212 protein-coding genes, 1 pseudogene and 2 riboswitches are annotated in these 225,330 nt (G+C 64.1%); of the genes and pseudogenes, 105 read left to right on the top strand and 108 right to left on the bottom strand.

Going from position 1 to position 225,330, the window contains the following annotated elements; all coding sequences use genetic code 11:
* Positions 1-106 precede the first annotated feature (106 nt).
* The 4 genes from HWX53_RS19230 to HWX53_RS19215 all read right to left on the bottom strand — a co-directional run bounded on the left by HWX53_RS19230 (position 107) and on the right by HWX53_RS19215 (position 6,664).
* Complete coding sequence (locus HWX53_RS19230) at positions 107-2,563, bottom strand: glucose/quinate/shikimate family membrane-bound PQQ-dependent dehydrogenase (protein ID WP_175943750.1); 2,457 nt, start codon at positions 2,561-2,563, stop codon at positions 107-109.
* A gap of 111 nt (positions 2,564-2,674) precedes the next feature.
* On the bottom strand, positions 2,675-4,474 hold the full coding sequence (locus HWX53_RS19225) for an HAD family hydrolase (RefSeq protein WP_175943748.1): 1,800 nt from the start codon (positions 4,472-4,474) through the stop codon (positions 2,675-2,677).
* A gap of 15 nt (positions 4,475-4,489) precedes the next feature.
* The gene (locus tag HWX53_RS19220; RefSeq protein WP_175943746.1) at positions 4,490-5,560 is read right to left on the bottom strand and encodes a glycosyltransferase family 4 protein; all 1,071 of its coding nucleotides are present in this window, start codon (positions 5,558-5,560) and stop codon (positions 4,490-4,492) included.
* Between the two features lie 18 nt (positions 5,561-5,578).
* A complete protein-coding gene (locus tag HWX53_RS19215) occupies positions 5,579-6,664 on the bottom strand; it encodes a glycosyltransferase family 4 protein (protein WP_175943744.1) in 1,086 nt (361 codons plus the stop codon).
* Between the two features lie 124 nt (positions 6,665-6,788).
* Between HWX53_RS19215 and HWX53_RS19210 the strand changes: the two genes are divergently transcribed.
* The gene (locus tag HWX53_RS19210; RefSeq protein ID WP_175943742.1) at positions 6,789-7,214 is read left to right on the top strand and encodes a CBS domain-containing protein; all 426 of its coding nucleotides are present in this window, start codon (positions 6,789-6,791) and stop codon (positions 7,212-7,214) included.
* A 21-nt stretch (positions 7,215-7,235) separates the two neighbouring features.
* Here HWX53_RS19210 and HWX53_RS19205 read toward each other — a convergent pair whose 3' ends face one another.
* Entirely contained in the window at positions 7,236-7,472 is a 237-nt protein-coding gene (locus tag HWX53_RS19205) for an MARCKS-like protein (protein ID WP_175943740.1), read from the bottom strand.
* A gap of 138 nt (positions 7,473-7,610) precedes the next feature.
* On the opposite strand from HWX53_RS19205, the gene HWX53_RS19200 reads away from it, so the two are divergent.
* Positions 7,611-8,573 carry an alpha/beta hydrolase gene (locus tag HWX53_RS19200; RefSeq protein WP_175943738.1) on the top strand — a complete coding sequence of 321 codons (963 nt, stop codon included), beginning with the start codon at positions 7,611-7,613 and terminating at the stop codon, positions 8,571-8,573.
* 6 nt (positions 8,574-8,579) lie between these two features.
* Here HWX53_RS19200 and HWX53_RS19195 read toward each other — a convergent pair whose 3' ends face one another.
* The 6 genes from HWX53_RS19195 to HWX53_RS19170 are packed head-to-tail and all read right to left on the bottom strand — an operon-like array spanning position 8,580 to position 12,000.
* Positions 8,580-8,873: a PRC-barrel domain-containing protein gene (locus tag HWX53_RS19195; RefSeq protein ID WP_175943736.1), complete on the bottom strand. Its 294-nt coding sequence runs from the start codon at positions 8,871-8,873 to the stop codon at positions 8,580-8,582.
* The gene (locus tag HWX53_RS19190; RefSeq protein WP_175944040.1) at positions 8,873-9,235 is read right to left on the bottom strand and encodes a hypothetical protein; all 363 of its coding nucleotides are present in this window, start codon (positions 9,233-9,235) and stop codon (positions 8,873-8,875) included. Before HWX53_RS19190 ends, HWX53_RS19195 begins: the two co-directional genes overlap by 1 nt.
* Complete coding sequence (locus HWX53_RS19185; RefSeq protein ID WP_175943734.1) at positions 9,235-10,455, bottom strand: Nramp family divalent metal transporter; 1,221 nt, start codon at positions 10,453-10,455, stop codon at positions 9,235-9,237. Before HWX53_RS19185 ends, HWX53_RS19190 begins: the two co-directional genes overlap by 1 nt.
* The gene (locus HWX53_RS19180; RefSeq protein ID WP_175943731.1) at positions 10,452-10,871 is read right to left on the bottom strand and encodes a hypothetical protein; all 420 of its coding nucleotides are present in this window, start codon (positions 10,869-10,871) and stop codon (positions 10,452-10,454) included. The genes HWX53_RS19185 and HWX53_RS19180 overlap by 4 nt, the downstream gene beginning before the upstream one ends.
* Positions 10,872-10,912: 41 nt before the next feature.
* On the bottom strand, positions 10,913-11,647 hold the full coding sequence (locus HWX53_RS19175; RefSeq protein WP_175943729.1) for an LrgB family protein: 735 nt from the start codon (positions 11,645-11,647) through the stop codon (positions 10,913-10,915).
* A complete protein-coding gene (locus HWX53_RS19170; protein ID WP_175943727.1) occupies positions 11,644-12,000 on the bottom strand; it encodes a CidA/LrgA family protein in 357 nt (118 codons plus the stop codon). The genes HWX53_RS19175 and HWX53_RS19170 overlap by 4 nt, the downstream gene beginning before the upstream one ends.
* A gap of 162 nt (positions 12,001-12,162) precedes the next feature.
* On the opposite strand from HWX53_RS19170, the gene HWX53_RS19165 reads away from it, so the two are divergent.
* Positions 12,163-13,272, top strand: coding sequence for a nucleoside hydrolase (locus HWX53_RS19165; protein WP_175943725.1), 1,110 nt, complete (start codon positions 12,163-12,165; stop codon positions 13,270-13,272).
* Positions 13,273-13,309: 37 nt separating this feature from the next.
* Here the strand turns inward: HWX53_RS19165 and HWX53_RS19160 are convergent, their stop codons facing one another.
* From HWX53_RS19160 to coxB (HWX53_RS19130), 7 genes are all read right to left on the bottom strand, one after another.
* Positions 13,310-14,566, bottom strand: coding sequence for a glycosyltransferase family 4 protein (locus HWX53_RS19160; RefSeq protein WP_175943723.1), 1,257 nt, complete (start codon positions 14,564-14,566; stop codon positions 13,310-13,312).
* Positions 14,567-14,888: 322 nt separating this feature from the next.
* On the bottom strand, positions 14,889-16,139 hold the full coding sequence (locus tag HWX53_RS19155; RefSeq protein WP_244140202.1) for a cytochrome c: 1,251 nt from the start codon (positions 16,137-16,139) through the stop codon (positions 14,889-14,891).
* Positions 16,140-16,218: 79 nt separating this feature from the next.
* Complete coding sequence (locus tag HWX53_RS19150) at positions 16,219-17,202, bottom strand: cytochrome c oxidase assembly protein (protein ID WP_244140184.1); 984 nt, start codon at positions 17,200-17,202, stop codon at positions 16,219-16,221.
* Positions 17,196-17,522: a hypothetical protein gene (locus HWX53_RS19145; protein ID WP_175943719.1), complete on the bottom strand. Its 327-nt coding sequence runs from the start codon at positions 17,520-17,522 to the stop codon at positions 17,196-17,198. The genes HWX53_RS19150 and HWX53_RS19145 overlap by 7 nt, the downstream gene beginning before the upstream one ends.
* A gap of 9 nt (positions 17,523-17,531) precedes the next feature.
* Positions 17,532-18,176, bottom strand: a complete 645-nt coding sequence (locus tag HWX53_RS19140) for a cytochrome c oxidase subunit 3 (RefSeq protein ID WP_175943717.1) — start codon at positions 18,174-18,176, stop codon at positions 17,532-17,534.
* Positions 18,173-20,134 (bottom strand): cytochrome c oxidase subunit I, encoded by a 1,962-nt coding sequence (gene ctaD / locus HWX53_RS19135; RefSeq protein WP_175943715.1) that lies wholly within the window; start codon positions 20,132-20,134, stop codon positions 18,173-18,175. The genes HWX53_RS19140 and ctaD (HWX53_RS19135) overlap by 4 nt, the downstream gene beginning before the upstream one ends.
* The gene (gene coxB / locus HWX53_RS19130) at positions 20,131-21,087 is read right to left on the bottom strand and encodes a cytochrome c oxidase subunit II (protein WP_175943713.1); all 957 of its coding nucleotides are present in this window, start codon (positions 21,085-21,087) and stop codon (positions 20,131-20,133) included. The genes ctaD (HWX53_RS19135) and coxB (HWX53_RS19130) overlap by 4 nt, the downstream gene beginning before the upstream one ends.
* A gap of 165 nt (positions 21,088-21,252) precedes the next feature.
* Between coxB (HWX53_RS19130) and HWX53_RS19125 the strand changes: the two genes are divergently transcribed.
* The 3 genes from HWX53_RS19125 (at position 21,253) to HWX53_RS19115 (ending at position 23,203) form a co-directional block, all read left to right on the top strand.
* Complete coding sequence (locus tag HWX53_RS19125; protein WP_175943711.1) at positions 21,253-21,753, top strand: CinA family protein; 501 nt, start codon at positions 21,253-21,255, stop codon at positions 21,751-21,753.
* A 22-nt stretch (positions 21,754-21,775) separates the two neighbouring features.
* The gene (gene nadE / locus HWX53_RS19120) at positions 21,776-22,621 is read left to right on the top strand and encodes an ammonia-dependent NAD(+) synthetase (RefSeq protein ID WP_175943709.1); all 846 of its coding nucleotides are present in this window, start codon (positions 21,776-21,778) and stop codon (positions 22,619-22,621) included.
* Positions 22,622-22,705: 84 nt separating this feature from the next.
* Entirely contained in the window at positions 22,706-23,203 is a 498-nt protein-coding gene (locus tag HWX53_RS19115) for a ferritin-like domain-containing protein (RefSeq protein WP_175943707.1), read from the top strand.
* A gap of 121 nt (positions 23,204-23,324) precedes the next feature.
* On the opposite strand, the gene HWX53_RS19110 is transcribed toward HWX53_RS19115, so the two are convergent.
* Together HWX53_RS19110 and HWX53_RS19105 are read right to left on the bottom strand one after the other, a co-directional pair.
* The gene (locus tag HWX53_RS19110; protein WP_175944036.1) at positions 23,325-23,909 is read right to left on the bottom strand and encodes a hemerythrin domain-containing protein; all 585 of its coding nucleotides are present in this window, start codon (positions 23,907-23,909) and stop codon (positions 23,325-23,327) included.
* 69 nt (positions 23,910-23,978) lie between these two features.
* Positions 23,979-24,575, bottom strand: a complete 597-nt coding sequence (locus HWX53_RS19105; protein ID WP_241270029.1) for a hypothetical protein — start codon at positions 24,573-24,575, stop codon at positions 23,979-23,981.
* Positions 24,576-24,766: 191 nt separating this feature from the next.
* Between HWX53_RS19105 and HWX53_RS19100 the strand changes: the two genes are divergently transcribed.
* Positions 24,767-26,113: an MmgE/PrpD family protein gene (locus HWX53_RS19100; protein WP_175943705.1), complete on the top strand. Its 1,347-nt coding sequence runs from the start codon at positions 24,767-24,769 to the stop codon at positions 26,111-26,113.
* Positions 26,114-26,183: 70 nt separating this feature from the next.
* A complete protein-coding gene (locus HWX53_RS19095) occupies positions 26,184-27,413 on the top strand; it encodes a phosphatidylserine decarboxylase family protein (RefSeq protein ID WP_175943703.1) in 1,230 nt (409 codons plus the stop codon).
* 51 nt (positions 27,414-27,464) lie between these two features.
* Here HWX53_RS19095 and HWX53_RS19090 read toward each other — a convergent pair whose 3' ends face one another.
* The 3 genes from HWX53_RS19090 to HWX53_RS19080 all read right to left on the bottom strand — a co-directional run bounded on the left by HWX53_RS19090 (position 27,465) and on the right by HWX53_RS19080 (position 29,497).
* The gene (locus HWX53_RS19090; protein ID WP_175943701.1) at positions 27,465-27,719 is read right to left on the bottom strand and encodes a DUF378 domain-containing protein; all 255 of its coding nucleotides are present in this window, start codon (positions 27,717-27,719) and stop codon (positions 27,465-27,467) included.
* Between the two features lie 114 nt (positions 27,720-27,833).
* Entirely contained in the window at positions 27,834-28,709 is an 876-nt protein-coding gene (locus HWX53_RS19085) for a manganese catalase family protein (RefSeq protein ID WP_175943699.1), read from the bottom strand.
* 281 nt (positions 28,710-28,990) lie between these two features.
* Positions 28,991-29,497, bottom strand: coding sequence for a ferritin-like domain-containing protein (locus HWX53_RS19080; protein ID WP_175943696.1), 507 nt, complete (start codon positions 29,495-29,497; stop codon positions 28,991-28,993).
* Between HWX53_RS19080 and HWX53_RS28060 the strand changes: the two genes are divergently transcribed.
* On the top strand, positions 29,477-29,803 hold the full coding sequence (locus tag HWX53_RS28060) for a hypothetical protein (RefSeq protein WP_347879165.1): 327 nt from the start codon (positions 29,477-29,479) through the stop codon (positions 29,801-29,803). The genes HWX53_RS19080 and HWX53_RS28060 overlap by 21 nt on opposite strands.
* Positions 29,804-29,829: 26 nt before the next feature.
* A complete protein-coding gene (locus tag HWX53_RS19070; protein ID WP_175943694.1) occupies positions 29,830-30,294 on the top strand; it encodes a hypothetical protein in 465 nt (154 codons plus the stop codon).
* On the opposite strand, the gene glpD is transcribed toward HWX53_RS19070, so the two are convergent.
* Complete coding sequence (gene glpD, locus HWX53_RS19065; RefSeq protein WP_175943692.1) at positions 30,234-31,781, bottom strand: glycerol-3-phosphate dehydrogenase; 1,548 nt, start codon at positions 31,779-31,781, stop codon at positions 30,234-30,236. The two genes, HWX53_RS19070 and glpD, sit on opposite strands and share 61 nt — an antisense overlap.
* Positions 31,782-31,960: 179 nt before the next feature.
* On the opposite strand from glpD, the gene HWX53_RS19060 reads away from it, so the two are divergent.
* Complete coding sequence (locus HWX53_RS19060) at positions 31,961-32,374, top strand: NUDIX domain-containing protein (protein ID WP_175943690.1); 414 nt, start codon at positions 31,961-31,963, stop codon at positions 32,372-32,374.
* 24 nt (positions 32,375-32,398) lie between these two features.
* Here HWX53_RS19060 and HWX53_RS19055 read toward each other — a convergent pair whose 3' ends face one another.
* From HWX53_RS19055 to HWX53_RS19040, 4 genes are read right to left on the bottom strand one after another with little or no spacing between them, the layout of a single operon-like run.
* On the bottom strand, positions 32,399-33,196 hold the full coding sequence (locus tag HWX53_RS19055) for an ABC transporter substrate-binding protein (protein WP_175943688.1): 798 nt from the start codon (positions 33,194-33,196) through the stop codon (positions 32,399-32,401).
* A 27-nt stretch (positions 33,197-33,223) separates the two neighbouring features.
* On the bottom strand, positions 33,224-34,672 hold the full coding sequence (locus HWX53_RS19050; protein WP_175943686.1) for an NAD(P)/FAD-dependent oxidoreductase: 1,449 nt from the start codon (positions 34,670-34,672) through the stop codon (positions 33,224-33,226).
* Positions 34,669-34,962 (bottom strand): (2Fe-2S)-binding protein, encoded by a 294-nt coding sequence (locus tag HWX53_RS19045; RefSeq protein ID WP_175943684.1) that lies wholly within the window; start codon positions 34,960-34,962, stop codon positions 34,669-34,671. Before HWX53_RS19045 ends, HWX53_RS19050 begins: the two co-directional genes overlap by 4 nt.
* Positions 34,955-36,103, bottom strand: coding sequence for an FAD-dependent oxidoreductase (locus HWX53_RS19040; protein ID WP_175943682.1), 1,149 nt, complete (start codon positions 36,101-36,103; stop codon positions 34,955-34,957). The genes HWX53_RS19045 and HWX53_RS19040 overlap by 8 nt, the downstream gene beginning before the upstream one ends.
* 100 nt (positions 36,104-36,203) lie before the next feature.
* Between HWX53_RS19040 and HWX53_RS19035 the strand changes: the two genes are divergently transcribed.
* The 4 genes from HWX53_RS19035 to HWX53_RS19020 all read left to right on the top strand — a co-directional run bounded on the left by HWX53_RS19035 (position 36,204) and on the right by HWX53_RS19020 (position 40,409).
* Positions 36,204-37,109, top strand: a complete 906-nt coding sequence (locus HWX53_RS19035; protein WP_175943680.1) for a LysR substrate-binding domain-containing protein — start codon at positions 36,204-36,206, stop codon at positions 37,107-37,109.
* A gap of 74 nt (positions 37,110-37,183) precedes the next feature.
* Complete coding sequence (locus HWX53_RS19030; protein WP_175943677.1) at positions 37,184-38,209, top strand: SDR family oxidoreductase; 1,026 nt, start codon at positions 37,184-37,186, stop codon at positions 38,207-38,209.
* A 17-nt stretch (positions 38,210-38,226) separates the two neighbouring features.
* Positions 38,227-39,366 (top strand): L-dopachrome tautomerase-related protein, encoded by a 1,140-nt coding sequence (locus HWX53_RS19025; protein WP_175943675.1) that lies wholly within the window; start codon positions 38,227-38,229, stop codon positions 39,364-39,366.
* Positions 39,367-39,701: 335 nt separating this feature from the next.
* On the top strand, positions 39,702-40,409 hold the full coding sequence (locus HWX53_RS19020; protein ID WP_175943673.1) for an MgtC/SapB family protein: 708 nt from the start codon (positions 39,702-39,704) through the stop codon (positions 40,407-40,409).
* A gap of 25 nt (positions 40,410-40,434) precedes the next feature.
* Here HWX53_RS19020 and HWX53_RS19015 read toward each other — a convergent pair whose 3' ends face one another.
* From HWX53_RS19015 to HWX53_RS18995, 5 genes are all read right to left on the bottom strand, one after another.
* Positions 40,435-40,734 (bottom strand): DUF6723 family protein, encoded by a 300-nt coding sequence (locus tag HWX53_RS19015; RefSeq protein WP_241270027.1) that lies wholly within the window; start codon positions 40,732-40,734, stop codon positions 40,435-40,437.
* A gap of 101 nt (positions 40,735-40,835) precedes the next feature.
* Positions 40,836-41,297, bottom strand: coding sequence for a DUF3597 domain-containing protein (locus HWX53_RS19010; RefSeq protein ID WP_175943671.1), 462 nt, complete (start codon positions 41,295-41,297; stop codon positions 40,836-40,838).
* A 71-nt stretch (positions 41,298-41,368) separates the two neighbouring features.
* Complete coding sequence (locus HWX53_RS19005; protein ID WP_175943669.1) at positions 41,369-41,590, bottom strand: DUF2795 domain-containing protein; 222 nt, start codon at positions 41,588-41,590, stop codon at positions 41,369-41,371.
* A gap of 49 nt (positions 41,591-41,639) precedes the next feature.
* The gene (locus HWX53_RS19000; RefSeq protein ID WP_175943667.1) at positions 41,640-41,882 is read right to left on the bottom strand and encodes a hypothetical protein; all 243 of its coding nucleotides are present in this window, start codon (positions 41,880-41,882) and stop codon (positions 41,640-41,642) included.
* 36 nt (positions 41,883-41,918) lie between these two features.
* The gene (locus HWX53_RS18995; protein WP_244140182.1) at positions 41,919-42,737 is read right to left on the bottom strand and encodes an OBAP family protein; all 819 of its coding nucleotides are present in this window, start codon (positions 42,735-42,737) and stop codon (positions 41,919-41,921) included.
* 205 nt (positions 42,738-42,942) lie between these two features.
* On the opposite strand from HWX53_RS18995, the gene HWX53_RS18990 reads away from it, so the two are divergent.
* The 5 genes from HWX53_RS18990 to HWX53_RS18970 are packed head-to-tail and all read left to right on the top strand — an operon-like array spanning position 42,943 to position 46,783.
* Positions 42,943-43,131 carry a hypothetical protein gene (locus HWX53_RS18990; protein WP_175943666.1) on the top strand — a complete coding sequence of 63 codons (189 nt, stop codon included), beginning with the start codon at positions 42,943-42,945 and terminating at the stop codon, positions 43,129-43,131.
* Between the two features lie 37 nt (positions 43,132-43,168).
* Complete coding sequence (locus HWX53_RS18985) at positions 43,169-44,035, top strand: MBL fold metallo-hydrolase (protein WP_175943664.1); 867 nt, start codon at positions 43,169-43,171, stop codon at positions 44,033-44,035.
* A gap of 56 nt (positions 44,036-44,091) precedes the next feature.
* Entirely contained in the window at positions 44,092-45,060 is a 969-nt protein-coding gene (locus HWX53_RS18980; protein WP_175943662.1) for an alpha/beta fold hydrolase, read from the top strand.
* The gene (locus tag HWX53_RS18975; protein WP_175943660.1) at positions 45,057-46,442 is read left to right on the top strand and encodes a hypothetical protein; all 1,386 of its coding nucleotides are present in this window, start codon (positions 45,057-45,059) and stop codon (positions 46,440-46,442) included. Before HWX53_RS18980 ends, HWX53_RS18975 begins: the two co-directional genes overlap by 4 nt.
* A 59-nt stretch (positions 46,443-46,501) precedes the next feature.
* Positions 46,502-46,783 carry a DUF3072 domain-containing protein gene (locus HWX53_RS18970; RefSeq protein ID WP_175943658.1) on the top strand — a complete coding sequence of 94 codons (282 nt, stop codon included), beginning with the start codon at positions 46,502-46,504 and terminating at the stop codon, positions 46,781-46,783.
* Between the two features lie 43 nt (positions 46,784-46,826).
* Here HWX53_RS18970 and HWX53_RS18965 read toward each other — a convergent pair whose 3' ends face one another.
* From HWX53_RS18965 to HWX53_RS18930, 8 genes are all read right to left on the bottom strand, one after another.
* A complete protein-coding gene (locus HWX53_RS18965; protein WP_175943656.1) occupies positions 46,827-47,555 on the bottom strand; it encodes an OmpW family outer membrane protein in 729 nt (242 codons plus the stop codon).
* An 87-nt stretch (positions 47,556-47,642) separates the two neighbouring features.
* Complete coding sequence (locus HWX53_RS18960; RefSeq protein WP_175943654.1) at positions 47,643-48,377, bottom strand: iron-containing redox enzyme family protein; 735 nt, start codon at positions 48,375-48,377, stop codon at positions 47,643-47,645.
* 13 nt (positions 48,378-48,390) lie between these two features.
* Entirely contained in the window at positions 48,391-50,814 is a 2,424-nt protein-coding gene (locus HWX53_RS18955) for an EAL domain-containing protein (RefSeq protein WP_175943652.1), read from the bottom strand.
* A gap of 255 nt (positions 50,815-51,069) precedes the next feature.
* Positions 51,070-51,288 (bottom strand): hypothetical protein, encoded by a 219-nt coding sequence (locus HWX53_RS18950; RefSeq protein WP_175943650.1) that lies wholly within the window; start codon positions 51,286-51,288, stop codon positions 51,070-51,072.
* A gap of 234 nt (positions 51,289-51,522) precedes the next feature.
* Complete coding sequence (locus tag HWX53_RS18945; protein WP_159834819.1) at positions 51,523-51,726, bottom strand: cold-shock protein; 204 nt, start codon at positions 51,724-51,726, stop codon at positions 51,523-51,525.
* Between the two features lie 237 nt (positions 51,727-51,963).
* Positions 51,964-52,845 (bottom strand): YsnF/AvaK domain-containing protein, encoded by an 882-nt coding sequence (locus HWX53_RS18940; protein ID WP_175943648.1) that lies wholly within the window; start codon positions 52,843-52,845, stop codon positions 51,964-51,966.
* 84 nt (positions 52,846-52,929) lie between these two features.
* The gene (locus HWX53_RS18935; RefSeq protein WP_244140181.1) at positions 52,930-53,370 is read right to left on the bottom strand and encodes a YsnF/AvaK domain-containing protein; all 441 of its coding nucleotides are present in this window, start codon (positions 53,368-53,370) and stop codon (positions 52,930-52,932) included.
* 145 nt (positions 53,371-53,515) lie between these two features.
* Positions 53,516-53,899 (bottom strand): hypothetical protein, encoded by a 384-nt coding sequence (locus tag HWX53_RS18930; RefSeq protein WP_175943644.1) that lies wholly within the window; start codon positions 53,897-53,899, stop codon positions 53,516-53,518.
* 231 nt (positions 53,900-54,130) lie between these two features.
* Between HWX53_RS18930 and HWX53_RS18925 the strand changes: the two genes are divergently transcribed.
* Together HWX53_RS18925 and HWX53_RS18920 are read left to right on the top strand one after the other, a co-directional pair.
* The gene (locus HWX53_RS18925; protein WP_175943642.1) at positions 54,131-54,571 is read left to right on the top strand and encodes an Hsp20/alpha crystallin family protein; all 441 of its coding nucleotides are present in this window, start codon (positions 54,131-54,133) and stop codon (positions 54,569-54,571) included.
* Positions 54,572-54,614: 43 nt separating this feature from the next.
* Positions 54,615-55,022, top strand: a complete 408-nt coding sequence (locus HWX53_RS18920; RefSeq protein WP_175943641.1) for an Hsp20/alpha crystallin family protein — start codon at positions 54,615-54,617, stop codon at positions 55,020-55,022.
* Between the two features lie 47 nt (positions 55,023-55,069).
* Here the strand turns inward: HWX53_RS18920 and HWX53_RS18915 are convergent, their stop codons facing one another.
* From HWX53_RS18915 to HWX53_RS18900, 4 genes are all read right to left on the bottom strand, one after another.
* A complete protein-coding gene (locus HWX53_RS18915) occupies positions 55,070-57,406 on the bottom strand; it encodes a PAS domain S-box protein (RefSeq protein WP_244140201.1) in 2,337 nt (778 codons plus the stop codon).
* A 359-nt stretch (positions 57,407-57,765) separates the two neighbouring features.
* The gene (locus HWX53_RS18910; protein ID WP_175943639.1) at positions 57,766-58,005 is read right to left on the bottom strand and encodes a DUF3460 family protein; all 240 of its coding nucleotides are present in this window, start codon (positions 58,003-58,005) and stop codon (positions 57,766-57,768) included.
* A 53-nt stretch (positions 58,006-58,058) separates the two neighbouring features.
* On the bottom strand, positions 58,059-58,622 hold the full coding sequence (locus HWX53_RS18905) for a DUF3005 domain-containing protein (RefSeq protein WP_175943637.1): 564 nt from the start codon (positions 58,620-58,622) through the stop codon (positions 58,059-58,061).
* Between the two features lie 66 nt (positions 58,623-58,688).
* Positions 58,689-59,912 (bottom strand): DUF2252 domain-containing protein, encoded by a 1,224-nt coding sequence (locus HWX53_RS18900; RefSeq protein WP_175943634.1) that lies wholly within the window; start codon positions 59,910-59,912, stop codon positions 58,689-58,691.
* Between the two features lie 145 nt (positions 59,913-60,057).
* On the opposite strand from HWX53_RS18900, the gene HWX53_RS18895 reads away from it, so the two are divergent.
* The 4 genes from HWX53_RS18895 (at position 60,058) to HWX53_RS18880 (ending at position 64,067) form a co-directional block, all read left to right on the top strand.
* A complete protein-coding gene (locus HWX53_RS18895; RefSeq protein WP_244140180.1) occupies positions 60,058-60,765 on the top strand; it encodes a YetF domain-containing protein in 708 nt (235 codons plus the stop codon).
* Entirely contained in the window at positions 60,765-61,499 is a 735-nt protein-coding gene (locus HWX53_RS18890; RefSeq protein WP_175943630.1) for a YetF domain-containing protein, read from the top strand. The genes HWX53_RS18895 and HWX53_RS18890 overlap by 1 nt, the downstream gene beginning before the upstream one ends.
* A gap of 120 nt (positions 61,500-61,619) precedes the next feature.
* Positions 61,620-61,925, top strand: a complete 306-nt coding sequence (locus tag HWX53_RS18885) for a hypothetical protein (protein WP_175943629.1) — start codon at positions 61,620-61,622, stop codon at positions 61,923-61,925.
* 30 nt (positions 61,926-61,955) lie between these two features.
* Complete coding sequence (locus HWX53_RS18880) at positions 61,956-64,067, top strand: phospholipase C, phosphocholine-specific (protein WP_175943627.1); 2,112 nt, start codon at positions 61,956-61,958, stop codon at positions 64,065-64,067.
* Positions 64,068-64,082: 15 nt separating this feature from the next.
* Here HWX53_RS18880 and HWX53_RS18875 read toward each other — a convergent pair whose 3' ends face one another.
* The gene (locus HWX53_RS18875) at positions 64,083-64,982 is read right to left on the bottom strand and encodes a LysR substrate-binding domain-containing protein (protein ID WP_175943624.1); all 900 of its coding nucleotides are present in this window, start codon (positions 64,980-64,982) and stop codon (positions 64,083-64,085) included.
* Positions 64,983-65,143: 161 nt separating this feature from the next.
* On the opposite strand from HWX53_RS18875, the gene HWX53_RS18870 reads away from it, so the two are divergent.
* A complete protein-coding gene (locus HWX53_RS18870) occupies positions 65,144-65,371 on the top strand; it encodes a hypothetical protein (RefSeq protein ID WP_175943622.1) in 228 nt (75 codons plus the stop codon).
* 34 nt (positions 65,372-65,405) lie between these two features.
* Here HWX53_RS18870 and HWX53_RS18865 read toward each other — a convergent pair whose 3' ends face one another.
* The 3 genes from HWX53_RS18865 to HWX53_RS18855 form a co-directional block, all read right to left on the bottom strand.
* Positions 65,406-65,639: a DUF2934 domain-containing protein gene (locus HWX53_RS18865; RefSeq protein WP_244140179.1), complete on the bottom strand. Its 234-nt coding sequence runs from the start codon at positions 65,637-65,639 to the stop codon at positions 65,406-65,408.
* 105 nt (positions 65,640-65,744) lie between these two features.
* Positions 65,745-66,233, bottom strand: coding sequence for a hypothetical protein (locus tag HWX53_RS18860; protein WP_175943620.1), 489 nt, complete (start codon positions 66,231-66,233; stop codon positions 65,745-65,747).
* A 40-nt stretch (positions 66,234-66,273) separates the two neighbouring features.
* On the bottom strand, positions 66,274-66,753 hold the full coding sequence (locus tag HWX53_RS18855; protein ID WP_175943618.1) for a DUF2244 domain-containing protein: 480 nt from the start codon (positions 66,751-66,753) through the stop codon (positions 66,274-66,276).
* A 146-nt stretch (positions 66,754-66,899) separates the two neighbouring features.
* On the opposite strand from HWX53_RS18855, the gene HWX53_RS18850 reads away from it, so the two are divergent.
* Positions 66,900-67,235, top strand: a complete 336-nt coding sequence (locus HWX53_RS18850; protein ID WP_175943616.1) for a hypothetical protein — start codon at positions 66,900-66,902, stop codon at positions 67,233-67,235.
* A gap of 7 nt (positions 67,236-67,242) precedes the next feature.
* Here the strand turns inward: HWX53_RS18850 and HWX53_RS18845 are convergent, their stop codons facing one another.
* On the bottom strand, positions 67,243-67,830 hold the full coding sequence (locus HWX53_RS18845) for a TetR/AcrR family transcriptional regulator (RefSeq protein WP_175943614.1): 588 nt from the start codon (positions 67,828-67,830) through the stop codon (positions 67,243-67,245).
* A 142-nt stretch (positions 67,831-67,972) separates the two neighbouring features.
* Here HWX53_RS18845 and HWX53_RS18840 point away from each other — a divergent pair, with 142 nt between their 5' ends.
* Complete coding sequence (locus HWX53_RS18840) at positions 67,973-68,389, top strand: rubredoxin (protein WP_175943612.1); 417 nt, start codon at positions 67,973-67,975, stop codon at positions 68,387-68,389.
* Between the two features lie 17 nt (positions 68,390-68,406).
* Here HWX53_RS18840 and HWX53_RS18835 read toward each other — a convergent pair whose 3' ends face one another.
* Together HWX53_RS18835 and HWX53_RS18830 are read right to left on the bottom strand one after the other, a co-directional pair.
* Positions 68,407-68,835, bottom strand: coding sequence for a diacylglycerol kinase (locus HWX53_RS18835; protein ID WP_175943610.1), 429 nt, complete (start codon positions 68,833-68,835; stop codon positions 68,407-68,409).
* A 180-nt stretch (positions 68,836-69,015) separates the two neighbouring features.
* On the bottom strand, positions 69,016-69,516 hold the full coding sequence (locus HWX53_RS18830; RefSeq protein WP_175943608.1) for a 6,7-dimethyl-8-ribityllumazine synthase: 501 nt from the start codon (positions 69,514-69,516) through the stop codon (positions 69,016-69,018).
* Between the two features lie 70 nt (positions 69,517-69,586).
* A riboswitch (FMN riboswitch) is annotated at positions 69,587-69,753 on the bottom strand.
* 157 nt (positions 69,754-69,910) lie between these two features.
* Here HWX53_RS18830 and HWX53_RS18825 point away from each other — a divergent pair.
* A complete protein-coding gene (locus tag HWX53_RS18825; protein ID WP_175943605.1) occupies positions 69,911-70,369 on the top strand; it encodes a MarR family transcriptional regulator in 459 nt (152 codons plus the stop codon).
* A 33-nt stretch (positions 70,370-70,402) separates the two neighbouring features.
* Complete coding sequence (locus tag HWX53_RS18820; protein ID WP_175943604.1) at positions 70,403-71,335, top strand: LysR family transcriptional regulator; 933 nt, start codon at positions 70,403-70,405, stop codon at positions 71,333-71,335.
* A gap of 4 nt (positions 71,336-71,339) precedes the next feature.
* On the opposite strand, the gene HWX53_RS18815 is transcribed toward HWX53_RS18820, so the two are convergent.
* Positions 71,340-71,576: a 4-oxalocrotonate tautomerase family protein gene (locus HWX53_RS18815; RefSeq protein ID WP_175943602.1), complete on the bottom strand. Its 237-nt coding sequence runs from the start codon at positions 71,574-71,576 to the stop codon at positions 71,340-71,342.
* Between the two features lie 24 nt (positions 71,577-71,600).
* Positions 71,601-72,308, bottom strand: coding sequence for an SDR family oxidoreductase (locus HWX53_RS18810; RefSeq protein ID WP_175943600.1), 708 nt, complete (start codon positions 72,306-72,308; stop codon positions 71,601-71,603).
* A gap of 267 nt (positions 72,309-72,575) precedes the next feature.
* Between HWX53_RS18810 and HWX53_RS18805 the strand changes: the two genes are divergently transcribed.
* The gene (locus HWX53_RS18805; protein ID WP_175943598.1) at positions 72,576-72,992 is read left to right on the top strand and encodes an organic hydroperoxide resistance protein; all 417 of its coding nucleotides are present in this window, start codon (positions 72,576-72,578) and stop codon (positions 72,990-72,992) included.
* A 22-nt stretch (positions 72,993-73,014) separates the two neighbouring features.
* Here HWX53_RS18805 and HWX53_RS18800 read toward each other — a convergent pair whose 3' ends face one another.
* Complete coding sequence (locus tag HWX53_RS18800; RefSeq protein WP_244140178.1) at positions 73,015-73,497, bottom strand: GNAT family N-acetyltransferase; 483 nt, start codon at positions 73,495-73,497, stop codon at positions 73,015-73,017.
* 64 nt (positions 73,498-73,561) lie between these two features.
* On the bottom strand, positions 73,562-74,467 hold the full coding sequence (locus HWX53_RS18795) for a LysR family transcriptional regulator (RefSeq protein ID WP_241270080.1): 906 nt from the start codon (positions 74,465-74,467) through the stop codon (positions 73,562-73,564).
* A 163-nt stretch (positions 74,468-74,630) separates the two neighbouring features.
* On the opposite strand from HWX53_RS18795, the gene HWX53_RS18790 reads away from it, so the two are divergent.
* From HWX53_RS18790 to HWX53_RS18770, 5 genes are all read left to right on the top strand, one after another.
* Positions 74,631-76,205: an altronate dehydratase family protein gene (locus HWX53_RS18790; RefSeq protein WP_175943594.1), complete on the top strand. Its 1,575-nt coding sequence runs from the start codon at positions 74,631-74,633 to the stop codon at positions 76,203-76,205.
* A 57-nt stretch (positions 76,206-76,262) separates the two neighbouring features.
* A complete protein-coding gene (locus HWX53_RS18785) occupies positions 76,263-77,186 on the top strand; it encodes a dihydrodipicolinate synthase family protein (protein ID WP_175943592.1) in 924 nt (307 codons plus the stop codon).
* Positions 77,187-77,253: 67 nt separating this feature from the next.
* On the top strand, positions 77,254-78,558 hold the full coding sequence (locus tag HWX53_RS18780; RefSeq protein WP_175943590.1) for an MFS transporter: 1,305 nt from the start codon (positions 77,254-77,256) through the stop codon (positions 78,556-78,558).
* A 24-nt stretch (positions 78,559-78,582) separates the two neighbouring features.
* Positions 78,583-79,818 carry an alpha-hydroxy acid oxidase gene (locus HWX53_RS18775; RefSeq protein ID WP_175943588.1) on the top strand — a complete coding sequence of 412 codons (1,236 nt, stop codon included), beginning with the start codon at positions 78,583-78,585 and terminating at the stop codon, positions 79,816-79,818.
* Between the two features lie 26 nt (positions 79,819-79,844).
* Positions 79,845-80,771: an NAD(P)-dependent oxidoreductase gene (locus HWX53_RS18770; protein WP_175943586.1), complete on the top strand. Its 927-nt coding sequence runs from the start codon at positions 79,845-79,847 to the stop codon at positions 80,769-80,771.
* Between the two features lie 15 nt (positions 80,772-80,786).
* Here HWX53_RS18770 and HWX53_RS18765 read toward each other — a convergent pair whose 3' ends face one another.
* The 4 genes from HWX53_RS18765 to HWX53_RS18750 all read right to left on the bottom strand — a co-directional run bounded on the left by HWX53_RS18765 (position 80,787) and on the right by HWX53_RS18750 (position 85,042).
* Positions 80,787-81,722 (bottom strand): sensor domain-containing diguanylate cyclase, encoded by a 936-nt coding sequence (locus HWX53_RS18765; RefSeq protein WP_175943584.1) that lies wholly within the window; start codon positions 81,720-81,722, stop codon positions 80,787-80,789.
* A 159-nt stretch (positions 81,723-81,881) separates the two neighbouring features.
* Positions 81,882-82,262, bottom strand: a complete 381-nt coding sequence (locus HWX53_RS18760; protein ID WP_175943582.1) for a hypothetical protein — start codon at positions 82,260-82,262, stop codon at positions 81,882-81,884.
* A 403-nt stretch (positions 82,263-82,665) separates the two neighbouring features.
* Positions 82,666-84,105 (bottom strand): aldehyde dehydrogenase family protein, encoded by a 1,440-nt coding sequence (locus HWX53_RS18755; protein WP_175943580.1) that lies wholly within the window; start codon positions 84,103-84,105, stop codon positions 82,666-82,668.
* Positions 84,106-84,118: 13 nt separating this feature from the next.
* Positions 84,119-85,042 (bottom strand): LysR family transcriptional regulator, encoded by a 924-nt coding sequence (locus HWX53_RS18750; RefSeq protein ID WP_175943578.1) that lies wholly within the window; start codon positions 85,040-85,042, stop codon positions 84,119-84,121.
* 291 nt (positions 85,043-85,333) lie between these two features.
* On the opposite strand from HWX53_RS18750, the gene HWX53_RS18745 reads away from it, so the two are divergent.
* From HWX53_RS18745 to HWX53_RS18700, 10 genes are all read left to right on the top strand, one after another.
* Positions 85,334-86,827, top strand: a complete 1,494-nt coding sequence (locus HWX53_RS18745; RefSeq protein WP_175943576.1) for a UbiD family decarboxylase — start codon at positions 85,334-85,336, stop codon at positions 86,825-86,827.
* Positions 86,820-87,434, top strand: a complete 615-nt coding sequence (locus tag HWX53_RS18740) for a UbiX family flavin prenyltransferase (protein WP_175943574.1) — start codon at positions 86,820-86,822, stop codon at positions 87,432-87,434. Before HWX53_RS18745 ends, HWX53_RS18740 begins: the two co-directional genes overlap by 8 nt.
* A 4-nt stretch (positions 87,435-87,438) precedes the next feature.
* Entirely contained in the window at positions 87,439-90,471 is a 3,033-nt protein-coding gene (locus HWX53_RS18735; RefSeq protein WP_175943572.1) for a molybdopterin cofactor-binding domain-containing protein, read from the top strand.
* Positions 90,468-91,289, top strand: a complete 822-nt coding sequence (locus HWX53_RS18730; protein ID WP_175943569.1) for an FAD binding domain-containing protein — start codon at positions 90,468-90,470, stop codon at positions 91,287-91,289. Before HWX53_RS18735 ends, HWX53_RS18730 begins: the two co-directional genes overlap by 4 nt.
* Positions 91,290-91,309: 20 nt before the next feature.
* The gene (locus tag HWX53_RS18725; protein ID WP_244140200.1) at positions 91,310-91,822 is read left to right on the top strand and encodes a (2Fe-2S)-binding protein; all 513 of its coding nucleotides are present in this window, start codon (positions 91,310-91,312) and stop codon (positions 91,820-91,822) included.
* Positions 91,815-93,407, top strand: coding sequence for an AMP-binding protein (locus HWX53_RS18720; protein ID WP_175943565.1), 1,593 nt, complete (start codon positions 91,815-91,817; stop codon positions 93,405-93,407). Before HWX53_RS18725 ends, HWX53_RS18720 begins: the two co-directional genes overlap by 8 nt.
* 5 nt (positions 93,408-93,412) lie before the next feature.
* Entirely contained in the window at positions 93,413-94,219 is an 807-nt protein-coding gene (locus HWX53_RS18715) for an enoyl-CoA hydratase/isomerase family protein (RefSeq protein WP_175943563.1), read from the top strand.
* Between the two features lie 24 nt (positions 94,220-94,243).
* On the top strand, positions 94,244-95,983 hold the full coding sequence (locus tag HWX53_RS18710) for a GMC family oxidoreductase N-terminal domain-containing protein (protein ID WP_175943561.1): 1,740 nt from the start codon (positions 94,244-94,246) through the stop codon (positions 95,981-95,983).
* Positions 95,984-96,078: 95 nt separating this feature from the next.
* The gene (locus HWX53_RS18705; protein WP_175943559.1) at positions 96,079-97,455 is read left to right on the top strand and encodes an MFS transporter; all 1,377 of its coding nucleotides are present in this window, start codon (positions 96,079-96,081) and stop codon (positions 97,453-97,455) included.
* A 79-nt stretch (positions 97,456-97,534) separates the two neighbouring features.
* A complete protein-coding gene (locus HWX53_RS18700) occupies positions 97,535-98,233 on the top strand; it encodes a sterol desaturase family protein (RefSeq protein WP_175943557.1) in 699 nt (232 codons plus the stop codon).
* A 6-nt stretch (positions 98,234-98,239) separates the two neighbouring features.
* Here HWX53_RS18700 and HWX53_RS18695 read toward each other — a convergent pair whose 3' ends face one another.
* Positions 98,240-99,157, bottom strand: a complete 918-nt coding sequence (locus HWX53_RS18695) for a LysR family transcriptional regulator (protein ID WP_175943555.1) — start codon at positions 99,155-99,157, stop codon at positions 98,240-98,242.
* A 152-nt stretch (positions 99,158-99,309) separates the two neighbouring features.
* On the opposite strand from HWX53_RS18695, the gene HWX53_RS18690 reads away from it, so the two are divergent.
* Both HWX53_RS18690 and HWX53_RS18685 read left to right on the top strand, forming a co-directional pair.
* A complete protein-coding gene (locus HWX53_RS18690) occupies positions 99,310-100,488 on the top strand; it encodes a GGDEF domain-containing protein (protein WP_175943553.1) in 1,179 nt (392 codons plus the stop codon).
* Between the two features lie 78 nt (positions 100,489-100,566).
* Positions 100,567-100,896: a GlpM family protein gene (locus HWX53_RS18685; RefSeq protein ID WP_175943551.1), complete on the top strand. Its 330-nt coding sequence runs from the start codon at positions 100,567-100,569 to the stop codon at positions 100,894-100,896.
* Positions 100,897-100,948: 52 nt separating this feature from the next.
* Here HWX53_RS18685 and HWX53_RS18680 read toward each other — a convergent pair whose 3' ends face one another.
* The 3 genes from HWX53_RS18680 to HWX53_RS18670 all read right to left on the bottom strand — a co-directional run bounded on the left by HWX53_RS18680 (position 100,949) and on the right by HWX53_RS18670 (position 105,069).
* Positions 100,949-102,523, bottom strand: coding sequence for a catalase (locus tag HWX53_RS18680; protein WP_175943549.1), 1,575 nt, complete (start codon positions 102,521-102,523; stop codon positions 100,949-100,951).
* A gap of 208 nt (positions 102,524-102,731) precedes the next feature.
* On the bottom strand, positions 102,732-103,805 hold the full coding sequence (locus HWX53_RS18675) for a glycoside hydrolase family protein (RefSeq protein WP_241270078.1): 1,074 nt from the start codon (positions 103,803-103,805) through the stop codon (positions 102,732-102,734).
* Positions 103,806-104,157: 352 nt separating this feature from the next.
* Positions 104,158-105,069: a LysR family transcriptional regulator gene (locus HWX53_RS18670; protein WP_175943547.1), complete on the bottom strand. Its 912-nt coding sequence runs from the start codon at positions 105,067-105,069 to the stop codon at positions 104,158-104,160.
* Between the two features lie 127 nt (positions 105,070-105,196).
* Between HWX53_RS18670 and HWX53_RS18665 the strand changes: the two genes are divergently transcribed.
* From HWX53_RS18665 to HWX53_RS18650, 4 genes and pseudogenes are all read left to right on the top strand, one after another.
* A complete protein-coding gene (locus HWX53_RS18665) occupies positions 105,197-106,201 on the top strand; it encodes an aldo/keto reductase (protein WP_175943545.1) in 1,005 nt (334 codons plus the stop codon).
* Between the two features lie 103 nt (positions 106,202-106,304).
* Positions 106,305-107,318, top strand: coding sequence for an NAD(P)-dependent alcohol dehydrogenase (locus HWX53_RS18660; protein ID WP_175943543.1), 1,014 nt, complete (start codon positions 106,305-106,307; stop codon positions 107,316-107,318).
* Between the two features lie 67 nt (positions 107,319-107,385).
* Positions 107,386-107,697 carry a hypothetical protein gene (locus HWX53_RS18655; protein ID WP_175943541.1) on the top strand — a complete coding sequence of 104 codons (312 nt, stop codon included), beginning with the start codon at positions 107,386-107,388 and terminating at the stop codon, positions 107,695-107,697.
* Positions 107,698-108,077: 380 nt separating this feature from the next.
* Positions 108,078-108,194: pseudogene (locus tag HWX53_RS18650) on the top strand (substrate-binding domain-containing protein); the annotation flags it as partial.
* A 379-nt stretch (positions 108,195-108,573) separates the two neighbouring features.
* On the opposite strand, the gene HWX53_RS18645 reads toward HWX53_RS18650, so the two are convergent.
* Complete coding sequence (locus HWX53_RS18645) at positions 108,574-109,680, bottom strand: sensor domain-containing diguanylate cyclase (RefSeq protein ID WP_175943539.1); 1,107 nt, start codon at positions 109,678-109,680, stop codon at positions 108,574-108,576.
* A gap of 469 nt (positions 109,681-110,149) precedes the next feature.
* On the opposite strand from HWX53_RS18645, the gene HWX53_RS18640 reads away from it, so the two are divergent.
* Both HWX53_RS18640 and HWX53_RS18635 read left to right on the top strand, forming a co-directional pair.
* The gene (locus tag HWX53_RS18640; RefSeq protein WP_175943537.1) at positions 110,150-111,826 is read left to right on the top strand and encodes an alkaline phosphatase family protein; all 1,677 of its coding nucleotides are present in this window, start codon (positions 110,150-110,152) and stop codon (positions 111,824-111,826) included.
* Between the two features lie 114 nt (positions 111,827-111,940).
* Positions 111,941-113,353: a cytochrome c peroxidase gene (locus tag HWX53_RS18635; protein WP_175943535.1), complete on the top strand. Its 1,413-nt coding sequence runs from the start codon at positions 111,941-111,943 to the stop codon at positions 113,351-113,353.
* Between the two features lie 12 nt (positions 113,354-113,365).
* Here HWX53_RS18635 and HWX53_RS18630 read toward each other — a convergent pair whose 3' ends face one another.
* On the bottom strand, positions 113,366-113,848 hold the full coding sequence (locus tag HWX53_RS18630) for an SLATT domain-containing protein (RefSeq protein WP_175943533.1): 483 nt from the start codon (positions 113,846-113,848) through the stop codon (positions 113,366-113,368).
* Between the two features lie 233 nt (positions 113,849-114,081).
* Here HWX53_RS18630 and HWX53_RS18625 point away from each other — a divergent pair, with 233 nt between their 5' ends.
* A complete protein-coding gene (locus HWX53_RS18625; RefSeq protein WP_175943532.1) occupies positions 114,082-115,209 on the top strand; it encodes a YbdK family carboxylate-amine ligase in 1,128 nt (375 codons plus the stop codon).
* Positions 115,210-115,225: 16 nt separating this feature from the next.
* On the opposite strand, the gene HWX53_RS18620 is transcribed toward HWX53_RS18625, so the two are convergent.
* The 3 genes from HWX53_RS18620 to HWX53_RS18610 all read right to left on the bottom strand — a co-directional run bounded on the left by HWX53_RS18620 (position 115,226) and on the right by HWX53_RS18610 (position 117,447).
* Positions 115,226-115,624 (bottom strand): RidA family protein, encoded by a 399-nt coding sequence (locus tag HWX53_RS18620; protein WP_175943530.1) that lies wholly within the window; start codon positions 115,622-115,624, stop codon positions 115,226-115,228.
* 17 nt (positions 115,625-115,641) lie between these two features.
* A complete protein-coding gene (locus HWX53_RS18615) occupies positions 115,642-116,466 on the bottom strand; it encodes an isocitrate lyase/phosphoenolpyruvate mutase family protein (protein ID WP_175943528.1) in 825 nt (274 codons plus the stop codon).
* 87 nt (positions 116,467-116,553) lie between these two features.
* On the bottom strand, positions 116,554-117,447 hold the full coding sequence (locus tag HWX53_RS18610) for a LysR family transcriptional regulator (RefSeq protein WP_175943526.1): 894 nt from the start codon (positions 117,445-117,447) through the stop codon (positions 116,554-116,556).
* A 93-nt stretch (positions 117,448-117,540) separates the two neighbouring features.
* Here HWX53_RS18610 and HWX53_RS18605 point away from each other — a divergent pair, with 93 nt between their 5' ends.
* The 4 genes from HWX53_RS18605 to HWX53_RS18590 all read left to right on the top strand — a co-directional run bounded on the left by HWX53_RS18605 (position 117,541) and on the right by HWX53_RS18590 (position 122,018).
* Positions 117,541-118,506 carry an NAD(P)H-binding protein gene (locus HWX53_RS18605; RefSeq protein WP_175943524.1) on the top strand — a complete coding sequence of 322 codons (966 nt, stop codon included), beginning with the start codon at positions 117,541-117,543 and terminating at the stop codon, positions 118,504-118,506.
* Positions 118,507-118,596: 90 nt separating this feature from the next.
* On the top strand, positions 118,597-118,998 hold the full coding sequence (locus HWX53_RS18600; RefSeq protein WP_175943522.1) for a hypothetical protein: 402 nt from the start codon (positions 118,597-118,599) through the stop codon (positions 118,996-118,998).
* 148 nt (positions 118,999-119,146) lie between these two features.
* A complete protein-coding gene (locus HWX53_RS18595; RefSeq protein ID WP_175943520.1) occupies positions 119,147-119,842 on the top strand; it encodes an H-NS family nucleoid-associated regulatory protein in 696 nt (231 codons plus the stop codon).
* 433 nt (positions 119,843-120,275) lie between these two features.
* Positions 120,276-122,018, top strand: a complete 1,743-nt coding sequence (locus tag HWX53_RS18590; RefSeq protein ID WP_175943518.1) for a tannase/feruloyl esterase family alpha/beta hydrolase — start codon at positions 120,276-120,278, stop codon at positions 122,016-122,018.
* A gap of 106 nt (positions 122,019-122,124) precedes the next feature.
* Here HWX53_RS18590 and HWX53_RS18585 read toward each other — a convergent pair whose 3' ends face one another.
* From HWX53_RS18585 to HWX53_RS18570, 4 genes are all read right to left on the bottom strand, one after another.
* Complete coding sequence (locus HWX53_RS18585) at positions 122,125-122,922, bottom strand: ATP-binding cassette domain-containing protein (protein WP_175943516.1); 798 nt, start codon at positions 122,920-122,922, stop codon at positions 122,125-122,127.
* Positions 122,922-123,932, bottom strand: a complete 1,011-nt coding sequence (locus HWX53_RS18580) for an ABC transporter permease (protein ID WP_175943515.1) — start codon at positions 123,930-123,932, stop codon at positions 122,922-122,924. The genes HWX53_RS18585 and HWX53_RS18580 overlap by 1 nt, the downstream gene beginning before the upstream one ends.
* On the bottom strand, positions 123,932-125,041 hold the full coding sequence (locus tag HWX53_RS18575; RefSeq protein ID WP_175943513.1) for a sugar ABC transporter substrate-binding protein: 1,110 nt from the start codon (positions 125,039-125,041) through the stop codon (positions 123,932-123,934). The genes HWX53_RS18580 and HWX53_RS18575 overlap by 1 nt, the downstream gene beginning before the upstream one ends.
* Positions 125,042-125,436: 395 nt before the next feature.
* On the bottom strand, positions 125,437-126,180 hold the full coding sequence (locus HWX53_RS18570; protein ID WP_175943511.1) for an FCD domain-containing protein: 744 nt from the start codon (positions 126,178-126,180) through the stop codon (positions 125,437-125,439).
* Positions 126,181-126,305: 125 nt separating this feature from the next.
* Here HWX53_RS18570 and HWX53_RS18565 point away from each other — a divergent pair, with 125 nt between their 5' ends.
* From HWX53_RS18565 to HWX53_RS18535, 7 genes are all read left to right on the top strand, one after another.
* Positions 126,306-127,184 carry a fumarylacetoacetate hydrolase family protein gene (locus HWX53_RS18565; protein WP_175943509.1) on the top strand — a complete coding sequence of 293 codons (879 nt, stop codon included), beginning with the start codon at positions 126,306-126,308 and terminating at the stop codon, positions 127,182-127,184.
* Positions 127,185-127,186: 2 nt separating this feature from the next.
* On the top strand, positions 127,187-127,972 hold the full coding sequence (locus HWX53_RS18560) for an alpha/beta fold hydrolase (RefSeq protein ID WP_175943507.1): 786 nt from the start codon (positions 127,187-127,189) through the stop codon (positions 127,970-127,972).
* Between the two features lie 144 nt (positions 127,973-128,116).
* Entirely contained in the window at positions 128,117-129,454 is a 1,338-nt protein-coding gene (locus HWX53_RS18555) for an amidohydrolase family protein (protein WP_175943505.1), read from the top strand.
* 81 nt (positions 129,455-129,535) lie between these two features.
* Complete coding sequence (locus HWX53_RS18550; protein ID WP_175943503.1) at positions 129,536-130,555, top strand: ABC transporter substrate-binding protein; 1,020 nt, start codon at positions 129,536-129,538, stop codon at positions 130,553-130,555.
* Positions 130,556-130,565: 10 nt separating this feature from the next.
* Positions 130,566-132,110: a sugar ABC transporter ATP-binding protein gene (locus tag HWX53_RS18545; protein ID WP_175943501.1), complete on the top strand. Its 1,545-nt coding sequence runs from the start codon at positions 130,566-130,568 to the stop codon at positions 132,108-132,110.
* Positions 132,107-133,114 (top strand): ABC transporter permease, encoded by a 1,008-nt coding sequence (locus HWX53_RS18540; protein WP_175943499.1) that lies wholly within the window; start codon positions 132,107-132,109, stop codon positions 133,112-133,114. The genes HWX53_RS18545 and HWX53_RS18540 overlap by 4 nt, the downstream gene beginning before the upstream one ends.
* A complete protein-coding gene (locus HWX53_RS18535; protein WP_175943497.1) occupies positions 133,114-134,073 on the top strand; it encodes an ABC transporter permease in 960 nt (319 codons plus the stop codon). The genes HWX53_RS18540 and HWX53_RS18535 overlap by 1 nt, the downstream gene beginning before the upstream one ends.
* Positions 134,074-134,090: 17 nt before the next feature.
* On the opposite strand, the gene HWX53_RS18530 is transcribed toward HWX53_RS18535, so the two are convergent.
* The 4 genes from HWX53_RS18530 to HWX53_RS18515 form a co-directional block, all read right to left on the bottom strand.
* The gene (locus tag HWX53_RS18530) at positions 134,091-136,385 is read right to left on the bottom strand and encodes a multicopper oxidase domain-containing protein (protein ID WP_244140177.1); all 2,295 of its coding nucleotides are present in this window, start codon (positions 136,383-136,385) and stop codon (positions 134,091-134,093) included.
* A 360-nt stretch (positions 136,386-136,745) separates the two neighbouring features.
* Positions 136,746-138,521, bottom strand: coding sequence for a glycoside hydrolase family 15 protein (locus tag HWX53_RS18525; RefSeq protein ID WP_175943495.1), 1,776 nt, complete (start codon positions 138,519-138,521; stop codon positions 136,746-136,748).
* Entirely contained in the window at positions 138,518-139,519 is a 1,002-nt protein-coding gene (locus HWX53_RS18520) for an SDR family oxidoreductase (RefSeq protein WP_175943493.1), read from the bottom strand. Before HWX53_RS18520 ends, HWX53_RS18525 begins: the two co-directional genes overlap by 4 nt.
* A 155-nt stretch (positions 139,520-139,674) precedes the next feature.
* Entirely contained in the window at positions 139,675-140,091 is a 417-nt protein-coding gene (locus tag HWX53_RS18515; protein WP_175943997.1) for a MarR family winged helix-turn-helix transcriptional regulator, read from the bottom strand.
* Positions 140,092-140,545: 454 nt separating this feature from the next.
* On the opposite strand from HWX53_RS18515, the gene HWX53_RS18510 reads away from it, so the two are divergent.
* Genes HWX53_RS18510 through HWX53_RS18490 form a run of 5 tightly spaced genes read left to right on the top strand, consistent with a single transcriptional unit; the run spans position 140,546 to position 146,572 of the window.
* Entirely contained in the window at positions 140,546-141,097 is a 552-nt protein-coding gene (locus tag HWX53_RS18510) for a DUF4396 domain-containing protein (protein WP_244140176.1), read from the top strand.
* A 29-nt stretch (positions 141,098-141,126) separates the two neighbouring features.
* A complete protein-coding gene (gene coxB / locus HWX53_RS18505; RefSeq protein ID WP_241270076.1) occupies positions 141,127-142,158 on the top strand; it encodes a cytochrome c oxidase subunit II in 1,032 nt (343 codons plus the stop codon).
* A gap of 10 nt (positions 142,159-142,168) precedes the next feature.
* Positions 142,169-144,769, top strand: coding sequence for a cytochrome c oxidase subunit I (gene ctaD, locus HWX53_RS18500; protein ID WP_175943488.1), 2,601 nt, complete (start codon positions 142,169-142,171; stop codon positions 144,767-144,769).
* A complete protein-coding gene (locus HWX53_RS18495) occupies positions 144,769-145,236 on the top strand; it encodes a hypothetical protein (RefSeq protein ID WP_175943486.1) in 468 nt (155 codons plus the stop codon). The genes ctaD (HWX53_RS18500) and HWX53_RS18495 overlap by 1 nt, the downstream gene beginning before the upstream one ends.
* A 1-nt stretch (position 145,237) precedes the next feature.
* On the top strand, positions 145,238-146,572 hold the full coding sequence (locus HWX53_RS18490) for a cytochrome c (RefSeq protein WP_175943484.1): 1,335 nt from the start codon (positions 145,238-145,240) through the stop codon (positions 146,570-146,572).
* A 68-nt stretch (positions 146,573-146,640) separates the two neighbouring features.
* Here HWX53_RS18490 and HWX53_RS18485 read toward each other — a convergent pair whose 3' ends face one another.
* The 8 genes from HWX53_RS18485 to HWX53_RS18450 form a co-directional block, all read right to left on the bottom strand.
* Positions 146,641-148,920: an FdhF/YdeP family oxidoreductase gene (locus HWX53_RS18485; RefSeq protein ID WP_175943482.1), complete on the bottom strand. Its 2,280-nt coding sequence runs from the start codon at positions 148,918-148,920 to the stop codon at positions 146,641-146,643.
* Positions 148,921-149,014: 94 nt separating this feature from the next.
* Positions 149,015-149,506, bottom strand: a complete 492-nt coding sequence (locus tag HWX53_RS18480; RefSeq protein WP_175943480.1) for a YetF domain-containing protein — start codon at positions 149,504-149,506, stop codon at positions 149,015-149,017.
* Positions 149,507-149,512: 6 nt separating this feature from the next.
* A complete protein-coding gene (locus HWX53_RS18475; protein WP_175943478.1) occupies positions 149,513-151,189 on the bottom strand; it encodes a GMC family oxidoreductase in 1,677 nt (558 codons plus the stop codon).
* On the bottom strand, positions 151,158-151,805 hold the full coding sequence (locus HWX53_RS18470) for a gluconate 2-dehydrogenase subunit 3 family protein (protein ID WP_175943476.1): 648 nt from the start codon (positions 151,803-151,805) through the stop codon (positions 151,158-151,160). The genes HWX53_RS18475 and HWX53_RS18470 overlap by 32 nt, the downstream gene beginning before the upstream one ends.
* Entirely contained in the window at positions 151,802-152,716 is a 915-nt protein-coding gene (locus tag HWX53_RS18465) for a hypothetical protein (RefSeq protein ID WP_175943474.1), read from the bottom strand. The genes HWX53_RS18470 and HWX53_RS18465 overlap by 4 nt, the downstream gene beginning before the upstream one ends.
* A 23-nt stretch (positions 152,717-152,739) precedes the next feature.
* Complete coding sequence (locus HWX53_RS18460; RefSeq protein ID WP_175943472.1) at positions 152,740-153,846, bottom strand: enolase C-terminal domain-like protein; 1,107 nt, start codon at positions 153,844-153,846, stop codon at positions 152,740-152,742.
* 13 nt (positions 153,847-153,859) lie between these two features.
* Positions 153,860-155,659 carry a thiamine pyrophosphate-requiring protein gene (locus HWX53_RS18455; protein WP_175943470.1) on the bottom strand — a complete coding sequence of 600 codons (1,800 nt, stop codon included), beginning with the start codon at positions 155,657-155,659 and terminating at the stop codon, positions 153,860-153,862.
* 561 nt (positions 155,660-156,220) lie between these two features.
* Positions 156,221-156,496, bottom strand: coding sequence for a hypothetical protein (locus tag HWX53_RS18450; RefSeq protein WP_175942485.1), 276 nt, complete (start codon positions 156,494-156,496; stop codon positions 156,221-156,223).
* 85 nt (positions 156,497-156,581) lie between these two features.
* Between HWX53_RS18450 and HWX53_RS18445 the strand changes: the two genes are divergently transcribed.
* The 4 genes from HWX53_RS18445 (at position 156,582) to HWX53_RS18430 (ending at position 160,055) form a co-directional block, all read left to right on the top strand.
* A complete protein-coding gene (locus HWX53_RS18445; protein WP_175943469.1) occupies positions 156,582-156,881 on the top strand; it encodes a hypothetical protein in 300 nt (99 codons plus the stop codon).
* 176 nt (positions 156,882-157,057) lie between these two features.
* Complete coding sequence (locus HWX53_RS18440; protein ID WP_175943467.1) at positions 157,058-158,797, top strand: PQQ-binding-like beta-propeller repeat protein; 1,740 nt, start codon at positions 157,058-157,060, stop codon at positions 158,795-158,797.
* 11 nt (positions 158,798-158,808) lie between these two features.
* Positions 158,809-159,402, top strand: coding sequence for a c-type cytochrome (locus tag HWX53_RS18435; RefSeq protein ID WP_175943465.1), 594 nt, complete (start codon positions 158,809-158,811; stop codon positions 159,400-159,402).
* 50 nt (positions 159,403-159,452) lie between these two features.
* Complete coding sequence (locus HWX53_RS18430) at positions 159,453-160,055, top strand: ankyrin repeat domain-containing protein (RefSeq protein WP_244140199.1); 603 nt, start codon at positions 159,453-159,455, stop codon at positions 160,053-160,055.
* Positions 160,056-160,064: 9 nt separating this feature from the next.
* On the opposite strand, the gene HWX53_RS18425 is transcribed toward HWX53_RS18430, so the two are convergent.
* The gene (locus tag HWX53_RS18425; RefSeq protein ID WP_175943463.1) at positions 160,065-161,189 is read right to left on the bottom strand and encodes a VIT1/CCC1 transporter family protein; all 1,125 of its coding nucleotides are present in this window, start codon (positions 161,187-161,189) and stop codon (positions 160,065-160,067) included.
* 279 nt (positions 161,190-161,468) lie between these two features.
* Here HWX53_RS18425 and HWX53_RS18420 point away from each other — a divergent pair, with 279 nt between their 5' ends.
* Entirely contained in the window at positions 161,469-162,068 is a 600-nt protein-coding gene (locus tag HWX53_RS18420; protein ID WP_175943461.1) for a cytochrome b, read from the top strand.
* A 21-nt stretch (positions 162,069-162,089) separates the two neighbouring features.
* On the opposite strand, the gene HWX53_RS18415 is transcribed toward HWX53_RS18420, so the two are convergent.
* The 6 genes from HWX53_RS18415 to HWX53_RS18390 all read right to left on the bottom strand — a co-directional run bounded on the left by HWX53_RS18415 (position 162,090) and on the right by HWX53_RS18390 (position 168,399).
* On the bottom strand, positions 162,090-162,437 hold the full coding sequence (locus HWX53_RS18415; protein WP_175943459.1) for a multidrug efflux SMR transporter: 348 nt from the start codon (positions 162,435-162,437) through the stop codon (positions 162,090-162,092).
* Between the two features lie 118 nt (positions 162,438-162,555).
* Positions 162,556-163,512, bottom strand: coding sequence for a choline ABC transporter substrate-binding protein (locus tag HWX53_RS18410; RefSeq protein ID WP_175943457.1), 957 nt, complete (start codon positions 163,510-163,512; stop codon positions 162,556-162,558).
* 44 nt (positions 163,513-163,556) lie between these two features.
* The gene (gene betA / locus HWX53_RS18405; RefSeq protein WP_175943455.1) at positions 163,557-165,278 is read right to left on the bottom strand and encodes a choline dehydrogenase; all 1,722 of its coding nucleotides are present in this window, start codon (positions 165,276-165,278) and stop codon (positions 163,557-163,559) included.
* Between the two features lie 11 nt (positions 165,279-165,289).
* Positions 165,290-166,759 carry a betaine-aldehyde dehydrogenase gene (gene betB / locus HWX53_RS18400; RefSeq protein ID WP_175943453.1) on the bottom strand — a complete coding sequence of 490 codons (1,470 nt, stop codon included), beginning with the start codon at positions 166,757-166,759 and terminating at the stop codon, positions 165,290-165,292.
* 30 nt (positions 166,760-166,789) lie between these two features.
* A complete protein-coding gene (gene betI / locus HWX53_RS18395) occupies positions 166,790-167,377 on the bottom strand; it encodes a transcriptional regulator BetI (RefSeq protein ID WP_175943451.1) in 588 nt (195 codons plus the stop codon).
* 122 nt (positions 167,378-167,499) lie between these two features.
* Entirely contained in the window at positions 167,500-168,399 is a 900-nt protein-coding gene (locus HWX53_RS18390) for a LysR family transcriptional regulator (protein WP_175943449.1), read from the bottom strand.
* Between the two features lie 127 nt (positions 168,400-168,526).
* On the opposite strand from HWX53_RS18390, the gene betC reads away from it, so the two are divergent.
* The 3 genes from betC (at position 168,527) to HWX53_RS18375 (ending at position 172,357) form a co-directional block, all read left to right on the top strand.
* Complete coding sequence (gene betC / locus HWX53_RS18385) at positions 168,527-170,062, top strand: choline-sulfatase (protein ID WP_175943447.1); 1,536 nt, start codon at positions 168,527-168,529, stop codon at positions 170,060-170,062.
* Positions 170,063-170,103: 41 nt separating this feature from the next.
* Positions 170,104-171,051, top strand: coding sequence for a choline ABC transporter substrate-binding protein (locus HWX53_RS18380; RefSeq protein ID WP_175943446.1), 948 nt, complete (start codon positions 170,104-170,106; stop codon positions 171,049-171,051).
* Positions 171,052-171,181: 130 nt separating this feature from the next.
* Positions 171,182-172,357, top strand: coding sequence for a porin (locus tag HWX53_RS18375; RefSeq protein WP_175943443.1), 1,176 nt, complete (start codon positions 171,182-171,184; stop codon positions 172,355-172,357).
* A gap of 2 nt (positions 172,358-172,359) precedes the next feature.
* Here the strand turns inward: HWX53_RS18375 and HWX53_RS18370 are convergent, their stop codons facing one another.
* Positions 172,360-173,331 carry a GlxA family transcriptional regulator gene (locus tag HWX53_RS18370; RefSeq protein ID WP_175943441.1) on the bottom strand — a complete coding sequence of 324 codons (972 nt, stop codon included), beginning with the start codon at positions 173,329-173,331 and terminating at the stop codon, positions 172,360-172,362.
* Between the two features lie 180 nt (positions 173,332-173,511).
* On the opposite strand from HWX53_RS18370, the gene HWX53_RS18365 reads away from it, so the two are divergent.
* The 4 genes from HWX53_RS18365 to HWX53_RS18350 are packed head-to-tail and all read left to right on the top strand — an operon-like array spanning position 173,512 to position 176,865.
* Positions 173,512-174,450, top strand: a complete 939-nt coding sequence (locus tag HWX53_RS18365) for a choline ABC transporter substrate-binding protein (protein WP_175943439.1) — start codon at positions 173,512-173,514, stop codon at positions 174,448-174,450.
* 59 nt (positions 174,451-174,509) lie between these two features.
* Positions 174,510-175,439: a 3-keto-5-aminohexanoate cleavage protein gene (locus HWX53_RS18360; protein ID WP_175943437.1), complete on the top strand. Its 930-nt coding sequence runs from the start codon at positions 174,510-174,512 to the stop codon at positions 175,437-175,439.
* A 19-nt stretch (positions 175,440-175,458) separates the two neighbouring features.
* Positions 175,459-176,406: an L-carnitine dehydrogenase gene (locus HWX53_RS18355; protein ID WP_175943435.1), complete on the top strand. Its 948-nt coding sequence runs from the start codon at positions 175,459-175,461 to the stop codon at positions 176,404-176,406.
* A gap of 3 nt (positions 176,407-176,409) precedes the next feature.
* Entirely contained in the window at positions 176,410-176,865 is a 456-nt protein-coding gene (locus HWX53_RS18350) for a thioesterase family protein (protein ID WP_175943433.1), read from the top strand.
* 36 nt (positions 176,866-176,901) lie between these two features.
* On the opposite strand, the gene HWX53_RS18345 is transcribed toward HWX53_RS18350, so the two are convergent.
* On the bottom strand, positions 176,902-178,659 hold the full coding sequence (locus tag HWX53_RS18345; RefSeq protein WP_175943431.1) for an ATP-binding protein: 1,758 nt from the start codon (positions 178,657-178,659) through the stop codon (positions 176,902-176,904).
* A gap of 692 nt (positions 178,660-179,351) precedes the next feature.
* On the opposite strand from HWX53_RS18345, the gene HWX53_RS18340 reads away from it, so the two are divergent.
* Complete coding sequence (locus tag HWX53_RS18340; protein WP_175943429.1) at positions 179,352-180,119, top strand: SDR family oxidoreductase; 768 nt, start codon at positions 179,352-179,354, stop codon at positions 180,117-180,119.
* 20 nt (positions 180,120-180,139) lie between these two features.
* Here the strand turns inward: HWX53_RS18340 and HWX53_RS18335 are convergent, their stop codons facing one another.
* The gene (locus tag HWX53_RS18335; RefSeq protein WP_175943427.1) at positions 180,140-180,781 is read right to left on the bottom strand and encodes an HD domain-containing protein; all 642 of its coding nucleotides are present in this window, start codon (positions 180,779-180,781) and stop codon (positions 180,140-180,142) included.
* Between the two features lie 119 nt (positions 180,782-180,900).
* Here HWX53_RS18335 and HWX53_RS18330 point away from each other — a divergent pair, with 119 nt between their 5' ends.
* Positions 180,901-181,920, top strand: coding sequence for a DJ-1/PfpI family protein (locus HWX53_RS18330; protein ID WP_175943425.1), 1,020 nt, complete (start codon positions 180,901-180,903; stop codon positions 181,918-181,920).
* 7 nt (positions 181,921-181,927) lie between these two features.
* On the opposite strand, the gene HWX53_RS18325 is transcribed toward HWX53_RS18330, so the two are convergent.
* Entirely contained in the window at positions 181,928-182,281 is a 354-nt protein-coding gene (locus HWX53_RS18325; RefSeq protein ID WP_175943423.1) for a hypothetical protein, read from the bottom strand.
* Between the two features lie 511 nt (positions 182,282-182,792).
* Between HWX53_RS18325 and HWX53_RS18320 the strand changes: the two genes are divergently transcribed.
* Entirely contained in the window at positions 182,793-183,869 is a 1,077-nt protein-coding gene (locus HWX53_RS18320; RefSeq protein ID WP_175943421.1) for an MBL fold metallo-hydrolase, read from the top strand.
* Between the two features lie 395 nt (positions 183,870-184,264).
* Entirely contained in the window at positions 184,265-185,491 is a 1,227-nt protein-coding gene (locus HWX53_RS18315) for an MFS transporter (protein ID WP_175943419.1), read from the top strand.
* Between the two features lie 284 nt (positions 185,492-185,775).
* On the opposite strand, the gene HWX53_RS18310 is transcribed toward HWX53_RS18315, so the two are convergent.
* Positions 185,776-188,049 carry a phospholipase C, phosphocholine-specific gene (locus tag HWX53_RS18310; protein WP_175943417.1) on the bottom strand — a complete coding sequence of 758 codons (2,274 nt, stop codon included), beginning with the start codon at positions 188,047-188,049 and terminating at the stop codon, positions 185,776-185,778.
* A gap of 618 nt (positions 188,050-188,667) precedes the next feature.
* Entirely contained in the window at positions 188,668-189,726 is a 1,059-nt protein-coding gene (locus HWX53_RS18305; RefSeq protein WP_279612505.1) for an acyltransferase, read from the bottom strand.
* 491 nt (positions 189,727-190,217) lie between these two features.
* Here HWX53_RS18305 and HWX53_RS18300 point away from each other — a divergent pair, with 491 nt between their 5' ends.
* Positions 190,218-190,568, top strand: a complete 351-nt coding sequence (locus tag HWX53_RS18300; RefSeq protein WP_175943414.1) for a hypothetical protein — start codon at positions 190,218-190,220, stop codon at positions 190,566-190,568.
* A gap of 73 nt (positions 190,569-190,641) precedes the next feature.
* Here HWX53_RS18300 and HWX53_RS18295 read toward each other — a convergent pair whose 3' ends face one another.
* Complete coding sequence (locus HWX53_RS18295; RefSeq protein ID WP_175943412.1) at positions 190,642-191,292, bottom strand: hypothetical protein; 651 nt, start codon at positions 191,290-191,292, stop codon at positions 190,642-190,644.
* A 256-nt stretch (positions 191,293-191,548) separates the two neighbouring features.
* The gene (locus tag HWX53_RS18290) at positions 191,549-194,326 is read right to left on the bottom strand and encodes a PAS domain-containing protein (RefSeq protein WP_175943410.1); all 2,778 of its coding nucleotides are present in this window, start codon (positions 194,324-194,326) and stop codon (positions 191,549-191,551) included.
* A 577-nt stretch (positions 194,327-194,903) separates the two neighbouring features.
* Here HWX53_RS18290 and HWX53_RS27955 point away from each other — a divergent pair.
* A complete protein-coding gene (locus HWX53_RS27955) occupies positions 194,904-196,457 on the top strand; it encodes a methyl-accepting chemotaxis protein (RefSeq protein ID WP_175943408.1) in 1,554 nt (517 codons plus the stop codon).
* 173 nt (positions 196,458-196,630) lie between these two features.
* Here HWX53_RS27955 and HWX53_RS18280 read toward each other — a convergent pair whose 3' ends face one another.
* Both HWX53_RS18280 and HWX53_RS18275 read right to left on the bottom strand, forming a co-directional pair.
* Positions 196,631-198,892, bottom strand: a complete 2,262-nt coding sequence (locus HWX53_RS18280; protein ID WP_175943406.1) for a filamentous hemagglutinin N-terminal domain-containing protein — start codon at positions 198,890-198,892, stop codon at positions 196,631-196,633.
* 221 nt (positions 198,893-199,113) lie between these two features.
* Positions 199,114-199,821, bottom strand: coding sequence for a hypothetical protein (locus tag HWX53_RS18275; protein WP_175943404.1), 708 nt, complete (start codon positions 199,819-199,821; stop codon positions 199,114-199,116).
* A gap of 222 nt (positions 199,822-200,043) precedes the next feature.
* Positions 200,044-200,131: riboswitch (cyclic di-GMP riboswitch) on the top strand.
* Positions 200,132-200,184: 53 nt separating this feature from the next.
* On the opposite strand from HWX53_RS18275, the gene HWX53_RS18270 reads away from it, so the two are divergent.
* The 7 genes from HWX53_RS18270 (at position 200,185) to HWX53_RS18240 (ending at position 209,412) form a co-directional block, all read left to right on the top strand.
* Positions 200,185-200,982, top strand: a complete 798-nt coding sequence (locus tag HWX53_RS18270) for a spherulation-specific family 4 protein (protein ID WP_175943402.1) — start codon at positions 200,185-200,187, stop codon at positions 200,980-200,982.
* Positions 200,983-201,291: 309 nt separating this feature from the next.
* Positions 201,292-201,948, top strand: a complete 657-nt coding sequence (locus tag HWX53_RS18265) for an HAD family phosphatase (RefSeq protein ID WP_175943400.1) — start codon at positions 201,292-201,294, stop codon at positions 201,946-201,948.
* A gap of 461 nt (positions 201,949-202,409) precedes the next feature.
* Positions 202,410-203,135: a GntR family transcriptional regulator gene (locus HWX53_RS18260; protein WP_175943994.1), complete on the top strand. Its 726-nt coding sequence runs from the start codon at positions 202,410-202,412 to the stop codon at positions 203,133-203,135.
* Between the two features lie 56 nt (positions 203,136-203,191).
* The gene (locus HWX53_RS18255) at positions 203,192-204,466 is read left to right on the top strand and encodes an MFS transporter (RefSeq protein ID WP_175943399.1); all 1,275 of its coding nucleotides are present in this window, start codon (positions 203,192-203,194) and stop codon (positions 204,464-204,466) included.
* Positions 204,467-204,516: 50 nt separating this feature from the next.
* Positions 204,517-205,404, top strand: a complete 888-nt coding sequence (locus tag HWX53_RS18250) for an amidohydrolase family protein (RefSeq protein WP_175943397.1) — start codon at positions 204,517-204,519, stop codon at positions 205,402-205,404.
* A 70-nt stretch (positions 205,405-205,474) separates the two neighbouring features.
* Positions 205,475-206,860: a gluconate:H+ symporter gene (locus tag HWX53_RS18245; protein WP_175943395.1), complete on the top strand. Its 1,386-nt coding sequence runs from the start codon at positions 205,475-205,477 to the stop codon at positions 206,858-206,860.
* Between the two features lie 644 nt (positions 206,861-207,504).
* Positions 207,505-209,412 carry an AAA family ATPase gene (locus HWX53_RS18240; RefSeq protein WP_175943393.1) on the top strand — a complete coding sequence of 636 codons (1,908 nt, stop codon included), beginning with the start codon at positions 207,505-207,507 and terminating at the stop codon, positions 209,410-209,412.
* 83 nt (positions 209,413-209,495) lie between these two features.
* Here the strand turns inward: HWX53_RS18240 and HWX53_RS18235 are convergent, their stop codons facing one another.
* Both HWX53_RS18235 and HWX53_RS18230 read right to left on the bottom strand, forming a co-directional pair.
* Positions 209,496-209,897, bottom strand: a complete 402-nt coding sequence (locus HWX53_RS18235; protein WP_175943391.1) for a tautomerase family protein — start codon at positions 209,895-209,897, stop codon at positions 209,496-209,498.
* 120 nt (positions 209,898-210,017) lie between these two features.
* Positions 210,018-210,917 (bottom strand): LysR substrate-binding domain-containing protein, encoded by a 900-nt coding sequence (locus HWX53_RS18230; RefSeq protein WP_175943389.1) that lies wholly within the window; start codon positions 210,915-210,917, stop codon positions 210,018-210,020.
* Between the two features lie 122 nt (positions 210,918-211,039).
* Between HWX53_RS18230 and HWX53_RS18225 the strand changes: the two genes are divergently transcribed.
* Positions 211,040-211,438, top strand: a complete 399-nt coding sequence (locus tag HWX53_RS18225) for a tautomerase family protein (RefSeq protein ID WP_175943387.1) — start codon at positions 211,040-211,042, stop codon at positions 211,436-211,438.
* 258 nt (positions 211,439-211,696) lie between these two features.
* Positions 211,697-212,695 carry a glycosyltransferase family 2 protein gene (locus HWX53_RS18220; protein WP_175943385.1) on the top strand — a complete coding sequence of 333 codons (999 nt, stop codon included), beginning with the start codon at positions 211,697-211,699 and terminating at the stop codon, positions 212,693-212,695.
* Between the two features lie 15 nt (positions 212,696-212,710).
* On the opposite strand, the gene HWX53_RS27950 is transcribed toward HWX53_RS18220, so the two are convergent.
* The 4 genes from HWX53_RS27950 to HWX53_RS18200 form a co-directional block, all read right to left on the bottom strand.
* Positions 212,711-214,189, bottom strand: a complete 1,479-nt coding sequence (locus HWX53_RS27950; protein ID WP_279612504.1) for a methyl-accepting chemotaxis protein — start codon at positions 214,187-214,189, stop codon at positions 212,711-212,713.
* A 232-nt stretch (positions 214,190-214,421) separates the two neighbouring features.
* Complete coding sequence (locus HWX53_RS18210) at positions 214,422-216,839, bottom strand: FdhF/YdeP family oxidoreductase (RefSeq protein WP_175943381.1); 2,418 nt, start codon at positions 216,837-216,839, stop codon at positions 214,422-214,424.
* A gap of 94 nt (positions 216,840-216,933) precedes the next feature.
* Positions 216,934-217,128 carry a hypothetical protein gene (locus tag HWX53_RS18205; protein WP_175943379.1) on the bottom strand — a complete coding sequence of 65 codons (195 nt, stop codon included), beginning with the start codon at positions 217,126-217,128 and terminating at the stop codon, positions 216,934-216,936.
* Between the two features lie 83 nt (positions 217,129-217,211).
* Complete coding sequence (locus HWX53_RS18200; protein WP_175943377.1) at positions 217,212-218,417, bottom strand: histidine kinase dimerization/phosphoacceptor domain -containing protein; 1,206 nt, start codon at positions 218,415-218,417, stop codon at positions 217,212-217,214.
* 373 nt (positions 218,418-218,790) lie between these two features.
* On the opposite strand from HWX53_RS18200, the gene HWX53_RS18195 reads away from it, so the two are divergent.
* Genes HWX53_RS18195 through HWX53_RS18170 form a run of 6 tightly spaced genes read left to right on the top strand, consistent with a single transcriptional unit; the run spans position 218,791 to position 225,295 of the window.
* The gene (locus HWX53_RS18195) at positions 218,791-219,825 is read left to right on the top strand and encodes a substrate-binding domain-containing protein (protein ID WP_175943374.1); all 1,035 of its coding nucleotides are present in this window, start codon (positions 218,791-218,793) and stop codon (positions 219,823-219,825) included.
* 32 nt (positions 219,826-219,857) lie between these two features.
* Positions 219,858-221,351: a sugar ABC transporter ATP-binding protein gene (locus HWX53_RS18190; protein ID WP_175943372.1), complete on the top strand. Its 1,494-nt coding sequence runs from the start codon at positions 219,858-219,860 to the stop codon at positions 221,349-221,351.
* Complete coding sequence (locus HWX53_RS18185) at positions 221,348-222,298, top strand: ABC transporter permease (protein WP_175943370.1); 951 nt, start codon at positions 221,348-221,350, stop codon at positions 222,296-222,298. The genes HWX53_RS18190 and HWX53_RS18185 overlap by 4 nt, the downstream gene beginning before the upstream one ends.
* Positions 222,295-223,281 (top strand): ABC transporter permease, encoded by a 987-nt coding sequence (locus HWX53_RS18180; protein WP_175943368.1) that lies wholly within the window; start codon positions 222,295-222,297, stop codon positions 223,279-223,281. The genes HWX53_RS18185 and HWX53_RS18180 overlap by 4 nt, the downstream gene beginning before the upstream one ends.
* A 49-nt stretch (positions 223,282-223,330) precedes the next feature.
* Positions 223,331-224,239: an SMP-30/gluconolactonase/LRE family protein gene (locus HWX53_RS18175; protein ID WP_175943366.1), complete on the top strand. Its 909-nt coding sequence runs from the start codon at positions 223,331-223,333 to the stop codon at positions 224,237-224,239.
* A 36-nt stretch (positions 224,240-224,275) separates the two neighbouring features.
* A complete protein-coding gene (locus HWX53_RS18170) occupies positions 224,276-225,295 on the top strand; it encodes an ABC transporter substrate-binding protein (protein ID WP_175943364.1) in 1,020 nt (339 codons plus the stop codon).
* Positions 225,296-225,330 lie beyond the last annotated feature (35 nt).

Below are 225,330 nucleotides of genomic sequence, written 5' to 3'. Positions count from 1 at the left end.
CCCGGCAACTTTCCATCACATGCGCCCGCGATTCCCCAGCGTCACCTGAACCGCCGAGATCGCTGTCGCCCATCACCACGCACGACAGCGATCCCCCGCCAGCCAATCACCGCTTCTCCGGCAACGCATAAGCAATCACATAATCCCCGAGCTTGGTCAAAAACGACCCATGCCCGCCGGCCGCGATCAGCACGTACTGCTTGCCGTTCGCCTCATACGTCATCGGCGTCGCCTGTCCGCCGGCCGGCAGACGGGTGTGCCACAACTCCTCGCCGGTATCGGTGCTGAATGCGCGCAGATAGTCGTCCGACGTCGCGCCGATAAAGAACACATGGCCCGCCGTCGTCATCGGGCCGCCGAGCATCGGCATGCCCATCTTGAACGGAAGCGGTATCGGCGATGCATCGCGCGTCGTGCCGATGCGCTTCTTCCAGATCACTTTGTTCGTCTCCAGATCGAGCGCCGACACATAGCCCCAGGCCGGCTGCTTGCAAGGCAGACGCAGCGGCGAGAGGAACGGATTCAGCGTCACACCGAACGGCACGCCGTACTGCGGCTGAATGCCCGTTTCCGCGCCAGTGCCCGACTGTCCGGCCTGCGGCGGCTCCATCGGGTTGTTCGGTCCGCGCGGAATCAGCTTCGAGACGAACGGCAGCGCAATCGGGTTCGCAATCGCAATGCGCCGGTCCGTATCGACGGCAAGCCCGCCCCACTCGAACATGCCGAGATTGCCCGGGAACACGAGCGTGCCTTGCTCCGACGGCGGCGTGAACGGCCCCTCGTAGCGCAGCCGATGAAAGATCACACGGCACACGAGTTGGTCGTACATCGTCGCGCCCCACATGTCCGCGCCGGTCAGGTTCTTCTGCGGCCGGTAGGTGAGTTGCGAGAACGGCTGCGTCGGCGACAGGCGATCGCCCTGTGCCGCGCCCTGCGGCACCGGCTGCTCGGGCGCCGGAACGATCGGCTTGCCGGTGCGGCGGTCGAGCACGAAGATGTTGCCCGTCTTCGCCGGCGCATAGATCGCGGGAACGATGTTGCCGTTTGAATCCTTGATATCCGCGATGGTCGGCTGCGCGGGCAAGTCCATGTCCCACAGGTCATGGTGCACGGTCTGATAGAACCACGCGAGCTTGCCGGTCGATGCATGCAGCGCTAGCAGGCCGCTCGCGTAGCGTTCCTGTTCGGGCGTGCGATTGCCGCCCCAGATGTCCGGCGTCGAGACGCCCATCGGCAGATACACGATGTCGAGCTGCGCGTCGTAGGCAGCCGGCGCCCACGAGTTCGGCGAGTTCATCGTGTAGCTGTGCTGATCGCTCGGAATCGCGTTCGGGTCGCGCGCGCCCGGATCGAACGCCCACAGCAGCTTGCCGGTGTCCACGTCGAAGCCGCGAATCACGCCCGAGGGCTCGCGCGTGCCGTAGTTGTCCGTGACCGACCCCGCCATGACGATGACCTTCGACGTGATGATCGGCGGCGAGGTCGGCTCGTACATGCCCGGCGTCTTCACCGGCTGCAGATGCTGCAAGTCGAGCATGCCGTTCGCGGCGAAGCCCGCGCAACGCTGGCCGGTCGCGGCATCGAGTTCGAACAGACGGCCGTCGTTCACCGGAAGGATCACGCGGCGCGCGCACGCCGGCAGCGACGACAGGTTGTTCGTCTGACGCGCCTGCGCGGCGGCGGGCGTCTCATAGTAGGAGACGCCCCGGCAGGTCACGTGCTGAAAGCTCGGGTCCGGCTTCAGGTCCGGGTTGAAGCGCCATTTCTCCTTGCCCGTCGCGCCGTCGAGCGCAATCGCGTTCTGGTGCGGCGTGCAGAAGAAGAGCGTGCCGTCGACGGCGAGCGGCGTCACCTCATCGGTGATTTCGAGCGGATCGTGCGGGCCTTTCATGTCGCCCGTGCGGAAGGTCCACGCTTCTTGCAGGTTCCCGACGTTCTTGTCGTTGATTTGCGAAAGCGGCGAATAGCGCGTGCCGTGCTGCGAATTGCCGTAGGCGAGCCAGTCGCCCGGACGGCCGCCGGTCGCGGCAGGCGCAGCCGAAGCACCCGACGCCTGCGCGCTCACCGTGCCGCTGACCTCTTGCGGATCGTTGAACACGGCATACACGAGTGCGATGCCGGTCAGAACGAGCGCCGCGCCGAGCGCGAGCCCGCCGCGGCGCACCGGGTTCATGTACAGGCGATACGTGAAGGGCAGCAGCAACCAAATCCCGACGATGACGAGCACGTCCAGACGCGGCGCGAGTGCCCAGAAGTCGAAGCCCGCTTCGGCGACCGCCCATATCAGCGTGCCGAAGAGCAGCACCGCGTACACGATCAGCGCGAGGGTATTGCGCCGCCAGATGAGCCACGCGACGGCGAGCATGAGAATGCCCGCGACGACGTAATACGGCGAGCCGCCGATGGCGACGAGCCATATGCCGACGCCGGCCAGATACAGCCCCGACAAAGCGAGAAACAGCACAGTGACCCATTTGACGACAGGCGACGGCGATCGCGTGTTCGATGGCGATGGCGACGACGGATCGGCGGGCGACCGCGCTGGCGGCGAGTTCGTATTCATTCAACACCTCTGCTTAGAGCACCTTCAGGGACATGCGACGCGAACGGCGGCTGGCATCGAACCTTCGCCGATGCCAAGCGCGTTACACGATACGCGACGCAGTGCAGCAATTTATGCGCCATCGCCGTCTTTCGATCCCGGCGCGAGGATGTTCGGCAGTACCGGATTCTCCGGCTGCGTGTAGCGCTCTTCGACGGCCTTTCGGATCGCTTCGATGCTCTCCTTCGCCGAAAGGCCCTCGTCGGCTTCGACGGCTTGCGCTTCGTCCGCAAGGGACGTATCGCCGATCACGTCGCGGAACCAGGTCGAATAGTCGCCCTTTCGCAGATGAAACATCCAGGTCTCCTCATCGACGCCTTCGGCGAGTTCAAGAAAGAGCACGAGATTGTGCGCGCGCAGGTTCAGCTTGTCCTCGGGGCCGCGGAAGTAGAAGCTGCGCTCCGGAATCAGCATGCCTTCCGCATACTTGCGCACATGACGGCGACGCTGCGTTTTCGCGGGCTCGACATGCACGACGACCGGCTCGTCCCAGCCGCCGTCGTCCGCCTTGCGACGCCACACGAGCGCCTGGCCGGGCTTGATGTCGTCGGGCAGCGCGCCGGGCGCATCGTGGCCCGCCGCGCGCGCAAACTCTTCGAGCGACGTCTGCGCGCCCGGCCCCGCGCCGATGAACATCGTCACGCGATCCAAAAGGCGCGGCGAAAGCTGCTCCGGATGCACGGTGACGAAAAGCGCGGGCGCGAGTTGGTCTGGCAGCACTTCGTCGGCCGGATTGATGCTCGCGGGGAAGAAGTGATGCGCTTCGTCGAAGAGCATCCAGTGCGGGCGGCCGGTGAGCGCGCGCGACTTCTGCATGTGCGCGAGCACACTCGCGCAGTACGCGGGCCGGTCCGCGAACGTGACGCGCATGAGGTTCACGAGCACGGACTGGCTCGGCTGATGCAAAAGCCGCGTGATGTCGTCGGCTTTCGGCGCGGTCTCGGCATCGCCGATGGGCAGCGCGTTCTCGAAGGTATCGAAGTCGCCTTCGGGATCGAGCGCGCAGAACTGGTAGCCGGCCGCCACGAGCCGCTCCATGAGACCCGTGATGAGCGTGGACTTGCCGCCGCCCGATTGCCCGGCGATCAGCGCAACGGTCCGCTGCGGCGCGAGCGTTTCAGCTTCGCCCTCTTCTTGCTGCGAATCGCCGTTGACGCGCGCTCCGAGCAGCACGTTGCGCCGCGTGACGCGCTCGCTCGCGGCGGCAAGATCGTCGGCGAGAATCGCGTCGATCAGTTCGGTCACGCCCGCGCCGCATTCGCTCTTCAGCACGATATCCGCATGCGACTTCAGCGCGGGAATCGCGTTGCTCACCGCCGCCGACATCTCGCATGCATCGAGCAGCGGGTGATCGTTCTGCGCGTCGCCCACGCCCACGGCATTGCGCGGCGACAGCGAGAGCTCATCGAGCGCGGCGAGCAGGCCGCTCGCCTTGCTGACGCCCGGCGCGAGCACCATCACCGCGTCGCCGTTATAGACGACGTGCAGATCGAGCCCAAGATCGCGAATGGCGGCGTGCGCCTGTTCGTCGTAAGGCCGCACGGTCGCGACGAGCGTCTGGCTCACGCCGAGATGACGCACGCCGGCCTTCTTCATCGCCTCGACGAACGCGGGCGGCGGCGGCGGCGCGAGCAGCTTGCGCTCGCGTGTGACGGGCGAATAAATCACGCCGCCGTTTTCCGCGACGATCAGCGTGAAACGGTCGACGCGGTCGCACAGCGTGAGTAGATCGTCGAGCTCGCGGCCCGTGACGAGAATCATGTGACGCCCCGACGCGCGCAGGCGGTCGATGGCGTCCCACGTAGCGTCGGAGACGCGGCCGTTCTCGGCGAGCGTGTTGTCGTAATCGCTGGCAAGCACCATGAATCGCATGCGCGTGTCCTCTCGTTAAGCGTCCTGTTCGATGAGCGACGGCGGCGCGCAACGCGCCGCGCGGGCATCGACGAGACGCTGATACACATCGACGTAATCGCGCGCCATGCGCTGTGCCGTGAAGCGCCGCTCGAAGGTCTCGCGACAGCGGCGGCGATCGATCTCCGGCAGACGCGCGAGCGCTTGCACCGCTTCGTCCTCGTTACGCACGACAAAGCCGTTCACGCCATCCTCGATGATTTCCGGCACCGAGCCGCGCCCGAACGCGATCACGGGCGTGCCGCACGCGAGCGCCTCGATCATCACGAGGCCGAACGGCTCCGGCCAGTCGATCGGAAAGACCAGCGCGCGCGCTTGCCCGATGATGCGGCTCTTGCCCGCATCGTCCTGCTCGCCGACGTATTCGATCAGCGGCGCTTCGACGAGCGGCGCGACCGCGCTCTCGAAGTACGGACGGTCGGCTTCATCCACTTTCGCGGCGATCTTGAGCGGCATGCCCGCTCGACGCGCGATGCGAATAGCCGCATCCGGTCCCTTGGCCGGCGCGATCCTTCCGACGAACGCGAGATGGTCCCCCGCGCGTTCATGGAACGGATACAGCGTGTCCGGCAAGCCGTGATACACCGTGCCCGCCCACGCGAGCCACGGCAGCGGCGCGCGCTGCGCGTTCGAGATGGAGACGAGCGGAATATCGGCGAAGCGGCGGTACATGGGCTCCAGTCCCGGCACGTCGAGCCGCCAGTGCAGCGTCGTCACATGCGCGCACTGCATGCGGCGCGCGAACGGAAAGCTCTGGTAATCCGTGTGGAAATGCACGATATCGAAGTGCTTCGACGCGGCGACCACGTCTTCGAGCATCGCGAAATGGAAGGCTTGCGGATCGGCGGTGTCCTCGACGAGCCGCACGGCGCAGTCGCTTCCCGCGACGAGCTTCGCGCTCGTGCGCGAGTCCGCGCTCGCGAAAAGCGTCACGTCGTGACCCAATGCCACGAGTTCTTCGCTGAGATAGGAGACGATCCGTTCGATGCCGCCGTAACGTCGTGGCGGCACACTTTCATAGAGCGTTGAGACTAGAGCGATGCGCATGGTGGTTCGTGTCGAAGGTCAGGCTTCCAGCGCGTCGGTATCGGCGGCGGCGATAAAAGCGTCTGCGCTCGCGCGGCTTTGCAGCAGATCGTGATACACCGCGAGATAGTCGCGCGCCATGCGTTCGGCAGAGAAGCGCTGCTCGAACGTCTTGCGGCAGCGGGCGCGGTCTATCGCGCCAATCTCGCGAACGGCGCGCACGGCTTGGTCCACATCGTCGACGATCAAGCCGTTCACGCCATGCTCGATGACTTCGGGCACCGCGCCGCGCCTGAACGCGACGACCGGCGTTCCCGATGCCATCGCCTCGATCATCACGAGGCCGAACGGCTCTTCCCAGTCGATAGGAAAGACGAGCGCACGTGCGTTCGCGAAGAGCGCGCGACGCGTCTCGCCGCCCACTTCGCCGAGATATTCGACAAAGGACTCCGACTCCGCGATGAGCGGCCAGATCGTCTCCTTGAAGTACGCGCGCTCGCCGGGATGCACGGCAGCGGCGATCTTGAGCGGCAGCCCCGCGCGACGCGCGATCTCTATTGCGCGGTCAATGCGCTTTTCCGGCATCACGCGGCCGACGAAGAGCAGATAGTCGCCGCCTTCGCGCGAATAGCGCATTTCATCGAGCGCAAGGCCGTGGTGCACGGTCGCCCGCCAGTTCGCGTGCGGCGCGCCGCGGCGCTGGCTGTCGGAGATCGAGACGAGCGGCGCATTCGCGAAGGTCTCGAAGAGCGGACCGTGATCGGCGGGAAGAAGACGCCCGTGCATGGTCGTGAGGGATGCGCATGCGAGAAAGCGCTGCATCGGCAGATGAATGGGCTCGGTGTGAAAGTGAATCACATCGAACTGCGATGAACGTTCGATGACAGCTTCGAGCTGACGCAGGTGATGGCTCGTCGTATCCCACACGCGTTCATCGCGCCAGAGCGCCGTCGGCGCGCTCGCGTGCAAGCGGGCGCGCGTTCTCGAATCCGCCGTGGCGAACAACGTGACTTCATGCCCGAGGGCGACCAGTGCTTCCGTCAGATAAGAAATGATGCGCTCGGTGGCGCCGTATGCGATAGGAGGGACGCTCTCGTAGAGCGGTGCGACCTGTGCGATTTTCATTGTGCGTTCCGCATTGACCGTATGCGATTCGGTTAGCAATCAGCAGGCCGACGCGCGCGCGCCGGGCGAGACAACGGCACGCTGCATGCTGCATCGGGAGGCGCCATGCAACGAGGAGGAAGTCATGACCAAGGTAGCCGAAGTAATGACACGCGGCGTGCAGACCATCGCACCCAACGAGAGCATTCGCCGCGCAGCCGAACTGATGGACGAACTCAATGTCGGCGCGCTTCCGGTGTGCGACGGCACGCGCCTGAAGGGCGTCGTGACCGACCGCGACATCGTGGTGCGCGCGGTGTCGGTGGGCAAGGAGTCGTCGTGTGCGGTGCAGGACGTGGCGAGCGAACCCGTCGAATGGTGCTTCGAAGACGACGAGATTCACGACGCCATGCGCAGAATGGAGCAGTTGCAGATTCGCCGCATGCCTGTCGTGGACAGCGAGAAAAACATCGTCGGCATGCTCGCGCTCGGCGATATCGCGATCTATTCCGACGGGGAAGTGTCCTCGACCATTCAGGCCATCTCGACGCCTTCCGTACCCGACAGATAAAGACACATAGCGGCGTTCGACCTACAGCGGATTGCCGTCCTCAGGCGTCTTCAGGCGATCGCTCTCGCTCTGCGAGCCGGGCGGCGTGCCGGGTTTGGTATCGGGCGTCGCGTCCGGCGCGCGGTCTTCGGTCGGGCCGCGCTTCGGGTCATCCGCCGGGTTCGTCGGGATGTTTTCGTTGTGGCCGGGAATCGGCTGGCTTTCGATGTGGCCATTCTCCGATACGGCGCTTCGCGGGTCTTGCGTTTTCTGGTTCATGGTCAGATCTCGCTGAGTGGATGTCGCGTTCAACGGCAGCAAGCACCGTTCCGAGATTCGGGAACCGCTAGGGGCACGGCCTTTGCTCGCCCACTTGCTTCGTGCGCTTCGCGCTTCAATTGAGACCATCGGGGAAACATGCCTCAGACATCATCCAGCGCCTTGTCATCGGGCAAACTGCTTGCCGGCTCCGTCGCGGCTGCATCGCTCGGCGTGGCCGCGTGGGCCGCGCTGCGCGCGCGCCGCGCCGAGCGCGATCATCCACCCGTCGGGCGCTTCATCGACGTGGACGGCGTGCGTCTGCATTACATCGACGAAGGCGAAGGCCCGGTCATCGTGCTGTTGCACGGCAATCTCGTCATGCTGCAAGACTATGTGGCGAGTGGACTCTTCGACCGGCTCGCGCAACGGCATCGCGTGATTGCGTTCGATCGTCCCGGCTTCGGCTTCAGCGAACGTCCGCGCGATCGCGCATGGACGCCGCAGGCGCAGGCTGCGCTCTTTCAACAGGCGCTCAAGCGCATGGGACTGACGCGGGCGGTCGTGGTCGGGCAGTCGCTCGGCTGTCTCGCCGCGCTTTCCATGGCGCTCGATCCGCGCATCGACATTCGCGGGCTCGCGCTGATCAGCGGCTACTTCTACCCGAGCGCCCGCTTCGACGTGCTGCTCACCGCGCCCGCCGCGATACCCGTCATCGGCGATGTGATGCGCTACACGGTCTCGCCCATTGCCGCGCGGCTGATGATCGATCCGAACCTCCGCCTGATGTTCGCGCCGCAACCCGTGCCGGACGTCTTTCGCGAGATGCTGCCGCGCGAGTTGCTGCTGCGTCCGTCGCAAATGCGCGCCATCGGCGAGGACGCCGGCTACATGGTGCCGGCGGCGCATGACTTGTCGCGGCGTTACGGCGAAGTGAGCGTGCCCGTGCGCATCTTCGCGGGACAGGACGACACGATCGTCGATGCGGATTCGCAGTCGGGAAGGCTGCATGAAGACATCGCGCAGAGCACGATCACCGTGGTGCCGAATCGCGGGCACATGCTTCACTACGATGAAGCGGGCCGCATCGCCGATGCCATCGAGGCCATGGCCATCGAGTGACGCCGATCAACGCGCCTGTTCGCGCAGGCGCGGCTGCCGCATGTCGGCCCAGTCGAGCTTGTCCCACGCGACATCGAGCGGCTTCTGCGCGAGCCTCTTGCGCAAGGACGCAGGCGAAAGCGCCATCGCCATCCAGCGCATCACGCGACTCGCGAAGCCGTGCGTCTCAATGCGCACCGCGGCGATCACGCAGTCGCCGCCGCGGTCCTCGGCCAGCAGCGCGGAGATGCGGCCGACGCGCCGGCCATCCATCGCGGTGACGCGCAGCCCGACGAGTTCATCGAGATTGACGGTCTGCATCAGCGCGCTCCGGGAATGCGGTCGATGGTCCGCTCGCGAAGCCAGCGTTGCCAGTCGTGCACGGGCGTGTCGTCGGCATCCACGTCGAGTTCGATATCCACGGCGACCTTGCGCACGTCCTTCCACGCAATGCGATACGGCGTGGTCTTGTGGCCCGCGCCGATACGCGCGAGCAACGCGCACATCAGCCGATGCGCCCGCCTGCCGAAGCGCCGCGCCATGACGACCGTGCCGGTTTCGATGAACACGAGCCTCGGCAGTTCGCCGTCGCGCAGTTCGGCGACGAGGCCATCCACGCGTCCCATACGCACGCCGTTCTTGTCGACGAGCTGCTTGTCGAGGATATCGTGCACGACGTCCATCATGTGCCTCCGAAGTATTCGAGCGGTATCGTGACGATGCCGAGCACGAACGCGAGCGCGGTAATGGCGATCACCGCCACGTTGGAGATCGGTCCGTTGCAATGCTCGCCCATGTAGTGCTCGTCGTTCATCAAGACGATGAACGGCACCACCATCAACGGCAAGTTGACGGCGGTGAGCGCCATGGAGAACACCGTGAGCTTGAGCGGATCGGCGCCGGCGGCAATGGGCAACGCGCCGAGCAAAAGCGCGCAGGTATAGACGAGGCTGAAGCCGGGATTGTCGCGCGGCGGACAGTCTTGCCCCCAGTTCCAGCCGAACGCCTGCGCGAAGAGATACGCTTCGAGCAGCGCCACTTCCAGCGCCGCGCCGAGCGATGCAATGCCGAGCGACGCCACGAAGAGCACGAATCCCCACATGCCGAATGCATCGACGAGAAGCAGCGGCAGTTGATGGAAGTCTTCGACATCCAGAATGCCGCGCCCGTTGAGCACCTGCGCCGCGACGAGCAGCACGGCCGCCGAAATCACACCGCCGAACAGCATGCCCAGTGCGGCGATCGCGCGGTTGGGCCAGAGATAGCTGCGGTCCCAGCGGTCTTCGATTGCGCCCGACGAATAGAACAGGAAGAGCGTGGGCGAAAGCGACGCGCCCAGAATGCTCGCGGCCATGAACCAGTACGTCGCGGCATGTTCGTGCGGGCGGCTCGGCACCGCAGCGGCGGCCACCTGCGTCCATTCGGGCCGCAGCCGGATGATCGCGACGACGAAGCACAGCGTGACGAGGCCGAGCAGCGAGATGCCTTTCTCCAGCATGCCGAAGGTGCCGCGCCACAAGAACAGCCACGAGAGCAGCGCGACGGGCAGCGCCCACCATCGATACGAGATGCCCGTTGCGAATTCGAGCGCCACCGAGACGCCGCCTATCTCGGCGCTCAGTACGAGAAAGCTCACGATCACGGTCGAGATGAGCGGCAGCGCGAGCAGCTTGATGCCGAAGCGGTCGCGAATGCCATCGACGATGGTGTGTCCGCTCACCGCCGCGAAGCGTCCCGACATCTCGGTGAGGAACGCGATGCAGACCGTGCCGAGCACGATGGTCCATAGCAATTGATAGTGAAACGCGGCGCCGGCCTGCGCGGCAGTCGACATCTCGCCCATTTCGAGGAAGCCGCCGACGCTCGTCACGATGCCGAGCGATATCTCCAGCAGCTTCTTCATGACGCGTCACCGGCTTGCGCGCGCAGCCACGCGTCGAGGCGTACGGCTGCGTCATGCATCGTCGAGCGCGCTTCGGTGACGCGCGCGCGGTCGCCGGAATCGAGCGCGGCGCGCGCCTTATCGAAGGCGGCCTGTACCGCGTGAACCTGCGAGGCGGCATCGGCGGGCGCGTGCGCGCGTTGCAGGTCGCCCGCTATCTTGCCGATCTGTTCGCTGGCCGAATCGACCGAGCGTGTGGCGTACGACGACGGCGAGCTGCCGTCGAGCCACGAGTCGATCCACTGCGACGCCGAGCGCGCATACGACAGCACGATGCGGGCATCGGAGGCGGCATCGTCGGATGACGAACACGCGGCGCATGCCAGCGCGAGCGCGACAACGAGCGGCGCGAGCGGCAGTGAACGGAAGGGCTTCATGGCGCCGCAGCGAGCAAGGCGCGTTCCTTCGTCGCTTCCGTTCAGAGCCAGCGCACCAGCACGGGCACTAACACCGGCACGAGAAACGAGGTGAGTATGCCGTTGAGCCCCATGCCGAGCCCGGCGAACGCGCCCATCTGCTGGCTGACCTGAAAGGCGCGCGCCGTGCCGATGCCGTGCGACGCCACGCCGAGCGCGAAGCCGCGCGCTTCCGGCTCCGCGACGCGCAGCGCGTTGAGAATCACGCGCGCGAACACGGCGCCGAACACGCCCGTCGAGATGACGAGCACCGCCGTCAACGACGGAATGCCGCCGATGGACGTCGCCACCGCCATCGCGATGGGCGTGGTGGCGGACTTCGGCGCGAGCGATGCAATCGTCTGCCGCGATGCGCCGAGCCACGACGCGATAGCGACCGCCGATACGATCGCGGTCATCGACCCGGCGAACAGCGCGACGAAAAGCGGCGCGGCGAGCCGCCTGAGGTTGCCCAGTTGCCGGTAGAGCGGCAGGGCCAGCGCAACCGTCGCGGGCCCGAGCAGAAAGTGCACGAACTGCGCGCCTTCGAAATACGTCGGATACGGCGTGCCGCTGATCTGAAGCACCGCGACGATCAGCGCCACCGCAATCAACACGGGGTTGGCCAGCGGATTGAAGCGGCATCGCGTATAGACGGATTGCGCGATCAGATACGCAAAGAGCGTGATGGTCAGGCCGAGCAGCGGCGAGGCCGCGAGGTAGACCCATATCGCGGTGAGCCGTGGGATCGCGCTCATGACCGTTCGTCTCCCGTCTGGCGGCGCATCAGCGCGCGCATCACGATGGCCGTCACGCCGATGCCGAGCGTCGTGCTCACGATGATCGCCAGTACCACCGCCACGAGATCGCCGCGCACGGCGCTCGCGGATGCCATGATGCCGACGCCCGCCGGAACGAAAAGCAGCGAGAGATGACGCAGCAGTTCGTTCGCGGTCGGCTCAATGGTATCGGCGGCGCGCGGCCGCGCGATGACAAACGCGAGCAGCAGCAACATGCCGACGACCGGCCCCAGCACGGGAAGCCGGAACACATACGAGACGCCTTCCCCGAAACACTGGAAGAGCAGCAGCACGGCAAGGGAAAGAAGCATGGCGGGACCTGTCGACGTTCATTGCGCGGTGTGCGATGCCAGCAAAGTGCGCTCCCGCAGGCATCGACGATCATGCCTCCGAACGCAGTGAATGCTCCTAGAATGAATCAGGCCGCTTGCCAGCGCGGCCATCCAGAACGTTCAAACACAAGGAGACACACCATGGCGCCCCGCAGACTGCTTCCGCTGATTCCGCCGCTTCTGTCCTGCCTCGTGGCCGCTTGCGGCGGCTCGGATCATCACGATGTCTACAACGACGCACCGAAGGTCATCATCGATTCCGACTTCAACACGATGGGCGATGACGGCCAACTCTTCGCGATGACGAGCCAGTTGATGGGGCAGGGCAAAGTGAATCTGCTCGGCCTGTGCGTCGTGACGGGCAACGACTGGCTCTTGCAGGAAGAAGCCGATGCGCTGAAGGCTGTCGAGCGCATGGGCGTGCAGAACCGGGTCGGCGTGTACGCCGGCGCGAACTATCCGCTTCAGTACGATGTCGCGAGCATTCGCGCGCAGCAGGCCGCGAATCCGAATGGGTACTTCGGCGCGTGGATGCGCCCGGAGCCCACCGACGCGTCGCAACTCACCGCGCCCCCCGACGGCTTCGCGCAGTCGACCAAACTGCAAGCGGAAGCCGCCGCGGACTTCATGATCGACACGATCAAGCGCTATCCGAACCAGGTGACGATCATCGAAGTGGGACCGCCGACGAACCTCGCCACTGCCGTCAAGAAGGCGCCCGAGATCGTGCCGCTCATCAAGCAGATCGTCTACATGGGCGGCGCCATGAACGTGCCGGGCAACGCGAACGCCGTGGGCGAACTGAACTGGTGGTTCGATCCGGTGGCCGTGCGCACGCTGTTGCAGACGACCATTCCGCAGCGCGTGATTCCGCTCGATGTGACCAACACCGTGCCGCTCACCGAAAGCATCTACAACCAGATCGTCAATCCGCCGACGGGGCAGACGGCCGTCACGAAGGTCTATGCGGTGGAGAACTCGAATGCTTTCGCGAGCCATACCGATATCTACGACACGCTGACGATGCCTTACTTTCTCGACCCGACTTACGCGACCGAAACGCAGAGCGCGTACCTCGATATCGACACCACGCCGGGCGAAAATCAGGGGCACGTGCGCGTGTATCCGGACGCGCCCGCGCCCGGCGCATCACCGCTCAAGATCACCTATGTGACGAAGTACGACAACGCCAGGTTCTTCAACCTGTACGTGAACTTGCTGACGAGTCCGGTGCCCGTGAAATTTCAATGACCGATGAAGAATGACCGATGACCGCGTTGCGCGGTCATCAATCCATGTGCGCCTTGGGCGTGATGGCGGCGGCGACCGGCTCGGCGCTTCTCGTCATCGCGCCTTCGAGCGCGCTACGGTAGATGTCGAGATACGCGTTCACCATCGTGTCGGGGTTGAAGGTATCGGCGTGTTTGCGCAGCCGGTCATGCACCGACGGCTCTTTCAGCAGTTCGATGGCTTCGCGGATCTTCTGGATGAGCGTCTCCGGCCGATCCATGTCGAACACGAGACCGGAACGCGGTTCAATGACTTCGGGAATGCCGCCCCGGTTCGCGCCGACCACGGGCAAGCCGTGCGAGTACGCTTCCACGATCACGCGCCCGAACGGTTCGTGCCAGATGGAAGGGACGATGAGAATGTCGATGCTATTGAGAAAGTCGCTCGCCTTCACGTGTCCGAGAAACTGCACGCGCGGGTCGCGATACTTCGTCTTGAGCGATGCGATGTAACCGGCCTCGCCATTGCCGCCGAACGCGAGCGTCCAGTCGAGCGTGTGATCGGCCGAGAGTTGTTCGAGCACGACCTCCGAGCCTTTGTCGCGCGCCACGCGCCCGAGCACGCCAAGGCGCACCGGGCCGCCTTCGTAACGCCGCTTGTTGACGAGCGCCGCGCTGTCGGTGCTCGGGATATAGCAATTGCTCACGACCGCCGTGCGCGACGCATGCGGAAAATAGCCGTTCTCCAGATGCTTTTGCAACACGAAGCGGCTCACGCCGATCGCCACTTCCACGCGCGCCGACGCGCCGCGCTTCGGCGCCGAATACAGCGCGCAGGACGCGCACTGCCGCTTGCAAGGCTCCGCGTCCGAGAACATTGTCGTGGACGGGCACATCAGATAATAGTCGCGCGCGGTATGCACGATCGGCACGCCCGCGTTGCGCGCCACGCGCCATACGTCCACGGAGAGACAGGCGAGATTGCTGGTATGAATGACGTCCGGCTTTTCATGCGCGATGATGCCCGCGAGCTTGCGCGACATCACGACGTTATAGACATCGAGCGCGTGCCAGGCGAATCTCGCCACGCGCGAGCGCTTTTTTGGCCGATGCGGCCAGTACAGATTGGCGTTGCGCAGACGATAGACCTTCACCCCGTTCAATTCGGAAATGCTGTCCGTGCCCGTACCGGTCGCGCAGGCGACGCTGACTTCCATGCCGGCTCGCACGAGACCCTCGGCGAGAAGTTGCGTCGATACCTCGGCCCCACCGACCTTGTCCGGGTAATACAACGTGTTGACGATGAGAATTTTCACGGCGTTAGAAGTGATGTTGTCGTTCTTCTAGAGGCACCCTGGCTGTCACCCGTGAGGCGATGCGGCAAGGGCGAGGAGTGCGCTAACTGTGGTCGTCTTCCCCCGAAGACGAACTCGGAATCCACAGGTCCACGTTTCGCTCTTACTCGTAAGCAAGAGTTTAGGATAAGCCAAAAAGCTTGAGAAGGCTCAAAGCGAAACGTAAGGAAATGCAAGCCGTATTTAGTGGAACGAAGTCTTTTTGTCCGATCTTATATCGGCAACCTTGTCTCATCGAAGCGTCCGACGAATCCGCATGATTTACTCGTGAATGTAACCGCCGTTACTTATGTATCTTGCTACGAAAGGACGCAACATCGTTCGTGGTGACAGGCCGCGCGTCGTTGCCCCACGACGAGCGAATGTAAGAGAGCACTTGCCCGATCTGCAAATCTGACAGACGGCCCGCGAAGCCCGGCATGTTTTGCCGCGGCGGCCCGTGAACGGTGTCCGGGCTATTGCCGCCTTCGACGATCAGCCGAATGAGCGAAGTCGTGTCCTCGCTGATGACGGCGGGGTTGCCCGCGAGCCTCGGAAACGCCTTCGGCACGCCCTGTCCCGTATCGAGGTGACATTGCGCGCAGAAGGTCGCGTAGACGGCCGCGCCCTGACCGGGCGGCTTATCGGGCGCGCGCGTCTTGAGACGCCCCGGCGGCGCGAGCGAGGGATCGAACGTGCCATCGGCGGCGCCGGTCGCGGGCAGCGTCTTCAGATACGTGGCGATGGCGGTGAGATCGTCGTCGTTCAGATACTGCAGGCTGTCCTCGATGGTCTGCACCATGGTGCCGAACGCGATCGTCTTGTCGCCGCCATGACCCGTCTTCAGGAACGACGCGATCTCCTCTGTCGACATGCGCCCGAGTCCCGATCCCGGATCGCCGCGCAGATTCATCGCGTACCAGTTGTCGGTGACCGCGCCCGAGAGATATGTCTTGGACGATTCGTCGTAGCCGCGCTCCTGATACGCAAGCCCGCGCGGCGTGTGGCAGGCTCCGCAATGGCCGGGCCCTTGCACGATATACGCGCCGCGATTCCATGTGGCATCGCGCTCGGGCCGCGGCTCGTACACCTTCTTCGGCGCGATAGCCCATCGCCACACGCGCAGCGCCCAACGCTGATTGAAGGGAAACGACACGTCCGTTGGCGGCGGCTTGTAATGCACCGGCGGCACGCCGTGCATCATGTACGCGTAGAGCGCGCGCAAGTCGTCTTCGTTCATCTTCACGAAGGACGCATAAGGCATCGCGGGATAGAGTCCCTTGTTGCCTGGCGCAACGCCTTCGCGCATCACGCGGACGAAATCTTCATAACTGTATTTGCCGATGCCGAGCTCGGGATCGGGCGTGATGTTGCTGCTGTAGATGGTGCCGAACGGCGAATTCACGCCGAGGCCGCCCGCGTACGGCGCGCCGCCTTTCGGCGCGGTGTGGCAACCGGCGCAGTCGCCGATTCGCGCGACATACGCGCCGCGTGCGATGAGTTCGGGCGAGGGCGCCTGTTCCGCCGCCTCCGCGACATTTGCCGCGACCGCCATGACCATGACGAGCGATGCGGCCGCGATGCCTCGCATCGAAAGCGATGTGCGCAGGCGGACTCTCGTGAACGAGCGCATGTCAGGACTCCTCGTGCGCCCGCAGGCGAGTGGTTGACGCCGCCGGGCGCGCGGCGGACGTGGCGCGCGTGGCGGGCGCAAGCGTCGATGCGGGCCGCCTCGCGAGCCAGTGCGCGCCGACCAGCAGCCCGCCGACGAGATAGGCGAGCCCGCCCGGCACCCACATCACGAGTCCGCCGAGTTGCTGATCCTGCAGCGGATCGAAGCCGAGCGCGAGCGTGCTTTCGATGCACGACGGATACCAGACCTCGGGCGCGAGCGTCAGCAACGCGCCGAGCGCGCCGGTGTGGACCATCGTCGTGAAGAGCGACAGCATCGCGTGCGCGCTGTGGGAGCGCGAGCCGTCCTCCGAGGCGGGACGAAACACGGTCCACCAGAAAAGCAGCGCGGTGCCGAGAAAGCTCGTGTGTTGCAGCGTATGAATGCCTTCGCTGGCGAGCGCGGCTTCGAAAAAGCGCGGCGCATGCCAGCACCACAAGGCCGCCGCATGCAGCACCCACGCGACGGCAGGCATGGTCAGCCAGCGCCACGGCGTGTTGATCCACGCGCTGCGCGTCGCGGCGCTGATCGCTTGCCGCGCACGCGGAGGAAAGGCCCACAGCCACACCGCGAGCGGCCTGCCGATCACGAGCAACGGCGCGGCCACGAGCATGAAGATCTCATGCTGGAGCATGTGCGCCGAAAAGAGCGCCTCGCTCAGACTATGCAGCGGCGACACGAGCGCGATGACGAGCGCGATCCAGCCGGTCACGAACGAGACGAGACGCAGCGCGCGATCGCGGCGGCCGCGCGCCCCGCGCACGCGAAGCCGCGCATAACCTGCGAGATAGAGCCCGATGCTCAACGCGAGACACGCGACGACCCACGGCTCGAGCGTCCAGCCGAAGCTCGCCGGGACGCTGCTCGCGCCGGCCGAGACCGCGTGAGCGCACGCAGCATCGGCGAACGTGACGGCGGCGACGCCCGCGGCCGTCCTTGTCAACAAGCGGAAAGCAGCCATTGCGGTAGCGAGATGAAGATGATGCCGATCGACGAGAGCGTGCCCACTCCCGTCGCCACGACGGCCATGAAGCCTGCGCGCGAGCGCAGCGCGGGCGAGGATGGATCGGCCTCGCGCCCCGCGCTGCGCCAGCGGCCGAAGGCGAGCAGTGTCGAGAGGACGCTTACCGCGAGGCTCGCCACGCTTATGCCGTGCATCAGAAGCATGCTTTGCAAATGGCACGACGGCTCGACGAGCGCGTAGTTCAGGCTCAACAAGCCGAGGAGGACGGACGGTGCGAAGAGGAGGGCGGGCCAGGTCAGCATGATCGGGATTCAAAAGCGGGGCGCCCAGTAAATGACGCCGTAAATCGGCAGCCAGCTTAGTACGACGAAATACCAGTACACGGCGTTCTCGCTGACGTCCACGAAGCGCTTGCCCTCGAACGGGCCGGTGAAGAGCAGCACGGTCAGCACGGCGGTATCGATGAAATCGGTGACGAGGTGCGTCGTGTGCAGGCCGAGCAGCAGCCACACCACCGAGCCGTACGCATTGGTGTACCAGTTGACGTTGAGCGTCGCGAATTCGAAGCCGCGCAACACCATGAACACGATGGTCGCGATGAGGCACACCGTCATCCACAGCTTCGCGCGTCCGCGGTCGAAACGCTCGGCGGCGCGCTTGGCGAGCTGGTTCGGGAGCATGCTCGCGAGCAGCACCACCGTATTGAGCGTGCCCCAGCGCAATTCGGGCGCGGACGCGGCCATCGGCCAGGCGGGCGCATGCGTGCGCAGATAGAAGTACATCATCACCGCGATGCCGAAGACCGTGCCTTCGATCAGCATCAGCCCCGCCGTGCTCCACCACATGACGCTGCGATGCCCGAACGCGAAGGTCGGGAGCCCGCGCACGTCGAGTTCGGTGACGTTCGCTTCGTCGGGGCGCGTCTGCGCGTTCCGAAGGTTGCTGGCGGTACTCATGGGCGCTGCTCCCGTGCGGCTGCGAACGCATTGCTCGACCGCTTCGGCCAGAACCACGCGATCATCGCCGCGGCGACCGGCGGCGAGCCCCACACGATGGCCCACGGCGAATAGATCGAGCCGATGAAGAGAATCGTCGTCACCACCGCGCTGATGAACGGCCAGATGGAAGGCGACGGAAAGAGCGGTCGATGGTCCGGCTTCGCATCGAGCACGCTCGTCATCAGCACTTCGCGCGCATCGGCCGCCAGTCCGCCGACGAAGCGCGGCTCGCCCGCTGGTTCCCACAGCGGATCGCGTCCGTGCACGACCGGAATCGCGTCGAAGTTATGCGGCGGCGGCGGCGACGGCACGCTCCATTCGAGCGTGCCCGCGCCCCACGGATCGGCAGGCGCCGGTTGTTTGCTTCGCAGCGTCAGCACCACATTGACGATGAAAAGCAGCACGCTCACCGCGATGATCCATGCGCCGATGGTCGACATGAGATTCATGCCGTCCCAGCCGAGCCCGTGCGGATACGTCCAGACGCGGCGCGGCATGCCGTGCAGACCGAGCAGATGCATCGGAAAGAAGGTGACGTTGAAGCCGATGAAGAAGAGCCAGAACTGCCAGCGCCCGAGCCGCTCGGACAGCATGCGGCCCGCGAATTTCGGGAACCAGTAGAAGAACGCGCCGAAGAGCGGAAACACGGCGCCGCCCAGTAGCACGTAGTGCAGATGCGCCACGACGAAGTACGTGTCGTGCACTTGCAGGTCCAGCGGAACGGAGGCGACCATGATGCCGGTCATCCCGCCCATCACGAGAATGAAGAAGAACGCGAGCACGAAGAGCAGCGGCGTGCGCAGGTTCAGGCGGCCGGTCCAGAGCGTGCCGATCCAGCAAAAGATCTGAATGGCCGATGGAATCGCGATGGAGAGGCTCGCCGCCGTGAAGAAGCTCTTGCCGAGCTCCGGCAGATTCGTCGCGAACATATGATGCACCCACAGCCCGAACGCGAGAAACGCGGTGGCGATGAGCGCGAGCACCATCGCGGGATACCCGAACACCGGGCGGCGCGCGAAGGTCGGAATGATCGACGAGATGAAGCCCAGCGGCGGGATGAAGACGAGGTAGACCTCCGGGTGTCCGAAGAACCAGAAGAGATGCTGCCAGAGCAGCACGTCGCCGCCCTTCGCCGGGTTATAGAAGTGCGTGCCGACCAGCCGGTCGAGAATGAGCGCGGTGCTGCACAGCATGACCGAAGGCATCGCGAAGATCACCATGAACTGCGTGACCAGCGTGGCCCACACGAAAAGAGGCATGCGGTTGAGCGACATGCCCGGCGCGCGCATCTTGAAGATGGTGCTGATGAGGATGACCGCTTCGATCAGGCCGGAGAGTTCCGTGAACGTGATCATCTGCGCCCAGATGTCGGAGCCCTTGCCCGGCGAGTAGTCGGGGCCCGCGAGCGGCACATAGCTGAACCAGCCGGCGGCCGGCGCGCTGTTCACCGCGAGCGAGGCGAACAGCAGGATGCCGCCGAAGAGAAAGACCCAGTACGCGTACGCGTTCATGCGCGGGAACGCGACACTTCGCGCGCCGATCATGAGCGGCACGAGGTACGCCGCGACTGCCTGCATCACCGGCACGGCGAAGAGAAACATCATCGTCGTGCCGTGCATCGTGAAGAGTTCGTTGTACAGGTTCGGGCCGATCAGCCGCAGATCGGGCCGCGCGAGCTGCATGCGCATGGCGAGCGCGAGCAGGCCCGCGAGCACGAAGAACGCGAACGTCGTCACGATGAAGCGGCGCGCCACCGTCTTGTGATTGATCGCCGACAGCGCGCCGATGAAGCCGGGCGGATCGCTCCACGTCGCGGCAAGCGTTTCGCGCACAGCGGGCGAGGCGTGCGGACCGTCGACGGGACGGGAGCCGTTGTCATCGGCCGGGCCGAAGCGGGAAGAAGCGGGCGCGCTCATTTGAGAGTTCCGAGCCAGACGACGAGGGCCTGGAGATCGCCAGGGGCGAGTTGCGTCGCCGGCATCATGACGCCGGGCTTGAGGGCGGGCGGATTGGTGATCCACGCCGCGAGGTTGTGCGCGTTGTTGACGAAGGTGCCGGCCGCAATCGTCTGCCGGCTCGCCAGATGCGTGAGGTCCGGGCCTACCGAGCCGTTGGCCGGCGTGCCGCGCACCGTGTGGCAGCGGGCGCAGTCGCCGTTCAGAAAGACGTCGCGTCCGTGCATCGCGAGTGCGTCGCTCGACGTGCTCGCCGTCTGCCGTTGTTGCGCGGCCCACGCTGCATATTGCTCGGGCGGGTCGGCGACGACCGAGAACGCCATCATCGCGTGCTCGTAGCCGCAGAATTCCGCGCACTGCCCGCGATACGTCCCCGCGCGGTCGGCGCGAAACGTGATGGTCGAGTCCTGGCCGGGAATCATGTCCTTCTTGCCATGTAAATTAGGCACCCAGAATGTATGTATAACGTCCGCGGCCTTCAACGATACGACCACCGGCCGGCCGACCGGCACATGAAGCTCGTTTGCGACCGCGAAACCATCGGCGCCGCCTTCGGGCGCGTAGCGCGCCTGCCACCACCATTGATAGCCGGTCATTTCCACGTGCAGCGCGTTGTCGACCGGAAGCCGCGACAAGGCGCGATCGGTGACGACGTCGGCGATCAGCAGGCTGACCAGCCCAAGCGCCGACAAGACGGTCCCCACGATCACGAAGCGGTGGATGCCGCGCTCCGGCCGCTCGCGCTTCGTCATGTCGGCGGGCGTCGTCTGGTTGCCGCGCGGCGCGCGCAAGAGCGCGAACATGCACGCGAGGAGCACGCAGGCGAACACTACGCAGCAGACAGTCAGCGTGATGTGCCATAGCTCCAGGACGCGACTTGCCTGGATGCCTGCCGGACTAAGAGCGCTCTGCATGGCCGTTTGTTTGATTGTGCGGAGTTATGGTTTTCATACGGCTCGGGACGTATTCGTCCGTTCAAGCAATAGACATTCCATGGACGGACCGCTGCTCTTTGGTGCAGCGATTGCTTTGGACTTGCCTGCAAGGTCATTGGCAGCGAGAACAAGGAGACAGTAAACATGGACGTACCACGACAAGTCGTTTCTTTTCTCAGCTCGCGTGGCCTGGTGCTTGCGACAGCCGAATCGTGCACGGCGGGTTACATCGCGTCGCTCATCTCGTCCGTGCCGGGCAGCGGCAGTTGCCTCGACGTGGGCTTCGTCACCTATTCGCCTTCGGGCAAGGCCGGCTTTCTCGGCGTGCGCGAGGACACGATGAAGCAATACGGCCTCACGAGCGAGGAGGTGGCGCGCGAAATGTCGGAAGGCGCGCTGAAGCAGGAAGGCTGCTCCGCGACCGTCTCGGTGTCGAACACGGGCGTGGCCGATGCCCCGCCCGGCGACGGCCCCGAGGCGGGCACGCAATGCTTTGCATGGTCGTACAAGCTGCGCGACGGCCAGATCGTCACGTTCAGCGAGACGAAGGTCTTCGATGGCGAACGCAACGAAGTCCGGCGCGCGGCGGCGCTCTATGCCATCTCGCGCCTCGAGCATTACTTCGACCGTCTGCCGAGACATTGATCAAAACCGTTGGGGGACGAACATGGATCAGAGCCAAAGCGAATGGAGGCAGTGGCAACAGCAGATCGCTCAGGAACTGGGTGTCAGTCAGGACTTCGACGCGGATACCGAGCGCGAGCGGCGCGTCGCCTTCTTGTCCGACTATCTGACGTCGCAGGGACTGCGAACCTACGTGCTCGGGATCAGCGGCGGCGTGGATTCGTCCACGGCCGGGCGTCTTGCGCAGCTTGCCGTCGAGCGGCTGCGCGCGCGCCGCTACGAGGCGCATTTCGTCGCGGTGCGGCTGCCGTACGGTTCGCAGCGTGACGAAGACGACGCGCAGGCCGCGCTCGAATTCGTGCGCCCGGACGAGACTCTTACGGTCAACGTGAAGGGACCGTCGGACGAAATGATCGCGGCGCTCAAGCAAGGCGGCGCGCAATACACCGACGATTTCCAGGAAGACTTCGTTCTCGGCAACATCAAGGCGCGCGAGCGGATGATCGCGCAGTACGCGATTGCCGGCGCGCGGCGCGGCGTCGTGATCGGCACGGACCACGCGGCGGAATCGCTGATGGGCTTCTTCACCAAGTACGGCGACGGCGGCGCGGACATCCTGCCGCTCTCCGGACTCACGAAACGCCGCGTGCGCGCGCTCGCGCGTTCGATGGGCGCGGACGATCGTCTGGTGATGAAGGTGCCAACGGCGGACCTCGAAACGCTCACGCCGCAAAAGCCGGATGAAGACAGCTACGGCATCAGCTACGAGAACATCGACGACTTTCTCGAAGGCAAGGACGTAAGCGAAGACGTGCTTACGACCATACGCCGCTTTTACATGGCGACGCGCCACAAGCGCGCGCTGCCGCTCGAAGTGCCGCGCGTCTAAGACTGGAATGGCGATTGCGCGATAGACATGCGCGGCTGGCCCACCGGCCGGTGCGAACCCACTCACCCTGAAACGGAGGCATCGATGGCATCGAAGACTATGCAGGACTTGTTCATTCACGCACTGTCCGACGTTTATAGCGCAGAGAAACAACTGACGAAGGCGCTGCCGAAGCTGGCACGCGCGAGCACCAACGAGCAATTGAAGCAGGCATTCCAGCAGCATCTGGAAGAAACCAACGGTCAGATCGAACGGATCGACAAGGTGGTCGAACTGTGCGGCGTCAAGCTCAAGCGCATCAAGTGCGTGGCGATGGAAGGGCTCGTCGAGGAAGGGCAGGAGCAGATCGAAGACTTCGAGCAAGGCCCGATTCGCGATGCCGCTCTGATCGCAGCAGCGCAGAAGGTGGAACACTACGAGATCGCGACGTACGGCACGCTCGCGACGCTGGCGAAGCAGCTCGGCCAGGAAGAAGCGATGAACCTGCTGCTCGAGACGTTGCAGGAAGAAAAGTCCACCGACGAAAAGCTGACGCAACTCGCGAAGACGCAGATGGCCGAGGAAGTGAAGGCGGCTGGCTGACGAGACCCCACACTCGTCGTCGCCACCTGAGCAGGAACGAGCGCGCCGCATCCCCCGGCGCGCTTTTTTTATCGGTTGAGCGCCGCGCGCCGACCGACGCGCGGCTTGGGCTCCTGCCGCTTTACGCGTACTCCCTCGCCCGCCGCGAGGGCGAGGGCCGCAGCACTTGCGCGACGGCAAGCGCGCCGAGCGATATCAGCGCGAGCGAAGCCAGCGGGAACGTGCCGACCGTGTTCACCGCAATCGAAGCAGGACGCTTCTGCCCGACCAGCTGCATCCTGCGCTTTGTCATCTGCTGCCCGAGTTCCGACAATCGCGAAGCCAGCGCGCGCTCGGCCGTCGGCAACAACACGGTCTCTTCGTCCGCCACATGGTGAATGACCTCGCGCATCAACTGCATGAAGCGGGCATCGTAGGAGGCGTCGTCCGGACCCATCGCGCGCAGCTTGGCAATGTCCTCGCGCATCTTGTCGTGCTCGGGCTTGCTCTTCTCCAGCGTGTCGTCGCCCGGAATCGCTTCGGCGAGCGCGGGATAGAAGATCTCTTCTTCGAGTTGCGCATGAATTTCGAGCGCTGTGCAGGCCAGCTCGACGATGGCGCGTTTGCGCCACCACGCACTATCGGCATGGTAACGATGGAACGCCGCCATGACGTGCGTGTGATCCATGCGGATCATCGTCGTGATGGAGGGCGAGCAGGATGACATGTCCACGATGACTCCTTCGCGTATTCGCGCGTGTTTCGATGGTGGGGAAAGTTGTCTTGCCGGCGGGCGTCAGGCGCCTTTCGCCTTTTTGTACTGCGCATGCGTGTACGGCAGCATCTCGTCGGGCGCGCGCATGTCGCGCGGCGTTTCGAAGTCGCGCAGCGCCGTGCCTCGCATGGCTTCGGGCGAGCGCGGAAAGCCGCTGCGGTTGCGATACATCGAGGCGAACCGCTGCCCTCGAAGCTGAGCTTCACGACGCTCGTCTTCGGCGTGCGAGGAGAGGGCGGTGGCCGAATGAATGTCGAGCGCCGTGACGCCCGCCACGTTCAGCAGCGCGGTCAGCGCGCGCGGGCTCGTTCTGTCCGATGCGGTGACGAGCGTCGCGAGGTCGAGCGCGTCGCCGCCGACGCGCGCCCACAGATACGGCGTGGGATCGCGCGAAACGAGAATGCCGATGCCGCATGCGATTTCGCGCAGGCCATAGAGCCGCATCAGCGTCGAGCCCGTTCGCACGCCGGCCGCGCGCGCGACCGAATTCGGCGCGAGCAGTTGAGCAGCGCCGAGCGCCAGGCTGTACCAGCCGAGACCGCGCGCGATAGCGGCGGGTTTGCTTCGTCGCGAGACGTCGTTGGCGGGAGACTTCGGAAAGGGGAAGGGGTCACTCATGATTTACCTCTTCTTGAGAAGCGAAGGAAGGTACGACGCCCGGGCGCGGGCGCGCCTGAGCGTGAACATTCAAGCAAACCGCATTCCGCCGTACCCAGTGGTACGTGCAATGCTCGAACGCAGCCATTGCCAAGAGGATGAGGGGAACCGTCATGGTGGCGACGGCGCACGACACAGAAGAGCAACCGTCGATGACAGAACAGCTTGCCGCGTTCATCGGCCGCGTGCATATCGGCGATCTCGGCGACGCGGCGCTCGACAGGCTCAAGCGCAGTATCGTCGATGCGCTCGGCTGCGCGATCGGCGCGATCGGCCATCCGCCGATGCTGAAGGTGCGCCGCCTCGCGACCGAGTTCGGCGGGCCGCCGCTCGTCACGTTCATCGGCGGCGGAAGCGGCGCGCCGGACCGCGCCGCGCTGTATAACGGCTGCCTCGTCCGCTATCTCGACTTCATGGACAACACGGCGATTCGCGGCGAGGTGTGCCATCCCGCGGACAACATCGGCGCGCTCGTCGCAGCCGGGGAATATGCGGACGCGACGGGCGCCGCGTTTCTCACGGCGCTCGCCATCGCGTATCAGGTGCAGACGCGTCTGCTCGACATACCGACGATGCGTGCGGGCATCAATTACACGACGCCGCTGGCTTTTTCGGTCGCGGCAGGTGCATCGAGCCTCTTCGCGCTCGACGAATGGCGCTGCGCGCAGGCGCTCGCGCTCGCGGGCGTCGGCGCGGTGTCGCTCGCGGCGATTCAGGCCGAGCCGGTGTCCGAGTGGAAGGGGCTCGCTTCGGGCGAAGCGGCGAGCCGCGCGCTTCTCAACACCCTTCTCGCGCGCAATGGCGTTACCGGACCGATGGGTGTCTTCGAAGGACCGATGGGACTCTCTCATCTCGCGGGCGCGAAGCCGTCGCTCGACTGGAGCCGCGAACGGCTCGACGTGCCGCATCGCGTGTCCATCAAGAAGCACGACGCCGAATTTCAGTCGCAAAGCGCCGTGGATCTCGCCATCCGCTTGCGCAACCACCATGACATCGACGCGCGGAAAATCGCGGAGGTGAACGTGCAGGTGTCGGACGGCGCGTATCAGGTGCTGGGCGGTGGCGCGTACGGCCCGAAGGATCAGTGCTGGACCAAGGAGCAGGCCGATCACAACCTGAAGTATCTGATTGCCGTTGCTTTGCTCGATGGCGAAGTATGGCCCGAGCAGTTCGCCGATGAGCGCATACGGCGCAACGACGTGCAAAGCCTTCTGCGACGCGTGAATGTCGCGCCGAACGCGGACTATACGAACCGCATCCCGGATGAAATGCCGGTCTCGATGCAGATCGTGATGACGAACGACGCGATCATCGGCGGCGAGCAGGCGGACTACGAAGGCTTTCATACGCGTCCGATGGACTGGAGCGCGGTCGATGCCAAGTTCGAACGCCTGACGGCGGGCCGACTGGACGCCGGCCGATCCTCCGCGATCCGCCAAGCCGTCCGCCAACTCGAAACCATCCGCTTGCGCGAGCTGACCGGTTTGCTTGCGTGGTAAGCCTCGAAAGATTGCGGCATGCGAGGTGCTGCGTCGCGAAGACTCACAGCAAACCACGGAGGCAAGACACATGAGCCGAGAGAAGCGACGACTGGGCGGCTGGCTGCCCGACGGTGAGGAAGCGATCGCGAGCTTTCGCAGGAACTTCGCCGCCTATGCACGCGAGCGCGCCGGCAAGGCCGAGATGCATAGCGTGGTGAAAGAATTCGCCGCCTTCATACGGGAGGACCCGGTCGTGCGGATGGAGTTCACGAGCGCCATCGAGCAGGCCAAAAACGAAGGCTTCGAACTCGCCTACGCGAATATCGACGAATTCGTGGTTCTGCTCGATGCCATGCTCACCTACGCGCCGCCGTTCAGCGAAAAGAGCCTGATCCACTGCCCGGTGAACGCGTTGCTCGACTGGCCGATGGTGATGCCTTCCGGCTATTCGCTCTTTCGCGATCCCGCGTTCAACAAGCATCTGAAGCGCATTCTGAACGTGTGGTCCGGCTTTCTCAGCGGGCCTTATTCGCGCACGCATCTGAACACGTCATCGCCGAATGGCTGGTTCAGTCCCGAGGCGGACAAGGAAATCGGTCTGTCGGAGTTTCTGTGCGATCCGGACAAGCCGTATTGGGGCTTCTCGTCGTGGAACCACTTCTTCACGCGTGAGTTCAAGCCGGGCGCGCGGCCCGTCGCCGAGCCGGACAACGACAAGGTCATCGTGAGCGCGTGCGAGGCATCGCCTTATGCGATCAAGCACGACGTCAAGCTCCAGGACTCGTTCTGGATCAAGTCGCAGCCTTACTCGCTACAGGAAATCTTCACCGCGAAGGAGATGGAACTGGCGAAGCGCTTCGTCGGCGGCACCATCTATCAGGCGTATTTGAGCGCGTTTTACTATCACCGCTGGCACGCGCCGGTGAGCGGCACCATCACGAAGTCGTATCTGGTGGACGGCACCTACTATTCCGACGCCGAATCCGAAGGAGAAGAGCCGAGCAGCCTGAACGACTCACAAGGCTATATCAGCGCGGTGGCGGCGCGGGCGGTAATCGTGATCGAGAGCGACGACCCCGCTATCGGCGAGGTGGCCTGCGTGTTCATCGGCATGGCGGAAGTGTCCTCGTGCATGATCGAGGCGCTGCCCGGCCATCGCGTGAAGAAAGGCGAGGAACTAGGCTACTTTCAGTACGGCGGCTCCACGTACTGCCTGATTTTCAGACCCGGCGTGATTCAGAGCTTCGTGCCGCAGCCGCCCTTCGAGAAGAATGCGGCGCCCGTCAAGGTCAACGCGCATCTCTGCACCGCGCGATGACGAAATGACGCGAAAGGTGCGCCGCGCGCTGACTCACGCGCGGCGCGCCGTTCAGTGATGTGCAAGGCCATGCTCGCGCGCCGGCATGAAAGCCCGGATCAGCGAATACAGTCCTGCCAGTCCCACGAGTACATAGACGATGCGCGCGCCTGGCGATCCCGCGCCGAAGATGGCCGCGACCAGATCGAAATTCATCAGCCCGACGAGGCCCCAGTTCAGCGCGCCGATGATGACGAGCGCGCCCGCAAGCCAGTCCACCGGGCTGCGATGAACGGCGACCGTTCCTTTTGAGGTGACAGTTGGCATAACTAAACTCCACGTTGACAAAAGTGCTACGTTGAATGCGCCGTCCGCGAACGGCGTTGAGTTCTCGCCAGCGCCGCCGCTTCTCTGGCGGCGCCCGGCGTCTTGCAAGAATCGTTACTTCGTTACAGCTTGTCCTGCGCCGAGGTCCGCGCCGGTCGTCGGATCGGCGGTCGGGTCGGACGCGGTGCGCGCAGCCATTGCCTGCAGCGCCTCAACGTCCTGCTCCGACACCTGCACGGTCGCCGTGCCGTCGCCGCCATCCACTGCGGGCTGCGGATCTTCGACGAACTTCCAGTCGCCGCCTTCGTTCCACGGGCCGCGTGCGTCATCGCCCTTCGACATGTTGAAGTACACGCTCGTGAACTCCGGCACGCCCGGCAGCTTGCCTTGCGGGAAGTTCGGCTGAATCGAGTGCAGCGCCTTCTCGAACGACTTCTGATGCGCAATTTCACGCGTCATCAGAAAGCCGAGCGCGTCCTTGATGCCGGGATCGTCGGTCACGTTGATCAGGCGCTCGTAGACGATCTTCGCGCGCGCTTCGGCTGCGATGTTCGAGCGCAAGTCAGCCGTCGGCTCGCCGATGGTGTCGATATACGCCGCCGTCCACGGCACGCCGGCCGAGTTCGTGAGCGGCGTGCCCGCGCCGTACAGAATCGCGGTCGTGTGCGAATCGTTGCCATTGCCCGTCATCGAGCGATACAGCTCGGCTTCCTGCTCCACCGCTTCGGCGAGCGCACCCTTCGCGCCCTTGTTCAGCATCGCGACGATGCTGCCGATCACTTCGAGGTGGCTCATCTCTTCGGTCGCGATATCGAACAGCATGTCCTTGCGGCCCGGATCGTCTTCGGTCACTGCTTGCGTGAAATAGCGCATGGCGGCGGCAAGCTCGCCTTGCGGGCCGCCGAACTGCTCGAGGAGCAGATTGGCTAAGCCGGGATTCGGGGCTGCCACGCGGACGGTATATTGCAGGCGTTTGTTATGTACGAACATATCAACGGCTCCTGGTTATGGACGAGCAGCGCTTGCGGCGCAAGCGGCACCCGAACGAGGTTTCAAGAGGCTTCTAACTCGCAGCGACAGTGAGGGCGTCGTGACGTCACTTGCAGTCGTGCTGCTGCGAGCCTCAGCGCAGAAGAATCGCGCTGGCGTGATGCGGCGCTGAATGCCGCGGTATCGGAAAGCCTGCCCGTCGTGTGCTCGGACATACGAACGGGCGGGCGTTTTCTTCTCAGCAACGGACGTGCCACTTGAGCCGTCGCGATACGCGTCACTTATTTCTTTGCTTCCTGTCCTGCGGCGGAACGCTCCAGATACTGCGTCGAGATGGACGGAATATGTTCGAGCAGCCACTGCGCCATGGCCTGCTCCTGCGGAAGAATGCGCTCGCAGGCGGCCTTGGTCTGCGCGTCGCCGCAACGCTCGGCAGCCGCGATCAGCGACGTGTACGACGCGATCTCCAGGTTCTCGAACACATAGCTCATGATCGCGCCCTTCACGACTTCGTCGGTTTGCGTCATGCCGCCAGCGGCCTGCCCGAACGCCATCATCTTCGCGGTCAGGTCCTTCATGATGGAAGTCGAGCCGCCGAGGCGCTCGATACATTCCTGCACGATCTTCTGCTGCCCGAGCGTCTCTTCCAGATGCTGGTCGATACGAGCCTTCAGTTGCGGATAGTTTTCGAGGCGGCCGGATTGCGCGCGCAGCATCTGTTCGGCTTGCTGCTCCATGGCGTGTGCGTCGCGTAGCCAGTCCAACAAATGTTCAGCGGGTTCGGTCATCACGTGCTCCTTGTCGAGAGAAACGCGCTTCACCGCGCGTATCCGTTGACGCGCAATCGCTGTGCCGCGAGGCTCCATCCGCTCGGAATAACGCTTGCTGCGCACATAGAAACAATGGAGTCCGAAGCGGAGGCGCGTATGTCAGCTCATTCAGGCGAGAAGGCCGAGAAAACCGGCGATTTCCGCTGCGCCAAGTGCCATCACTCGACGCATGTCACGAAGGGCCACACCATTCCGAAGTGCCCGAAATGCGGCAACGATACCTACTCGACGCGCGTTCGCGAGCCGGGTAACAAGAGCAGCTAGACACGCCTAAAGCGGAGGCGAAGCGCATGAATTCCACATCCGATAGCGCACTGATGCGCGCGTTCGCGTCGGGCGGCGTGGCGGGACTGGCGTCGGCTGCGATCGCGGCGGCGCTGGCGGCGAAGTCAGGGCACCGTCCCTATGCGGTGATGAACGCGGTCACGCATTGTCTATGGCCCGATTCCGCGCCGCGCGAAGAGCGTCTGAGCGCGAAATACACGGCAACGGGCGCGGGCATTCACCTAGGCAGCGCGGTCTTCTGGGGCGTGCTGTTCGAAACGCTGTGCGGCCGCCGTCCGTCGCCGGCCAAGATAGCGGCATCGGCGGTGACGACGAGCGCCGTCGCGTATGTCGTCGACTACCATGTCGTGCCCAAGCGCCTGACGCCGGGCTACGAAGCGCATTTGTCGAATCAGGGGCTCGCGCTCACTTACGTCGCGCTCGGCGCGGGCTTCGCGCTCGCCGGACTGTTGCGCCGCGCATCGCGCTGAGCTCGATCGCCCGCGGCGAGCCACGCGTTCAGCCGCTCGACGTCGGCCGGGCTCGCGCGCATGCCGAGCTTCGTGCGGCGCCAGAGAATGTCGTCGGCCGTTTGCGCCCACTCGTGAGCGACGAGATACGCGGCTTCCGCTTCATAGAGTTCCGGCGCGAGCATCGTTCCCATGGCGGACATCGTGTCGATGCCATCGAGCATGGCGTCGGCGCGCGTGCCGTATGCGCGCGCATAGCGTTCGGCCAGTTCCGCCGACAGAAAGCGATGCCGCTCGCGAAACGCTCGCAGGAAACGCGAGAAGTCCGCATCCGGCATGTCGCCGCCCGGAAGCGGCGCGGCGTGCGTCCACGCAGGCGCTGTCAGCGAGAGCGGGGCGGCGAGCTGCTCGGCCGCTTCTTCTGCAAGCCGGCGGTAGGTCGTGATCTTGCCGCCCAATACGGTGACGAGCGGCGCGCCGCGCGCATCGAGTTCCAGCCGATAGTCGCGCGTGGCGGAAGCCGCATCGTCGGCGCCGTCCGCGAGCAGCGGCCGCACCCCTGCATACGACCAGACGACGTCCGCGGGCGTCACCGGCTCGCGGAAATAGCGGTTCACGGCGGCGCACAGATACTCGATCTCGTCATCCGCAATGCGCACGTCCGCGAGCGGGCCTTGATAGTCGACGTCCGTCGTGCCGATCAGCGTGTAGTCGCGTTGCCATGGAATCGCGAACACGATGCGCCGGTCGTCGTTCTGGAGAATGTACGCGTGATCGTGATCGAACAGCTTGCGCGTGACGATGTGACTGCCCTTCACGAGCCGCATCGGGCGCGCGGTGGAATCCCCGGCGGCGAGCGCGCCGACCCACGGACCCGCCGCGTTGACGATGGCGCGCGCCGCCACTTCGCGCCGTTGACCGGACGCATCGCTCAGTTCGACGCGCCATTCGCGCTCGCCCCGCGTTGCGCCGACGAAGCGCGTCCTGGTCGCGATCTGCGCGCCCCGTTCTTGCGCATCCAGCGCGTTGAGGACGACGAGCCGCGCGTCGTCGACGGCGGCATCGGAATAGATGAAGCCGTGCGTGATTGAATCGACGAGCGGCGCGCCCGCGAAGTGCGTGCGCAAGTCGACGCCGCGCGAGCCTTCGAGCACGGCGCGGCGGCTCAGGTGGTCATACAGAAAGAGGCCCGCGCGGATCATCCATGCGGGGCGCAGCGCGGGAACGTGCGGCATCACGAAGCGCAGCGGCGCGATGAGATGCGGCGCGATGGAGAGCAGTACCTCGCGTTCCTTAAGCGCCTTCCGGACGAGCCCGAACTCGTGGTATTCCAGATAGCGCAGGCCGCCGTGAATGAGCTTGGTGCTTGCGGACGACGTGTGTTGCGCGAGGTCGTCCTGTTCGACGAGCATCACGCGTGCGCCGCGCCCGGCCAGATCCCGCGCGATGCCCGCGCCGTTGATGCCGCCGCCCACTACGAGAACGTCCCACTGCGAAGGCTCGACCATGCTGTCTCCGTATGATGCAGCTAGTTTAGTCCGAGCCGGCGCGCGGCCGATGGCTTGCGGCCCGCTCAGTCAGAGGCGGCGCGTCGCGGCATGGTTATGGCTAACGGATTCTGCAACGAAATCCGCGCGGGTGCCAATGCGCTGCCGCGCGTTGCTGGAGAGCCGGAACGTCGACGACGATGAAAGAGAGAGCGACCATCATCTGCACGCGCGACACGAAGATTCTGCTCGTCGCGCGCAAGCGTTCCCGCTGGGCGTTGCCGGGCGGCACGATCTGGCGCAAGGAGTCGCCGGAAGAGGCGGCGCGGCGCGAGCTGGAGGAAGAGACGGGACTGGTTGTCGACGAACTCAAGTACCTGTTTCTGTTCGGCGGCGTGAACAAGCACCATCACGTATTCGGCGCGGTTATCGGCGATCTGGCGATTCCGGTGCCGCGCAACGAGATCACGCGCTGCGAATGGTTCAGCGCGAGGCAGGTCGCGACGCTTGCGACCAGCATTCCGACGCGCGAGATCGTCGCGCTGACGATGCAGCGCGCAGGCGGCCCGCGGCGGGCGCAGGTCGGGTTCGGGGAGAGCGGCGCGCGCGCCTGAACGCGCCACGCGCGCCGCGCCGGTTCATTTGCCGTACATGTCGAAGTCGAAGTACTTCGCCTCGATCTTGCGATACGAGCCGTCACGCAGCATGCCGGCGATCGCGCCGTTGAGCGCGTCGCGCAGGTCGGCGTCGGACTTTCGCACGCCGGCGGCGTCGCCGTCGCCCATGATCTTCGGGTCATACACCACGTCGCCCGCGAACGCGAAGCCCTTGCCGCTCGGCGTCGCGAGAAATCCCAACTGACCCTGCACGGCGTCCATCAACACGGCATCGACCCGGCCCGCGACCAGGTCGGCGTACGCCTGATCGTAGCTCGGATACGGCACCACTTCGACGCCGGCGGACGCCCATTTCTCGCGCGCATAGGTTTCCTGCACGGTGCCTTGCTCGACCGCGACGCGCTTGCCCGCGAGCTTCGCGGCTTCGGGAAGCAGGTGCGCATCGGAGCGGGCGATGAGGCGCGTCTGATTGCGATACAGCCGGTCGGTGAAGTCGATCTGCTCGCGGCGCTTGGCAGTCGCCGCCATCGACGAGAGAATCACGTCGAACTTGCGCGCCTGCAGGCCGGGAATCAGGCCGTCGAAGCTGCTTTGCACCCACACGCATTTCGCCTTCAGGCGCTCGCAGAGCGCGTTGCCGAGGTCGATGTCGAAGCCCTGCACCGCGCCGTCCTTCGCGACCGATTCGAACGGCGGATACGTCGGATCGACGCCCATGCGAATGGTGCTCCATTCCTTCGCGGACGCGGAAAGCGAGGCGGCCGCCGTCATCATGGCGAGCGCGGCGGCGGCGAGAATCTTCCTCGAGTGTGGGGTCATCGTGTTGGCTCCGTGTGGTGTGGTTGACTAGCTGGGAAAGTCGCCGCGCGCGAAGTCGTCGTCGAGCGTGATGGAATCGGCCAGTTGTTCGACCGTGACCGGCTTGATCGGCGCGCGGATGCGGTAATAGCCGACATCGCCGACGCCGCGCTGCTGCACCTCTGCGATCAGTTCGCTCACGGTGGTTCCGCACCAGCGGCCCTGGCACGGCCCCATGCCGCAGCGCGAGAACGCTTTCATCTGATTCGGCCCCTGGCAGCCGAGCGCGGCGATGCGGCGGATCTCGCCCGCGCTCACTTCTTCGCAGCGGCAGACGATCACGTCGTCGTCAGCGGGGCGGCGCAGCGCGGCGGGCGGCGTGTAGAGCGCGTCGAGCAGCGGGCGCACCGCGAGATGGCGGCGCAGCGCGCGTTGCGCCGGGCGGCTGCGCGCGGCCTGCGTGGCGTCGTCGATGGCATCGAGCCGGCGCGCGATGTCGAGCGCCGCGAGCGTGCCCGCGTGCGCGGCCGCCTTCGCGCCGCCGATGCCCGCGCCGTCGCCGGCGATCCACACGCGGTCGATGCTGCTGCGGCCACTTGCATCGGTGCGCGGCCGCCAGCAAGCGCTCGCCGCGTCCCACTCGTGCTCGCAGCCGAGCGAGCGCGCGAGTTGCGTCGACGGGATCACGCCCTGATGCAGCAGCACGAGCGATGTATCGATGGCATGTCGCGCGCCGCGTGCGTCGCGAAACCGCACGCGTTGCGCTTCGGTTTCGCCTTCGATGGACACTTCGCTCACGCCGCGATGCACGTCGATTCCCGCTTTCGCGACCGTGCGCATCATGCGCACGCCTTTGGCGAGATAGTCGGCGGCACGCAGCGCGGGCAGGGCGTGCGGCAGCGCGCGCCTGAACGCGCCCGCGGGCGTCGTATCGAGAATGGCGCGAACGCTGCGTCCCGCCGCGATCAGTTGCGAAGCGAAGAGCCACAGCAGCGGTCCGCTGCCCGCGAGCACCGCGTCTTGCGAAGGCGCGAGTCCCGCCGATTTCAGAAGCGTCTGCGCCGCGCCGACGCCCATCACGCCCGGCAGCGTCCAGCCGCGCACCGGCCACGGGCGCTCCTGCGCGCCGGTCGCGATCAACACGGCTCGGGCCTTCAGTTCCAATGTGCCGCCCGCTTCCGCGCCGCTCGCGCTGCGCGTGAGCATCGCGACGATGCCCTCTTCGAACGCGATCTGCCAGACGACGCACCGCGCGAGATGCCGCGCGCCGCTTGCCACGAACCGTTCGACGAGCACGCGTCCGGCGGCGTAGTCGTCGCCGAGCACGCGCGCGTCGGCGAGCGGCGATTCGGCGACATTGCGATAAATCTGTCCGCTGGGCGCTTCGCCTTCATCGGCGACGACGACGGACAGGCCCGCCGCGCGGGCTTCGATGGCGGCGGCCATGCCGGCAGGCCCCGCGCCGACGATCAGCAGATCGCAGGACGTCTGGGTCATGCGAGCCTCGCGCGGCCGGCCATCGAGCGCACGCGCATGCCTTCGCGCACGCGCGTCATGCACGCCTGCTGGTTCGGCACGTCGTCGATTTCCACGAGGCAGTCGAAGCACACGCCCATCATGCAGAACGGGCCGCGCGCCGCGCCGGTGACGGGTGTCGCGCGGCAAGTGGCCTGCCCGCTCTCCAGCAGCGCGGCGGCGACGGAGTAGTGGCTCGGAACGTGCCGCGCGGCGCCGTCGATATGAATGCGGACAGTCGCGGCAGGGCGAGCGGTGAGAGGTTCAAACATGGTGTGCATCGGTCGAATTCGAGAAGCGCGTGGCGACGAACGGCTGCAAGACGGGCGGCTTTGCGCCGCCCGCGATCCACGGCGCGATGACGTCGGCGTGCGCGGCGGCGAGCGTGACGCCGCTGTGGCAGATGGCGAGAAACGCGCCGGGATGCGCGCGCGATTCCTCGTAGACCGGCAGGCCGTCGGGCGTCATGATCCGCAGCGCGCCCCACGCCCGCACGATGCGCGCGTGCGCGAGCACCGGAAACGCCGTGCGGGCGCGGCGAGCGATGTCGGCCATGACGGCGCGCGTCTGGCCGTCGTCGAAGCCGGCGTGCTCGGCCGAGTCGCCGAGCAGCACGGAGCCTTCGGGCGTCTGCCGCACGACGAGCGTCGGATAATCGAGAAACGGCGCGAGGCGCTCCGTCACCATGATCTGTCCGCGCAACGGCGTGATCGGCGCGTGCATGCCGACCATCGGCGCGAGGCGCAGATTGTCGAGGCCCGCGGCGAGCACGACGCGCCCCGCGTCCAGCACGCCCGACGCCGCGAAGACCTCGAACCCGCTCGCGCGCGGACGAATCTCGCGCACTTCGTTGCTCGGCAGGTAGACGCCGCCGTGGCGCTGAAACGCCTGCTGCATCGCGCGCAGCGTGTAAAGCGGACTCGCGTGGCCGTCGTTCGGCGAATAGAGGCCGCCCGCCAGCGCGCTCGATGCCGCGGGAATGCGCTGCTTGAGCGCGTGACAGTCGAGCACGTGATAGTCGAGCGAGGCGTCCTGCGCGCGCAGCGATTCGAGCAGGCGCTGGCCGGCTTCGAGTTCTTCCACCGTCTCGCATAGCTCGATGCCGCCGGGCCGCTCGAAACCCGTCTCGACGCCCGTTTCGCGGCGCAACTGCGCGGCGAACGCGCCCCAGCGTTCGGACGATTCGCGCGACCACTGCGCGTACGGCAGGCATCGACCGCCCTTGCCTTGCACCCAGACGAGGCCGAAGTTGCCGCGCGCCGCGCGATACGCGGCATCCGCGCCATCGCAGACGGCGACGCGCTGGCCGCCACGCGCGAGCCCGTAGGCGATCGCCATGCCGACGAGTCCGCCGCCGATCACGACGACATCGAAGGCGAGTCGTCCGGTGTTATGGCGTGTTGATTCCTGCATTCGCTGCTCGTTCCCGCATGTTTTATGTGTCGACGCAAGGGTGCTTCGTGCAAAAAGCGGCGTCAAATGACGAATGTTTCGTCATCTATAATCCAATGTTATGACCGCCTCCGACCTCCGACTGCGCCAGATCGAAGCCTTTCGCGCCGTGATGCTGCGCCACACGGTGACGCGCGCCGCCGCGTCGCTGCATATCTCGCAGCCCGCCGTGAGCCGCCTGATCGCCGATCTCGAAAGCCGCGTCGGGTTCGTGCTGTTCGAGCGTCAGCAGGGCAGACTCGTGCCGACTGCCGAGGCGCGCGTGCTCTTCGAGGAAGTCGAGCGCGCGTTCGTCGGACTGGACCGCATCACGCAGGCGGCGCAGCAGATTCGCGCGATGCGGCGCGGGTCGCTGCGCGTGGCCGGGTCGCCGGCGGTCGCGCTCGATTTGCTGCCCGCCGTGATCGCGCGCTTCGTCGAGACGCATCCCGGCATCGACGTGACGCTGCTTGCGCACAGCGCGACCACGGTGGTCGACAAAGTGGCGTCCGGACAGTGCGATGTCGGGCTTATCGCGGAGCCGATTCCGCATCACGCGGTGCGCAGCGAGCGTCTTGCCGATGCCGTCATGCGCTGCATCGTGCCGCGCGGACATCGGCTGGCGCGCAAGCCTGCGTTACGCCCCGCCGATCTGCGCGGCGAGCGCTTCATTTCGTTTCCGCTGAGCTTCGATGCGCGAAGCGCGATCGACCGCGTCTTCGTCGATCATGACGTGAGCCGCGATCTCGTCGTCGAGGCGCAGCTTTCGCAAGCCATCGTCGCGCTGGTGGCCAACGGCGCAGGCGTCGCGCTGATCGACCCGGTGACCGCCGCGTATGCGCGTCAGCGCGTGGCCGTGAAGCCGTTCGAGCCCGCCGTGCCGGATCATTTCTACATTGTCACGCCCGCTTCGCAGCCGCTCTCCGTTGCATGCGATGCATTTGTCGGCGACATGCGCGAAGCCTTTTCAACGCTGGTCGCTGGCTGACGCGCCAACCGTCAGACGTGCCAAGGAACGCGGGATGCTGCATGCAACCGGATATTCAACCTTCCGGACCTGCCATGCGAACCAAGCTCAAGCCTCTCGATCAACAGACGATTGTCCTCACCGGCGCGACGAGCGGGATCGGTCTCGCCACCGCCCGGCGCGCGGCCAAGGCCGGCGCGCGTCTCATGCTCGTCGCGCGCGACGAAACCGCGCTTGCCGTGCTCGCCGACGAACTTACGAGCGAGGGCGCGCCCGCCGTCGCGTACACGGCCGCCGATGTCGCCGACGAAAGCCAGCTTCAGGCCGCCGCCGATGCCGCCATCGACCGCTTCGGCGGCTTCGACACGTGGATCAACAACGCGGGCGTCTCGGTCTACGGCCGCATCGCCGATGTCTCGCTCGAAGACCAGCGCAAGCTCTTCGAGACGAACTACTGGGGCGTCGTGAACGGCTCGCGCGTGGCGGTGAAACACTTGCGCGAACGCGGCGGCGCGCTCATCAATCTGGGCAGCGAACTATCGGATGTCGCGGTCCCGCTGCAAGGCCCGTATGTCGCATCGAAGCACGCGGTGAAGGGCTTCACGAACTCGCTGCGCCTCGAACTGAAGAACGAGAAGGTGCCGGTCTCGGTGACGCTCATCAAGCCCGCGGGCATCGACACGCTCTTCGTCGAACACGCGAAGAATTATCTCGACGAAGAGCCGAAGCTGCCGCCGCCGGTGTATGCGCCCGACGTTGTCGCGAAGGCGATTCTTCACGCGGCCGTGCGTCCGGAGCGCGATATCTATGTCGGCGGCGCGTCGCGGGCGATGGCGAGCTTCGGCCAGAGCGCGCCGCGTCTCTATGACGCGATCGCGAGCCTGTTGGGCGTGAAGGCGCAATCGAAGGGCGAACCGAAGCAAAGCGGCGATGCGCTTTACGAAGGCGGCGGCGATCTGCGCGAGCGCTCGGGCAAGAACGGCCGCGTGCGCGAATTCAGCCTCTACACCGGCGCGCGCCTGCAACCGGCGGGCGCGCGCGCGGCATTGACCGGCGCGGCTGCGGTGCTGCTCGTGATGATGGCGCGGCGCTATGTGCGCCAGACGCGCGACGCTTATTGACTAACCAGGAGTCGACCATGTACCGACTGAGCCGCTGTGTCGCCGCCGCAAGCCTCGCATTCGCATTCGTCGCGCAATCCGCGCTCGCAGAGGACCCATCGGGCGATGTCGCCGCGAGCGAGCGCCACGGCGGCGCGCGGCTGCAACTCGTCGCGCGTTTTGAACATCAGGTCACAGGCGTGACCGTCTCGCCGACGGGCCGCACCTTCGTCAATTTCCCGCGCTGGACGGAAGACGCGCCGATCTCGGTGGCGGAGCTGGGCGCGAGCGGCGACCTGCGGCCGTTCCCGGATGCCGAGTGGAACGCGTGGCGCAACGCGCGCCGCGACGAGATTTCGCCCGAGGATCATTGGGTGTGCGTGCAGTCGGTCGTGGCGGACAAGCAGGGCAATCTCTGGGTGCTGGACCCCGGCGCGCCGGCGCAGTCGCTCGTCGTGCCGGGCGCGCCGAAGCTCGCGCAGATCGATCTCGCGACGAACCAGATCGCGCATGTGTTTCATTTCGATGAGAGCATCGCGCCGCAGGGCAGCTATTTGAACGACGTGCGCCTGAGCCCGGACGGCCGCTTCGTCTACATCACCGATTCCGGGGCGCGTGGCGCGATCGTCGTGATCGACCGGACGACGGGCGTCGCGCGGCGCCTGCTCGACGGCGATCCGAGCACGCAGGCGGACAAGACCGTGACCGTGACCGTCGATGGCAAGCCGCTGCGGCAGACCGATGGCCGCGGCGTGAACTTCTCCGCCGACGGCATCGCGCTCACGCCCGACGGCCGCTACCTGTACTGGCAGGCGGTGAAGGGCAAGACGCTGTATCGCATTGCCACCGACGCGCTGCAGAATCCGCAACTGAGCGCGCAGCAGGTGTCGTCGCGCGTGGAGATGGTGGGCATCGACGGTCCGGCGGACGGGCTGCTCTTCGACCGGCGCGGCCGGCTGTATGTGTCGGGCGTCGAGGATCACGCGGTGCGCGTGCGCGAGGGCGACCGGCTCTGGACGCTGCTGCGCGATCCGCAACTGCGCTGGCCCGACACGTTCACGCAAGGCCCGGACGGCACCGTGTACGTGACCGACTCGCGCATACCGGACATGAGCTGGTTCAAGCCCGATAACCCGATCGCGCTGCCGACTTCGCTGTATGCGATTCGGCGGAGGTGAGTCGGTGCGTTTATAGATCGGCGGAGGGCGGCGGGTTGCATGGATCGCCGCATTCGTCGCACTCTGTTTGCTTCCGCGCGTCCTGTCCGCTCGCACGCGAGTGTCCTCGGCCACGGCCGCCCCGCATTGCCGCCGTCTTGCTCGTCGCGTCGCTTCAAAAGCTCGCGTACTAAATCACGACAGCAAGGCCAGCCGCCCACAAGTCAAAGCACGACCGCCGAACGCCTGAAACACACCCCTGGTTCGACATTTGCTTGACATCCTCCGCATAGGGCCGCAAAGACCGTGTCAATCAGCAAGCCCGGCCCAAACCACAACAAAAACGGAGAACGACCATGGGGCTGATGCCGCTCACCCTCGAATGGCGCGACGTCTTCACACGCCTGCTGCTGGCCGCGGTGGCGGGCATCCTGATCGGCTTCGACCGGGGCGAATCCGGCAAGGTCGCGGGCCTGCGCACGACGCTGCTCGTCTGCCTCGCCGCGTGCCTCTCCATGCTCGAAGTCAACGCGCTGCTGTCCCAGTCCGGCAAGACGCCGGAGTCCTTCGTTCAGATGGACGTGATGCGCCTGCCGCTCGGCATTCTGTCGGGCGTCGGATTCATCGGCGCGGGCGCGATCATGCGCAAGGACGGCCTCGTCAAAGGCGTGACGACGGCCGCGACGCTGTGGTTCGTGACGGTGGTCGGCCTGTGCTTCGGCGGCGGACAACTCGGGCTCGGCGTCGCAGGCGTCGTGCTCGGCATCGTCGTGCTGTGGTTCATGAAGGCAATCGAAGTGCGGATTCCGCGCGAAAATCAGGCACAACTGAAGATCACCTACGAGCCCGGACGTTTCTCGAAGGAAGCGCTCGTCGAATCGATGCGCGCGCGCGGCTGCCGTCTCGCCGCCGTAGCGGGCGCGTCGGGACAGCCGGGGGATCGCGTCGAAGAGCGTTACGAGGTCCGCTGGTACGGCGCGCCGAATGCGCGCGAATTGCCGCCGTTCGCCGAATGGGCGATGAAGGCGGGCGCGGCGCAGACCGAATGGTCCCTCACGCGATGATGCACCACGCGCCGCGCGGCGTCGTTCAGAGTTCGGGCGTCTTAAGATCCGCGTCGACGATCTGCTTGCCGCGCGTCTGCGCCGCGTTCTTCGCGGCATCCTTCGAATCGAACGGACCGAGTTCCTCGGCGCCGTCGAAGGGATAGAGCAGGCGCGCATCCGTCAGCCGCACCACCTTCAGCGTGCCGACGAAGCCGCCGCTCACGTGCGGCCGATACGACGCGTACACCGCGTAGTCGTCTTCGTTGAGGCCGGGCTTGGCCGCATGGTCCTTCTTCCACGGGAACAAGACGAGCTTCGCGCGTCGCGAGACCGGTTCTTTCATGGCCGGGATCATTGAGAAAGGAGTCGACGCAGCGATTAAGCATTCGCTGTGCCGAACTCCGATTACCACGCGGCGCAGTGCGGAGCCGGCCGCGCGGGGTGTCAGCTCTTCAGGTCGTCCGGAACCTTGCCACCGTTCTCGGCGAGCTTCTTCATCACTTCCTTATGCAGCCAGATGTTCATGGATGCAGAGTCGTCCGTGTTGCCCGTGTAGTGCAGCTCGGTTGCGAGTTCCTTGCGCGCCTGAAGACTGCTGTCGAGGTCGAGCAGCTTCATCAGGTCGACGATCGACGTGCGCCAGTTCAGATTCGCGCCGTGCTGCTGCTGCTTCTGCGAGAGGATGGCTTCGACATCGACTTCAGGCATCGGCGTGACGGGCGGGCGCGCGGGCTCCGCGCCCGACGTGGCCGGCGCCGCCGACGTCGCGGTCGGGCTCGCCTGCGCCGCTGCCGTCGCGCCGCCCGCGGCATTGTTCGCGGCCGGCGGCGTCGTGCCGCCCGATGCGGTGGCGGCCGGGTGATCGTGCGGGAAAATCTTGTTCAGAATGGTCGAAAAAATGCTCATCAGGTTCTCCTATCGAAAGAATGAAAATGCGCGGCGGCCGCGCTGCCGCGGCCGCCGCGACGGAAAGAATTTCAACTCTCCTGGCCCACCGCCTTCGATACGGCTGCGGGACTTTCGTATTCCTGATCGGGCAACGCGTCGAGCGCGTTCGTGACCTCCTCGCTCGCGCCGTTGCTGCGAGCGGTGTCGAGGAGCGTCTGCTTGTCGGCGGGATAGTCGATGCCTTTCAGCGCCTTCTGCATGTCGATGAACATGCTGTTCGATCCGCCGGACTGGTTGTTCGCCATTCTCATCTCTCCTGTGAAGTGTGTTGGCAGCCGCGACTGACGCCGCGGCGCCTGACTACTGGCTCGCGCCTGCGGGCGCGTCGCTCGCGGCGGTGGCGGGGAAGCTCGCCGCGGCCGGCGCCGACGCCATCGGCGCGGAACCCATCGACGCGGATGCGGCCGCCGCCGACGTATCGCTTGCCGCGCCGCCGCCGGCTCCGCTGCTCGCGTCGCCGCCGCGCTTGCAGCCCGCCGTGAGCGACAATGCGACGAGCAGCGCGGCGAGCGTTGCAACCCGGGTTGTGCTGTTCCTGACCATGCTTTCGTCCTCCGTGCTTCGTGCTGCGTTATGGAATCACGACGACCCGCTCACGTCCCTGAACGGGACTTCGGCGAGCGTCGTCTGCACCGACGTGCCGCTTTCCCACGCATTCGCGCCCTCCGCGATGTCCGGCACCGGAATGCCGTAGCGTCTGCGCTTGCGGTCTTCGGATGAGACGCCGAGACGCGCGTCGCGTTCGGCGACCATCGCCTCGTTCACCTGACCGTCCTGCGTGAAGCCCATCATCAGTTGCGGCGGGCCGTACGGAAATTCGTCGCGGTCGATTTGCCACGTATGAAACGTCTTGCCGTACGTCGACACGAGGTCCTGAAAATAAGCGCGCTCGGCGAGTTCTGGAATGCCCGGCGCAATCAGGGTGCCGGACTTCACTTCGTAGTGGTGGCTGTGCCACAGGCGTTTTTCTTCCTCCGGCAACTGCCGGAACCGCTCCTCCGAAATGATGTATTCGATGCCGATGAGACGCGCGTCCGGCCGGTTCGAATCGAAGATCACGCATTGATGCAGGTCGTGCCGGAGATGAATGCAGAAGTGATGCGCCTCGACCTGACGGCCCATGTCGTCCGCATACATGTGAAAGCCGTTGAGCCACGTACTCATGGCCTGAAGCGGATACTTCGGCTGCATGACGCCCGATGCGAGATCGAGCAGTCGATGCTTGGCGGAATGACCTTCGCCCACGCGCGCGATGGCATTCGCGCGGCGTCCGATCAAAACGCCTGCCGCCGCCGCGAGACCGGCGACGACGCCCGCCGCGAGCGGCATGAAGGCGTCTGATCCGCTGGATTCGCTTGCTCCGCTCAATTCGTTCGACAGTTCACGCCGGTTGCGCATCGATGCCTCCGTTCGCTCGCATGGCTCCTCGGGTGAACGAAGCAATCACCGTTCCGGCGCAGTGCGTCGCGCCCGCCGCGAGCCAAGGCACCGCGATTGCTTGACGGTGGCCGTGCGGCGCGGGCCGCTTCTCGCGACACGATGACGCGCCGCGACGGCTCGCTGCAACGAGCACTTCCCGACACCGAATCATCAGGAGATCGACATGAGCACGTCATCGCAAAACGGCAGGCCGGAACAATCGCAGAAGGGCAACGATGAAGCGCAAAGCAGCGACGAAACCTTCACGACCGATATCTCCGAAACCGACGACGAAGGCACGACCGTGCGCGAAGCCGAAGTCAAGGCGGACGACTTGTCCGAAGTGAAACCCTCGGGCGGCGGACAGTCTTAAGCGCCGCGCGACCGGTCAACGCAGGGATCGAGCCGCCATGCGCGTTCATCATCTGAATTGCATTTCGAGTTGTCCGCTCGGCGGCAAGCTCTTCGACGGGCGCACGCCGAGCCTCCTGCGTCGCGGCGAACTCACCTGCCATTGCCTGCTGATCGAAACGAACGACGGCCTCGTGCTCGTCGATACAGGCTTCGGCCTGCGCGATGTCGCCAATCCGCAGAGCCGCCTGAGCACGTTCTTTCTGTTCATGCTGAAGCCCGATTTCCGCGAGGAAATGACGGCGGTGCGGCAGATCGAGCGGCTCGGCTTCAGGGCGAGCGATGTCCGTCACATTCTGATGAGTCATCTGGACTTCGATCACGCGGGCGGACTCGACGACTTCCCGCAAGCGACGGTTCATATGCTGCAGATCGAGCGCGACTACGCGCTCGCGCAGAAGACGTGGCTCGACCGGCAGCGGTTTCGTCCGCAGCAGTGGTCGACGCGCGGCAACTGGAAAGTGCATCGCGCGGACGGCGAGAAGTGGCGCGGCTTCGACAGCGTGCGGCCGCTGCCGGGCTTTCGCGACGACATCGCGTTCGTGCCGCTGCCCGGCCACACGTTCGGGCACGCGGGCATTGCCGTGCGCAAGGATGACCGGTGGCTGTTGCTCGCCGCCGATGCGTATTTCTTCCACACCGAGATGGATGCCGAGCGGCCGCGCTGCACGCCCGGCCTCGCGTTTTATCAGTGGATGCTGGAGAAGGACCGCGCGGCCCGCCTGCGCAATCAGGCGCGGCTGCGCGAACTGTGCCGCACGGCCGGTTCCGAGCTGACGGTGTTTTGCAGCCACGATCCGTTCGAATTCGAGCGCCTCGCCGGACGCTCGCCCGGTATTCCGGCGGAGCATCTCGTGTTGGCGTGAGGGCGATGACGTGAAGCGATGACGTGAAGCGGGCACGGGATTCGCTCATCGAGGGCATGACACGACGCGTTCGATCACACGCATCCGCACACGTTGCGCGATCCGCACGCTCCGCCTGGCCTGCGCTCGCGGTAGCGGGCACCTGCGCGCTGGCGGCCTGGGCGGCCGTCGAATGGAAGCGGCTCAAGCGCACGCCCGCGCTTTCGGAAGCCAGCGCGAACGCAGGCATCACCGCGCGCACGACGCAGGCCGGTCCTTACCGCATGTTTTCGCGGCAGGCGCGACACGAAGGCCGTGCTTCGCGCGTGCCGGTCGTGCTGGTACACGGCCTCGTGATTTCGAGCCGCTACATGGAGCCGCTCGCGCTCGCCCTGCGCGATGCCATCGACGGCCTCGATGTTCACGCGCCCGATCTTCCCGGCTTCGGCGAAAGCCCGACGCGCCAGCGCGCGCTCACGGTGCCGGAACTCGCCGATGCGCTGCGCCTGTGGCTCGCGGCGCGCGGCATCGACAAGGCCGTGTTCATCGGCAATTCGTTCGGCTGTCAGATACTCGCGGAGTTCGCGGCGCGCTTTCCCGGCTGCGTCGACAAGCTCGTGCTGCAAGGGCCGACCGTGGATCGCGCGGCGCGTTTTCTGCCCGCGCAGATGCTGCGCGACTGGCGCAACGGGCGGCTGGAACGGGCGCGGTCGGCGGCGGCGCTCGGGCGCATCGACTATGCGAAAGCCGGACTCTTACGCGCCTTCGCGACGATGCGCGAGCTCGTGCGCGACCGCATCGAGGACAAGCTCTCGCGCGTGCACGCGCCGACGCTCGTCGTCGTGGGTTCGCGCGATCCGGTGGTGCCGCTCGCCTGGGCGCGCGAAGTGACAGAACGCTTGCCGCATGGCGAGCTGCTCGTCATCGAAGGCGGCACGCATACGCTCAACTATGTGTATCCGCATAGCATGGCGCTCGCCATTCGCCCGTTTCTGCTCGATGGCGTCGATGGCGTCGATGGCGACAACGGAGCCGCGCGCGCATGACGAGACCTCCACCCGGCATCGCGCGTTTCGATTCCGCCGCCGGCATGGTGCAGGCGCTCGCGGCGTCGCTGCATGGCGAGCGGTTCACGAGTCCCAGCCAGTCGCCGCTCTTCGACAGCCTGATGCCCGCGCTGAACCAGTTGCCGCGTCGGCCGCGCGAATGGGCGTATTCGATCGGCGGCATGACCGAGGGCATCGCGCCGCGCGCGGCCCGCAAGCTGGATGTGGAAGGCATCGGCGAATGGATCGCGGGGCTGTATCCGCAACGGACCTTCGATGCGGCGTTCATCGGCTCGTCGAATGGCGCGCTCATGCATATGGCCGCCGCGATGGGCGTGCCGTGGCTGCCGCAGACGTTCATGTGTCCGGTGCGCGCGCCGTTTTCCGATCCCGACGACGCAGAGCGCGGCTTTCGCGAAGGCCTGCGCATCGTCGAGGACTTGCTCGCCGCCGATCCGCGCATCGCCGTGCATCACATGCAGGACCCGAATCAGGACCGGCTGATGTTGTCCGCGATGAGCTACTTCCGGCTGAAGATGCGCGCGTTGCCGCTGGCGTATCGCGAGTTCCTGCTGCGCAGCCTCGCGCCGAACGCGACCATTTATATCGACACCTGCACGCGCGACTGGCCGGTCACGCGCACGAGCGACCGGTCCGTGTATCAGTTCGGCGCGCTCGGCGGCGCGACCGAGGCCGAGTACTTCGAAGGCAGTCCGCGCGTGACCGAGTATCTGCGTCGCTACCGCTCGCGCTGGCCGCGATGGCAACCGCCCGCGCCGACCGAGCGCGCGCCCGAGGCCGAATGGGGCTTCGATGCCGCGCTGACCGAGAGCATCGTGGCGCTCGCCCGCGAGAAAAACTGGCGCGTCGTGGAAATGCGCTTCGACGAGCCGGAGTCGTTGAGCTTCGTCGCGGCGCGGATGTTTCGGGACTGGTATCGCAGCATGAATGTGGAAGCGGCGCGGCTCGTCGTCGATTCGTTCATTCTGATGGACCCGTACACGACCCTGCGCCTTCGCGCGATTCCGCTATGGCTCGTGTTCTGCACGGACCCGTCCGCTGAAACGCTGCGGCGCTTTCTGGATACGGAATCGTTCGATGACATCGACCTGATGCTGTTCTCGCACGGCACCGAAGGCGTCGGCGTGACGCCGATCGCAGCGTGGCGCGCGTTGATCGAACGAAGCAGGCGAGAAGGGCGGTTTCTGGGCGTCGATACGCGCCGTTATCCACGCGACTTCGCGACGTTCGCGCGCTTCGGCCGGGCGCTTGCCGAACTCAGTCCGCAAATGGAACCGCCGCCGCCGATGACGCTATCGCAATTCGAAGCCGGCCTGCGCGCGCACGGCCCGCGTCACGGCGTGCAGATGCGCCCGCTGTGACGGGGCACGCAGCTTGCATGGACAAGACGCGCTAACAAACATCGCAGGAGGAAGCGGCCATGAAAGGACAACCGACCGAAAACGCAGAGCGTCAGGATGCTCAGGACGATCAGAGCGATCCGCGTATCGACAACCCGAAGGCGTCGCCGACATCGAATGCCGAGAAGGACCCCGACGAATGGGTGACGGGCGATGAGCCGATGACGGGCGCGCAGGCGTCGTATCTGAAGACGCTTTCCGAAGAGGCGAAGGAACCGTTCGACGCGTCGCTGTCGAAAGCGGATGCGTCGCGCCGGATCGACGAGCTTCAGGCGAAAACGGGCAGGGGACAGAAGTCCTGACCGCCCGCCACGCCGCCTCGCGCGAGAGCGCGGCGGCGTGTCGTCAGAACTTGTAGCCGACCGAGAGGAAGCTCACGATCGGATTGAGCTTGATCTTCGATTCGCTGCGCACCGTGCCGACGGCCGATTGCGTTTCCAGACGCGCGCGCGCCGACAGCCACATGTACGACAGCGAGAACGACGCCGACCAGTGCTCCGTGAAGTTGTACGTGAAGCCGGCGTTGGCCACGGGCGCGAACGAACTGCTTAGGCTCACGGTCGTCGGGCCGGTCAGCGCATTGCCGAACTGGCTCGAATAGAGGAAAGCGCCGTTCGCCATCGGCGAGGTGAGCTTCGTATCCGAGAACCACACGTACGCGCCGCCCGCCGCGATATACGGACGGAAGCGGCTTTGTGCGCTGCCGAAGTAGTACTTCAGCAACAGCGTCGGACTCCATTCGCGCGCCGAACCCAGCTTGCCGATGGCGCCGAGCGTGCCCGTGCCGTCCAGATTGAACTTCGGCGGCACGCCGAGCACGGCTTCAGCGGCGATATGGTCGGTGAAGAAGTAGGTCGTCGTGACCGCAAAGGTGTCGGCATTGCTGACCGAGGCGCCCGCGTTCGGCTCTGTCATCGTCTGACCCAGCGCGTTGATCTTGAACGGCTCGCTGGAATCCTGCGGCGAGAAGTGCATCCACCCCGCGTTGACGACGATATTTCCCGCCGCCTGTGCGTGAGCGCCGCCGACACATAAGGCAGCGGCCGCCGCACACGCGATTTGCTTCGTTTTCATTCTTCTTGTCCAGATAGGGTACCGGTCCTGCGCAGCGCGCCTTCGCGCTGCGCAGGCCATCATTTGCCGCAACGGCGATGCTCGCGGTTACAGGCAGCAGTCGAGGCTCATCTTGAAGTACTCGTAGCTCATCGCGATGCTGCGCTTGACCGCGTGCACTTCGTCGACGCCCGGCGCATTGCCGAGCAGCGTCGCGACGATTTCGAGCGCTTCCCACGGATGCGCGTCGTCGTAGTGCGCGTGCAGGCTGAGCCAGCGCATTGCCTTGCGGCGGATCGACACCGGGAAGCTGTTCGCGTACGTGTCCGTGCTGCACACGAGCGTGGACCATTCGCCGGTCACGCCTTCGATCGCGAAGTTGGTCGCCGCGATGGTCGCCGCGAGCGCGTCCGTGCTGCTGCTCTTCCAGCACCAGTGGCTGAGCGCGTAGGCGAGCGAGGGACCGTTGGCCTTCATCAGGTCGCGCTTGCTCACGTCGTGCGCGGCGGCCCAGTCGACCCAGTAATCCGCGTGGTTCTGCTCGACGCGAATATTGCGCGTGAGATAGCGCCGCGCCAGGTCTTCGCCGCGCGAATGCCCGTAGCGGACCTTTTGCAGGTTCATCGCCATGTATTGCGGAAACTGCTCGACGACGGGCCAGCCGTTGACGAGGAACGCTTCCGCCTGACGCGGCTCGAGCTTGGCTTCGCGCATCGCCGCGAAAATGGGATGCGAGACGACGGCCAGCTTTGCTTCTTTGGTCTCGGCCAGCACATCGCCGAGCCAGGCCGGGTAACTTGCGATGTCTTTCAAATCGCCCACCCGCTGAAAAGTCGGATCCAACGTGTTCTCCTGATTAGATGTTGATAGGTTCGACATGCTGTGCCCAAGGCGCCGGACGCCCAACATGGAACCCCTGAACGAAATCGACGCCCATCTCGCGCAACGCGCGCAGAATCGCCTCGCTTTCGACATACTCCGCGATCGTCAGACGGCCCATCGAATGGCCGATGTCGTTGATCGCGGCGACCATGTCGCGATTAACGGCATCTTTGAGCATGTCCTTGATGAAACCGCCGTCGATCTTGATGTAGTCGACCGGCAAGTGCTTCAGATAGCCGAACGACGACATGCCCGCGCCGAAGTCGTCGAGCGCGAACTTGCAGCCGCGCTTCTTTAACTCGCGGATGAAACGCGCGGCGGCGGCGAGATTAGCGACGGCGGTGGTTTCGGTCACTTCGAAGCAGATCGCGGAGGGCGCGACGCCGCTGATGGCGAACTGCTCGTTGAGGAACTGGAGGAAGCGTTCGTCGCCGATCGACGCGCCCGACAGGTTGATCGCGTACTGCATGCGATCGGACGGCGGCGTGTTCGCGAGCGTCGAGAAGACCGCGCGCACGACCCAGCGGTCGATGGCCGACATGAGGCCGTAGCGTTCGGCGGCCGGCATGAAAAGACCCGGCGGCACGATATCGCCGCGTTCGCCGACCATGCGCAACAGGATTTCGACGTGCTGCTCCGGTTCTTCGTGTCGGCCCGCTCGCGGGTCGGTGGCCTGAATGTCCTGCGCATAGAGGCAGAAGCGGTCGTTCGCGAGCGCGTCCTTGATGCGGCCGCACCACGACATTTCGCTCGCATGGCGCGTGAGTTCCTTGTCGCCGGGCACGGCCAGATGCACGCGGTCGCGGCCGCGCTCCTTCGCGAGATAGCAGGCGATATCGCCGTAGCGCATCGCGGTTTCCACGTCGAGCCCGGTCTGCCGCAGATCGACCACGCCGATGCTCACGCTCGTCGACAGGCGATGCGTCTCCCATGACCACTCGAACGCCGCGACGTCCTTGCGCAAGCGCTCTGCGATCTGCATCGCGCGATGCTTGTCGCAATTGCAGAGCAGCGCGCCGAACTCGTCGCCGCCCAGGCGGCCGAGCACGTCTTCTTCGCGCAGGCATTGTTCGATGAAGAGCGCGACTTCGCGCAGCATCGCGTCGCCGGCCGCGTGGCCGTAGGTGTCGTTCACGACCTTGAACTGGTCGAGGTCGAGCATCATCAACATCTGCGCGCGATGCGAGTCGTCTACATCGGACTCGGGATCGAGCGCAGTGCTCAGTCGCCGTTCGAACTCGGTGCGGTTCAAGAGTCCGGTGAGGCCGTCGTGCGTAGCCTGCCACGCGAGGTTCGAGACGTACTCGCGCTCGCGCGTCATGTTCCTGAGCAGCAGCACGACGCCCGTCAACGTATCCGACGTGTCCCGCACGAGCGACGTGATCGCCTGTACGACGATATCCTTGCCCAGCGCGTTCGTGAGAATGAGGTCGCCGCCGGCTTCCTCCGGTTCCGCGCCCTTAAGCGCTTCGTCGATCACATCGACCGGGCGGCGATCCCATTCCCGCGCCACCGTGACGAGCGCGCCCAGCGGCCGGTTCACGCACGCGGCGGCTTCGCGGCAGAAGAGCTTCTCGGCGGCCGGGTTGATGAACTCGACGAGGCCCGACGGCCCCACAGAGATCACCGCCTCGCCGATGGAGCCGAGCGTCGCCTTCGCGCGCGCCTCGCTTCGTCGCAGCGCGTTCTCGGTTTCGAGCCGCGCCGTGATGAAGCGTCGCGCATACCAGGCCGACAGACAGACGAGCAGCACGGCGACCACGACGTTCACGGTGAACAGCAGCATCGCCGTCTGGCGGAACGCCGAGCCGAGCACGTCGGCGAACGCGCGCGAGATCGGCGCGATCGAACCGTTGATGTTCCACACTTCGTTGGTGAGGAGGTCTACTTCGGCGCGTGCCGAAGGGCCGCGCTTGACGGCGGCGCGCAGTTTCCTGCCGGCATCGGCGAGCTGGTCGACGAGCAGATCGCCCGCCGTCCAGTACGCGACGGCTTCCTGGAAGTAGCTCGCGCGCCGGAACGTGCGGAACACCCAGATCACCGCGCCGACGTCGGCGGGATAGACGCCGCTCGCGAGCAGCGCGGCGCGCGCCTCGGGCACGTTCGGGTCCGGCCGGTCGAGCGCGAGCCGCGCGCGCTTCAGGCTGAGCGGATACGCGATCGCGTCTTCGTATTGACGGAACGCCTGTTCGTCGCCGGTCTGCGCATAGCGCGCGAGATAGAAAACGGCGTCCTTCTGTCCTTTGGACCAGGTGCTTTCACCGCCGATATACGCGCGCACCGACGACATGATGGCGAGACTCGTCGCCGCCATCGCCAAAAGGGAGATGACGACCGCGAGAAACGGCCAGATCGTGTTGAACAGTTGCCGGTTTGTCGTCTTAGGGGCAACGCGCATGTTTACCTTCTTGTTGTTCGCTTGAAACGACTTGAGCGATGCGACTGCTGGCCCGAGTACACGACCACGCCGACCGGACTATCCGGTTAAGCCACCCTCTTCCGGAATATCGGCAGAAGCCGTCCGGCCTTGAGGGCGTGGAGTCGCTTGCAAACGTTTGGCGCGTTGAATGTTAATTATCGAATAGCGGCGGGCGATAAAAGTCTGTGAGGTAAAAAGCGGCGCTTGCCGCGAGGGACATCGGAAAGAAAAGGATCAGCCGCGCGTGTCGATCCACTCGCGCGCCCATTGGCGCGAGTACTCGATAGCGTCGGATTCGTTGGCGAAGTAATCCAGCGAGTAGAAGCGATATTGCGCGTCGCTCTCGCTGGCGGAATCGCGTTCGAGCAGGAGATCGGCGGAAAAGGTTTTGTCGCGAAGCGGATGCGCGAACGCGTGCACCGCATAACCGCGGTAGTGTTGAGTCGTGTTCATTTTAGTTTTAAAGTCGGGGCTTTCCGTCGATGCGGAAGAAGCCGGAGGACAATGCGCCCTCGATAGACGCCAGGAAAAATCGTCTGGGCCGAAAGATCTGGCCGGAGATGGCCGAGAGATAAGCGGGGGACGGAGAGAGGCGAAGCGAGGAAAGCGGAAAAAACGCGGATAAAACGCGGGGGCCTCGTGGCCCCCGCGCATGCTGCGTGTTACTGCGAACTACTGAATCAAGACTTACAGCGGCTTGATGTTCGAAGCTTGCATGCCCTTCGGGCCGCGCTTCGTTTCGAAGCTCACCTTTTGGCCTTCGGCCAGGGTCTTGAAGCCGTCGGCGCGAATCTCCGAGAAGTGCGCGAAGAGGTCGTCGCCGCCATTGTCGGGGGTGATGAAGCCGAAGCCCTTGGTGTCGTTAAACCACTTGACGGTACCGGTGTCCATGAAAATCCTGAAATAAAAATTGAAGATGCTCGAATCGAGCGGGGTGAAGCGGCAAGGAGGGAGTGGACAACGAATACCGGAGGAAAATCGGACTATTGATGAGCAGCAATCGACTTCTTGTACTTCAAGCGTCATTATGCCAATCCCAATCGAATCAGTCAACTATTTCTTCGATCGAATTCGATAAGGACGCCCGGCCGCATGCATGACGCGGCCGGGCCGAACATCATGCTGCAGTTACAGCGGCGTCTTCTTCGTGCCGGTCACGCCCGTGGTCCCTTCGAGGCCCGTGGTCGTGCCTTCCACGCCTGCGGTGCGTTCCACTTCCACTTCGGTGCCGCGAACCGTATCGGTGATCGTCTCCGTGCGGTTCGAGCTTTCCTTGCCGACGACCACTTCCTCGACGACGCGCGCCGTCTTCGCGACGACCGGCTGTTCAGCCGTTTCCTTGATCTCGACGAAGCCTTCCTTCAGATCCGCCGCCGTCGCGGGACGGTCCACTGCGCGGCGCTCGATGCTCGCGTGCTCTTCATGCAGATTCACGGACTCGCTGACCGGCGTTTCCGTCAGGCGCGAGTACACGCGCACGCCGCCCGTTTGCACTTCACGCTTGCCGACTTCGAGCGACTCCTGCACGACCGGGAAAGCCTGGCGTTCCGCTGCGATTTCATCCGCGGTGTAGGCGGGCGCGTTGCGGTCATAGCCCGTGTAGCCCGTATTGCGCCATTGAGCCACGCGCGAGTCGATGTCGATTGCGCCGGCCGCATACAGCGCGTCGCGCACGCGTTCGGTCTCCATTCCGTCCGGCACGTCCACCGACAGCAACGCGCTGCCGCGGCGCACCGCTTCCTGATAATGACCGATCTCTTCCGGGCGGTCGTTGTCGCCGAAGAGGTTCTTGAAGAAGTGTTCGATGCGGCCCATCGCGCCTTCGTGCGCTTCGCCGACGGGACGGTCCGTCGCGACATCGCTCGTGGCGGCGCCGGTCGTCATCGACGAACCGGCATCATTCGAATGCACGCTCATGTCCGCGCGCGCGATGCCTTCTGCTTCGAGGCGGGTCTGAGCGAGCTCTGCGTCCTGAAGCGTATTGAATACACCAATGATAGTCTGAGTCATAGCAGCATCTCCGAGAAAAAGGCGTACGCAAGCCGGGGATAAAGCGCGTGCGATCGAGATCGCAACGGGCGTTCCCGAGCGTGGTCAATCTGCCTGCGGATCGCGCTTCCATTCGCCGTCGGGCCCCTCGCGGCGCTCGACGACGAGTTCCTCAGAATTCACAAGACCCTGGTGCACGACGTCCTGTTGCGTCTCGGTCGTCTGCACGTACACCTCTTCTTTCAACGTCAGTTGCATTCTGACCACCGGCACATATTCGTATACCGGTATGACGAGCGTATCGCCTTCGCGACGCGGTTCGCTGCGCTCCTCGACAGGCCGATTCACTGCCACGCGCCTCACTTCCACTTGTTGCGTGGAGAGCCGCATCGAAACGGGTTGCATTTCCTCATGCACGACCTTGCGCACGCGCACCGAGCCGGTCTCGGTCGTACGCACGCCGACCGCGAGTTCTTCCTGTACCGCGGACAGGCGCACTTCTTCCGACGGCGGCGTGACATTGGCCGGGGTATCGTCTGAGTTCATCGGCTTCTCCATCGCAGATTCGCGGAACGCTGATTCGTCCGCTCGAAGACAGCCGCCTCGCGCGGGCTGCGCAATGGCCATCCGAGCAACGGATCGCGCAAGCACTGTGCCGCTCGCGGGCGAGCGCAAGCCGATGCGCAGTCAGTCAATGTATCGGCGCGACCGTCCCGAGCTTCTCTGCAAGCATCCTTTCGTAGACGCCGAAGTGCAGGTCCACTTCCTCCTGCGTGACCGTCTGCACGAAGAGATTGATCTGTTCCGGCATGAGTCCGAACACGGCGGCGATAGCAGCTTCCAGTTGCGGCGCGCAGACGCGGTCTTCGGCGATCGTCGTTCCGACGGTGATGTCGTACACCTTCTCGTGCCGAAAGACGATCTCGACGATCCGCGCCCGGGCGCTCATGTTGTGATCCACCGCGAGGCGCGCCACCTCGGCGAGCTGATTCATGATCTCGGTGGGAAAGCCCCGGGTTGAACGCAGCTTGATGCGATGCCGTCCGAGCGTTCTCCAGTCGGTATCGAATTCCACGACATTCTCCTTGTGACCTGGTGCGCGGATGGTATGGGCGACGCCCCTAATTTCAAGCGCGCGAAGCGCACGCGCGGACCCTTGAAATTCTCGCGGCGTTTCATATATTGGCCTCGTAAAGGCAGCCGCTCGCCATGAGCGCTGCGTGTTTCAACCTTAATTGTCCGCGGCTTGGGGCAGCTAAAGCTGAAGCGCACTGAGCTTCCCTCTTGCCGCCGGAGGAGAGCGAAAATGAACGAAGCATTCACTGGGGCCGACCTCTTCAGCGAACTGGAGAGACTGCAGCGGCAACTGTCCAGCGTGTTCGACGGCTTCCCGCGAAGTTTGCGATCGAGCCGTCCCGGCGTGTTCCCGCCCGTCAACATCGGTTCGACCGATGACACCATCGAGATCGTCGCGTTCGCGCCGGGCCTCGACACCACGAAGCTCGACGTGTCCATCGACAAGGGCTTGCTCAACATCGCCGGCGAACGCACGACGCGCGAACGCGACCTGCCCGAAGGCGCGCGCGAATACGCACAGGAGCGCTTCAACGGCACCTTCCGTCGCGTGATCGAACTGCCGCAGCAGGCCGATCCGGACAAGGTGCAGGCGCGTTATGTCGATGGCTGTTTGCTGATCTCGGTAGGCAAGCGCGAGGCATCGAAGCCGCGCGCGATCACGGTTCAATGACCTGCGGAATGACCCATGCAATGAGCAAGAAAGAGGTGACATCATGAGCGACAACACTCAAATCGCGGAACGCGAAAAAGGCGCCGTGGCTCGTCAGGAGTCCAGCCAGGAACGGCGCCGCACGACGCTCGCGCCGAATGTCGATATCGTCGAGGACGTGCATGCCGTCACGTTGTGGGCGGACCTGCCGGGCGTATCGAAGGACCGGCTCGACGTGAAGGTGCACGACGGCAGTCTCATTATCGAAGGCGAGTCGGTCGTGCCGGTGCCGTCGAATCTGCGCCTCGCGCATGCGGAAGTGCGCGCGCCGTACTTCTCGCGCACGTTCACCGTGAGCGAAGACTTCGATACGTCGAAGGTCGAAGCGACGCTCAAGGACGGCGTGCTGAAGCTCACGCTGCCGCGCCGCGAGGAAGCCAAGCCGCGACGCATCGAAGTCACGGCCGCGTGAGGTCGTGACGCGGTGAAGGGGCCGGCGCGACGCTGGCCCCGCTCACCTTATTGCTGGCCGCTCGCGCGGCCTTCGTCGCGCAACGCTTCTTCGAGTTGTTCGAGCGTGTACGGCTTGCGCAGCGCCTGCCACTCGAAGCCCTGCACTTCGTCATCCAGCACGCTGTCACCGGACGCGAAGATCACGCGCATGCCGGGGCAACGTTCGACGGCGCGCCGCGCGAGTTCGGTGCCCGCCATGTCGGGCAGATTGACGTCGGTCAGCAGCACGTCGAAAGTGTCGTGCGCCAGCGCGTCGAGCGCTCCGCTTGCATTGGCCGTGCTCACCGCGCGATGGCCGAGCATCACGAGCAGCTCGCTCACCGCTTCGCGCGCGAAGCGATCGTCTTCCACCACCAGCACGCGTTTTGCAGCAGCGGGCGCGGGCGAAGGCTCCGGTTTGGCTTCGCTTGTTTGAGGTGCTTGATTCGGGGTGCCGAGCATCTGCCGGATCTTCGAGGCCAGATCTTCGCGGCTGTAGGGCTTGCTCAACAGTTCCACGCCCGGATCGAGGCGTCCGCCGTGAACGATCGCATTGTGCGTGTAGCCCGACGTGAAGAGCACGCGCAGATTCGGCTGCATCTTCACCGCGCGGCGCGCCATCTCGGGACTCTTGAGCGAGCCGGGCATCACGACATCGGTAAAGACCAGATCGATGTGCACGCCGCTGCTCAACACGACGAGCGCCTGATCGGCATTGTCGGCCTTGAGCACGTTGTAGCCGAGGTCCGTCAGCATTTCGATGACGGTGGACTGCACCTTCTGGTCGTCCTCCACCACGAGTATGGTTTCCGAGCCGCCCGTCACCGGCGCGTTTCGCCACGGCGTGGGTTCGAGCGCCTCCACCAGCGATCGCGGCAAGTAGACGCGCACCGTGGTGCCGTGCCCGACTTCGCTGTAGATGCGGATATGCCCGCCGCTCTGCTTGATGAAGCCATACGCCATGCTGAGGCCGAGCCCGGTGCCTTCGCCTTCCGGCTTCGTGCTGAAGAAAGGATCGAATGCGCGCTCCAGCACTTCGGGCGGCATGCCGACGCCCGTATCGGTCACGCCGAGCATCACGTACTGTCCCGCCGGCACGTCGGAAAGCGTGCGCACGTAGCGGTCGTCGAGCATCGCGTTCGCGAGTTCGAGCGTGAGCTTGCCGCCGTCGGGCATGGCGTCGCGCGCGTTAATGGCGAGGTTCAGCAGCACGTTCTCCAGTTGATGCAAGTCGACGTACGCGTTCCACAGCCCGCCCGATACCACCGTTTCCACCTGAATGGTCTCGCCGAGCGCGCGGCGCAGCAGGTCGTCCATGCCGCGCACCATCGAGGCGAGATTCACGGACACGGGCCGCAGCGCTTGCCTGCGGCCGAACGCGAGCAATTGCGATGCGAGCTTCGCGCCGCGTTCGACGGCATCGATCGCATTGCTCAGGCGGTCCATGCTCCAGTTGTCGCCCATGCAACGGCTGCGCAGCAGTTCGAGATTGCCGCGCAGCACTTGCAGCACGTTGTTGAAGTCGTGCGCGACGCCGCCCGTCAGCTTGCCGATGGCTTCCATCTTCTGCGCCTGCAACAGCGCGGCGCGCGTCTCTTCGAGAAGCTGATCCGCTTCGCGCTTCTCGGTGACGTCGCGCGTGATCTTCGCAAAGCCGATCAGCGTGCCGGTTTCGTCGCGAATGGCGTCCACGATCACGTGCGCCCAGAAGCGCGTGCCGTCGCGGCGCAGGCGCCAGCCTTCGGATTCAAACCGTCCCTCGCGGGCGGCAATGCGCAGCGCGCGTTGCGGCAAGCCGGCCGCCGCATCTTCCGGCGAATAGAAGCGCGAAAAGTGCGAGCCGATGATCTCCTCGGCGGTATAGCCCTTGATGCGCCGTGCGCCGCTGTTCCAGTTGGTCACGAGCCCTTCGGGCGAGAGCATGAAGATGGAGTAGTCCGTCACGCCCTCGACGAGCAGACGAAAGCGCCGCTCGCTTTCGATCACCGCGTCGTGCGCCTTTCGCTTGTCGCTTTCGTCGCGGACAATCTTCACGAAGCCGATGAGCGACCCGTCCGCCTCGACGAGCGCCGTGGTGAGCACGCTCGCCCAGAACACGGAGCCGTCCTTGCGCCTGCGCCATCCTTCGGTTTCAAAACTGCGGTGCGCGCGTGCTTCGCGCAGTTCGCTTTCGAGCGTCGCGCTCTCGCGGCCGTCTTCGGGGAAAAAGACCGAGTAGTGCTGTCCGACGATTTCTTCGTCCGCATAGCCGTAAATGGCCGTGCCGCCCGGGTTCCAGGTCGAGACATAACCTTCGGGCGTCAGGCAGAACGCCGCCAGATTCGCCGTGGAGTCGATCCAAACGCGTGCCCAGTCGGGGCGCATGCCGGCTGGCGTGTTCTCGCTATTGCGCATGACATTCGTCATCGGTTCTTTTGGCTCGCTGACCCGGCTGGCCTATAAGCGGCAATGAGCATGATTTTGGTGGGGCGTCTCCGAACGGACCATTCTAGCGGCTTGCTCGCCCGGCGTCGAACAAGGCCCGACCGGCTGCGGAAAAGCGCGAAATGCAGGCGGAAATTGCGAGACAAAGACGCGCAACAGAGGTTGCGCGCAGGCAGGCGTGCGCGAGTAATAAACGCGCGCTCGACGCGCATCCGGACGTCGGAAAAGCGCGTCGAGCGACTGCGCGTTGCCCTAGACGAATCAGGGCCCGCGCATGGTGGCTTCAGGCTCGCCGGACGCTAGTCCAGGTCGCTGTAGTAGACATACGAGGGCTGCCGCAGCTTACCTTCCTTGCCGACCGAATCGGGCGAGTCCGGCAGACGCGGCAGCTTGTCCCACAGGAGCGCGCGCCCGAGCATCTGGTTCCGGTCGATCTCCGGATGGTCCTCTTTCAGCCGGTTGAGGAACTGCTCGAACTCGGATACATACAGGCCGGTCGATACGCCGCCTTGCTCACGATGACGTTTGAACAAGCCCACTTTCTTTCTCCTTCACCAAAGTCGATGGTTTCAACAGCCGCGCTCGTTGCGGCTCATGCATCCGCAATGCGCTCGAAGCTGAACACATGCGATGTCTTCGACCCGTTCATCTCCTGCTCGTAAAGCGTCTCGCTGAACACCACGCGATAGCCGCGCTTGGGCAGAATCGGCGGCACGTTTCCTGTCGGACGGCTGTCGATGCCGCCGAGTCCGCGCGCCGGCGCGCGCACGTTATTGGACAGCGTCGCGTTCGACGAGATCACGTTGTCGTGCCAGCCGGACATATCGCGGCTCGCTTCGATCGACTTCGCATCGGCGTCCACGGTGTCGTCGGTGGACTCCATGCCTTCGTCGTCGACCGCGCGGATGCGGCTCGCCGCTTCCTGCACCGGATCGGACGAGCCGTTGCTGGCCGCGCGATCGTCTATCGACGGCAGCGCGCCGTTCTCGTCGGCCGGGCCCGGTTCGGCCGAGCCCGCGTGTTTCGTGCTGCCGAACTCCTTCGCCTGCGTCGCGGCGTCGGGCGAAGCGGTGCCGGTCGCGGGCGTCTTGGCGGGGCTCTTGGCCGCCATTTCCTTTTGCTGTTGCTGTGACGGATTGCCTTCTGCGTTCTGCATTGCGTCCTCGTCTAATTCAATTGCTCAATGTGATGCTGCGATGCATTCCGCGTGCCCGGGCGCGCGTCAGGCCGCCGCGAGCGCGTAACGCCGGCAGTGTTCGAGATAGCCGACCTCGTGACTGCCGACCAGTTCCACGATGCTGCTCCACAGCCACAACGGCGCGTCGATGGACTTCGGCTTGGTGCGCTTCAGTTCGGCGAGCCAGCTCTTGCGCGTGGCGCGGTCCATCTGCCGGGCGTGCGCCTGACCGACGACGAACGCGAGATAGCGCGCCACTTCCATCGCTTCCGTTGGCCCGATGTGTTCGATCTCCAGCTTCAGGTCCTGCGGCAGCAGTTCGCGCAAAATCACGGGACGTCCCTGCAAGGTCGCGGATCGCATGCGCTCGCCGAGATGCGGCGACAGGTTGCGCGCGCCTTCGACCACGCGTTCGGCGTTGTCGCGCGGCATGTTCGTGCCGGGATAACGCGGCGCGGCGGCCTTCACGCCTTCCTTGATGTCGATGAGGCACAGGTCGTCGCCTTCGACGACGCCGCCGTCCACATCGAGCAGCACCGCGTAACGCAGGCGCCCGAGCGAACTGCAGCCTTTCACCCAATAGGCGGCGTCGAGCACGGTGACTTTGCCGGTATCCGGACGACCGCGCAGGCTCGTCGCGAGCTTGGCGAGCGTCTCCTTCTGGAAGAGCGCTTCGATCTCCGCGCGCTCGTCCTTGTTGACGGGCCAGAAGCGGCTTCCGTACGGGATGGTCGGCTGCGTGTCGTCGAGACGTTCCAACGCCAGATGCTTCCACGAACGGCGCACCGCTTCGCGCATCACCACGCGCACGACTTCGGGCTTGCGGCAGAGGTCGTCGGCGTCGCTGTCGGCGTCGCTGTCGAACGCGAGCGCGTAGCCTTCGAACAGCGCTTCGATCATGTTGATGGTCGTGACGCCCGGCAGCGCCGAGCCGCGCGCCGTGGTCGCGAGCGAGAGGCCGAGCCGGATCAGGTCATGCACCGGATTGCCGATGACCGTCTGGTCCAGATCGCGTATCTGAATCTCGATGCGCTTGTTGGCGTCCGCGACGGGGCCGAGATTGCCGGTGTGGCAGTCGCCGCAGATCCAGATGGCCGGGCCCTGCGGCAAGCCGCGTATCTCCGCCTGTTCCAGCCAGTCGTAGAACTTGGACGTGTTACCGCGCACATAGGCGTGCGTCGAGCGGGCCATCTTGGCATTGCGTCGGGCCGTGAGTATTTCCTGCCGGCTCTCGAATTCGGGTACTTTTTGCTTGGATGGCTTGGGCATGAATCGTCTTGCGGGATAGTGTCGCGCGGGCTTTTCTCGTGCATCGCACAAGATGTGCCTGCCGCTTTGAAGACGTTAGGTCGCGCGTGCATCAGGCACGCTGAATGCGCGGTGCTTCGCACTCGACATGCTGTCAGGTGCCGCTTTGCAATCCCCTCCGTTCAGACTGACCGACTGGCATCGCTTCCTGTTCGGCAACGCGTCATGGCACTTTCTGCTGGAAGTGCTGCTCAGAACCTGCGCGACTTACGTGCTGCTCGTCATCGCGATGCGCCTGCTGGGCCGGCGCGTCGCCGCGCAGTTCACGCTTTTCGAAATCTCGATCGTCGTGACGCTCGCGGCGGCCATCGGCGTGCCGTTGCAGGCCGCGAATCGCGGCATGCTGCCGCCGTTTCTGATCGCGCTCGTCGCGGTCGTGCTTCAGCGGATCATCGCGGCGGCGGGCATCACGCATCGGCGCGTGGAGACGATGATATCGACCGATGTCACGCTGCTCGCCCGCGAAGGCCGGCTCGAACCCGCAGAACTGGCGCGCGCCGCGATGCCTCGCGAGAAAGTCTACGAAGCGATGCGGCTCGCGGGCTGGCAGCATCTCGGCCAGATCAGCCGCCTGTACATGGAGCCATCGGGCGCGTTCTCGTTCATCCCCGCGCGGCCCGCGAAGCCGGGCTTGTCGGTGCTGCCCGCCATCGACGAGGAATTGCGCGACGAAGCCCGCGTGCCGGGCTGCTCCGCGTGCCTGCAGTGCGGCAATACGGTGCAGACCGACGAGAGCGGCCACGCCGGCGATCTGCGCTGCGACAACTGCGGATCGCGCGAGTGGACGTACGCCGTGACCGAAGTGGAGCGCTGATGCCTTTCATCGAGCGACTGCTGATCGGCGACGGGCCGTGGGCTTTTCTGATCGAGGTCATCCCGCGCGCGGTCGTGATGTATTTAATGCTGCTCGTCGCCATGCGCATGATGGGCAAGCGCGTCGCGGCGCAATTGAGCATTACGGAACTCGCCGTCATTCTGATGCTGGGCGCGGCCATCGGCGTGCCGATTCAGGTATCGTCGCAGGGCGTGCTGCCGGCCGCCGTCGTGCTGCTCGCCGTGGTCGCGCTGCAACGCCTCAGCGCGAAGGCCGGCCTGCGCTGGCGCAGATTCGAAGTGCTGGAGCAGGGCGACGTCACGATCCTCGTAAAAGACGGCCGCATACTGCTCGATGAACTGAAGGCCAGCCAGGTCTCGCGCGAAATGCTCGCTTCCGAACTGAGGGCGGCGAACGTCGCGCATCTCGGGCAACTGCGCCGCGTGTACATGGAGGCGTCCGGGTCCATCAGCATCGTGTGGCGAAAGGAGCCTTTGCCGGGGCTCACGGTGCGGCCGGACATGGAGCGGTCGCTGCTCGACGCCATCGGCGCGAAGGGCTATTTCTCGTGCTGGAGCTGCGGCGTCACGGTGCAGTCGGACGAGCGTCCGGACCGGCCGTGCGAGGCATGCGGTTATGAGCGGTGGGAATCCGCCGTGCGCGTGCCCGTCGAGCGGTCGACTGCCACGGACACCGGCGCCGCCGCAGACACCGAACAGACCGCGGCTAGCTAAACGCCGCATCGCCTTGCGGTCGCCATGCGCCGGCCCGCGCGCGCCGGTCACATTGCTTACACATCCCCCCGATACGCTTTCATGCGCTGAGTGCAACTGCCCACTTGCCCGAGAGGACGCATGAAGAGAGCCGAAAGACGCCGCCACGTAGCGGCGGGCATCGCCGTACTCGCGTGCGCAACCGTTGGCGGCTGCAACAGCAACAGCAATAGCGATACAGCAGTCGACCCTGCCGCGGCCGCGCCGGCGCGCACGAGCGCGCAAGCGGATGCCGCGACTGCGGGAACGAGCGAACTGGAGAACTGGGCGATCTCGGCCACGTCCACCGGCACGCCCCGTCCGTCGCAAGCGCAGTCCGCGCAGGCCGTCTCCGCGCAGGCATCGTCCGATGCGCTCGCGCCGCCGGTCATTCACACGGTCGACTGACGCCTTCCCCTCTCTTCCCCAGGCACACGGATGACAACCCATAACAGACGTGACTTCCTGCGCGCGGCCATGCAGACCGCCGGCGCGGCCACCGCACTCAACATCGTTCCGCTCGGCATTCGCCAGGCGCTCGCCATTCCCGCGAACAACCGTCACGGTTCGATCGAGGATATCGAGCACATTGTCGTGCTGATGCAGGAAAACCGCTCCTTCGATCACTACTTCGGCACGTTGCGCGGCGTGCGCGGTTTCGGCGATACCCGCGCCGTGCGGCTCGCGAACGGCAAGACGGTGTATCACCAGCCGATTGCCGCCGGCGCGGGCGACGTGCTGCCGTTTCATCCGGGCGCATCCAACCTCGGGATGCAGTTTCTGCAAGACCTGCCGCACGACTGGGTGAGCGGCCAGGGCGCGTTCAACGGCGGCCGCTACGATCAGTGGGTGCCGTTCAAGGGCACCACGACGATGGCGTACCTGAAGCGCGACGACATCCCGTTCCACTATCAGCTCGCAGATGCCTTCACGATCTGCGACGCCTACCACTGCTCGACCAACACGTCGACCGATCCGAACCGCTACTACATGTGGACCGGCTACGTGGGCAACGACGGCAAGGGCGGCGGTCCTGTCGTCGACAACGCGGAAGCGGGCTACGGCTGGTCCACGTTCCCCGAAGTGCTGGAGCGCGCGGGCATCTCGTGGAAGATCTATCAGGACATCGGCACCGGTCTCGACGCGAAGGGCTCGTGGGGCTGGACGCAGGACCCGTACATCGGCAATTACGGCGACAACTCGCTGCTCTACTTCACGCAGTACCAGAACGCGCAGCCGGGCAGCCCGCTCTACGAAAAGGCGCGTCGCGGCACCAACGCCGCGGCGGGCGAAGACTACTTCACGAAGCTCAGGCAGGACGTGCAGGCGGGCACGCTGCCGCAGGTCTCGTGGATCGTCGCGCCGGAAGCGTACTCGGAGCATCCGAACTGGCCGGCGAATTACGGCGCGTGGTACGTCGATCAGGTGTTGCAAGTGCTCACCTCGAACCCGGACATCTGGAGCAAGACGGCCCTTCTCATCAACTACGATGAAAACGACGGCTTCTTCGATCACATCGTGCCGCCGTTTCCGCCGGCATCGAGCGCGAACGGCCTCTCGACCGTCGATACCAGCCTCGAAATTTTCCCCGGCAGCCAGAAGTACGCGGCCGGTCCGTACGGGCTCGGCGCGCGCGTGCCGATGATCATTGTGTCGCCGTGGTCGCGCGGCGGCTGGGTGTGCTCCGAAACGTTCGACCACACCTCGGTCATCCGCTTCATTCAGAAGCGCTTCGGCGCGTCGCACGGGCTTCCTGAGCCGAACATCACGCCGTGGCGCCGCGCGATTTGCGGCGACCTGACCTCGGCGTTCGACTTCCGCAATCCGAATCGCGGCCTGCCGACGCTGCCGGGCACGTCGTCGTACGCGCCGCCCGACAAGGCGCGTCATCCCGACTACGTGCCGATGCCGCCCGTCGTCGGCGCGATGCCGAAACAGGAGCCAGGCGTTCGTCCCGCGCGGGCGCTGCCGTACGAACTCTTCGTGCGCACGCACGCGAACGCGAGCCAGCGCACGGTGGCCTTCGACTTCGTGAACACGGGCGCGGCGGGCGCGGTGTTCCTGCTGTATCGACAGGGCAGTACGGATGCGCCGCGCACCTACACGGTGGAGGCCAACAAACGCCTCGCCGATCACGTCGCGACGAACGCCGACGGCAGCTACGACTTCGTCGTGCACGGGCCGAACGGGTTCCTGCGCCGGGTGGCGGGCAAGGCGACGGCATCGCATAGCGGGTGGTCGCGCGAAGAGGCGCTGCCCGAAGTCGCCGAAGGCTACGACGTCGCGAACGGCAATCTGCAATTGCGCCTGAAGAACACCGGCAGCGGCGCGTGCATCTTCAGCGTGACGAACGACTACGAGCCTTCGAAGACCGTGACGCGGCGCGTGGCGGGCGGCGAGACCGCGCAGTTGTATCTGGACCTGCGCGCGTCGCACGGCTGGTACGACGTGCGCGTGACGGTGGATACGGACGGCACGTTCGCGCGCCGTTTCGCCGGGCACGTCGAAACCGGTTGCGACAGCATGAGCGATCCCGCGCTGTCGGCGTAGGCGGCAGTGGCGAGGCTAGCGCGCGGGCTGAATGTCGCGCGCGGCCTCGCGCTCGATCCATGCAAGGAACCGCTCGACGCGCGGCAAGTCGGCGTTCTGGCTCGGATAGACGAGATGATGCGCGCCGACTTCGACCGCGTAGCTTGCGTCGAACACCGGCACGAGCACGCCTTCGCTGATCTTGACGGACGCGAGCATCAGGCTTTCGAGCGCGATGCCGAGCCCGAGCGCCGCCGTTTCGATCGACATGTACGAGCGGTCGAACGAGAAGTCGAAGGTCTTCTGCGGCGCGGATACGCCGGTTCTGCCGAACCATTGTTTCCACTGCACGAGCGGCGTCTCCGAATAGATCAGACGATGCGAGAGCAGGTCGTCCGGCGTCTTGACGGGATGGCGTTCGAGGTACTTCGGCGAGGCGAGCGGCGCGATGAATTCGCCGCGCAAAGTCCGCACTTCGAGATTGGTCCAGTTGCCGTAGCCGTGGCGAATGTCGATGTCGTAATAGCCGTTCGAGAACGACACGTTCTCGTACGAGCACGCGAGGTTCAATTGGATATCGCCGTTGTCTTCCTGAAACGACGACAGGCGCGGCAAAAGCCACATGAGCCCGAAGCTCGGGCTCGAATGCACGCGCAGAATGTCCACTTCCTTCTGGCTCGATGCGCGCTCGGTCGCGCGGCTCAGGTCCGCGAGCAGGCCCGTAACGTCGGACAGATAGCGTTCGCCGGCGGGCGTAAGCACGAGGCCTCGTCCGGAACGCTGAAAGAGCGGCTGCCCGATGATGCCTTCCAGATTCGCGATCTGATGGCTCACCGCCGACGCCGACAAGCCCATCTCCTCTGCCGCGCGATTCACGCTTTTCGTGCGCGCGACGCTTTCGAACGCGACGATGGCCTTGAGCGGCGGAATACGCATAGGTGTTGAGTGTGGTTGTGGTCGGTTGTGGTCGATTGTGGCTGATGGTGAAGCGCCGGACCGCATTATCCGATTTTCGTCTGCAACGCGCGAGCGCCGCGCGCGGCACGCTACATGCTGTGCCCTCCTTCAAACATCACACCCATACGCGGAGGCACACCATGGAATTCGAGTATCGTTCATGCAAGATTCACACGTCGGCGAGCATCGAGGATGGAAGCATCGTCGGCAATGCGCGCATCTATATGCCGCCCGCGAACGAAGGCGACGACATCGAATCGCACGACATGGAGTTTCATCTCGCCTTCGTCGATGAAAACGAGGCGATCGCCTTCGCACGCGAACGCGCGATGGCGTGGGTAGACGAACACGAGGCGCTTGCGCTCTGAACAAGCGCTTAACCCGCGATGCCCGCCGTCGTGCTCACGACGGCGGCTTGCTTTTGCTCTTGGAATTGACCGAGCGTTCGCGAGCCGCATCCGGATTGTCCGCGTTCAACTGCTCGCGCGCGCGGTGATAGTACTCGTCGGCCCGGCCGGCTTGCCGGCCTTCGGCCTCCCACATGTAATAGGCCAGCGTGCGAATGCGCTGTTCGAGGGCTTCACGCGTCATCGCGTCGCGTGCATCGTCGTCCTCGTGGTCCGGTGTGCTCGACATTCTCTCGTCCTGTGAAGTGGGCGCGCTGCGCGCAATTCGATTCTAGGGCCGCCACGCCCGCCTTGGAAGTTGTCCACTGCATTCGCCGTGCCGGCGCGAGCCGACCTAATGCTGCGCTTCGAGCGCGCCGGGAATCAGCACCTTGCCGGCGTAGTTGAGCGCGTCATCGAGCGGCTCGATTCCGCTAAACGACATGTCCGCATAGTCCAGCCGGCGATAGAACGCGGTTTCCATCAATTCGCCTTTCGTGCGTCGATAGAAAATGCGCCCCGCGAGATACAACTGCGGCTCGGCGGGCGCCGGGGCGTTCGCGGCAATGGCGCCGCCGAAGGTCGTGCGCGTATCGCCGTCGAACCAGGCCCACCACTCGGCGTTGGCGTCGAGCAGCGTGCCTTTCGTGATGACGGAGGTGACCGTATAGCCCCAGCCCGCTCTCGGCAAAGCGTGCCGCGCGTCGCGATACGTTCGCTTCAGTTCGAACAGGCTGCGTACGATTTCGATGCGCGCGTCGCTCCGGTTTGCCACGGCCAGCGTCACGCGGCCGGGCTTTCCTGGCGCCGCGGTCGCCTTCAATAAAACGAGGGAGGTGTCCATGATGCTCGACTGCAAATTCGGTGAGTCCGGTGCGGGTTTGTCACTCGCGAGCCAGCGCGTGCATTTCGCAGCGCGCGATGCGCTGGAACTCGGCGAGGAATCCGAGGCGGCGGCTCTGCGTGGTAAAGCGTCCGAGTTCCAGCGTCTCGCCGGCAACGCGCAGCGACAAGCGCGTGCGCGCGCCGGCCTGTGTGACGAGCAGTACCGCCCAGCGTGCATCGATTCGCCGCGTGCGCGTGTGGAGCCCGCGCGCCGATTCGATCACGAGCGTCTGGCCGTGCAAGGTCACGATGTCGCCGTCCAGCGCGTGCCTTGCGTGCCAGAAGAAGCACGACCAGATGACGCACGCGTGCAGGAGTGCTAACCCGTAGAACACGATGCTGCCGTTGATCGCGTGCATCGCGGTCGCGAAGGCAAGCGGGATGATCGAGAGGCTCGCGCAGACGCTCGCGAGGCACGCCGGAGAACACGACGCGCGCCGCACGAGCGACCATTGCTTCGGGGACGGATGGGCGAGCATGAAGACTCCTGCTTCACGTTGCGATGTCGGCGTGGCGAAGGAGCAATCCACAGTCCCGCGGCGAGGCCGCTCTGGCCGGCTCGGCATGGCGGAGGGGCATGTGGATTGCATCGTCTGCATGAACCTCGATGAAGAAAGGAGTCGCCATGCATGCAACGACACGCAATATCATCCTGGGCTCGATGCTCGCATTAGCCGGCAACGTTCATGCGGCCGGCGGAGGACTCGGCTGCGGCGGAGGCGGCTGCGTGAACAACGGACAGGGCGGCAGCACGTCCGGCGGCGCGGGCACTTCGGCAGGACAATCGGCCGATGCGTCCGGTACGCAGCGATCGTCCAACGTATCGCCGGGCACGGTATCGAAAGGCGGCCAGGGAAGCGGCATGAGCCGCGACATGGGCGGCGCGATGCCGTCCGGCGCGCAAAGCGGCAAGCCCTCGCCCGTGACGAAGCACGATGCCGGTGGCTCGCAGGGTTGGTAAGCCCGGATCAACCGGAAGCGCGCAGCGTACCGAAGAGACCTCGCAGCGCTGTGCGCAACAAATCGCCCGATGTGGGCTTGCTGACGAAACTCATCGCGGGCGCATAGGTCAGTTCGAACACGAGCGCGCCGAGCACTTCCGGCTTGACGTCGAGCTCGGGATCGAACTGAAGCAGCACCTCGCCGAGCGCCTTCCACTGCGCGCGCAGCACCTTCTCCTGCGACTTGCGAAAGGCGTCCGCGGGCTTCGTGACGCGCGAGTATTCGAGGATCAGCATCGGCCAGTTGCCAAGCCGCGAACTGCGCGTGGCCCATGCCGCAATACGGTCGATGGCTTTCTCGATGCTCTGCGCGCCCTGCAAATCGGCCAGTATCTGATCCAGACTGACGCGCCCGTGTTCTTCCAGCACACCGAGAAAAAGCTCGTCCTTTCCCGCGAAATTCGAATAGACCGCGCCCTTGCTGAACCCCGCTTCGTCGGCGATGCGGTCGAGCGAGGCGGCGGCGTAGCCATCGCGGGCGAAGTGCTCTTTCGCGACCGACAGTAACCGCTGCCGCGTAAGCGCCTGAGTTTCCTCGCGCGAAAGCCTTGCCATGTTCGAGTCCTCTCGATGTTGAATTTCGCCGACGCCCGATACTAGCAAGTAAGGGCAGCGCCGGAAAGATTCGTGTTAGCATCCGGATACTCTCCGGTATCCGAAAACCGAAGAGTATGCTAATCACTAAGAGGCCGAAGGCATGTACAAGAAGGGCGCCGCGCTCGAATTGCAGTTCTCATCGGCGCGGCTGAATAACGGCGCGGGCGATCCGTACTGGATCGATCTGACTGCGCAGGAAGCCATGCGGCTGCACGCCGAACTCGGCGCGTTTCTGGCAAAGGGCATCGATGCGCAGGCGGGGCCGCTCATCGTCTCGCTGGACGAAGACGTGCACGGTGAATCGCTTCGTCCGAGTGCGCAAGCCGTCGCGCCCGAACCCGCGGCGTCCGCGTTCACCCAATGGGTCTGCCTGATCTGCGGATGGATTTACGACGAAGCCGCGGGCGACCCGGAACACGGCATTGCACCGGGTACGCGCTGGCGCGACGTGCCGGATGACTGGCGCTGTCCCCTCTGCGACGTCGGCAAAGACGACTTCGCGCTCGTGGAGTTTTGATACTCGGTGCTGCCGCTCTATGCCAGCGTGCGCGCCCAATGCCACGCCATCGGCCCGCAGATGATGCCCCACGTCAGCACGCAGATGACGAGCGCGACAGTGACGGCCGCGCTGCCGCAATCTTTCGCGCGGCGCGAGAGTTCGTGACGTTCGAGCGAAATGCGATCGATGGCCGCCTCGATGCTCGAATTAATCAGTTCGATTAACAACACGAGCAGTACCGACGCGGCCAGCAGCACGCGCTCGGCCGCCGTCACAGGCACGATGAACGCCACCGGCAGCAGGACGACTGCAAGGCCGACCTCCTGGCGAAACGCGCTTTCCTCGCGCCAGGTCACGACGAGGCCGTTCCACGAGTGCCGCAGCGCGAACAGGCCGCGCAATGGGCCGCTGCGCTTGTGCGGCGTGGAGTTTGTCCACGGAGAGGGTGAGTTGCGTCGGGCCATCGGGGTATAGGGAAAGAGAAGCGTGCGAGCGGCTGCGCTCGACCGCTCGCGTGACAAGAAAACAGCGTTGGCCTGCAAGCGACATCTGCTTACGCCTGCCGATGCAACTAACGGTCTCCCGAAACCGCGTCCAAAAAGCGGTCACGGGCCGGGCGCCCATGACCGCTACTTCGCTGAGGCTTATAGAACCGGCAGCGCGCTGAGCTTGCCGATCGTATCCGCGCACGCATGCGCCGCTTCTCGGCCTTTCACGAGGAAATGCTCGCGGAAGAAGCCGACGTGCTCCTCGCCGTGGTGGAAATGATGCGGCGTGAGCACGGCGGAAAACACCGGCGTGCCCGTTTCGAGCTGCACCTGCATCAACCCGTTGATCACGGTCTGCGCGACGAATTCGTGCCGGTAGATGCCGCCATCGACCACCAGTCCCGCCGCCACGATGCCCGCATAGCGCCCACTCTGCGCGAGCCGCTTCGCGTGCAGCGGGATTTCGAACGCGCCGGCGACTTCGAAAAGATCGATGTCGTCGCGCGCATAGCCGTGTTCTTCGATTGCCTGGAGAAAGGACGTCTTGCACTGATCGACGATATCGCGATGCCAGCAAGCCTGAACGAACGCAATGCGCGGACGGCGAGCGCCCGCAGCCTGTACTGCCTGTGATTCGTTGAAAATGGATGTGCTCATGGACTTCTGCCTGTTTGTGTGAACAGGGCGAAGGACGGCCGCGCGTCTCCCGAAGAAGGCGCGCGCACCGTCCTGTTCTCTTTCATCCGGACTATACCGTCGGCCCCGGAATCCAACCGGGTCTGCCGACATCGCCCAATGCCATCTTTCGATGATCCTGGCCGAGCAGCTCGCGGGCTACGTCCGCATGGGACGATTACCGCCGGTGGGGAATTGCACCCCGCCCCGAGAACGTGTCCTTCGTATGATCGAAGAACGCAGGTACGGTAACACGAGACCAAACCGCAGCGCGAAATTCCCCGTACCGCTTGAGGGTAATGCGGGATTAAACGGACGCGATTCCATCGCGCGCGATCTATAATGCCTGCATCGAAGTCTCGCTCCGGAGAGCATCATGAAATCGACGGAACCGTCGTCTTGCGCACCGTCGCTGTCGGACTTTCTGTGCTTTGCCGTGTACTCGGCGAATCTCGCGTTCGGCAAGGCGTACAAGCCCATTCTCGAAGAACTCGGCCTGACCTACACGCAGTACATCACCATCATCGCGCTGTGGGAAGAAGACGATCAAACCGTCGGCAGGCTCGGCGAGAAGCTCTTTCTCGAATCAAACACGCTCACGCCGATCCTGAAGAAGCTCGAAGCGATGGGCTACGTAGAAAGACAGCGCGACCCCGCCGACGAGCGCCAGGTGCGCGTGAGTCTGACCAGGGAGGGGCGCCGCCTGCGGGAAAAGGGCGGCAAGATGGATCTCGTCGCAGCCACCGGTCTCAAGCCCGCCGAATTCGTGAAGGTCCAGAAGGCGATCGTCACGCTGCGCGAGAACCTCATCCGCTCAGTCAACGAAACGGCCTGACATAGCGCCGGCGCTAACCGGAAAAGAGCACGCATGCATCGAAGGTTCGACGACCTGCTGCTCGGCAGTATCGAGCTCTTCTGCCTCGCTGCCGAGCTGGAAAGCTTCACGCTCGCCGCGAATGCCGCGAGCGTGAATCCGGCCGCGGTGAGCCGGTCGGTCGCTCGCCTCGAAGAGCGCCTCGGCGTGCGGCTTTTCGTGCGCACCACACGGCAGATCCGCCTGACCGATTCCGGCCGGCGTTACTACGAACGCTGTCGGCAAGCGCTCGGCGAACTGGTCGATGCCGAACGCGAAGTCACAGGGCAACAAACCACGCCCGCGGGCGTGCTGCGCATCAGCATGCCGACGCCGTACGGGCATTACCGCGTGTTGCCGCTTCTGCCTGCGTTTCGCGAGCGCTATCCGGACGTCAGCATCGAGACGCATCTGAGCAACCGCAACATCGAGTTTGCGGACGACGGCTTCGATCTCGCGATACGCGGCCGCGCGCCGGACGATTCCTCGCTCATTGCCCGCAAGCTCGAAGACGCGGAGATGGTCGTCGTCGGAACGCCGGCGTATCTGAAGCGCAAGGGCGTGCCCGAGTCGCCCGGCGATCTTGCAGCGCACGAGTGCATTCAGTTCGAGAGGCCGAGCAGCGGGCGCAATATCGCCTGGACGTTTCGCGATGCATCGGGCGACACCGATATCGTCACGCGAGGCGCCTATGGCTCATCGGGAGACGCGCTCGCGGGCGTCACGCTCGCGCGAGCGGGCGCGGGCCTCTTTCAGACGTACCGCTTCATCGTCGAAAAGGACCTGCGCGCGGGGCGCCTCGTCGAAGTGCTCTCCGGCTACCGCAGCACGCGTCCGTTCATCCTGCTCTATCCGCACGCGCGCCATCTGTCGTCGCGCGTCAGGGTGTTCGTCGACTTTCTCTTCGAACATCTGCCGCGCGCACGCGCCGATCGCGCGCCGCAGTAAAGCGTCATCCCGCCTTGTCCGCGAGCTTCTTGCGGTAGTCCTGCACCGGCAGTCCGCCCCAGCCCCAGTTGTCCAACTCCACTTCCTCTATCACGACGAACGTGGCTTCGAGCGGCTTGTGCAACACGTCGAGCAATAGCTGGCTCGCGCCCGCGATCAGCCGCGCCTTTTCGTCGGCGGTAATCGCATTCGCGCCGGGCTGCGTGCCTTCGCGCGTGACCTGAATGGTGACGATAGGCATATCAGACTCCTGTGAAATGACGACTCAATGCCCCGCGCTCTGGCCGCCATCGACGTGCAGAATTTCGCCCGTGACGAACGGGGCATCGTCGAGAAAGAGGATCGCATTGACTACATCGCTCATCTCGCCCATGCGGCCCACCGGATGCAGCGCCGCCAACGCGGCGTGCGTCGTTTCGGGGTGCATCGGCGATTTGATCACGCCCGGCGATACCGCGTTCACCCGCACGCCCGAACGAGCGTACTCGATGGCGAGCGATTTCGTCGCCGCATTCAGGCCGCCTTTCGTGAGCGAAGCGAGCACCGAAGGCACGCCGCTGATCGGATGATCGACGAGGCTCGTCGTCACCGTGACGATATGCCCGCTACCCGCTTCCTGCATGTGCGCGATGACGCGCTGCGTGATGTGAAAAAAGCCGTCCACGTTCACGCGCTGGATCGCTGCGTAGTCCTCCGGGGTGTACTGCGTGAACGGCTTGGCGATGAAAATGCCCGCGTTGTTGACCAGCGTGTCGATGCGCCCGAATCGGTCGATGGCGGTCGCGACGACGCGCTCGGCCGTGCCTGCATCGGCGATATCGCCGGCGATCGTGACGAGATTTTCGTCGGCTGATTCGCCGATGGAACGCGAAGTCGCAATGACACGATGGCCGCGTTCGCGAAAAGCCTTCACGGTTTCGGCGCCAATGCCTTGCGACGCGCCGGTGACGATGACCACTTTGCTTGCATTCATGATGAGCCTCTGACGGTGTGAGTGTCGGCTGTCTTGCCGTTCGAATCGACGGATCCGATGGAGGCTCACTGTAGGCGCGCGCCGCCGCGCGGCGAACACCCACGGCGGACAAACACTATTGCGTATGGGGAACAAGAGGAACGAGAGACGGCTATTGCCGGCTTAAGCAAATGCAATTGACACCCCCGAACCGATCATGCAGTATAGCGCAACCGATTAGATCGCATACGATCTAAATAGCGGCCTTCCATTCATTGAGGAAACATCATGTCCAAGATCGAAAAGGTGCTGTACACGGCAAAGACCCACACATCCGGCGGGCGCGACGGCACGGCGCGCAGCTCCGACGGCCGCCTGGATATCGACTTGTCGTCGCCCGGCAGCGCGGGCAAGGGCACCAACCCGGAGCAACTCTTCGCGGCGGGCTGGTCGGCGTGTTTCATCGGCGCAATGGGGCTCGCGGCGCGCAAGCTGAAGGTGACGCTGCCGCCTGATTTGTCCGTGGACGCGGAAGTGGATCTCGGCATGACAGGCGACGCCTACCTGCTCGGCGCGCGCCTGAACGTGAGCCTGCCCGGCGTGCAACCCGACGTGGCGCGCGCGCTCGTCGATGCCGCTCACGAAACCTGCCCGTATTCGAAAGCGACGCGCGGCAACATCGAGGTCGAAATCAACCTCGTCTAAGCGAGGCGCGGCGGGTAGCGCGCTAATCAGCCTTGACGCCGATGCTCTTCTCGAAGCAGCAGGCGTCGGGCTGATGAACGTAGATGCCGTAACGGGCCGTCGGCGTGAAGCCGTTACGCTGATAGAACGCAATGGCGCGCCGGTTGAACGAGCGCGTTTCGAGCAGCAGCGTGTGATAGCCGACCGCGGCCGCATCCGCTTCGAGCTGCGACAGAATCGCCTTGCCCACGCCGCGCGTATTCGGCCGGCTGTAAATGCGCTTGAGTTCGGCCACCCCGTAATCGAAGCGCCTGAACGCGCCGCATCCGAGGGCGAGGCCCTGCGTCGTTCGCGCGACGACGAATGCGCCGCGCGCCGAACACGCATCTTCCGGGGAGAAGCGGCTCTGGCCGCCGTCGCCGGAAAACACCGCGAGCATTGCGCTCAGTTCGTCGAGCAGGGACTGCGCTTCCAGCGACCACGGGTCTTCACGTCGGACAAGAATGGCTGTCTCAAAGGGCGTCACGGCGGGGCTCCTCGGCTTGTCTACAGTGGGCCGAACCAGCCGAGCAAACCCCGGTCCCGCCGTTCTATGAGGCGTTCGAAACGCGCGTTCGACTCGTGAGCAGCGCGATGAAGCGTTCGGCCATCGGCGAGAGCACGCCGGTCTTGCGCGTCACAATGCCGTACGTCTGCGAAGGCGAGCGCAACGTCACCGGAAGAATGCGCAGCATCTTGTGCTGCGCAAAGAAGTTCGCGATATCGGTGGGCAGCACGGACACGAGGTCCTTGCTCTGATTGAGCAGCGCGACCGTGACGAACGTGGATGCGGTCGAGATCGTGTTGGCGGGCATGGCCACGCCCGCGAGGTCCATCTCGCGTTCCAGCAGTTCGCGCAATGGCATCTGGCTCGGGTATGTGACCCAGCGGCAATGCGCGAGATCGCGCATCTCCACGTGGCTGCGCGACTTGGTCGCGTGCCGGTAGCCGACCACCACAGAGAGCGGCTCGTCGGCGAGCTTCCAGTACCGGTATTTCGAAGGCTGTTCGCTGACCGCCGATCTGCCGATCACGAGATCGAGAACGCCTTCATCGAGTTGCAGCAGCATGCGCGCGCTCGTGTCCTCGACGATTTCCACCGACACATGCGGCTGGTCCGCGTGCAACGCATCGAGCGCGGGCACGACGACAGCCGGAATCGCGCCCATGATCGCGCCGATGGCAAGACGTCCGCCGCGCCCCGACTGAATCTCCGCGATGTCCTGACACAGGAGCGTCAGGTCCGTGGTCAGGAGCCGCGCGTATTGAATCACGCGATGCCCGTACTGGTTCGGCAGCATGCCGCTCGCCGAGCGCTCGAAGAGGGGCGTGTCGAATAGCGCCTCCAGTTCATGCAACGCCTTGCTCGCCGCCGACTGCGTGACGGCTAGCACCGCCGCGGCCTTGTGCAGCGACTTGTGTTCGTCGAGCGCAATCAGCAATTGAAGCTGTTTCATTCTGAGTCTCGACAGCAGCATCTGGACCGTGTTCATCGGCGAGTCGCGGGCAAGTAGGAGAAGTGATCGGGGGATGGAAACAATTCAATATACATGCCGCGTCCGGCAACCGTATAGTCGGTCTCGGAGACGACACTCGAGAAACCCGTCACGGGTTCACATCATGCAGAACGCAAGCCAGAACAGCACTAGCCGGCTCGACGAAGCCCGGCCACGATCCCCCGTTATTCGCTTGCACCGTGACGACGACGTCGTCATCGCGCGAGAGCAACTGGTCGGCGGGGCGCGGCTCCCCGACGAAGCCATCACCGTATCCGGACTCATTCCGCCGGGCCACAAGATCGCGACGCGCGCCATCGATGAAGGCCAAGCGGTGCGGCGCTACGGCCAGATCATCGGCTTCGCGAGCCGCGCCATTGCGCCGGGCGAGCACGTTCACACGCATAACGTCGCGATGGGCGAATTCGATCGCGACTACGCGTTCAGCGCAAGCGCCCGCACCACGCAATACGCGAAGACGCCCGCCACGTTCGACGGCATCGTGCGTCCGGACGGCCGCGTGGCGACGCGCAATTACATCGGCATTCTGACCTCGGTCAACTGCTCGGCGACCGTCGCCCGCGCGATTGCCGATCACTTTCGCCGCGACACGAACCCCGCGAGCCTCGCAGCTTATCCGAACGTGGACGGCGTGGTCGCGTTGACGCACGGCGCGGGCTGCGCGGTGGACCCCGAAGGCGAAGGGCTCGCGATGCTCCAGCGAACGCTCGGCGGCTATGCGACGCACGCGAACTTCGCGGGCGTCCTCGTGATCGGCCTTGGCTGCGAGACGAACCAGATCTCGCGCATTCTGGAGACGCAGGGCCTCAGCGAAGCGCCGTTTCTGCAGACGTTCAGCATCCAGGAAACTGGCGGCACGGCGAAGACGGTCGCGCACGGCATCGAGGTGGTGAAGGGCATGCTCGCTTCCGCGAATCGCGTGGAGCGCCAGCCGGTGCCGGCATCGCACCTGATTGTCGGACTGCAATGCGGCGGCTCGGATGGCTATTCGGGCATCTCCGCGAACCCCGCGCTCGGCGCAGCCGTGGACCTGCTCGTGGCGCACGGCGGCACGGCGATTCTCTCCGAAACGCCCGAGATTTACGGCGCGGAGCATCTGCTCACGCGCCGCGCGATCAATCGCGACGTCGGCGAAAAGCTCGTCGCGCGCATTCACTGGTGGGAAGACTATTGCGCGCGCAACCGCGCCGCGATGAACAACAATCCGTCGGCGGGCAACAAGGCCGGCGGCTTGACCACCGTGCTCGAAAAGTCGCTCGGCGGCATCGCGAAAGCGGGCAATACCAATCTCGTCGAAGTGTACGAATACGCGCAGCGCGTGGATGCGAAGGGCCTCGTGTTCATGGATACGCCCGGCTACGACCCGATCTCCGCGACAGGGCAGGTGGCAGGCGGCGCGAATCTCATCTGCTTCACGACGGGACGCGGCTCGGCCTACGGCTGCGCGCCGTCGCCTTCGCTCAAGATCGCGACGAACGACGCGCTCTGGAACCGCCAGCAGGAAGACATGGACCTGAACTGCGGCCCGATTCTGAGCGGCGAGAAGAGCATCGAGGAAATGGGCGAAGCCCTCTTCAAGCTCATGCTCGACACGGCATCGGGCAAGCGCACCCGCAGCGAGATTCACGGCTACGGCCAGAACGAATTCGTGCCCTGGCAAATCGGCGCGATCACCTGAAGGCGCATGGAAGTCCGGTTATCCCGTACTCAACCCTTAACCATCGCATTCCTAACTATGAATAATACGACCTCATACCGCGGTGTCTTTCCCGTCGTTCCGACGATTTTCGACGAGGCGGGACAGCTCGATCTCGAAGGCCAGAAGCGCTGCGTCGACTTCATGATCGATGCCGGTTCCAACGGCCTGTGCATTCTGGCGAACTTCTCCGAGCAATTCGCGTTGTCCGATGAAGAGCGCGACACGGTGATGCGCGTGGTGCTGGAGCACGTGGCGGGCCGCGTGCCGGTGATCGTCACGACGACGCATTTCAGCACCGACGTCTGCGCGCGCCGCAGCCGCGCCGCGCAGGATGCGGGCGCCGCGATGGTCATGATCATGCCGCCGTATCACGGCGCGACCATCCGCGTGACCGAGAAGGGCATCTACGAGTTCTTCGGCAAGGTGTCGGATGCGATCGGCATTCCCATCATGATTCAGGACGCGCCGGTGGCGGGCACGCCGCTCTCCGCGCCGTTTCTCGCACGCATGGCGCGCGAGATCGAGAACGTCGCGTACTTCAAGATCGAAACGGCGCAGGCTGCCTCGAAGCTGCGCGAGCTGATCGAACTCGGCGGCGATAGCGTCGTGGGTCCGTGGGACGGCGAAGAAGCCATCACGCTGATGCCCGACCTCGAAGCGGGCGCGACCGGCTCGATGACCGGCGGCGGCTATCCGGACGGCATCCGCAAGATCGTCGATGCCTACGCGAGCGGCGACAAGGAACAGGCAGCGTCGCTGTATCAGCAGTGGCTTCCGCTCATCAACTACGAGAACCGCCAGTGCGGACTCGCGGCCTGCAAGATCCTGATGAAGGAAGGCGGCGTGATCGGCTCGGACGCGGTGCGTCACCCGTTCGCGTCCGTGCACCCGAAGACGCGCGAAGGCTTGCTCGAAGTCGCGCGCCGGCTCGACCCGCTGGTGCTGCGCTGGGGCCACTGAAGCACTCAAGCATGACGAGCGAGCGATTCCGCTCGTCTGAAATATAAGACTGGTTAGGAGACGGACAATGGATGTGTCGAGCAGTAGTCGTGTGCAAGCCGTGAAGATGACGAATGTGCGGTGGAAGATTTTCCTTCTGCTGCTGATGCTCGTGTCCATCAACTATATCGACCGGGCGGCGCTTTCGGTGGCGATGCCCGCCATCTCGCAGGAGTTCAGCCTGACGCCGGAACGGCAGGGAATCATTCTGAGCTCCTTTTTCTGGACGTATCTGTTCATGCAGGTTCCGTCGGGCATGCTGGCGGACCGCCTGAAGCCGCGCGCATTGATCGCCGCCGCGACCGTCGGCTGGGGCTTCTTTCAGGCGCTCGGCGCGCTCAGTACCGGCTGGTTCCTGTTGTTGCTGACGCGCCTCGGCCTCGGCGTGACGGAAGCGCCGATCTATCCGGGCGGCGGCAAGCTGAATGCGCTGTGGCTCACGCAGAACGAAAAGACGCGCGGCGCGGCGCTGCTGGATGGCGGCAGCGCGCTCGGCTCGGGCGTTGGCGCAATCGTCGTGGCAACGCTGATGACGGTGCTCGGCTCGTGGCGCGCGGCCTTCGTGGTCGCGGGCGTCGGCACGATCCTGTGCGGCGTGTGGGCGTGGTGGTACATCCGCAATACGCCGCGCGAGCATCCGTCGATCAGCGAGGAAGAGGCCGCGTACATCGAGCGCGCGCACGCCGAGGAAGACGCGAACGAGCCGAAGGTCGCGGCGGGCGGTTCGCTGTTGCGCTTCTTCGCGTACCGGTCCGTGTGGGGCATGTGCCTGAGCCATACCTGCACCAACCTGATTTTCTTCGGGCTGATGACGTGGCTGCCGACGTACCTCTTCAAGGTCCACGGCTTCGATCTGAAGTCGCTGGGCGGCGCGACGTTCCTGATCTTCTTCTGCGGCTTCGTGGGCGAAGTGCTCGGCGGTCAGCTCGCCGACAAGTGGAAGGCGTCGGGCGCGGGCGCGAACCTCGTGTATCGCTCGATGATGATCATCGGCGCGGCGGCCGTCGCGTTGTCGATGCTCGGCGTTGCGTTTGTGAAGACACCGTTCCTCGTCGTGACGCTGCTGTGCGTCGCGCTCTTCTTCCTGCGCTGGAACGGCGGCTGCAACTGGGCGACGCCTGCGATGCTCGCGACGCGCGCGCGCACCGGCACGCTCAACGGCATCATGAACTTCGTCGGCAATATTGCGGGCATCTTCGTGCCGATCTTCATCGGCTATATCGTGCAGACGACGGGTTCGTATTTCCTCGCGTTGATGTTCTTCGTGGCGGTGGCCGTGTTTCAGGTGGTGTCGGTACTCAACATCAACTATCAACGCAAGCTGCCGGTATAAGCAGAGCACAGCAGGAGAGCAGTCGTGCAACGTCGTCTTTATACGGGTAACGATCCGCGCCGCGCGCACAGCATCGAGGAGCTTCGCGGCATGGCGCAGCGGCGCGTGCCCAACTTCTGTTTCGAGTATGTGGAAGGCGGCGCGGAAGAGGAAGCCACGCTGCTGCGCAATCGCTCGGTGTTCGCGGATATCGCTTTCAGGCCGCGTTCGCTGGTGGATGTATCGAAGCGGGACATCGGCATCGACCTCTTCGGCCGGCGCAGCGCCGCGCCGTTCATGATCGGGCCGACGGGTTTCAGCGGTCTGCTCTCGCGCGAAGGCGATATCGCGCTTGCGAGCGCGGCGGCTGCCGCAGGCATTCCGTTCATTCTCAGCAATGCCTCGACGGTGCCGCTCGAACGCGTGGTGGCGAGCGCTGGCGGGCGCGTGTGGATGCAGGTCTACATGTATCGCACGCGGGACTTCGTCGCGAAGCTCGCCGAACGCGCGAAGCAAGCGCAAGTCGAGGCGCTCGTCGTGACCACCGACAGCGCGATCTATGGCAAGCGTGAATGGGACTTGCGCAACTACGCGCGTCCGCTGAAGCTCGATCTGCGCAATACGCTCGACGTGCTCGCGCATCCGCGCTGGATGATGGATGTGCTCTGGCCCGGCGGCATGCCGAAGTTCGCGAATCTCGGGGACCTGCTGCCGCCCGGACAAGACAGTGTGCGCGGCGCGGCATCGGCGCTCGCGAAGGAACTCGATCCTTCGCTGTCGTGGAACGATATCCGCTGGCTGCGTGATCGCTGGCCGGGACGCCTCATCATCAAGGGGCTCATTCATCCGGAAGACGCGGCGCGCGCCGTGTCCGTGGGCGCGGACGGCATCGTGCTATCGAATCACGGCGGGCGGCAACTCGACGGATCGGTGGCGGCGCTGGAAGTGCTGCCCGAAGTCGTCGCCGAAGTGAACGGGCGTCTTGCCGTGATGCTCGATGGCGGCTTCCGGCGCGGCTCCGACATCGTGAAAGCGATGGCGCTCGGCGCGGATGCGGTACTCCTCGGTCGCGCGACGACGTGGGGTCTCGCGGCGGGCGGTCGCGCGGGCGTGGACCGCGCCATCGACATATTGAAGACGGAAGTGGATCGCGTTATCGGTCTACTGGGTTGCAATAGCATGGCCGAACTGGACACGCGCTATCTGCAATGGACCCGGCGCAACGCCGAGCCGATGCAAACACGCAAGCCGCGACCGATGCAGGAAGCTGTCACCCTCTGAGCGTAACGTCAATGGACACGAACAACATGAGCCTGAACGAAACGGCATCTGCCGCGCGCATCGAACGCGTCGGCATGATCGGACTGGGACTGATGGGCAGCGCCATCGCCTCGCAGGTGATGAAAAAGGGATTCAAGCTCTCGGTGGTCGGGCACCGCAGCCGTCAGGCGCTCGAAGAACTGGTCGCGCAAGGCGCGAAGAAACTCGGCAGCGCCGCAGAACTTGCGCGCAACGTCGATGTGGTGATCGTATGCGTCACGGGCACACCGCATGTGCGCGATGCCGTGTTTCGCGAAGACGGCCTGCTCGCGGGCGCGCACGACGGTTTGATCGTGATCGACAGCACGACGGCCGATGCCGACTTCGCCGCCGAAGCGGCCAGCGCATTCGCCGAGAAGGGCGCCGCGTTCCTCGATGCGCCCGTGAACCGCACGCCGAAGGAAGCGCGCGAAGGCCGGCTCAACGTGCTGGTAGGCGGCGATGCAGCGGTGCTGGATCGCGTGCGGCCGCTCATGGCTGCGTACGGGGAGACGGTGCATCATCTGGGCGCGCACGGATCGGGCTATCGCGCGAAGCTCATCCACAACTTCATTGCGCAGGCGAACGGGGCGATTCTCGCTGAAGCGTTCGGCACGGCCGCGAAAGCCCAGTTGAACCTGCATGAATTCGCGGCGGTGTGCCGTCTGAGCGGCGCGCACAGCAAGACGTTCGACCGTCTTATTCCGTATCTGCTCGAAGGCGACGACAGCGGACAACAGTTCGCAATCCGAAATGCCGCGAAAGACATGCGCTCGTATAGCCAGCTTGCGGCTTCGTATTCATCGACTGCGATTCTGGCCGAAGCCGTGCGTCAGATCTACGTGCTCGGCATCAACCTCGGCCACGGCGACGAATACGTGCCGCATATGTTCGATGTCGTTGCCGAGTTGAACGGCAAGAAACAAAACGGCTGACAGGTTGCGGCGGGCTTACTCGCCGAAGCCGCTTTCGGCGAGCAGGTCCGCCACGCTGTGATGGAGCGCCGGATCGAACTGCGTCTGCCGCACGTTGAAGCCGATCGCGTAGCCGCGATGCACGCGCGCTTCCCGTTGACGCAGCGCGTGGCGCAGCCGTTCGATCAGATCGTCGGTGTCCTCGGCGCTCGTGTCGGTGAGCAGCACGGCGAACTCGTCGCCGCTCAGTCGCGCGATCACGTCGCTCTCGGCAAGCACATCGCGCAGCACGTCGGAGAACGTCTGCAACGCGCGGTCTCCTTCGACGTGCCCGTACGTATCGTTGATGTCGCGAAACCCGTCCAGGTCGATCAAAAGCAGCGTCGCGTCGCGCGAAAGCCGCTCGCAGACATTGAGCGAATGCTGCGCGAGCATCTCGAAGCCGCGCCGGTTGGACAGCAGCGTGAGTTCGTCAATGGTCGCGAGTTGCAGCGCGGCCATTTCCTGTTCCGCCATGCGGCCGAGGTCGCGCAAGAGCCGCCGATCTTCCTCGCCGAATGCGCGCGGCTGCTGGTCGATGAGACACAGCGTGCCGAGCTTCGCGCCGTTCGGCAAACTCAGCGGATACCCCGCATAAAAGCGGATGAACGGCGGGCCGACGACGAGCGGATTGTCATCGAAGCGCGCGTCGGCGCGGGCATCGGGCACGATCAACACGTCGCTGCCGCCGATGGCATGTGCGCAGAACGAAACATCGCGCGATGTTTGACGCGTCTTGAGGCCGGTGCATGACTTGAACCACTGGCGATTTTCGTCGACGAGACTCACCAGCGCGATGGGCACGTCGAACAGGCGTTTAGCGAGCCGCGTCAGGCGGTCGAAGCGCTCTTCCGGCGCGGTATCGAGGATATTCAGTGCGCGGAGCGCGGCAATGCGCTCGCTTTCGTTCGCAGGCTTAATAGGGACAAGCATTGGTGTCGGCAACGGCTTGCGGATGCCCGAGCGGGCGGGAGAACTTCAGACTATTCTACCCGCTGATGGCTCGCTATTGAGACCCCGATGAAGCGAACATGCCCTACGCCAGCGCGGCGCGAACCGCGCTGGTCTCATGCATGGAAGCGAATGCGCGTCTTACCATCCGCCGCGTGATCCGCCGCCGCCCGGCGAAGGGGTGTTCTGCGGACTCGTCACGCCTGAGGACATGTTGCGCGTCGCGCCCGGCGGCTGCATGCCGCCCCTGCCCGGCGCAGCGTTCATGGTGCCGTCATTCGCGCCGCCGATGCCGCCGCCGCGCGTCATGCCGGCGCCGTCGCTCGGCCCCGACGTGTTCGCGCCGGTCGCGCCGGACAGTCCGTTGACGCCGTTCGTTCCCGTGCCCGCGCCGCTCGTTCCGCCCACGGCGCCGCCCGCCGCGCCGCCGATCATGCCACCGCCCGCGCCGGCCGCGCTGGCCACATTTGCGCCGCCTGACAGCGCGATCAGGAGCGCAGTCACTGCAAGTCTCGATTTCATTTCGGATCTCCCACTGGATGCATACAGAAGCATTGCGCGCAAGCGTCGTGCCGCGATCAGAAAAGCGATTTCAAGCGATCGGAGTTCGACGCGGCTGCGTACTGTTGTGGTACCCAGTCATGTCGGGAAAGCCGTGGAGGCGGTCCCACCTTCCGGTGGATCGCATCCTCCTGCCGGGTGCCGAATGTTTCCACCACCTGATGATCGTTCTTCCGAGAATGGTCGGTACGGCTGAACCGCGGAATGGCCGGCGAGACTTGAGCTCCCATTCCGGCCATTTCACGTACAGACGGATCGAAAGGCGGCCCTGGCGATGAATCGCCTGTGGGCGTCTTTGATTTGCTGAGCTTCACTGTCATGACCAAGGCCCAGGCGCGCGAACGCCGATCGCTTCCTTAGCGTGTCAGCGCAACGGAGCGATGCCTTCCGCGACACCCGCCGGCATGCAGATATGCTTGATCTCGGTGAAGTCGGCGAGCGCGTCGTAGCCATGCAGACGCCCGAGGCCGCTTTGCCGGTAGCCGCCGGTTTCCGCTTCCGCGAAGAGCTTGTTGTGGTCGTTGATCCAGACCGTGCCGTTACGCAGCGCACGCGCCATGCGAAAGGCGCGCGGGCCGTCTTGCGTCCACACGCTCGCTGACAGGCCGAAGACCGTGTCATTGGCCTTCGCGAGCGCTTCCTGCTCGCTCTCGAACACTTCAAGCGTGACGAACGGCCCGAAGATTTCGTCCTGGCAGAAGAACGCCTTCGGGTCGGCATGCTCGACGAGCGTCGGCGAAAGAAACGCGTGGCCGGAGCGTGCGCCGCGCAAGAGCACGCGATCCGCCACGTCGCATGCGCGTTCGATGGTGCGGTCCACCGAATCGCGCGTGGGCGCATCGATGAGCGCGCCGATATCCGTCGCCGGATCGATGCCGGGTCCCACTTTCAGCGCGGCGATCGCGCCCGCGAGATGCTCGCGCATCTCGGCCGCGCGCGACGCATGCACCAGCACGCGACGCGCGGCCGTGCATTGCTGACCGGAGATGATGGTCGCGGCGCGCGCGAGACGCGGCGCGATGGCGACGATGTCGGCATCGTCGAACACGAGGCAGCACGACTTGCCGCCGAGTTCGAGCGAGAGCTTCTTCATGCTGTCCGCCGCTGCGGCCATGATCTTCTTGCCGGTCGCGGTCGATCCCGTGAAGCTCACCACGTCCACGCCGTGCGAATCCGCGAGCCGCTGACTTGCAGCGTGCGCTTGTTCGTTCACCAGGTTGACAGCGCCCTTCGGCAACGCGGTGTGCTCGAAGCAGCGCAGCATCGCGGCCGTGACGAGCGACGTCTGCGAGGCCGGCTTCACGACCGCCGTGCAGCCTGCCGCGAGCGCGGGCGCGAGCGAGCGCACGAGCAGCACGGCCGGCGCGTTCCAGGGCACGATGATCGCCGCGACGCCGGCGGCTTCGCGCAACATCGTCGAGAGGGTGCCCGGTTCCGGTTCGAGCACGTGCCCCGCGATATGCCGCGCGAGCCCCGCGTAATAGCGCACCTCCGATATGGCGCCCGCGATTTCGCCGCGCGATTGCGCGATCGCCTTGCCATTCTCGCGCGTGAGCAGCGTCGCCAGCGAATCGCGCTGCTGTTCGAGCGCCGCGGCCCACGCGAGCAGCACGTCCTGACGCAAGCGCGCGTCCTGCGCCCACGTCGTGCGGTCGAACACATGGCGCGCCGCGGCAATGGCGGCGTCCGCTTCGTGCGCGCCGCCGTCGGCGTATTGGCCGATGGCTTCGCCCGTCGCGGGGTCGATGCTGTCGAGCGTCGGCGTGCCGGTCCATTCGCCGCCGATCCAGTGCAATGCGTTCATCGTGTTCGTTCCTTCATTGGGGTAATGTATCGGACACCGAAGTATTCGATGCTTGGTGCAGTTCGTCGCCGATGATCGCGATCAGCGCCTCCGCTGCCGCGCTCAACGGCCGGCGCGGATGACTCACGCACACGATATGGCGCACGATGCGCGGCGCGAGAATCGGGCACGCGCGCAAGGTGCCGTGCCGCGCGGCGCGTTCGACCACGATGCGCGGAAGAATCGTCGCAAAGCGCGTGTGCTCGACGAGCTTGAGAATAGTGGAGAGCACGTCGATTTCGAAGCGCGGCGCGAGCAGCACGTCTTCATGTTGCGCGGCGCTGTCGAGCACGCCGCGCAGACCGTGGCGCTTGGTCGGCAAGACGAGTTCGAGCTCCGGCAACTGCGCCAGTTCGATCGCGTGCGGCAGGTCCGGGCCATGCGCGGCGCTGGTTGCGAGCACCATTTCTTCGTCGAGCAGCGGGCGCGAATCGAGTGACAGGCGCGCGCGCGGCTTGTTGATGATCGCCGCATCAAGCTGGCCGCCCGCCACCCAGTCGATGAACGTCGCGCTGTAGCCATCGGCGACGGTCACTTCGACATCCGGATAACGCGCATGAAAACGCGAGAGCGAGTCGGCGAGCACGCTCTCCGTGACCGACGCGATCAGCCCGATGCCCACGTGCCCGGTCACGACTTCATCGCGCTGCACGAGCTGCTGCCGCGCGTGCGCGAGGTCGCGCATGATCGGCAGAAAGAGGCGATACATGAGCCGTCCCGCCGCGGTCGGCGCCATGCCGTGCGCGCCCCGTTCGAAGAGTTGCTGATGCAGTTCGTCTTCGAGCTTGGCGATCTGCATGCTCAACGCGGGCTGCACGATGTTGAGCCGCTTGGCCGCGCGCGTGACCGAGCCGTCTTCGAAGAGCGCGATGAAGTACTGGATTTGCTTGAGGTCCATTCGATCCCATCCTCATCAGCAACGCTAATAGGCCTGCGTCGAGTTATCACTATGCGTCAAACGCGGCCTGAGTGCATCACGAGAAGCCGCGCCCCGCTGGACGGCGCGTGAAAGGCATCTATTGATACGTAACCGTAAGAACGCTGTCATCGGGGCTAACACCGATATAAGACCCGATGATCCGGCGCATCAGAAAACAGTATTAGAACTTATGGAGTGATCTCGCTACGCTTCAACCATGCGCTTGCTGCGGCATTTCTAGTCAAAGGCAGGCAACGGATGGAGACACCAATGAACTCACGCGATGCCGCAACGAACGGCATTTCCACATTTGCATGGGCCCGCCAGGGCGCCGATGCGGGCTCGCTCTCGCTGCGCGACTGGCTCGCGCATCTCGCGAAGACCAGCCGCGTCGCGACCATCGACAAGCCCGTCGCGCTCGAACATGAACTTGCGGCCATCGCCAAGCGACTCGACGGCACGCAGGCCGCCTTCTTCGCGCGTCCGGGCGGACATTCAGTGCCGGTCGTGAGCGGCTTCATGGCGAAGCGCGCATGGATCGCCGAAGCGATGGGCGTCGAAGAAGCCGGCCTGCTCGCGCGATTTTCCGCTGCGGCCGCCGCGCCGCTCGCGTCGAAAGTGGTCGAGCGTGACGACGCGCCGTGCCAGCAAGTGGTGCATACGAATGGCATCGACTTGCACGCGCTCTTGCCGATTCCCACGCACAGCGAACACGACAACGGCCCGTACATCACGGCGGGTCTCGTGATCGCGCGCAATCCGCGCACGGGCGTGCAGAACGTCTCCATCAACCGCATTCAAGTGCACGGCCGCGACCGCATGGCGATTCTGCTGCTGCCGCGCCATCTGTACGCATTTCAGCGCGCCGCCGAAGAAGCGGGCGATGCGCTCGACGTGGCCGTCGCCATCGGCGTCGATCCGCTGACGATGCTCGCGTCGCAAGCCATCACGCCTATCGATCACGACGAGCTCGAAATCGCGGGCGCGCTGCACGGTGCGCCGCTGCCGGTCGTGTCGTGCGTGACGAACGGCGTGCATGTGCCGGCGTTCGCGGAGATCATCATCGAAGGGCGCATTCTGCCGAACGTGCGCGAGCCGGAAGGCCCGTTCGGCGAGTTCCCGAAGTACTACAGCGCGAAGGAATCGCGCGAAGTCATCGAAGTGACGGCTGTCACGCATCGGCGCGACCCGATCTTTCATACGATCGTGCCGGCCGAGATGGAGCATTTGCTGCTCGGCGCCATTCCGCGCGAAGCCACGCTGCTCGCGCATCTTCAGCGCAGCCATCCTTCGGTTAAGGACGTGCATCTTTCCGTGGGCGGCGTGTGCCGTTATCACCTGTGGGTGCAGTTCGACAAGAAGCGCGAAGGCGAGGCGAAGAACGTGATTCTGTGCGCGTTCGGCGCGCACTACGACATCAAGCAGGTCGTCGTCGTGGATACCGATGTCGACGTGCATAATCCCGCCGAAATCGAATGGGCGATCGCCACGCGCTTTCAGGCCGACCGCGATCTCGTCGTGGTGGCGGGCGCGCAAGGCTCGCCGCTCGATCCCTCGACGACGGTCGGCCTGCCTGAAGACGCGCCCGCGCATCTGCAAGGCGTGAGCGCGAAGATGGGCCTCGACGCCACGCGTCCCGTCGTCTATCCGGCGCACGTCTTCACGCGCGTGCGGATTCCGGGGCAAGACACGGTCGATCTCGATGCGCTCGTCGCGAATGACAACAGCGCGCTCGACGCCTACCTCACGCGCGATCATGGCTGAGCGAAAGAAGCGCATCGTCGTCGGCATTTCGGGCGCGAGCGGCGCGGTGATCGGCGTGCGCCTCATCGCCGCGCTGCGCCGGCTCGGCACGCACGAGACGCATCTGATCGTCTCGGCATCGGGCGCGGTCACGGCGGCGCAGGAACTCGGCCTCACGCGCGCCGACCTCGATTCGCTCGCTGACGTCGTGCACAACGTGCGCGATATCGGCGCGGCGGTGGCGAGCGGTTCGTTTCTGAGCGACGGCATGGTGATTGCGCCGTGTTCGATGAAGACGCTCGCCGCAGTTGCGAACGGCTTCGCCGACAACCTGCTGACGCGCGCCGCCGACGTCATGCTCAAAGAGCGCCGCCGCCTCGTGCTGGTCGCGCGCGAGACGCCGCTCAACCTCGCGCATCTGCGCAACATGACGCTCGCGACCGAAATGGGCGCCATCGTGATGCCGCCCGTGCCCGCGTTCTACGCGCATCCGAAGACCATCGACGATGTGGTCGATCACACGGTCGGGCGCATTCTGGATTTGTTCGGCATCGAGCACGGCGAGATCGCGCGCCGCTGGAGCGGTCTCGCCGATGCATTCGGCAGCCGCGCCGAGAGCAAGGAGTGAGGCCATGAATCAGCGCGACACAGGATTCGCGGATATCAACGCACGCGTCGCTGACAACGCTGCCGCCGCGCCCGAGCGCCACGTCGGCCGTCCGATGCCGCGTGTCGAAGACCCCGCGATTCTGACAGGCCGTGGCCGCTACGGCGACGACCTCGCCGTGAAGCCGGGCACGCTGCAAGCCGCGATTCTGCGCTCGCCGCACGCGCACGCGGATATCGTGTCCATCGATACCGAAGCCGCGTCGAAGCTGCATGGCGTGCGCGCCATTCTCACGCGCGACGACTTGCGTCCGTGGTCGCGTCCGTTCGTGGTCGGCGTGAAGTCGCCGATGGAACAGTGGGCGCTCGCGATGGACCGCGTGCGCTACGTCGGGGAGCCCGTTGCGGTCGTGATGGCGGAATCGCGCGCCGTTGCCGAAGATGCGATGGATCTCATCAAGGTCGAATACGCACTGCGCGATCCGGTCACGTCCATCGAACAAGCAGTGCAGGAAGATTCGCCGGTGCTGCACGAGCGCGTCGGCACCAACGTGATCAGCGACCGCCATTTCAGCTATGGCGATCCGCAAGCCGCTTTCGAGCGCGCGCCGCATCGCGTGAAGTTCGTCGCGCACTATCCGCGCAATACGTGCGCGCCGATCGAATGCGGTGTGGTCATCGCCGAACATCTGTCGGGCGACGAAGGCTACGACGTCACCTCGAATTTCATGGGGCCGTTCTCGCTGCACGCCGTGATGGCGATGGCGCTCAACGTTCCCGCTAACCGTCTGCGCCACAAGGCCCCGCGCGATTCAGGCGGCAGCTTCGGCGTGAAGCAGGCGGTGTTTCCGTATGTCGTGCTGATGTGCCTCGCCTCGCGCAAGGCCGGCGCGCCGGTGAAATGGGTCGAAGACCGGCTCGAACATCTGAGCGCGGCGACCTCCGCGACCGCGCGCCTGTCCACCATCGAAGCCGCTGTGGAAAGCGACGGCCGCATTCTCGCGTTGTCCTACGATCAGCTCGAAGACGTCGGCGGCTACGTGCGTGCGCCCGAGCCCGCGACCTTCTACCGGATGCACGGTTGTCTGACGGGCGCGTATGCGATCCCGAACCTTGCTGTGCGCAACCGCGTGGTGCTGACCAACAAGACGCCGACCGGTCTTGTGCGCGGCTTCGGCGGACCGCAGGTGTATTTCGCGCTGGAGAGGCTGATTCAGCGCATCGCCATCGAACTGAAGCTCGATGTGCTCGACGTGTACCGCCGCAACTTCGTTCCCGCGGATGCGTTTCCGTATCGTGCGGCGGCGGGCGCCTTGCTCGATTCGGGCAACTATCAGGAGGCGCTGCGGCTTTCGAACGTGCAGGGCGGCTACGAAGAACTCGTCGCGCGGCGCGATGCGGCGCGCAAGGAAGGGCGTCTCTACGGCATCGGCTTTGCCGCGATCGTCGAGCCGTCCGTATCGAACATGGGCTATATCACGACCGTCATGCCGCCCGACGCGCGGAAGAAGGCCGGCCCGAAGAACGGCGCGATAGCCAGCGCGACCGTGAGCGTGGACTTGCTCGGCGGCGTGGTCGTCACGATTGCATCGACGCCCGCGGGCCAGGGCCACATGACGGTGTGCGCGCAAGTCGTCGCGGATGTGCTCGGGCTGGACCCGAAGGACATCGTCGTGAACGTGGAATTCGACACGCACAAGGACGCGTGGTCCGTCGCGGCGGGCAATTATTCGAGCCGCTTCGCAGGCGCGGTCGCTGGCACGGTGCATCTCGCCGCGACGCGCGTGCGCGACAAGCTCTCGCGCATTCTCGCGAAGCAATTCGGCTGCGCAGTGGACGACGTGCGCTTCGAGCGTGCGCGCATCTTCCCGAAAGATGCCGAAGATCGCGGGCTGCCGTTCGCGCGCGCGGCGAGCAACGCGCCGCACTGGGCGCCCGCGCTTCTGCCCGAAGGCGAAGAGCCGGGTTTGCGCGAGACGGTGTTCTGGTCGCCGCCGCACATGGACGCGCCCGACGAAGAGGACCGCATCAACACGTCGGCGGCGTATGGCTTCGCGTTCGACATGTGCGCCGTCGAAGTGGACCGCGCGACGGGACGCGTGCGCATCGACCGCTACGTGACCGCGCACGACGCCGGCACGCTGCTGAATCCCGCGCTCGCGGACGGCCAGATCCGCGGCGCGTTCGCGCAAGGACTCGGCGCGGCGCTGATGGAAGAGTTCCGCTACGGCGCGGACGGCAGCTTCCAGTCGGGCACGCTCGCCGACTATCTGATGCCGACGACCTGCGAAGTGCCCGATCCGGTGATCGTGCATCTGGAAACGCCGTCGCCATTCACGCCGCTTGGCGCGAAAGGGCTCGGCGAAGGCAACAACATGAGCACGCCGCCGTGCATCGCGAATGCAGTGGCGGATGCGCTCGGCGTCGACGACATTCGCCTGCCGCTCACGCCGCAAAAGGTGATGGCGCTGATCGGCATCGACGATCCGGAACCGTCGCGCCCCGAATACCGCGAAGCAGCCGCGACGAAGCCCGCGACGCCGGGCGGCGGCAAGGCATTGACGGCGCAAGGCACGGTCGATTTGCCCGCGACGCCCGAAGCGGTGTTCGCCGTGCTGCTCGATCCGAAGGCGCTCGCCAACGTCATCCCCGGCTGTCACGCGCTGGAGGAGACCGCGCCGAATCAGTATCGCGCGGACGTGACCGTGGGCGTCGGCATGATCAAGGCGCGTTTCGAAGCGCGTATCGGCTTGTCGGAGATCGACGCGCCGCGCCGCCTGCGTCTCGCGGGCGCGGGCATCTCGCCGCTCGGCAGCGCGCGCGGCAACGGTCTCGTCGAACTCACGCCGCACGGCAGCGGCACGCGCCTCACATACGACTATGAAGCGCAGGTTTCGGGCAAGGTCGCCGCGGTCGGCGGACGCATGCTGGAAGGCGCGGCCAAGGTGGTGCTCAGGCAATTGTTCGAATCGCTCGGCCGTCAGGCGGCGGGCAAGCCGGTGACGCAGCGCGAATCATGGATCGCGCGGCTGCTCGGCCGTTTCAGGAGGCATGCATGAAACCCGCGCCGTTCGACTATCTGCGCGCGATGACGACGCAACACGCGCTCGACGCGCTCGCGCAACGCGGCGAGGACGCCCGCGTGCTGGCGGGCGGGCAATCGCTGATGGCGGTGCTCAACATGCGGCTCGCGCAGCCGCGCGTGCTCGTCGATATCTCGCGCACCGCCGAGCTGGACGCCGTGCGTGTCGACGACAAAACGGGGCATCTCGTCGTGAGCGCGGCGGCGACGCAAGGCAGCGTCGAGTGGCGCCGCTCGTTGCGCGACGAAGTGCCGTTGCTCGCGATGGCGTTTCCAAACATCTCGCATTTTCAGATCCGCAATCGCGGGACGGTGTGCGGTTCGATCGCGCATGCCGACCCGAGCGCGGAACTGCCGCTCGTGCTGGCCGCGCTAGGCGGCGACGTCATGCTGCGCTCGAAGAAGAAGCGCCGCACGCTCGCCGCGCAGGACTTCTTTCAGGGAATGCTGATGACGGCGCGCGAGCCGGACGAACTGGTGGAAGCCGTGCGCTTTCCGCTGAGGAAGCCCGGCGAGCGTCACGCGTTCGCCGAGTTCTCGGCGCGGCACGGCGATTTCGCGGTGGTCGCGTGCGCGGCGGTCGTGACGGACGACGCGATCCGCATCGCGGTCGGCGGCGTCGCGGACCGGCCGGTTGCCGAGACGTGGCCGCGTCTGACAGGCGACGACCTGCGCGGCGCATTGAACGACCTGAGCTGGAAACTGAACGCGCAGGACGACGCGCACATCAGCGCGAAGTATCGCCGGAATCTGGTCCGGCAATTGGGATGGCGCGTGATCGAGGAGGCGAAGTGAGCAACACGGTGGACAACATCATGCGGCACGGCGAGCAGCAGCGCATCACGCTGACGCTCAACGGCCGCGAACGCAGCGGCTATTGCGAGCCGCGCGAACTGCTGTCGGATTTCATCCGGCACGAACTCGGCGCGACGGGCACGCATGTCGGCTGCGAGCACGGCGTCTGCGGCGCGTGCACGGTGCATGTCGATGGCATCGCCGCGCGGTCGTGCCTGATGCTCGCGGTGCAAGCGGACGGACGGCGTATCGATACCGTCGAAGGTCTCGCGCCGGAGCAGACGCTCGGCGATTTGCAGCAGGCGTTTCAGCGTCATCACGCGCTGCAGTGCGGCTTTTGCACGGCGGGCATTCTGATGTCGTGCGCGGATTATCTGCAACGCGTGCGGGACCCGACAGAAGAACAAGTGCGCGAGATGCTCTCGGGCCACATCTGCCGCTGCACGGGCTATACGCCCATCGTCGCGGCCGTGCTCCATGTCGCCGCGCGCCGTCAGGGGAAGGCAAAAGATAAGGAGACCGAACATGCTTGATCTCGGCCGCACTTTCCTGCAAAGCGTCGAGCGCAGCCCGAACGCGCTCGCGCTCGTCGACGGCGATCTGCAACTGACCTACGCGGCGTGGCATCGCGTGATCCTGAATGTCGCTGATGGCCTGCGCGCGCTCGGCGTGCGACGCGGCGACCGGCTGCTCGTCGTGCTGCAGAACCGCTGGGAAATGGCGACGCTGCATTGGGCGGGGCAGTTCGCGGGCATCGTGATCGTGCCGCTCAACTGGCGCGCGAAGCCGGAGGAAGTCGAATACTGCGTGACGGATGCGGGCGTGAAGGCGATCGTCTACGAACCCGTTTCTGCCGATGCCGTGATGCAGAGCGCGTCGGCGCAAAATCTGCCGCGCATCGGGCTCGATGACGTATCCGGCGGCACGCTGACGTTCGACGCGCTGACCGCCGAGCGCACGCCGGAATGCGCGGGCGACTGCACAGCCGAGCGCATCGACGACAGCACGCAAGCCACCGCCGACGACATCTCGCTGATCCTGTACACGTCCGGCACCACCGGCAAGCCGAAGGGCGTGCCGCGCCGTCACCGCCACGAACGCGCGGGCGCGCTCGCGCATGTCGCGCAGAACCTGTACCGGCGCGGCGAACGCACGCTCGGCGTGATGCCGCTCTATCACACGATGGGCGTGCGCTCGCTGCTCGCAATGGCGCTCGTCGATGGCGTGTTCGTCTGCGTGCGGCGCTGGAACGCGAAGCTCGCGCTCGAATCCATCGCGCAGCACCGGCTGACGTGTCTTTATCTCGTGCCGACGCTCTATCACGACCTGCTCGCCGACAGCGGTTTCGCGAGCACAGATACGTCTTCGGTCAGAAAGCTCGGCTTCGCGGGCGCGCCGATGAACGACGGCCTGCTCAAGCGCCTCTCGGCCGCGTTCGAGCCGGAGCTGTTCGTCAATCACTACGGCTCGTCCGAGGTCTACACGTTCAGCATCGATCAGGACGCGACCAGGAAGCCGGGCAGCGCGGGGCGCGCGGGCATCAACACGCGGCTGCGCGTCGTGAAGCTCGATGCCGTGTCGCCCGACCAGACGGCGGGCGTCGGCGAGGAAGGCCAGATCATCGCCGACCTGCTCGGCGACGAAGCGTTCGAAGGCTACTGGAATCGCCCGGACGCGAACGCGAAGTCCTTGCGCGACGGCTGGTACTTCACCGGCGACACCGGCTATTTTGACGCCGACGGCGATCTCTACGTGACCGGCCGCGTGGACGACATGATCATCAGCGGCGGCGAGAACATTTCGCCGGTCGATATCGAGTCGGTGCTGTCGCTGCATCCGGCCGTCGATGAAGTCGCGGTCGCGGGCGTGAAGGACGAGCGCTGGGGCCAGCGCGTGGTCGCGTTCATCAAGCGCCGCGAATATGTCGATGCCGAAGGCCTCGACGCCTGGTGCCGCCAGTCCGACCTCGTCAACTTCAAGCGCCCGCGCGACTACGTGTTCGTCGATGACATTCCGAAGTCGCCGGTCGGCAAGATCCTGCGCCGCAAGCTCTCGGCGGGCGAGTACGTGCCCGATGCTACGCCGGCCGCACAACATACAGAAACCACGAAGGAGTAGTTCGAATGACTGATCTGAATCATCGCGGCCAGACGCTGCTGCAAGAGCTCGACGGCTTCTCGGTCGAGATCGACGCCGAACGCGAACGTGCCGACATCATCCTGCACCGTCCGCCGTTCAACGTCATTTCGATGCACGCCCGCGACCAGTTGCGCGCCGCATTCGAAGCACTCGACGACGACGAGCGCGTTCGCGTGATCGTCGTGCGCGCGAACGGTGAGCACTTTTCGAGCGGCGGCGACATCAAGGGCTTTCTCGAAGCATCGCCGGAACACGTATCGAAGCTCGCATGGAACATCGCGGCGCCCGCGCGCTGCTCGAAGCCGGTGATCGCGGCCAATCGCGGCTTCTGCTTCGGCGTGGGCTTCGAGTTGTCGCTCGCGTGCGATTTTCGCATCGTCACCGACACGACCTTCTACGCGCTGCCCGAACAGAAGCTCGGCCAGATTCCCGGCTCGGGCGGCTCGGCGCGCTTGCAGGCGATGGTTGGCATCGGCCGAACGAAGGACATCGTGATGCGCTCGCGCCGCATTCCCGGCAAGCAGGCGTACGAGTGGGGCATCGCGGTGGACTGCGTGCCCAACGCCGAGCTCGAAGCCGCGACGGACGCGCTCGTCGACGAACTGCGCGCGTTCTCGCCGCTCGCCCAGCGCACCGCGAAGAAGCTCCTGAACGATTCGGAAGACGCGCCGCTTTCCATCGCGATCGAACTGGAAGGGCATTGCTATAGCCGCCTGCGCTCGTCGGACGACTTCCGCGAAGGCGTCGAAGCGTTCCACGGCAAGCGCAAGCCGGTGTTCCGCGGCTCCTGACCCACGCAGAGAGAGGAAGACGACATGAGACGCTTCGATTACGTGATCGTGGGCGGCGGTTCGGCGGGATGCGTGCTCGCGCATCGGCTGTCGGCGTTGCCGTCGCTGCGCGTCGCGCTGATCGAGGCGGGCGCGGACACGCCGCCGGGCGCGGTGCCCGAGGCCATCCTCGACAGCTATCCGATGCCGGTGTTCTGCGGCGACACATACATCTGGCCGGACCTGAAGGCGAAAGCCACGAAGCAGGCCGCGCCGCGCGTGTACGAGCAGGGCCGCGTGATGGGCGGCGGGTCGAGCATCAACGTGCAGTCGGCCAATCGCGGCTTGCCGCGCGATTACGACGACTGGGCCGCGACAGGCGCCGACGGCTGGGCGTGGCGCGACGTGCTGCCGTACTTCCGCAAGCTGGAACGCGACCTCGACTTTCCCGGCGGCGAGTTGCACGGCGGCGACGGCCCGGTGCCGATCCGACGCATCATGCCGAAAGACTGGCCGGCGTTCTGTCATGCGTTCGGCAAGGGCCTGCGCGCACAGGGCGTCGCCGAATTGCAGGACCAGAACGGCGAGTTCGGCGACGGCTTCTTTCCCGGCGCGTTCTCGAACGAGGACGACAAGCGCGTCTCGACGGCCATCGCCTACCTGGACGACGCCACGCGCAAGCGCCCGAATCTCCGGATCTACTCGAAGCTGCGCGTCGAGCGCATTCTGATGGACGGCGCGACGGCGCGCGGCGTGATCGCGGTGGACGAAGACGGCGAGCGCATGCGTTTCGATGCGGGCGAAGTGATTCTGAGCGCGGGCGCGCTGCAATCGCCGGCGCTGTTGATGCGCGCCGGCATCGGCGATGCGCGGGAGCTCGCGGCGCTCGGCATTACGTGCGCGGTGAACCTGCCGGGCGTCGGACGCAATCTACAGGATCATCCGTCGCTCACGTTCTGTCATTTTCTCGAGCCGCGCTTTCGCATGCCGCTCGCGCGACGCCGCGCCAGCATGATGGCCGCGCGTCTCAGTTCGGGCGTCGCGGGCTGCGACGAGTCGGACCTGTATCTGTCGAGCGCGACGCGCGCCGCATGGCATGCGCTCGGCAACCGGCTCGGGCTGTTCTTTCTGTGGTGCAACCGGCCGTATTCGCGTGGCCGCGTGCAGCTCGTTTCCGCCGATGCCGCCGCCGCGCCGCGCGTCGATCTCAATTTGCTCGACGATGAACGCGATCTAGAGCGGCTCGCCGTGGGCGTGCGGATGCTGGCGCGCATCGTGGAAGGGTCGGGTCTGAGCCGCGATGCACGCGATTTCTTCCCGGCGGCGTTTTCGCCGCGCGTGAAGGCGTTGAGCCGAGTCGGCGAGGGCAACGCGCTTCTTACGTCCGCGCTCGGGCTTCTGCTGGACACGCCCGCGCCCGTGCGCCGGATGTTGATCGAACGCTTCTTCACGCGCGGCCTGAAGATGAACGCGCTCTTGGCCGACGACCGCGCGCTAGCGGACTTCATTCGCGCGAACGTGTTCGGCGTGTGGCACGCGAGCGGCACCTGCCGCATGGGCGGCGCAAACGACCGCGATGCCGTCACGGACGGGCAAGGGCGCGTGCATGGCGCGCGAGGCTTGCGCGTAGTGGATGCGTCGCTGATGCCGAGGCTGCCATCGGCCAATACGAACATACCGACCATCATGATCGCCGAGAAGATCGCCGACGCGATGGTCGCGGCGCGGCGCGAACGCGCGGCACTCGACGTCTCGGGTTCGCCGCCGCTCGCCGCCGCCCACTAACGATTTTTTAACCTCGACAAGAGCACGCAATAAGAAACGTGCCTGCGAAACCGGGGCGATCGAAAGACCGCCCAGTGACAAACCAGGAGATACACATGTCCGTAGCTGCACAAGACGGGGCCGCCGCGCTTCCGGTGAATCAGCGGCAGATCATGGGCGCGGTGGTGGCCTCGTGCATGGGCTGGGCGCTCGATCTGTTCGACCTCTTCGTGTTGTTGTACGTCGCGCCGGTGGTCGGGCGTCTCTTCTTCCCCTCCGAACACGCGATGTTATCGCTTGCGGCGGTGTATGCGTCGTTCGCGGTGACGCTGCTCATGCGTCCGCTCGGCTCCGCGCTGTTCGGCTCGTACGCGGACCGCCACGGCCGCAAGGGCGCGATGATCTTCGCGGTGGTCGGCGTCGGCATCTCGACGGCGGCGTTCGGCGTGCTGCCGACCGTCGCGCAGGCCGGCCTTATCGCGCCGATCCTGTTCCTGCTGCTGCGTCTCGTGCAGGGCGTGTTCGTCGGCGGCGTCGTGGCATCGACGCACACCATCGGCACCGAATCGGTCGCGCCGAAGTATCGCGGCGCGGTGTCCGGGCTGATCGGCGGCGGCGGCGCGGGGCTCGGCGCGTTGCTCGCCTCGCTCACGTATCTGGCGATGTCGTCCATCTTTCCGGGCGAACTCTTCGATGTGTGGGGCTGGCGCTGCATGTTCTTCACCGGCATCGTGAGTTCGTTGCTGGGCCTCTTCGTGTTCAACAGCCTCGAAGAATCGCCGCTCTGGAAGAAGCTCGCGGCGGAGAAAGCGGCCAAGGCGGCGGCGCAAGTCAAGACGGGACCCGTCGAAGTCGTGCGCTCGCCCATTCGCACGCTCTTTTCGCGCGAGTATCGCGGGGTGTTGTTCGTGAACCTGCTGCTCACGATCGGCGGCGGCAGCGGCTATTACCTCACTTCGGGCTATCTGCCGACGTTCCTCAAGGTCGTGAGCCATGCGCCGAACGGCGCGGCCGCCGCGATCCTGATGATCTGCAGCGTAGCGGTAGTGATCGCATCGATCGCGGCGGGGCATCTCTCCACGTTCATCGGTCGCAAGAGCGCGTTCGTGTGGATCGGCCTCATCCGGCTGGTCGCGCTGCCGGGGCTTTTCCTGTTGCTGCCGACGGCGCAGAGCATCACGATGATCGGCGTCTACGCGGTGCTGCTCTCCGCACTCGGCAGCGCGGGCTATGCGCCGATTCTGATCTTCCTGAATGAACGCTTCCCGACCGCGATCCGCGCGACCGGCACCGGTCTCTCATGGAACATCGGCTTTGCCATCGGCGGAATGATGCCGACCTTCGTTTCGCTCGTCGCGAAGGACGCGAGCCAATTGCCGTCGACGCTCGCGATTTTCGTCGGCGCCATCAGCATCATCTTCCTCGTCGGCGCGTTCGTCGTGCCGGAAACGCTCGGCAAGCTGGACAACAGCGCGGCGCGCAATCCGTCCTGAATCCGTCCTGAAGCATGTCCTTGCGGGCGCGCGACGCACGCGCCCGCATCCTCTGATAGAAACACTGGAGACGCTCATCATGAAATATGACGAGGACGTTCGCGCGCGCTCGTACAAGTTTCGCGACGAATACGTGGATGCGACGCCGAAGTGGTATCGCGGAGAGATGCATCTGGGCTTCACGCTCGTCTTTACGACGGCGGTGATCGTGTATTGCGCCATGCAGCTTCACGCGCCGACGCTTGCGGAATGGCTCGCGGTCGTGCCGCTCTTTCTCTTCGGCAACTGGGCGGAATGGGCCGCGCACCGTTATGTGCTGCATCGGCCGACGAAGTACTTCAGCATGGTCTACAAGCGCCACTGCGCGGTGCATCATCGCTTCTTCACGCATGTGACGCTGGAGTACAAAGGCCACAAGCACTGGCGCGCGCTGCTGTTTCCGCCGTTCGCGCCGGTCGCGTTCGTGCTCGCGGCCGCGCCGCTCGCGTTGCTGATCGGCTTCGTGTTCACGCGCAACGCGGGCTATATCGCGCTTCTGACGATGGCGGCGTACTACCTGATGTACGAAGGCTTGCACACGCTCTCGCACGTCACGGATAGTCCGTTTCTCGACCGCGTGCCGTTCGTCAACACGGTGCGCCGGCTGCACGTGACGCATCACGATCCCGAGCAGATGGCGACGCAGAACTTCAATCTCACCTTCCCGATCTGCGACACGCTGTTCGGCACGCGCAGCGATGCGCCGCGCACGGTGCCAACGACCGCGCGCCGCGGCTAATTCGCATCATGCAGAAGGAGCCGGCGCGCCCGTGGTCACGCGCCGGATCTCCTCGGTGATGATGGCGATGAGCGCCTGCGCCGCCGGCCCGATGGGCCGCTTCGGATGCGTGACCTGAATGATTTGACGCACGATGGGCGGCTTGTCGATGGTGCGCACGCAGAGCCGCCCTTCGTCCACTTTCGACTGCACGACGACGCGCGGCAGGATCGTCGCGACGCCGCTCTGCTCGACGAACTGCACGATCGTGCTGAGAAGGTCGATTTCGAACTTCGGCTTGATGACGATGTCAGCCGCCATCAGCGCGGCGTCGAGCGCGCCGCGCAGGCCGTTGCGACGCGTGGGCAGCACGAGTTCGATGTCGGACTGCGCGACGAGGTCGATCGTCTCCGGCAGATCCGGCCCGTGCGCCGCGCTCGTCACGAGCACCATTTCTTCGACGAGCAGCGGCTCGACATCCAACGCGAGACGGCCGCGCGGCTTGTTGATGATCGCGGCATCGAGCCGGCCGGATTCCACCGCGTCGATGAGTTGCGCGCTGAAGCCGTCCGCCACCGATACCTCCACTTGCGGAAAGAGGGCGTCGAAGCGCGCGAGCGATTCGGGCAAGACGCTCTGCGCTTCCGACGACACCATCCCGAGCGACACGCGCCCCGTCACGATGACATCGCGCCGGCTCAGTTGCTCGCGCGCGTGGCCGATGTCGCGCATGATCGGCGTGTAGAGCCGGTACATGAGGCGCGCGGCTTCGGTCGGCGCCATGCCGTGCGGCCCGCGTTCGAAGAGCGTCTGCCGCAGCTCGGCTTCGAGCTTCGCGATCTGCATGCTCAGCGCGGGCTGTGCGATATTGAGGCGCTTGGCCGCCCGCGTGACGGTGCCTTCTTCGAATAGCGCGATGAAGTACTGGATCTGCTTCAGTTCCATGTGACAGGCGTGCGCAGCCGTGCGGCGAAACGGACATGGTACCGCCGGGCGGCGCTTCGCGGTTCAACGCGCCCTTCAGCATTCGATGCGTCGAGCCGTTAACTCCCTCGTATGGAATCGTCATTTCCAGCAGATATCAGGCAAGCGAGCGCATGCGTGTCGACCTCATCACCTTCTATGTCCTAGTCGTCGGAACGCTTCTCGTCAGTTGCGGGATGACGTTTTGGGAACATCGCACGAACCCCGGACGCAGCAGGGAACTCAAGATCCTCGCGGCGGGCTACGGCACGCTCGCCATCGGCTGCGCGGCGGCGTCGTTCCGGCACGCGGTGCCGGGCGTGCTCGGCTCGGCGTTGAGCAACCTCGTCATCGAGGCGGGCTATCTGTTGATCCTGCGCGGCGTCGCGGCGTTGAACGGGCGGCGTTATCGCGCATTCTCCATCGGCCTGCTCGCCGTGCAGGCGCTCGCGTGGGCGATCGGCGGCGTGCGCTGGCAGGAGACCGTGTGGAGCTTTGCGAGCGCCCTGCCCATCGCCGCCGCGGCCGCGATGACCTCGCGCGAACTGCTCCGCAGCGACCGCATGCACTGGGGACAGGCGCGGCGCATCGCCGTGATCGTGTGCGGCGTGCATGCGCTCCTCTACGCCGCGCGCGCGTGCGTTCTCCCGTGGATGGCGGCGCTCGGCACGCCGCTTTTGATGCTGATCGCCAAGATCACGATGTACGAGGGCATTCTCTATTCCGTCCTCTTGCCGATGACGCTGCTGCGGCTCGTCCGCGACGAAGCTCACGCGCAGCTTTTGCGGCAATCGCAGACCGACTATCTGACCGGACTCGGCAATCGCCGCTCGTTCTTCGAAGACGGCGCGCGCGCGGCCGCCGGGCGCGACGTGTCGGTGCTCGCCATCGACCTCGACCACTTCAAGACCATCAATGACCGATACGGCCATCAGGCCGGCGACGAAGTGCTGAAGACGTTCGCGCTCGTCGCGCGAAGCGTGCTGGGACCGGAAGCGGTTCTCGCGCGCATCGGCGGCGAAGAGTTCGCTGCGGTGCTGGCCGGGCCTCACGGGGATCGCGCGAAAGAGCTCGCGGAGGACGTCGTCAGACGCTTCGCCGCGACGACCTCTCGCGGCGCGAACGGCGCGGAATTGCGGGCGACGGTGAGCATCGGCCTCGCGCGGTCCGGCACGCCCGAGAGCGCGCTCGCCGATGTGCTCGGCGCGGCGGACCGGGCCTTGTATGCGGCGAAGGCGGGCGGCGGGAATCGGGTGGAAGTGGGGCGGCTCGCGCAGTGGGGCGAGGCGCGGTGTGATGAGGGGGTGGTTTGAGCGGAAGGTGGTCGAGCGCCCACGCCCGTCCCACTCTCCCTATAATCCCCGCTTCGCACCTGCATCAACGGAAATTCGATGGACGTATTGTGGAAGGGTCTGCTCGGCGGTCTCGTCACCGCGCTGATCGCGATGGCATCCAAACGGGGCAACGTGCTGCCTGGCATTCTGCCGCTTGCGCCCACCTTCGCGATCATCGCGCTGCTCGCGGTAGGCGCGAAGGGAGATGCGGGCGGGTTCAGAACCGCATGCCTCTCGGGCGCGCAAACGATTCCCGCCTACCTCGTGTTCCTCGGAACGTGTTACGTGCTCGTGCATTTTGTGGACTACCGGCTCGCGATACTCGGCGGACTCGCCGCATGGCTGATCGCGGCGCTGACCATCTTTCTCGCGCCGCGATTCTTCTAGCCATGCGCACGGTTCGAAGCGCTTGCAGTATGCGCCCCGAACCGTCCCTCGATCAACGCGCCGCTTCTTCTTCCGGCTCGTTAGTCGTGTAAGCCGGCGTTTCACGGCCTCCGCCGGGAAGCGGCTTGCCTTCCAACGGCGGCAGCTTCTTGGCTTCTTCGAGGTCGATGCCCGCGCCCTGCGCGACGCGCGTTCCGTAGTCCGGATCGCAGTGCCAGAAGTGCCACACCATGCGCAGCGCGATCGGCTTCGGGCACGCCTTCATGTCTTCGACGAGGTTCGCGATCAGGTCATCGCGCTCCCAATCCTCGAACGTGCGATACCGCTCGCCGGCCTGCTTGTAGTCGTCCTGCGTGCGCGACGTCTGATAGCGTCCGAGATGCCCTTCGACCCACTGGTGGTAGTCGTGCTCCTTCTTCGGCGCTTCTTTCAGGCCACCCATCATGCTCGGCTCATAGTTGACGTGCGGATTCTCGCCCGCCTGATCGACGTAGTACGCCATCTGCCCGTCGCGCTGATTCGTGCGCGCGCCGTTCTTCGGCGCATTGACCGGCAGTTGCAGATAGTTCGGGCCGACGCGATACCGCTGCGTATCCGAATACGAGAGCGTGCGTCCTTGCAGCATCTTGTCGTCGGAGAAGTCGATGCCGTCCACCAGCACGCCGGTGCCGAACGCGGACTGCTCCGTTTCGGCGAACACGTTCTTCGGATTCTGGTCGAGCACGAGACGTCCCACCGGCAGCAGCGGAAACTTGTCTTCGGGCCAGCGTTTCGTGTCGTCGAGCGGATCGAAGTCGAGTTCGGGATGCGCGTCGTCCGACATGATCTGCACGCACATTTCCCACTCGGGATACTCGCCGCGTTCGATCGCATCGTACAGGTCGCGCGTGGCATGGCCCACGTCCTTCGCCTGAATCTCGGACGCCTGCTGCGAGGTCAGATTCTTCAAGCCCGCTTTCGGCTCGAACGAGAACTTGACGAGCACGGCTTGGCCCTGATCGTTCACGAGCTTGTACGTGTTGACGCTCGAACCCTGCATGTGGCGGTAGTCGGCGGGAATGCCCCACGGACTCTTGACCCACGTCACCATGTGCAGCGATTCCGGATGATGCGCGATGAAATCGTAGAAGCGCCACGGTTCCTGCCGGTTCGAGACAGGATCGGGTTTGAACGCGTGGATCATGTCGGGGAACTTGATCGCATCGCGGATGAAGAAAATCTTGAGGTTATTACCGACGAGGTCCCAGTTGCCGTCTTCCGTATAGAACTTGATGGCGAAGCCGCGCGGATCGCGTGCCGTCTCGGGCGACTCCTTGCCGCCGATCACCGTGGAAAAGCGCAGGAAAACGGGCGTTTTGACGCCGGTTTGCGTCAGGACCTTGGCGCGCGTGTACTTGGAAGCGGGTTCGTTGCCGATCTTGCCGTACGGCTCGAAATAGCCGTGAGCCGCGGTGCCGCGCGCATGCACGACGCGCTCGGGAATGCGTTCGCGATCGAAGTGAGTAATCTTTTCGATGAACGGATAATTTTCCAGCGTCGCCGGGCCGCGTTCGCCGACGGTGCGCATGCTCTGATTGTCGGGAACAGGATGTCCCTGTCGCGTGGTGAGAAATGCCTTGTCGCTCATAGCGCGCTCCTTGCTCTGTGCCAGAGTCACAGGTGAGTGGTCGAGCCGGCGGCATCGTTCTTGTCCGCCGGTTCGTCTCGTCGTAGCAACGCGCATACCGGTGGCCGGTGCGGTTTCAGGACGACGCGCGTCTATGTTAAGCGAGTTCGCGTCCAGCATTCGTCGAGCTGTGCGGGCAGACCGCCATGTCGATCTGCCCGAGTGCCGCTTACTTCGGGTTTGCCGCCACGAAGTTCTTGAACGCACTGTAGGCCGCCTTGGTGGTCTTGCCGTCGTTCTTCAAGACACCGTAGTTGCCTTCGCCGCCCACGGGATCGTCATACAGCTGATACGCCTGAATCGACTGGATGTTGTACTTCGAGGCGATCGAGACGAACTGCGCCATCATCTTGTTGCCCACGAGGTACGCCGCGATCTGGTCGTCCGTGCCCAGCCACGGCCGCACGCCGAATTCGTTGATCCAGATCGGCTTGCCGAACTGTTGCAGCGTCGCGAGGATGTCGTGACAGCCGGTGCCGCCGCAAGCATGCGTGATGTCGCCCTGATCCGAATACCAGTGCCATGCGGTGATGTCCCACGTCACCTTCGGATAGCCCGACGTGCCGTCCGGCTGCGTGCCGTTCCACAGCATCTGGTCGAAGCCGTAGTGCATCCACGCGCCGCCGCCGATGATGATCTTGCCGTTCGTATCCACCGACTTGATGCCCGCGATCATGCCGCGCACGATACCGCGCGCAATCTGGAACTTGGCGTTGACGAACTGCTGCGGATATACGCCGTCCACATTGCCGGTCAGAAGGCTGCTGTCGAGCTCGTTGCTGACTTCGTAGTACGGGTACTTGTACGCCGTTGCCGTTTGCTTGCCGAGCGTGAAGCCGGCGTTGTAGGCATCGGTTTCGTTCGTGAAGCTGCTCACGCCGATGAGCAACACCGGATAAACCGTGACGCCTGCCGCTGCTGCCGTCTTCGCGATGCCGGCGAGCTTGGTCGCCGAGCCGAGGTTGTACACCTCGTTGCGGTAGAGCGTGGCGCCGAGGTCTTTTACCTGCTGAAGCTGAAGCGTGGGCGTCGAGATGTCGTACGCGCCGCCTTCGTTATTGTGCCCGTTGATGCCGTAGAAAATGCTGCCCGGCACGGTCGAGGCCTTCGCGGTAGCGGCTGCATCGAAGGCGGAGTCGGCGGCGCTGCCACCGCCGCAAGCGGCAAGCAGCAATCCCGTGGTGATGGCGGCGGCGAGGGCGGCCTTGCGCGCGAAGAGGCGTCGTGTGGTGGTCTGGGTCATGATTTCTTGTTGGTTAGTATGGTAAGTACTACTGATAGACAAGCGTGCATCGTTAAGGAGAGGCGTGCTGTCCGGAGCGCCAGTCGAGGGCGGGTCGGCAACGGGCCTGTGTCCCGCGTATCCCTGCGGGCGGGTAAAGCTGATGATCTGATTCGACGCGGCACGCGCGCTTTCATGCGCTTCCTTACGGAAGCGCATCGCTTGCAAACGTTTGCAGCAGAATCGGTTTAGGAAGAACTTACCGTGTTTGTAACCACTTGTTGCTCTTCTTGCTTGTTTAACGACCCTCGCCAGACCGACTTTAGTATTTGTCTAAAGAATCTACCGCGCGTTTTTCGGCTCGCGGTATTACTTACTTGTCGGCTAGCGCGGCGTTCTCGGCCCGAAGGAAATCGACGAACGCGCGCAGCGGCCCCGGCATGTGTGCGCGGCTCGGGTAGTAAAGCGACGGCCCCGGAAAGCTCTGCCACCACGGCTTGAGCACGGGCACCAGCGTGCCGCGCTCGATCTCCGCGCGGACGAATTCTTCGAAGGTATACGTCAAGCCGAGTCCGGCGAGCGCGGCGCTGCGGCTCAGTTCGATCGACGTCGTGGCAAGCGGCCCGCGCGGCGTGATGCGCACCGTCTTGCCGCCACGCTTGAATTCCCACGACGCGAGCACGCCGCTTTCGAAGCGATGCCCGATGCACGCATGGTTCACGAGCTCGCGCGGATGCTTCGGCTCGCCATGCGCTGCGAGATACGCAGGCGCGGCGGCCGCGACGAAGCGTTGCGTGCGCGGACCGATCGGCACCGCGATCATGTCGCGCTCGATGCTCTCGTCGTAGCGGATGCCCGCGTCGAAGCCCGCGGCGAGCACGTCGATGAAGTTGTCGGTCGCGCTGACTTCGAGCGAGATGCCCGGATGCGCGGCAAGAAAGCGCGGAATGATGGACGGAAGTATTTCCCGCGAGGCGATGGTCGGCACATTGAGACGCAGCGTGCCCGTGGGACTGTCGCGAAAGACGTTGACGGCGTCGAGCGCGCCGGCGATCTCCGCGAACGCGGGCGTGAGCCGCTCGATCAGACGCTGCCCTGCTTCCGTCGGCGTCACGCTGCGCGTGGTGCGATTAAGGAGCCGTACGCCGAGCCGCGCTTCGAGACGGCGAATGGCGTCGCTCAGAGACGAAGCGGACACGCCGCGCAATAGCGCCGCCTGACGGAAGCCGCGCGAGCGCGCCACGGCGAGATACGCATGCAAGTCCGACAGATCCGGTTCGCTCATTGTTCGCCTCGGCGCACAGCCCATTCGCATTGAGGCGGATTATCGCACGCGGGGTTTGCTCGGATAATGCATCGCAAGCCCGGGTTCGCGGGCTCCATCGTCTGACTATCTCGTTGGGAGAATCAACATGAAAGTGCGTCAACTTGGCAATACGGGACCGCAGTCATCCGCCATCGGACTCGGCTGCATGGGCATGTCCGGCATGTACGGCCCGTCCGACCGCGCGGAAAGCATCGCGACGATTCACGCCGCGCTCGAAGCAGGCGTCACGCTGCTCGATACCGGCGATTTCTACGGCATGGGCCACAACGAATTGCTGATCGCCGAGGCGCTGAAGAGCGCGCCGCCGTCGCGCCGCGATTCGGCGATCATCAGCGTAAAGTTCGGCGGCATGCGTGACCCGGCGGGCAACTGGACCGACTACGACGCGCGGCCCAATGCGGTGAAGAACTTTCTCGCCTACACGTTGCAGCGCCTGCAAGTCGACCATATCGACATTTACCGCCCCGCGCGGCTCGATCCCAAGGTGCCGATCGAAGACACCGTAGGCGCGATCGCGGACATGATCCAGGCGGGCTATGTGCGCCACGTCGGACTGTCCGAAGTGGGCGCGGCGACCATCCGCAAAGCTGCGGCCGTGCATCCGGTTTGCGATCTGCAAATCGAATACTCGCTGATTTCGCGCGGCATCGAAGACGCGATCCTGCCGGCGTGCCGGGAACTCGGCATCGGCATCACGGCGTACGGCGTGCTGTCGCGCGGCCTTATCAGCGGCCACTGGACGAAGGCATCGGCGCAAGCGGGCGACTGGCGCGCGCACAGCCCGCGGTTTCAGGAGGGCAACGTCGAGCGCAACCTCGCGCTCGTCGATGCGCTCGCGCAGATTGCGCAGCAGAAGGGCGTGAGCGTGGCGCAGATCGCGATTGCGTGGGTGCTTGCGCAGGGCGAGGACATCGTGCCGGTCATCGGCGCGCGCACGCGGGAGCGGCTCGTCGAATCGCTGGGCGCGCTCGATGTTTCGCTGAACGCGGACGATATCGCCGCCATCGAGGCCGCGGTGCCGAAGGGCGCCGCCGCCGGAGACCGCTATGCGGCCGTGCAGATGGCGCATCTCGATAGCGAGAGAGGCTGACCGCGCGCGCAAGAACGAGCGGGTCCACGAGTTGCGGCGTGAGTCGCGCGCGCTTCTTGGCGCGCGACCGATTCACTGCCGCAGCGCGGCCAAGGAGATTCTGATGAAGGCATTCGTCGTCCGCGCGCCGGGCGGACTGGACAAGCTCGAGATTCGCGATATCGCCGATCCGGGCCAGCCGGGGCCGGGACAGATTCGCGTTGCGATACACGCGACATCGCTCAACTTCCACGACCTGCTCGTGGTGAGCGGCAAGAGCCCGACCGCCGATGGCCGCATGCCGATGGCGGACGGCGCGGGCGTCGTCGAGGCGCTCGGCGAGGGCGTGACCGAGTTCGCTGTCGGCGACCCTGTGGTGTCGTGCTTCTTCCCGCAATGGATCGACGGCGCCGCGCAAGCCGAGGTGGGCAACTTCGCGGGCACACCGGGCGACGGCATCGACGGCATGGCGGCGATGCATGTGGTGCGCGCGGCGACCGCTTTCACTCACGCGCCGCGCGGCTGGCGTCACGCCGAAGCCGCGACCATCACGACAGCGGGCCTCACCGCGTGGCGCGCGCTCGTCGCGGACGGCGCGCTGAAGGCGGGCGATACCGTGCTCGCGCTCGGCACCGGCGGCGTGTCGATCGCGGCGTTGCAGATTGGCAAGATGATGGGCGCGCGAGTCATCGTCACGTCGTCGTCCGACGAGAAGCTGGAGCGCGTGAAGGTGCTCGGCGCGGACGAGGTCGTCAACTACCGCGAGCACGAGAAATGGGCGGCGCAAGTGCTCGAGCTGACTGGCGGACGAGGCGTCGATCATGTGATCGAAGTAGGCGGGCCGGGAACGCTCGCCCAGTCCATCGAGGCGGTGCGCGTGGGCGGGCATATCTCATTGATCGGCGTCCTGACGGGGCGCGAAGGCACCGTGCCGACGTCGCTCTTGATGGCGCGGCAGGCGCGCTTGCAGGGGCTAATCGTCGGCAGCCGGCGGCAACAGCAGGAGTATGTGCGCGCGCTCGAACAGAGCGGGGTACGGCCCGTCATCGACAAGACTTTCGACTTCGATGCGCTCGCGGATGCGTTCCGCTATCAGCAAAGCGCGGCGCATCTGGGGAAGATTTGCGTCGAGTGGTAAGAGCCTCAATGCCGCCCGTGGCATGCGCATTGCACGGATGCTGGTCGAATAATCGAAGGAGATTGCAATGACTGGCAAGTACACAGCGGCATTGGGTCTGTTGCTCACGACTGCGGTAATCGCCGCGACGCCCGCCTCGGCGAACGACGCGGGCGGCTCCGCCCTGCTGCTCGCGCAGGCGACGCCGGGCAATCAGCAGCGCAACGAAGGGCTCGGCGTGCGCGGCGGGCAGTCGGGACAGAGCGGGCAAGGCGCGAGTCCGCAGGGCGGCCAGGGCGGCGCGACCCAGACCGGCACGCCCCCGGCGGAACTGAAGCGTGATGAGACAGCGCGGCAGCATGGGAAGGCGGGCGGGGCGTCGGGGGCAAGTGGGAAGTAGGGCGTGGCGGCGGCGCGGATTGGTCGAGCAAGCATGCATAGTCGATGCCGGGCTTCGCGCTTGTCGCCTCCGAGCCGACGCCTTGACGTTGCAAGTTCCCCGCCGCGCAAGGCGCTGCATGCAAGCTGTTGCCGGAGTCGCGTCGCTCGATATGAGATCGATGACCATCGTCCTCTATCCGATGCTCGACTCGCTGCGAGCAAGCGCGCTTTGCCCAACTCGCAGTTCCACTCGTTTGCCGCATCGACTTGACGCGACCGGCGCTGGGGCCAATCGCGCGACGCGTTATGCCGGGACGTATCGAAGGATCGCGAGCCGCATTCCGTTTAACTCATCCGTCGATACGCTCGCGATGTTCGATAGTCGCCGTTCGCGACCCCGGCATTCCGGTCGGCGCAAAGCATCCGGACGAAGCGCGGGCGCTGCTGCGGTTCCTCGCGTCGCCCGCCGCGCAGCCGACCGTACGGAAGACCGGGCTCGATTCCGTCGCGCAATGAAGCCGCGTTGATAGCGGCGCGGTTTCTTGGAAGCACGGGCAGTCGCTGCATGCGACCAAGCGCGATTCGCCGGTGCAAGCAAGCTGCACGCGCCGTCCACGCAGAGTGCGCGGACGGCGGGGCTGTGAAGCAAACGCGTTGCTGACCGCGACGCACGCGCCGTCTGGCGGTGAACTTCAAAGAGTGAGTCCTTGCACGGGCAAGCCGTCGATCTACCCGTACACCCCCGCCTCAGCCAACCCTTCCTCGAACAGGACCCACCGGTTCCTTCCCCCGTGCTTGGCCGCATACATCGCGGCGTCGGCCTTTCGTAGAAGCGGCTTTGCTTCATTGCCGTCTTCGGGGCACGTGCTGATGCCCACGAATATCAGCCGCCGATCTACCCGTACACCTCGGCCTCGGCCAACCCTTCCTCGAATACGACCCACCGGTTCCTTCCCCCGTGCTTGGCCGCATACATCGCCGCGTCGGCCTTGTTCAGAAGCGGCTGCGCTGCGTCGCCGTCTTCGGGACACGTACTGATGCCCACGCTCAGACGCGGAACGACAGTGTCGCTGCCGAGCCGCACCGGCGCGTTCACCGCGTCGATGAGCCGCGCGGCCAGCGACTTCACCGCTTCGAGCGCGGGCAGCGTCGATACCATCACGAATTCGTCGCCGCCGTATCGCCCGATCTGCTCGGTGACGCCTGCCGTCGCCATGAGCCGCGCCGCGACCGTGGCCAGCAGTTCGTCGCCGTGGTGATGGCCGAGCGAATCGTTCACCACCTTGAATTCGTCGAGATCGATGAACAGCACGCTCACGCGCGTGCCGTCCGCCCGCGCCCGCGCGAGCGTGTCGTCCAGACGCCGCGCGAGCGTCGCCCGGTTCAGTAGGCCGGTGAGCACGTCGCGTTCGTTGAGATGCTTGAGCGCGCGGGAACGGTCGGCGAGCTTGATCGCCGTGCGGTGCGTGACGATGCCGAGCGACAACGGATAGACGATCAGCATCGGCGCGCTCGCGATGGTGCTCGCCGACACGCTGCCCCAGTCGAAGCCGACGCCGAACACGAGCGCGCCGAGCGCGAATCCCGCGAGACAAAAGAGCGACCCGCGCGCGAGCAAGCGCGCGCCGCCCGCCGCCACGTTGTTCATCATGAACATCAGGAGGACGAGCGTGGACGGCAGCCACGCGAACTTCATCGCGACGACGATCATCGCGCCCGCGAGGTTGTCCACGTAGATATTGCGTCGCTCGCTGCGGTCCGGGTAGGCGCCGGCGCGCGCGAGGAGAAACGCGAGGTGCGGCCAGCCGAAGCAATACGCCAGCACGAACAGTCGCGCGCCGGCCGATGCATGCTGCATCCACAGCACCGTCTGCACGAGCACGAAGCCCATCGCCAGGCCGATGCAGCGCAGCCCGTACGCCCGCCGGACAAAGCCGACGCCGCGGCGATGCGTCGCCGGCCGCTCGTCGGACGCGAGATCGGACGCATCAGCGAAGGTCATGGCGGCGGCCCTCGGTCGATGCAACGCCCGCGCGATGCGCGAAACCAAGTCCGCGCCCGAGCATGCCCGGCGCATCGCCGCGACGGGCGACGATGCAGCGGGTGAACGGTCGAAGGTGACGAAGCATGGGCTTGGAGGATGAGCGAGCGAAAGGACCGGCCGCGCGGCAAACGCGAGGCGATAGCTGGTTTACGTCGCGCGGATGCGATGCTTTAGCACGACGAACCGCGCATTTACCCGCACGATGCCGCTCATTTTTTGTCCATGCGCGTCGGCGCGTAACGCTTTCGAAAGTCCGCCGCGACGAATCGTCAACTCAAGGTAAGTCCGTCGCAAGCGCACTGTCTTAATGAGGCCATCAGCGAATGCTTAAATCCGTCGCGCGTGCACAGCGCGCGCTCTCGCTTTCGCGGCGCCTGAAAGCGCGAACGAACGAACCACTATCAAAACGACACCCGGAGTCCCCTTCATGTTTCGTCGAGCCCTCATGGTTGGCGCATCGGCCGCCGCCGCAATCGGCATGTACGCCTGCGGCAGCGACCATAATGACACCGCGCAAAGCGCGCAGAACAAGCTCGCCACGGCGACGCCCATCAAGCATCTCGTCGTGATCTTCAACGAGAACGTCTCGTTCGATCACTACTTCGCGACCTATCCGAACGCCACGAATCCGGCCGGCGAACCGGCCTTCACGGCGGCGGCGGGCACCCCGGCAGTCAACGGTCTGAGCGGCACGCTGCTGACCGCGAACCCGAACTTCACGAATACGCTGAACGGCGCGGCGGCGGCCAATCCGTTCCGCCTCGACCGCACGCAGGCGGCCACTGCCGACCAGAATCACGCGTACACCGCCGAGCAGCAGGCCTACAACAACGGCGCGGCGGACCTGTTCCCGAAGTACACGGGTAAGGGTTCGAGCGGCGGCGCGGGTTCGTTCGGCACGGCCGGGCAGGTGATGGGCTATTTCGACGGCAACACGGTCACCGCGCTCTGGAACTACGCGCAGAAGTTCGCGATGAGCGACAACGCCTACACCGACACCTACGGCCCGTCGACGCCGGGCGCGCTCGAAGTGGTGTCGGGCCAGAACAACGGCATGCAGATCGTCAAGGCGAGCAAGCCCGTGTTCAATATGACGACGGCCTCCGGTTCGTACTATGTCGCGGACGGTCAGGGCGGCTACTCGATGATCAACGACGTCGATCCCGGCTACGACATCTGCTCGAGCACGACCGATCAGGCGATGATGACCTCGAAGAACATCGGCGATCTGCTCAACGCGAAGAACATCACGTGGGGCGGCTTCATGGGCGGCTTCAACCTCGCGACCGTGAACGGCAACGGCACGACCGGCTGCAAGCGCAGCACGGTATCGCCGGTGGTCGGACAGGCGACGGCCGACTATATCCCGCATCACAACTGGTTCCAGTACTACGCGTCGACGGCCAATCCGCAGCACTTGCGCCCGAGCTCGACGGCGGCCATCGGCTCGTCCGTGGAAGCGGACGGCAAGACGCCCGAGCCCGCGAACCATCAGTACGACAGCGACGACTTCTTCGCGGCGGTGAAGGCGGGCAACTATCCGTCGGTGAGCTTCGTGAAGGCGCCCGCGTTCCAGGACGGCCACGCGGGCTATTCGGACCCGCTCGACGAACAGGCGTTCACGGCGAAGGTGGTGAACTTCCTGCAACAGCAGCCGGACTGGGACAGCACCGCCGTGATCGTCGCTTGGGACGACTCGGACGGTTGGTACGACCACGCGTACGCCACGCCGACTTCGTCTTCGTTCGACGCGCAGGCCGACCAGCTGAACGGCGCGGGCAAGTGCGGCTCGGGCGCGGCGCCGATCGGCGTCAACGGCGGCGCGGTGAACGGCCGCTGCGGTCCGGGCACGCGCATTCCATTCGTTGTGATCTCGCCGTGGGCGAAGGTGAACTACGTCGATCACACGCCGATCAGCCAGGCTTCGGTGGTGCGCTTCATCGAAGACAACTGGCTCGGCTCGGCGCGTCTGGGCGGCGGCTCGTTCGATGCGACCGCGGGCAGCATCATGGGCATGTTCGACTTCAGCGGCAAGGGCAACAACGCGAAGCTCTTCGTCGATCCGAACCTCGGCTCGCCGGTGGCTTCCGTGCCGGCAATCTAAGCCCGGCCGCGCACGCACTCACGGCGCGTCCGTGCGTGCGTTCCTTCACGTTTTCCGTTGTCGCCGCTTGCCGGCGACAACGCGTTTTAAATCACCCTTTCGTATTCTTAGTTCATGTCCACAATCGTCGATCCGGCTCTCGGCCAATCCAGTGATAAACCGAACCGGAAGCGCCGCGTGCTTCGCGTGGCCGCTTTGCTCATCGTCGCGGCGGGCGCGTTCGGCGCGTATGCCGTCGTCGCGCCGTCGCGCGTGCCGGCGGTAATCGGCGATATCGTCGAGAATCTGACCGGCGCGAACGCGCATCCTGTCGTGTTGCAACGTCCGCCGACGGTGCAGCTGAGCGCCGTCGCGCAACTCGGCAAGCGCATCTTCTTCTACCGCAGTCTTTCGGCGTCGGGCCAGCAGTCGTGCGCCTCGTGCCACGATCCGGCGCATGCGTTCGGCCCGCCGAACGATCTCGCCGTGCAACAGGGCGGGCCGCATCTGACGCTGCCGGGATACCGGCCGCCGCCGTCGCTCATGTATCTGTATCGGCAGCCGGCATTCAGCATCGGCCCCGATCAGGGCGATGCCGACGAAGCGCCGGATCTCGCGAAACTCGCCGCGCAGGCGAGCGGCACGACGCGCGCGCAGAAAAGCGCGGGCGTGGCGCCCGCCGCCCCGGCGATGGTGCCGCAAGGCGGCCTCTTCTGGGACGGCCGCGCGGATACGTTGCAGGCGCAAGCGAGCGGGCCGATGGTCAACCCGGTCGAAATGGCGAACACGAGCCTCGCGCAAGTCGCGGACAAGCTCGCGCATACGTCGTACAAGGGGGACTTCGAGAAGCTCTTCGGGCCGCGCATTTTCGATAGCGGCGATCTGGCGGTATCCGAGGCGATGTTCGCCGTGGCCCGTTATCAGGTGGAAGAGCAGGCGTTTCATCCGTACACGAGCAAATACGACTACTGGCTCGAAGGCAAGGCGCGGCTGACGCAGGCGGAACTGCACGGACTGCGCCTCTTCAACGATCCGGACAAGGCGAATTGCGCGGGCTGTCATGTGTCGAAGCCGAGCCCCGACGGTCTGCCGCCGATGTTCACCGACTTCCAATACGAATCGCTGGGCGTGCCACGCAACAACGCGCTCGCGATCAATCGCGATCCGACGTTTTACGACATGGGCGTGTGCGGCCCGTTCCGCGAAGACCTGCGCGAACAGACGCAGTATTGCGGCATGTTCCTCACGCCCACGCTGCGCAACGTCGCGACGCGGCGCGCGTTGTTTCATAACGGCATCTATCGTTCACTGGACGACGTGATGGCGTTCTATAACGAGCGCAACACCGCGCCGCAAAAGTTCTATCCGAAGGACGCCAAGGGCGAGGTGCGCAAGTACGACGACTTGCCGCCGCAATTCCACGCGAACGTGGACGACAAGGACGCGCCGTTCGATCGCAAGCCCGGCGATAAGCCCGCGATGACGCAAGAGGATATTCACGATATCGTCGCGTTTCTTCACACGCTGAACGATGGGTACAAGCCTTGAACAGCGCGGTCGCTAAGGCGTTCGCATGACACGCCGCGGCACGTGCGGCGCGTTTTGCGCGATGTCGTCGAGCTCGTCGCGCACCACATCGATGCTGAACATCGCTTCTTCGCGCGCACCGTCGACGTGAATGGTCTCGAGTCGCCGGCGCACCGCGCCATAGCGCGCGCCGGCTTTGCGATGCAACTCCGCGCGCTCGCTATAGCGCAGAAACGTCTGCAATGAGGCGAGCACCGCAGCGCTCATGCTCGTGAGTCCGACGACCACGCGCAATCCCGGCGACACGGCCAGCGTCACCAGCGACACGAACGCCGATGTGCCCGTGAGCGCGGTGATGGCGATGACCGCGAGCCCCAGGTATCGTGCGCAGGCACTCAGGCGGTCGGCCATCGCGTAGTGACGTATTTGCGCTTCGCGGGCGCGTCTTATCCATGTGAGAACGAGCGTTTCGGGGTCGTGCGGCGGGTCGTAGGGCGCGTGCTTAGTAGTGGGCATGTTCAGAAAGCATTGGAATCTTGATAGTGAATATGCCTGCTGAATAAGACACACGGTGTCTCGGACAAAGAGGCTGGCACCGCAGCGCCTTTCTTATCGAAACTCTGTGCGCGTTACGATCGATCGTTCGATTTCAATTCGAACGGGACGCATGCCGTCTCATCGTCAAGCCCTGCTCGTCGCGTAGAATGAACTCGCCGCTTCGTCTCGTCTCCCGCGAAACAGGACACTCCATGCTCCAGCCATTTGCATCGTCAGAGCCTTTTACGATTGGAGTCGAACTGGAAGTTCAGGTCGTGAATACGCACGACTACAACCTGACGAAGGCGACGACAGAACTTCTGAATCGCGTAAGAGAAGAGCGTTTCGAGGGCGCGATTAATCCAGAGACAACCGAAGGCATGATCGAGTTGTCGACGGGCATCTGCAAGAACTACGATCAGGCGAAAAGCGAATTGCAGGTGCTTCGCGATACGCTCGTTCGGGCAGGCGACTTTCTCAATGTCGGCGTGTGCGGCGGAGGAACGAATTTCTTCCAGAACTGGTACGACCAGCGTTCCGACGGACGCGAGCGCTCCGAATATCTGATGGGGCTTTATGGCGCGCTCTATCAGCAATTCACGATTTTCGGTCAGCACGTGCATGTCGGCTGCCCAGACCCCGACTCGGCACTCGTTCTGTTGCATTCGCTTTCGCGTTACGTGCCGCATTTCATTGCGCTCGCCGCGTCTTCTCCGTTCGTGCAGGGGAGCGACACGCAGTTTCAATGCGCCCGCCTGAATTCCGTCGCGCCGTTTCCATTGTCGGGACAAGCGCCTTTCGTGACGAAATGGAGTGAGTTCGAAGCGTACTTCGAGCGCATGACGCACACGGGTCTCGTCAAAAGCCTGAAAGACTTCTATTGGGACATTCGTCCGAGTCCGGGATACGGGACCATCGAAGTGCGCGTAATGGATACGCCGCTGCGCGTCGAATGGGCCGCGGCCATTGCCGCGTATATTCAGTCGCTCGCGCGCTATCTGCTGACCGATTTGCCTTTGCGCCTGACCGAGCGCGACTATGAAGTCTATCGGGCGAACCGGTTCATGGCGTGCCGCTTCGGACTGGATGGCGTATGCGTGAATCCGGAGACACGAAATCGCCGCCCGATTCGCGAAGACATTCTCGCCACGCTCGACGCGATCGCGCCGCACGCCCACGCGCTCGCCGCTGATGAAGCGCTCGACGCGATCAGGCGCACCGTGACGCAGGGAATGACCGATGCGATGTGGCTGCGCCGCATCTACGGCGCGCACGATTCGCTGCACGAAGTCGTGCGCCAGCAATGCCGCGTTTGGCGCGGCGCGCAGACGCCGGAATGATGCGGCTCTTGCTGGCCTATGGTGACACCGCCGCCACGCAGTCGATCTCGATGTCGAAGCGTCCCGGCCACGCGGGCACATTCACGAAGATGCGCGCCGGCGGCTCATGCCCGAAGAAGCGCGCATAGACCTCGTTCACGACGGGAAACATCTCCACCGACGTGCAGTAGACAGTGCACTTCAAGACCTGATCGAGCGACGATCCCGCCGTCTCCACGCATAGCTTCAATTGCTCCAGCACGCGTTGCGTCTGTTGCTCGATAGGCGCATCGAGCACGTCGCCGGTCTCGGGATCGAAGGGCGGAAGACCGGAGACATACACCGTGTCGCGATGACGCGTGACGACCGATACCGGCGCCTTCCTGCGTTCGAGCCAACTGGAAAGCGGTTCCACGCGAATGATTTCACGAGCCATGACAGGCTCCTTCGAAGTCACGCGTTGCCTGAAAACAGCGCGTTGAGTTGGGCGCCGGATGCCGCGCCTTCGAAGCCGTCGAAGCGTCCGTCGGCAAGCGTCGCGGCCGCGCGCATGAAACCGCCCCACGCGGCCCGCGCCAGCGCGCCGCCGACACTCACGCGCCGCACGCCGAGCGCGGCGAGATCGCTCAGCGTGAAGGCCGACGGTCCGCCGATCAGCACGTTGACCGGCTTGGGCGCGACTGCGGCGACCACGGCCTCGATCTGCTCGCGAGTGTGAATGCCGGGCGCGTAGAGGCAGTCGGCGCCCGCCGCTGCATAAGCCGTGAGGCGCGCGAGCGTGTCGTTCAGATCGGGCGTTCCGGCAAAGAAGTTTTCCGCGCGGCCGATCAAGAGCGTGTCGCCGCCATTCGCATCGATGGCGCGGCGGGCCGCTTGCAGTCGCGCGACGGCGACGTCGAGCGGAAAGAGCGGCGCGGATGCGTCGCCGGTGGAGTTTTCGATCGACAAGCCGGCCACGCCGGTCGCGACCGCCAGCTCGACGCTTGCGGCAACCTCGGCGGGCGTCGCGCCGAAGCCGTTCTCGAAGTCGGCGTTCACGGGCAGATCGGTGGCGTCCACCATCGTGCGCAAATGCGCGAGAACGAGATCGCGCGTGACGTGATTGTCGGCGTGTCCGGTGGACCAGGCAAAGCCGGAACTCGTCGTCGCGAGCGCCTGAAAGCCGAGGCTCGCGAGATAACGCGCGCTGCCCGCGTCCCAAGGGTTCGGCAACATGAAGCAACCCGACTCATGCAATGCGCGAAAGGCCGCGCGTTTCTCTGCGACGCTGCGTGACATGACGTTCTCCGATGGTTCACGCTCGATGATTGATTGTCTCACCCGCCTGCGCCGAGTCGTTTCACGCGCGCCCGAAGCATGGCTGCATCACCGTACATAGTCCAGAAGCCCTTGCACGAGCGCATCGAAAGTCGCGCGGCAAGGCGGCGATGCGCGCAGGTCCTCGTGCATGGTCACCCACGTTTCGAGTTGTAGCGCGACGAGCTTGGGCAGCACGCGGACGAGCGCCGCATCGCGGCGGGCGAGCGGCACCTGACACACGCCGATGCCCGCGCCCGCGCGGATCAGCGCGAATTGCGCGACATCGCTGTCGGTGCGTAGCGAAAGCGCGCCGCGCGAGTAGCCGGGAAAGGCCTTGCTCGCCTCGCGGACAAAGGCCGTCCATTGATCGTAGCCGATGATCGCGTGTTTCCACAGCGCCGCCGCGTTCCTGGGCGTGCCATGCATCGCAAGATAGTCACGATGCGCATGCAGCCCGAGTTCGATGCTGCCGATACGCCGCGCGACGAGTTGCGTCTGCTTCGGCCGCACCATGCGCACGGCGATATCGGCTTCGCGCCTGAGCAGGTCCTGCACGCGATTGGACAGCACCAGTTCTACGACGAGATGCGGATTCCGTTGCCGCAGCGCGGCGATGATGGGCGGCAGTACTTCGACGCCCACCACATCGCTCGCCGATACGCGCACCACGCCTCGCACGTCGCCGCCATTGCCGTGACCACTGGCTGCGCGTTCCAGCGATAGAGCCGTGCTCTGCATCGCCTCCGCATGAACGCGCAGGGCGAGCGCGACGTCCGTCGGCTGCAAGCCGGTTTGCGAACGCGTGAAGAGGCTCACGTTCAACGCCCGTTCGAGCGCCTCGATGTGACGGCCAGCGGTCGGCTGCGTGATGCCCAATGCGCGCGCCGCCGCCGACAGCGACCCTTCCTGAAGCACCGCTAATAGCGTGCGATACAGTTCCCATCCTATGTTGTCGGCCATGCAAATTTGTATATCCGCTCTACGTAGTTAGGCAATTCTATTGCAGCCGTGTCTCGCGCAGAATCATCCAATCGACATAACAAGGAGCGTGGCATGACTCGGAAAACGGCTTTGGTGCTTGGCGCAACCGGCGGCATCGGCGGCGAGGTTGCGCGGCAGTTGCGCGATGCAGGCTGGCACGTGCGCGGCTTGCGGCGTTCCGCTGCGGCAAGCGAGCAGACGGACGGCATCGAATGGATGCACGGCAATGCGATGAATCGCGCCGACGTGACGCGCGCGGCGAAGGGAGCGACGGTCATCGTGCATGCGGTGAACCCGCCCGGCTACCGGCGCTGGGCCGATCTCGTGCTGCCGATGCTCGACAACACGATCGCGGCAGCGAAGACCGAGCGCGCGACGATCGTGCTGCCGGGCACGGTGTACAACTTCGGACCGGACGCGTTTCCCGTTATCGCCGAAGATGCGCCGCAACATCCGCTCACGAAGAAAGGCGCGATTCGCGTGGAGATGGAAGCGCGGCTCGAACGTGCAAGCCGCGACGGCGTGCAGACGTTGATTGTGCGCGCGGGCGATTTCTTCGGGCCGAAAGCGGGTAACAACTGGTTCTCGCAAGGGCTCGTCAAGCCGGGAAAGCCGGTCGAAAAGATCGTCTATCCGGGGACGGCCGGTGTCGGACACGCATGGTCGTATCTGCCGGACGTGGCGCGCACCATGGTTGACCTGCTCGCGCGCCGCGATACGCTGGGCCGTTTCGAACGCTTCCATATGCGCGGCCACTGGGACGACGACGGCACGCAATTCGCCGCAGCCATTCAGCGCGTGATCGCGCGACAGACCGGGCGAGCGCCTGCGATCGGCGCCTTTCCGTGGTGGCTGCTCACGCTTGCATCGCCATTCAACGTGACCTTTCGCGAGATGCGCGAAATGCGTTATTTATGGCGAACGCCGGTGCGCATGATCAACACACGGCTGCTCGATGCGCTCGGTCATGAGCCGCATACGCCGCTCGACGATGCAATCAAAGCGACGCTTCTGGGTCTGGGCTGCGTTGAGTCTTGAACGAGAGGCGTAAGCAGACAGGGATTGCGCATAGCCGCTCGTCGTCGTAACGTGAGTCATCCGGCGTCGCGATTGCCGAGGGCAATGATCATGTCAACCGAGTGGAAGCGTCGCGTCCGATTGTTCGTGCAGCGTTTCTGGCAGCCGACGAGTGCATGCATGACCTGCATGCCGGGTAGCTGGAGCAATGTGATGAGTCTCGCGCACTGGACTATCGCATTCAAAACCGGTCTCCTGACCGGATTGCTCGCGGTGCTGCTGACTTTCACGCCGGCGACGAAACTCTATGGAAACCGATATGGCAATGCGTTGCTGGTCGGCCTGCTGACTGCGTTAGGCGACGCGTATTCACACGCAAGTCATTACTCCAATCCGTACGTCGAACATATTCTGACGGGCGTGGTATCGGGAATCCTCGCGTTCATTGCTTCGTTTCTATTCGAGGATCGCGCTCGCCGCATTCGTGACATTTGGGCGCGTATCTTCGGCTAGCGTGCGTTTAGCCGCTTAATTCGCCCCGCAAAAATCGTCAAATTGCGTTTGATTCGATCGATGTCGGCCATTGTGTCACGCGATGAATGTGTTTCGCAGGCAACGCATATGGCATAGTGCGGGCATTGCAATCGAAAAGGGGAGTCCTATGGCAACGCTCAAAGACATTCAGACGAAGATAGCCAAGCTACAGGCGCAAGCCGAAGCAATAGCGAAGAAAGAGTCGGCGGGTGTCATCGCCCGAATTCATTCGTTGATGGACGAATATGGTTTGACTGTCGACGACTTGCGCGCGGACGCTGCCGGCAAGAACACCGGTGCGAAACGCGGCGCGAGCACCGGGTCGCAGAAAGGCGGCGCGTCGAATGCGAAATATCGCAATCCGAAGACCGGGGCGACATGGAGCGGTCACGGCCGCGCGCCCGGCTGGATTGCCAATGCGAAGAACCGCAACAGGTTCCTCATCGACGCTGGCGCGAGCACGGCCTCATCCGCCGATGCGAAAGCGGCCAAGCCTCTCGGCAATTATGTACGCGGCCCGCAGCCGCCGAAGTATCGCGATCCGAAGTCAGGCGCGGAATGGAGCGGCCGAGGCAAGGCGCCGGCGTGGCTCGCGTCCGCGAAAGACAGAACGAAGTTTCTGATCGATGCGACAGCGGCGAACGGCGCGTCAGAGAAAAAGACCGCAACCAAAAAGACGGCCACGAAGAAAGTCGCAAAGAAAGCACAGGCCGCGACCAGGAAAGCGGCTTCGAAGAAGGCTGCAAAGAAGGCTTCCGCCAAGCGCGCTTCGGTCTCAGAGGCCGCGCAGAATGGCAGCGCGAATGCAGCTGAAGCCAGTTAAGTCACGCAAGCGCCGGTTCGTCATGTGAATGACTTCGGCGCATCTTTAAGCACGGCAAAGAAGCGTGCTACTCGCTCGCCTTCGATGGCGAGCGATGAATCATCGGCTCAATTCGCCAACCCATGCGAGCGCAAGGGACGCATACGGCCTTCCGCCAATCGCAAAGTCAATCCAAAGCAAACGCGGGTCGATGAGCCATTCATCGACGAGGTAAAGCCTACCTTCGCAACTCTCTCCTATTTCCGCCGAAGCAGTAAGTCTTATTGAATTGATTGCCATCCCACGCGTTGGTACACGCCCCGCTTGACTTCCATCGCGCCGCCGTCAACGATTCTTACGCGGACGCAAAAAAGCGCACCGCACGACGCGGCACGACAAAGCCGTTCACGAGAGCCGTTCACGAGAGCGATTCAATTGCCAGGAGGAAGGAGACATGCCCGAAGCATTCTGCAGGCCTCGCATTATTCGATACGTCAACAAGGCAGCGGTGGCGGCTGCACCGTTTGCCGCGCTGGCGCTTGCCGCGTGTCATGGCGGAAACGACGATAACAATAGCGGCACGCCGCCGACCGCTGCGCTCAGTTGTGCGCAACTCGCGGGAATGAGCGTGCCTGCAAGCGCGATCGGGTTGCCGACGACGGGCGCGACCGTCGCCGCCGCCGCGGTCGTACCCGCTTCGGGAACGGGCGTCTCGGCGACGCCCGAGTATTGCCTCGTGAGCGGATCGATTGCGCCCGTCGATCAGACCGCGCCGAAGATCAACTTCCAGGTCGCGATGCCGACGCAGTGGAACAGCAAGGCGATGATGTTCGGCGGTGGCGGCTACGATGGCACCGTACCGGCCGTGACGGGCAACGTCCCGGCCGGCCCGACGACACAGCCCGCGCCGCTCGCTCGCGGCTATGCGGTATTCGCGAGCGATTCCGGCCATCAGGCCGGCGCGCTCGGCAGCCGCGACGGTTCGTTTGGCACCAACGACGAAGCCGTCGCGAACTTCTCCGGCGATGCGCTCAAGAAAACGCGCGATGCAGCGGTCTATCTGATCGGCAAGCGTTACGCGGTGGACAAGCCTAAGCGCGCCTACTTCGCGGGCGGCTCGTCCGGCGGACGCGAGGCGTTGGCCGTCGTGCAGCGTTGGCCGCAGGACTGGGACGGCTCCATCGTCCTATATCCGGCATGGAATGCGGCGAGCCTCGACCTGCAATTCGGCCGCATCACGCGCGCACTCGCGCAGCCGGGCGCGTATCCGAATCAGGCGAAGCGCAAGGTGCTGCTCAATGCCGCGGTGTCCGCCTGCGATGCGCTCGACGGCGTAGCCGACGGTCTCATCAGCAACGTGGCCGCCTGCAATGCGAGCTTCGATCCGGCGACCGCGACGGTGAACGGCACGCCGCTCAGATGCGCGAACGGCGCGGACACCGGCGACACGTGCCTCTCCGATGCGCAGATCACCGCGCTGAAGGTGTACGCGACGCCGATCACGTTCAACTACCAGCTCGGCAGCGGAGAGACGCAGTATCCCGGCTTCAACGTGTGGGGCGCGGACCTGGGCGTCGTGAATGCATCGGCGGTGCAGCCGACCGTCATCAGCCTCGCGTTGAATCTGCTGCAGCCGGCGAGCCCGATGCCTGCCACCGCGCCTTACTTCAGCGTCTTCTGGGACCAGTGGATTCGCTACTTCGTGGCGCGTGATCCGAGCGTCAATTCGCTCACGGTCGATCCGCAAAACCCGGGCGCGTATCAGGCACGCATCAGCGCGTTGACTGCCGAGCAGGACGTGAACAAGACGGACCTGTCCGCGTTCAATGCGAAGGGCGGAAAGATCCTGATGGCGCACGGCATGGCCGATGCACTCGTCAGCACGCAGGCCACGGAGCAGTATTACCAGCGTTTGCGTCAGACGATGGGCGCGTCCACGGTCAGCAATTTCGTGCGCTATTACGAGATTCCCGGCTACGGGCACTCGACCAGCAGCATCTTCAACGCGGGATGGGACTCGCTGACGACGCTGGAGAACTGGGTCGAGAAGGGCGTGACGCCGCCTGCGCAAGTCGTCGCGGACAAGACCGGCGTGCCGGGCCGCACGCGCCCGCTGTGCGAGTACCCGACCTTCCCGCGCTATAACGGTTCGGGCGATGTGAACGTCGCGTCGAGCTTCACGTGCGCTGCGCAGTAATGGCGTGTTGATGACCGATGCCGCGGGCTTGCATCATGCTCGCGGCATCGGTTTTCTCGGCGGGGCAAGAAAGTTGATAAACGCTCGCGCTTCGGCCGAAGCGCGTTCAATGCGCCGTGGCTGCCCGCATCGCGCGATATTCACGCCGCACGATATCCATCAGCTCGGCCACCGACGTATTCGCGCTGCGCTGCTCATACGTGACGCGGCCGCGCTGCATCAACATGATGCGATCCGCTATGTCGAGTGTCTGCGCGTAGTTGTGCATGATCATGATGATCGACAGCCCGCCTTTCTCCTTCAGCCGCAGCACGAGGTCGATGATGAGCCCCGCTTCGCGCGCGCCCATTGCGGCGAGCGGTTCGTCGAGCAGCAGAATGCGCGCGTTCGAATTGACGGCGCGGGCCACGGCGATCGCCTGGCGCTGACCGCCCGACAGACGCTCCACCGGCAAATCGACGGACGGCACATGCACGCCGATATCGTCGAGACATTGCGCCGCGCGCTCGCGCATCTGTTTGTGATCCACGAGGCGCATGAGACTGAGCGGCCCGCGCCGCACGATCTCTCGGTTCAGAAACATGTTGTGGTAGATGCTGAGCGAATTGGCGAGCGCGAGGTCCTGATACACGCATTCGATGCCGAGCGAGCGCGCATGATCGACGGAACGGATCAGCGTTTCCTCTCCGTGCACGTGCAGCGTGCCGCTCGTCTGCTGATGAAAGCCCGTGAGAATCTTGACGAGCGTGGACTTGCCCGCGCCGTTGTCGCCGAGCACGCCGAGAATTTCGCCCTTGCCGAGCGTAAGCGAGACGCCGTCGAGCGCGGTCACCGCGCCGAAGCGTTTCACGAGGTTGTCGCCGCGCAAGGCGAGATCGGGCGCGGCGCTTTGCGCTTCAGTCATTACCGGCCTCCCTTGCGGCGAATGCGCCCGACGTGGATGTTGAAGATCATCGCGGCGAGAATCGCGGCGCCGAGAATGATGTTGAACGTGAACGCGTTGATGCCGATGAGCGTGAAGCCGTCGTTCAGAATGCCGAGCACCGCCGCGCCGATCACGCCTCCGACGATCGTGCCCGAGCCGCCCGTCAACGGCGTGCCGCCGATCACGGCGGCCGCGACCGCGAGAAACATGATCTGATTGCCGCCCGCCTGCGGATCGATCGACGTGATGCGAAAGCCTTCGAGTATGCCCGTGAGGCCCGCGAGCACCGCCGCGAGCACGAAGTTACCCAGACGCAGCCGGCTCACAAGGATGCCCGCTTCGCCCGCGCCGAGCGGGTTCGCGCCCGCCGCTTGCGTATGCAGGCCCCAGCGCGTGTGCCGCAACAGCACATGCATGATGATCGCGAGCCCGACCGTCCAGATGATCTCGCTGTAACCCCACGCGCCCATGACGGCGGCGAACTCCGGCGAGCCGGGCGTCGCGACCGGCGTGCCGCGCGACACCGTGAGCGTGATGCCGTTGATGAGGAACAGCGTGCCGAGCGTCGTGACGAAGGAGGGCAGGCGCAGATACACGGTCACCGCGCCATTCACGAAGCCGATGATGGCCGCCGCGACCAGGCCCGCGATCACGGCGAGCCACATCGGCGCGCCGGCATCGTTGGCGAAGACCATCATGAACGGCGCGAACGCGAACACCATGCCGGCCGACAGATCGATATCGCCGCCGATCATCAGCATGATCTCGCCCAGCGCGATGATCGCCACAGGCGCGATGAATTGCGACAGGTTGACGAGGCTCGCGTTCGACAGCAGGAAGTCGTGGTTGAGAATCTGAAAGTACGCGGCGAGCAGCACCGCGACGAGCAGTATCCGCAACTCGGGCGCCCATTGGGCGAAGAGCGCGCCGCGCGGTCTCGCGACCGGCGCGGCGCCGTGTGTTTTGCCCGGCTCGTTAAGCGTATTCATCAGGACTTGATCGCGCCGCTCATCGGAACGATTTGCGGCTTGGTGGTCTTGCCTTCATAACGCGTCGACGTATTGAGGTACGGCTCGACGGTCGCCTTGGTCACGAACTTGAGACCCGTGTTGATGTTCGCCGGTCCGACGAGTCCGCCCGACGCGAGGAACGTGAACGCTTCCACCACGGTATAGAAGCCCTGCACATACGGCTGCTGGTCGATGGTGAAATCGAGGAAGCCTTCGTGAATCAGCTGGACGGTTTGCGGCAACAGGTCGAAGCCGCCGCCATGCACGCCCTTCGACGGCAGGTTGGATTCCTTCATCACTTGCGCGACGCCTTGCGTGCTGCCTGCATCGACGGCGAACATGCCTTTGAGGTTCTGGTGTCCCAGATAGAACGACTTGATCTTGGACAGTTCCTCGTTGACCGTCGCGCCCGTCGCCACGGTCTGAATGTCGATCTTCTTGCCGGACTTCTTGATGGCATCGCTCGCGCCGTCCAGACGCGGCTGGATGTTCAACTGACCCGGCGTCGAGATGAAAAGCGCGACCATGCCGCTATCGACGAGACTCGCAATGCGCTCGCCCATCTGATAACCGGAGAGATACAGTTCCTGCCCGATATACGCGAGACGCGGACTCGTCTTGCCGCGCGGCGCGTCGGCGTTATAGGCGAACACCGGAATGCCGGCATCGAGCGCGGCCTGAATCGGCTTGTCGAATGCAGTCGGGTCGACGATCGGCACGGCGATCGCATCGGCTTTCGCGGCGATCGCGGAGTTCACCGCGCGCACCATTTCACCGGCATCGGACGTGGCCGAGCCGGTCCACTGATAGTCCATGCCGAAGAGCGAGCATGCGTCCTGTATGCCGTATTGCGTCGGCACGAAAAACGGATTGGTGGTGACGTGATTGACGAACACGATCTTCCACTTCTTGTGCTGCGGAAAAGCGGATTCGGCAGCCTGAGCGCTTGAAATGAGTCCGCCCGCGCCGGTGACCCCGCCCAGCAGCGAGAGCGCCGCGCCGAGCCCCGCGCCTTGCATCAGGCCGCGCCGCGCGGTGCTGATGCCGTTGTTATCGTCTTTCGTCTTGTCGTCCCGGTTCTGCGTCATGTCCACCTCCGTTTCTTGGTCGATGCGAGTCGACGTGTCGTCGATTGCGTCCAGATAATGGGTGATCGCTTGCTAATCACTTCAGAGCGGCTTTCACATTGGAAAGACGTCGATGATGATTTTCTTTCGCTGCGTTTCGATGAAGCTCTGAATGCTTATTTATTCGCGTCTTGGCGCTCAGAAACGGGAATCGCGGCGGGCATGACGCACTGAATCGCGCGGTTGTCTCATATTTTGGTTTATGCAGCGCACAGGCGGGAAAAAGAACAGAGCCACTATATGCAGGTATTTTCGGCGCTTCGATTAGAGCTTTCCCGATGAAACGCACGCACGGACGCATGCGGTGAAGGAGTCCGCGAAAAGCGTGGCGATGCGGGCGGCGGCGAGGACCTGCGCTAACGTCCGAAAAGGTTCTCGCGAATCTGAAGCAGGTGCGCGGTCAGTAGCTCGCAAGCCAGCTCGGCGTCGCGATCCCGAAGCGCATCGACGATGGCGCGGTGTTGCGCCTCGTACTGACTGCGACGCTCGGGCGTGAGCGACTTGCGCTTCAGGCGTCCCCATTCGCCTTGCTCGCGCACTTCGTTCGTCAATTCCAGCACGCGCAGAAAGAAGCTGTTATGCGTCGCCACCGCGAACGCGCGATGCAACTCGCCATCCCAGTGTTCGAATTCTTCGATGCTTGCCGCCGCTTCCGAACGCTCGATGCACTCGGTCATGTGCGTGAAGTCGGCGACCGTCGCATAGCGCACGATCAAGCCCGGCATCAGCGGTTCGATCAAAAGCCGCGCTTCCATCAGTTCGGCAGGGCTCGTCTGCACGACGTCGTTCTTTGGCTCCGCTTGCGGCTCGGGCGGCGTTAGCGGCGTTAGCGGTGCCACGGGGCTTGCCGACATCCCGCCCGGCATCACGAACGTGCCGCTGCCGACTGCCTGGCGAATGAGCCCGCGTTCCTTGAGATCCGCGAGCACCCGGCGCACCGCGCCCCGCGACGCGCCGAACTCTTCGCTCAACTCGCGCTCCGGCGGCAGACGCACGCCCACGCCCAGCCGGCCGCTGCGAATCGCCTCTTCGAGATAGTGGGCGAGTTCGCGCGCTCCTTTGGACCTGACTGTCAGCCTGATTTCGTCGACGCTGCTCATGACTTTTCCTGCTCATCCTAATAGACCAATTGGTATCGATGATTGGTTAACCCTAGTTCTCTTTGTCCTTTTTTGGTCCTAGAGTGGCTCCAGATTCACCGACAAGTCTAGATTAAAGGCCCACCATGAAATTAGCAACTTTGCGGGTAGATGGCGCGAAAACAGTCGCTGTCGTGGATTCGGAAGGCGGCAAGTACTGGCCGGTTTCCGAGCTTTGCGACGGCTTCTCCGGCGACATGGTCCAATTGGTTCAACAGTTCGCCGACCTGCGCGAAACGCTGAAGCCGCGCGGCGAAGGCAGGCCGCTCGCCTCGGCGCAAGTGCTCGCGCCAATCGACCAGCCGCGCCGCAACGTGTTCTGTGTCGGCAAGAACTATCACGATCACGCCGAAGAGTTCAGCAAGTCGGGCTTCGACAAGAGCGCGCAGGCGGGCGAGCACATTCCGGAAGCGCCGGTCGTGTTCACCAAGCCCGTCTCGACGATCATCGCGACGGGCGAGCGCATTCCGCGCCACGCCGACGTGACGCAGCAGATGGACTACGAAGTGGAGATCGGCGTCGTGATCGGCAAGGCGGGGCGCGGCATCAAGAAGGCCGACGCGATGAGCCACGTCTTCGGCTACACGATCATCAACGACGTGACCGCGCGCGATCTGCAAAAGCTGCATCGCCAATGGTTCATCGGCAAGTCGCTCGACGGCTTCTGCCCGATGGGTCCGTTTCTCGTCACGGCCGACGAGATCGACGCCGAGAACATCGACGTGCGTTGCTGGATCAACGGCGAGCTGCGTCAGGAATCGAACTCGAAGCTCCTGATCTTCGATATCCCGACGATCATCGAGACGCTGTCGGCCGGCATGGAGCTTCAGCCGGGCGACGTCATCGCGACGGGCACGCCCGCGGGCGTGGGCATCGGCTTCAATCCTCCGAAATTCCTGCAAAGCGGCGACGTCGTGCGCATGGAGATTCCGGGCATCGGCATTCTTGAAAACGAGGTGGCGTGAACATGGCAACGAGAGAAGTGCAAGGCGTATTCATTGAGACCGAGGGCGAAGGCGCGCCGGTCGTGTGCATTCACGGTCTCGGCGGATCGTCGAACAACTGGACGCCGGTGCTGCCGGCATTCGAGGGCAAGAAGGTCATTCGCATGGATCTGCCGGGCAGCGCGCGTTCGCCGTTGCCGGAGCAGAAGCTGTCGATCGATCTGTACGTGGACACGATCGCCTCGGTCCTGCGCGAGATGCAAGTCACGAAGGCCCATGTCGTCGCGCATTCGATGGGCACCATCGTCGCGCAGCATCTGGCCGTGAAGCATCCGGAACTGGTGAAGAGCCTCGCGCTCTTCGGGCCGCTCGTCGCGCCGCCGGATGCGGGCCGCGAAGGCATGCGCCAGCGCGCCGGAATCGCGCGCGAGAAGGGCGTGCCCGGCGTGCAGGAGATTGCCGATGCCATCGTGAAGGGCGCGACCAGCGACGAAACGAAGTCGCAACGGCCGGTGACGCTCGCGCTCGTGCGCGAAAGCGTGATGCGGCAGTCGCCCGAAGGCTACGCGCAAAGTTGCGAGGCGCTCGCGGGCGCGCAGGCCGCCGAGATCGAGCGCATCGAAGTGCCGACGCTGCTCGTCACCGGCGATCAGGACGGCGTCGGCAAGCCGGATGCGGTGAAAGCGATGGGCGAGCGCATCAAAGGCGCGAAGGTCGTCGTGCTGAGCGGCTGCGGCCACTGGACGACGTTCGAGAAGCCCGCCGAATCGACGGCGGAACTCAAGCGCTTCTACGAGGCGGCGCAGTGAAGAACTGAACGAGCCGGCACGCCGCGTCGAAGAAGCGCCGCAGAGACGGCCACGACCGGCGCCGGACATACACCAACCAGGTCAGACCGTAATCAACCGGCGGCCCGCGCGCGAATGCGCCGGGTCCGCGTGGAGGAGACAGACATGAGTTCGATCCTGTTCGACAGCGTATCCATTTTCGATGGCAGCGGCGCGCAGCCCTTCAAGGGCCAGGTGCTCGTGGATGGCCAACGCATCGTGCGCGTGGCGCGCGAGGAAGCGCCGATCAGCGCGCCCGACGCGCGGCGCATCGATGGCCGCGGCGCGTTTCTGATGCCCGGCATGACCGAGGCGCACACGCATTTCTCGTGGAACGACCAGCCGTCGCTATCCGCCATCCAGTTCATGCCGCCCGAAGAACACATGCTCTGGTGCGTGCGCGTGGCGAAGCGTTACCTCGAAATGGGCTGGACGTCCGCGCTCGGCGCCGCCGCCGCGAAGCCGCGGCTCGATGTGGTGCTGCGCAATGCCGTGAATGCCGGCGAGTTTCCGGGGCCGCGCTATCTCGCGGGCAGTCAGGAAATCACGATTCTCGGCGGCCTCGCGGACAACACGCTGCCGCATATGCCCTTCAAGGAGCTGAACTTCGGCGCGGTCGTGAGCGGTCCGGAAGAGATGCGCGCGACCACGCGCATGTTCGTCAAGTACGGCGTCGATCACCTGAAGATCAATCTCTCGGGTGAGTACATCGCCGGCATTTCGGCAGAGTCGTCGCCGTTCTCGGAAGAAGAAATCGCGATGCTCGCGGCCGAAGCGAAGCGCGCCGGCAAGCGCGTGGCGGCGCATGCGCGGTCGAGCGAATCGGTCAAGCAGTGCGTGCGGCACGGGCTCGAACTGATCTTCCACGCGAGCTTCGCCGACGAAGAAGCGCTCGACATGCTCGAAGCCAACAAGGAGAAGCACTTCGTCGCGCCGGGCATCGGCTGGCTCATCAGCACGCTGTATCACGCGGAGAAGTGGGGCATCACGGAGGAAATGGCGACGAAGATGGGCTACAAGCGCGAGCTGGAGACCGCCGCCGAAACGCTGCGCAAGATGCACAAGCGCGGCATCCGCGTTCTGCCGGGCGGCGATTACGGCTTCGCATGGATGCCGCACGGCACCAACGCGCGCGACCTTCAGTACTTCGTCGATTACATCGGCATGACGCCGATCGAAGTGCTCGTTTCCGCGACGCGCTACGGCGGCGAACTGATGATGATGCCCGACGAGCTGGGCCAGATTCGGGAGGGCTATCTCGCCGACATCATCCTCGTGGACGGCAATCCGCTCGCGGACCTGACCATCTTGCAGGACCCGAAGAAGATCACGCTCGTGATGAAAGACGGCGACATCTTCAAGACGACGCACGACTCGCTGCCGCCGCGCGGGGAACTGCATATCGGCACGCCGCTGCCGGCCGATGCAGGCGTCGAGCAAGCGGCGCCCGCGCCGGTGCACTAAACGCTCGCAGACGCGTTGCATGGCGCCGGCCGTTCCTTGCGGCCGGCGCTTTCGCTTACGAAAAAATCAGGAGACGACCACATGACACCGCGCACTTTGCTCGCCGCGCTGGCGACCAGCCTCGCGTGCGCATCGGCGTTCGCCGCCGCGCCGACCATCGGGCTATCCAACGGTTACTTCGGCACCGAATGGCGCAACCAGATGATCGACGGCGCGAACCAGCAGTTCGAGACCTATAAGGCGAAGGGCATGGCCGACAAGCTGGTCATCCAGCAGTCGGGCGCGAACACCGGCCAGCAGATTCAGGACATGCGCAACATGATCCGCCAGAAAGTCGGCGCGATCATGGTCGATGCGAATTCCGCGACCGCGCTCAACGGCGTCATCAACGAAGCGGAGCGCAGCAAGATTCCGGTCGTCTCGTTCGATCAGGCCGTGTCGAACCGCTATGCGACCAACGTGACGGTCGATCACTACAAGTGGGGCCAGCGCTACGCCGAATGGATCGCGGAGCAACTGCACGGCACGGGCAACGTCGTGGTGCTCGACGGCATTCCCGGACACCCGGCGGCCGAAGCGCGCAAGAAAGCCGCGCTCGATACGTTCGCGAAGTATCCCGGCATCAAGGTGGTGTGGTCCGGCTACGGCGAATGGGACGAGGCGAAGGCGCAGTCCGTGATGGCGACGGTCATCGCCGCGCAGCCGAAAATCGACGCCGTGTTCACCGAAGACGCGATGGCGCTCGGCGTGCTGCGCGCCTTCGAGAACGCGAACCGCCGCGTGCCGGTCATGACCGGCGAGGCGCAGAAGGGCTTTCTCACCGAATGGAAGAGGCAGCGCGACGCGGGCAATCCGATGAAGGTCTTCGTGCAGGTGAATCCACCCGATATCAGCCGCACGGCGCTCGGCATCGCGGTGCGTCTCGCGCAGGGCCGCAAGCTCAAAGCGCTGCCGGAGAACACGTACTACTTCCCGATCACGAAGACGGTGACGAGCGACACGCTCGATGCCACGCTCGCGTCGATGAACGGCAAGCCGGACAGCTACTTCCTCGGGCAGTGGCTCACAGAAGCCGAGCTCGACGCGCTCTTCGCGCAGTGACGGCGGCACCATGTCCTTATTGATCGCGAAGGGGCTCACGAAACGCTACGGCGGCGTGCTGGCGCTCGACGACGCGAGTCTCACGCTCGAAGCCGGCGAAGTGCTCGGCTTGTTCGGCGCGAACGGCTCGGGGAAATCGACGCTCTCCAGCATTCTCGCGGGCGACAGGATGCCGGACCACGGTACCATCGAACTCGACGGCGCGCCGCTCGCCGTGGGCTCGCCGAAAGCGGCGCGGGCGGCGGGCATCGCGATCGCGCATCAGCATCCGGGGCTCGCGCCCGACTTGCCGGTCTGGGAGAACGTGTTTCTGGGCGCGGAGCTATGCCGCGCGGCGCGCTTTCTGAACCAGCCGCGCACGCGCGAGCGCGCGCTTCAATTGCTCGAAAGCCTGCGGCCGGGCTGGAACGTCGATGCCGCTGCGGGCAGCCTGACCGCGGCGGATCAGCAATTGGTCGAGATCGCGCGGGCGCTCGCGCTCGCGCCGCGCGTGCTGATTCTCGACGAGCCGACCGCCGCGCTCGCCGCAGCCGAAGTCGATAGCCTGATGCGCGCCGTGCGCGGCCTGACGGCGCGCGGCACGGCGGTCGTGTTCATCTCGCATCGCATGGCGGAGATCGAGTCGCTATGCGATCGCGTGATGGTGCTGTGCAACGGCCGCGCGGTCGGCGAGCTGCCGGTGCGAGGCCAACTGGATGAGCCGCGCGTGCTCGAACTGATGGGCGGCGTGGCGGGCGGCGCGGCGGCCGCGCATCTGCACGATGGCGCGCGCGAAACGGCGCAAACGGACCGCGTGTCGCGCAACGGCGCATCGGTCGCGATGACGGTGCGCGGCCTGCGAGCGGGCGCGCGGCTGCGTGGCGTCGATCTCGAACTGAAGCGTGGCGAGATTCTCGGCATCGCGGGATTGCAGGGCCACGGCCAGGAAGAACTGCTCGACGCGCTTGCCGGCTTCCGCGTGCCGGACGGCGGCACGGTGACGCTCGCAGGACCGGACGGCCCGAAGACGGTCGAACCGCGCTCGCCACGCCAGATGATCGCGGCGGGCGTTTGCCTCGTGCCGAACGACCGGCATCGTCAGGGCTTGTGGCTCGATCATTCGGTCGAGTTCAACCTCGCGCAGGTCGGCGTGAACTTCGCGCAAAGCCCGTGGCGGCTGCATCGCGCGCCGATTCGCCGCTTCGTCGACGACGTCGTGAAGCGCCTGCGCATCAAGACAACCGACGCGCGGCAGCCGGTGCGCGATCTGTCGGGCGGCAATCAGCAGAAGGTCGTCATCGGCCGCTGGCTGAACCGTCAGGTCGATGTGCTGCTCTTAAGCGATCCGACCAAGGGCGTGGATGTCATCGCCCGCAAGGACATTTACGAAGCGATCGGCGCGCTCGCGGCGGCAGGAACCGCGGTGCTCGTTTACGCTTCGGACACCGAAGAATTGCTTGCGGTGTGCGACCGGCTCGTCGTCATGTACGAAGGCCGGATCGTCGCGCTGCTGGAAGGAGACGAGATGAACGAATCCCGCGTGACCAGTGCGCTCTTCGGCAGGAGCGCGGCATGAAAGCGCACTTGAGCGAAGGGCTTCCCGGCGCGAAAGCCGTGCAGACCACACGCACCGGCACGGGACTGAAGGCGACGCTTGCGCGCGCCGCGAGCGCATTGCCGGCGCTCGTCATGCTGCTGGCCGTGATCGTGTGCAATGCATGGCTTCAGCCCGACTTTCTGACGCTCGATTCGCTCGCGAGCAACATGCAGAACGCCGCGCCGGTGATTCTCGTCTGCATGGCGCAGGCGGTCGTCGTGTTGATGGGCGAGCTGGATTTGTCGGTGGGCGCGGGCATTTCGCTCGTGAATTGCGTGCTCGCCGCCGCGCCCGGTCTCATGGGCTGGGGCACGGGCGCGACGTGTCTTGCGGCGCTGCTCGCCGCGCTCGCGGCCGGTGCGTGCAACGGCTTTCTCGTCGGCTACGCGAAGCAGAGCGCGCTCATCGCCACCTTTGCGACAGGCGCGGTGTGGTTCGGCTGCGCGCTGCTCTTGATGCCGCAGCCGGGCGGCACCGTTCCGGAGGCGCTCGGCGAATGGTTCGCGGCGCGCATCGGCGTGGTGCCGGTCGCGGCGCTGCCCGTGCTTGCGGCTGTCGTGATCTGGGCCGTGCTGCAACGGCACCGTTTCGGGCGGCGGCTGATTGCAACCGGCAGCAACGCCGACGCCATGTTCAAGGTCGGCGTCGACGTGCGGCTCGTCAAGCTGCTCGGCTACATGCTCGCGTGGCTGTTCGTATTCGCGGCGGCGGTGTGCCTCTCGGCGCAGACTGCATCCGGCGATGCGCGCCTCGGCCTGCCGTACACGCTGAACTCGGTGGCGGCCGTGGTGATCGGCGGCATCTCGCTCGCGGGCGGCCGCGGCGCCATGCTCGGCGCGATCTGCGGCTCGCTCGTGCTCGCGCTGATCGGCAACGTCGTCTACTTCGCGGGCATTCCGAGCAACTATCAGGAAGTGTTCAAGGGCGCGGTGATCGTGATCGCGCTCGGCTTCACGTTCGTCGGCGCGAAAAGGAGAGCTTGATGATGAATACGCAATCGCGCCGCCTCTTCCTGCTCGCGCTCGCGATCATCGTGCTCGTCGGCGGGCAGTTCGCGGTGCCGGGTTTCGCGAGTCCGGGGCAGGTCGCCAATCAATTGAAGATCGCGACGTTTCTCGGTCTTTTCGGCATCGCGCAATCGCTCGTGATGATCGCGGGCGAACAGGGGCTGGACCTGTCGGTCGGCGCGGCGGCCACGCTCGGCGGCATGCTCGGCGCGGCGCTGCTCGGGCCCGCGTCGCCGGGTCTGGGCGCGGCCTTTGCCGTTGCTGCGGCGAGCGGCGCGCTGGTGGGCGCGGTGAACGGCGTCGGCATCACGCTCTTGCGGATACCACCGCTCGTCATGACGCTCGCGATGGCGAGTCTCGTGGATGGCGGCCTGATCGTGTGGTCATCGGTGATGCATGTGAACACGGCGGCGAGTCCGGCGCTCGCGGCGCTTTCCGGCAGAGCGCTCGCGGGCGTGCCGACCGTCGCGCTGATCTGGCTCGTGGCCGGCGCGCTCGTGTGGCGCTTCCTCGATCATTCCGCGTGGGGGCGACGGCTACTCGCGAGCGGCGCGAACCCGACGGCGGCGGCCATCGCCGGGACGCGCGTGCGTGCCATTCGCATCGCGGTCTATACGGCGAGCGGCGTCATCGCGGCCCTGACGGGCGTGCTGCTGGTCGGCTATGTCGGTCAGGCGTTTCTCGGGCTCGGCACCACGTATGTGCTGCCGAGCGTGGTCGTCGCGGTGATCGGCGGCGTGTCGCTCGCAGGCGGACGCGGCGACTACATCGCGGTGGCGATGGCCGCGCTGCTGCTCACCGCGCTCACGAGTCTCTTGACCGCGCTGCAGATCGGCGAAGCAGGGCGGCAGTGCATCTTCGGGGCGACGCTGCTCGCGTTTCTCGCGCTCAACAAGTGGTCGTTCAAAGGCATGCTGCGTCGCGCGCAGGCTTGACCGCGATGTGTGCGCCGTTACTGACCTCTCCCAAAGTCCTTCGCAGAACATAACGATGCCGCAAGAGCCAGCTTGGTCTCGTCTTCGCCGCGCAGGCGGGCGAGCCATCGGCTCGTGCTCGCCTTCATCGCCGTGACCGGTGACGTCAAGCGCTGCAGCCATGCAGTCGTCGGCGATACCACGGCTACGTTCTCCATCATGCCGCGGTCTTCGTGATCGAGGATATGGCAGTGCATCACGAATTCGCCGGTGAAGTCCTCATAAGCCGTGCGCATTTGCAGCGTGTAACCCGCCTTGATGAAGAGCGTGTCGCGTATCACGCCTTGCAGGTTGCAGTACTCCGTGTCGCCGGTTGCCAGTTCCTCCTGCGTGCAGTTGCCCGAACCGTCGAAGATCGAATGATTCGCCGCGTTCTTGATGTCCAGGATCTTGAACGGGTTCGTATGGATATGGAACACGTGCGTCGCGAAGTTCGAGGCGGACACGTTCCACTGATCCACCGTGCCCAGCGTGCCGGTCACGCGTATAACGGACGGATCATACGACGCGCCTTCGATCTGAAAAGTCAGCGGCTGATTCGGTCCCGTCGGCAGATTGATCTGGAATTGCTGATTGACCGTCTGCTTGATGGGGCCGTCGACGGGCACGGTCGGCGCGAAAGCGCGCAGGCTGAGCGACTGGAGATCGGACCTCGCGGGTTGCGCGAGCGAAGGATTGGCGGCCACCAGTTGATCGCGGATGAACTGCCAGTACTTCGAATGGCTGCCCACGGTCGTATTGGGAATGTTCACGCCGGGACCCACGCGTGCGAACGACAGCAGCCGGCGGTCCTTGACCTTGCTTGCGCCGGCGCGGAAGTTGATGGTGGCCGAAGCGGATGCCGCTTCGTCGAGGATGCAGTACAAGCCGGGCGACGGGAACGCCACCAGCACGTCGCTTCGATAACCGGGGTTCATCGAGTTGACGTCTTTCTCCACCATCGTCTGCATGGTGATGCCGTCTTCCGCGAACTCCAGTTGCTTCACCGTCTCGCCGCTGCACAGCGCGTCGAGCGTGACGACTTGCGAAGACTTCGTGCGGTCGTTCGCCAGTGCGGATGTCGCGGCATTGGTCGCCGTGTTCACCTGCGCGGTACTGAGCGATTGCGAATCGGCGAGGCCGAGCGACGACAGATTCGCCCGCACGATCTTCACGTTGATGGTGTCGCGGTTGCCGCCATGCACCATGCGCAGACGCCGGATATCGCCGGCCGGCACGAAGCCGATCGCGCTCGGAAAGATGGGCTGCACCACGCCGTTGATCTGCGTGTAGCGCCCCGAGATGATCCACGACGAATTCACCGCGCCGGCGGGCGCGCCCGTCCGCGTATCGGGAACGAACCCTAACTGATTGTTATACCCCCGGATCTCGCCCACTTTGCCCGATGGGCAGATCCACTCGCCCGTAGTCGAGTCGAGCAGCGGCACGGTGGAAGTTGCATCGCTGAAGCATGCGTATTCGATCTGCTGGAAGAGCATGACATGCTCGGTCAGCGGCAAGCCGAATGTCCTGCGTTTGAGGATCGTATCGATGTCCGCGCTGCCGTTCGCGACGCCCGCGCGCGCTTGGCGCGAGCCGCGCACGATGAGCACGCCCGCCATGCCGCTCGCCACGTCGATGGCGGTCGACCCGTGCAGATGCGAGTGATACCAGAAGGTGCCGGACGGATGGTTCGACGGAATCTCGTAGACGTAGTGATGCGTGCTGTCGCTAGTGGACTTTCCGCCGCTCGGCGGCACGGTGATCAGCACGTTGTCGGCGTTACCGGACGGCGATACGTGCAGCCCGTGCGTATGGATGTTCGTGTTGTTGAAGCAATGCGGCGTGACGTGATCGGGCTGGCTGGGACACGTCGCGTCGTTCGGATTCAGCGGAAGATTGTTCGTGAAGTTCAGCTTGAGCGTCGCGCCCGGCTTGATGCTGATGGTCGGTCCCGATGGACAGCCGTTATACGAACGCATGTTGACGGTATCGAATACGTTCGTGGACGGGTTGTAGATCTTATAGGACGTCATCTTCGCCGTGAGCGAGACGGTCGCCGAGTTGCCTGAAGGATTCAGCCCCGACGCACATTGCAGCCGCTGCAACAGGGAGGCGAGACTTCCGGCGGTCGATACGGCCGAATTGCCGGCGGCGGCATCGGCGGTGTCGTCTACATCGGTGAAGGATCGCGCGGTCAGCGTGCTCTGCGCGAAGCACAGCGCGGGAACCAGGATCAGCGTGAGAAGCAAGGCGCGCAGTGCAGCGCCGAATTCTTTCAGCGACGTTTTCATGTGGGCTCCTCTGTCAACGGACGGTGTCGGGTCACCGCAAGGAGACATTAGGGCAACGGAAAAACCGTCGTATCCCTAATCGTTTTGAATGTGTGTGATTGCCCACAAAGGACAGGCGTCGAATCGGTAAGTTGAACCGGATGCCTATTCGTTAGCCGAATTACGGATCGCTAAGTAGTTGGTCGCGGCTCGGCTACGAATCGTCGAAGGAATGAGTTGGGTAAGTAGTGTCTCGTATGTCAATGCGCGCTTACCCTTTGGCGGCGCGAATGGCGGGCCGTTTAATCTGACGAAGAGAAATTCGACTCGGACGACTAACGAAGCCCGCGCGCGCTCATGAACCAGAACGGTGCGCCGCGATCAGCCGCCTCCGCGCTGTATCGTCGGACCACATAGCCCGAGCGCGGTGTTGATGACAGCGAGATGCGTGAGCGCCTGCGGAAAGTTGCCGGCCAGCTCGCGGCGCTCCGCGTTGTATTGCTCCGAGAGCAGGCCGACGTCGTTGGCCACGGCAAGGACGCGTTCGAACTGCTGCCGGGCCTCTTCAGTGCGTCCCTGCATTTGCAGGCAGTCGGCCATCCAGCACGAGCACGCGAGAAAGGTGCCTTCGTTCGGACCTTCGGGCCGCTTCTTGCGGCGCCGGATGAGTCCGTCCTCGCTCAATTCACGGCGTATTGTTTCGATGGTCGATGCCATGCGCGGCTCGTCGGCGGGCAGAAAGCCGACGAGCGGCATCAACAGCAGGCTGGCGTCCAGTTCGTCCGCGCCGTAGTATTGCGTAAAACTCCCGATGCCTTCGTTCCATCCCTCGCGACAGACTTCCTCGCGGACCGTCTCCCGAAGCGAGGCAACCCGTTCGACGAGCGCGGCGCACGCGGCGTCGCCCGACCAGTTCTTCACGAAGCGATCGAGCGCGACCCATACCATGACGCGTGAGTAGATATAGTGCCGCAGCGTGGAGCGCGATTCCCAGATACCCGAGCCGGGTGTGTTCCAGACCCGTTCCAGATGTTCGACGATGCCCGTCTGAATGAAGTTCTCGCTGCTCGCAGGCGCAAGCCCGCCACGGCGGCCCACGTCGAGACAGTCGATGATCTCACCGAGGACATCGACCTGATGCTGCTGCGCCGCGGCGTTTCCCACGCGCACGGGCGACGCATATTGGTGTCCCGGCAACCAGTCCACCGTCCATTCGGAAAGGTGACGCGCGCCATCCACGCGATACATGATGCGGATATGCTCCGGCGACGCGCCGATGGAACGCAGAAGCCAATCGCGCCATGCGCTCGCTTCGTCGTTGAAGCCTGCGTTCAAAAGCGCAACCATGGCGAAGCTCGTATCGCGCAGCCAGCCATAACGGTAGTCCCAATTCATTCGGCCGCCCGGCGCCTCCGGCAGCGAGGTCGTGGGCGCGGCGACGATCGCGCCGGTGCGACCGTGCGTGAGCGCCTTGAGCGTCAGCAGCGAGCGCCTGACCGCTTCCGGCCAGGCCGTTCTGCCGTTATCGAAGCGGTCGATCCAGTCGCGCCAGAATTGCTGCGTCCGTTGCAATGCGGCTTGCGCGTCCACGGGTGCGGGCGGCGGCTCGTGCGCTGCGCCGTAGCTCATTACGAACGTGACCGACTCGCCGGCATGCACGGCGAACGACGCCTGTGCGGTGCCTTTGTCCATGGTCAGCGCGATGTCCGCTCGCAGCACGACGCGATCCGGTCCTATGCACGAATGAATCGCGCCGTCGATGCATTCGCTCCACGGACGCAGCGCGCCATAGTTGAAGCGCAGGCAGAGGTTCATGTTCATCTGCACGACGCCGCGCAGGCCCACGACCATGCGCACCACGGAACTCGATGCTTCGCCCACAGGCATGAAGTCGATCAGGCGAACAGCGCCGTCGCGCAGTTCGAAGTCGGTCTCCATGATCAGCGTGTCTTCTTGATAGCGTCGCGCTCTATGCTCGATGTTGCCCACAGGCGCAAGCGACCAGCATCCATTGTCGGCGGTGCCGAGCAGCGCGGCCATGCACGCATCGTCGTCAAAGCGCGGCCAGCAAAGCCAGTCGATGGAGCCATCGCGGCTCACGAGCGCTGCGGTCTGCCCGTCGCCCAGCAGCGCGTAGTCCTCGATGGGCCGGCTCACCGCTGCTCGCACCATCGTTTAGATAGAAGTCCAAACAAACCGGCGACGCCGATGCCCGCCAGTCCCCAGAACAGTGCGCGGTGACGATCGGTGAACATTTCGACGCTGCGTTGCCGCGATTCCTCGCCGAAGCGCCCGTGGGCGCTGTAATCGCCGGGAACGGGATCGAACAGATTGCTCGGCGCGTCATGCGGAAGCGGTTCGTTGGTAAGCTGCCCGCTATAACCGCTGCGCGCCAGATAGCGGTCGATCAGATTAGGCGCGATGCGATTTGCAAGAATTGCCTTGACGCTCGAAAATCCCACCCACACCTCGCGCCGGCGGTGAGTCGCGGCGAAGTAGATGGCGCGCGCGGCGACCTCCGGTTCGAAAATCGGCGCGACCGGTCGCGCGCGCTTCCCCATTTTGTTGAGCGCCCAGTCGAACTGAGGCGTGTTCAGAGCGGGCAGCGCGACCATCGTGAGATGGATCTTCAGCCGGTCATGGATGATCTCGGAGCGAAGCGAGTCCGTGAAGCCGCGAATGGCGAACTTCGCGCCGCAATATACGGACTGCAGCGGCACCGAGCGGTAGCCCAACGCGGAGCCGACATTCACGATGGTGCCGCGATTGCGCGTGCGCATGCGCGCGAGGGCGGCCATCATGCCATGGACCTGCCCGAGATAGGTGACCTTCGTGCCGCGCTCGATCTCTTCTGCAGTGAGTTCGGAGACCGGCGCGAATGCGGTCGCCATCGCGACGTTCACCCACACTTCGATCGGTCCCAGTGTCTCTTCGACATGCGATGCCGCGCGCTCAACCGCCTGCGCATCCGCTACATCCGTCGGAATGGGCAGCGCGCGCACGCCGTAGGTCTCGCGGACTTGCGACGCCGCCCGCTCCAGCCGCTCGGCGTCGCGTGAGAGAAGGGCGACGTCGTAGCCTTGCCGCGCAAATTCATCTACGGTCGCGCGACCTACGCCGGCACCCGCGCCTGTGATTACGACTACCTTTGGCATTCGGAGCCTCCTCGTCGACGCATAGGGCGATGTCAGGAACAACGGTTGGAAGAACGACAGTCAAACGCCTCAGAGCAGCAGCCGTGCCAATAGGTCACGCGATGCCGTTTTGTCGTGGGCGGAGTCGCTCATGCGCAGACGACGCCATGGAAGCATCAAACACTGTTTGCCAGCCAGCCGAAGGTTTGCATCTCGGTGAGATGCATGGCAGCGAGCTTCAACAAGCATCGCTCGCCTTTGGGCGTTAAATGCACTTCCACTTGACGCCGATCACTCTCTCCCGGCTTTCGGACGACGAGTCCTGCGCGCTCGCACCGGCTTACCAGTGCGGCCGTGCCGTTGGGCGCGGCCTGAAGGCGTTCGGCCAGTTCACCGACGCTCGCCCACGTCCGTCCCGGCATGCCGCGCACATGCAGAAGGAGTTGATACTGGAGAGGCGTGATGCCGGCCGCGTGAGTGATTTCTTCGGAGTAGCGAAGGAACTTGCGGAGCTGATAGCGGAAATTCGAAAGCGATTCGAGATCCGTCTTGCTCGGCAGGCCCTTGGTCCCGCGGTTATTCGGTTGCTTCATTTTCTGCGCACGGATCTTCGGTTCGGTGGGTCGGTAAATGCATTGCGTTTCGGCCGGACGTGCCATTCATGGTAGCAGATGCATCCGGGCATGCTAGCGGCCTGAAGTCGCGCGGGGCGGCGCTCAGGAACAATTTGCAATCGGCATGAAAAAAGCACAATGTGATACAAATCGATGCTCGATGCGGTCTCTGGCGTATGACGGATCGCCCGGGCCGCGTGCGCGGAAGATCACCCGGAATGCGGCTTGCTTGGTGCAAGCCCCCAGATGAGTCCCTTTTCTCGATCAGCTTTCAAAGGCGTGCGAGCGCGAGCAGGTCGACCGTGAACACCGCAGGAGAACCGAGATGCCGGCACACTGGTCGGTCGTGATGCCAACGGCATGGCTGGCGTTATCGGTGCTTTCCGCATGTGCAGTGGTGGTCGACATAGCAATGCTCGGACATCGGCAACCAATGGCGATCATGTCCGTGGTATGGCCGTTGACGATGCTGTACTGGGGCCCAATAGGCTTGGTTTTCTATTTCGCGTTCGGGCGCGCGACGCCCGGCGCAAAGCAGCGCGAAGCGCCGATGTGGCAAGCCACATTTCTGGGCGCGACGCATTGCGGCGCAGGTTGCGCGTTGGGAGATTTCATTGGGGAATGGCTCGCCTTTCTGCTTGCCTTCAGCATCGCGGGCTCGGAACTGATCGGGCGGCTCGCGCTGGCGTTCGTGCTGGCTTACCTGATCGGCGTGGCTTTCCAGTATTTCTCGATCGCGCCGATGCGAGGCCTTGGCTTTCGCGATGGCGTGATTGCGGCAGTCAAGGCGGACACGCTTTCTCTCGTTGCGTACGAGGTGGGCATGTTCGGCGTGATGATCGCTTTCGCGAAGCCTGCCACGCCGCTCGAGCCGACTGACTCAGCGTACTGGGTGCGCATGCAACTTGCGATGGTGGCGGGCTTCCTGACGACATACCCGGTCAACTACTGGCTCATCCGGCGAGGCATCAAGGAGAAGATGTGATCTGTGTGCGTCGGTTTTTCGTATCTATCTTGCGAACGGGGCTGGCGCTCGCGGTCTCGCTTCGTCAGATCACGGCATCTGCGAACGAGGCAGCGCCCGACACATCCGATTCACTCACGAGCGGACCGACGCCGCTTGCCTATTTCCTCCACAGCAGGGGACCGGCGGCGCATCCCGTCCTGCATCTGGACTGGGTGCTGACGGCCATATGCAGTCTTGTCTGCATCATCATCGCGGTGATGCTGCTGATAGCGACCTTCCGTCATCGCAAGAAAGAAGATCACCGTGCGCTCGGCAAGGGTGGCGGCCTGAGTTTTATCTATGTCGGCACGGCCATATCGACTGTGGCGTTGTTCGGCATCGCCATCTACATGCTGACGGTGCTGGCCGAGGTCGCCGATCCGCCCAGAACGCCGGCTCTTACTGTCACGGTCACCGCCTACGACTGGTGGTGGAAAGTGGACTACGGACAGGGCCCGAGCGCCTTCACGACCGCCAACGAACTGCATATTCCGGTGGGCGTGCCGGTGCTCGTGCTGCTAAAGAGTGCAGACGTCATTCATGCGTTCTGGGTGCCGCAATTGTCCGGCAAGACGCAGACCATACCCGGCAACACCAACCGTCAGTGGATACAGGCCGACAAGCCCGGCATTTTTCGCGGCCAGTGCACGCAGTACTGCGGCGTGCAACATGCTCACATGGCATTCGAAGTCTATGCGCAGCCGCAAGCCGACTATGACCGATGGTACGCCGCGCAGCAGCGCACGGTAGCCGCGCCGGCCACGACGCAGGCCGTGCACGGCAGGAAGCTCTTCGAGGAACGCTGCGCGGGCTGCCACGCGGTGCGTGGAAGCAACGCGGCCGGCGTGCAGGCGCCCGATCTCACGCATGTGCTGTCGCGCCGGCTATTGGCGGCGGGCACGGTCGTCAATACGCCGGAGAATCTGATGGACTGGATTCAGCATGCGCAGGAAATCAAGCCCGGCACGCTCATGCCCGACATGAAGCTTTCGCCCGTTGAATCAGGCGAGCTGTCGGCATACCTCGCTACTCTCAGGTAAGGACAAGACGATGGCCGTGACAGGGGATCGAAGCGCCGGGCACTCGCACCGCGTCGCGTTCAGACGCGAGCCGGAGTTCGGCAGCGTCCCGAAAGGATCGGAAGCCGAGAAGCGGCTGCTCGATCTATGGGAAGGCGAATCGGGATGGCGCGGCTTCATCACGACAGTCGATCACAAGAAGATCGGCCTGCGCTATATCGTGACCGCGTTCGTGTTTCTGCTGTTGGGCGGCGTCGAGGCGCTCATCATGCGCTTGCAACTCGCGCGGCCGAACGAGACGCTCGTCACGCCGGGACAGTTCGCCGAGCTGTTCACGATGCACGGCATCACGATGATCTTTCTCTACGCGCTGCCGGTGCTGAGCGGCTTCGCGAATTTTCTCTGGCCGCTCATGCTGGGCTCGCGCGACATGGCGTTCCCGCGGCTTAACGCGCTTTCGTATTGGGTCTTTCTCTTTGCGGGCATCTTTCTCTATTGCAGCTTTCCGCTCGGCGAAGCGCCCAATGCGGGCTGGTTCAACTATGTGCCGCTTTCGTCGCTCGAATACAGCCGTGGAATAAACATCGACGTCTATTCGCTCGGCATGGTGTTGCTCGGCATTTCGACGACCGTGGGCGCAGTGAATTTCGTGGTCACGCTCTTTCGCATGCGCGCGGTGGGCATGTCGGTGGACCGGCTGCCGATCATCGTATGGGGCACGCTGACCATTTCCTTCGCGAACCTCTTTGCCGTGCCGTCCGTGAGTCTCGCGTTCTTCCTGTTATGGATGGACCGCAACATCGGCACGCATTTCTTCGACGTCGCGAGCGACGGCAGGCCGCTGCTCTGGCAGCACCTCTTCTGGATGTTCGCGCATCCGTGGGTGTATGTCGTGGTGCTGCCTGCGATGGGCATCGTCTCGGATGCATTGCCCACGTTTTGTCGGCGTCCGCTCGTCGGTTACGCGGCAGTGGCCATGTCCACGGTCGCGACGATGATCATCGGATTCGAAGTGTGGATTCATCACATGTTCGCGACCGGCATTCCGCCCCTTGCGCTGGCCTTTTTCGGCGCGGCGAGCGTGCTCATTACGATTCCGAGCGCGGTCGCCGTCTTCGCGTGGATCGCGACGATCTGGACAGGGCGCCCCGTGTTCTCCACGCCGTTCCTCTATTTCGCGAGCTTCGTGCTGATGTTCGTGATCGGCGGCGTCTCGGGCGTGATGACCGCAGCGGTGCCGCTCGACTGGCAACTCACTGATACTTACTTCGTCGTCGCGCATCTTCATTACGTGCTGCTCGGCATCAACGTGTTCCCGGTATTCGGCGGCATTACTTATTGGTTCCCGAAATTCACCGGGCGTCTGATGAGCGAGCGCTGGGGCAAGATCGCGTTCTGGATCATTCTCGTCGGCTTCAATGTCGGCTTCTTTCCGATGCATATATCCGGGCTGCTCGGCATGCCCCGGCGCATTTATACGTATCCGGAAGGCATGGGATGGGATACCTCCAATCTCATTACGACGATCGGCTCGTTTATCTTCGCAATTGGCATAGGCATCTTTTTAGTCAATGCACTCGTCTCGGCGAAGCGAGGAAAGAAGGCGCCGCAGAACCCCTGGGATGCGCCGGGCCTCGAATGGTCGACCGATTCGCCGCCCGCGGCCTACAACTTCGCGGTGCTGCCGATTGTCGAGTCGCGGCATCCCATGTGGGAAGATCGCTTGCAACCCGAAGGGCGGCAGTCGAGCCTGAAGTCCGGTTATCTATTGCATCAGGGACGCGAGGCGCTCGGCGTGCATCCGTTCAACGGCAAGCCCGACGCGATACTCAAGATGCCGGAGGACGCATGGTCGCCATTCCTGCTGGCTCTTTTCGCTGCGCTTTGTTTCGCGGCGCTGCTGCTGCGGTCGCCGTGGTTCACTGCTCTCATGGTCGCGGGGTGCGGTGCGACGCTAGTGGCGTGGATGTGGCCGCGCCGCTCGCTCGGGCAACGTGAACCGCCGACGCCTGAAGAAACCATTCCGGCGCAGGCCGCGAAAAAGAAGGACGTGCTGCCAGTCGGAAGCACGGGCGAGCATTCGGGCGGATGGTGGGGCGTGCTCGCGCTGGTCGCCACCGAAGCGAGTCTCTTCGGCTATCTCATCTTCTGCTATTTCTATTCGCAGTCGCAAACCACGTTGCCGTGGCCGCCCGAGGGCATGCCGAAGATCGGCACCGGCGCGATGAGTACCGGCGTGCTTATCATGAGTAGCGTGCTGGCGTGGATGTCGGAGCGAACGCTGAAGAAGGGCAAGCGCTGGCCGGCATTCGCGTGGATGCTCGGCGCCATTGCCCTCGGCTGCGTGTTCTCCGGCATGCAGTTGAAGGAATGGCACGACCATCCCTACGGCATCACGGCGCATCTCTATGGCTCGCTGTATTTCACGATCACCGGCTTTCACATGGCGCACGTCATGGTCGGCATCGTGATTCTCGTGTTGCTTGCCGTGTGGATCGCGCTCGGCTATTTCGACGAGGAACGCAATGCACCGATGCGTATCGGCGGCCTGTACTGGCACTTCGTCGACGTAGTGTGGCTCTTCATCTTCACGTCGCTCTACGTGACGCCTTTCTGGATGCGGGGTCACTGATGCAAACGTCCGCGCTGCCCGAGCAGCATCTCACGAAAGAAGAAAAGCGACGTCTCGTCGTCTGCGCGTGCGCGGGCTTTTTCCTCTCGCCAGGCGCGTGGCTGCTGCAGGTGATGATCTCCGAGACGATCTCGGCGCAGGCCTGCTATGCCGAGTCGATTCGCCGTGCGGAGCCGGTTTTCAGGCATTTTCATGCGTGGCTGTACGGTACCTCGGCTGCGGCTGTGATCGTGTCGCTTGTCTGCGCGAGCATGGCGGTCTACGGCTTTCGCTTCTTGCAGAAGAAAGAGCAGCAGGCCAAAGCGAGCGCTTCTTCGTCGGATAAGCCTTCGCGCTTCGAAGAACAGTTGGCCCGCAAGCGCTTCATTGCGCTGTGCAGTGCGTTGATCGGCTGTCTCTTCGTCCTCGCGCTGGTCTTCACCATTCTGGCCGAAGTGTTCCTCGATTCCTGCAATCAATGGCATTGAAATGAACGCGACGAGTTTGAAAAATCACATCGCCGCTGCACTGATGTCAGTCGTGCTCGCCACCCTGGGCGCATGCAGTGGCCGGGCGAACGACAATCTTCCCGACAACGTCACGGCGCAGTCGCCGATGACCAGCTCGCCGCAATTGATCGCTCGCGGCGAATATCTCGCGAAAGCGGGCGATTGCAGCGCGTGTCACGACGCGGCCGATCACACGCCGCTTGCAGGGGGCATGCCGGTGAACTCTCCCTTCGGCCCGATCTATTCGAGCAACATCACGCCGGACCCGACCTTGGGTATCGGACGCTATACGTTGAAGGAGTTCTCGGACGCGATTCGCTATGGAAAGCGCCGCGACGGCAAGCGGCTTTATCCGGCCATGCCGTATCCGTCGCTCGCCAACATGACGGATGACGACGTGACCGCGCTCTATGCTTATCTGATGCACGGCGTGAAGCCGAGCGCGAAGCGCGCGCCGGAAACGCATCTGCCTTTTCCGTTCAATCAGCGATGGGGCATGTTGTTCTGGAGCTGGGCATTTGGGAATCGCGACCAGTACGAGCCCGATCCGAAGCGCAGCGCACAATGGAATCGCGGCGCGTACCTGGTGCAGGGATTGGGGCATTGCGGCGCGTGCCATACGCCGCGCGGTCCTGCTTATAACGAGCTCGGCTACAGTGAGAAGTCGCCGTGGTATCTCACGAGCGGCGTCAACGATCACTGGCTTGCACCCAACCTAACCGGCGATCCGGGCAGCGGATTAGGGCGCTGGACTGCGCAGGACATCGTCGATTTCCTGCGTACAGGTCACGGCGCAGGCGCGATTGCTTTCGGGGCCATGGCGCCGGTCATCGGGGACAGCACGCAGTACATGACCGATGCCGACCTGCATGCGATCGCAACTTATCTGAAGTCACTGCCTCCTCAGCAGACCTACGGCAGTTACGCCAACAACGAGCATGCGAAGGTACAGACGGCGCGCAGCATTCAGACCGGCGAAGTGGAGCGTCCGGGCGCGGGCGTCTATCTATCGTTCTGCGCGCGCTGTCATCAGGCGGACGGCAAAGGTCAGCCGGGCAAGGTGGCAGCGCTCGCCGGCAACCCGCTCGTGCTGGCGGAAGATCCGACATCGGTCATGCGCATCGTGATCGAGGGCAGCAAGAGCCCGGAGACGGAGACAGGGCCTGCGCCGCAAAAGATGCCGGGCTTTCATGGCCAACTGACGAGCGCTCAGATCGCTCAGGTCGTCAGCTTCATTCGTGGCACATGGGGCAATCACGCGGCGCCGGTCTCGGACCGCGAGGTGGAGCGCCTTCGCTCGAAGATCCATCAATGAGAAGCGGCCCGTGTGCGTGGTGACGCACGCGGGCCGCTCAGATCAGCGACGCCTGAATCAAACCTGATTCAAACAATACGCACCGGAATCGACTTCGCGCCCGGCACCTTGCTTTCCTCGGCGTAATGCCATAGCGGCAGCAACACATTGCACTCCGGGTAATAGCCGCCGATGCAGCCTTCGGGAATCGCATACGCCTTGATCTTCAGCCCCGACAGCCGGCGGTCGATGCCGTCGTCTGCAATGGTCTGCAAGGTGATTTCCTGGCCTTCCTTCAGATGATGCTTCGTGATGTCGGCCTCGTTCATCAGGATAACCATGCGGGAATCCTTCACGCCTCTGAACCGGTCGTCGAGGTTATAGATGGTCGTGTTGAACTGGCTGTCGCTGCGCAAGGTCATGAGCCGCAATGCCTCCGGCGCCTTCTCGGGCATGTCAGGGTCCTCGACGAGCGAGTTCGGCGTCATGAATTCCGCTTTGCCCGACTTCGTTTGCCACACGCGTTCGCAAGCGGGTAGCGGCCGATGAAAGCCGCCCGGCTCCCACATGCGTTCGTTGAAGTCATGGAACGTCTCGGGATACGTCGTCGCAATCTCGTTTCGGACGAGCGAATAGTCGTCGCTCCACGCGTCCCAATCGACTGTCGAACGCGAGCCGAGCGTCGCCTTCGCGATGCCCGCGACGATGAATTGCTCGGCTCGCGCTTTCTCGCTTGCCGGTTCGGTCACGCCCTTCGAGCCGTGCATGCAGCCCGTGCTGTCTTCCATCGAGACCGCCTGATCGCCCAGTCGCGTGCGATGAAACTCGATACGGCTCAGGCACGGCAGCACATACGATATCTCGCCATGCACGAGGTGACTGCGGTTGAGCTTCGTGGCCACGTTGATCGTGAGGCGCAGGTTCGACCACGCGGGCTCCGTCTGCAACCGGTCCGGCACCGAACGCACGAGATTGCCGCCGAGATTGAAGACCGCCTTCACTTTGCCCTTCACCATCGCCTCGAATGCTTCGACGGTATTCATGCCTTTCTTTCGCGGCGGCTCGAACGAGAACTGCTTCGCGAGCTGATCGAGCGGCGCAAGTTCAGGCTTCTCCGTGATGCCGACCGTACGCTGCCCCTGCACGTTGGAGTGGCCGCGTATCGGCGAAGGCCCAGCACCCGGCTTACCGACGTTGCCGCGCAGAAAGAGGAGGTTGCATAGCATGCGTACGTTCTGCACGCCGAGCCTGTGCTGCGTGAGGCCCATGCCGTAGTGCGCCATCACGGCCTTCGCTTTCATGTACTCATTGGCCGCTTCGAGCAGCGCGGAGCGCGGCAGTCCGCTGATTCGTTCGATTTCGCTCCATTCGGTCTGACGCGCGCAGGCCGCGAATTCTTCGAAGCCGGTCGTGTGTTCCTCGATGAACGCGACATCGAGCACGCGTTCCGTGCCTTCGGCCTGTGCGCGGTCATCGGCCTCGATCACTGCCTTGCAGATGCCGAGAATGGCAGCCGTATCGCCGCCGGTCTTCAACTGATGATATTGCGTGCTGATCTGCGTTTCCTTGGGCGTCAGCATCTCCACGGGCGACTGAGGATTCGCGAAGGAGACGAGACCCGGCTCGCGAAGCGGATTGAACGTGATGATCGGCACGCCGCGTTTGCGCGCGTCCTGCAACTGGTGCAGCATGCGCGGGCTATTCGTGCCGACGTTCTGGCCGAAGAAGAACATGAGATCCGTCTTCTCGAAGTCTTCGAGCGTGATGGTCCCGACGCCGACACCGATCGCTTCCTTCAGACCGACGCTCGAACTCTCGTGACACATGTTCGAGCTATCCGGCAAATTGTTGCAGCCGTACATGCGCGCGAAAAGCTGGTACATGTATGCAGTTTCGAGCGAGGCGCGCCCTGACGCGTAGAAGACGACGGTCTCCGGGTCCAGCGCGTTCAGCTCCTTGCCGATCTCGTCGAACGCCTGCTGCCAGGTGACTTCCGTGTACTTGTCCGTGGCTGCGTCGTAGCGCATGGGCGCGGTCAGACGTCCTGCTTCTTCGAGATCGTGATCGTGCCAGTTGAGCAATTGCTTAACGGTGTGCAGTTCGAAGAACTCGGGCGTCATTCGCTTGGCGGTCGTATCCCACGCAGTGGCCTTCGCGCCGCTTTCGCAGAATTCGAACGTATGCGGATCCGCGGGCTTCGCCCATGAGCAGCTCACGCACATGAAGCCGTCGGGCTTGTTCTGCTTGAGCAGGATCGCGCTGTCCTTGATCGGCACTTTCTCCTGCATGAGGATCGTGGCGACCGCTTTCATCGATCCCCACCCGCCAGAAGCGAAAGGATACGATGGGTTCTTGGCTTCTTTGCTCATCTGCGCGCTCCTGGGGGGACCAATATCACGTCGTGACATAAGCAAGCGTCGTTCCGCATCGCGGTCCGCGCAAGCCGTTCGCATTCGTCTTCTACTACTTCGTTTTCTGCTTCGACACGCTGATCTTTCCGCTGGGTTCGAGCGTGATTTTCTGCACGTCTTTCACGTCGTCGACGCCGTTCTCGCTCAGCGCCTCGTTGATGTCATTCTCGGACACGCCGTATCGCATGAGTGCTTTTTCGCATGGCTTGCCCTGCCAGAACAACGTAATGGGACTGCCCTCCGCAATGAACGTCCACAGCCGGTAGCGCGAGGCAAGATGGGCGACCACCCAGTGCGCCGCGATCATGAACGCCGTTGCGACGAGCGTGCCGGTGAGCGGCGCGTTTCCGGTGACGGCCCGGCTCAAGTTGGACCCGACGATGATCGCCACCACGATGTCGAGCGCCGCCCATCGTCCGAAGATTCTGCGCCCGGCGACTCGCACGAGAAACAATCCCCAGCAAAACACGATCGCCGCCCGGGCGCATTCCTGTAGCACCGTGACGTGTCCCTGCGTGCCGAAGATGTCCTTGAGCAGATCCATTGTCGTCTACAGTTCGCCGCGTGCCGCAAGCGCCTCGATCCTGTCGGCGGTGCGCATGGCGATGGCCTGTATCGTCAACGACGGGTTCACGCCGCCGACTGTCGGAAACACCGAGCCGTCGCATATCCAGAGATTGTCGATGTCCCAGCTTCGGCAGTCCGCGTTGACGACGCTCGTCGCGGGATCGTTGCCCATGCGCGCGGTGCCGTTCAGATGGCACGTGTCGTCCGTTTCGCGCCAGACATCGCGCGCGCCGGCCGCTTCGAGCGCGACACTCATGAAGTCGAGCGAATGCGCGACGAGGCGCTTGTCGTTATCGCACAGCGAATAGGTCACGCGCGCGACCGGCAAACCGTACTGGTCTTTTTCATCGGCGAGCGTCACGCGGTTGCGCTCTTGCGGCATGGTCTCGCCGACGATCTTCAACCCCGCTTGATGGTTGTACTTCTGCATTTCGTCGAGCAACTGTTGGCCCCAGAGCCCACGCCCGTTCTGCACCGACGCCCACGCGACGGGCAACGGGCCCTGACTCATGTAGCAATAGCCGCCGAAAAAGTCCTTGCCCTTGTCCTCGTAATTCCAGTGCTCGGTGAGCGCAAGCGAAGGCGGGCCCTTGTACCAGCGCACTTCTTCTTCCATCGTTCCCCAGACGGCCTGATTCATCTGCACCATGAGGTTCTTGCCGACGAGGCCGGAGCTGTTCGCGAGACCATCGGGATAACGGTCCGTGGCGGACATCAAGAGCAGGCGCGGCGTTTCGATCGCATAGCCCGCCACCACGACGTTGCGCGCGCGCTGGAACTGCCATTGTCCTTCGCGCATGTATTCGACGCCGGTCGCGCGTCCGTCGTCGCCCATCACGATACGCCCGACCATCGCGAGGTCGCGAATCTCCGCGCCTGCGCGCACGGCCCGCGGTATCCACGTGACGAGCGCGCTCTGCTTCGCGTTGGTGGCGCAACCCGACACGCAGAAGCCGCGATACACGCACGGATGCGCCTCGCCGCGCGGCGCGGACACGGTGGCGAGCGGCGTAGGCGACCAGTCGATGCCGAGCGCCTCGCAGCCGCGCGCGAGCACGAGCCCGGCTGCGTTCAGTTCGTGCGGCCGATACGGATAGCGCGGACGTTTCGGTCCCCACGGATAGTTCACCGGTCCCGCGATCTTCAGCGCGTCTTCCACCTGCGCGTAGTAGTGCCACATCTCGCGCCAGTCCACCGGCCAGTCCGCGCCGTAGCCGAGCAGCGTGCGCGACTTGAACCACTCCGGCCGAAAGCGCAGCGACACCATGGCGAAGTGGACGGTGCTGCCGCCAACCGCCTTGCCGCTGTTGTTGTTGCCGAGCTTGAGCGGGTTTTCGCCGTCGCAGATGCGGTCGTCGGTCCAGAAGAGCTTGCCCTGATGCGTCTCGTCGGATGCGAATTCTTCGAGCGGACGCCACCACGCGCCGGCATCGAACGCGACTACTTTGAAGCCTTTCTCCGCGAGACGACATGCGAGCGTGCCGCCGCCCGCGCCCGTGCCGACGATCGCGAAATCGACCGCTTCGTCTTGCGGATATTCGCGCATCGGAACCCATGCGCCGGAGTGGAATACGTCGGGCGCGCGCCCGTTTTTGCCGCGCGGAAAGTGCTCGGCGTCCTTCGGCGATTCAGCGGACACGGGCGTTCTCCTTGCGTGCATCGTCTTCGTGGCCGGGCTTTGCTTCGGCGGCTTCCCACGGATCGCGGCGGTTGGCCACCATGCGCACGTAGCCGCGTGGATTGGCCGGCCCGCCGAAGCCGATCTCGCTCCATGCGTGCGGATGCGCGTAATACATCCCGCAGATGTCGTGCAGCACGCGATCCGCGAAGAAGACAGCGGGCGGCATGCCTTGCCACTCGGCGCGGTCGAGCTTGCCGTGCTGCATGTCGTCGATCAGCGCGTGTTGCGCGTCATCGTCGATGCTCGCGAACGGCAATTCATGGCGCGCGCGGCTTTCGGCATCGAGCGCATGCAGGCCGATGCGCCAGGCATCGCGCATCGGCGGCAGGCGCGCGTCGCGATAGCCGTCGCCGGTGTTCTCGGCCAAGCGCGCATCGACGAGCGAAGCCACCGGCACAGCGGGCCGCTCGCGGTCCTGCGGCACGATGCACGCGCACAACGCACAGAGCGCGCGCCATTCGACGGCATCGAAGAATCGCGGGCCGTGCGGCGTGGCGAGCCGCTTGTCGATGACCTGGCGCGTCACGTCGTCCCACGAGGGCGTGTCGCGCTTGTTCATCACGTCGTAGGCGGGATAGCGGGGCAGCGTGGTCATTTTTCGGTCTCCCGCAGTCGAAGCGCGGCGAGCCCCGCGAGCGCGAGCGCGGAGAAACTCGGCGGCGCGGGCAGCGGCGGCCCGTTGAACAGGTTCTGACTCCAGTTGCGCCAGCCGCCGCGATTGCGCGCGACGCCGCGTGCATGAAAGCCGACGCCGATGAAGCCGAGCGCCGTCGTGATGCGCAGCCATAGCCGCGTGAGCGGGCGTTCGCGCGGCGCGGCGAGCGCGGTATTGAGAAGCAGGGCGGAGGCGACCGGCGGAATGACGATCGGCGCATACATGACCGGGTTCTGGAACGAGCCGCGAAAATGCAGCAGCGCGACTTCGCCGAGCGTGCCGACGAGCCCCGCGCTCGTGACGAGCGCGAGCGCCTGTCCGGCCGGCATGCCGAAAAGACGCGGCTCGTGCGCGGGCTCGTCGCGCAATCGTTCGGACACCGCGCCGAGCGCGCCGGAAAGCAGAAGCGCCGTGGGCGCGCCGATGGGCGCGGCATAGAAGAGGTTGTGCCAGCTCCATCCGCCGGGACGCTTCGTGATGTTGTACAGATGGAACCCGGTCCCCGCGATGCCCGCGAGCGCCGCGCCGATATACACCGAATCGCGCACGGGATGCCGTGCTGGCTCGCGGTCGGATCCACCGTGCAGTCCGGCGAGCAGCGAAAGCGTCGAGACGACGAGCGGCGTGTACATGGCCGGGTTGTCGAAGGAGCCGCGATAGTGCTCCATCGCGCTATCCGCGAGGACGGAAAGGGCGAGCAGCGCCGAGCTATGGTTGAACGTGCGCGCCGTGTCGATGTGCGTCTGCTTTTTCGAGCGATGCATTTCGCGACCGCCGAGCCGCGCGATGGCGAGTCCCGCCGCCGCGACGCCGCAGCCGATGGCGATGTCGATCATTCTGGTTTGCGTCATGTTGAAGTCGAATGCCGTTCGTTCTAAACCGCATACCGGTGCGCGTCCGCATGCCTGAAATCGAGCCCGCAGCCCGGCCGCGACCAGTCCGGCGCAATGGCGCCTTCGTGGGCGCGCGGGGCGCCGTCGAACAGCATCGACTCGATGCGAACGTGATCGTGAAACCATTCCTGATGCCGCAAGCGAGGCGCGGCGCAGGCCGCGTGCAGATGCAGCGCGGGGGCGCAATGCGCCGACAGCGGCACATGAAAGGCATCGCACAGCGCGGCCACGCGCAAGAAGCCCGTGACGCCGCCGCAGCGCGTGAGATCGGCTTGCAGCACATCGACGGCTTGATGCGCGAGCAGCGCGCCGAAGTCGTCGAGCGTGTAGCCGTATTCGCCCGCAGCCAGTTCCATGTGCGCGGGCAGCGCGTCTCTCAGCAACGCGAGGCCCGTGATATCGTCCGACGACACCGGCTCTTCGAACCATTCCACGCCGTATTGCGCGAACTGCTCGGCGTAGAAGAGGGCCTGCTTGCGATCGAATGCGCCATTCGCATCAACGAAAAGGCCCGCTGCCTCCCCGATCGCTTCTCGTGCTACCGCCACGCGAAGCGGATCGCGCGAAGGCTCGGTGCCTATCTTGATCTTGACCCAGCGGCATCCGTCTTCGTGCACCCAGCCGCCGAGTTGCGCGCGGATTTCATCGTCCGTGTAGGTCGTGAATCCGCCGCTGCCGTAGATGGGAACGCGGTCGCGCATCGCGCCCAGCAAACGCGCGAGCGGCATGTCGAGCAGGCGCGCCTTCACATCCCAAAGCGCGCAGTCCAGCGCGGAGATGGCGCAGGCCGCGAGCCCCGAACGCCCGATGTTGCGCACGCGCTGCTGCATGCGCAGCCAGAGCGCGTCGATATTCCACGCGTCTTCGCCGGCGAGCGTCGGCGCGAGCGTCGCTTCGACGAGCTTCGCCGCGCTCGCATCGTTATACGTGTAGCCGAGGCCCGTCTTGCCCGCCGCGCTGACCTCGGCGACGACGAGCGTCGTCGCGTTCCACGCATAGGTGCCGTCTGCTTCGGGACGATCGGTCGGGATCGTATAGGCGCGTGCTCGAATGGCTTCGATCGGCGCTTCGCGTTTGGTCAGATGCATGGCGCGGCCCCGTCTACTCGTCCTTGTGCCCCGGCAGCACCGCGCCCAACACCTGTTTCGCCGTATCGACGATGATGCTGCGTTCATTCGGATCGCCTTCGAAGAGCGTCGTCGCGAAGGCCTTCGCCTGTTGCAGCGTGATGTGCGGCGGTAGCGGCGCGATGTTCGGGTCCGCCTTCACTTCGATCACGACAGGCCGGTCCGATGCCAGCGCGTCGTCCCACACGGCGGCCATGCGCTCGGCGTCGTCCACATAGAAGCCGCGCAAGCCGATCAACTCCGCGAAGCGGTGATACGGCACGGACGGAATGTTCTGCGATGCTTCGAACTTCGGGTCGCCGTTCATCACGCGTTGCTCCCACGTGACCTGATTCAGGTCTTCGTTGTTGAGCACCATGCAGATCCAGCGCGGATCGGACCACTGTTTCCAGTACTTCGCTACCGTGATGAGCTCGGCCATGTTGTTCATCTGCATGGCGCCATCGCCGACGAGCGCGATCACGGGCCGCTCCGGATGCGCGAACTTCGCCGCGATCGCATACGGCACCGCCGCGCCCATCGAAGCCAGGCCGCCGGACAGCGAGCACATCATGCCACGCTTGACCTTCAGATCACGCGCATACCAATTTGCACAGGACCCCGAATCACTTGTGACGATGGCGTTGGCCGGCACGCGCGGCGACAGTTCCCACACCGTGCGCTGCGGGTTCACGCCTGTCGTCGCCGGCTCCAGCGCGCGCTTTTCGAGCTTTTTCCACCAATCGGCCATCCAGCCTTCGATACTTTCGCGCCATGCACGATCCGTCTTGTGTTGCAGCATCGGCAAGAGCGCGCGCAACGTTTCGGCGCTATCGCCGACGAGGTTCACTTCCATCGGATAGCGGATGGAGAGCATGTCCGCCTTCAGGTCGATCTGCACGCCGCGCGCCGCGCCTTCCTTCGGCAGGAACTCCGAGTACGGAAAGCCCGAGCCAATCATGAGCAGCGTGTCGCATTCGGTCATCATCTTGTAGCTCGGCTCCGTGCCGAGCAGACCGATGGAGCCGGTCACGAAGGGAAGATCGTCGGGCAGCGCGGCCTTGCCGAGCAGCGCCTTCGCAACCCCCGCGCCGAGCTTTTCGGCGACGGCGATGACTTCGTCCGTGGCTTGCAGCGCGCCTGCGCCGACAAGGATCGCGACCTTCTTGCCCGCGTTGAGGACGTCGGCGGCGCGTTGCAGATCGTCGGCGTAGGGCACCGTTTTCGGCGCGCGATAGCCGACGCCCGAATGCACCGTGCCGTGCTTGCGGCCGGGCGGTTCGTAGTCGAGGTCTTGCAGATCGTTCGGCAGGATAAGCGCCGTCACCCTGCGTTCGCCGAGCGCGGTGCGGATCGCGCGATCGACCAGATGCCGAATCTGGGAAGGCACGCTCGCCTGCTGCACGAAGGCGCCCGCGACGTCCTTGAACATCGCGGACAGATCGAGCTCTTGCTGATAGTGACCGCCGAGCGATGCGCGCGCCTGTTGTCCGGCGATGGCGAGCACCGGCATGTGATCAAGGCGGGCATCGTAGAGACCGGTGAGCAGGTGCGAGGCGCCCGGTCCCGAAGTCGCGATGCACACGCCGAGTTCGCCCGTGAACTTCGCGTGCGCGGAGGCCATGAAGGCGGCCATTTCCTCGTGGCGCGCCTGAATGAATTCGATCTTTCCGTTGGCGCGGTTCAGCGCGCCGAACACGCCGTTGATGCCGTCGCCGGGATAGCCGTAAATGCGGCGCACGCCCCAGGCGTAGAGGCGGTCGACAAGGAAGTCACCCACCGTCGGGCTCGTCATGTGATTCTCCGGGATAAGGATGCGATCGGTGTCACCTTACGTCGAGATTCGCCGGTGCGATGACGCGGTGACAGGGTTGGTGTCTAGCATGACGCAACGAACGTGCCGTTGGCGCGTGAGGCTACCGAACGCGATTCACCGACGAGCACGGCGCGCGAGGATTCATCCGTTTGTGCATTGGACAGAAGAGGCGCCATTCTCTTCTTGATTCACACCGCGAGGATCGGAACAGGCCGGTGTGCGCCTTTTCAAAACGTTGAAAATTCGTCACAGTGTGATATATCCGGCACGGCAGCTTTAAGGCGTAAAGGCGTCACCGGCTGAAGCGTCGTGAAAGACTTTTGACGGCAGCGAGCGCATTCAAACGTAATTTGAAGCGTGCAGACATTCGCTCGACGCGCCGTAGCGATGGACGTCTGCGATAGGTGTGTTGAGGAGGCGAGCGACTACGATTTATCGACTGGTCAGAATCGGCAAGCGTTGAGACATTCCATTTCAAGAACGAGCGTTCGAAAACGCGGTTACGCATTGCCTTCTCACAGCGGTGACGCAACGTCGAACTCACTGCCGCTTCGCTGCCTCCTTCTTGAGCTTCTTCGCTTGCTTCTTTTCTTTTGGCGTTTTGGTAGCGGCTTTTTTCTGTGCCTTCTTGGCATCCTGCGTTTTGCTCATGATGTCCTCGCGGTGTTGGCGTATTCGATCAGTGTACGACGCGATGCGCTCGCGCATCACAGCAACGACACGCCGCGACGCGCTTTCGTCAGACACGTCCCGCACGCCGCGCGCCGTGTTGCGGGTCGGGGAAACACCATGCTCGACGCGCCGCCAATGATGCATACTTGATCCGGCCGATTGCGACACTGCGACTTACGAACCGCATCGGCAAGTAAAAGCGTGCCCCGACTCACTCTGGGAGACTGCAATGAAACCGCTCTTGTTGAAGGCGTGTCTATGCGCGCTTACGCTGGGTTTTTCTGGGCTCGCGTACGCAGCAGGAACCGGCGATGCAGCGACTTCCGTCGATACGGGCAAGGCGAGCGGTCGCGTCAGCGGGCAGGGATCAGCAGGCGGCATGCAGCCCGCCACGCCCGGCGGCACCGCCGACACTTCAGCAGGCAACGCGCGTCCGGCCGCGCAAGGCTCGGCAGGCGGCATGCAGCCGGTGACGCCTGGCACCAGTCAAGGCACCGGTGACGGAAAGGCCAAAGCGGGAACCGAATAGCCAGTCTTTAGAGCGATCTCCGCAAAGAGCGCCACCGCGCTCTGCGGATCATCGCGTTCTGGAAGTAGCTCGTTAAATTGCCTATGCTTTCTCCGGGTTCCGGGCGATTCAAGAGGCCGTTCACCGCCGGCACCCCCGACCTACACGCGAAGAACGAAAACGAATAGGGAGACGTCATGACAGGCTATTCCCGCGTTTTGCTTGGTTCGATAGCAGTCTGCATCGGCGCTTGGGGAACATCGACAGCGCTTCCCGCCCGCGCGGCGGACGAGATCCAGAACACCAACACGACGGAATCCGCGCCCGTTCCTGCTTCGTTACGGCCCATATCGCAAGCGCAGCTCGATGCCGCCGCGAACGACAGCGCATCGTGGCTGCATTCAAACGGATCGTATTCCGAAACGCGCTATGCGCCGGCCAGTCAGATCAATCGCTCGAACGTGGCGAAGCTGAGGCCCGCTTTCATCTTCCAGACGGCCGTCATGGAGTCGATGGAAACGGCGCCGATCGTGTCCAACGGCGTCATGTTCCTAACGACGTCGTATAACCACGTCTATGCCATCGACGCCGTCACCGGCAAGGAGTTCTGGCATTACAAGCACAAGATGGGACCGGTGACGACCTTCTGCTGCGGGCCGAATAATCGCGGCGTCGCGATATCGGGCGACCGGCTCTATATGGGCACGCTCGACGCCAAGCTCGTCGCGCTCGACGCGAAGACGGGCAATCTCGTCTGGTCGTCGCAGATTGCGGACCCTGAAGACGGCTACTCCGAAACGATGGCGCCCGTCGTCGTGGACGGCAAAGTGCTGATCGGCACGAACGGCGGCGAGTACGGCATACGCGGCTTCGTGAAAGCATTCGACGCGAATTCAGGTCAACTGCTCTGGACGTTCTACACGATTCCCGATTCCGGCAGCGAAGGTGTCTGGGCCGAGAACGACGCGGTTGGCCGCAACATGAAGCGCGATATCGACGCGGAGAAGAAGACGCTCGCGGACAAAGGCCGGGACTTCGAAAAGACGCTCGGCGGCGGCGTGTGGATGGCGCCCGCGGTGGATCGCGCGACGCGCACTGTGTATTTCGTTGCCGGCAATCCCTCGCCGGACCTCTATGGCGCGATTCGTCCCGGCGACAATCTCTATACCGATTCGCTCGTCGCCATCGATCTCGATACGGGCAAGTACAAGTGGCACTACCAGTACATTGCGCATGACGTATGGGATCTCGATGCGGTCAGTCCACCCATTCTGATCGACGTGAAGGACAAGAACGGGCAGATGGTGCCCGCCATCATTCATGGCGGCAAGACAGGCTTCGTGTACGTGCATGATCGCCGCGACGGACACATCATTCGCATTTCCGAAGCGATGATCCCGCAAGAGGGCGTGTGGACGCTGCCGACTCCGACCGGCGCGCGCATGTTGCCCGGCGCGAACGGCGGTGTCGAATGGTCGCCCATGGCGTTCAATCCGCAGACGCGCATGGCCTATGCGGCGAACCTGCATCAGCCGATGACGTATCAGGTCGAAGACGCAGCGTATCCCGGCGGCAAGCTGTGGCTCGGCGGCGCGTTCAAGACCATTCCGGGCGAGCAGCAATGGGGCAGGCTCGTCGCGGTGAATGTCGATACAGGCAAGATCGCGTGGGGATACAAGACGGATCAGCCATTGATCGGCGGCGTGCTCGCGACCGCGGGCGGGCTCGTGTTCAACGGCGAGGGCAATGGCCTCTTCCGCGCGTTCGACGCCTCCACGGGCCGCAAGCTGTGGGAGTTCCAGTGCGGCGCGGGCGTGAATGCGCCGGCGGTGTCGTACATGGTGAACGGCAAGCAATACATCGCGGTCGCGGCGGGCGGCAACACGCAACTCGACTTCAAGCGCGGCAACAGTCTGCTGGTGTTTGCGTTGCCTTGAGCGTGTTGCAGATGATGATGCTCCTGAGGATGCACAAGACGGCCGCCATCGTCGCGTGCGTGGCGCTTTCGCTGCCTAGTCTCGCGCATGCCGATGCGCAGGCGGGCGCAGCGAAAGCCGCCGTGTGCGCGGCATGTCATGGCCAGAACGGCAATTCGACGAGCGGCGATTATCCGTCGCTCGCGGGGCAGTCGTCGCGCTATATCTTCCTGCAACTGCGTGACTTTAAGGCGGGCCGCCGCAGCGACCCGCGCATGTCGCCGATCGCGGCGAATCTTTCATCGGAAGACATGCATGATCTCGCCGACTACTTCGCCGCGCAGACGCTCGCGCCGACCGACTTCAAGGCGGACCCGGTGAAAGTGGAAGCAGGCAAGAAGAAGTCCGACGAAGTGCTCTGCACCATGTGTCATCTCGGCGGCTTCAAAGGGCAGAACGAGATACCGCGCGTGGCCGGCCAGCAGTATGCGTATATCGTGAAGCAGTTGCAGGACTTCCGCGAAAAGAAGCGCACGAACGATGCAGGCAACATGACGAGCGTGACGAAGAACCTGACCGACGCGGATATCGAGAATCTCGCGAACTACGTCGCCAATCTGCAATGATGCTGCGATTCACAGGCGCCTTTCTTCTGGCGTGCGCGGCGCTCACGGTCATGCCGCAAGCGCGCGCCGACACCGACGCATACGCGCTCAACGAACGGCTGCTCATCGCGACGCGCAATGGCGATGCGCAGGCCGTCGCGCAGATGCTCGATCAGGGCGCGAAGATCGATTCACGCAACCGCATCGGCGACACGCCACTTATCAGCGCATGCAAGCGAGGCATGACGCCGCTTGCGCGCATGCTGATCGAGCGCGGCGCGAATGTGAATCAGGCCGACGTGCAAGGCATTACGCCGATGATGGCGGCCGCGTTCGACGGCAACGATGAAATCGCGGCGCTGCTCATCGCGCATCATGCCGATACGGCAGCGACCGATCGCGTCGGCAAGACCGCAATGGAATACGCCGCGGGGCGCGGACAGACGGCGATTGTGCAGCGTCTGCTCGATGCGGGTGTCGATGTCAACGCCGCGTATCACAACCATCTGACCGCGCTCATGTGGGCAGCCGGCTACGATCAGGCGGCCACCGCATCGATGCTGCTCGCGCGCGGCGCGAATCGCGATCTGCGCGATGATCGCGGCAAGACGGCGCTCGATATCGCGGAAGAGACGCATTCGGTGCACGTGGCGGCGTTGCTCAGGGCGCAGTGAGGACAGGTTTCAGGAGACCGAGACCCCGAGCAGATGCCCGACGCCGAATGTGAAAGCAGCGGCGGCAAGTCCGATCACAATCTGACGCGCGGCGGAGAAGACGGTGCTTCGGCCATTGAAGAGAGACGTGAACATGCCGATGGCCGCGAGCGCTAGTATGCTCAGTGCGATGCATTGAACGATCGCAGGCCGTCCCGAGGACCACAGGAACGGCATCGCGGGAAATACGGCTCCCGCCGAGAACAGGCAGAACGATACGGCGGCAGCGGACCACGGATTGCCGCCGAGTTCGGCCGGGTCGAGGCCGAGTTCTTCGCGCGTGAGCGCATCGAGCGCCTTGTCTTTGTCGCGCATGATCTGTGACGCGACGCGGCTCGCTTCCTCGCCATCCAGACCCTTTGCCCGATAGATCATGCGAAGCTCATGCTCTTCGGCTTCCGGCGTGTGTTCGAGTTCGTCCGCTTCGCGTTGAATTTGTGTCCGGGCGAGCTCACGCGCGTTCGTGACCGACAGCCACTCGCCGAGCGCCATCGAACATGCGCCCGCGATGATGCCCGCCAGCGCAGTCAACAGAATGGCCCGGTTGGGCGCGCTCGCGCCGGCCACGCCCATGATGAGGCAGAAGTTGGACACGAGACCGTCGTTGGCGCCGAGCACTGCTGCGCGCAGATCGTTGCCCGATGAGACGCCTCGGTGCCACGACTCGGCATCGGCGATTTCAGCGCCTTTCGTCGCGGCTTTCTTGCCCTCATTCGCTAGCGACTGCACGACGTTCGCGTGACGGTGCTCGTCGGCTGACATCGTTGCCGTATCGGGATTGCCTGCGTATTTGTTTCGGTCGGCGAACTCCGATGCGGCAAGCGTCGGCAGCACGAAGCGCGCGCCGAACACATGAACCAGCCCCTGCATCAAGGCGGTTTTCAGCGCCGGTCCCGTGCGAGCGCGTTCGTGGTTGGCTCTGAGCTTGTCCGCCCACACTTGCGCGTGCTGCTTTTCAGAGGCCGCGAGTTCCGCGAAAATGCGCTTGCGGTCGGCTCGCACTTCGACGCGCGCGAGCGTCTCGTAGAGCGCCGCGCTGTGCAGTTCATCGGCAAGATTGGCGCGATACCGCTTCAATTCTTGTTTTGATGCCATGACGGTGTGCCTGCGGATCAGAAGCACAACTGTATCGCCAGCGCGCGACGCGGGCGCGAAAAGCCCTCAAGTGCGCGCTGACCAAGAATGCCAATGGTTTGCATTCGTGCGTGCAGCCACGGCGTTAAGCGAGCCTTAAGCAGCGGCGTAACAGACTCTGAGGCTCATTTGCGCAGTCGCGGAAGTTTCACAGCTTATCTGTTATCTTGCGATCCCGAGGGCGTCGCCGTCTGACGAACTCGCCAGCCTTCCCTTATTTCTTTGCCGAAACATTGAACGATGCAACGCAAGCAACCTTCGAATCCCGCCACGACGGCGACGCGAATCGCGGCCGGCGACGACAGAACCTCGTACGACCGCGTGTCCATCACGCTGCACTGGCTGACCGCCGTTCTCGTGCTGGCTCAGTTCATTCTCTCTCAGGTGTGGGGTTTCACGCCCCGGCCGACACGGCACCTTTTGATCGTGGCGCACATGTCCTTCGGCATCACGTTGTCGGCGGTGATCATTGCGCGGATATTGTGGCGCGTGTCGCCCGGACATCAGGCGCCCATTGCCTCGTCCGGATGGGCGGAACTCGCGGCCAAGGGCGTGCACTATCTGCTGTATGCGTTGCTGGTTTCCGAAGCCGTGCTGGGCTTCGTGTTGAGATGGTCGGCAGACGAGTCGATGAGCTTCTTCGGCCTTCTGATCCCGCCGCCGTTCGAACCGTTCAGCAAAGTGGCGCATCACAACATCGGCGAAGCGCACGAGTTCATCGGCTGGGCGATCATCGTGCTCGCGGCGGCGCATGCGGCCGCCGCGTTGTTCCATCACTGGGTCGTGCGCGATGCGGTATTGACGCGCATGCTGCCGGGGCTAAAGCGGCGTGACCTTTGAGCTATTTCAAATAGCCAACGCTCAATGCACGCTCGCCTTCGAAAAGACATTGATGATGACGACGCCCACTACGATCAGCGCAAGACCGAGAAAGGCGGCCGCGTCCAGCTTGTGATGGAACACGAAGATGCTGATGCACGAAATGAGCACGATGCCTAGCCCGCTCCAGATGGCGTAAGCCAGTCCGACGGGAATCGTCTTCAGCACAATAGAGAGAAAATAGAACGCGCCCAGATAAAGGCAAGCCATTGCGAACGTCGGGACGAGCTTGGTGAACTGTTCGGACCTCTGCAGGCAAGTCGTTGCGCCGATCTCGAGCAGTATCGCTACGAACAATGCGCTATAGGCCGACGCCTTTTCATGGGTCATGAGTTGCTCAGGGCTTGGTCGTCGGATGCAAGCTGCTGGCGAATCGAATCGCCAGCAGCACTCAGTGTTCTAGTCCGCAGTCGAACTGCCGCTTCTGGGCGATGAGTCTGTTCGCGTCTCAGTGGTTCGCCAGATACGCCTTGACCGCGGGCAGTCCCGGCTTTCCGTCGATCGTCGTCACGCCCGCAAGCCAGCCGTCGAGAATGGAAGGGTTGGCCTTCAGCCAATCGAGCGTGGCCTTGTTCGGGTCTTCCTTGTCCATGATGTGAGTCATGATCTGATTCTCCATCGCGGTACTGAAGCGAAGGTTCGAAAAGAGCTTCGCCGCATTCGGGCATCGCGTCGCATAGTCGGTCGGCTGTACGGTGTACACCTTCGCTTCACCGTAGTTCGGGCCGAACACATCATCGCCGCCCGACAGATAGTCGATCTTCATTCGCACGTTCATCGGATGCGGCTCCCAGCCGAGGAACACGATCCACTCTTTGTTCTGAATGGCCCGGTTCACCTGCACAAGCATGCCCGCCTCGCTGGATTCCACGAGCTTGAACTTGCCGAGGCCGAACTGATTGGCCTTTATCATCTTGTCGATGAGAATATTGGCGTCGTTGCCCGGCTCGATTCCATAGATCTTGTATTGCAGCTTGTCCGCGTTCTTCGCGATGTCGGAGAAGCTTTTGATACCCGCTTGATAAACATAGTCGGGAACGGCCAGCGTATATTTCGCGCCGGTGAGATTAGGCGGGTTCACGACCTTGACAGACCCGGACTTGACGAACGGCTCGATGACCGGGTCCATGGAAGGGGACCAATAGCCGAGAAAGGCGTCGATCTGTTTCGACTTCACGCCGGCGAACGTGATGGGAACCGAGGCGATCATCTTCGACGGCGCATAGCCTAAGCCCTGCAAGACGTTGGTCGTCAGCCCGGTCGTCGCGGCGATGTCGGTCCAGCCGATGTCGGCCATGCGAACAGTGCGGCAGCTTGCCGGATCCGCCGCCTGCGCATTCACGGCGAAGCTACTGGCGAAAGCAATTGCGAAGGTGCATGTCAATCCGGCTACGAAGTGTCTCATCGCTGCTCCATTCGAAAGATGTGAACGTGTGATTGCTGCTTGCTTTAAAGCTCTTTGACGCTGACGACGGACCTTAGCGGCGCTTTTGCGCCCACAGAATCGCGCTGCTTTCTGGCGCTGTCAGCCACAAAATAAGGAGTATTGACTTTAGGAAGCGGCGCGATGCCCCGAATGCGGTCCGCGATCTTCTCCGCGAGCATGATGGTCGGGGCGTTCAGGTTGCCCGTCATGATCTGCGGCATGATCGATGCGTCCACGACGCGCAGGCCACTCATGCCATGCACGCGTCCCTCGGCGTCGACGACCGCCATGTCGTCATAGCCCATCTTGCACGAGCAAGAAGGGTGATATGCGGTCTCCGCCTTCGCGCGCACGAAGGCATCGAGTTCGCTATCGCTCATTGCATCGGCGCCGGGATGCAGCTCTTCGCCGCGATAGCGCGCGAGCGCCGGCTGCCGCATGATGTCCCGCGTGATGCGGATTCCGTCGCGGAACTCGCGCCAGTCCAGCGGATCGGCCATATAGTTGAACAGGATGCTCGGATGCGCGTTCGGATCGCGCGACTTGATCTTCACGCGGCCGCGGCTCGGCGAGCGCATGGAGCCGACGTGCGCCTGAAAGCCGTGCATCTCGATGGGATTCGAGCCGTTGTAATTGATCGCGACGGGCAGGAAGTGGTACTGAATGTTCGGCCAGAGATCGTCGTCGCGCGTGCGGATGAAGCCGCCCGCTTCGAAATGATTGGTCGCGCCGATGCCGGTTCCCTTGACCATCCATTCGAGCCCGATAGCCGGCTGGTTCCACCACTTCAGCGCAGGGTAGAGCGTCACCGGTTCCTTGCATGCGTACTGCATGTACATCTCCAGATGATCCTGAAGGTTCTCGCCGACGCCCGGCAAGTGATGCACCAACGGGATCTCCAGTTCCTTCAGCCACGAAGACGGCCCTACGCCGGAGCGTTGCAACAACTGAGGCGACGCAATCGCACCGCAGCATACGAGCACTTCGCGACGCACATGCGCCGTCTCGCGCTGCCCGCCATGCAGATACGCGACGCCGATTGCGCGCTTGCCCGAAAAGAGCACGCGGTCCGTTGCGGCATGCGTCACGATGGTGAGATTGGCCCGATGCCTCGCGCGGTCGAGATAGCCACGCGCGGTGCTCGCGCGCCGGCCGTTCGCCGTGACGGTGCGATCCATCGGGCCGAAGCCTTCTTGCTGATAGCCGTTGAGATCGTCCGTGCGCGGATAGCCCGCCTGCACGCCGGCTTCCACCATCGCCGCGAAAAGCGGATTGTTGCCGGGCTTGCTCGTCGTCACATGCACCGGGCCGTCGCCACCGTGGTATTCGTTCGGGCCGATATCGCGCGTCTCGGCCTTGCGGAAGTACGGCAGGCAATCGAGGTAGCTCCAGTTTTCGAGCCCCGGCATCGACGCCCAGTTGTCGTAGTCGAGGGCATTCCCGCGGATATAGCACATGCCGTTGATGAGCGACGATCCGCCGAGCCCCTTGCCGCGTCCGCATTCCATGCGGCGGTTGTTCATATGCGGCTCAGGCTCCGTTTCGTAGGCCCAGTTATAGCGGCGTCCTTGCAGCGGATACGCGAGCGCGGCCGGCATCTGCGTGCGGAAATCGAATCGGTAATCGGGACCGCCTGCTTCCAGCAGCAGCACAGTCACGTCTTGGTCTTCGGTCAGACGGGACGCGAGCACGTTGCCCGCCGAACCCGCGCCGACGATGATGTAGTCGAACTCTTTCGCGCTCATCGGCATGCTCCTCAAAACACGGGTTGATACGGTCCGAGTTCCACTTGAACCGACTTGATGCGCGTATAGGCGTGCAGGGTGACGATGCCGTTCTCGCGACCGATGCCGGACTGCTTGTATCCGCCAACGGGCATCTCAGCAGGCGATTCGCCCCACGTATTGATCCAGCAGATGCCCGCATGCAGCCGATGCACCACGCGGTGCGCGCGCGACAGGTTCTCGGTCACGACGCCCGCCGCGAGCCCATAGACCGTGTCGTTCGCGCGTGCGATGACTTCGGCCTCGTCGTCGAACGGAAGAATGCACATGACCGGACCGAATATCTCTTCCTGCACGATGCGCATGTCGTCGCGGCAATCCGCGAATACGGTCGGCGCCACGTAGTTGCCGCGAGCGAACGCGCCATCGGTCAGACGCTCGCCGCCTGCAACGAGCCGCGCGCCTTCGCGCTTGCCTTCGTCGATGTAGCCGAGCACCTTGTGCATCTGCGCGGCGCTCACAAGCGGCCCGAAGTTGGTATCCGGATCTTCCGGCGAGCCGATGCGAATGCGCTTCACCCGTTCCTGCACCAGACGTTCGAACTCTGCCATGACACCGCGCTCGACGAACACGCGCGTGCCGTTGGTGCATACCTGCCCCGAGCTGAAGTAGTTCGCGCTCATCGCGATATCGGCGGCGCGGTCGAGGTTCGAATCGGCGAAGACGATCAGCGGCGACTTGCCGCCGAGCTCCATCGTCACGTCCTTGAGCGTGGAGCCGCCCGCGCGCGCCATCACCTTCTTGCCGGTCTCGACGCCGCCGGTGAACGATATCTTGTCGATGCCCGCGTGCTCCGCGAGCATCGCGCCGACGCGGGCATCGCCTTGCACCACGTTGAACAAGCCCGGCGGCGCGCCCGCTTCCGTGTAGATTTCCGCGAGCTTCAACGCACTCAAGGGCGTGACTTCGCTCGGCTTGAAGATCATCGCGTTGCCGGCCGCGAGCGCGGGCCCCGACTTCCAGCATGCGATCTGTATCGGATAGTTCCACGCGCCGATGCCCGCGCAGACGCCGATGGGCTCGCGCCGCGTATAAACGAAGGACGCTTCGCGCAGCGGTATCTGCTCGCCTTCTATGGCTGTCGCGAGCCCCGCGTAATACTCGATAACGTCCGCGCCCGTGACGATATCCACGGCGCGCGTCTCGGCGATCGGCTTGCCCGTATCGCGTGTTTCGAGCGCGGCGAGTTCATCGTTGCGCGCGCGGAGCAAGTCCACCGCGCGACGCAGAATGCGCGAGCGCTGCATCGCCGTCAACGCGGCCCATTCCTGCTGCGCGGCCTGCGCTGACCGCACCGCCCGGTCGATGTCGGCCTGCGACGCCTGCTGCACGCGCGCGAGGCTTTCACCTGTGGCGGGATCGAACGTCTCGAAGGTTTCGCCGCTCGTCGCATCGACATATTCGCCGCCGATGTAAAGCCGTTGCTCGTCGAAAAGGGGCATCGCCTGCGTCTCCTGAGTGCGTTGAGGGGATCAGTCGCGTGGCTGGATCATGAGATCGATGTAGTCGTACGAGACGCGCAGCGCGCTCTTCGTATCGAACGGTTCGCCCGCGAGCGCGCCGCGCAACCACAGACCGTCGATCAGCGCCGCGAGTCCCGTCGCGGCGCGGCGCGCGGCAGCGCGGCTCAACACGCGCGAGAAGTCGGCGCAGAGGTTCGAGTAAAGACGGCGCGTATTCACGTATTGCAAGCGCCGCAGTTGTTCCTTGTGCATGCTTTCGGACCAGAATGCGAGCCACGTTTTCATGACCGGTCCGTTGACCTGCTCGACGTCGAAGTTCGCGGCGACGACTGCGCGCAGCTTCGAACGTGCATCGGGCTTCGCGGCCTTGCGCCGGCGCGAGGTGCCTTGCCACAAGGATCGCAATACATGGCGCATGGTGGCTTCCAGCAGCCCGTCCTTGTCGCCGAAGTAATGGCTCACGATGCCCGTCGAAATCGACGCGCGCTGCGCCACCGTCGCGAGCGTGGCGCCCGTGAGTCCGACTTCGTCGATGGTCAGCAACGTGGCATCGATAAGTTGCGCGCGACGAAGCTCGCGCATTCCAAGCTTGGGCATGGTTGATCGACCTGTGAGAGCACGGCCGCCCTTGGCATTTACCAGAGCGTCGGCACATGCTACTTTTTCTATATTGAACGGTCAATCAACAAAAACGGCAAGAAAAACGCGATCCCTTTGCGTCAGACCATTGCGTCGCACTCGTCCAGCAGCCAGTCCTGGAAGGCGCGCACGGCGGGCGGTTCTTCGCGTTGCGTGAGCAGCATGTAGCCGCGATCGGTGACGAGCGAGGTCTCACTCAACGCGACGAGCTGCCCCGTGGAAACCAGTTCGTCGATGAGCGGCGACCAGCCGAGCGCGACGCCCTGGCCCATGACCGCCGCGTGCGCGACGAGGGCGTAGCTGTTGAAGGTCAGTCCGCCATGCATCGGCGGCGCGGCTTGTCCGTGCGCGTCGAACCACGCGTGCCACGAGAGCCACCGCTCCGGCTGCGTGCGCTCGACGTGCAACAGCGGTAGCCGCGAGAGATCGGACGTGTCGTGCGTGGCCGCGAACGTGGGGCTGCATACGGGCGTGACGCGTTCGGGAAACAGCTTCACGGCCCGGCGCGCGCCCCAGTCGGCGTGCACGTCGCCGAACACGATGGCCACGTCCGCGCCGTCGCCGGACGCACTCGGCATCTGTTGCGACGTGATGATCTTCACGTCGACATCGGGCATCAGCGCCTTGAATTGCGGCAGGCGCGGCATGAGCCAGTAGGTGGCGAAGCCGAAGTCGGTCGACAAGGTGAGCGCGCGCTGGGCACGGCGCGAGCGGATATCGCCCGTGGCCTGGCGGATGACGTCGAGGCCCTGACGCACCGCGTCGAAGAGGCGCGTGCCGTCTTCGGTGAGCGTCACGCCGCGATGGCCGCGCTCGAAAAGCGCCGTCCCGAGCGCTTCTTCCAGTTGCACGACGCGCTGGCTCACCGCGGGCTGCGTCGAGCCGAGTTCGCGCGCAGCGGCCGTGAAGCTCGCGAGCCGCGCGGCGGATTCGAACATCAGCAGCGCCTGCATGGGCGGCAGGCGGTCTTGTCGCGGCATAACGGCTCCTTATGAGCGCATAACGAAATGTCGTCTTCACAGACGAAAATCGGACGGCAATAGTGGCGTTGCGCGAACACCCCCGGCGCGCGGATTCCGGCATCCGATTCTATTCGAGGCGTGCTCCATGCTTGAAGCGAAACAAAATATCCTTGTTTTGATGGCCGATCAACTCACGCCGTTCGCGCTCGCCGCGTACGGCAATCGCGTCACGAAGACGCCGCATATCGACGCGCTCGCGCGCCGCGGCGTGGTGTTCGAATCGGCGTACTGCGCGAGTCCGCTGTGCGCGCCGTCGCGTTTCTCCTTGCTGGCGGGAAAGCTGCCCTCGAAGATCGGCGCTTATGACAACGCCGCCGAGTTTCCGTCCGAGACGCTGACCTTCGCGCATTATCTGCGCGCCGAGGGTTATCGCACGATCCTGTCGGGCAAGATGCACTTCTGCGGCGCGGATCAGTTGCACGGCTTCGAAGAGCGTCTCACTACCGATATCTATCCCGCCGATTTCGGCTGGACGCCCGACTGGCGCGACTTCGACACGCGCCCATCGTGGTATCACAACATGAGTTCCGTCATCGATGCGGGTCCGTGCGTGCGCACCAATCAACTCGACTTCGACGACGAAGTGACGTTCACCACTCGCCAGAAGCTCTTCGACATCGCCCGCGAGCGGCAAGCGGGCAAGGACGCGCGGCCCTTTCTGATGGTGGCGTCGCTGACGCATCCACACGATCCGTACGCGATACCGCGCAAATACTGGGACATGTACCGCGATGAGGATGTGGACATGCCGCTTCATCGCGACTCGCTAGAAGCGAGCGATCCGCATTCGCGGCGTCTGCGTCACGTGTACGAAGCCGATCGCACGCCGCCGACCGACCAGCAAATCCGCAACGCGCGGCGCGCGTACTACGGCGCGGTGTCGTATGTCGATGACCAGTTCGGCGCCATTCTGGAAGCGCTGGAACAGGCCGGACTCGCGGACGACACCACGATCATCGTCACCTCCGACCACGGCGAGATGCTCGGACAGCGCAACCTCTGGTACAAGATGACCTTCTTCGAAGGCGGCTGCCGCGTGCCGCTCATCGTGCATCGGCCGGGGCGGTTCGACGCGCATCGCGTCGCCGACTCGGTCTCGCATCTCGATCTGCTGCCGACGCTCGTCGAGCTCGCGAGCAACGCGCAGCCGCACGACTGGCCCGACGCCATCGACGGACGCAGCCTCATGCCGCATCTGACGGGAACGGGCGGTCATGACGAAGCGATCGGCGAGTATCTGGCCGAAGGCGCCATCGCGCCGATCGTCATGATCCGGCGCGGGGCGTACAAGTTCATTCATACGAAGGTCGATCCCGACCAGCTTTATGACCTGGACGCTGATCCGTTCGAGCGCAGCAATCTCGCGGAGGACGAACGGCACCGCGAGCTCGTTGCCGCGTTTCGCGAGGAAGTGGCGCGCCGCTGGGACCTCGACGCGTTGCATCGCGACGTGCTGGCGAGCCAGCGCCGCCGTCACTTCCATTTCGCGTCGACCACGCGCGGGGCGATTCAATCGTGGGACTGGCAGCCTCGCGTCGATGCGAGCCAGCGTTACATGCGCAATCATCTCGACCTCGACGATCTCGAAGCGATGGCGCGCTTTCCCGCCGTCGAGCACTGAAGCCGCTTGACCATCAACCGCACTCACCGACAGGAACGCAGATGAAAACAGTCCTATTTCAGGCAGTTTTATATACCGCGCTCGGCTGCGCGGCGTCGGCCGCATTCGCTGCCGATCCGCCGTCCTGCACGCAGGTGCGCATGGCCGATCCCGGCTGGACCGACATCGACGCGACCAACGCGATGAGCGGCATCGTGCTGAAGGCGCTCGGCTACCGGCAGGACGTCGCGAATCTCTCGGTGCCGATCACGTATCAGGGCTTGAAGAAAGGGCAGATCGACGTGTTCCTCGGCAACTGGATGCCCGCGCAGGCGCCGCTCGTGAAGCCGTTCGTCGACGAGAAATCCATCGACGTAGTGCGGCCGAACCTGACCAACGCCAAGTTCACGCTTGCCGTGCCGGACTATGTGGCGGCGGCCGGCGTGCACTCATTCGCGGACCTGGAGAAGAACGCCGACAAGTTCGACAAGCGCATCTACGGCATCGAGCCGGGCGCGCCGGCCAATCAGAACCTCAAGAAGATGGTGGACGACAAAGCCTTCGGTCTCGGCGACTGGAAGGTGGTGGAATCGAGCGAAACCGGCATGCTGACGCAAGTCGAGCGCGCCATCCGCGACAAGAAGTTCATCGTGTTCCTCGCGTGGGAGCCGCATCTGATGAACACGAAGTTCAAGCTCGTCTATCTGGATGGCGGCGACAAGTATCTCGGTCCGAACTTCGGCGGCGCGACGGTGAACACCGTTTCGCGCAGCGGCTACGAACAGCAATGCCCGAACGTCGGGCGTCTGTTCCGGCAGATGGCGTTCGACGTCGATCTGGAGAACGGCGTCATCTCCGACGTGCTGGACAAGAAGCGGAAGATCGATTCGGCTGCAACCGATGCGCTCAAGCGCAATCCCGCGCTCCTCAAGACATGGCTCGAAGGCGTGACCACGGCTAACGGCGGCAATGGACTGGAAGCGGTTCAGAGCGCGCTCGGCGTGAAGTAACAGACTCACTGCGCCGACGCGTGCAGCGCGATTTCGTCGCAACTGAACACATTTGCGTCGCAATTAGTCGAGCCACCACGTATATGGCAATTTACTTTACGTGTCGATCCACAATAAAAAGGACACGCTGATGAACACACCGAATGCCGTACAACGCCACGCACGACGCGCGTCGTGCATCACCGGTTTCGTCCTCGCAGCAAGCGCGTCCATCGCGCCTCTTCAAGCACAAGCACAAAGCAGCGTGACGCTCTACGGCATTATCGACGCAGGCATTACCTATGTGAACAACACCGGCGGTTCGCATGTCGTGAAGTTCGACGACGGCATCTCTTACGGCAACCGTATCGGCTTTCGCGGAACGGAAGATCTGGGCGGCGGTCTGCAAGCGGTGTTCGCGCTGGAATCGGGCTTCCATCTCGGCAACGGGAGCTACGCATTCGGCGGCGCGGAGTTCGGCCGTCAGGCGTACGTGGGTCTCGCAAGCAAAGAGTGGGGCCAAGTGTCGTTCGGAAATCAGCTGGATATGACCGAAGAGTTCGTCTATCTGTACAACATCTCTGCGTGGGCGAGCGGCTATGCGATCCACCAGGGCGACTTCGACCGCATGAACGGCGACCGGCTGCCGAACTCAGTGAAGTTCCTGTCCAGCAACTATGGCGGCTTCACGTTCGGCGGCATGTATTCGTTCGGCAACGTGGCGGGCAATTTCCATCGCAATAGCGCATGGAGCGTGGGCGGACACTACGCCGCGAATACGTTTAGCTTAGGCATCGCCTATACGCAATTGAATAACCCCAATGGCATCTATGCGTTCGATCCGTACGCGATGATCGGCGCGCATACGTTCCTTGGGCAGCCTGTCGTCAGCATCGATCCCGTGACGGGCGCGCGCACGGACCTCTACAGCACGAACGCGTTTCCGACCGACAAGCAAGGCGCGTTGGCAATGGGCGCCGCGTGGACGATCGGCGATCTGATGGTGTCGGGCAATTTCACGTGGACGAGCATCAAGGGTCTGGGCGTGACGTCGTACATGCGAGTCTACGAAGCGGGCGCTTCGTATAACTTCAGGCCGGATATCGCGCTCTACGGCGGCTACCAGCACACGCGATTCGAAGGCAATCACTGGAATCAGGGATCGCTCGGGCTGCACTATCTCTTGTCGAAGCGCACCGACGTCTATATCTCCGGCGATTACCTGCGTTCTTCCGGCCCGGTCGACGCGGTCATCGGCTACAGCTTCACGCCGTCGACGTCGAACACGCAGGCCGATGTGCGCGTCGGCATGCGGCACTCGTTTTGACGTCACGCGGCCCGGGCGGTGATCGCGGCGCGCACGGCGCTGCGGTCCTGCCGCGGGCTCGCATTAAAGCGCGCCCGGTACGTCCGCGAAAAATGCGAAGGCGATTCGAAGCCGCATGCGACACAGACCGCGAGAATTGACATGTCGGTTTGCTGAAGGAGTTCCCGGGCGCGCGCGAGACGCAGGCCGAGATAGAAATGCGTCGGCGTGTCCTTCAGCGCCGAGCAGAATAGGCGTTCGAGCTGTCGCCGCGTGACGCCGATGGATTCGGCCAGCGCATCGGGCGCAAGCGGCTCTTCCATGTGCTGCTCCATCACGCCGATCACCTGAATCAGCTTGCGGTTATGAATGCCGTAACGCGCGGCGATCTTCATGCGCTGATGATCGCTGCGCTGACGGATGCGCCCGAGCACGAACTGCTCGGAGACTTGCGCGGCGAGTTCCGCGCCGTGATCGCGGGCGATCAGATCGAGCATCAGGTCGATGGATGCCGTGCCGCCCGCACAGGTGATGCGTCGCGCGTCGATCTCGAAGATCTCCTGGCTCGTTTCGAGGGACGGATACTGCTCCGCGAATGCCGCCAGCGCCTCCCAATGCAAGGTCACGCGCTTGCCCCCGAGCAGCCCCGCTTCGGCAAGAATGAAACTCCCCGTATCGATGCCGCCGAGCGTCGCGCCTGCGCGATCCAGCTTGCGCAGCCACTCGCCGATGCCGCGCGTGTACGCGGCGAGCGGCTCGAATCCCGAGACGACGATGAGCGTGCGCGCATCGGCGGCTTCGTCGATGGAACGCTCCGCATTGAGCGAAATGCCGTTGCTCGCGACGACCGGCCCGCCATCGACCGAAACAATGTGCCAGCGATACAGCTCGCCCCTGAAGCGGTTCGCCACGCGCAGCGGCTCGATCGCCGACATGAAGCCGATCGACGAGAACTGCGGCAGCAGCAGGAAGTGGAAGTCTTGAGGGACGGGCATCGGAAGAAAGGGCACCAGTCAGCGATCAGCCACGCTATCAAGTGCAAAAAGCCCGCGCAATCGGGCGTGTCCCTGTAAACCCGCAGGTCGCTCGCGGTCAATTCGTGGTCGCAATGAGGCGTTCCGGTGGTTTAATGCAGCGGTACTTTCTACACACGTTCTTTCGACGGTCACGCCACCATGAAACTTCGCCTGCTCTCGCTTCTCGTAGCATCCGCATGCGCCGCGCACGTCGCCTATGCGAACGATGATGCGACCTGCCGCACCGTGCGCTTCGTCGATATCGGCTGGACGGACATCACCTCGACGACGGCGCTCGCGTCCGTGCTGTTCGAAGGGCTCGGCTATACGCCGCGCACCACGGTCGCATCGGTGCCGATCTCGCTCGCGGGCCTGAAGAACAAACAGATCGACGTGTCGCTCGGCTACTGGTGGCCGGTGCAGGAAAAGGCGGTGCAGCCGTTTCTCGATGCGAAGAGCATCGACAAGATCGAGCCGCCCAATCTCTCGGGCGCGAAGGCGACGCTCGCGGTGCCGAGCTATGCGTACGACGCGGGCATCAAGAGCTTTGCCGATATCGCGAAGCACAAGGACGAGCTCGATGGCACGATCTACGGCATCGAACCGGGCAGCAGCGCGAACGCCAAGATTCAGAAGATGATCGACACCAACCAGTTCCGTCTCGGCGGTTTCAAGCTGGTTCAATCGAGCGAAGCAGGAATGCTCGTGACCGTGGAACGCGCGATCCGCGAGAAAAAGCCGGTGGTGTTCCTCGCGTGGGAGCCGCATCCCATGAACATCCAGATGAAGATCAACTATCTGGCGGGCGGAGACGACGTGTTCGGCCCGAACTATGGCGAAGCGCGCGTCTATACGCTGACCAACCCGGACTTCCTCGCGCGCTGCCCGAACGCGGGCAAGCTCGTGAAGAATCTGCGCTTCACGACCGACCTCGAGAACCGCCTCATGCAGCCGGTGATGAACAAGGAACGCCCCGCCGACGCAGCCAAGGCGTATCTCAAGCAGAACCCGCAACTGCTCGACTCGTGGCTTGCGGGCGTGAAGACCGTCGATGGAAAGGACGGTCTGCCCGCGGTCAAACAGTATCTCGGTCTCTGATTTGCGCCCCGGTGACGCGTTCACCGGTCTTTCCGAAGTACTTAGGTATGCAGATAAACATGAACTACGAAGTCATCGTTACTTGCGCAGTCACCGGAGCGGGCGACACGACCACCAGGCATCCCGCGATTCCGGTGACGCCGAAGCAGATTGCCGACGCAGCCATCGAAGCCGCGCGCGCCGGCGCGACCGTCGCGCATTGCCATGTGCGCGATCCTCACACCGGACGAGGCAGCCGCGATCCCGCGCTCTACCGCGAGGTGGTGGACCGCATCCGTTCTTCGGACGTGGATGTCATCATCAACCTGACGGCGGGCATGGGCGGTGATCTGGAGATCGGTCCGGGCGAAGAGCCGATGCGCTTCGGCAAGGGCACGGATCTGGTCGGTGGCCTCACGCGTCTTGCGCATGTCGAGGAGTTGCTGCCCGAGATATGCACGCTCGATTGCGGCACGCTCAACTTCGGCGATGGCGACTACATCTACGTTTCGACGCCCGCGCAACTGCGAGCGGGCGCGAAGCGGATACAGGAATTGGGCGTGAAGCCCGAACTCGAAATATTCGATACGGGCCACCTGTGGTTCGCCAATCAACTGCTCAAAGAGGGTCTGCTCGATGCGCCGCCGCTCTTCCAGCTGTGCATGGGCATTCCGTGGGGCGCGCCGCCCGACACGGGCACGATGAAGGCGATGGTCGACAACTTGCCGCCCGGCGCGCATTGGGCCGGCTTCGGCATCGGCCGGATGCAGATGCCGATGGTCGCGCAGGCGATGCTGCTCGGCGGCCATGTGCGCGTCGGTCTCGAAGACAATCTGTGGCTGGATCGCGGCGTGCCGGCGAGCAACGGAACGCTGGTGCAGCGGGCCGTCGAGATCATCGAACGCTTGGGGGGCCGCGCGCTGACGCCCGCCGAGGGGCGCAGGAAACTCGGCTTGCCGGCGCGGGGCGAGCGTGCGCTGGAAAAGCGCGCAGTCGAACAATTCGCGTGAGCACCGAAGGAGCGAGCACATGCAAGTCAAGCAATTCGCCGCGCTGGGCGTGGGCGTCATCGGTAGTGGATGGGTTTCGCGCGCCCTCGCGCATGGTCTCGATGTCACCGTGTGGGACCCGGCGCCGAACGCCGAAGCGGTGGTCCGCGCGAATGTCGCGAACGCATGGCCCGCGCTGGAGCGCGTCGGGCTGGCGGCGGGCGCCTCGCAGCAACGGCTGCGCGTTGTGTCGAGCGTGGAGGAGTGCGTCGCCAACGCGGACTTCATACAGGAGAGCGCGCCCGAGCGCGAAGACCTGAAGCTCGCGCTGCATGAACGCGTGAGCCGCGCGGCGAAACCCGAGGCGATCATTGCGTCGTCGACATCGGGACTTTTGCCGAGCGACTTCTATGCGAGTGCGGTTCGCCCCGAGCGATGCGTCGTCGGGCATCCGTTCAACCCGGTGTATCTGCTGCCGCTCGTGGAAGTGCTGGGCGGCGGCAGCACATCGGAAGAATCGATCGACGCCGCCATGACGTTCTATGCTTCCATCGGCATGCGGCCGTTACGCGTGCGTGCCGAGGTGCCCGGTTTCATCGCCGACAGACTGCTCGAGGCGTTGTGGCGCGAGGCGCTGCATCTCGTGAATGAAGGCGTGGCGACGACCGGCGAGATCGACGACGCCATTCGCTACGGCGCGGGCATTCGCTGGTCGTTCATGGGAACGTTTCTGACCTACACGCTCGCGGGCGGCGAAGCGGGCATGCGGCATTTCATGCAGCAGTTCGGGCCGGCGCTGGAACTGCCGTGGACGAAGCTCGTCGCGCCCGAGTTGACCGATGAACTCATCGACCGAGTAGTGGATGGCACCGCGAAGCAGACGAAGGGACGCACCATCAAGGATCTGGAACGGTATCGCGACGACTGCATCACGAGCGTGATCGCGGCGATTGCAGAGGCCAAGGCGCGTCATGGCATCGAGGACTGACAGATGATTTATCGCGACACGGTGAGGCCCGAGTGGGTCGACTATAACGGGCATCTGCGCGATGCCTTCTACATGCTGATCTACAGTCTCGCAACGGACGCTTTCATGGACGACATCGGTCTCGGAGACACCGAGCGGCGCGCGCGGCATCGCACGCTCTACACGCTGGAGGCGCATGTCAGCTATCTGCGCGAACTGAAGGAAGGCGCGGCCGTGCGAGTCGATGCGCGCGTCATCGCGCACGACAGGAAGCGCATTCATCTGTATTTGCAGATGTTCGAGGGCGAGAGCGTCGAGCCTGCGTCCGCTTGCGAACAGATGCTCATGCATATCGACACGAGCGGCGCGCCGAAGGCCGCTTCGTTCGATGAAGACATCGCGGCGATCATTGCGGCACAGGCGACGATCGCCGCGACGGACGCGATCTATGCGGGCAGGGTCATCGGCTTGCCTCGATAGCAGTCGTTAGGCATCCTTCGAATCAAGGCAAGCGAGTCACGTGCTCGCTTCCCCTAACCCTAACTTCGCCGCATGGTGCTTCGCCATGACACTGTGAATGGATCGCTGCAGCAATCCGAGATCGATCGGCTTGACGAAGACATCGTCGAAGCCGCTTTCGATGGCGCGCTCGCTCACTTCGGGGCCGCTGTAGCCGCTCAGCGCGATCAGATGCGGACGCTTGATTCCGAGCATGTCCTTCGCGCGCCGCGCCACCTCGAATCCGTCGATGCCGGGCAAGCCGATATCGACGATGGCCACCATCGGCGTCTGGGCCACCATCGCGTCCACGCCGCGCGTGCCGTCGGACGCAGTCGCGACCGTGTAGCCGAGCGACTCCAGCATTGCGGCAGTCGCCGCCCGCACGTCGTCGTTGTCTTCCACGAGCAGAATGGAGACGTCCTGATCGCCGTGAAAGACCAGCTGCTCGGGCGCCGGAACGAGCCGCTGCGCTTCCATCAAGAGCGGAAGATCGACGATGAACCGGCTGCCTTTGCCTTCGCCCTCGGACCGCGCGACGAGCGTGCCGTCGTGCAATTCCACGAGCCGGCGCGCGAGATTCAGACCAATGCCGAGACCGCCCTCGGCGCGGTCGAGCGTTGTATTGACTTGCGCGAACAGCTCGAAGATGGACTCGAGATGGCGCGCCGGAATGCCACGCCCGTTGTCCTCGACGATGAGCACGGCCCGGCGTTCTTCGTTCGCCTTGCTCGCGGACAAACGCATGCCGATGTTGCCGCCCGGGTCCGTGAACTTGACCGCGTTGGAGAGCAGGTTGGCGACCACTTGCTGCAAGCGCGTGGCGTCGCCGTTCATCGCGTAATCGCCCGGCGCGAGGTCGATGACGAGAGAATGTCCTTTGGCCTCGAATTCTTTTCGCACCGAGTAGGCGGCCGTTTCGATGACCATGCGCAGATCGATCGGCTCACGATGCAGCCGGATGGTGCCACGCGAAACACGCGACGCATCGAGCAGATCGTCCACGAGACGCGTGAGCGTGCCGATCTGGCGGTTGATCAGCGAGCCGATTTCCTGCGGCACGCCTTGCTCCGCATCGGTCCTGTCGATAAGCTGAAACGCCGATGCGAGACCCGCCAGCGGGTTGCGTAACTCATGACCGAGCATCGCGAGGAACTCGTCCTTTCTGATGCTCTCGTCCTTCAGCCGGGCCGCGAGCGCGAACGCCTCTTCGCTCAGCCTGCGTAGTTCCTGGTTCGAATTCGATAGCTGCCGGCTTCGACGAATCAACTCCGATTCGCTTTCGACGTGTTTGCTTGTGCGATCGCTTGCCGGAATCTGCAGCGCCGTCGTGCGGCTGTGTACGTCCATCACGAAGTCGGTGACGTTCTCGACGCGATGAATGATGTATCCCACGGAGCCATCCGGATTCAAGAGCGGAATATTGATCGGACTCCAGTACCGCACGATGAACGCGCCGGTATCGCTCGATCTGTCCGGCACGTCGTAACGCTGCAAGGCCATTGCATCCGTGCGACGCAGCCGGATCACGCGTTCCAGCGACTCGCCGAGAATTCTGGTTGCCTGCGTCTTCTGATCTTCGGGGTTGTCGGGAAACGCGTCGAACACCGGGCGGCCGACCAGATGCTCGCGTTCGCTGACGGTCTCGCGCAGGTACGCCTCGTTCGCATCCAGGATCGTGTAGCCCTCGTCGACCGAGAGCAGCAGACAAGGGCTCGGCAGCAGCCTGAAGACGATCCGGTACGCGTCGGCTGGTAAGTCGCGGTCGATGTTCATGTGTCAGCGTCCTCCGGAGCCCACGTAGTTGCGCGGCGCAACGCGCCAACCGGAGTCTGCTAGCAGCGGACGTGCCTCCTCTTCGCGGCCGCTGTGATTTAGTCGCTTAGGCGCAGGGTCGAGCCTGATTGCTCCCTTGTATGGCTCTCCGCTATCTTCCGGATCGTTCGCAGGATGTGTGGAACGGGTCGCATTCGATGCCGACTTCGCACCGGCAAGTGCGCGATCAACCGGCGATAGAGTCAGCCGTATTACTATTCGGCAAAGCATGAACGCGCTGTACGCCAAAGGCATGCTTCAAGTGCGGCGGCCTCACGGCACTATCGTGCTGCTGGTTTGCGCGGGCGTGGTGCACGACGATGATTCGCATTCAATGCGATGCATCGGGCCGTCGCGGGGCAGGGCAGTTGCGTGCGCGGATCTTGCGTTCAACGGCGCGATGCTCACGGCGTGCGACAGCCCGTTCGTTCATCAGACGCAGCATGCGGTCTTCCGTTATTGTCCGCAGTAGGAGGCCGACCACCGCGCTCGCGCTTATCGGACGCGCGCAGAAAGAGTTCGACGAGCGCGCGGCGCTGCGCCGCGCCGGGGCGATACTTTCTCCGAGCAAGCGCTATCGTTACAGCGCCGCGAAGATGGCAGGCCTTTCGGACCGGCCTCGGCGCATGTGCGTCCATCATAAGGAAACAGCAATGAACAAGTTGTTCGATCTGAGCGGCCGCACGGCGCTCGTCACGGGTTCGGCGCGCGGCATCGGCTATGCGCTCGCGAAGGGCTTCGCGGCGGCTGGCGCGCGCGTCATCGTCAACGGGACGAAGGCCGAGACTGTCGATGCTGCCGTGAGCCGACTGCTCGCGCAAGGCTTCGAAGCATGCGGCCAGGCCTTCGACGTCACCGACGAGGCATCCGTTGCGGCCGCATTCGCAGCGTGGGACGCGCAAGGCATAGAAGTCGACATCGTCGTGAACAACGCGGGCATTCAATTCCGCAAGCCGATGATCGAACTCGCGCTCGCCGACTGGCAACGCGTGATCGACACCAATCTGACGAGCGCGTTCATCGTCGCGAAAGAAGCGGCGCGGCGCATGATCGAGCGCAAGCGCGGCGGCAAGATCATCAATATCGGCTCATTGACGAGCGAAGGGGCACGCGCGACGGTGGCGCCCTATACGGCTGCCAAGGGCGGCATCAAGATGCTCACACGCGCCATGAGCGCCGAGTGGGCGCCGTTCGATATCCAGGCCAACGCGATCGGCCCCGGCTATATCCTCACCGACATGAATCAGGCGCTTGTCGACAACGCCGACTTGGACCGGTGGGTCAAGAGCAGCAACCCGTCAGGGCGCTGGGGCAAGCCGGAAGAACTCGTCGGCACGGCGGTCTATCTCGCGTCGCCCGCATCGAGCTATGTGAACGGACAGATCATCTATGTCGACGGCGGCTGGCTCGCCGTGCTCTAACGCTCGCGCAACCCCGACGCCTACCCGCGCCACGCCGAATGGCGGATCACCGAGCAGAAGTTGCCCGGCCGGAAGCGCGGTTCCTTGTCCGCGATGACGTCGGCCTTGACGTTCCCGAACGTCGTGTGAGGCTTGTGTTTGATGCCGTCGTAGAACGCCTGAATGATGTCCTCCTTGAAGTGCTCGGTCCTCGGATACGCACTGACGACAGCGGTTCTTTCCGCCTCGCTGTACTCCGGGTAAGCGAGACCGAGCACGTCCATCTCGACTCCCGCGGTCACCAGCGCGATCACCGGATGCATATGTTGCGGCACGCCCGGTGTCGTATGAAGCGCGATGGCGGTCCACACGAGGTCGATGTCGGCGGGTGCGATGCCGTGCTGCCTCAGAAAGTCGCGCGCGGCGTTCGCGCCGTCCACTTCGAAACGCTCGGTCTGGCTGCTGTGCGAAGGCATGAGGCCCATGTCGTGAAACATGGCGCCGGCGTAGAGCAGTTCCGCGTCGAACTTCACGCCGCGCCGCTGGCCGGCAAGCGCGCCGAAGCAATACACGCGGCTCGAATGATTGAAAAGAAGCTCCGTCTCCGTATCGCGGACGAACTCCGTGATCGCCCGGGCAAGCTGGCTATCCGGAATGGCAACGGTATTCGCGTGAGTGCTCATGATGTTCTCCTGAGGTTGATGAGCACTATTGTCAGGCGTGGTATCGTTGGCACTGTTGCGCGTGAAACGCCGAATCCTGCCATTTCGCGCGACATTCGGACCTGGAGAATCATGCTGTCATGGCCAAGACAATCGCCATCCTTGCGGTGCCCGGCGTGCAGATGCTCGACGTCTGCGGACCGCTCGATGTATTCGCGCAAGCCAACGTCGAGACTGGTCGCGACGAATACGACCTGAAGATCGTCGGCACTCGGGCTGGGCAGTTAAAAAGCTCGTCAGGCGCGCGGCTGCTGCCGGACGAGGTAGTCGGCGACGACTTCGTTGCACTGCATACGCTGCTCGTGGCGGGCGCGCCTCACGCGTCGAGCATGACCATCTCGAACACATTGCGCGAGTGGCTCAGGACGGTTGCGAAGCGATCGAAACGCTTTGGCTCCGTATGCACCGGCGCGTTCATTCTTGCCGAAGCGGGCTTGCTGGAGAAGCGGCGCGTCACGACTCACTGGTCTTGCATCGACGAATTGTCGCGCCGCTATCCGACCGTGACCGCGGAGCCGGACGCGCTCTATGTACGCGATGGAAAACTGCGCACGGCTGCGGGCGTGACGGCCGGCCTTGATCTGGCGCTCGCGCTCGTCGAGGAAGATCTCGGGCGCGAGATCGCGATGCGCGTCGCCAGTCAGCTCGTCATGTTCTTCAAGCGCCCCGGCGGACAATTGCAGTTCAGCCGAAAAGGCCGCGCGCAGCCAGCGGGCCGCTCGGTCTTGCAGGAAGTGCAGCGGCTCGTCGCGGCGCGGCCCGAGCTCGACCATAGCGTGGCCAGCATGGCCGCGCATGCCCATTTGAGCCCGCGCCATTTTGCCCGGCTCTTTCAGGCCGAAGTGGGCGTGACGCCGGCGGTCTGGGTGGAAACTGCGCGTGTGGCGGCCGCGCGCAATCTCATCGAGACGCGCGGCGATGCGCCGAAACAGCTCGCTGCGAAATGCGGGTTCGCGAATGCGGATGTGTTGCGGCGCACCTTCGTCAAGCATGTAGGCGTGACGCCTTCGGAGTACCGAAAGCGGTTCATGACCCTAACACGCGCTGACCAAACAGCGGATCAGATCTTGGCGCGTTCAGTCAGGCAGCCGAGACCCTGAGCTTGCTTCAGCTAGCCGGCATGGCGTCCTTGTATTCGACGAGCACTTCGCGATACGGCCGCGCGCCGTCATTGCGCGCCTTGTGCGTGGCCGGCACGCGGGCGCCCTTGCCGAGTTCCGACAGCACTTCGAGATGGCCGCCCTCGCATTTGAGCGAATACACGGCGCCCGTCGGTACTTCGAAGATGCCTAAGTCCGCGCCGTCCTTGTCATAGATATGGAGCGGCGCGCCTTCTATTGCGTACCACATGTACGAGTGCTCATGCGTATGAACCGGCGTCTCTTCGCCCGGTTGAAGCACGAAGTTCCATACGATGACTTTGTCGTTCTCGAATACCTTTTCGCTTCCTACGCCAGCCATGGTTGTCTCCTGAGATGTCCACCTGTTTAGACAGCGTATGTCGGCCTGTATGACGCAGTTCGTTGCTGCGGCCGCTGCGGCGGATTGATCAGAGCACCGCCGTTTCCTCCAATTGCTCGTAGAGCGCGTCGACGGCGACGCGTGCGCGATTCGGCCGCGTCGTCTCTTGCGCGTTTAGACAGTCTTCCTCGACGGAGATGGACACCTGGGCATAAGTAACGCTATTCCTCCGCTCAATGGAAGGCAACGTCGCGCCGGCCCGGCTGATGGCGCTGGCGTAAGGCTTTTTCGGCGGTATTGCGCGGTGTCGACAGCTTGCGTCGCATGCTTCTCGCAGACGGCTGCGAGCACTGTCGTGACGTGTCGAACATAGCGCGCATTCGCTCTGAAGTAAATGCTGCAGGGCATATAGACGCGCGCGTTTTTCGAGGACTAGTATCGTTTCGAAGCCAGCTTTCGCATGACCCGAGGATTCAGGTTTTCTGTCGGTAGTCCACCAAGGAGACATGTCATGAGAAGGGCTGGCCATTTGCGAACCTTGATTGCGGCGCTGATTGCATCGACCTCGTTGCTATCCGCGTGCGGTCACGACCACGACTCCGGCATCACGCCGGCCAACGCGGCGGACGCGCCGCTCGCGTCCGATCCCGCGTGTCAGAGTCTCGTTCCCGCATCGCAAGGCGGGCCGCTTCCGCAAGGCGACACCGCAGTGCTGCGCTGGCTCGGCACCGCGAACTACGAGCTCGCGTATCACGGCGTGGTCGTCATCATGGACACGTACTACGAGCGGCCCGCGCGCACCGCGCCGCTCGGCTTCACCGTGTCGCAGGTGCAAAAGGCGAACGTGATACTGATCGGTCACGCGCATTCCGATCACATCAGCGATGTCGCCGCAGTCGCCGCGCAGACGAAGGCACAGGTCATCGGCTCCGCGATCACGACGAAGGAAGCGCAGGTGCTCGGCGTGCCTGTCGCGCAGACCACCACGGTGACGGGCAACAACACCGAGAAGTTCACGTATGGCGATATCAGCATCACGCCGACGCATATCATCCACAGCACGATCGAAGCCGGATTGACGACCCAACTCGCCGCGCTCTACGCGCTCGATGCGCCACCGCTGACCGCCGCCGAACAGCAGCAACACGATGCCGTCTCGGCGCGCGGATCGAGCGATCCGAACATCGTCACGCAAGGCACGATGGGCTTCACGTTCACGTTCCCGAACGGCTTCAAGATCGTGTGGTTCGACAGCGTGAGCAATCCCAGCCCCGAAGAGTTGCAGCTTGCGACGAGCGTGGCGCCGGGCGTGGATGTCGGTATCTTTCCGTGGACGCCGCATCCGATCGCGGAAACGCAGTTGAGCTTCACGTTCCAGCATCTTCAGTTATTCAAGCCCAAGCTCTTTCTGCCCGATCATCACGATGCAATCTGGGGCTTGTGGCTCGACAACGGCCTCGCGCCGCTCTTCACGAAGATACGCGACGAACTGCCGGGGACGAAGTATGCCGAGCCGCTGTATCGGTCGCCGATCTGCATTCGAACGAGCGGCAATAACCGCGACGAGTTTTACATGGGCGGCACCTGAAGGGCGCGCCGGTCCGAGTTCCCGCTATGTCATTGCGACACGCTAATGAGCGTGCCGCCCGTGAGGTACTGAACTGCCTTCGACGAACGTTGTCTTACTGCGGCTCGATCGCTCACAAGAGGCGACATCCGACGCAGAGGACATGCTTCGTTCACGATGCGAGACGTCAGTAAGAACGTGACGTACGGGACCTGCCTATTCGGTCAAATCGCCCAGCCGCACGTCCAGCCCCCGCCTCAATTCTTCGCGCGATTGTTCGCCCGCCCCGGATTGTCAATTCGAGGCTCCGGCCTTTTTCGTGATCGCGTATACCCCTACAGTGTGGCATTCGTCGCGCCGGCCGTTCGATGTCGAACGCTACGCCGAAGCGTTGCTCCCTATTCGCCTCGATCCCTATGCACCTCGACACCACTACGAACTCCGGAACATCGAATGGCCAGACAACCACGCTGCGTCAATGGCTCGCGGTGCTCGCCGTCGCAGTGAGCGCATTCGCGTTCGTGACGGCGGAATTCCTGCCGGTCGGCCTGCTGCCGCAAATCGCGCACGATCTGGGCGTGAGTCCGGGCGTCGCGGGCCTGATGGTGACGACGCCCGGCGTGATGGCCGCCATCTTCGCGCCGACGCTGCTCGTCGGTGCGGGCCGCATGGACCGTCGATACGTCTTTCTGCTGCTCACGGCGGTGCTCTTCGTCTCCAACGTCGTCTGCGCGATGGCGCCGGGCCTGATCACGATGCTCGTCGGTCGCGCGCTGCTCGGCGCGGCGCTCGGCGGGTTTTGGACGCTCGCGACGGCTGCGGCTCCGCGACTCGTGCAAGGCAACGATGCGGCGAAAGCCACGGCGATCATCCTCACGGGCGTGACGTTCGCCACCGTGATCGGCGTGCCGCTCGGCATCTTCATCGCATCGTTCGCGTCGTGGCGTCTTTCGTTCGCAGCGACCGCGGGCCTCGTCGCGGTGGCGCTGATCGCTCAGGCGCTGCTCGTGCCGCGGCTGCCGTCCGCGTCCGCGCTGCGTCTTCAGGACTTCCGGGCGCTGCTCGCGCGGCCGCACGCGCGCCTCAGCATGGTGATGGTCGCGTTCGCTTTCGGCGCGCATTTTTCGACCTACACGTATATCGCGCCGTTGCTGGAGCAGGACTTCTCGCTGAACGCCATCACGTTGCTGCTGCTGGGCTTCGGCATTATCGGCTTCTTCTCTAACGCGCTGATGTCGATGATCGTGGCGAAACATCTCGTCAAATCCGTCGGCGCCATGATCGTGCTGCTTCTCGCCGCAATCATGTCGATGCTGCTTCTCGGGCATTCGCACATCGGCGAGACTGCCGCCATGCTGATCTGGGGCATTGCATTCGGCGCGCTGCCGCTGTGCTTCAGCGTGTGGATCCAAAGCGGGACGGCCGATTATCCGGAAGCCGGCTCCGCGATGTTCGTGAGCGTCATTCAGGTGGCCATTGCGACGGGGTCGGCCGTCGGCGGCGCGATTGTCGACCATGCGGGCGTGGAAACCGACTTCATGCTCGGCGCGGTGCTGGCGGTGCTCGGTCTTGTGACGTTGCATCGCGTGACGGCGCTGGGGCGCTCGGGCATGGCGATGGCGGCGAAGCCGTCGCTCGATTGATGTTCGACCGGTTTGGGTGAGGTTGCGGTTGGGTCTGAGAACGATCGCGGGCGGTCTACCGGTTGCAATTGGCCGACGGCGAGGGCTCTCGCCTGTGCTCGATCACGGCGACGCGCCGCTCGTTGTCATGGAGCCCGCGCCCCGGACCCGTCAGCGAAATTGAGTCACCGCGTGCCGCACGTACTCGCCCCTTCGTCTCGCCAAGCGCATTGACTCGTGATTCAAGTCAATAGGTCTACTCCTTCGAGCGCGTATCGTCCGGAGCCCAGTAGCAGTCTTCGCCATCACGCCACCACGACTCCCATGGCCGGATCCGATGTGAGGTCCTTGCCATTTTCGATTCGCCCAGCGAATCGGCGCTTGAAAGCAGTAGATGCGTTGCTGGTCACACTAAAGTCATACCAGTTTCCACTGTTAGTCACCGCCCAACTGAGTTCGCTCACCGAGTTAGCGGGAACCAGCACGGTCCACGGGCCGTCGTTGCGGTAGGCGAGCGCTTCGACGGTGAACGTGCACGCCTGGGTGCCGCGGTTATGCAGCTTGACCATTACCCATGACGAGTCGCACGGTTGGTAGCAAACCTGGATCTCTGGGTTCGCCGCCGAACTGACGTCACGCAAATCGCCGGAGAATTGACGATGATAGCCGTTTGGTCCGACTATCCATAGGTCATACCGGCCGCTGTCCCCAGCGGGTATCGTCCACGTGCCAGCGAGCGTCTTCCCGGCCTCCACGACATAGCGGCGCGGCGGCACGTCGAGATGATTCTTGTCGTACACGTGGAACACGGCGCCCGCAGCATTCGTGCTTCCATTCGCGAATTCCAACGTCACCGACTGTCTGCCTGCGGCGATACGCGCTGTCGTGTGCAGTTCATACGGCAGCGCCCGCGATGGCCGCGTGCCGGTTGCCTGGCGAGGCAGTGTTGAGTGCTCTGTTGCACTCGGAATCTCGATGGCGGACGCCTTGGCTTGCGTTGTCGCAAGCGCGTCGGCCGCCGCCTTTGTGGTGCGTCCTGCTAGCGTCGGCAGGCTGGCGTTGTTGGGATCGACGAAGTCGAAACAGGACGTCAGATCGCCGCAGATCGCGCGACGGTAACGGCTGATCTGAGGCTCGACTACGCCAAAGCGCCGTTCGAGGAACATGAGCGTGGACGTGTGATCGAAAACCTGCGAATTCACGAAGCCCCCGCGGCTCCACGGTGATATGACCAACATTGGTACGCGCGTTCCGGGCCCGTACGGTCTGCCGTCGACGGGCGGCTGACTGCTCGTTGCGGGTTGGAAATTGTGGTACTCATAGGCCATGTCGCTATCGGATAGGGTGCTTCCGCCGGCGAGCGTGCCATCAGCGAAATGCGAGGGCGCACTCGGCGGTGGAACGTGATCGAACAAGCCGTCGTTCTCGTCATAGTTGACGAGAAGTACTGTTTTGCTCCACACGTCCGGGTTCGATGTCAGCGCGTCAAGCACTTCTTGTACATACCAGCTTCCCTGCACCGGACTGGAAGGAGCGGGATGCTCGCTGTACATCGAGGGAGGGATGATCCATGACACCGACGGCAGGGTGCCTTTCTGTATGTCGTCCCTAAACGTCTCGAGGAAGCCCTGCGGCATCGTGTTCCCGAAGCCCTTCGCGAGGGGGCTCAGCGCGTTGTCGATTGCGGGATCGTAGGCGGGTCCGGCGGCGGTGGACGGCTGCTGGAGGTTGGCGACAGGGACGAAAGCCGGACGGCGCGCCTCGGGCATTCGCTCGATCGCCGCTCTCCAGTGGCGAAAGCCTAACATCTGGTTGCAGCCCATGTTGTCGAGCAGGCTCTGATACACCTTCCACGTCACGCCCGCACGCTCCAGCCGGTCGGCGTATGTCGTCCACGTCCAGCCGTCAGTGGACGGTCCAATACCGTTTCCCACGTTGAACTCATTGTTCAGTGCGGCCACCGTCACCGGTGTGTCGTCAGAAGGCCTCAGTCCTCGGGGCCCGTTCGTTCCGCTCCAATAGAACAGACGATTGGAGATTGTGCCCGCATGCATCGAACAGTGATAAGCCTCGCATAACGTGAACGCGTCGGCGAGAGCGCGTTGGAAGGGCACCTCTGCTGCCTCGTAATAGCCCATCGACAAGGGACTCTTGGCGGTTGGCCACGCAGCCATCCTTCCGTTATCCCATGCGGCCTGAGTGTCGAGCCATGTGTGAAGTGTGCTTCCTGGCCGGAGTGCATTGCCGGCCGCCTCGTCGAGATGATAAGGAATGAGAGTCTTTTTGGTGCCGGCCTGGGTGAACTCTTGGTAGAAGATATTCCGGGCGATGGGTGAAGGAATAGCGAAGCGATCGCCGTAGCCTCGAACACCCTTGAACGTGCCGAAGTAGCTGTCGAATGAACGATTCTCCAGCATCAGCAGAACGACGTGCTCGACGTCTTTTATTGTCCCGGTCTTATTGTTCGCATCTATTGCCAGAGCTCGCCGAATTGCCGGAGGGAAAGTGGACAGCATCGTTGCCGCGGCAGCTGTATTAAGAGACGCTTTAAGGAATCGCCGCTTGGACTGATCAGTCATGCTTGCCTGTAGTTTGTATTTTTCAGATGTACGATTTAGGGAGTCGGTGCACAGTGACTTGCGTTACAGCTCGACGCAGCGGACGCCGATACGTTGGACGAGGAGCTGCTTCCGCCGCATGCCGAGAGTGTCAGCACGACGCACAAACACCCACCCAGGAAGAGTGGTTTGCCAAGCAGAGGCCAGTGGCGCATGGAAGACTTCACCTAAGGTTAAGATAGTTGAGCGGACAGGATCATCGAAACGGCGATTAGCCGTTCATCAGAAAATACGCCGAGTTATTGGCAAAACTGTGAAGCGACGCGGCATATCCCAGAGTCACTTGCGCGCAAACGGTTGCGGATCGCTACCGCATCCTATTAGTAAGAAAAGGGCGTTCGAAAACGCGCGGTCGGCCAGGATATGCAACATAGACGACCTAAAGTCACTCGACTGCCCGAGAAAACCCGCATTTCAGTGGCGCTTACGTGCCTTCGTCGTTGCGACGAAGCGACCTCGAAAAGAAAAGCCCGGCTCAAGCCGGGCAGAGTAGGCAGTTCACAGTCGGAGGCCGCACTTCGGCGGTTGAGGCATTCACTGCGAAGCAGCGCACCCCGGTTTTAGATCTCCATCGCTGAATCATCGAGCCCTCGTCCGCAACCTCCTGATGGGCGACAGGAGCGTCGAAATGGGATGTTTCGGTCTCTCTGCGGGCCGACGAGGCTTCAGTCGCAATGCAGGCTCTTCGACGCAATGCCATGAAAATGCTGCGAGCATGAGTGACAGCACCGTTGCCGACGCGAGGTACTGGCTAACCGACCATCGCCCGGATGTCGCCAAGATCAACGTTTGCTGAACCGGGAAGGCGAAGATGTAGACACCGTATGAAAAGTCTCCCAACCGGCCGAAATCACGAAGGATGGGTGTTGACGACGTTCCGAACGCCACGACAAGAAAAGGCCATGCAATCCACATGGCAATGAGCCGATGCCCATAAGCGACGAGTCCTCCTGCAAGCAGCGTTAGGCCGAGTGCGATAAGAAGCTTTCTGTCGGACCAATAGTCACGGAGGAAGAAGAGCGTTACGCCTGCACAGAAGAACAACCCGTATTCGTTGGTCCACTGCGGTACGTTTGTCTCCGCATGATAGACACCGAAGTGATAGGCAGCGAAAGCCAGCGTAGCAGCCGCCACGGCCCAGCGGTAGCGCAGCAATCCGACCAGTGCAATCAGAATGAATATCAGATACCAATGGACTTCGAGCGGAATGCTCCACAAAGAGCCATTGACTGCGTTCGGATAAGGCAGATTAGCGAAGACGCCAGGCAGATTGAACGTTGAGCGAAGCCGAAGCCATGAAAGATATGCGTATGTCTCATGCGATGTGAAATAGGCGCTGGCGGGCAGTGTGCTAACGAGCGGACCCAGTACGAACGCGCAGACGACTGTGGTCAAGATCAGTGCCGGCCAGATCCGTAGGACGCGCCTTGCTGCGAAGCGCCATGCGTGCGGGTCGACCGTCCAGCTTTGGGCGACCAGGAAGCCACTTATTGCAAAGAAGGTGGCGACGGCGACTGCACCGGGGTCCAGCCGCGCACCGAGCGAGGGTGGCTCGTGACCTAACAAGGCAAACTGGTGGGCGAACAGCACCATCATTGCTGCCGCGAGTCTTAAGAAGTCAAAGTTGTTCCTATGCATCTGGATCGTTTGTCGGCGCAGTTTCGTGTGCTCCATCCGACCGTATCGCGAGCGGAGCTGGGCGCTGCGTGATCCAGCCGAAAGTCGCAAAGCTGCGAGTATAGAGCAATGTCGTCACGCCCTCCGGCGCTCATCGGCCGCCTCGGCGGTCACCCAGCGAGCACGCTTCGACCATCACTTTCATGCTCTTCGCAGGAGGCGTCGCATCGTCGTGTAGCTTCAACGGTGTTGCGATCTCGTCGTTGGCAACTTCTCGACGATTTGCAACGCCGCCCGAACCGCGGGCCAACATGGTCGTTGTGTTCCGAAGCAGACGGTGAGCCATCTTTGCTCACGAGTCGCGTTCGGCGTCCTCTGCGCCGCATATCGAGGCGCCGCTGAGGCGGCGTAATCATCGATGGATGGCTCAAGCTACTCGCACGTACTCGCGCACATTAAGAGCCCATTGCGGCACGACGATTGCGTCATCCTCATGTCGACAGGGGGAAAGCATGGAGACGACAATCGCACGAGTTTTTCGGTCTCTTGAAGAAACCGAGCAAGCGCGCGAAGCGCTTCTACAGGCCGGCGTCGACGCGGACGCGGTTGATATCGCGTTTCAGGCAGACGAAGCGGGCCCTGTGCGCGGCAATTTTCTCGCGGGCGACAGCGTGACATCGCTGGGTACGGAAGAGGAGTACGACAGGCGTTTCAGGCATCAGGGCGAAGTGTCACGCTACATTCTCACTGCGCGCGTCGATGAAGCTCGCGCTCAGGACGTCGAGGCCGCGCTTCAGCGGGCCGGTGGCCGCACCATCGACGCAGCCACGCCGACTCCGCCAGGCCCCGGCCAGCAGGGCTAGATCGGGACGCTTTGGCGAACCGCACGAGTGGCAACGGCTGAACGATGCCGCAACCACGACGCTGCGTCACACATCAGAACCGATACGTCACGCCGACTTTGACGATCGGATAGAACCGCAGCTTGTCAGCCTTGTCCTGCAATTTGCGCTCCTCGGCTTCGATGTTCGCCGCGCCGGCTTCGGCGACGATATCGGCGGGCACGTCGAAGTCGACGTGGGGACGGCCATAGGCGACGCCTGCATCGAAGAAAGCGGAAAAGCCCTTTTGCGCCATCGGCGTATGACCGAAGCCGATGCCGAGATACGGCCGCACCGTCGGAAAGCGGGCTTTAGCGTGAATGCTTTCGCCGAGCGTCGGATACGGCGTGCCGTTGATCGTGTAGGTGCCGCTCGGGCTGGTGGCGGTGGCGTCGACGTTATCGTTGCCGATCAGCGCGCCCGCCGTGAACCGGAAGCTCACGGTGTCCGGCGCGGGAAAGAAGTCGAGATAGAGGCCGCCGTGATAGATATGCGCGGTGCCGTCGTAGTGCAGATCGCCCGAGTTGAAGCTGCGCGAGAACTGCACGCCGTTGAACTCGGCGCGCACGTTGTCGCGGCTGCCGAGCGGCTGAGAAAAACCAATGCCTGCGCCTTCGGTGCCGATCTGGCCGTAGATTTCGCGTGCGTGAACGAGCGGGGCGGAGAGCGCGACAGCGCCTGCCGCGACAGCGAGCAACAACTTCATGATTGCGGGAGCTTCCTGGCTGAGGTGAACGCGTCGCGCTCAGTGGGCGACGCGCCGATGTCTTCTGATAGTTGTGTTTACGGAGCCGCTCGAACAATCTTGAGCTTGCGTGGTCGCGAGTGACCCGGCGCGCGGTACGCGGATTTCGAAGCTCGCTCGTTCCCGGTGGCTGCGCGTTCTGATCGAGGCTGCCGGATTCGCATTCCATCGCCCGACACGGCGCCAGAGAACGTGGCGCCGCGTTAGGTTTACACGCTCAAAGGCTTGCCCGGCGATGCGTCGCCATCAGCTGCCTGATCGCGTTGAATAGCGTTTCCGGATCGACGGGCTTGGCCAAATGCAGGTCGAACCCCGCCTGCATTGCGCGAGCCTTGTCTTCAGGCCTGCCGAACGCCGTCACGGCGATGGCCGGGAACGTGCAGCCCGCCTCGCGCAACGACCGCGTCAGCACGTAGCCGTCTTCCCGAGGCATGCCGATGTCCGACAGCACGATATCGAACGCTTGCGCCGCGATGCACTGGCGGGCCTCGGCTGCCGACTCGGCATCGCGCACGACGGCGCCCGCTGATTCCAGCACGGCGCGCATCGCCTCGCGCGCGTCGGCTTCGTCTTCGACGAGTAGGATCGACAGGTCCGCGAGCGCCTCGTCGGAAGACGGCGCGACGTGCGCCGCGCCCGAGGCGGCTTGCAACGAGCGCTCCGCCGACGCCAGCGGAAGCTGAACCGTGAACGTGCTGCCACGTCCTTCGCCGTCGCTATGTGCCGTGATCGAGCCGCCGTGCAGCGTCACGATGCTGCGCGCAATCGCGAGCCCGATGCCGAGTCCGCCGAAGGTGCGCGTGGTCGCCTGCGACGCTTGCGCGAACGGCTCGAACACGCGGTCGATGAACGAAGCCGGAATGCCCGCGCCGTTGTCCGCAACCTGCACTTCCACGCGATTGCTTTTGCTCGTCGCGTGCACGCAGATGCGCCCGTTCTGTCCGTTGTACTTGAGCGCGTTGCTAAGCAGGTTCGAGAAGACCTGGCGCAGCCGCATCTGATCGCCTTCGATGATGAGCGTATCGGGCAGATCGGCCGTCACCGTGACGCGCTTCGCGCCAGCAGCGAGCTCGATGTCGCTGACCTCCGACTTGAGGAGCGGCACGAGATCGAACGGCTCCGCGCTGATGAGCATCTTGCCCGCCGCGATGCGGCTCAGGTCCAGCAGATCGTCGACGAGCCGCGATTGCAACTGAACGTTGCGCGCGATGGCTTCGATGCCGCGCGCCATCAGGCCGGGATTCGCGTTCTCCTGCTTGAGCAGAAAGAGCCACGATTGCATTGCGTTGAGCGGCGTGCGCAATTCGTGCGACACGGTCGCGAGAAACGTGTCCTTCAGCTGGTTCGTGTGTTGCGCTTCGAGGCGCAAGAGGCGCTCGTTGGTCAAGAGCCGGTCGCGTTCGAACTCCAGCGTCTTGTGGCGCGAGATGTCGATGGTGATGCCGTCGAAACGCAGCGGCTGGCCTTGCTCGTCCACGTGCGTGCGGCCTTTCGCGCGAATCCAGCGGATCTCGCCGGCGGGCGACACCGTGCGGAATTCCACGTCGTACGGAACGCCGTGCGTAATCGACTGCTCGACAGCCACGCGCGTCTTGTCGCGGTCATCGGGGTGCAGTCTCGCGTAGAACAGGTCCATGCTCACGCCCGCGTTTGCCGGCAGCCAGAAGTGCTCCTTGCACTTGGTGTTCCAGACGATGCGGTCGAGCGGCAGCGGGCAATGGAACGTGCCGATGTCGGCCGCTTCGATCGACAAATGCAGACGGTGGCGTTCGTCGCGCAGGCTTTGCGCCGTGCGCAGCGTTTCCTCCACGTCGGTGATCATGCCGACCCACTCGAATATCGCGCCCTGATCGTCGTGGCTGCCGGCCGCGCGCACCTGGCAGCGCCGGTACGTGGACGACGCGGCGTGCCACACGCGCACGTCCGCGCGATACGGCATGTCGGTCTGAAGCGACTGGTCGAGCGCCGCCTGAGCCGTCGCGCGATCGTCCGGATGAATCATCTCGGCCCAGCCATAACCGCGGTGTTCTTCCCACGGCTGTCCCGTGTAGCGCTCCCAGGACGGCTGCGGCGCGATGAACCGGCCTTTCGCATCGCAGACATACGCCACCGCGCTCGCCACTGCCACGAGCGCGCGATACCGCGACTCGAGGCGCATGCGATCGAGTTCGATGTTGCCGGGATTCCCGACGTCGATGGTCGCGCCGACCCAGCGCACGATAGCGCCGTCGCTGTGGCGCATGGGACTCGCGAGCGAGCGCATCCAGCGATACGTGCCGTCCATCTGCCGGAAGCGATGGTCGATCTGGTAATCCGCGCCGCTCGCGACTGCTGCCGCCCAGCGCGCCAGCGTGTTCTCGCGGTCGTTTGGATGCAGGAGAGCTTCCCAGGCGCGCCCGAGCAAGTGCTGATCCGCGTCGGTGTGCTGGAACGCGACGCTCGACAGGTAATCCAGCGCGCCGTCGGGCCGCGCGGTCCAGACGATGATCGGCATGAATTCGGCGAGCAGCCGATAGTCGTCCGCCGTTCCGTTCGCGTCCGCTGAAGGCGCGTTTTCGTCGGAGCCGGCGCCGCGCTCGCCCGAGTCGGGCAACGCGCGCTCGGCCTCTGTGAGCGCGAGTGCTGCGTGCGGCTGCGCCATAAGGAGAAGGGCCGGCGCGGACGGCGCGGCATCGGCTGTGGCGAACGGGCGGAACTCGAAGCGCCACGTCCGGATGCCGACGGCTGTCGACTCGTCGGTCAAGGCTTCGGTGGTGCTGGCGACGCGGCGCTCGCCGAGCGCTTGCGTTGCCGCTGCCGTGAGCCGGGCGCACGACACATCGACAGAGGGGAAGGGCAGCCTGACGCGAATGACGGAAAGAAACGGCTCGGCGTCGAGATCTGTCGGCGACCATCCGAACAGCTGCTTGAACCGCGTATTGGCCTGGACGACGCGGAGGTCTGCCCCGAGGATTGCGCACGACGCGGGGTTCGCGTCCAGCAGTGCAAGCGTCAATGCGTCTTCGTTAGCGTGCATGCGGTTACTGGAACTCAAGAGTGCGACGATGGTCCGGTCCGGGCTGGTTGGAACGATCGTCAGCGGGTTCTCGCATCGCACTCACGATGCAGCCGGGAACGGTTTATTTTAGACGAAAGGAGCGCATTGCGATGACGCACCGTTGTTCAGCGAGCCGGCCGCTGGTTACGGTGTTCGTCGAGGACGGGCAGCGACGGTCCAATGTTTGCGCGTGTCGACATCTGATTTCGCGTCGACGGTTCGGGCATCGGGCGGCGGCGCGATGGATCGCATCGGCTCATGAAGCACGCGGGCTCGAGCGTCGAGTCCGCGCGAAGCTGCCGAGGTTGCCAGTAACAATTTCTGACTTCTGCAATGACGGTCGAGGCCCGCCTTGTCGCTTATCGAATGAATTAAAGAATCGGCGAAACCACGCCGATAACGGGGCTGCATGTCCGATCGAGACCAACCGGCCTCGCCACGAAATGCGACAGCAAGTGCGTAAGCGTATGCGCGCTCCGATGGACGTACGACCGTGTCCGAGGCGTGGTGGGCCGCGCCGACGACCGACTTATCTATGAGCATTCGAAATTTTCCGGTATCAAAGAAGCTGGCCATCGCTTTCGGCGCCGTGCTGGCGATCCTCGTGCTTCTCGCAAGCGTGAGCTACAGCAACCTGTCGCGCTTATCCGAAGCCGTCGCGTGGAACGACCACTCGTATAAGGTCCTCGAAGCGGCCGACGAGGCGACACTCTCCCTCGTCAATATGGAAACCGGCCTGCGCGCATTTGCGGTCAGCGCCGACGACGAGGTTCTCGCGCCGCTCAACTCGGGCAAGCAACGCTTCGCCGAGCGCTTCGAGCGACTGCGCTCGCTGACCTCCGACAACGCGCAGCAGCAGGCGCGCCTGAAGGTGCTCGGCGAGCAGGAACAAGCCTGGTACGCGACCGTTGCGGAGCCGATGATGGCAACGCGCCGCGCGGTCGCTGCCGGCAACGGTTCGCTCGACGAGTTCGCCCGCAACTTCAAGTCGCAGTCCGGCAAGGCGCAGATGGACGGAATGCGGGCGACGCTGCGCGAGTTTCGCGACGCAGAGGCCGCGCTCCTGACTCAGCGCAGCGATGAAGTGCAGCACCTTCGTTCGGTGACGGTTGCCGTTCTCGCGGTCGGCACGTTGATCGCCGTGGCGCTCGCCTCGATGCTCGGTCTGTGGCTGACCCGCGCCATTTGCGTTCCGCTGCGTCGCGCAGTGGAGGCCGCCGACGGCATTGCGAAGGGCAACCTGACCGCGCGCATCGAAGCCGACAGTGAGGACGAGCCCGGCTTGCTTCTGGCCGCGCTCGCTGCCATGCAAGCCAACCTCGTGAACCTGATGACCCAGATTCGCACGAGCTCCGATTCGATCGGCACCGCATCGAGCGAAGTGTCGGCCGGCAACACCGACTTGTCGCAACGCACGGAAGAGCAGGCTGCATCGCTCGAGCAGACGGCGTCGAGCCTCGCGGAGCTGACGAGCACGGTTCAGCAAAGCGCGCAGAACGCGAGCCAGGGCGCTCAGCTCGCAGAGAACGCGGCAGCGACCGCGCAAACGGGCGGCGAAGTCGTGGGGCAGGTCGTGTCGACGATGTCCGAGATCTCGGAGAGTTCGACGCGCGTGGCCGAGATCATTGCGGTCATCGAAGGTATCTCGTTCCAGACGAACATTCTCGCGCTCAACGCAGCGGTCGAGGCCGCGCGCGCCGGCGAGCAAGGCAGGGGCTTTGCGGTCGTCGCGACGGAAGTGCGCACGCTCGCTCAGCGCAGTGCATCGGCTGCGAAGGAGATCAAGGCGCTCATCGAGACGTCGGTCGACAAAGTGACGGCGGGCACGCAGCTCGTCGATCAGGCGGGAGACACCATGAAGGAAATCGTCACGTCGATTCAGCGTGTCAACGACATCATGAGCGAAATCTCCGCCGCGACGCACGAGCAAAGCCGGGGCATCGAGGAGATCAACCGGGCGGTCGCGCAAATGGACGACGTGACGCAGCAGAACGCTGCGCTCGTAGAACAAGCGGCTGCTGCGGCGACGTCGCTCGACGATCAGGCGCGTCGGCTGGGATTGGCCGTGTCGGCGTTCAAGACGCACTGAGCGCGAAACAACGGTTGACTTAGGGCGACTGAGACGGGCGCGCATTATGCGCCTGTGTCAGTCGCCCTTTTTCGTGGAGCGTCGAACGCGCCGCCGTGTTTGCGGCGACTCTTGCGCCACATCAGGCTGGCGCATGTCACGCGAGGACGACGAATAGGCCGATCGAGCTCGCCTTATCTACCCACTTGCCATTGCAGTACCGGGTGCGATACGCCCGGGATGAACGTCCATGTCCCGCCCGGCGCGAAGTTCCACGTCGGCCCGAAGCTGGATGCCGTGCTCATCTGCGCGGTCGTGAGGCCGTTGGCTGCCGGGATCGGCGTCCCGTAAGCGGCACCGAGGCTCTGGCCCGACACTTCGCGGTCCCAGTAGACGTCCTTGGCGACGTTGCCTGCGTTGGTCGACGTGATGCCACCCGTACCGCCCGGCGGCAGAACGGGGGGAATGCTCATCGCGGCAAACGACTCCTCGATCCTGCCGCCGTTGTACTCGGTCAAGCCGCCGTCCGTCACGCCGCTTCCGACGCCGGTTGCGTATGACTGCCTAATGATACCGTCGGCCCCGTTCTCGGCCGCGATGCCACCCACGTGAGAATGCGACCCGCCGGTGTACTCACCACTCGACGACGACTGCACGATCAGGCCCGAGTTCGACAGCGCGATGCCGCCCATCCCGCCTTGCGCGTACATCGACACGCTGCTCGTCGCACGCGACACGGTGCCCGTGTTGTCGCCCACTACGCCGCCGATGGCGCCCGCGCCGATATCCTCGGTCAGCATTCGGCCTTTCACGCTGACGTTGGCGATCAAGCCGGCCGACGTCCCCGCGAGCAGCCCCGCGAGCGTTCCCCCCGGCGAAGCGTAAGCGTTCGTCAAGTTCACGTTGCGTACCACGCCGGATGCGCCGATCGTGGAGAAAGTGCCCAGAGGCGGGGACTCCGAGGCCTCGGTGGTGTAGAAGGAGATGCCGTCGATGCTATGCCCGAAGCCGTCGAACTGGCCGGTGAAGCCGTTGGTGTTGCCAAGACCGATCGGCGTGAAAAAGCCCGTCGAGGACAAGTCCTTTCCTAGTGCGTAATTACCGGCGAGGTTCTGCGATATGTTCTCCAGTTCACTGATCGAGTTGACGAGCCGATAAGCGGTCACTTGCGTCTTGAGTCCGCTAAACGGCACGGCGGTCCACGCGGCGTTCGCGCGCACGGTGCCCGGCGTGTACTGACCGTTCGAATCGTAGAGCGCGGCGACGAAGCCGGTGCTTCGTGACCAGTCGATAGTGCCCGTGTTCGTGATACTGCCGTGGTTGTCGACACCTTTCGAATCGGCGCGCAGCGTCAGGTTGCCCGCGCCCGTGTTCGATAGCGTGGCGACGGGTCCGATCAGAATCGAGTGTCCGGCGTTCAGCGCGAGGGATGCGGCGCCCGTCCAGCGCAGGGTCGAAAACATATTGATGTCGCTGTCCGCGTTGATCGTCACGGACGTGCCGCTCGACAGGCTGCGGGACAGCGCCGCCGCGTTGTGCGGTCCCGCGTTCAGTTCGCTTACGCCGATGTTCCACTTCGACGCCGTCACCGTGCTGTGCTCGAACTCCATCGTCTTGCCGATGGTGTCGACTGTGCCGCCCGTGCCGTCGCTATTGCGCGCGTCGATGCTTTCATGCTGCTGCACATCGCCCTGACGAGCGACGAGCCACACGTGGCCATCGCGCGTGGCGGTGCCGGTCGCGCGCAAGGCGGCGTGACGTCCGGCGAGGGCGTAGACGTTGCCATCGGCCGCTTCCAGATGGACCTGCGCGGCGCGAATGGTGCCTCCGTTGACGACATCGCCCACGCTACCCGGCTGCACAAAGACTTGGGTGCCGGATGCCGAGTCCTTCAACAAGACTTGCTTGCCGGTGACGAGTTCGGCGGTTCCGTTGGGCGCAGCGATACGTCCTTCGTTTTCTGTGCGAGAAATCGAAATGAGGAACACATCGCCACCGCTCGAACTGATTCGGCCGAGATTGACCACGGATGCGTTGCTCGTGCCCGACAGAGTCAGCGGACCCCCCGCCATGAAGCCGGCGTTCGACGTATCGAGCGTAGAGGCGACGAAGCGGCCGCCGGTCGTGACGACGCCTTGCCGTCCGATCAGCACGCCATGCGAATTGATGAGGTAAAAGCTTCCGGTCGCGCTCAGGTTCCCGTCGATGGTCGAGATGTTGGAGCCGGTCACCCGCGACAACGTAGCGCCGGAGCCATTGACGACCCTCACGCTATTGCCTGCGCCGATGGAAAAGCTGTTCCAGTCGATGACGCCCCGAGCGGAGTTTTGGGTAATGGTGATCTGATCCGGACACGACGCGATGCCGCCTGATCCCGCGACAAAGCGGCCGTTCTGCGGCAACGGGCCGGCCGCGAAGGCGACGGGCGACGACGCGCATGTCAGGAAAACCAGCATCGTAGTCCTGGACAGACGATGACGACAGCCGAACGCAGCGCGCATAAGACCTCCCGTTGCGTAGCACAACGAATCTAATGCATCATGGTTAAGCATAGGCCGCGATAAGGAGAATGCAATGCGCGCGTAAGCCCGTTCTATGCACGGACGTGCGCTTCTGATGTTGTAACGTCCGACGTTTGATCTGCGGCAATCTGACGCGCGTCCTTCGCTCGCGATCGTCAGTCGATGCGCAAACGTTCGCACGTATGCTTCGGCGTCCAGTCGTCGGCTGGCAATCCACGCGGCATGGTCGCGTCCATGAGAATGAGCACCAGCCAGTGCCCTTGCTCTTTGCCGATGCCGGTGAGGAGCATGGGCTCTCCTGGCGCAACGATGACCGGCGGCGCGCCCGGCCGGCCGAGCTGTTCGCCATGCGGCGTTTCGAGGCACTGAGCGCCGCTCAGAACAAACCACGCTTCGGTGCCCGGATGGCGATGGATCGTGGACTGCATGCCGGGCTTGAAATTTCCTTCCATGTAGGTGGCCATCAAGGAACGGGCTTGGGGAAGTGTCAGCGGGCCGACATCGGCAATGTGTTCGCCCGTTGATGATCGCCAGGACTCACCAGCGATCGTGAAAAGCCAGATGGTCCCGAGAATTTCGACGACCGTTCCATTCGTAGTCTTTGCCGCTTGAGCCGATGAACGGTCCGTGAACCGATCGATATGCCAGAAGATCGGACCGTCCGGTAGCTTTTGCAGATGCTCTTCGGCATGGACAAAGCAACCGTACTCGGTAGTCCGTTCATTCACCGGGATGCATGCGCCGCCCGTTTGCGCGAACAGGTAAGCCGGCGGCGCCAGTCCGATCACAGCAACGCTGATCACGCTTGACACGACAGCCGCTGCTCTGACGATGCGCTTCTGGAATGTCGGCAAGCTTCGCATAGATGCCTCACTCCGCGAAAATGGTATGTACTACTGTGCGTATCTTAGACCGCAAATTCGTTTTGGCAAGCAGCGCGCGGCCGGTGTTCGATTCGTCAGTGCGGCATGCGTGCGACGCCGTACGCAGGCATTCATCAGCGCGAATGCGTGCACTCAGCGTCAGACCACATCTGTTCAAAAAAATGCACGAAAAGGGCTAAAGATTCTACGTCGTGGGCCGATAATGCGACGAGGCAAACCCGGAGTGATCCGGCGACGCAAAGCTAAAGGGACTCACGCGTGATTACGAGTGAGTTTGCCAGTTGCCCGCCACGAACGGCGGGCCAATCGACGGCGGCAGCAATGCCCGTGTCAGGAGGCGAAATGCAAATCAATCGGGCGTTCTTGAAGTGGGGGGCTGCTCTCGCGGCGGTCATGGTGAGCGGCGCGGCGCTCGCGGCAGGCAGTACGGGCGGGTCGGGCACGTCCCTGAGCCTCGTCGTGCCATCGTATTTCTACCCGGGCAAAACATCGGCGGACTGGAACAGTCTCGCTGCGTCTGCGAGCAAAGTAACGACCACTGCGATTCTGAATCCGAATAGCGGACCGGGCACGAGCGCGGATGCCAATTACGCCGCCGCCGTCGCCAAACTCCACGCGGCGGGCGGGAAGGTCATAGGCTACGTATCGACGTCTTACGCGAAGCGGTCTTTGTCCGCGGTCGTGGCCGATATCAATATGTACGTGAGCCTCTATAACGTCGATGGGTTCTTCATCGACGAGATGACTTCAGATAGTCAGACCTCGAATGTTCAGTTCTATCAGTCTGTCTATAACTACATCAAGGGACTGAAGTCTACTTATTCGGTCACGGGTAATCCGGGCACCACTATTCCCGAGATCTACGCAAGCTTGCCGACGGCGGACCAGTTCGTCGTCTTCGAAGGCAACGCAAAGAATTACGCGAAATTCCAGCCGATGGCCTGGCAAGCAGCGTATCCAAAAAGCCGCTTCGTGCACATCGTCTACAACGCAAGCGCGGCGCAAATGCCGGGCGTATTGGCATATGCGAGGACGCATGGCGCAGGCGGCGTATATGTGACGTCGCTGACCTTGCCGAACCCTTATAAGGGCCTTCCTGCATACTGGAACGATGAAGTGTCCAACGCCGTGGCGCAGTGAGAGAGGCGCGGGGACGGGCGGAATACTCGCACGCGAATCCTCGTTCCTGCCGAAGTGGAGTGCGGCGTGATAGGCTGCGCTGTCCTCGCGGCTACCGCGCACGGACATGTCGCGCGTCTCGCGGATGCGGTCAGCGCTTCGTCAAGTCCGAGAGCGAAGTGCAACCCGACCCGCGCGCAAGCGACAGATACGATCGCATGACGCCCATTTTCGAGGGGCTGTACGCGCACGCGCAGCAGTTCTAGGACGATCTCCACGCGCTCGACGCACGCGCGTTCGCAGCGCAAGCACGACAAGGATAATCAGGCTTTGATCAAGGCAATCTTGTGGGACATGGACGGCACGCTCATCGAGAGCGAGTCGCTGCATCTGGCGACGCTCGTCGAGGCGCTCGCGCATCACGGCGTGCAGGCGGGCCATGAGATGCATCCGCTCGTCTTCGGCAAGACCGGGCGCGAAGTGCATGCGCTCGTTCGCGAACGATTCGGGCTGACGGTCGATTTCGGCGAGTGGTCGGCGTTTCGGGCGCGGGCGTATCTGAACGGCGCACCGAAGCTCACGCCGCGTCCCGGCGCGCTCGAGGTGTATCGCGCGGCGAAGGCGGCCGGCATCACGCAGGCGATCGTATCGAACGCATCGCGCATGTTGCTCGAAGCGAACCTGCGCGCGCTCGGGATCGAAGATCCTTCGCTCATCACGGTCAGCGTCAACGACGTGCGTCAGGGCAAGCCGAGCCCGGAGCCCTACGAACGCGCAGCGTGGCTTTTGCGGCTCGCGCCGGAAGAGGTCGTCGCGGTCGAGGACAGTCCGACCGGCGCGCTCGGTGCGATCGCCGCGCACATGCGCGTGATCGGCTGGCCCGCCGACGATGAAGCCGCTGCGCTCTTTCCCTCCGAAGCGGACATCGTGCGCTCGCCGGATGAACTCGCGGCGAAGCTCGGGCTCCCCTCTGAGGCGTTGCGATAGAACGGTGACGTCGGGCCGCAGTCGGCGCAGCCTCTAGGAAGCTTGCGTCATGACGGCCCATGTCCGCCAACATGGTCGATACCGCTGGCATGGCTGCGCCGCATGAGCGCGTTCAAGCAGGCCATGCTTAGCGAAGCGTCTGCGTGACGAAACGTCAGGCCTTCGTTGAAGTGCAATCGCTTGCATTGCGTCCGACACCGCTTCGGCGCTCGAAGACCTCAACGCCAGGCTCAGTGTCCACGCGCCCGGCATCATCAAGGCAGTCGGATCGCAGCCGGACATGCGGCGCGGCCATCATCCTTCATCGTGTGAACCAACGTTAGTCGTTCGCCACTCCATTCTGTCCCTTCGGCGCCAGCCAACAGCGTTCGCACGCTGCTCCCACGCTCGTAAGCAGGGTTATCCCCCATCCGTCGAAACTCGGAAACATGTAATCATATATATGAATTTGAGGGGGAAAGATTATGGAAGCCGATGACCGCTTGCCGCGTTACCAGCGCTTGCGCGACGAAATGGTAGCCCTGATCGCGGGTCGTCAGTGGCGACCGGGCGAAGCGATTCCCACCGAGCAGGCGCTTTCGCAAAGCTATGGCCTTGCCGTCGGTACGGTCAGGAAGGCGGTCGATCTGCTCGTGGCTGAAGGTCTTCTCGAACGATTCCAGGGCAGAGGGACATTCGTACGCCGCGCGAACTTCGACGGTTCCCTGTTTCGCTTCTTCCGCTTCCAGACCCGACAAGGCGAACGCCGCATCCCGGAGAGCCGGATCTTGCGCCGCGCGGTCGTCGATGCGCCGTCCGCCGTCGCCGCGACGTTGCAAATTGCACGGACGGCCCGCGTGATTCAGATGTCCCGTCTGCGGCTGATCGACGGCGTGCCGATGCTTGCCGAAGAAATATGGTTGCCCTACGCGCGCTTTGCCGCGTTCGCGAAGATGGACTTGCAGGAAATCGGTGATCTTCTGTACCCGGTGTACGAGACGCAGTGCAACCAGATCGTGGCGTCGGCCACGGAAACGCTGACGGTCGAAGCCATCGGCTCACGGCACGCGAGACTCCTGAACATCGAACCGGGCGCGCCGGCCGTCGTCATCGAACGTCTTGCATTCGGCTACGACCGGCAGCCGCTGGAATGGCGCCGTTCGCGTGGTCCCGCCAGCGAGTTCATCTATCAAGCCGAGATCCGCTAGTGATCGCGCGCTAACGCAAGCACGTTGTTCTGATTACAACCGGCGACGGAGACGGCATGTTCAACTGGTTCAAAGAAATTTCAGGCAATGAACGCAGGACGTTCTGGGCGTGCTTCGGCGGATGGGCGCTCGATTCGCTCGACGTGCAGATGTTCAGCCTCGTCATTCCCGCGATCATCGCCGAGTGGTCGATCAGCCGCACGCAAGCGGGACTGGTGAGCGGCGTCACGCTCGTTGCATCGGCGCTGGGCGGATGGATCGCGGGCATGCTGTCCGACCGGTTCGGACGCGTCAGAACACTGCAATGGACTGTCGCGTTCTTCTCCGTTTTCACCTTCCTGTGCGCGTTCGCGCAGAACTATCCGCAGTTTCTCGTGCTGAAGACGTTGCAGGGTTTCGGCTTCGGTGGCGAGTGGGCGGCAGGCGCCGTGCTCATGGCCGAGACGATCCGCAACGAGCATCGCGGCAAGGCGATGGGCAGCGTGCAGAGCGCATGGTCCGTCGGCTGGGGCGCAGCCGTGCTGCTGTATGCGCTGATGTTCTCGCTCGTGCCCGCGGCCACGGCATGGCGCGTGATGTTCGCAATCGGCATCGTTCCTGCGCTTTTAATTCTGTACGTCCGGCGCGGCGTGCAGGAGCCGCAAGCGCCGGCGCGATCGTCATCATCGTCGCAAGCGACGCGTGACACCGGCATCTTCTCAGCGGGCATGCTTCGCATGACGTTGATCGGCGCGTTGCTAGGCGTCGGCGCGCACGGCGGTTATTACGCTCTGATGACGTGGTTGCCGACGTTCCTGAAGAGCGAGCGTCATCTGTCCGTGCTCGGTACGGGCGGCTATCTCGCCGTCGTGATCGTCGCTTTCTTTTGCGGATGCCTCGTCAGCGCGCAATTGCTGGATCGCATTGGTCGCCGAAGAACCATTCTCACGTTCGCGATCTGCTGCGTGATAACGGTCGTCGCCTATGTGTCCCTTCCGCTCGGCAATACCGCGATGCTGTTCTTCGGCTTTCCGCTCGGTTTCTTCGCGGCGGGCATTCCAGCGAGCATGGGCGCGCTGTTCAACGAACTGTATCCGCGCGGCGTGCGCGGCACGGGCGTCGGGTTCTGCTACAACTTCGGTCGCGTCGTGTCCGCGGGATTCCCTGTGCTCGTCGGCCATATGTCGGCGAATATGTCGCTCGGTACGGCAATCGGCATCGATGCGGGCCTCGCCTACGCCATCGTCGTGCTATCTGTGCTGATGCTGCCTGAGACGCGCGGCCGCGTGCTGGGCGAAGTCGCGGCGAGCGCGGAGGACTCGCGACCGCTCGCTCACGCTCCAAGGCACTGAATGGCCGGCCATTTACGCACGGCGTCGAAACCATTGATGAGGAAAGACCCATGCTCCCCGAGTCGGAGACAGACGTGAGCCGTCGAAAGGATGCGCATCGTCGATCCGGGATCGCACCAGTGGACGCGCATGCTCATGTCTTCAGGCGCGGTCTTCCGCTCGCCGAGCATCGCCGCTATGCGCCCGATTACGACGCGCCGTTGCATGCGTACCTCGCTCAACTCGACGCGCATGGGATAGCGCGCGGTGTGCTCGTGCAGCCCAGCTTTCTCGGCACCGATTGCGGCTATCTTATCGACGCATTGAATAGCGCGCGCGACAGGCTGCGTGGCGTCGCCGTGATCGAGCGCGATTGCGATTTGCCCACGCTGACCGATATGGCCGAAGCGGGCATCGTGGGCATCCGGCTGAATCTGATCGGGCACGCCGACAATTCGCTGGACCACTGGGTCAGCGCGCGCACGTTGGCTCATGTGCGGGAACTCGCGTGGCATGTCGAAGTGCACGCGGAAGCAGCAAGGCTCGAAGGCATCGTCGCGCCGCTTCTCGAAGCGGGCGTCAACGTCGTCGTCGATCATTTCGGCAGGCCCGATCCGGCTCTCGGCGCGAGCGATCCAGGCTTTCGCCGTCTGCTCGAATTCGCTCGATCAGAGCGCGTGTGGGTCAAGGTATCCGGGGCATACCGCAACTGGCCGAACCACGATGTCGTCGAGCGCGAGGCGCGCAAAGCATTCGATCTCTTGCGGGAAGCCTTCGGCCTGCATCGCCTGATGTGGGGTAGCGACTGGCCTCATACGCAGTTCGAGAAGTCCGAGCAAACGTCGAGGTCGCTGGACCTATTGCACGCGCTGATTCCGGACCCGGAAGAACGCAACGTCGTGCTGACGCATACGCCGGCGAGCCTCTACATGTTCGACGACGAGGCCGCGAATCAGTAATCGCGCCTGACGTTCCCGACAAAGCCGCGCCGCTCCTCTGGCAACACACTTCGAACCGAAGATAGATTAAATGACTCCTCTAGACATCGATTTATTGCTTACTGCGCTTTTCAGCGTGCTCGTGTTGGTCGCGCTCATCGTGTCGCGCATCAAGATGCATCCGCTTCTCGCGTTGCTCGTCGTATCCATCGGCGTGGGCTTTGCCACCGGCATGGAGCCGGGAAGCATCGTCAAGCATCTGACGAACGGCGCGGGAAAGACATTGGGCGCGGTGGGAGTAGTCATCGCGCTGGGCGCGATGCTCGGCAAGATCCTCGCCGATGCGGGTATCACTGAGCAGATCGCCGAAGCCATGCTAAGGCGCGCCTCTGACCGGATGATTCCGTGGGCGATGACGCTCGTGGCGTTCGTCGTGGGCATTCCGATGTTCTTCGAAGTGGGGCTGGTCGTCATGCTGCCGCTGATCTTTAGCGTTGCGCGCAAGCTGGAAAGTCACGCCCGATTCAAGGGCTCGGCTTATGTGTACGTCGGTGTGCCGGTGATTTCGGCGCTGGCCGCCATGCACGGCATGGTCCCGCCCCATCCGGGGCCATTGACCGCTATCGCCACGCTCAAGACTTCGGTCGGCCCTACTATGGTGTACGGCTTTCTGGCGGCGATTCCAGCGATGGTGTTGGGAGGACCGCTCTATGGCGCGTTCATTTCGCCGCGCATGAGCACGAGGCCTGATCAGAGCTTGCTGGATCAATTCACCGTCGTCGAAGAGGGCGGCGCCGACCGGCGGCCTTCCGTCGGTCTCGGCGTGCTGGCGGCCTTGTTGCCTGCCATCTTGATGCTGGTTCATGCTGTCGCTGAAATGGTCTTGCCGAAGGGTTCGCCGACGCTGCATGTGGCGAGCTTCCTCGGCAATCCGCTGATCGCGATGTTGCTAGGCGTCCTGTTCGCCGTGACGACGTTGGTCCTCGCGCGAGGAGGCGATGCCGAGAAGCTGCGCCACGCGCTCGGCGCGAGTCTCAAGCCGATTGCGTCCATCATCATGATTATCGCGGGAGGCGGCGCGTTCCAGGAGATGCTGACGAGCGCAAAGGTGGGCGAGGCCATCGTGCATCTGACGCAGCACTTCGCCTTTCCCCCGCTGATTCTTGGCTGGCTGATCGCCATGGCGCTTTCAGTCTCGACCGGGTCGGCGACGGTGGGTATCGTCGGCGCGGCGGGTTTGCTGGCCCCGCTTGCGGGAGCCGATCCGAGTCTCAACTTGCCGTTGCTGGCCTTGTCGATTGGCTGCGGTTCGCTGTTCTTCAACTATGCGAACCACGCCGGTTTCTGGATGGTCAAGGAATCGTTCGGCATGACGATGGGCGAAGCGACCAAAACGATCTCGGTGGTTCAGTCCATCGTGGCGGTGGTCGGTCTGATCATGGCGCTTGTATTCAATGCGGTTATCGGTAGTCACTGAGTTTGGCTCACGTGCAACACGCTACGCGAAAAGACGTAGCGTGAGTTCAACACCGCGCCGCTGTTCATAAGAAGTACGAAGCATCCAGGCTCGAACGAACACCATCGAAGGGTCGTGAGACGCTTAGGCTCGTGCATAGCGGGCTGGAAAAGCGCGGTGTTTCGTCTATTCATCCGCTCGCTCCACGTTTGATCGTCGTTCATCGTTCACTTGGTGCGGGCTCGCCGAGACGCACTCGATCACGAGACCGATCATTCGCCCGCAACGTCCACCGCAACGTCCACCGCAACGACGACCGTTTGCACGTCGCGAAAACCGCCCGCAAACAATCAAGCCCCATTTCAGCACTAATTACCGCACGAGAGCGTTTGCGCACGCTGTGATACCCTGCACTCCGTGCGACGGCCCTCTGTGTGCGTGAAGGATCGGGAACAAATTACCGGTCTCGTGTTTAGACATCAAGAAGGCCCGCCGCCCGCCGTAAAAAGAACTAGTGCCACGCGCGCCTCTCTTCTGCGGTCGTAGGTCAATCGTCGCGCCGTGTCCGGCGGACATCACGCCACCGAAGCTCGCCTTTACAGACCGGGTGCTTTCACCCCACACAAAGAACGGTCGCCATCTCGACGCGTTCCAGGATTTGCCAGATGAAACCGGTAAGGAACCTCCTTCGCTCACGCTTTGGCCGCTTCGTCGCTTACGGCGTCGCGGTGGCCGCGCTGATCGCCACTGCGGGCGCCATCGCGTGGCGTCAACACGTCGATGCCGCGCATCACGAACCGCTCGCGCTCGCGGGCGTCGCAAGCGCAATGCGCGCTGACGCGAAGCCGTGGACGCATCGCGAGAAAGATGTCTCGCAACTCATGGCCGATATGCGCGCGCGCGATGTGACCGCCATCGGCGTGAGCCGCGACGCGATCCTCGTATCGACGCGGCGCGGGGAGAAGTACTACGTCGCCGACCATGACGGCGCGTTCTCGAATGCGCTCTTGATCGGCGATATGAAGACCGGCGAAACCGCGCCCTATCAATTGGTCTGGCTGCCGGATGCGAACGTGCATACGGGCATGGCGCGATGGGACGACGAATTCAATCGTCTGCGCGATATCCTGAGCATACTGTTGCCTGTCGCGATGGTCGCCGGCTTATTGTGGTTCATGCGCCGCGAGATGCGCGGCGGCGCGCAATTGCTCGCGAAATCGCCGACCATGCGCTTCGACGACGTGATCGGCGCAGGCGAAGCGAAAGCCGCGCTCGCGGACGTGCGCGCGTGGCTGACCGAGCCCGCGCAATTCACCGGCATGGGCGTGCGCGCGCCGTGCGGCATTCTCATGACGGGCGGGCCGGGCGTCGGCAAGACGCGTCTCGCGCAGGCGCTCGCGGGCGAATGCGGCGCGAACTTCATCGCGATCACGGGTAGCTATTTCAGCGCGAAATACTATGGCGTCGGCATTCAGAAGGTGAAGCACCTGTTCGAACTCGCGCGCAGGAACGCGCCGACGGTCATCTTCATCGACGAAGCGGACGGCCTCGGCAAGCGCACGGATACGGGCGGCGGTCCGGTCGAAGCCGAGAGCAACCGCATCATCAACCAGCTGCTTGCCGAGATGGATGGCTTCGCGTCAAACGAAGGCGTCATCATCGTTGCAGCGACGAATCACCCGGACAATCTCGACGAGGCGCTGCGCCGCCCGGGCCGTTTCGATCGGACCATTCAAGTGCGTTTGCCCGATATCGACGACCGCGAGAAGATCCTGCGTTTCTACGCGGCGAACCTGACGACGAAGGCAGGCGACATCGACTTCACGCAACTCGCGCGTCTCACCACGGGCTTGTCCCCGGCCACGCTCGCGATGATCGTGAATCAGGCGGGTCTCGTCGCGCGCAAAGCCGGCGAGACGGAAGTCGCGGCCGATCATTTCGTCGAGGCGATCAAGATTGCGCGCATCGGCGATATCAACGGTGCCGAGCGCGCGCTGTCCGACGACGAGCGCACGCGCATTGCGATTCACGAGGCCGGGCATGGACTCGTTGCGGCGCTGCTGAACACGGGCGTGCTTGAAGAAGTCACCATTCTGCCGCGCGGCGGCGCGCTGGGTGTCGCGCTCATCACGAAGGCGCAGGACAAGCATCTGTATCGCGAGACCGAGATGCGCAACGAGATTCAGGTGCTGCTCGGCGGACGCAACGCGGAACTGTTGATGTTCAACGAGGCATCGAGCGGCGCGGCGCAGGACTTGCAGGAAGCATCGCGCATCGGGCTGGATATGGTCTCGAAGTTCGGCTTCAACAACGACGGCAATCTCTTCAGCCTCGCCGCCTTGCCGCAACAAGTCGCGGGCCTGCAGTTGAAGACCGCGATCGGACACGCGAACGAGCTTCTCTCCGACCTGAACGATGCGTGCTTCGCGCTGCTCAAGGCGAATGAACCGGTGCTTCGCGCGATCGCGGAGCAACTGCTGGAGTCGGAGACGGTGCCGGGGGAGACGGTGTATCGGCTGATTCGCGAGCATGCGGCGGCTGTCGAAGCGGTTGACGAGGCGCTCGCGGCTTAACCCGTTGCTCGCGGTGCATCATCACGTTAAGCCAGTGATGCACCTCGCTCTCTGCTTCAATGGCATGCCGCGCTAGCGGCTCGTCATGATTCGCGCGAGCTACGCTGATCCGCCCGATACGCTTGCGTGAGTCCGTCGTAGCCCCAGCTGTCTTTCGGCACATCGTGAATCACGACATAGCTCACTTCCGCGAGCGTGCCGCCGATCACTGATTGAAGCAGTGCGCTCGCTTCCCGGATGAAACGCGCCTTCTCTTCGGCAGTATTGGTGCCAGCGCTGACGATAGCATCGACTTGCGCCGCACACGCGACTGGCTCGCCGCCCACGGTCCAACTCTTGGCCGGTACTTGTTCGACCAGAACACCCACGAGAGGCCCGACTTTGCGAAGGACATTGACCATCAACGCAGTGATGCCTTCCTGAATCGCTTTCACTTGATGCGGCGCGAGCGGTTCACCGATCGCCTTGACGCTAATGAAGGGCATGGCCATTTCTCCTTGTACGAAGCACTCGTAGAGAGTTGCTTATCGAGAAGATATGGCTGCTCGCTGCTTCGAGCAATTTGAAAGTTCAGAACTCATTCATTCATTAAATCGAACCGTTGCTCAGCGCATCGCCACGGCGGCAAGTTCGTCACGGATCGTTTCGGTCACGATATCGGTCAGCTTCGTGACCGCGGCCGTGGGTTCGGCTTCTGCGCGATGAAGCGAAAGCGGCGCGAGCGGCAGAGCGGGCAAGCCGGTTGTCGCCGGGTCCAGCGCAACGAGTGACGCCGGCATCTTGAGGGCCGTTCGAACGGTGATGCCGAGGCCGCCCTCGACCGCGGCCCACAGCCCCGAGAGGCTCGGACTCGTGAAAACCAGTCTCCACGACAGGCCTGCTGCATCCATTGCATCGACGGCGGCCGAGCGGAACGTGCAGGGCGGGTCGAACGCGACGAAGGGCAGCGGCTGCCCGCCAAGACTTTCCACGCCACCCCAGTCCGGCCGGCCGACCCAGTGGATGGGCACGGCCGCCACGCGTTCGCCGTGCGGCGACGCGCTGCCGTCTCCCCAAACGAGCGCGACATCGAGCGCACCTGTCAGTGTCTTTTCGATGAGCGATGCGCTTCTATCTACCTGAACTTCGACGCGCACTTTCGGATGCGCTCTCGAGAACCGGCTGAGCACCGCCGGCAGCCAGCTTTCGGCGAAGTCTTGCGGCAAGCCGAGCCGCGCCCAGCCCTCGAGGTCCGATCCCCGCACGGTTTCCACTGCTTCGTCGTTGAGTTCGAGCAAGCGCTTCGCGTAGCTCAGCAGACCTTCGCCCGCTGTGGTGAGCGCGAGCCCGCGCCCCGATTTCTGCACCAAAGGCCGGCCGATCTGATCCTCCAGTCTGCGCAATTGCGTACTGATCGCGGATTGCGAGCGGCCTAAGCGCTCCGCCGCGCGCGCGAAGCTGCCGAGCTCGAACCCGGTGACGAAGGTTCTCAGCACATCCATGTCGAGATTGGTTCGCGTAGGCATCGTTCGATTTCGCAGATGCGACCCTTCGTAAGTTTCAAATTTACGGAATGATGATCGGGCCGTATCGTGTGTACGTCAAGTACCGCAGTCATTCACAGTCTCTAGTCCGGAGTAAAGAAGCCATGCCGCTTATCCGCATTTCTCTGATCAAGGGCCGGTCCGCCGCGCATATACGAGCAGTGAGCGACGGCGTTCATCGGGCGCTGGTCGAGGCGTATGGCGCGCCCGCTGACGATCGATTTCACCTCATTCACCAGCATGAGCGCGATGAGTTCATCTACGACAGCGACTACCTCGGGATCCATCGAACCGATGATCTCGTCGTCATCAACATCACGGCGGGTAACTGGCGCGACACCGCGCAGAAGAAAGCGCTGTTCAAGGCGATTGCAACCAATCTCGCGGTGAATCCGGGTCTGCGCCCAGAGGACGTTCTGATTGTCTTGCAGCCGAACGCACGAGATGAATGGTCCTTCGGAAACGGTTCGGCGTCCTATGTAAAAGACGAAACGGGCGGATAGGAGGTATTCGAAACCGGAAGCGCGATTCGCCTGAAGTTTGGGCTGCGCCTGTTATCGTCCGAACGTTCCGTCAATTCGACGTTGTGATTCGCACTGCAGAGGTTTGTGCGTTGCACTCGCATTTTGCTTTGATTATGCTAAGGAGCATTCGGTAAGCACGACGACGTGTCCTTCGTCTACCGATACGCCGTGGTCAACACAGCCGTTGACCATCAGATCGCAATCTGTCGATAGTGCGGCAGTTTGGGAGGATTCGGCATGTCGGTATCGGTCGTAATTCCCGTTTATAACGCGCAGGACTTCATACGAGTCGCGCTGGCATCGCTGCAAACGCAGACGCTCGCGCCACTCGAAATCATCGTCGTGAACGACGCTTCCACCGACGATACAGCAAGCGTCGTCGAAGCTGCGTGCAAGGAAGACAGCCGCATTAAGCTGATCAATCTCACGAAGAACGTAGGGCCCGGCGGCGCGCGCAATGTGGGCATCGCGAACGCACGTGGTCAGTGGATTGCGCTTCTCGACGCCGACGACCGGTTCGCGCCGGAACGGCTAGAGCGGCTCGTCCGCCTCGGGAACGATACCGGGGCCGATATCGTGACGGACAATCTGTTGATCTACGACGCCGTCGCACAGAAAGTCGCCCGCACCGGGTTTCGTCCGAAAGAAGGGGAGCCGCACTTTGCGGTCACGCTGGATACGTTCCTCTACAACGCGGCAGGGGAATCGACCGGATGCGACTTCGGGCTTCTCAAGCCGCTATTTCGCCGCGACGCCTTGGTGAGTCGAGGGCTGCGCTATTCGGCGAGCTTGCGTCATGGCGAGGACTTCCACTTCATGCTCGACGCACTGCTCTCCGGCTGCGTCTGGGTCTGCGCCAGCGACGCCTATTATCTCTACACAGAAAGAACGGGCTCTATTAGCAAGACGTCGTCCGGCATGAGCCGGACCAAAGTGAACTACGGCGCGATGAAGATGGCCACGGATGAACTGTTGTCGCGGCCTGCAATCAGCGACAATCCGCGTCTGCGAGCACTCGTCGCACGACGCTCGCAAAGTCTTCGTTGGCTAGACGCCAAAACGAAACTCATCTCGATGCAAAGGTCCCAAGGCACCGCAAGCGTGCTCAAGACGTGCGCTAGCGACCCGTGGATTGCATGGAACGTCGGCCGCTTTCTGCTTCGCCGCGTATCGCGAAAGCTGAACGCGCTCGGCCACGCCACCTTGCATTCCACAGGCTCGCGGCCGGGGCGTTAGTTCGCGCGATCACTACTAAACCGAAGCCGTCCTGAACACGGCCATCGTCGACTTCAACTGCTCGGCCTGATCCTGCAGCGACCCGGCCGCCGCAGCCGCCTGTTCCACCAGCGCTGCGTTTTGCTGCGTGACTTCGTCCATCTGGCTAATGGCCTGATTCACTTGTTCGATGCCGCGACTCTGCTCGTTCGAAGCAGACGCGATTTCGTCCATGATGTCGGTTACCTTTTGAATAGCGGCGCTGATCTTCGTCATCGTGTCGCCAGCGCGGCCGACGAGTTGCGTGCCCGCGTGAACGCGCGTGCTGGACGCCTCGATCAGTTCGCGAATCTCTTTCGATGCCGTCGATGACCGTTGCGCGAGACTGCGCACTTCGCCCGCCACCACCGCGAAGCCGCGGCCTTGCTCGCCCGCGCGCGCCGCTTCGACGGCCGCATTCAGCGCGAGAATGTTGGTCTGGAACGCGATGCCTTCGATCATGTCGATGATCTCGCCGATCTTGTGCGAGCTATGCTCGATCTCGGCCATCGTGCCGACCACTTCGCCGACGATCGTGGTGCCTTCCTTCGCGACGTCCCGCGCCGTGCCGGCCAGTCCGCTCGCCTGCCGCGCGTTCTCCGAGTTGTGCTTCACGGCCGCGGTCAGTTCTTCCATGCTCGCCGCCGTTTCCTCCAGCGACGCCGCCTGCTGCTCCGTGCGCGACGACAGATCCGTGTTGCCGACCGCGATCTCGCGGCTCGCGCTCGCAATCGCGTTCGCCGACGTCTTCACGCTCTCGATCGCGGTAAGCAATTGGGAACGCATGCGGGCCATCGAATACATGAGGCTGGAATGGTCGTCCGCCTGAGTCGCGACATCCACGGTGAGGTTGTTGTCCGCGATCTGGTTCGCGACTTCCGCCGCGTACGACGGCTCGCCGCCCATCGACCGCAGAATGCCGCGGTTGAGCCGTGACACGACCACGCACAGCACCAGCGCGATCGCCGCGAGCACGCCGAGGCTCCAGCCGAGCGACGCGTAGAAGGCCGCGTTGATGTCGTCGATATACACGCCCGTCACGATGAGCCAGTCCCACGGCTGATACATCGAGACATACGACATCTTCGGCAGAATCTCGTTGCTGCCGGGTTTGGCGAACGAATAGTAGGTGTAGCCTGCGCCCTCGCGCTTGCCCACGTCGATGATCTCGCGGTACAGATAGACGCCGTTCGGGTCCTTGAAGTCCATCATGACCTTGCCGACGAACTCGGGTTTCATCGGATGCACGAGCACTTTGGCTTGCGAGTCGAACACGCTGAAGTAGCCGTTGTCGCCGAAGCGAATGTCGCGGATCGCGCTCAACGCGCCCTGTTTGGCCTGATCTTGCGTGATCGCGCCGCTCGCCGCTTGCTGAGCGAACTCTTTGATGATGCTGTTGGCGACTTCCGTCGCGTGCTTGATGTCGAGCTTGGTTTGCTCGGTGCGTACGGCGCGCATGCGGAATGCATCGGCCACGGAAATTCCTGCCAGGCACGCAAGGCTCAGAAGCAGGGGCAGCCAGAGTTTTTTAGAAAAAGTCATGCGAGTCGTCGTTTCGTTGATGTTCGCTCAGGGCCAGCGCGGACCGAGCGGCCTCTGGGCTGTAATAACGGAAACGATTGCGCCGACTTGATAGCGTGCTAAAAATAGACACATCGTGCGGAAATGCGGCAGGCTCGCTTTCGCCTGCCGCAGTCGGATACTCCGCTCAGTTCGGCGTATTCCGCACGCGCCGATGCTCCGGCTCTTCCGCCGCGACGGTGGCGCCGGTCTTGTCGTTGGGAACGTCGCCGTGCTGCCATGTGTGCGCGTCGGCGCCCACCTGACAATCGCCCTGGCTCAGCGAGAGCAGCACAGGAATCGACTTGTACGCCGGCGTGCCGCTGCGCGCATCGTTGTCCGAGAGCGACACGAGGCAGTTGGCTTCCGGATAGTACGCGGCGATGGACCCCTGCGCGATATCGAACGCGACCGCAGTGAGTCCGCACAGACGACGCGAGCCGCCGACGCTCACCGTGCTTTCGATCGTCTCCAGATCCACGAGATCGCCGTGCTGAAGCCCGCGCGCTTCGAGATCGCGTTCGTTGACGAACACCACGTCGCGCCGACCCGTGATGCCGCGATATCGGTCATTGAAGCCGTAGATCGTCGTGTTGTACTGATCGTGGCTGCGGATGGTCGCGAGAATCAGCGCGTCGCTGCGGTCCACGCGCGGGTCCATCATTACGCCCTTATGCGCGATGAAGCGCGCGCGTCCCTCGGGCGTATCCCAACGGCGCGCGGCGGCAGCGTTGAAAAGGCGGAAGCCGCCCGGGTCCTGAATGCGCTCGTTATAGCGCTCGAACTGCGGAAACACTTGCTCGATGAGGTCGCGGATGCGGTTGTAGTCCGCCACCCAGCCGTCCCAGTCGAGCGAAGGATCGTCGAGCGTCGCTTTCGCGATGCCCGCGACGATGGCCGGTTCCGAGCGCAGATGTTCGGACGCGGGCGGCAGCGACCCGCGCGACGCATGCACCATCGACATCGAATCTTCGACCGTAATCGACTGCGGCCCGCTCTCCTGTACATCCAGTTCCGTGCGGCCGAGGCAGGGCAGCAGGATCGTTTCCTTCGCGACCAGCAAGTGCGAGCGATTCAGCTTCGTCGCGATATGCACGGCGAGGTCGAGCTTGCGCATGGCCTCATAGCAGACGGGCGTATCCGACATCGCTACCGGCAGATTGCCGCCGAGCGCGATGAGCGCCTTCGCTCGGCCATCGCGCATGGCTTCGATCGCCGAGATCGCGCCGTGGCCGTGTTCGCGCGGCGGCGTGAAGCCGAACACGCGCCCGATCGAATCGAGCATGTCCTGATGCGGTATTTCGGTGATGCCGACGGTGCGATCGCCTTGCACGTTCGAATGTCCGCGCAAGGGGCAGATGCCCGCGCCGTCGCGGCCCATGTTGCCGCGCAGAAGCAGCAGGTTGACGATCTGCTGCACGTTGGCCGTGCCGCTGTGATGCTGCGTGATGCCCATGCCATAGCATGCGATCACCGCTTTCGCATTCGCATACAAGTTGCCGATGTGCTCGATCTCCTCGCGCTCGACGCCCGACGCGCCGACAATCTGTTCCCACGGAGTCGCGTCGATATCGGCGATCAGTTCGTCGATGCCGCTCGTGTGTTCGTCGATGAACGCGCGATCCAGCACGCCTTCGCCGCCTTGCGCCTGGCTTTCGCGGTCGAGCGCGAGCACGGTCTTCATCATGCCTTTGAGAAACGCGACATCGCCGCCGATCCTCACCTGAATGTAATCCGTGGCGATGGCGGTCGAGCGGCCCGTCACCATTTCGACCGGGTCCTGCGGCGAGGCGAAGCGCTCGAGTCCGCGCTCGCGCAGCGGATTGAGCACGACGATCTTCGCGCCGCGCCGGGCGGCCGCGCGCAGCGTCGCGAGCATGCGCGGATGGTTGGTGCCGGGATTGTGTCCGATGCAGAAGATCGCGTCGCAATGATCGAAGTCCGCGAGCGTCACCGTTCCCTTGCCCACGCCGATGGACTCAGGCAAACCGACGCTCGTCGGCTCGTGGCACATGTTCGAGCAATCGGGGAAGTTGTTGGTGCCGAAACGCCGCGCGAACAGTTGATACAGGAACGCCGCTTCGTTCGATGCGCGGCCCGAGGTGTAGAACTCCGCCATGTTCGGGTCCGGCAACGCCCGCAACGACTCGCCGATGCGCTCGAATGCCTCGTCCCACGAGATCGGCAGATAGCGGTCGGACGCGGCGTCGTAGCGCATCGGATGCGTGAGCCGTCCTTCGTCTTCCAGCGCGAAGTCGTTCCACGTCCACAGCTCGCTGACGGTGTGGCGTCCGAAGAATTCGGGCGTCGTGCGCTTGGTCGTGGCTTCCCACGAGACGGCCTTCGCGCCGTTCTCGCAGAATTCGAACGACGACGTGCTGCGCGGGTCCGGCCACGCGCAGCCCGGACAATCGAAACCCGCGGGCTGGTTGACTTTGAGGAGCATCGTCGCTTCGCGCGCGACGCCCATTTGCTGCTTCAGCGCCCGCGCGACGGCCTGCAACGCGCCCCATCCACCCGCCGGCCCGCCATACGGGCCTACGCCCGGAACTTCTCGCTTGCTCATTACTGCTCTCCGTTATCCGACCTGCGGATGGCAGCAATGCATATGCCGGTCTGCATTAGAGCGTGTTGAAGGGACTCGACCGCTGCGGCAGGCGTCAGGACTTCGGGTCGGGCTCGGCCTCCGTGTTGGTGCCGGTCTTGCCGTTGCTGCGGTTCGTTACTGCGCCGGTCTCGTCGAGCACGTCGTCGAGATCGTCGTCGGATTCATCGGATGGCGCGCCGGATGGCGTCGACATCCACAACACGGCCGCTAAGGGCGAGCGAAGCAGGGGCAGGGCGAGCGGGGTCATGGCGTTGTCCTCGTTAGTGGTCATCGCCAGTCATGCAGCAAGTCGTCTGCCTGCGCCGCGAATGCGGCTCGCAACCGGTGCGTTCAGTCAGGCGCGCTCGCGGTCAGCGTCCAGCGCGTGCCGCCGCCTTGTGCCGATTGCATCGTCAATTGGCCGCCGAAGCTGCCGACGATGCGTCGCACCGTGCTCAAACCCGTGTTCTCGCTTGCGCCGGGGGCATAGCCGCAGCCGTTGTCGCTCACTTCTATCTCCACGCCCGCCGCCGTGCGCTGCATGGCTACGCGAATCTCGCCCGCGCAGCCAACGAAAGCATGCTCGACCGCGTTGGCGACCAGTTCGTTGACGACCGTGCCGATAGCCGCACAGGTGTCGATGGGAAGCGTCGCCACGTCGCGCGGTAGCGCCAGCGCGAGCGAGACGTCATGGCCGGGGAGATCGTAGAAGTCTTCGAAACTCGCGCTCATGTTTTCCAGATACGCGCCGAGATCGACGCTCTCCTCATGCTCGCCGAGGCCCAGCAGATGATCGTAGAGCGATGCCATCGCGAACACGCGGCGCTCGACTTCGCGATAGCCCTTCTGGACCGCGGGATCCGCGCACTCGCTCGCGCGCCGTTCGAGGAGCGCGGTAATCATCTGGAAGTTGTTGCGGATGCGATGCTGCTGCTCGCGCAGGAGCGCGGCCTTCGCGTCGCGTTCTTCGGTCAGTTCCTCGTGCCGTTGCCGCGACTCGATGCCTTCCGCGAGGATCGCCGCAATCGAGGCGAGGAACGAAAGGTGAGATGCGTCGACTTCGTGCTGCTGGTCGTAGTCCACTTCGAGGATGCCGTACGGTCCCTCAGCGCCGATGAGCGGCAGGCTCACCGATGTCACGACGCGGTACTCGCGCAGAATCGCGGGCGCGCGCTCGCCGCGTTCGGCGGGGACATTGGCGACGACGACCGGCCGCGCCGAAATCAGCGCCTCGCCGGGCGGGTTGCCGGCTTCGGCCGTGCCTGCTTCGCGCCCGATCGCCGCCGCGCCCATCCCGACTTGCGCTTTCAATATGAGCGTGTTGTCGGCGCGCTGAAGCTCGAGCACCTTCGCCATCGGCGATGCGCAGCCGGCCGACGCGGCCTGTGCGGCGGCCTCGTGCAGCCGCGCTATCGAACGTTCGCCCTGGAATGCGTCGTGCAAACTCGCCAGCGCTTTTCGCTGCCGCAGGAGCACGACCACCGGCACGGTCTCGGTCTCCGAGAACGCGAGGTTGTCGATGCAGGCGGCCCACGTGGCTTTGCGCGCGAAGCTCATGTGCTCTCACGGAATGTACTGGCGGTTCAGCCATTCTAATGACTGGTTGCGGCCGGCGCTTGCATCCTCGCATAGCCGACCTTGCGCGCCTGCGCCGAACCGGAAAAACCGACCTTTGCCCTGGACCGTGCGATGCCGTCCGCAGCACGCCGTTACCGGTAACGTAAGCGAATTGCGCGCGCTAGCACCAGTCGCTATACTGGCTCCGCGATTGCGGTGGCCTGACCACCGTGATTGGCCTGACCGCAGGACGAATCGAGCAGACTAACTGAAAGCAACGCATCCGCACCGCGTGCGAATGCGCCTGAAGGGGCGTGCCGATGATCGAGTCGCGTCGCGCCGCTCCACAAGAAGAATGAAAGGAGACGAACAGATGTTCCGTAAAGGAATGGCGGTCAAGGCCGCGCTCACGCTCGCCGTTTGCGCGCTCGCTGGCGCTGCCCACGCGCAGGTCGCCGCGGGTGATACGTCGCAAAAGAAGATCGCGCTGTCCAACAGCTTCGCGGGCAACGCGTGGCGGCAGTCGATGCTCAAGAGCTGGAACGCCGTCGCGCAGCAGGCCGTCGCCGACAAGAAGGTCGCCGCCGCGCCGGCTTTCACGACCGCCGAGAACCAGGTGACGGAGCAGGCACAGCAGGTGCAGAACCTGATCCTTCAGGGCTATAACGCGATCGTCATCGACGCCGTTTCGCCCACCGCGCTCAACGCCACCATCAAGAAGGCGTGCGCCGCGGGCGTCGTCGTGGTGTCGTTCGACGGCGTGGTCGACGAACCCTGCGCGTATCGCGTGAACTTCGACTTCAAGGGCTGGGCGGAACAGGGTGTCGACTATCTCGCGACGCGCCTCAACGGCAAGGGCAACATTCTTGAAGTGCGCGGCGTGGCGGGCATCTCCGTCGACAACCTGATGCACGAAGGCGTGCTCGAAGGGCTCAAGAAGCATCCGGGGATGAAGCTCGTCGGCTCGGTGAACGGCGACTGGACGCAATCGGTCGCGCAGAAGGCCGTCGCCGGCATTCTGCCGACGCTGCCGCAAGTCGATGGCGTCGCCACCGAAGGCGAGATGTCGTTCGGCATCGCGCAGGCGTTCAAGGCCGCGAATCGTCCCGCGCCGCCGATGATCATCGGCAGCACGTATCCCGAACTCCAGTGGTGGAGCGAGCAGACGAAGACGGGCTATCAGTCGCGTTCGCTGTCGAATCCGCCGGGCGCGGTGTCGTTCGCGTTCTGGGTCGCGCAGCAAGTGCTCGCGGGCAAGAAGATCCCGAAGGAAGTGACCATCAACGTGCCGCTGCTCGCCATTTCGCAGCAGGAACTGCCGGCCAAGCTCGCCGCGACGCCGCCGGGCGGCCTCGCCGACGTGACGTACACGCTGCCGCAGACCGTGGCCTTGCTCGACAAGAAATAAGCACGACAGACGCCACGCATGGAGGCATGTGAATGGGCGCAACAGCAACAGCAACCAGCAGAAACGAGGCGCAGGGCGCGCTGATCCGCTTCGAAGGTATCGGCAAGACCTTCGGGCGGGTGCGCGCGCTCGCGGACATCGACTTCGCGTTCATGCGCGGCGAATGCATCGGCATCGCGGGACACAACGGCGCGGGCAAGTCGACGCTGATGGCCGTGCTCGCCGGCGTGTATACGCCTACGCAAGGCCGCATCGAAGTGGACGGCCGCGAGGCGCCGCATTACGACGCAAATGCCGCGCGCGAGGCCGGCGTGCGCTGCGTGTTTCAGGAACTCTCGCTCTGCCCGAATCTGACGATCGCGGAGAACATGACGGTCGTGCATCCGCAATTGCGCGGGCGCGGCTGGCGGCGTCGCGCGACGGCGCTCATGCGCGAGAAGCTCGAAGAGATCTTTCCGGGCAACGGACTGAAAGGCAACGAACTCGTCTCCGACCTGACGCTCACGCAAAAGCAGATGGTCGAGATCGCGCGCGGCTTCACGGTCACGGATACGCCGGTGCGTCTTCTGATTCTCGATGAACCGACTTCATCGCTCGATGCGCACACCGCCGATCAGCTGCTCGACTTCGTGCAGCGCGCGGCGCAAAACGGCATCACGTGTCTGCTCATCACGCACATGCTCGGCGAAATCGAGCGCGTGGCGGACCGCGTGATGGTGATGCGCGACGGCGGCATCGTCGGCGTGTTGCCGCGCGAGCAGTCGAGCCGCGCGTCGATCATTCAGGCGATGGGCCAGCAGCTCGAAGCGGAAAAGACGCCGGCCGCCGTGCGCGAGCGCAGCGCGCGCAGCGACGACAAGCCGTTTAGCTGGCACGTCGGCGCGAAGAAACATACGGTCATCGAAGCGTCGCGCGGCGAGATCGTCGGCTTCGCGGGACTCGCGGGGCAAGGCCAGACCGAGGCGCTGCTCGCCATCTATGAAGCCGCGACCAAGCGCGGCGCGTCTCGCGTGAAGGCGGCGTTCGTCGCGGGCGATCGCGGGCGCGACGGCGTGTTCCCGGTCTGGTCGATCGCGCAGAACCTCGACTTGCGGTGGCTGCTCGGCGGCGCGAAAGCCAGGCGCGGTCTCGTGGATCTCGCGGCGGCGCGCGCGCTCGTCGAAGCATGGCGCACGAAGATCGGCATACGCGGGGCGTCGATGAACGCGGGCATTCTGTCGCTCTCGGGCGGCAATCAGCAGAAGGTGCTGTTCGCCCGCGCGCTCGCATCGGATGCGCAACTCATTCTGATGGACGACCCCACGCGCGGCGTCGATGTCGGCACGAAGCGCGATATCTATCGCCTCGTTCACGACGAAGCCGCGAAGGGCCGCACGTTCATCTGGTACACGACAGAAAACGAGGAGCTGTCGCACTGCGACCGCACGTATGTGTTCCGCTCGGCGGCCGTCACGCGCGTGCTGCACGCCGACGAATGCACGGAAGAAGCGCTCCTCGCCGCGAGCTTCGAGGAGCAGGCCGCATGACCCCCGCACGCACGACGTTTCAGGGCACGCAAGCGCGTTTGCGCGCGCTGCTTCCCGCCATCTCGCTCGTCGCGGTGCTGGTGCCCATTCTCATCATGCAGCCGACGGTGATGAGCTACTTCGGCTCCAGCCTGCTCCTGAATCTCGCCGTGCCGATCGTGCTCGCGACGCTCGCGCAACTCGCGATCATCACCGTCAACGATCTCGACTTGTCCATCGGTTCGTTCGTGAGTCTGGTCGCCTGTATCGGCGCGACGCTGCTGGTCAAGCAACCCTGGCTCGGCACGCTCGCGCTCGTCGGCTGCGTGCTCGCGTATGCGGCCGTCGGCGCGTTGATCGAACTGCGGCAGATTCCGTCGATCGTGGTGACGCTCGGGCTCTCGTTCGTATGGAGCGGGCTTGCCATCGTGCTCCTGCCTTCTCCGGGCGGCACGAGCCCCGGCTGGCTCGGCACGGCGATGGGCTACCAGACGCCGTTCATCGCCGCGCCTATCGTGTGGTCGGTGCTGATCGCCGTCATCGGGCACTTTCTGCTGATGCGTACTTCGGCCGGCGTGCGCATTCGCGGCGCGGGCGGCAATCCGCGCGCGATGCGCCGCTTCGGCTGGTCGCTCGTGCGCAGCAAGGCGACGCTGTACGGCATAGCAGGCATTTTCGGCGTGCTGTCGGGGCTGTCGCTGCTCGGCCTCACGACTTCCGCCGACGCCAACCTCGCGCTGCGCTACACGCTGCTTTCCATCGCGGCGGTGATTCTCGGCGGCGGCGAGTTCGTCGGCGGGCGCGTGTCGGTCATCGGCGCGGTGCTCGGCGCGATCACGCTGACGCTCGCGGCATCGTTTCTGGCATTTCTCAACATCTCGGCGGACTGGCAGGTCGGCATGCAGGGCGCGATCCTGATCATCGTGCTGTCGTTGCGCGTGCTGCTGCAACGCGGGGAGCGGCAATGAAGACGCAGACATCGGGCGAGGCGATCGCCAACAACGAAACCGCGTGGACGCGGCTCAGAAGCCTTCAGGCGCCGTGGGCGTGGTCCTTCGCGGGCACGGTGCTCGTGTGGTTCGCGATCGTCGGCATCTTCGGCTTCGGCATTGCGAGCAACGTCGCGCAGACCGCGCTCACCTACGGCGTGTTCATGGTGCTCGTCGGTCTCGGGCAGATGCTCGTCATCACGTCGGGCGTCGGCAACATCGACCTTTCGGTGCCGTCGACCATCGCGCTCGCGGGCGTCGTCGGCATGCACGTGATGGGCGGCGAGAACGGACAGATTCTGCTCGGCGTGGCGGCGGCGCTCGGCGTCGGCGCGGCGATCGGCATCGTGAACTATCTGCTGATCCGGCTGCTGCGCATTCCGCCGATCATCGCGACGCTGTCCTCCAGCTTCATCATTCAGTCGATCGCCATCACGCAAGGACGCCAGCTTCCGCCGCCGCCGCCCGCGCTCGGCGCGTTCGCCACGGGCCGGCTCTTTCATGTGCCGTATATCGCGCTGCTCGCGCTCGCGTTGTCGGTGGCGCTCGCGGTGCTGCTGCATCGCGCGGTCTATGGCCGCCGGCTTTCCGCCATCGGACAGAACGCGCGGGCCGCGTGGCTCGCGGGCGTGAACGTGCATCCGACGCGCTGCATTGCGTACGTGCTCTGCTCGATGATTGCGGCGCTGACCGCGCTCTTGCTCGCGGCGACCTCGGGCGGCGCGTCGCTCGACATGGGCGTCGAGTACATGCTGATCTCGATTGCGGTCGTCGTAATCGGCGGCACGCTGGTGACGGGCGGCAAGGCGACGATTGCCGGCGTGTGGGGCGCGTCCATGTTCCTGTTTCTGACGAACGCCGCGCTCAACGCAGTCGGCGCGGATGCGGGCGTGCGCGCGATCGTCTACGGCGTGCTCATCATCGCGGTGACGGTGGCGGCGGGCGGCAAGACGGCGCGCTGATCCGACAATTTCGATCCACAGAATCGATCCACAGAAGGGACGAGGAGACATGAAACCGAGCGACTACGAAGTGCATGATCCGCGATTCAGGCTGCTGCTTCAGCCGAACGCGTTTCTTTCCAAAATCACCGACGAATGCCTGTGGGCCGAGGGGCCGGTGTATTTTCCGGCGACGGACCTGCTCATTTGGAGCGACATTCCGAACAACCGCATGCTGCGCTGGGCGCCCGGCATGGGCGTGGGCGTCTTTCGCGCGCCGTCGAACTACAGCAACGGCAACACGCGCGACCGCGAAGGGCGGCTCGTCACCTGCGAGCATGGCGCGCGGCGCGTGACGCGCACGGAGCACGACGGCAGCGTGACCGTGATTGCTTCGCACTTCGAAGGAAAGCGGCTCAATTCACCGAACGATGTGGTCGTCGATTCGAAGGGCGATATCTGGTTCACCGATCCCGACTACGGCATTCTGAGCGATTACGAAGGCTATCGCGCCGACAGCGAGATCGGGCGATGCAACGTGTACCGCGTGTCGTCGCAGAGCACCGACGTGCAGCTCGTCTGCGACGACTTCGTGAAGCCCAACGGCCTCGCGTTCTCGCCGGATGAATCGCGGCTCTATATCGCGGATTCAGCGGCCTCTCACGACGATAAAGCGCCGCGTCATATCCGCGTGTTCGACGTGTCGAGCGAAGGCGCATTGCGCAACGGGCGCGTGTTCATCGAAATGCAAAGCGGCGTGCCGGACGGCATGCGCCTCGACGAGCAAGGCAACGTCTGGACGAGCGCGGAAGACGGCGTGCACTGCTACGCGCCCGACGGCACGCTGCTCGGCAAGATCCTGATACCGGAGGTCGTCGCGAATGTGACCTTCGGCGGCATCAATCGCAATCGGCTGTTTATCGCGGCTACCTCGTCTATCTATTCGCTTCATGTCGGCGTGCGCGGCGCGGGACGCTGACACGCCAGCACATCAAATCAAGAACCGGAGACAAGCATGAAGATCAGGAAACTCGCGTTGGCGCTGTGCATGGCGTCGGCATCGGTGGGCGCGTCGGCGCAGGTCGCAACGGGCGATACGTCGTCGATGAAGATTGCGCTCTCGAACAACTATGCGGGCAACAGCTGGCGCCAGCAGATGCTCAAGAGCTGGTCGAACGTGGCGGACCCTGCCGTGAAGCAGAAGATCGTCGCGGCCGCGCCGAGCTACACGACGGCCGAGAGCCAGGCCACCGAGCAGGTTCAGCAGATACAAAACCTCATCTTGCAGGGCTTCAAGGCGATTGCGGTGGATGCGGTTTCGCCGACGGCGCTCAACGGCGTCATCAAGCAGGCGTGCGGCGCGGGCGTGACGGTCGTATCGTTCGACGGCATCGCGACCGAGCCGTGTGCGTATCGCATCGCGGTGGATTTTCAGGGCATGGGCCGCATGCAGGTGGATTATCTGGCCAAGCGCCTGAACGGCAAGGGCAACCTGCTGGAGATTCGCGGGCTCGCGGGCGTGTCGGTGGACGACGAGATTCATCAGGGCATCGTCGATGAACTGAAGAAGTATCCGGGGCTGAAGATCGTCGGCTCGGTGCACGGCGACTGGACGCAGACGGTGGCGCAGAAGCAGGTGGCTGGCATTCTGCCGACCTTGCCGAAGATCGACGGCGTGGTCACGCAGGGCGGCGACGGCTATGGCGCGGCGCAGGCGATCAAGGCGGCAGGACGGCCGACGCCGATCATCATTCTGGGCAACCGGCAGGAAGAGCTCGCGTGGTGGGCCGATCAAAAGAAGAGCGGCTACGAGACGATGTCGGTGACGATTCCGCCGGGCGCTTCGTCGTTTGCGTTTTGGGTGACGCAGCAGATTCTCGCGGGCAAGAAAGTGCCGCACGATATCCGCATGCCGGTGCTGGAAGTGAAGCCTGAGGAACTCGATGCGGTGCTCGCGAAGACGCCGGCCGGGGCGCTGGCGAACAAGGAGTACACGCGCGAGGAAGTGGTCGCGGTGGTTGATGGGAAGAAGTAGGGCGAATCAGTAGAACAGCGAGGGGCGCGAGTGCA

The organism is Caballeronia sp. BCC1704, assembly GCF_902833455.1.
GTDB lineage: Bacteria > Pseudomonadota > Gammaproteobacteria > Burkholderiales > Burkholderiaceae > Caballeronia.
The sequence above is the reverse complement of the archived record's forward strand: the minus strand, read 5'-3'. Positions and strand labels throughout refer to the sequence as shown.

Excerpts from the sequence above, each read along its gene's own strand:
- HWX53_RS18715 (WP_175943563.1), top strand. The coding sequence starts at position 93,413 with ATGACTGATCTGAATCATCGCGGCCAGACGCTGCTGCAAGAGCTCGAC.
- HWX53_RS19015 (WP_241270027.1), bottom strand. The coding sequence starts at position 40,734 with ATGAAAGAACCGGTCTCGCGACGCGCGAAGCTCGTCTTGTTCCCGTGG.
- HWX53_RS18720 (WP_175943565.1), top strand. The coding sequence starts at position 91,815 with ATGCTTGATCTCGGCCGCACTTTCCTGCAAAGCGTCGAGCGCAGCCCG.
- HWX53_RS28060 (WP_347879165.1), top strand. The coding sequence starts at position 29,477 with ATGTTCAGCGGGTTCGGTCATCACGTGCTCCTTGTCGAGAGAAACGCG.
- HWX53_RS19060 (WP_175943690.1), top strand. The coding sequence starts at position 31,961 with ATGAAAGAGAGAGCGACCATCATCTGCACGCGCGACACGAAGATTCTG.
- HWX53_RS18530 (WP_244140177.1), bottom strand. The coding sequence starts at position 136,385 with ATGAAAACGTCGCTGAAAGAATTCGGCGCTGCACTGCGCGCCTTGCTT.
- HWX53_RS18850 (WP_175943616.1), top strand. The coding sequence starts at position 66,900 with ATGCATGCAACGACACGCAATATCATCCTGGGCTCGATGCTCGCATTA.
- HWX53_RS18875 (WP_175943624.1), bottom strand. The coding sequence starts at position 64,982 with ATGCGTATTCCGCCGCTCAAGGCCATCGTCGCGTTCGAAAGCGTCGCG.
- ctaD (WP_175943715.1), bottom strand. The coding sequence starts at position 20,134 with ATGAGCGCGCCCGCTTCTTCCCGCTTCGGCCCGGCCGATGACAACGGC.
- HWX53_RS18380 (WP_175943446.1), top strand. The coding sequence starts at position 170,104 with ATGAAAACAGTCCTATTTCAGGCAGTTTTATATACCGCGCTCGGCTGC.
- HWX53_RS18690 (WP_175943553.1), top strand. The coding sequence starts at position 99,310 with ATGCGTGTCGACCTCATCACCTTCTATGTCCTAGTCGTCGGAACGCTT.
- HWX53_RS18680 (WP_175943549.1), bottom strand. The coding sequence starts at position 102,523 with ATGAGCGACAAGGCATTTCTCACCACGCGACAGGGACATCCTGTTCCC.
- HWX53_RS19100 (WP_175943705.1), top strand. The coding sequence starts at position 24,767 with ATGACAGAACAGCTTGCCGCGTTCATCGGCCGCGTGCATATCGGCGAT.
- HWX53_RS18765 (WP_175943584.1), bottom strand. The coding sequence starts at position 81,722 with ATGCTTGTCCCTATTAAGCCTGCGAACGAAAGCGAGCGCATTGCCGCG.
- HWX53_RS18335 (WP_175943427.1), bottom strand. The coding sequence starts at position 180,781 with ATGAGCACTCACGCGAATACCGTTGCCATTCCGGATAGCCAGCTTGCC.
- HWX53_RS18900 (WP_175943634.1), bottom strand. The coding sequence starts at position 59,912 with ATGCCCAAGCCATCCAAGCAAAAAGTACCCGAATTCGAGAGCCGGCAG.
- HWX53_RS18425 (WP_175943463.1), bottom strand. The coding sequence starts at position 161,189 with ATGGCATCAAAACAAGAATTGAAGCGGTATCGCGCCAATCTTGCCGAT.
- HWX53_RS18410 (WP_175943457.1), bottom strand. The coding sequence starts at position 163,512 with ATGAGACACTTCGTAGCCGGATTGACATGCACCTTCGCAATTGCTTTC.
- HWX53_RS18320 (WP_175943421.1), top strand. The coding sequence starts at position 182,793 with ATGAGAAGGGCTGGCCATTTGCGAACCTTGATTGCGGCGCTGATTGCA.
- HWX53_RS18295 (WP_175943412.1), bottom strand. The coding sequence starts at position 191,292 with ATGAAGTTGTTGCTCGCTGTCGCGGCAGGCGCTGTCGCGCTCTCCGCC.
- HWX53_RS19220 (WP_175943746.1), bottom strand. The coding sequence starts at position 5,560 with ATGCGCATCGCTCTAGTCTCAACGCTCTATGAAAGTGTGCCGCCACGA.
- HWX53_RS19190 (WP_175944040.1), bottom strand. The coding sequence starts at position 9,235 with ATGGACGTCGTGCACGATATCCTCGACAAGCAGCTCGTCGACAAGAAC.
- HWX53_RS18925 (WP_175943642.1), top strand. The coding sequence starts at position 54,131 with ATGAACGAAGCATTCACTGGGGCCGACCTCTTCAGCGAACTGGAGAGA.
- HWX53_RS27955 (WP_175943408.1), top strand. The coding sequence starts at position 194,904 with ATGAGCATTCGAAATTTTCCGGTATCAAAGAAGCTGGCCATCGCTTTC.
- HWX53_RS18885 (WP_175943629.1), top strand. The coding sequence starts at position 61,620 with ATGAAGAGAGCCGAAAGACGCCGCCACGTAGCGGCGGGCATCGCCGTA.
- HWX53_RS19155 (WP_244140202.1), bottom strand. The coding sequence starts at position 16,139 with ATGGCGGTCGCGGCAAATGTCGCGGAGGCGGCGGAACAGGCGCCCTCG.
- HWX53_RS18310 (WP_175943417.1), bottom strand. The coding sequence starts at position 188,049 with ATGACTGATCAGTCCAAGCGGCGATTCCTTAAAGCGTCTCTTAATACA.
- HWX53_RS18355 (WP_175943435.1), top strand. The coding sequence starts at position 175,459 with ATGCAAGTCAAGCAATTCGCCGCGCTGGGCGTGGGCGTCATCGGTAGT.
- HWX53_RS18390 (WP_175943449.1), bottom strand. The coding sequence starts at position 168,399 with ATGCCGCGACAAGACCGCCTGCCGCCCATGCAGGCGCTGCTGATGTTC.
- nadE (WP_175943709.1), top strand. The coding sequence starts at position 21,776 with ATGGATCAGAGCCAAAGCGAATGGAGGCAGTGGCAACAGCAGATCGCT.
- HWX53_RS18220 (WP_175943385.1), top strand. The coding sequence starts at position 211,697 with ATGTCGGTATCGGTCGTAATTCCCGTTTATAACGCGCAGGACTTCATA.
- betA (WP_175943455.1), bottom strand. The coding sequence starts at position 165,278 with ATGAGCGCGAAAGAGTTCGACTACATCATCGTCGGCGCGGGTTCGGCG.
- HWX53_RS18860 (WP_175943620.1), bottom strand. The coding sequence starts at position 66,233 with ATGGACACCTCCCTCGTTTTATTGAAGGCGACCGCGGCGCCAGGAAAG.
- ctaD (WP_175943488.1), top strand. The coding sequence starts at position 142,169 with ATGGCCGTGACAGGGGATCGAAGCGCCGGGCACTCGCACCGCGTCGCG.
- HWX53_RS18490 (WP_175943484.1), top strand. The coding sequence starts at position 145,238 with ATGAACGCGACGAGTTTGAAAAATCACATCGCCGCTGCACTGATGTCA.
- HWX53_RS19180 (WP_175943731.1), bottom strand. The coding sequence starts at position 10,871 with ATGAAGCCCTTCCGTTCACTGCCGCTCGCGCCGCTCGTTGTCGCGCTC.
- HWX53_RS18565 (WP_175943509.1), top strand. The coding sequence starts at position 126,306 with ATGAAATTAGCAACTTTGCGGGTAGATGGCGCGAAAACAGTCGCTGTC.
- HWX53_RS18275 (WP_175943404.1), bottom strand. The coding sequence starts at position 199,821 with ATGCGAAGCTTGCCGACATTCCAGAAGCGCATCGTCAGAGCAGCGGCT.
- HWX53_RS18175 (WP_175943366.1), top strand. The coding sequence starts at position 223,331 with ATGAAACCGAGCGACTACGAAGTGCATGATCCGCGATTCAGGCTGCTG.
- HWX53_RS19185 (WP_175943734.1), bottom strand. The coding sequence starts at position 10,455 with ATGAAGAAGCTGCTGGAGATATCGCTCGGCATCGTGACGAGCGTCGGC.
- HWX53_RS18695 (WP_175943555.1), bottom strand. The coding sequence starts at position 99,157 with ATGGAACTGAAGCAGATCCAGTACTTCATCGCGCTATTCGAAGAAGGC.
- HWX53_RS18235 (WP_175943391.1), bottom strand. The coding sequence starts at position 209,897 with ATGCCCTTCATTAGCGTCAAGGCGATCGGTGAACCGCTCGCGCCGCAT.
- HWX53_RS18615 (WP_175943528.1), bottom strand. The coding sequence starts at position 116,466 with ATGTCACGCAGCGTCGCAGAGAAACGCGCGGCCTTTCGCGCATTGCAT.
- HWX53_RS18435 (WP_175943465.1), top strand. The coding sequence starts at position 158,809 with ATGATGATGCTCCTGAGGATGCACAAGACGGCCGCCATCGTCGCGTGC.
- HWX53_RS18980 (WP_175943662.1), top strand. The coding sequence starts at position 44,092 with ATGACACGACGCGTTCGATCACACGCATCCGCACACGTTGCGCGATCC.
- HWX53_RS18710 (WP_175943561.1), top strand. The coding sequence starts at position 94,244 with ATGAGACGCTTCGATTACGTGATCGTGGGCGGCGGTTCGGCGGGATGC.
- HWX53_RS19080 (WP_175943696.1), bottom strand. The coding sequence starts at position 29,497 with ATGACCGAACCCGCTGAACATTTGTTGGACTGGCTACGCGACGCACAC.
- HWX53_RS19140 (WP_175943717.1), bottom strand. The coding sequence starts at position 18,176 with ATGAGTACCGCCAGCAACCTTCGGAACGCGCAGACGCGCCCCGACGAA.
- HWX53_RS19010 (WP_175943671.1), bottom strand. The coding sequence starts at position 41,297 with ATGAGCATTTTTTCGACCATTCTGAACAAGATTTTCCCGCACGATCAC.
- HWX53_RS18460 (WP_175943472.1), bottom strand. The coding sequence starts at position 153,846 with ATGCATCTGACCAAACGCGAAGCGCCGATCGAAGCCATTCGAGCACGC.
- HWX53_RS18865 (WP_244140179.1), bottom strand. The coding sequence starts at position 65,639 with ATGTCGAGCACACCGGACCACGAGGACGACGATGCACGCGACGCGATG.
- HWX53_RS18465 (WP_175943474.1), bottom strand. The coding sequence starts at position 152,716 with ATGACGCAAACCAGAATGATCGACATCGCCATCGGCTGCGGCGTCGCG.
- HWX53_RS18375 (WP_175943443.1), top strand. The coding sequence starts at position 171,182 with ATGAACACACCGAATGCCGTACAACGCCACGCACGACGCGCGTCGTGC.
- betC (WP_175943447.1), top strand. The coding sequence starts at position 168,527 with ATGCTTGAAGCGAAACAAAATATCCTTGTTTTGATGGCCGATCAACTC.
- HWX53_RS19020 (WP_175943673.1), top strand. The coding sequence starts at position 39,702 with ATGGGGCTGATGCCGCTCACCCTCGAATGGCGCGACGTCTTCACACGC.
- HWX53_RS18180 (WP_175943368.1), top strand. The coding sequence starts at position 222,295 with ATGAAGACGCAGACATCGGGCGAGGCGATCGCCAACAACGAAACCGCG.
- HWX53_RS18645 (WP_175943539.1), bottom strand. The coding sequence starts at position 109,680 with ATGACCTTCGCTGATGCGTCCGATCTCGCGTCCGACGAGCGGCCGGCG.
- HWX53_RS18655 (WP_175943541.1), top strand. The coding sequence starts at position 107,386 with ATGACTGGCAAGTACACAGCGGCATTGGGTCTGTTGCTCACGACTGCG.
- HWX53_RS18270 (WP_175943402.1), top strand. The coding sequence starts at position 200,185 with ATGCAAATCAATCGGGCGTTCTTGAAGTGGGGGGCTGCTCTCGCGGCG.
- HWX53_RS18985 (WP_175943664.1), top strand. The coding sequence starts at position 43,169 with ATGCGCGTTCATCATCTGAATTGCATTTCGAGTTGTCCGCTCGGCGGC.
- HWX53_RS19095 (WP_175943703.1), top strand. The coding sequence starts at position 26,184 with ATGAGCCGAGAGAAGCGACGACTGGGCGGCTGGCTGCCCGACGGTGAG.
- HWX53_RS18955 (WP_175943652.1), bottom strand. The coding sequence starts at position 50,814 with ATGCGCGTTGCCCCTAAGACGACAAACCGGCAACTGTTCAACACGATC.
- HWX53_RS18585 (WP_175943516.1), bottom strand. The coding sequence starts at position 122,922 with ATGACTGAAGCGCAAAGCGCCGCGCCCGATCTCGCCTTGCGCGGCGAC.
- HWX53_RS18845 (WP_175943614.1), bottom strand. The coding sequence starts at position 67,830 with ATGGCAAGGCTTTCGCGCGAGGAAACTCAGGCGCTTACGCGGCAGCGG.
- HWX53_RS18205 (WP_175943379.1), bottom strand. The coding sequence starts at position 217,128 with ATGACCCCGCTCGCCCTGCCCCTGCTTCGCTCGCCCTTAGCGGCCGTG.
- HWX53_RS18185 (WP_175943370.1), top strand. The coding sequence starts at position 221,348 with ATGACCCCCGCACGCACGACGTTTCAGGGCACGCAAGCGCGTTTGCGC.
- HWX53_RS18840 (WP_175943612.1), top strand. The coding sequence starts at position 67,973 with ATGTACAAGAAGGGCGCCGCGCTCGAATTGCAGTTCTCATCGGCGCGG.
- HWX53_RS18990 (WP_175943666.1), top strand. The coding sequence starts at position 42,943 with ATGAGCACGTCATCGCAAAACGGCAGGCCGGAACAATCGCAGAAGGGC.
- coxB (WP_175943713.1), bottom strand. The coding sequence starts at position 21,087 with ATGCAGAGCGCTCTTAGTCCGGCAGGCATCCAGGCAAGTCGCGTCCTG.
- HWX53_RS18995 (WP_244140182.1), bottom strand. The coding sequence starts at position 42,737 with ATGCGCAACCGGCGTGAACTGTCGAACGAATTGAGCGGAGCAAGCGAA.
- HWX53_RS18945 (WP_159834819.1), bottom strand. The coding sequence starts at position 51,726 with ATGGACACCGGTACCGTCAAGTGGTTTAACGACACCAAGGGCTTCGGC.
- HWX53_RS18950 (WP_175943650.1), bottom strand. The coding sequence starts at position 51,288 with ATGAACACGACTCAACACTACCGCGGTTATGCGGTGCACGCGTTCGCG.
- HWX53_RS19115 (WP_175943707.1), top strand. The coding sequence starts at position 22,706 with ATGGCATCGAAGACTATGCAGGACTTGTTCATTCACGCACTGTCCGAC.
- HWX53_RS19195 (WP_175943736.1), bottom strand. The coding sequence starts at position 8,873 with ATGCAGACCGTCAATCTCGATGAACTCGTCGGGCTGCGCGTCACCGCG.
- HWX53_RS18330 (WP_175943425.1), top strand. The coding sequence starts at position 180,901 with ATGGCCAAGACAATCGCCATCCTTGCGGTGCCCGGCGTGCAGATGCTC.
- HWX53_RS18935 (WP_244140181.1), bottom strand. The coding sequence starts at position 53,370 with ATGAACTCAGACGATACCCCGGCCAATGTCACGCCGCCGTCGGAAGAA.
- HWX53_RS18665 (WP_175943545.1), top strand. The coding sequence starts at position 105,197 with ATGAAAGTGCGTCAACTTGGCAATACGGGACCGCAGTCATCCGCCATC.
- HWX53_RS18535 (WP_175943497.1), top strand. The coding sequence starts at position 133,114 with ATGATGAATACGCAATCGCGCCGCCTCTTCCTGCTCGCGCTCGCGATC.
- HWX53_RS18755 (WP_175943580.1), bottom strand. The coding sequence starts at position 84,105 with ATGAACGCATTGCACTGGATCGGCGGCGAATGGACCGGCACGCCGACG.
- glpD (WP_175943692.1), bottom strand. The coding sequence starts at position 31,781 with ATGGTCGAGCCTTCGCAGTGGGACGTTCTCGTAGTGGGCGGCGGCATC.
- HWX53_RS18470 (WP_175943476.1), bottom strand. The coding sequence starts at position 151,805 with ATGACCACGCTGCCCCGCTATCCCGCCTACGACGTGATGAACAAGCGC.
- HWX53_RS18370 (WP_175943441.1), bottom strand. The coding sequence starts at position 173,331 with ATGCCCGTCCCTCAAGACTTCCACTTCCTGCTGCTGCCGCAGTTCTCG.
- HWX53_RS18725 (WP_244140200.1), top strand. The coding sequence starts at position 91,310 with ATGCGGCACGGCGAGCAGCAGCGCATCACGCTGACGCTCAACGGCCGC.
- HWX53_RS18750 (WP_175943578.1), bottom strand. The coding sequence starts at position 85,042 with ATGGACCTCAAGCAAATCCAGTACTTCATCGCGCTCTTCGAAGACGGC.
- HWX53_RS18570 (WP_175943511.1), bottom strand. The coding sequence starts at position 126,180 with ATGAGCAGCGTCGACGAAATCAGGCTGACAGTCAGGTCCAAAGGAGCG.
- HWX53_RS18735 (WP_175943572.1), top strand. The coding sequence starts at position 87,439 with ATGAATCAGCGCGACACAGGATTCGCGGATATCAACGCACGCGTCGCT.
- HWX53_RS18450 (WP_175942485.1), bottom strand. The coding sequence starts at position 156,496 with ATGCATCATTGGCGGCGCGTCGAGCATGGTGTTTCCCCGACCCGCAAC.
- HWX53_RS18660 (WP_175943543.1), top strand. The coding sequence starts at position 106,305 with ATGAAGGCATTCGTCGTCCGCGCGCCGGGCGGACTGGACAAGCTCGAG.
- HWX53_RS19230 (WP_175943750.1), bottom strand. The coding sequence starts at position 2,563 with ATGAATACGAACTCGCCGCCAGCGCGGTCGCCCGCCGATCCGTCGTCG.
- HWX53_RS18250 (WP_175943397.1), top strand. The coding sequence starts at position 204,517 with ATGCTCCCCGAGTCGGAGACAGACGTGAGCCGTCGAAAGGATGCGCAT.
- HWX53_RS18360 (WP_175943437.1), top strand. The coding sequence starts at position 174,510 with ATGAACTACGAAGTCATCGTTACTTGCGCAGTCACCGGAGCGGGCGAC.
- HWX53_RS18510 (WP_244140176.1), top strand. The coding sequence starts at position 140,546 with ATGGCGATCATGTCCGTGGTATGGCCGTTGACGATGCTGTACTGGGGC.
- HWX53_RS19090 (WP_175943701.1), bottom strand. The coding sequence starts at position 27,719 with ATGCCAACTGTCACCTCAAAAGGAACGGTCGCCGTTCATCGCAGCCCG.
- HWX53_RS18230 (WP_175943389.1), bottom strand. The coding sequence starts at position 210,917 with ATGCCTACGCGAACCAATCTCGACATGGATGTGCTGAGAACCTTCGTC.
- HWX53_RS18610 (WP_175943526.1), bottom strand. The coding sequence starts at position 117,447 with ATGGCCGACAACATAGGATGGGAACTGTATCGCACGCTATTAGCGGTG.
- HWX53_RS18805 (WP_175943598.1), top strand. The coding sequence starts at position 72,576 with ATGTCCAAGATCGAAAAGGTGCTGTACACGGCAAAGACCCACACATCC.
- HWX53_RS18600 (WP_175943522.1), top strand. The coding sequence starts at position 118,597 with ATGTCAACCGAGTGGAAGCGTCGCGTCCGATTGTTCGTGCAGCGTTTC.
- HWX53_RS18640 (WP_175943537.1), top strand. The coding sequence starts at position 110,150 with ATGTTTCGTCGAGCCCTCATGGTTGGCGCATCGGCCGCCGCCGCAATC.
- HWX53_RS18855 (WP_175943618.1), bottom strand. The coding sequence starts at position 66,753 with ATGCTCGCCCATCCGTCCCCGAAGCAATGGTCGCTCGTGCGGCGCGCG.
- HWX53_RS19025 (WP_175943675.1), top strand. The coding sequence starts at position 38,227 with ATGTACCGACTGAGCCGCTGTGTCGCCGCCGCAAGCCTCGCATTCGCA.
- HWX53_RS18280 (WP_175943406.1), bottom strand. The coding sequence starts at position 198,892 with ATGCTGGTTTTCCTGACATGCGCGTCGTCGCCCGTCGCCTTCGCGGCC.
- HWX53_RS18550 (WP_175943503.1), top strand. The coding sequence starts at position 129,536 with ATGACACCGCGCACTTTGCTCGCCGCGCTGGCGACCAGCCTCGCGTGC.
- HWX53_RS18740 (WP_175943574.1), top strand. The coding sequence starts at position 86,820 with ATGGCTGAGCGAAAGAAGCGCATCGTCGTCGGCATTTCGGGCGCGAGC.
- HWX53_RS18825 (WP_175943605.1), top strand. The coding sequence starts at position 69,911 with ATGAAATCGACGGAACCGTCGTCTTGCGCACCGTCGCTGTCGGACTTT.
- HWX53_RS18605 (WP_175943524.1), top strand. The coding sequence starts at position 117,541 with ATGACTCGGAAAACGGCTTTGGTGCTTGGCGCAACCGGCGGCATCGGC.
- HWX53_RS18345 (WP_175943431.1), bottom strand. The coding sequence starts at position 178,659 with ATGAACATCGACCGCGACTTACCAGCCGACGCGTACCGGATCGTCTTC.
- HWX53_RS18705 (WP_175943559.1), top strand. The coding sequence starts at position 96,079 with ATGTCCGTAGCTGCACAAGACGGGGCCGCCGCGCTTCCGGTGAATCAG.
- HWX53_RS18590 (WP_175943518.1), top strand. The coding sequence starts at position 120,276 with ATGCCCGAAGCATTCTGCAGGCCTCGCATTATTCGATACGTCAACAAG.
- HWX53_RS18730 (WP_175943569.1), top strand. The coding sequence starts at position 90,468 with ATGAAACCCGCGCCGTTCGACTATCTGCGCGCGATGACGACGCAACAC.
- HWX53_RS19050 (WP_175943686.1), bottom strand. The coding sequence starts at position 34,672 with ATGACCCAGACGTCCTGCGATCTGCTGATCGTCGGCGCGGGGCCTGCC.
- HWX53_RS18820 (WP_175943604.1), top strand. The coding sequence starts at position 70,403 with ATGCATCGAAGGTTCGACGACCTGCTGCTCGGCAGTATCGAGCTCTTC.
- HWX53_RS18315 (WP_175943419.1), top strand. The coding sequence starts at position 184,265 with ATGCACCTCGACACCACTACGAACTCCGGAACATCGAATGGCCAGACA.
- HWX53_RS18580 (WP_175943515.1), bottom strand. The coding sequence starts at position 123,932 with ATGAATACGCTTAACGAGCCGGGCAAAACACACGGCGCCGCGCCGGTC.
- HWX53_RS19200 (WP_175943738.1), top strand. The coding sequence starts at position 7,611 with ATGCCTCAGACATCATCCAGCGCCTTGTCATCGGGCAAACTGCTTGCC.
- HWX53_RS18795 (WP_241270080.1), bottom strand. The coding sequence starts at position 74,467 with ATGAAACAGCTTCAATTGCTGATTGCGCTCGACGAACACAAGTCGCTG.
- HWX53_RS19055 (WP_175943688.1), bottom strand. The coding sequence starts at position 33,196 with ATGACCCCACACTCGAGGAAGATTCTCGCCGCCGCCGCGCTCGCCATG.
- HWX53_RS18210 (WP_175943381.1), bottom strand. The coding sequence starts at position 216,839 with ATGAGCAAGCGAGAAGTTCCGGGCGTAGGCCCGTATGGCGGGCCGGCG.
- HWX53_RS18635 (WP_175943535.1), top strand. The coding sequence starts at position 111,941 with ATGTCCACAATCGTCGATCCGGCTCTCGGCCAATCCAGTGATAAACCG.
- HWX53_RS19045 (WP_175943684.1), bottom strand. The coding sequence starts at position 34,962 with ATGTTTGAACCTCTCACCGCTCGCCCTGCCGCGACTGTCCGCATTCAT.
- HWX53_RS18340 (WP_175943429.1), top strand. The coding sequence starts at position 179,352 with ATGAACAAGTTGTTCGATCTGAGCGGCCGCACGGCGCTCGTCACGGGT.
- HWX53_RS18675 (WP_241270078.1), bottom strand. The coding sequence starts at position 103,805 with ATGACCCAGACCACCACACGACGCCTCTTCGCGCGCAAGGCCGCCCTC.
- HWX53_RS19205 (WP_175943740.1), bottom strand. The coding sequence starts at position 7,472 with ATGAACCAGAAAACGCAAGACCCGCGAAGCGCCGTATCGGAGAATGGC.
- HWX53_RS19225 (WP_175943748.1), bottom strand. The coding sequence starts at position 4,474 with ATGCGATTCATGGTGCTTGCCAGCGATTACGACAACACGCTCGCCGAG.
- HWX53_RS19145 (WP_175943719.1), bottom strand. The coding sequence starts at position 17,522 with ATGCTGACCTGGCCCGCCCTCCTCTTCGCACCGTCCGTCCTCCTCGGC.
- HWX53_RS18670 (WP_175943547.1), bottom strand. The coding sequence starts at position 105,069 with ATGAGCGAACCGGATCTGTCGGACTTGCATGCGTATCTCGCCGTGGCG.
- HWX53_RS18515 (WP_175943997.1), bottom strand. The coding sequence starts at position 140,091 with ATGAAGCAACCGAATAACCGCGGGACCAAGGGCCTGCCGAGCAAGACG.
- HWX53_RS18300 (WP_175943414.1), top strand. The coding sequence starts at position 190,218 with ATGGAGACGACAATCGCACGAGTTTTTCGGTCTCTTGAAGAAACCGAG.
- HWX53_RS18940 (WP_175943648.1), bottom strand. The coding sequence starts at position 52,845 with ATGACTCAGACTATCATTGGTGTATTCAATACGCTTCAGGACGCAGAG.
- HWX53_RS18430 (WP_244140199.1), top strand. The coding sequence starts at position 159,453 with ATGCCGCAAGCGCGCGCCGACACCGACGCATACGCGCTCAACGAACGG.
- HWX53_RS19170 (WP_175943727.1), bottom strand. The coding sequence starts at position 12,000 with ATGCTTCTTTCCCTTGCCGTGCTGCTGCTCTTCCAGTGTTTCGGGGAA.
- HWX53_RS18890 (WP_175943630.1), top strand. The coding sequence starts at position 60,765 with ATGCCTTTCATCGAGCGACTGCTGATCGGCGACGGGCCGTGGGCTTTT.
- HWX53_RS18495 (WP_175943486.1), top strand. The coding sequence starts at position 144,769 with ATGCAAACGTCCGCGCTGCCCGAGCAGCATCTCACGAAAGAAGAAAAG.
- HWX53_RS18305 (WP_279612505.1), bottom strand. The coding sequence starts at position 189,726 with ATGCATAGGAACAACTTTGACTTCTTAAGACTCGCGGCAGCAATGATG.
- HWX53_RS18630 (WP_175943533.1), bottom strand. The coding sequence starts at position 113,848 with ATGCCCACTACTAAGCACGCGCCCTACGACCCGCCGCACGACCCCGAA.
- HWX53_RS18480 (WP_175943480.1), bottom strand. The coding sequence starts at position 149,506 with ATGGATCTGCTCAAGGACATCTTCGGCACGCAGGGACACGTCACGGTG.
- HWX53_RS18760 (WP_175943582.1), bottom strand. The coding sequence starts at position 82,262 with ATGAAATCGAGACTTGCAGTGACTGCGCTCCTGATCGCGCTGTCAGGC.
- HWX53_RS18245 (WP_175943395.1), top strand. The coding sequence starts at position 205,475 with ATGACTCCTCTAGACATCGATTTATTGCTTACTGCGCTTTTCAGCGTG.
- HWX53_RS18785 (WP_175943592.1), top strand. The coding sequence starts at position 76,263 with ATGAATAATACGACCTCATACCGCGGTGTCTTTCCCGTCGTTCCGACG.
- HWX53_RS18445 (WP_175943469.1), top strand. The coding sequence starts at position 156,582 with ATGAAACCGCTCTTGTTGAAGGCGTGTCTATGCGCGCTTACGCTGGGT.
- HWX53_RS18365 (WP_175943439.1), top strand. The coding sequence starts at position 173,512 with ATGAAACTTCGCCTGCTCTCGCTTCTCGTAGCATCCGCATGCGCCGCG.
- HWX53_RS18255 (WP_175943399.1), top strand. The coding sequence starts at position 203,192 with ATGTTCAACTGGTTCAAAGAAATTTCAGGCAATGAACGCAGGACGTTC.
- HWX53_RS19005 (WP_175943669.1), bottom strand. The coding sequence starts at position 41,590 with ATGAGAATGGCGAACAACCAGTCCGGCGGATCGAACAGCATGTTCATC.
- HWX53_RS19040 (WP_175943682.1), bottom strand. The coding sequence starts at position 36,103 with ATGCAGGAATCAACACGCCATAACACCGGACGACTCGCCTTCGATGTC.
- HWX53_RS18770 (WP_175943586.1), top strand. The coding sequence starts at position 79,845 with ATGAGCCTGAACGAAACGGCATCTGCCGCGCGCATCGAACGCGTCGGC.
- HWX53_RS18870 (WP_175943622.1), top strand. The coding sequence starts at position 65,144 with ATGGAATTCGAGTATCGTTCATGCAAGATTCACACGTCGGCGAGCATC.
- HWX53_RS19210 (WP_175943742.1), top strand. The coding sequence starts at position 6,789 with ATGACCAAGGTAGCCGAAGTAATGACACGCGGCGTGCAGACCATCGCA.
- HWX53_RS18625 (WP_175943532.1), top strand. The coding sequence starts at position 114,082 with ATGCTCCAGCCATTTGCATCGTCAGAGCCTTTTACGATTGGAGTCGAA.
- HWX53_RS18810 (WP_175943600.1), bottom strand. The coding sequence starts at position 72,308 with ATGAATGCAAGCAAAGTGGTCATCGTCACCGGCGCGTCGCAAGGCATT.
- HWX53_RS18790 (WP_175943594.1), top strand. The coding sequence starts at position 74,631 with ATGCAGAACGCAAGCCAGAACAGCACTAGCCGGCTCGACGAAGCCCGG.
- HWX53_RS18620 (WP_175943530.1), bottom strand. The coding sequence starts at position 115,624 with ATGGCTCGTGAAATCATTCGCGTGGAACCGCTTTCCAGTTGGCTCGAA.
- HWX53_RS18415 (WP_175943459.1), bottom strand. The coding sequence starts at position 162,437 with ATGACCCATGAAAAGGCGTCGGCCTATAGCGCATTGTTCGTAGCGATA.
- HWX53_RS19105 (WP_241270029.1), bottom strand. The coding sequence starts at position 24,575 with ATGAGTGACCCCTTCCCCTTTCCGAAGTCTCCCGCCAACGACGTCTCG.
- HWX53_RS18560 (WP_175943507.1), top strand. The coding sequence starts at position 127,187 with ATGGCAACGAGAGAAGTGCAAGGCGTATTCATTGAGACCGAGGGCGAA.
- HWX53_RS18575 (WP_175943513.1), bottom strand. The coding sequence starts at position 125,041 with ATGACGCAGAACCGGGACGACAAGACGAAAGACGATAACAACGGCATC.
- HWX53_RS18815 (WP_175943602.1), bottom strand. The coding sequence starts at position 71,576 with ATGCCTATCGTCACCATTCAGGTCACGCGCGAAGGCACGCAGCCCGGC.
- HWX53_RS18685 (WP_175943551.1), top strand. The coding sequence starts at position 100,567 with ATGGACGTATTGTGGAAGGGTCTGCTCGGCGGTCTCGTCACCGCGCTG.
- HWX53_RS18485 (WP_175943482.1), bottom strand. The coding sequence starts at position 148,920 with ATGAGCAAAGAAGCCAAGAACCCATCGTATCCTTTCGCTTCTGGCGGG.
- HWX53_RS19175 (WP_175943729.1), bottom strand. The coding sequence starts at position 11,647 with ATGAGCGCGATCCCACGGCTCACCGCGATATGGGTCTACCTCGCGGCC.
- HWX53_RS18780 (WP_175943590.1), top strand. The coding sequence starts at position 77,254 with ATGGATGTGTCGAGCAGTAGTCGTGTGCAAGCCGTGAAGATGACGAAT.
- betB (WP_175943453.1), bottom strand. The coding sequence starts at position 166,759 with ATGCCCCTTTTCGACGAGCAACGGCTTTACATCGGCGGCGAATATGTC.
- HWX53_RS19035 (WP_175943680.1), top strand. The coding sequence starts at position 36,204 with ATGACCGCCTCCGACCTCCGACTGCGCCAGATCGAAGCCTTTCGCGCC.
- HWX53_RS18240 (WP_175943393.1), top strand. The coding sequence starts at position 207,505 with ATGAAACCGGTAAGGAACCTCCTTCGCTCACGCTTTGGCCGCTTCGTC.
- HWX53_RS18520 (WP_175943493.1), bottom strand. The coding sequence starts at position 139,519 with ATGCCAAAGGTAGTCGTAATCACAGGCGCGGGTGCCGGCGTAGGTCGC.
- HWX53_RS18835 (WP_175943610.1), bottom strand. The coding sequence starts at position 68,835 with ATGGCCCGACGCAACTCACCCTCTCCGTGGACAAACTCCACGCCGCAC.
- HWX53_RS18880 (WP_175943627.1), top strand. The coding sequence starts at position 61,956 with ATGACAACCCATAACAGACGTGACTTCCTGCGCGCGGCCATGCAGACC.
- HWX53_RS18555 (WP_175943505.1), top strand. The coding sequence starts at position 128,117 with ATGAGTTCGATCCTGTTCGACAGCGTATCCATTTTCGATGGCAGCGGC.
- HWX53_RS19125 (WP_175943711.1), top strand. The coding sequence starts at position 21,253 with ATGGACGTACCACGACAAGTCGTTTCTTTTCTCAGCTCGCGTGGCCTG.
- HWX53_RS19165 (WP_175943725.1), top strand. The coding sequence starts at position 12,163 with ATGGCGCCCCGCAGACTGCTTCCGCTGATTCCGCCGCTTCTGTCCTGC.
- HWX53_RS18440 (WP_175943467.1), top strand. The coding sequence starts at position 157,058 with ATGACAGGCTATTCCCGCGTTTTGCTTGGTTCGATAGCAGTCTGCATC.
- HWX53_RS18830 (WP_175943608.1), bottom strand. The coding sequence starts at position 69,516 with ATGAGCACATCCATTTTCAACGAATCACAGGCAGTACAGGCTGCGGGC.
- HWX53_RS18965 (WP_175943656.1), bottom strand. The coding sequence starts at position 47,555 with ATGAAAACGAAGCAAATCGCGTGTGCGGCGGCCGCTGCCTTATGTGTC.
- HWX53_RS18700 (WP_175943557.1), top strand. The coding sequence starts at position 97,535 with ATGAAATATGACGAGGACGTTCGCGCGCGCTCGTACAAGTTTCGCGAC.
- HWX53_RS18455 (WP_175943470.1), bottom strand. The coding sequence starts at position 155,659 with ATGACGAGCCCGACGGTGGGTGACTTCCTTGTCGACCGCCTCTACGCC.
- betI (WP_175943451.1), bottom strand. The coding sequence starts at position 167,377 with ATGCCCAAGCTTGGAATGCGCGAGCTTCGTCGCGCGCAACTTATCGAT.
- HWX53_RS18200 (WP_175943377.1), bottom strand. The coding sequence starts at position 218,417 with ATGAGCTTCGCGCGCAAAGCCACGTGGGCCGCCTGCATCGACAACCTC.
- HWX53_RS18915 (WP_244140201.1), bottom strand. The coding sequence starts at position 57,406 with ATGCGCCCCGACTGGGCACGCGTTTGGATCGACTCCACGGCGAATCTG.
- HWX53_RS18195 (WP_175943374.1), top strand. The coding sequence starts at position 218,791 with ATGTTCCGTAAAGGAATGGCGGTCAAGGCCGCGCTCACGCTCGCCGTT.
- HWX53_RS19085 (WP_175943699.1), bottom strand. The coding sequence starts at position 28,709 with ATGTTCGTACATAACAAACGCCTGCAATATACCGTCCGCGTGGCAGCC.
- HWX53_RS18920 (WP_175943641.1), top strand. The coding sequence starts at position 54,615 with ATGAGCGACAACACTCAAATCGCGGAACGCGAAAAAGGCGCCGTGGCT.
- HWX53_RS18350 (WP_175943433.1), top strand. The coding sequence starts at position 176,410 with ATGATTTATCGCGACACGGTGAGGCCCGAGTGGGTCGACTATAACGGG.
- HWX53_RS18225 (WP_175943387.1), top strand. The coding sequence starts at position 211,040 with ATGCCGCTTATCCGCATTTCTCTGATCAAGGGCCGGTCCGCCGCGCAT.
- HWX53_RS18970 (WP_175943658.1), top strand. The coding sequence starts at position 46,502 with ATGAAAGGACAACCGACCGAAAACGCAGAGCGTCAGGATGCTCAGGAC.
- HWX53_RS19215 (WP_175943744.1), bottom strand. The coding sequence starts at position 6,664 with ATGAAAATCGCACAGGTCGCACCGCTCTACGAGAGCGTCCCTCCTATC.
- HWX53_RS19030 (WP_175943677.1), top strand. The coding sequence starts at position 37,184 with ATGCGAACCAAGCTCAAGCCTCTCGATCAACAGACGATTGTCCTCACC.
- HWX53_RS18420 (WP_175943461.1), top strand. The coding sequence starts at position 161,469 with ATGCAACGCAAGCAACCTTCGAATCCCGCCACGACGGCGACGCGAATC.
- HWX53_RS18745 (WP_175943576.1), top strand. The coding sequence starts at position 85,334 with ATGAACTCACGCGATGCCGCAACGAACGGCATTTCCACATTTGCATGG.
- HWX53_RS19070 (WP_175943694.1), top strand. The coding sequence starts at position 29,830 with ATGAATTCCACATCCGATAGCGCACTGATGCGCGCGTTCGCGTCGGGC.
- HWX53_RS18190 (WP_175943372.1), top strand. The coding sequence starts at position 219,858 with ATGGGCGCAACAGCAACAGCAACCAGCAGAAACGAGGCGCAGGGCGCG.
- HWX53_RS18905 (WP_175943637.1), bottom strand. The coding sequence starts at position 58,622 with ATGCAGAACGCAGAAGGCAATCCGTCACAGCAACAGCAAAAGGAAATG.
- HWX53_RS18475 (WP_175943478.1), bottom strand. The coding sequence starts at position 151,189 with ATGCACGCAAGGAGAACGCCCGTGTCCGCTGAATCGCCGAAGGACGCC.
- HWX53_RS19000 (WP_175943667.1), bottom strand. The coding sequence starts at position 41,882 with ATGGTCAGGAACAGCACAACCCGGGTTGCAACGCTCGCCGCGCTGCTC.
- HWX53_RS19110 (WP_175944036.1), bottom strand. The coding sequence starts at position 23,909 with ATGTCATCCTGCTCGCCCTCCATCACGACGATGATCCGCATGGATCAC.
- HWX53_RS18595 (WP_175943520.1), top strand. The coding sequence starts at position 119,147 with ATGGCAACGCTCAAAGACATTCAGACGAAGATAGCCAAGCTACAGGCG.
- HWX53_RS18540 (WP_175943499.1), top strand. The coding sequence starts at position 132,107 with ATGAAAGCGCACTTGAGCGAAGGGCTTCCCGGCGCGAAAGCCGTGCAG.
- HWX53_RS18325 (WP_175943423.1), bottom strand. The coding sequence starts at position 182,281 with ATGGCTGGCGTAGGAAGCGAAAAGGTATTCGAGAACGACAAAGTCATC.
- HWX53_RS18975 (WP_175943660.1), top strand. The coding sequence starts at position 45,057 with ATGACGAGACCTCCACCCGGCATCGCGCGTTTCGATTCCGCCGCCGGC.
- HWX53_RS18170 (WP_175943364.1), top strand. The coding sequence starts at position 224,276 with ATGAAGATCAGGAAACTCGCGTTGGCGCTGTGCATGGCGTCGGCATCG.
- HWX53_RS18545 (WP_175943501.1), top strand. The coding sequence starts at position 130,566 with ATGTCCTTATTGATCGCGAAGGGGCTCACGAAACGCTACGGCGGCGTG.